The sequence below is a fragment of the Zhihengliuella alba genome, assembly GCF_039538765.1.
Classification (GTDB): domain Bacteria; phylum Actinomycetota; class Actinomycetes; order Actinomycetales; family Micrococcaceae; genus Zhihengliuella; species Zhihengliuella alba.
Genome location: NZ_BAABCJ010000002.1, coordinates 288358 through 516106, shown reverse-complemented (window position 1 = coordinate 516106; position 227749 = coordinate 288358). Strand labels below are relative to the sequence as shown.

The 227749-nt window shown below is 71.5% G+C and carries 209 protein-coding genes, 1 tRNA gene and 1 riboswitch (2 of these 211 running past the window's edge); of the genes, 135 read left to right on the top strand and 75 right to left on the bottom strand.

From position 1 onward, the window contains the following. Both ABD784_RS08065 and ABD784_RS08060 read left to right on the top strand, forming a co-directional pair. Positions 1-580 carry the 3' end of an RtcB family protein gene (locus tag ABD784_RS08065; protein ID WP_344882612.1) on the top strand. 587 nt of this gene lie to the left of the window's left edge, so 580 of the gene's 1167 nt are visible here — the last part of the coding sequence; the start codon falls outside the window, past its left edge; it ends in the stop codon at positions 578-580. A 3-nt stretch (positions 581-583) separates the two neighbouring features. Next, positions 584-1006: a hypothetical protein gene (locus tag ABD784_RS08060; RefSeq protein ID WP_344882609.1), complete on the top strand. Its 423-nt coding sequence runs from the start codon at positions 584-586 to the stop codon at positions 1004-1006. A 15-nt stretch (positions 1007-1021) separates the two neighbouring features. On the opposite strand, the gene ABD784_RS08055 is transcribed toward ABD784_RS08060, so the two are convergent. Beyond that, positions 1022-1513 (bottom strand): PLDc N-terminal domain-containing protein, encoded by a 492-nt coding sequence (locus ABD784_RS08055; protein ID WP_344882606.1) that lies wholly within the window; start codon positions 1511-1513, stop codon positions 1022-1024. A 59-nt stretch (positions 1514-1572) separates the two neighbouring features. Between ABD784_RS08055 and ABD784_RS08050 the strand changes: the two genes are divergently transcribed. Then, entirely contained in the window at positions 1573-1830 is a 258-nt protein-coding gene (locus ABD784_RS08050) for a DUF4229 domain-containing protein (protein WP_344882603.1), read from the top strand. Between the two features lie 3 nt (positions 1831-1833). Here ABD784_RS08050 and ABD784_RS08045 read toward each other — a convergent pair whose 3' ends face one another. The 3 genes from ABD784_RS08045 to ABD784_RS08035 form a co-directional block, all read right to left on the bottom strand. Further along, complete coding sequence (locus ABD784_RS08045) at positions 1834-2727, bottom strand: 1,4-dihydroxy-2-naphthoate polyprenyltransferase (RefSeq protein WP_344882600.1); 894 nt, start codon at positions 2725-2727, stop codon at positions 1834-1836. Positions 2728-2868: 141 nt separating this feature from the next. Beyond that, positions 2869-4056: an AMP-binding protein gene (locus ABD784_RS08040; RefSeq protein ID WP_344882597.1), complete on the bottom strand. Its 1188-nt coding sequence runs from the start codon at positions 4054-4056 to the stop codon at positions 2869-2871. Between the two features lie 7 nt (positions 4057-4063). Then, a complete protein-coding gene (locus ABD784_RS08035; RefSeq protein ID WP_344882594.1) occupies positions 4064-5023 on the bottom strand; it encodes a 1,4-dihydroxy-2-naphthoyl-CoA synthase in 960 nt (319 codons plus the stop codon). 204 nt (positions 5024-5227) lie between these two features. Here ABD784_RS08035 and ABD784_RS08030 point away from each other — a divergent pair, with 204 nt between their 5' ends. Then, entirely contained in the window at positions 5228-6682 is a 1455-nt protein-coding gene (locus tag ABD784_RS08030) for an amino acid permease (protein WP_344882591.1), read from the top strand. 4 nt (positions 6683-6686) lie between these two features. Here ABD784_RS08030 and ABD784_RS08025 read toward each other — a convergent pair whose 3' ends face one another. Then, positions 6687-7130: a VOC family protein gene (locus tag ABD784_RS08025; RefSeq protein WP_344882588.1), complete on the bottom strand. Its 444-nt coding sequence runs from the start codon at positions 7128-7130 to the stop codon at positions 6687-6689. A gap of 222 nt (positions 7131-7352) precedes the next feature. On the opposite strand from ABD784_RS08025, the gene ABD784_RS08020 reads away from it, so the two are divergent. From ABD784_RS08020 to ABD784_RS08000, 5 genes are read left to right on the top strand one after another with little or no spacing between them, the layout of a single operon-like run. Beyond that, the gene (locus tag ABD784_RS08020; protein ID WP_344882585.1) at positions 7353-8573 is read left to right on the top strand and encodes an acetyl-CoA C-acyltransferase; all 1221 of its coding nucleotides are present in this window, start codon (positions 7353-7355) and stop codon (positions 8571-8573) included. A gap of 2 nt (positions 8574-8575) precedes the next feature. Continuing rightward, positions 8576-9418, top strand: a complete 843-nt coding sequence (locus tag ABD784_RS08015; RefSeq protein ID WP_344882582.1) for an enoyl-CoA hydratase/isomerase family protein — start codon at positions 8576-8578, stop codon at positions 9416-9418. An 11-nt stretch (positions 9419-9429) separates the two neighbouring features. Then, positions 9430-10278: a 3-hydroxyacyl-CoA dehydrogenase family protein gene (locus tag ABD784_RS08010; protein ID WP_344882580.1), complete on the top strand. Its 849-nt coding sequence runs from the start codon at positions 9430-9432 to the stop codon at positions 10276-10278. A 29-nt stretch (positions 10279-10307) separates the two neighbouring features. Further along, positions 10308-10901 carry a GNAT family N-acetyltransferase gene (locus ABD784_RS08005; RefSeq protein WP_344882578.1) on the top strand — a complete coding sequence of 198 codons (594 nt, stop codon included), beginning with the start codon at positions 10308-10310 and terminating at the stop codon, positions 10899-10901. A gap of 5 nt (positions 10902-10906) precedes the next feature. Next, positions 10907-11623 carry a tyrosine-protein phosphatase gene (locus tag ABD784_RS08000; RefSeq protein WP_344882575.1) on the top strand — a complete coding sequence of 239 codons (717 nt, stop codon included), beginning with the start codon at positions 10907-10909 and terminating at the stop codon, positions 11621-11623. Between the two features lie 127 nt (positions 11624-11750). Here the strand turns inward: ABD784_RS08000 and ABD784_RS07995 are convergent, their stop codons facing one another. After that, on the bottom strand, positions 11751-12869 hold the full coding sequence (locus ABD784_RS07995) for a PLP-dependent cysteine synthase family protein (protein ID WP_344882572.1): 1119 nt from the start codon (positions 12867-12869) through the stop codon (positions 11751-11753). Positions 12870-13130: 261 nt separating this feature from the next. Between ABD784_RS07995 and ABD784_RS07990 the strand changes: the two genes are divergently transcribed. Beyond that, positions 13131-14534, top strand: a complete 1404-nt coding sequence (locus tag ABD784_RS07990; RefSeq protein WP_344882569.1) for an insulinase family protein — start codon at positions 13131-13133, stop codon at positions 14532-14534. 22 nt (positions 14535-14556) lie between these two features. Here ABD784_RS07990 and ABD784_RS07985 read toward each other — a convergent pair whose 3' ends face one another. The 3 genes from ABD784_RS07985 to ABD784_RS07975 are packed head-to-tail and all read right to left on the bottom strand — an operon-like array spanning position 14557 to position 20362. After that, the gene (locus ABD784_RS07985) at positions 14557-17121 is read right to left on the bottom strand and encodes a GNAT family N-acetyltransferase (protein ID WP_344882566.1); all 2565 of its coding nucleotides are present in this window, start codon (positions 17119-17121) and stop codon (positions 14557-14559) included. After that, complete coding sequence (locus ABD784_RS07980) at positions 17118-18644, bottom strand: lysine N(6)-hydroxylase/L-ornithine N(5)-oxygenase family protein (RefSeq protein ID WP_344882563.1); 1527 nt, start codon at positions 18642-18644, stop codon at positions 17118-17120. The genes ABD784_RS07985 and ABD784_RS07980 overlap by 4 nt, the downstream gene beginning before the upstream one ends. Next, positions 18641-20362 carry a pyridoxal phosphate-dependent decarboxylase family protein gene (locus ABD784_RS07975; protein WP_344882560.1) on the bottom strand — a complete coding sequence of 574 codons (1722 nt, stop codon included), beginning with the start codon at positions 20360-20362 and terminating at the stop codon, positions 18641-18643. Before ABD784_RS07975 ends, ABD784_RS07980 begins: the two co-directional genes overlap by 4 nt. A 396-nt stretch (positions 20363-20758) precedes the next feature. Between ABD784_RS07975 and ABD784_RS07970 the strand changes: the two genes are divergently transcribed. The 10 genes from ABD784_RS07970 (at position 20759) to ABD784_RS07925 (ending at position 34950) form a co-directional block, all read left to right on the top strand. After that, entirely contained in the window at positions 20759-22399 is a 1641-nt protein-coding gene (locus ABD784_RS07970) for a cytochrome ubiquinol oxidase subunit I (RefSeq protein ID WP_344882557.1), read from the top strand. Between the two features lie 52 nt (positions 22400-22451). Further along, entirely contained in the window at positions 22452-23474 is a 1023-nt protein-coding gene (gene cydB / locus ABD784_RS07965; RefSeq protein WP_344882554.1) for a cytochrome d ubiquinol oxidase subunit II, read from the top strand. Then, complete coding sequence (gene cydC / locus ABD784_RS07960) at positions 23474-27439, top strand: thiol reductant ABC exporter subunit CydC (RefSeq protein ID WP_344882551.1); 3966 nt, start codon at positions 23474-23476, stop codon at positions 27437-27439. Before cydB ends, cydC begins: the two co-directional genes overlap by 1 nt. A 153-nt stretch (positions 27440-27592) precedes the next feature. Further along, complete coding sequence (locus ABD784_RS07955; protein ID WP_344882548.1) at positions 27593-29449, top strand: ATP-binding cassette domain-containing protein; 1857 nt, start codon at positions 27593-27595, stop codon at positions 29447-29449. A 144-nt stretch (positions 29450-29593) separates the two neighbouring features. Beyond that, the gene (locus ABD784_RS07950; protein ID WP_344882545.1) at positions 29594-30991 is read left to right on the top strand and encodes an MFS transporter; all 1398 of its coding nucleotides are present in this window, start codon (positions 29594-29596) and stop codon (positions 30989-30991) included. 15 nt (positions 30992-31006) lie between these two features. Then, on the top strand, positions 31007-31672 hold the full coding sequence (locus ABD784_RS07945) for a GntR family transcriptional regulator (protein ID WP_344882542.1): 666 nt from the start codon (positions 31007-31009) through the stop codon (positions 31670-31672). A gap of 241 nt (positions 31673-31913) precedes the next feature. After that, complete coding sequence (locus ABD784_RS07940) at positions 31914-32588, top strand: DUF2848 family protein (protein WP_344882539.1); 675 nt, start codon at positions 31914-31916, stop codon at positions 32586-32588. 2 nt (positions 32589-32590) lie between these two features. Next, complete coding sequence (locus ABD784_RS07935) at positions 32591-34066, top strand: 4-hydroxyphenylacetate 3-hydroxylase family protein (protein ID WP_344882536.1); 1476 nt, start codon at positions 32591-32593, stop codon at positions 34064-34066. 2 nt (positions 34067-34068) lie between these two features. After that, complete coding sequence (locus ABD784_RS07930; RefSeq protein WP_344882533.1) at positions 34069-34422, top strand: cupin domain-containing protein; 354 nt, start codon at positions 34069-34071, stop codon at positions 34420-34422. A 3-nt stretch (positions 34423-34425) separates the two neighbouring features. Then, entirely contained in the window at positions 34426-34950 is a 525-nt protein-coding gene (locus ABD784_RS07925; RefSeq protein ID WP_344882530.1) for a flavin reductase family protein, read from the top strand. 170 nt (positions 34951-35120) lie between these two features. On the opposite strand, the gene ABD784_RS07920 is transcribed toward ABD784_RS07925, so the two are convergent. Both ABD784_RS07920 and ABD784_RS07915 read right to left on the bottom strand, forming a co-directional pair. After that, complete coding sequence (locus ABD784_RS07920; protein WP_344882527.1) at positions 35121-35915, bottom strand: carbon-nitrogen hydrolase family protein; 795 nt, start codon at positions 35913-35915, stop codon at positions 35121-35123. A gap of 116 nt (positions 35916-36031) precedes the next feature. Further along, entirely contained in the window at positions 36032-36664 is a 633-nt protein-coding gene (locus tag ABD784_RS07915; protein WP_344882524.1) for a TetR/AcrR family transcriptional regulator, read from the bottom strand. Positions 36665-36741: 77 nt separating this feature from the next. On the opposite strand from ABD784_RS07915, the gene ABD784_RS07910 reads away from it, so the two are divergent. The 3 genes from ABD784_RS07910 to ABD784_RS07900 are packed head-to-tail and all read left to right on the top strand — an operon-like array spanning position 36742 to position 41055. Further along, on the top strand, positions 36742-38220 hold the full coding sequence (locus tag ABD784_RS07910; protein WP_344882521.1) for a purine-cytosine permease family protein: 1479 nt from the start codon (positions 36742-36744) through the stop codon (positions 38218-38220). Then, the gene (locus tag ABD784_RS07905) at positions 38217-39251 is read left to right on the top strand and encodes an agmatine deiminase family protein (protein WP_344882518.1); all 1035 of its coding nucleotides are present in this window, start codon (positions 38217-38219) and stop codon (positions 39249-39251) included. Before ABD784_RS07910 ends, ABD784_RS07905 begins: the two co-directional genes overlap by 4 nt. A 25-nt stretch (positions 39252-39276) precedes the next feature. Then, positions 39277-41055 carry an amidase gene (locus ABD784_RS07900; protein ID WP_344882515.1) on the top strand — a complete coding sequence of 593 codons (1779 nt, stop codon included), beginning with the start codon at positions 39277-39279 and terminating at the stop codon, positions 41053-41055. 192 nt (positions 41056-41247) lie between these two features. Here ABD784_RS07900 and ABD784_RS07895 read toward each other — a convergent pair whose 3' ends face one another. Continuing rightward, on the bottom strand, positions 41248-42957 hold the full coding sequence (locus ABD784_RS07895; protein WP_344882513.1) for an amidohydrolase: 1710 nt from the start codon (positions 42955-42957) through the stop codon (positions 41248-41250). 252 nt (positions 42958-43209) lie between these two features. Next, complete coding sequence (locus ABD784_RS07890) at positions 43210-44478, bottom strand: MFS transporter (RefSeq protein WP_344882511.1); 1269 nt, start codon at positions 44476-44478, stop codon at positions 43210-43212. A 176-nt stretch (positions 44479-44654) separates the two neighbouring features. Between ABD784_RS07890 and ABD784_RS07885 the strand changes: the two genes are divergently transcribed. Further along, positions 44655-45269 carry a TetR/AcrR family transcriptional regulator gene (locus ABD784_RS07885; protein ID WP_344882509.1) on the top strand — a complete coding sequence of 205 codons (615 nt, stop codon included), beginning with the start codon at positions 44655-44657 and terminating at the stop codon, positions 45267-45269. Between the two features lie 143 nt (positions 45270-45412). Here the strand turns inward: ABD784_RS07885 and ABD784_RS07880 are convergent, their stop codons facing one another. After that, positions 45413-46915: a flavin monoamine oxidase family protein gene (locus ABD784_RS07880; RefSeq protein WP_344882506.1), complete on the bottom strand. Its 1503-nt coding sequence runs from the start codon at positions 46913-46915 to the stop codon at positions 45413-45415. 198 nt (positions 46916-47113) lie between these two features. Between ABD784_RS07880 and ABD784_RS07875 the strand changes: the two genes are divergently transcribed. The 8 genes from ABD784_RS07875 (at position 47114) to ABD784_RS07840 (ending at position 57825) form a co-directional block, all read left to right on the top strand. Next, complete coding sequence (locus ABD784_RS07875) at positions 47114-47785, top strand: TetR/AcrR family transcriptional regulator (RefSeq protein WP_344882503.1); 672 nt, start codon at positions 47114-47116, stop codon at positions 47783-47785. Further along, positions 47782-49344, top strand: coding sequence for a PucR family transcriptional regulator (locus ABD784_RS07870; protein ID WP_344882500.1), 1563 nt, complete (start codon positions 47782-47784; stop codon positions 49342-49344). Before ABD784_RS07875 ends, ABD784_RS07870 begins: the two co-directional genes overlap by 4 nt. A 176-nt stretch (positions 49345-49520) precedes the next feature. Then, the gene (gene gabT, locus ABD784_RS07865; protein WP_344882497.1) at positions 49521-50906 is read left to right on the top strand and encodes a 4-aminobutyrate--2-oxoglutarate transaminase; all 1386 of its coding nucleotides are present in this window, start codon (positions 49521-49523) and stop codon (positions 50904-50906) included. A gap of 156 nt (positions 50907-51062) precedes the next feature. Continuing rightward, positions 51063-53213 (top strand): phenylacetic acid degradation bifunctional protein PaaZ, encoded by a 2151-nt coding sequence (gene paaZ / locus ABD784_RS07860; RefSeq protein ID WP_344882494.1) that lies wholly within the window; start codon positions 51063-51065, stop codon positions 53211-53213. A gap of 133 nt (positions 53214-53346) precedes the next feature. Continuing rightward, positions 53347-55242, top strand: coding sequence for a BCCT family transporter (locus tag ABD784_RS07855; RefSeq protein WP_344882491.1), 1896 nt, complete (start codon positions 53347-53349; stop codon positions 55240-55242). 129 nt (positions 55243-55371) lie between these two features. Further along, positions 55372-56607 carry an iron-containing redox enzyme family protein gene (locus ABD784_RS07850; protein ID WP_344882489.1) on the top strand — a complete coding sequence of 412 codons (1236 nt, stop codon included), beginning with the start codon at positions 55372-55374 and terminating at the stop codon, positions 56605-56607. Continuing rightward, positions 56604-57596: a glycosyltransferase family 2 protein gene (locus ABD784_RS07845; RefSeq protein ID WP_344882486.1), complete on the top strand. Its 993-nt coding sequence runs from the start codon at positions 56604-56606 to the stop codon at positions 57594-57596. The genes ABD784_RS07850 and ABD784_RS07845 overlap by 4 nt, the downstream gene beginning before the upstream one ends. Beyond that, a complete protein-coding gene (locus tag ABD784_RS07840) occupies positions 57589-57825 on the top strand; it encodes a CDGSH iron-sulfur domain-containing protein (RefSeq protein WP_344882483.1) in 237 nt (78 codons plus the stop codon). Before ABD784_RS07845 ends, ABD784_RS07840 begins: the two co-directional genes overlap by 8 nt. Positions 57826-57988: 163 nt before the next feature. Here ABD784_RS07840 and ABD784_RS07835 read toward each other — a convergent pair whose 3' ends face one another. The 5 genes from ABD784_RS07835 to paaI form a co-directional block, all read right to left on the bottom strand. Next, the gene (locus tag ABD784_RS07835) at positions 57989-59668 is read right to left on the bottom strand and encodes a thiamine pyrophosphate-dependent enzyme (protein WP_344882480.1); all 1680 of its coding nucleotides are present in this window, start codon (positions 59666-59668) and stop codon (positions 57989-57991) included. Positions 59669-59858: 190 nt separating this feature from the next. Beyond that, a complete protein-coding gene (locus tag ABD784_RS07830) occupies positions 59859-60590 on the bottom strand; it encodes a nicotinamide mononucleotide transporter (protein ID WP_344882477.1) in 732 nt (243 codons plus the stop codon). A 260-nt stretch (positions 60591-60850) separates the two neighbouring features. Next, the gene (locus ABD784_RS07825; RefSeq protein WP_425582942.1) at positions 60851-61486 is read right to left on the bottom strand and encodes a TetR/AcrR family transcriptional regulator; all 636 of its coding nucleotides are present in this window, start codon (positions 61484-61486) and stop codon (positions 60851-60853) included. Positions 61487-61532: 46 nt separating this feature from the next. Next, the gene (locus ABD784_RS07820) at positions 61533-62858 is read right to left on the bottom strand and encodes a phenylacetate--CoA ligase family protein (protein WP_344882470.1); all 1326 of its coding nucleotides are present in this window, start codon (positions 62856-62858) and stop codon (positions 61533-61535) included. Positions 62859-62976: 118 nt separating this feature from the next. Next, positions 62977-63432: a hydroxyphenylacetyl-CoA thioesterase PaaI gene (gene paaI / locus ABD784_RS07815; protein WP_344882467.1), complete on the bottom strand. Its 456-nt coding sequence runs from the start codon at positions 63430-63432 to the stop codon at positions 62977-62979. A gap of 207 nt (positions 63433-63639) precedes the next feature. Here paaI and ABD784_RS07810 point away from each other — a divergent pair, with 207 nt between their 5' ends. From ABD784_RS07810 to ABD784_RS07800, 3 genes are all read left to right on the top strand, one after another. After that, on the top strand, positions 63640-64626 hold the full coding sequence (locus ABD784_RS07810) for an ornithine cyclodeaminase family protein (RefSeq protein WP_344882464.1): 987 nt from the start codon (positions 63640-63642) through the stop codon (positions 64624-64626). A gap of 74 nt (positions 64627-64700) precedes the next feature. Further along, a complete protein-coding gene (locus ABD784_RS07805) occupies positions 64701-65351 on the top strand; it encodes a GntR family transcriptional regulator (protein ID WP_344882461.1) in 651 nt (216 codons plus the stop codon). Positions 65352-65444: 93 nt separating this feature from the next. After that, positions 65445-66668, top strand: coding sequence for an amidohydrolase family protein (locus ABD784_RS07800; RefSeq protein WP_344882458.1), 1224 nt, complete (start codon positions 65445-65447; stop codon positions 66666-66668). A 98-nt stretch (positions 66669-66766) separates the two neighbouring features. Here ABD784_RS07800 and ABD784_RS07795 read toward each other — a convergent pair whose 3' ends face one another. After that, a complete protein-coding gene (locus ABD784_RS07795; RefSeq protein WP_344882455.1) occupies positions 66767-68305 on the bottom strand; it encodes a chlorohydrolase family protein in 1539 nt (512 codons plus the stop codon). A gap of 199 nt (positions 68306-68504) precedes the next feature. Between ABD784_RS07795 and ABD784_RS07790 the strand changes: the two genes are divergently transcribed. After that, positions 68505-69899: a DUF3100 domain-containing protein gene (locus ABD784_RS07790; RefSeq protein ID WP_344882452.1), complete on the top strand. Its 1395-nt coding sequence runs from the start codon at positions 68505-68507 to the stop codon at positions 69897-69899. 131 nt (positions 69900-70030) lie between these two features. Here the strand turns inward: ABD784_RS07790 and ABD784_RS07785 are convergent, their stop codons facing one another. Continuing rightward, positions 70031-72298, bottom strand: coding sequence for a S9 family peptidase (locus tag ABD784_RS07785; protein WP_344882449.1), 2268 nt, complete (start codon positions 72296-72298; stop codon positions 70031-70033). 898 nt (positions 72299-73196) lie between these two features. On the opposite strand from ABD784_RS07785, the gene ABD784_RS07780 reads away from it, so the two are divergent. The 7 genes from ABD784_RS07780 to ABD784_RS07750 all read left to right on the top strand — a co-directional run bounded on the left by ABD784_RS07780 (position 73197) and on the right by ABD784_RS07750 (position 79784). After that, positions 73197-73865, top strand: a complete 669-nt coding sequence (locus ABD784_RS07780) for a hypothetical protein (RefSeq protein ID WP_344882446.1) — start codon at positions 73197-73199, stop codon at positions 73863-73865. A gap of 1116 nt (positions 73866-74981) precedes the next feature. Then, positions 74982-75977 carry a 1,2-phenylacetyl-CoA epoxidase subunit PaaA gene (paaA, locus tag ABD784_RS07775; protein ID WP_344882443.1) on the top strand — a complete coding sequence of 332 codons (996 nt, stop codon included), beginning with the start codon at positions 74982-74984 and terminating at the stop codon, positions 75975-75977. Between the two features lie 4 nt (positions 75978-75981). Further along, positions 75982-76272, top strand: coding sequence for a 1,2-phenylacetyl-CoA epoxidase subunit PaaB (paaB, locus tag ABD784_RS07770; RefSeq protein WP_344882440.1), 291 nt, complete (start codon positions 75982-75984; stop codon positions 76270-76272). After that, entirely contained in the window at positions 76269-77159 is an 891-nt protein-coding gene (gene paaC / locus ABD784_RS07765; RefSeq protein WP_344882438.1) for a 1,2-phenylacetyl-CoA epoxidase subunit PaaC, read from the top strand. Before paaB ends, paaC begins: the two co-directional genes overlap by 4 nt. Positions 77160-77206: 47 nt before the next feature. Next, complete coding sequence (gene paaD / locus ABD784_RS07760; RefSeq protein ID WP_344882435.1) at positions 77207-77710, top strand: 1,2-phenylacetyl-CoA epoxidase subunit PaaD; 504 nt, start codon at positions 77207-77209, stop codon at positions 77708-77710. 29 nt (positions 77711-77739) lie between these two features. Continuing rightward, positions 77740-78933 carry a 1,2-phenylacetyl-CoA epoxidase subunit PaaE gene (gene paaE / locus ABD784_RS07755; protein ID WP_344883475.1) on the top strand — a complete coding sequence of 398 codons (1194 nt, stop codon included), beginning with the start codon at positions 77740-77742 and terminating at the stop codon, positions 78931-78933. A gap of 68 nt (positions 78934-79001) precedes the next feature. Then, a complete protein-coding gene (locus tag ABD784_RS07750) occupies positions 79002-79784 on the top strand; it encodes an enoyl-CoA hydratase/isomerase family protein (RefSeq protein ID WP_344882431.1) in 783 nt (260 codons plus the stop codon). A gap of 15 nt (positions 79785-79799) precedes the next feature. Here the strand turns inward: ABD784_RS07750 and ABD784_RS07745 are convergent, their stop codons facing one another. After that, positions 79800-80180 (bottom strand): DUF1622 domain-containing protein, encoded by a 381-nt coding sequence (locus ABD784_RS07745; protein ID WP_344882428.1) that lies wholly within the window; start codon positions 80178-80180, stop codon positions 79800-79802. A 183-nt stretch (positions 80181-80363) separates the two neighbouring features. On the opposite strand from ABD784_RS07745, the gene ABD784_RS07740 reads away from it, so the two are divergent. The 5 genes from ABD784_RS07740 (at position 80364) to ABD784_RS07720 (ending at position 84070) form a co-directional block, all read left to right on the top strand. Beyond that, entirely contained in the window at positions 80364-80798 is a 435-nt protein-coding gene (locus ABD784_RS07740) for a toxin-antitoxin system YwqK family antitoxin (protein WP_344882425.1), read from the top strand. A 22-nt stretch (positions 80799-80820) separates the two neighbouring features. Next, positions 80821-81267: a redox-sensitive transcriptional activator SoxR gene (gene soxR, locus ABD784_RS07735; RefSeq protein WP_344882422.1), complete on the top strand. Its 447-nt coding sequence runs from the start codon at positions 80821-80823 to the stop codon at positions 81265-81267. A 146-nt stretch (positions 81268-81413) separates the two neighbouring features. Continuing rightward, on the top strand, positions 81414-81947 hold the full coding sequence (locus ABD784_RS07730) for a flavin reductase family protein (protein ID WP_344882419.1): 534 nt from the start codon (positions 81414-81416) through the stop codon (positions 81945-81947). A gap of 210 nt (positions 81948-82157) precedes the next feature. Continuing rightward, positions 82158-82790 carry a superoxide dismutase gene (locus ABD784_RS07725; protein WP_344882416.1) on the top strand — a complete coding sequence of 211 codons (633 nt, stop codon included), beginning with the start codon at positions 82158-82160 and terminating at the stop codon, positions 82788-82790. A 245-nt stretch (positions 82791-83035) separates the two neighbouring features. After that, complete coding sequence (locus ABD784_RS07720; protein ID WP_344882413.1) at positions 83036-84070, top strand: dioxygenase family protein; 1035 nt, start codon at positions 83036-83038, stop codon at positions 84068-84070. A 69-nt stretch (positions 84071-84139) separates the two neighbouring features. On the opposite strand, the gene ABD784_RS07715 is transcribed toward ABD784_RS07720, so the two are convergent. Together ABD784_RS07715 and ABD784_RS07710 are read right to left on the bottom strand one after the other, a co-directional pair. Next, positions 84140-85042 carry a class I SAM-dependent methyltransferase gene (locus ABD784_RS07715; protein WP_344882411.1) on the bottom strand — a complete coding sequence of 301 codons (903 nt, stop codon included), beginning with the start codon at positions 85040-85042 and terminating at the stop codon, positions 84140-84142. Between the two features lie 55 nt (positions 85043-85097). After that, on the bottom strand, positions 85098-85547 hold the full coding sequence (locus ABD784_RS07710) for an Lrp/AsnC family transcriptional regulator (protein ID WP_344882408.1): 450 nt from the start codon (positions 85545-85547) through the stop codon (positions 85098-85100). 197 nt (positions 85548-85744) lie between these two features. On the opposite strand from ABD784_RS07710, the gene pdhA reads away from it, so the two are divergent. The 5 genes from pdhA (at position 85745) to ABD784_RS07685 (ending at position 93412) form a co-directional block, all read left to right on the top strand. Next, entirely contained in the window at positions 85745-86941 is a 1197-nt protein-coding gene (pdhA, locus tag ABD784_RS07705) for a pyruvate dehydrogenase (acetyl-transferring) E1 component subunit alpha (RefSeq protein ID WP_344882405.1), read from the top strand. Continuing rightward, complete coding sequence (locus ABD784_RS07700) at positions 86938-88086, top strand: alpha-ketoacid dehydrogenase subunit beta (protein WP_344882402.1); 1149 nt, start codon at positions 86938-86940, stop codon at positions 88084-88086. The genes pdhA and ABD784_RS07700 overlap by 4 nt, the downstream gene beginning before the upstream one ends. A gap of 2 nt (positions 88087-88088) precedes the next feature. Continuing rightward, entirely contained in the window at positions 88089-89708 is a 1620-nt protein-coding gene (locus ABD784_RS07695) for a dihydrolipoamide acetyltransferase family protein (RefSeq protein ID WP_344882399.1), read from the top strand. A gap of 277 nt (positions 89709-89985) precedes the next feature. Next, on the top strand, positions 89986-90609 hold the full coding sequence (locus ABD784_RS07690; RefSeq protein ID WP_344882396.1) for a TetR family transcriptional regulator: 624 nt from the start codon (positions 89986-89988) through the stop codon (positions 90607-90609). Between the two features lie 10 nt (positions 90610-90619). Continuing rightward, positions 90620-93412, top strand: coding sequence for an ATP-dependent RNA helicase (locus tag ABD784_RS07685; protein ID WP_344882387.1), 2793 nt, complete (start codon positions 90620-90622; stop codon positions 93410-93412). Positions 93413-93439: 27 nt separating this feature from the next. Here the strand turns inward: ABD784_RS07685 and ABD784_RS07680 are convergent, their stop codons facing one another. Beyond that, positions 93440-94561, bottom strand: a complete 1122-nt coding sequence (locus tag ABD784_RS07680) for a LacI family DNA-binding transcriptional regulator (RefSeq protein ID WP_344882384.1) — start codon at positions 94559-94561, stop codon at positions 93440-93442. Between the two features lie 182 nt (positions 94562-94743). On the opposite strand from ABD784_RS07680, the gene ABD784_RS07675 reads away from it, so the two are divergent. The 6 genes from ABD784_RS07675 to ABD784_RS07650 all read left to right on the top strand — a co-directional run bounded on the left by ABD784_RS07675 (position 94744) and on the right by ABD784_RS07650 (position 100232). Further along, positions 94744-95640: an ABC transporter substrate-binding protein gene (locus ABD784_RS07675; protein WP_425582941.1), complete on the top strand. Its 897-nt coding sequence runs from the start codon at positions 94744-94746 to the stop codon at positions 95638-95640. Between the two features lie 48 nt (positions 95641-95688). Beyond that, entirely contained in the window at positions 95689-96471 is a 783-nt protein-coding gene (locus ABD784_RS07670) for an amino acid ABC transporter permease (RefSeq protein WP_344882381.1), read from the top strand. Then, entirely contained in the window at positions 96468-97241 is a 774-nt protein-coding gene (locus ABD784_RS07665; RefSeq protein WP_344882378.1) for an amino acid ABC transporter ATP-binding protein, read from the top strand. Before ABD784_RS07670 ends, ABD784_RS07665 begins: the two co-directional genes overlap by 4 nt. Further along, a complete protein-coding gene (locus ABD784_RS07660) occupies positions 97238-98353 on the top strand; it encodes a Gfo/Idh/MocA family protein (protein WP_344882375.1) in 1116 nt (371 codons plus the stop codon). Before ABD784_RS07665 ends, ABD784_RS07660 begins: the two co-directional genes overlap by 4 nt. Before the next feature lie 23 nt (positions 98354-98376). Then, positions 98377-99546, top strand: coding sequence for an NAD(P)/FAD-dependent oxidoreductase (locus ABD784_RS07655; protein ID WP_344882372.1), 1170 nt, complete (start codon positions 98377-98379; stop codon positions 99544-99546). Positions 99547-99725: 179 nt separating this feature from the next. After that, the gene (locus ABD784_RS07650) at positions 99726-100232 is read left to right on the top strand and encodes an SRPBCC family protein (RefSeq protein WP_344882369.1); all 507 of its coding nucleotides are present in this window, start codon (positions 99726-99728) and stop codon (positions 100230-100232) included. Positions 100233-100247: 15 nt separating this feature from the next. On the opposite strand, the gene ABD784_RS07645 is transcribed toward ABD784_RS07650, so the two are convergent. Beyond that, positions 100248-100760, bottom strand: coding sequence for a VanZ family protein (locus ABD784_RS07645; protein ID WP_344882366.1), 513 nt, complete (start codon positions 100758-100760; stop codon positions 100248-100250). A 234-nt stretch (positions 100761-100994) separates the two neighbouring features. Here ABD784_RS07645 and ABD784_RS07640 point away from each other — a divergent pair, with 234 nt between their 5' ends. Then, positions 100995-102209, top strand: a complete 1215-nt coding sequence (locus ABD784_RS07640; RefSeq protein ID WP_344882363.1) for a VanZ family protein — start codon at positions 100995-100997, stop codon at positions 102207-102209. A 139-nt stretch (positions 102210-102348) separates the two neighbouring features. Beyond that, the gene (locus ABD784_RS07635; RefSeq protein WP_344882360.1) at positions 102349-103284 is read left to right on the top strand and encodes an HNH endonuclease; all 936 of its coding nucleotides are present in this window, start codon (positions 102349-102351) and stop codon (positions 103282-103284) included. 18 nt (positions 103285-103302) lie between these two features. Here ABD784_RS07635 and ABD784_RS07630 read toward each other — a convergent pair whose 3' ends face one another. Both ABD784_RS07630 and ABD784_RS07625 read right to left on the bottom strand, forming a co-directional pair. Beyond that, a complete protein-coding gene (locus ABD784_RS07630; protein WP_344882357.1) occupies positions 103303-104382 on the bottom strand; it encodes a type I restriction endonuclease in 1080 nt (359 codons plus the stop codon). Between the two features lie 141 nt (positions 104383-104523). Beyond that, positions 104524-104805: a DUF4190 domain-containing protein gene (locus ABD784_RS07625; protein WP_344882354.1), complete on the bottom strand. Its 282-nt coding sequence runs from the start codon at positions 104803-104805 to the stop codon at positions 104524-104526. Positions 104806-104869: 64 nt separating this feature from the next. Between ABD784_RS07625 and ABD784_RS07620 the strand changes: the two genes are divergently transcribed. Both ABD784_RS07620 and ABD784_RS07615 read left to right on the top strand, forming a co-directional pair. Next, a complete protein-coding gene (locus ABD784_RS07620) occupies positions 104870-105463 on the top strand; it encodes a cysteine hydrolase family protein (protein WP_344882351.1) in 594 nt (197 codons plus the stop codon). A gap of 94 nt (positions 105464-105557) precedes the next feature. Further along, on the top strand, positions 105558-106373 hold the full coding sequence (locus ABD784_RS07615) for an SDR family NAD(P)-dependent oxidoreductase (RefSeq protein ID WP_344882348.1): 816 nt from the start codon (positions 105558-105560) through the stop codon (positions 106371-106373). Between the two features lie 3 nt (positions 106374-106376). Here the strand turns inward: ABD784_RS07615 and ABD784_RS07610 are convergent, their stop codons facing one another. After that, positions 106377-106976: a helix-turn-helix domain-containing protein gene (locus ABD784_RS07610; RefSeq protein WP_344882345.1), complete on the bottom strand. Its 600-nt coding sequence runs from the start codon at positions 106974-106976 to the stop codon at positions 106377-106379. Positions 106977-107070: 94 nt separating this feature from the next. On the opposite strand from ABD784_RS07610, the gene ABD784_RS07605 reads away from it, so the two are divergent. Then, the gene (locus tag ABD784_RS07605; protein WP_344882342.1) at positions 107071-108285 is read left to right on the top strand and encodes an MFS transporter; all 1215 of its coding nucleotides are present in this window, start codon (positions 107071-107073) and stop codon (positions 108283-108285) included. A gap of 55 nt (positions 108286-108340) precedes the next feature. Beyond that, positions 108341-109141: an alpha/beta fold hydrolase gene (locus tag ABD784_RS07600; protein WP_344882339.1), complete on the top strand. Its 801-nt coding sequence runs from the start codon at positions 108341-108343 to the stop codon at positions 109139-109141. A gap of 12 nt (positions 109142-109153) precedes the next feature. Here ABD784_RS07600 and ABD784_RS07595 read toward each other — a convergent pair whose 3' ends face one another. Next, the gene (locus tag ABD784_RS07595) at positions 109154-109702 is read right to left on the bottom strand and encodes a helix-turn-helix domain-containing protein (RefSeq protein WP_344882336.1); all 549 of its coding nucleotides are present in this window, start codon (positions 109700-109702) and stop codon (positions 109154-109156) included. A gap of 32 nt (positions 109703-109734) precedes the next feature. Here ABD784_RS07595 and ABD784_RS07590 point away from each other — a divergent pair, with 32 nt between their 5' ends. Continuing rightward, complete coding sequence (locus tag ABD784_RS07590) at positions 109735-110670, top strand: DMT family transporter (protein ID WP_344882333.1); 936 nt, start codon at positions 109735-109737, stop codon at positions 110668-110670. Here the strand turns inward: ABD784_RS07590 and ABD784_RS07585 are convergent. Beyond that, entirely contained in the window at positions 110645-111391 is a 747-nt protein-coding gene (locus ABD784_RS07585; RefSeq protein WP_344882330.1) for an alpha/beta hydrolase family protein, read from the bottom strand. The genes ABD784_RS07590 and ABD784_RS07585 overlap by 26 nt on opposite strands. Positions 111392-111476: 85 nt before the next feature. Here ABD784_RS07585 and ABD784_RS07580 point away from each other — a divergent pair, with 85 nt between their 5' ends. Continuing rightward, on the top strand, positions 111477-112064 hold the full coding sequence (locus ABD784_RS07580) for a hypothetical protein (protein ID WP_344882327.1): 588 nt from the start codon (positions 111477-111479) through the stop codon (positions 112062-112064). A 73-nt stretch (positions 112065-112137) separates the two neighbouring features. Here the strand turns inward: ABD784_RS07580 and ABD784_RS07575 are convergent, their stop codons facing one another. Beyond that, a complete protein-coding gene (locus ABD784_RS07575) occupies positions 112138-113667 on the bottom strand; it encodes a SpoIID/LytB domain-containing protein (protein WP_344882324.1) in 1530 nt (509 codons plus the stop codon). Between the two features lie 221 nt (positions 113668-113888). Between ABD784_RS07575 and ABD784_RS07570 the strand changes: the two genes are divergently transcribed. From ABD784_RS07570 to ABD784_RS07535, 8 genes are all read left to right on the top strand, one after another. Next, complete coding sequence (locus ABD784_RS07570) at positions 113889-114044, top strand: hypothetical protein (protein ID WP_344882322.1); 156 nt, start codon at positions 113889-113891, stop codon at positions 114042-114044. 181 nt (positions 114045-114225) lie between these two features. Further along, on the top strand, positions 114226-114726 hold the full coding sequence (locus ABD784_RS07565; protein WP_425582953.1) for an ASCH domain-containing protein: 501 nt from the start codon (positions 114226-114228) through the stop codon (positions 114724-114726). Between the two features lie 238 nt (positions 114727-114964). Continuing rightward, positions 114965-115675, top strand: a complete 711-nt coding sequence (locus ABD784_RS07560; protein ID WP_344882317.1) for a hypothetical protein — start codon at positions 114965-114967, stop codon at positions 115673-115675. A 13-nt stretch (positions 115676-115688) separates the two neighbouring features. After that, complete coding sequence (locus ABD784_RS07555; protein ID WP_344882314.1) at positions 115689-116222, top strand: transporter substrate-binding domain-containing protein; 534 nt, start codon at positions 115689-115691, stop codon at positions 116220-116222. After that, positions 116219-117205, top strand: a complete 987-nt coding sequence (locus ABD784_RS07550; RefSeq protein WP_344882311.1) for a cation transporter — start codon at positions 116219-116221, stop codon at positions 117203-117205. The genes ABD784_RS07555 and ABD784_RS07550 overlap by 4 nt, the downstream gene beginning before the upstream one ends. Before the next feature lie 87 nt (positions 117206-117292). Continuing rightward, entirely contained in the window at positions 117293-117568 is a 276-nt protein-coding gene (locus ABD784_RS07545) for a DUF7218 family protein (RefSeq protein ID WP_344882308.1), read from the top strand. Positions 117569-117666: 98 nt separating this feature from the next. After that, on the top strand, positions 117667-118320 hold the full coding sequence (locus tag ABD784_RS07540) for a hypothetical protein (protein ID WP_344882305.1): 654 nt from the start codon (positions 117667-117669) through the stop codon (positions 118318-118320). Further along, positions 118310-119203 carry an SDR family oxidoreductase gene (locus tag ABD784_RS07535; protein WP_344882302.1) on the top strand — a complete coding sequence of 298 codons (894 nt, stop codon included), beginning with the start codon at positions 118310-118312 and terminating at the stop codon, positions 119201-119203. The genes ABD784_RS07540 and ABD784_RS07535 overlap by 11 nt, the downstream gene beginning before the upstream one ends. Positions 119204-119357: 154 nt before the next feature. On the opposite strand, the gene ABD784_RS07530 is transcribed toward ABD784_RS07535, so the two are convergent. The 4 genes from ABD784_RS07530 to ABD784_RS07515 form a co-directional block, all read right to left on the bottom strand. Then, the gene (locus ABD784_RS07530; RefSeq protein WP_344882300.1) at positions 119358-119915 is read right to left on the bottom strand and encodes a cysteine hydrolase family protein; all 558 of its coding nucleotides are present in this window, start codon (positions 119913-119915) and stop codon (positions 119358-119360) included. Positions 119916-120045: 130 nt separating this feature from the next. Beyond that, positions 120046-120273, bottom strand: a complete 228-nt coding sequence (locus ABD784_RS07525; RefSeq protein WP_344882297.1) for a hypothetical protein — start codon at positions 120271-120273, stop codon at positions 120046-120048. Between the two features lie 68 nt (positions 120274-120341). Then, on the bottom strand, positions 120342-120545 hold the full coding sequence (locus ABD784_RS07520) for a CsbD family protein (RefSeq protein WP_344882294.1): 204 nt from the start codon (positions 120543-120545) through the stop codon (positions 120342-120344). A gap of 109 nt (positions 120546-120654) precedes the next feature. Then, positions 120655-121170 (bottom strand): Dps family protein, encoded by a 516-nt coding sequence (locus ABD784_RS07515; protein ID WP_344882291.1) that lies wholly within the window; start codon positions 121168-121170, stop codon positions 120655-120657. A 156-nt stretch (positions 121171-121326) separates the two neighbouring features. On the opposite strand from ABD784_RS07515, the gene ABD784_RS07510 reads away from it, so the two are divergent. The 4 genes from ABD784_RS07510 to ABD784_RS07495 all read left to right on the top strand — a co-directional run bounded on the left by ABD784_RS07510 (position 121327) and on the right by ABD784_RS07495 (position 124585). Beyond that, a complete protein-coding gene (locus ABD784_RS07510; RefSeq protein ID WP_344882288.1) occupies positions 121327-121878 on the top strand; it encodes a DUF6328 family protein in 552 nt (183 codons plus the stop codon). A gap of 144 nt (positions 121879-122022) precedes the next feature. Continuing rightward, entirely contained in the window at positions 122023-122802 is a 780-nt protein-coding gene (locus tag ABD784_RS07505; RefSeq protein WP_344882285.1) for a CE1759 family FMN reductase, read from the top strand. Positions 122803-122996: 194 nt separating this feature from the next. After that, complete coding sequence (hpaH, locus tag ABD784_RS07500; protein WP_344882282.1) at positions 122997-123782, top strand: 2-oxo-hept-4-ene-1,7-dioate hydratase; 786 nt, start codon at positions 122997-122999, stop codon at positions 123780-123782. Further along, entirely contained in the window at positions 123767-124585 is an 819-nt protein-coding gene (locus ABD784_RS07495; RefSeq protein ID WP_344882279.1) for an HpcH/HpaI aldolase family protein, read from the top strand. Before hpaH ends, ABD784_RS07495 begins: the two co-directional genes overlap by 16 nt. A 39-nt stretch (positions 124586-124624) precedes the next feature. Here ABD784_RS07495 and ABD784_RS07490 read toward each other — a convergent pair whose 3' ends face one another. Next, a complete protein-coding gene (locus ABD784_RS07490; RefSeq protein ID WP_344882276.1) occupies positions 124625-125770 on the bottom strand; it encodes a glycosyltransferase family 4 protein in 1146 nt (381 codons plus the stop codon). Positions 125771-125910: 140 nt separating this feature from the next. Here ABD784_RS07490 and ABD784_RS07485 point away from each other — a divergent pair, with 140 nt between their 5' ends. The 3 genes from ABD784_RS07485 to ABD784_RS07475 all read left to right on the top strand — a co-directional run bounded on the left by ABD784_RS07485 (position 125911) and on the right by ABD784_RS07475 (position 129496). Then, positions 125911-126660, top strand: a complete 750-nt coding sequence (locus ABD784_RS07485) for a sulfite exporter TauE/SafE family protein (protein ID WP_344882273.1) — start codon at positions 125911-125913, stop codon at positions 126658-126660. Between the two features lie 58 nt (positions 126661-126718). Then, on the top strand, positions 126719-128059 hold the full coding sequence (locus ABD784_RS07480) for a cell division protein PerM (RefSeq protein WP_344882269.1): 1341 nt from the start codon (positions 126719-126721) through the stop codon (positions 128057-128059). Between the two features lie 318 nt (positions 128060-128377). Next, positions 128378-129496, top strand: a complete 1119-nt coding sequence (locus ABD784_RS07475; protein WP_344882265.1) for a hypothetical protein — start codon at positions 128378-128380, stop codon at positions 129494-129496. A 21-nt stretch (positions 129497-129517) separates the two neighbouring features. Here the strand turns inward: ABD784_RS07475 and ABD784_RS07470 are convergent, their stop codons facing one another. Then, entirely contained in the window at positions 129518-130165 is a 648-nt protein-coding gene (locus ABD784_RS07470) for a DinB family protein (RefSeq protein ID WP_344882262.1), read from the bottom strand. 33 nt (positions 130166-130198) lie between these two features. Between ABD784_RS07470 and purN the strand changes: the two genes are divergently transcribed. Continuing rightward, entirely contained in the window at positions 130199-130765 is a 567-nt protein-coding gene (purN, locus tag ABD784_RS07465) for a phosphoribosylglycinamide formyltransferase (protein WP_344882259.1), read from the top strand. A gap of 8 nt (positions 130766-130773) precedes the next feature. Here the strand turns inward: purN and ABD784_RS07460 are convergent, their stop codons facing one another. The 3 genes from ABD784_RS07460 to ABD784_RS07450 all read right to left on the bottom strand — a co-directional run bounded on the left by ABD784_RS07460 (position 130774) and on the right by ABD784_RS07450 (position 133774). After that, positions 130774-131031 (bottom strand): hypothetical protein, encoded by a 258-nt coding sequence (locus ABD784_RS07460; protein ID WP_344882256.1) that lies wholly within the window; start codon positions 131029-131031, stop codon positions 130774-130776. Between the two features lie 10 nt (positions 131032-131041). After that, positions 131042-132358, bottom strand: coding sequence for a S8 family serine peptidase (locus ABD784_RS07455; RefSeq protein WP_344882253.1), 1317 nt, complete (start codon positions 132356-132358; stop codon positions 131042-131044). Between the two features lie 63 nt (positions 132359-132421). After that, a complete protein-coding gene (locus ABD784_RS07450) occupies positions 132422-133774 on the bottom strand; it encodes an MFS transporter (RefSeq protein WP_344882250.1) in 1353 nt (450 codons plus the stop codon). Between the two features lie 284 nt (positions 133775-134058). Between ABD784_RS07450 and ABD784_RS07445 the strand changes: the two genes are divergently transcribed. From ABD784_RS07445 to purH, 4 genes are all read left to right on the top strand, one after another. After that, on the top strand, positions 134059-135348 hold the full coding sequence (locus ABD784_RS07445; RefSeq protein WP_344882247.1) for an Nramp family divalent metal transporter: 1290 nt from the start codon (positions 134059-134061) through the stop codon (positions 135346-135348). 139 nt (positions 135349-135487) lie between these two features. Then, positions 135488-136540, top strand: a complete 1053-nt coding sequence (locus tag ABD784_RS07440; protein WP_344882244.1) for a DUF4303 domain-containing protein — start codon at positions 135488-135490, stop codon at positions 136538-136540. A 174-nt stretch (positions 136541-136714) separates the two neighbouring features. Beyond that, entirely contained in the window at positions 136715-137332 is a 618-nt protein-coding gene (locus ABD784_RS07435; RefSeq protein ID WP_344882241.1) for a COG4315 family predicted lipoprotein, read from the top strand. A gap of 116 nt (positions 137333-137448) precedes the next feature. Next, on the top strand, positions 137449-139122 hold the full coding sequence (gene purH, locus ABD784_RS07430) for a bifunctional phosphoribosylaminoimidazolecarboxamide formyltransferase/IMP cyclohydrolase (protein ID WP_344882238.1): 1674 nt from the start codon (positions 137449-137451) through the stop codon (positions 139120-139122). Between the two features lie 60 nt (positions 139123-139182). On the opposite strand, the gene ABD784_RS07425 is transcribed toward purH, so the two are convergent. Further along, positions 139183-140211 carry an N-acetylglucosamine kinase gene (locus ABD784_RS07425; RefSeq protein ID WP_344882235.1) on the bottom strand — a complete coding sequence of 343 codons (1029 nt, stop codon included), beginning with the start codon at positions 140209-140211 and terminating at the stop codon, positions 139183-139185. A gap of 281 nt (positions 140212-140492) precedes the next feature. On the opposite strand from ABD784_RS07425, the gene ABD784_RS07420 reads away from it, so the two are divergent. After that, a complete protein-coding gene (locus ABD784_RS07420; RefSeq protein WP_344882232.1) occupies positions 140493-142718 on the top strand; it encodes an NADP-dependent isocitrate dehydrogenase in 2226 nt (741 codons plus the stop codon). Between the two features lie 84 nt (positions 142719-142802). On the opposite strand, the gene ABD784_RS07415 is transcribed toward ABD784_RS07420, so the two are convergent. The 4 genes from ABD784_RS07415 to ABD784_RS07400 are packed head-to-tail and all read right to left on the bottom strand — an operon-like array spanning position 142803 to position 148159. Next, positions 142803-144602 (bottom strand): ABC transporter ATP-binding protein, encoded by a 1800-nt coding sequence (locus ABD784_RS07415; protein WP_344882228.1) that lies wholly within the window; start codon positions 144600-144602, stop codon positions 142803-142805. Continuing rightward, the gene (locus tag ABD784_RS07410; RefSeq protein WP_344882225.1) at positions 144599-145504 is read right to left on the bottom strand and encodes an ABC transporter permease; all 906 of its coding nucleotides are present in this window, start codon (positions 145502-145504) and stop codon (positions 144599-144601) included. The genes ABD784_RS07415 and ABD784_RS07410 overlap by 4 nt, the downstream gene beginning before the upstream one ends. Continuing rightward, positions 145501-146439 carry an ABC transporter permease gene (locus ABD784_RS07405; protein ID WP_344882223.1) on the bottom strand — a complete coding sequence of 313 codons (939 nt, stop codon included), beginning with the start codon at positions 146437-146439 and terminating at the stop codon, positions 145501-145503. The genes ABD784_RS07410 and ABD784_RS07405 overlap by 4 nt, the downstream gene beginning before the upstream one ends. Positions 146440-146470: 31 nt before the next feature. Beyond that, positions 146471-148159 (bottom strand): ABC transporter substrate-binding protein, encoded by a 1689-nt coding sequence (locus ABD784_RS07400; RefSeq protein WP_344882220.1) that lies wholly within the window; start codon positions 148157-148159, stop codon positions 146471-146473. 201 nt (positions 148160-148360) lie between these two features. Here ABD784_RS07400 and ABD784_RS07395 point away from each other — a divergent pair, with 201 nt between their 5' ends. Continuing rightward, complete coding sequence (locus ABD784_RS07395; RefSeq protein ID WP_344882217.1) at positions 148361-149344, top strand: bile acid:sodium symporter family protein; 984 nt, start codon at positions 148361-148363, stop codon at positions 149342-149344. Positions 149345-149363: 19 nt separating this feature from the next. Here the strand turns inward: ABD784_RS07395 and ABD784_RS07390 are convergent, their stop codons facing one another. Genes ABD784_RS07390 through helR form a run of 4 tightly spaced genes read right to left on the bottom strand, consistent with a single transcriptional unit; the run spans position 149364 to position 154311 of the window. Beyond that, positions 149364-150743: an MFS transporter gene (locus tag ABD784_RS07390; protein WP_344882215.1), complete on the bottom strand. Its 1380-nt coding sequence runs from the start codon at positions 150741-150743 to the stop codon at positions 149364-149366. Beyond that, on the bottom strand, positions 150740-151486 hold the full coding sequence (locus tag ABD784_RS07385; protein ID WP_344882214.1) for a winged helix-turn-helix domain-containing protein: 747 nt from the start codon (positions 151484-151486) through the stop codon (positions 150740-150742). Before ABD784_RS07385 ends, ABD784_RS07390 begins: the two co-directional genes overlap by 4 nt. 57 nt (positions 151487-151543) lie before the next feature. Next, on the bottom strand, positions 151544-152065 hold the full coding sequence (locus ABD784_RS07380; protein WP_344882211.1) for a gamma carbonic anhydrase family protein: 522 nt from the start codon (positions 152063-152065) through the stop codon (positions 151544-151546). A 5-nt stretch (positions 152066-152070) separates the two neighbouring features. Continuing rightward, positions 152071-154311 carry an RNA polymerase recycling motor ATPase HelR gene (gene helR / locus ABD784_RS07375; protein ID WP_344882208.1) on the bottom strand — a complete coding sequence of 747 codons (2241 nt, stop codon included), beginning with the start codon at positions 154309-154311 and terminating at the stop codon, positions 152071-152073. 169 nt (positions 154312-154480) lie between these two features. Between helR and rlmC the strand changes: the two genes are divergently transcribed. Then, the gene (gene rlmC / locus ABD784_RS07370) at positions 154481-155641 is read left to right on the top strand and encodes a 23S rRNA (uracil(747)-C(5))-methyltransferase RlmC (protein ID WP_344882205.1); all 1161 of its coding nucleotides are present in this window, start codon (positions 154481-154483) and stop codon (positions 155639-155641) included. A 209-nt stretch (positions 155642-155850) separates the two neighbouring features. Beyond that, on the top strand, positions 155851-156369 hold the full coding sequence (locus tag ABD784_RS07365; RefSeq protein WP_344882202.1) for a hypothetical protein: 519 nt from the start codon (positions 155851-155853) through the stop codon (positions 156367-156369). Here the strand turns inward: ABD784_RS07365 and purU are convergent. After that, complete coding sequence (gene purU, locus ABD784_RS07360; RefSeq protein ID WP_344882199.1) at positions 156362-157222, bottom strand: formyltetrahydrofolate deformylase; 861 nt, start codon at positions 157220-157222, stop codon at positions 156362-156364. The genes ABD784_RS07365 and purU overlap by 8 nt on opposite strands. 124 nt (positions 157223-157346) lie before the next feature. Continuing rightward, positions 157347-157433, top strand: a riboswitch (ZMP/ZTP riboswitch). An 83-nt stretch (positions 157434-157516) separates the two neighbouring features. Here purU and glyA point away from each other — a divergent pair. Both glyA and ABD784_RS07350 read left to right on the top strand, forming a co-directional pair. Then, positions 157517-158806: a serine hydroxymethyltransferase gene (glyA, locus tag ABD784_RS07355; RefSeq protein WP_344882196.1), complete on the top strand. Its 1290-nt coding sequence runs from the start codon at positions 157517-157519 to the stop codon at positions 158804-158806. Positions 158807-158820: 14 nt separating this feature from the next. After that, the gene (locus ABD784_RS07350; RefSeq protein ID WP_344882193.1) at positions 158821-159720 is read left to right on the top strand and encodes a bifunctional methylenetetrahydrofolate dehydrogenase/methenyltetrahydrofolate cyclohydrolase; all 900 of its coding nucleotides are present in this window, start codon (positions 158821-158823) and stop codon (positions 159718-159720) included. A gap of 212 nt (positions 159721-159932) precedes the next feature. Here ABD784_RS07350 and ABD784_RS07345 read toward each other — a convergent pair whose 3' ends face one another. The 5 genes from ABD784_RS07345 to ABD784_RS07325 form a co-directional block, all read right to left on the bottom strand. Further along, positions 159933-161537: a Na+/H+ antiporter NhaC family protein gene (locus tag ABD784_RS07345; protein WP_344882190.1), complete on the bottom strand. Its 1605-nt coding sequence runs from the start codon at positions 161535-161537 to the stop codon at positions 159933-159935. 133 nt (positions 161538-161670) lie between these two features. Then, the gene (locus tag ABD784_RS07340; RefSeq protein ID WP_344882187.1) at positions 161671-162294 is read right to left on the bottom strand and encodes a hypothetical protein; all 624 of its coding nucleotides are present in this window, start codon (positions 162292-162294) and stop codon (positions 161671-161673) included. A 260-nt stretch (positions 162295-162554) separates the two neighbouring features. Then, positions 162555-163208, bottom strand: coding sequence for a hypothetical protein (locus ABD784_RS07335; RefSeq protein ID WP_344882184.1), 654 nt, complete (start codon positions 163206-163208; stop codon positions 162555-162557). A 36-nt stretch (positions 163209-163244) separates the two neighbouring features. Further along, on the bottom strand, positions 163245-164525 hold the full coding sequence (locus ABD784_RS07330; protein WP_344882181.1) for an ABC transporter permease: 1281 nt from the start codon (positions 164523-164525) through the stop codon (positions 163245-163247). Next, positions 164522-165448: an ABC transporter ATP-binding protein gene (locus tag ABD784_RS07325; RefSeq protein WP_344882178.1), complete on the bottom strand. Its 927-nt coding sequence runs from the start codon at positions 165446-165448 to the stop codon at positions 164522-164524. The genes ABD784_RS07330 and ABD784_RS07325 overlap by 4 nt, the downstream gene beginning before the upstream one ends. A 197-nt stretch (positions 165449-165645) precedes the next feature. Between ABD784_RS07325 and ABD784_RS07320 the strand changes: the two genes are divergently transcribed. The 10 genes from ABD784_RS07320 to ABD784_RS07275 all read left to right on the top strand — a co-directional run bounded on the left by ABD784_RS07320 (position 165646) and on the right by ABD784_RS07275 (position 174432). After that, positions 165646-166557 (top strand): macrolide 2'-phosphotransferase, encoded by a 912-nt coding sequence (locus tag ABD784_RS07320; RefSeq protein WP_344882175.1) that lies wholly within the window; start codon positions 165646-165648, stop codon positions 166555-166557. A 164-nt stretch (positions 166558-166721) separates the two neighbouring features. Then, a complete protein-coding gene (locus ABD784_RS07315; RefSeq protein ID WP_344883469.1) occupies positions 166722-167636 on the top strand; it encodes an ABC transporter ATP-binding protein in 915 nt (304 codons plus the stop codon). Then, on the top strand, positions 167633-168469 hold the full coding sequence (locus ABD784_RS07310) for an ABC transporter permease (RefSeq protein ID WP_344882172.1): 837 nt from the start codon (positions 167633-167635) through the stop codon (positions 168467-168469). The genes ABD784_RS07315 and ABD784_RS07310 overlap by 4 nt, the downstream gene beginning before the upstream one ends. Before the next feature lies 1 nt (position 168470). Next, positions 168471-169292 carry an ABC transporter permease gene (locus tag ABD784_RS07305; protein ID WP_344882169.1) on the top strand — a complete coding sequence of 274 codons (822 nt, stop codon included), beginning with the start codon at positions 168471-168473 and terminating at the stop codon, positions 169290-169292. Between the two features lie 185 nt (positions 169293-169477). Next, positions 169478-169864 (top strand): VOC family protein, encoded by a 387-nt coding sequence (locus ABD784_RS07300; protein ID WP_309080462.1) that lies wholly within the window; start codon positions 169478-169480, stop codon positions 169862-169864. Positions 169865-169982: 118 nt separating this feature from the next. Then, the gene (locus ABD784_RS07295) at positions 169983-170546 is read left to right on the top strand and encodes a hypothetical protein (protein ID WP_344882166.1); all 564 of its coding nucleotides are present in this window, start codon (positions 169983-169985) and stop codon (positions 170544-170546) included. A 129-nt stretch (positions 170547-170675) separates the two neighbouring features. Then, complete coding sequence (locus ABD784_RS07290; protein WP_344882163.1) at positions 170676-171530, top strand: exodeoxyribonuclease III; 855 nt, start codon at positions 170676-170678, stop codon at positions 171528-171530. 10 nt (positions 171531-171540) lie between these two features. Further along, a complete protein-coding gene (trpS, locus tag ABD784_RS07285; RefSeq protein WP_344882161.1) occupies positions 171541-172638 on the top strand; it encodes a tryptophan--tRNA ligase in 1098 nt (365 codons plus the stop codon). A gap of 32 nt (positions 172639-172670) precedes the next feature. Beyond that, positions 172671-173306, top strand: coding sequence for a 2'-5' RNA ligase family protein (locus ABD784_RS07280; protein WP_344882157.1), 636 nt, complete (start codon positions 172671-172673; stop codon positions 173304-173306). After that, positions 173236-174432: a YihY/virulence factor BrkB family protein gene (locus ABD784_RS07275; RefSeq protein WP_344882154.1), complete on the top strand. Its 1197-nt coding sequence runs from the start codon at positions 173236-173238 to the stop codon at positions 174430-174432. Before ABD784_RS07280 ends, ABD784_RS07275 begins: the two co-directional genes overlap by 71 nt. 38 nt (positions 174433-174470) lie before the next feature. Here the strand turns inward: ABD784_RS07275 and ABD784_RS07270 are convergent, their stop codons facing one another. From ABD784_RS07270 to sdhC, 5 genes are all read right to left on the bottom strand, one after another. Continuing rightward, positions 174471-175256, bottom strand: a complete 786-nt coding sequence (locus ABD784_RS07270; protein ID WP_344882151.1) for an alpha/beta hydrolase family protein — start codon at positions 175254-175256, stop codon at positions 174471-174473. A gap of 128 nt (positions 175257-175384) precedes the next feature. Then, the gene (locus ABD784_RS07265) at positions 175385-176167 is read right to left on the bottom strand and encodes a succinate dehydrogenase iron-sulfur subunit (RefSeq protein WP_344882148.1); all 783 of its coding nucleotides are present in this window, start codon (positions 176165-176167) and stop codon (positions 175385-175387) included. Further along, the gene (gene sdhA / locus ABD784_RS07260) at positions 176167-177954 is read right to left on the bottom strand and encodes a succinate dehydrogenase flavoprotein subunit (RefSeq protein ID WP_344882145.1); all 1788 of its coding nucleotides are present in this window, start codon (positions 177952-177954) and stop codon (positions 176167-176169) included. Before sdhA ends, ABD784_RS07265 begins: the two co-directional genes overlap by 1 nt. A gap of 50 nt (positions 177955-178004) precedes the next feature. Then, on the bottom strand, positions 178005-178457 hold the full coding sequence (locus tag ABD784_RS07255) for a succinate dehydrogenase hydrophobic membrane anchor subunit (RefSeq protein ID WP_344882143.1): 453 nt from the start codon (positions 178455-178457) through the stop codon (positions 178005-178007). Positions 178458-178460: 3 nt separating this feature from the next. Then, entirely contained in the window at positions 178461-178856 is a 396-nt protein-coding gene (gene sdhC, locus ABD784_RS07250) for a succinate dehydrogenase, cytochrome b556 subunit (RefSeq protein WP_344882140.1), read from the bottom strand. 251 nt (positions 178857-179107) lie between these two features. Here sdhC and ABD784_RS07245 point away from each other — a divergent pair, with 251 nt between their 5' ends. From ABD784_RS07245 to ABD784_RS07205, 9 genes are all read left to right on the top strand, one after another. Beyond that, complete coding sequence (locus ABD784_RS07245) at positions 179108-180220, top strand: mannose-1-phosphate guanylyltransferase (protein ID WP_344882137.1); 1113 nt, start codon at positions 179108-179110, stop codon at positions 180218-180220. Positions 180221-180333: 113 nt separating this feature from the next. Beyond that, positions 180334-181548 (top strand): amidohydrolase, encoded by a 1215-nt coding sequence (locus tag ABD784_RS07240; protein WP_425582952.1) that lies wholly within the window; start codon positions 180334-180336, stop codon positions 181546-181548. Between the two features lie 218 nt (positions 181549-181766). After that, positions 181767-182828 (top strand): BMP family lipoprotein, encoded by a 1062-nt coding sequence (locus tag ABD784_RS07235; protein ID WP_344882134.1) that lies wholly within the window; start codon positions 181767-181769, stop codon positions 182826-182828. 93 nt (positions 182829-182921) lie between these two features. Next, positions 182922-184502: an ABC transporter ATP-binding protein gene (locus tag ABD784_RS07230; protein ID WP_344882131.1), complete on the top strand. Its 1581-nt coding sequence runs from the start codon at positions 182922-182924 to the stop codon at positions 184500-184502. Continuing rightward, on the top strand, positions 184499-185713 hold the full coding sequence (locus tag ABD784_RS07225) for an ABC transporter permease (protein WP_344882128.1): 1215 nt from the start codon (positions 184499-184501) through the stop codon (positions 185711-185713). The genes ABD784_RS07230 and ABD784_RS07225 overlap by 4 nt, the downstream gene beginning before the upstream one ends. Then, a complete protein-coding gene (locus ABD784_RS07220; protein WP_344882125.1) occupies positions 185710-186999 on the top strand; it encodes an ABC transporter permease in 1290 nt (429 codons plus the stop codon). Before ABD784_RS07225 ends, ABD784_RS07220 begins: the two co-directional genes overlap by 4 nt. A gap of 1 nt (position 187000) precedes the next feature. After that, positions 187001-187423 carry a cytidine deaminase gene (locus tag ABD784_RS07215; protein WP_344882122.1) on the top strand — a complete coding sequence of 141 codons (423 nt, stop codon included), beginning with the start codon at positions 187001-187003 and terminating at the stop codon, positions 187421-187423. A gap of 73 nt (positions 187424-187496) precedes the next feature. Further along, positions 187497-188807: a thymidine phosphorylase gene (locus ABD784_RS07210; RefSeq protein ID WP_344882119.1), complete on the top strand. Its 1311-nt coding sequence runs from the start codon at positions 187497-187499 to the stop codon at positions 188805-188807. A 121-nt stretch (positions 188808-188928) separates the two neighbouring features. Then, on the top strand, positions 188929-189561 hold the full coding sequence (locus ABD784_RS07205) for a DedA family protein (RefSeq protein WP_344882115.1): 633 nt from the start codon (positions 188929-188931) through the stop codon (positions 189559-189561). A 50-nt stretch (positions 189562-189611) separates the two neighbouring features. Here the strand turns inward: ABD784_RS07205 and ABD784_RS07200 are convergent, their stop codons facing one another. Next, positions 189612-190382 carry a GntR family transcriptional regulator gene (locus tag ABD784_RS07200; RefSeq protein WP_344882112.1) on the bottom strand — a complete coding sequence of 257 codons (771 nt, stop codon included), beginning with the start codon at positions 190380-190382 and terminating at the stop codon, positions 189612-189614. A gap of 232 nt (positions 190383-190614) precedes the next feature. Between ABD784_RS07200 and ABD784_RS07195 the strand changes: the two genes are divergently transcribed. From ABD784_RS07195 to ilvA, 15 genes are all read left to right on the top strand, one after another. Beyond that, entirely contained in the window at positions 190615-192066 is a 1452-nt protein-coding gene (locus ABD784_RS07195; protein ID WP_344882109.1) for an MFS transporter, read from the top strand. 76 nt (positions 192067-192142) lie between these two features. Continuing rightward, positions 192143-193123 carry a nucleoside hydrolase gene (locus ABD784_RS07190; protein ID WP_344882106.1) on the top strand — a complete coding sequence of 327 codons (981 nt, stop codon included), beginning with the start codon at positions 192143-192145 and terminating at the stop codon, positions 193121-193123. Positions 193124-193211: 88 nt separating this feature from the next. Beyond that, on the top strand, positions 193212-194390 hold the full coding sequence (locus tag ABD784_RS07185) for an adenosine deaminase (RefSeq protein WP_344882104.1): 1179 nt from the start codon (positions 193212-193214) through the stop codon (positions 194388-194390). A gap of 110 nt (positions 194391-194500) precedes the next feature. Next, positions 194501-195199 (top strand): MazG nucleotide pyrophosphohydrolase domain-containing protein, encoded by a 699-nt coding sequence (locus tag ABD784_RS07180; RefSeq protein WP_344883464.1) that lies wholly within the window; start codon positions 194501-194503, stop codon positions 195197-195199. 66 nt (positions 195200-195265) lie between these two features. Then, on the top strand, positions 195266-196546 hold the full coding sequence (eno, locus tag ABD784_RS07175) for a phosphopyruvate hydratase (protein WP_344882100.1): 1281 nt from the start codon (positions 195266-195268) through the stop codon (positions 196544-196546). A 110-nt stretch (positions 196547-196656) separates the two neighbouring features. Next, positions 196657-197547, top strand: a complete 891-nt coding sequence (locus ABD784_RS07170; protein ID WP_344882097.1) for an FtsB family cell division protein — start codon at positions 196657-196659, stop codon at positions 197545-197547. A 33-nt stretch (positions 197548-197580) separates the two neighbouring features. After that, entirely contained in the window at positions 197581-198270 is a 690-nt protein-coding gene (locus ABD784_RS07165; RefSeq protein ID WP_425582940.1) for a DUF501 domain-containing protein, read from the top strand. Positions 198271-198278: 8 nt separating this feature from the next. Further along, positions 198279-199268 (top strand): Ppx/GppA phosphatase family protein, encoded by a 990-nt coding sequence (locus ABD784_RS07160; RefSeq protein WP_344882094.1) that lies wholly within the window; start codon positions 198279-198281, stop codon positions 199266-199268. Positions 199269-199315: 47 nt separating this feature from the next. Beyond that, the gene (locus tag ABD784_RS07155) at positions 199316-200860 is read left to right on the top strand and encodes a S8 family serine peptidase (protein ID WP_344882091.1); all 1545 of its coding nucleotides are present in this window, start codon (positions 199316-199318) and stop codon (positions 200858-200860) included. Between the two features lie 66 nt (positions 200861-200926). After that, entirely contained in the window at positions 200927-202312 is a 1386-nt protein-coding gene (locus ABD784_RS07150; RefSeq protein WP_344882088.1) for an NAD(P)/FAD-dependent oxidoreductase, read from the top strand. 53 nt (positions 202313-202365) lie between these two features. Continuing rightward, positions 202366-202439: transfer RNA gene (locus ABD784_RS07145), tRNA-Leu, on the top strand. Positions 202440-202633: 194 nt separating this feature from the next. After that, complete coding sequence (locus ABD784_RS07140) at positions 202634-203446, top strand: Bax inhibitor-1/YccA family protein (RefSeq protein ID WP_344882085.1); 813 nt, start codon at positions 202634-202636, stop codon at positions 203444-203446. A 142-nt stretch (positions 203447-203588) separates the two neighbouring features. After that, on the top strand, positions 203589-204536 hold the full coding sequence (locus ABD784_RS07135) for an aldose 1-epimerase family protein (protein ID WP_344882082.1): 948 nt from the start codon (positions 203589-203591) through the stop codon (positions 204534-204536). Next, positions 204527-205759 carry an AI-2E family transporter gene (locus ABD784_RS07130; protein WP_344882079.1) on the top strand — a complete coding sequence of 411 codons (1233 nt, stop codon included), beginning with the start codon at positions 204527-204529 and terminating at the stop codon, positions 205757-205759. Before ABD784_RS07135 ends, ABD784_RS07130 begins: the two co-directional genes overlap by 10 nt. An 8-nt stretch (positions 205760-205767) precedes the next feature. Then, positions 205768-207018 (top strand): threonine ammonia-lyase, encoded by a 1251-nt coding sequence (gene ilvA, locus ABD784_RS07125; protein ID WP_344882076.1) that lies wholly within the window; start codon positions 205768-205770, stop codon positions 207016-207018. 86 nt (positions 207019-207104) lie between these two features. Here the strand turns inward: ilvA and greA are convergent, their stop codons facing one another. Further along, positions 207105-207596 carry a transcription elongation factor GreA gene (gene greA / locus ABD784_RS07120; protein ID WP_344882073.1) on the bottom strand — a complete coding sequence of 164 codons (492 nt, stop codon included), beginning with the start codon at positions 207594-207596 and terminating at the stop codon, positions 207105-207107. Positions 207597-207828: 232 nt separating this feature from the next. After that, positions 207829-208296, bottom strand: coding sequence for a DUF4307 domain-containing protein (locus tag ABD784_RS07115; protein ID WP_344882070.1), 468 nt, complete (start codon positions 208294-208296; stop codon positions 207829-207831). Positions 208297-208439: 143 nt separating this feature from the next. On the opposite strand from ABD784_RS07115, the gene mca reads away from it, so the two are divergent. Beyond that, the gene (gene mca / locus ABD784_RS07110; protein WP_344883457.1) at positions 208440-209360 is read left to right on the top strand and encodes a mycothiol conjugate amidase Mca; all 921 of its coding nucleotides are present in this window, start codon (positions 208440-208442) and stop codon (positions 209358-209360) included. Positions 209361-209390: 30 nt separating this feature from the next. On the opposite strand, the gene ABD784_RS07105 is transcribed toward mca, so the two are convergent. Further along, positions 209391-209762, bottom strand: coding sequence for an iron chaperone (locus ABD784_RS07105; RefSeq protein WP_344882067.1), 372 nt, complete (start codon positions 209760-209762; stop codon positions 209391-209393). 167 nt (positions 209763-209929) lie between these two features. On the opposite strand from ABD784_RS07105, the gene ABD784_RS07100 reads away from it, so the two are divergent. Then, complete coding sequence (locus ABD784_RS07100) at positions 209930-210274, top strand: hypothetical protein (RefSeq protein WP_425582939.1); 345 nt, start codon at positions 209930-209932, stop codon at positions 210272-210274. 89 nt (positions 210275-210363) lie between these two features. Beyond that, positions 210364-212625 (top strand): thioredoxin domain-containing protein, encoded by a 2262-nt coding sequence (locus ABD784_RS07095; RefSeq protein ID WP_344882064.1) that lies wholly within the window; start codon positions 210364-210366, stop codon positions 212623-212625. A 108-nt stretch (positions 212626-212733) separates the two neighbouring features. Here ABD784_RS07095 and trhA read toward each other — a convergent pair whose 3' ends face one another. Further along, positions 212734-213441 carry a PAQR family membrane homeostasis protein TrhA gene (trhA, locus tag ABD784_RS07090; RefSeq protein ID WP_344882060.1) on the bottom strand — a complete coding sequence of 236 codons (708 nt, stop codon included), beginning with the start codon at positions 213439-213441 and terminating at the stop codon, positions 212734-212736. 148 nt (positions 213442-213589) lie between these two features. Here trhA and ABD784_RS07085 point away from each other — a divergent pair, with 148 nt between their 5' ends. Next, on the top strand, positions 213590-214363 hold the full coding sequence (locus ABD784_RS07085; RefSeq protein WP_344882057.1) for an isoprenyl transferase: 774 nt from the start codon (positions 213590-213592) through the stop codon (positions 214361-214363). Positions 214364-214722: 359 nt separating this feature from the next. Beyond that, positions 214723-216069 (top strand): PhoH family protein, encoded by a 1347-nt coding sequence (locus tag ABD784_RS07080; RefSeq protein WP_344883451.1) that lies wholly within the window; start codon positions 214723-214725, stop codon positions 216067-216069. Between the two features lie 118 nt (positions 216070-216187). Here ABD784_RS07080 and ABD784_RS07075 read toward each other — a convergent pair whose 3' ends face one another. Further along, positions 216188-217021 (bottom strand): hypothetical protein, encoded by an 834-nt coding sequence (locus tag ABD784_RS07075; RefSeq protein WP_344882054.1) that lies wholly within the window; start codon positions 217019-217021, stop codon positions 216188-216190. Positions 217022-217078: 57 nt separating this feature from the next. Between ABD784_RS07075 and ABD784_RS07070 the strand changes: the two genes are divergently transcribed. Next, a complete protein-coding gene (locus tag ABD784_RS07070) occupies positions 217079-217582 on the top strand; it encodes an A24 family peptidase (RefSeq protein WP_344882052.1) in 504 nt (167 codons plus the stop codon). Positions 217583-217699: 117 nt separating this feature from the next. On the opposite strand, the gene ABD784_RS07065 is transcribed toward ABD784_RS07070, so the two are convergent. The 3 genes from ABD784_RS07065 to ABD784_RS07055 all read right to left on the bottom strand — a co-directional run bounded on the left by ABD784_RS07065 (position 217700) and on the right by ABD784_RS07055 (position 220471). After that, complete coding sequence (locus tag ABD784_RS07065; protein WP_344882049.1) at positions 217700-219115, bottom strand: class II fumarate hydratase; 1416 nt, start codon at positions 219113-219115, stop codon at positions 217700-217702. Positions 219116-219201: 86 nt separating this feature from the next. Next, on the bottom strand, positions 219202-219849 hold the full coding sequence (locus tag ABD784_RS07060; protein ID WP_344882046.1) for a carbonic anhydrase: 648 nt from the start codon (positions 219847-219849) through the stop codon (positions 219202-219204). A 25-nt stretch (positions 219850-219874) separates the two neighbouring features. Further along, entirely contained in the window at positions 219875-220471 is a 597-nt protein-coding gene (locus ABD784_RS07055; RefSeq protein WP_344882043.1) for a DUF4245 domain-containing protein, read from the bottom strand. A gap of 87 nt (positions 220472-220558) precedes the next feature. On the opposite strand from ABD784_RS07055, the gene glpX reads away from it, so the two are divergent. After that, positions 220559-221605 (top strand): class II fructose-bisphosphatase, encoded by a 1047-nt coding sequence (glpX, locus tag ABD784_RS07050; RefSeq protein WP_344882040.1) that lies wholly within the window; start codon positions 220559-220561, stop codon positions 221603-221605. A 12-nt stretch (positions 221606-221617) separates the two neighbouring features. Here glpX and manA read toward each other — a convergent pair whose 3' ends face one another. From manA to ABD784_RS07030, 4 genes are read right to left on the bottom strand one after another with little or no spacing between them, the layout of a single operon-like run. Then, positions 221618-223048, bottom strand: a complete 1431-nt coding sequence (gene manA / locus ABD784_RS07045) for a mannose-6-phosphate isomerase, class I (protein WP_344882037.1) — start codon at positions 223046-223048, stop codon at positions 221618-221620. A gap of 10 nt (positions 223049-223058) precedes the next feature. Further along, entirely contained in the window at positions 223059-224711 is a 1653-nt protein-coding gene (locus ABD784_RS07040; RefSeq protein WP_344882033.1) for an LCP family protein, read from the bottom strand. Positions 224712-224724: 13 nt separating this feature from the next. Then, positions 224725-225258 (bottom strand): 5-(carboxyamino)imidazole ribonucleotide mutase, encoded by a 534-nt coding sequence (gene purE / locus ABD784_RS07035; RefSeq protein WP_344882030.1) that lies wholly within the window; start codon positions 225256-225258, stop codon positions 224725-224727. Positions 225259-225265: 7 nt separating this feature from the next. Continuing rightward, positions 225266-226432 (bottom strand): 5-(carboxyamino)imidazole ribonucleotide synthase, encoded by a 1167-nt coding sequence (locus tag ABD784_RS07030; RefSeq protein ID WP_344882027.1) that lies wholly within the window; start codon positions 226430-226432, stop codon positions 225266-225268. A gap of 165 nt (positions 226433-226597) precedes the next feature. Here ABD784_RS07030 and ABD784_RS07025 point away from each other — a divergent pair, with 165 nt between their 5' ends. Further along, positions 226598-227170 (top strand): GtrA family protein, encoded by a 573-nt coding sequence (locus ABD784_RS07025; protein ID WP_344882024.1) that lies wholly within the window; start codon positions 226598-226600, stop codon positions 227168-227170. Here ABD784_RS07025 and ABD784_RS07020 read toward each other — a convergent pair. Next, positions 227143-227749, bottom strand: the 3' portion of a protein-coding gene (locus ABD784_RS07020; RefSeq protein ID WP_344882021.1) for a TIGR03089 family protein. The gene runs 164 nt beyond the window's last position; the window shows 607 of its 771 coding nt (coding positions 165-771); its start codon lies off the right edge, out of view; it ends in the stop codon at positions 227143-227145. The genes ABD784_RS07025 and ABD784_RS07020 overlap by 28 nt on opposite strands.

The window sequence follows — 227749 nt, the reverse complement described above, 5'->3', positions numbered from 1 at the left end:
CCGGGTTGAGGACCCCGACCTGGCCCACCTCGACGAGGGCACGGAGGAGTTCGACGCCTACATCCGGGAGCTGCGCTGGGCGCAGCGGTTCGCGCTGCTGAACCGCGAGGAGATGATGGACCGCGTCTTCCGGCAGTTCGGCGACTGGCTCGGCGGCCCGGTGCACGAGGTGGAGCGCATCAACTGCCACCACAACTTCACCGAGCGGGAGACCCACTTCGGCGAGACGGTCTGGGTCTCGCGCAAGGGCGCCATCCGGGCCCGCGCCGGCGAGCCGGGCCTGATCCCCGGCTCCATGGGCACGGCCTCGTACGTCGTCGAGGGACGGGGCGACGCGATGTCGTTGGAGTCCTCGCCGCACGGTGCGGGCCGGGAGTACTCGCGCACAGCCGCGCGCAGGACGTTCACGCTGGACCAGCTCCGCGCGGCCATGGAGGGCATCGAGTTCCGCGACACCCCGGCGTTCATCGACGAGATCCCGGCGGCCTACAAGTCCATCGACCGGGTCATGGCCGATGCCGAGCCGCTGGTGGCGGTCCGGCACCGGCTGCGGCAGATCGTGAATGTGAAGGGGGACTGAGCCGTGCGTGCCAGAGGATCGTGGACGCCGTCGCGGCTCCTCGCCGTCGCTGCGGCAGCCGTGCTCGTCGCCGGTTGCGCGGGGCCCGGCGTCGCGGAGAGCCGTGCGGGCGGCACACCAGAGGGCGTCGAGCTGCCCGTCGGCGAGGCGGCCCTCCCGGTGGTGATCGACGTCGGCGACGGCAGCGTGAAGGTGGTCACGTGGGGCAGTTCCACCTGTCTGCCGCGGGCCACCTCCTTCGAGAACGACGGCGAACGCCTCACCGTGGTCTTCGAGGAGGGGTCGGACGGGCCCTGCACGGCCGACTTCACGGGGACGACGCACACGTTCTCCGCGGAGACGGTCGGTGGTCCGGTCCCGGACGAGGCGCGGATCGTGTTCGCCCCGGACGGCGGCGAGGAGACGGTGGACGTCGTCCACCGGTGAGGGCCCCGAGCGGGGTCAGGTGGGGCTGCCGCCCCGGCCCGGGCGGTCGTCGTCGTGACCGCCGCTGTCCGAGCCGCCGCCGGTTGCGCCACCGCCGGTTCCGTCAGCTCCGCCTCCATCAGCGCTGCCAGCGCCGGTCTCGCCGTCCGGCTTCGAGGCCCCGCCCCGCTTGAGCTCGTCCTCGCGGCGCTTGAGCTCGACCTCGCGGGCCTTCTGCGCGCGCTCCTGGGCGAGGCGGCGCAGGAACGCCTCGTCGTCGTCCGGGGCCGAGCTGCGGGACGATGAGCCCGGTGCCGAGTAGCCCTCGGGGGCGGGCGAGTTGCGCGGGCGGCCGAGGAAGAACCACAGGAGAGCGCCGATGAGCGGCAGCAGGAGGATGCTGAGCACCCAGGCCGGCTTGGAGATGCTGCGCACCTCCTGCGGCCGCGTGCGCAGGCAGTCGATCAGCGCGTAGATGATGACGAACAGCGCGATGATCGAGGCGATGATTGCGACGCGGAGAACCATGTCTCAATTCTAGGCTCGCGAGCGTGAGGCGACGATTCGGCGGCCAGTAGGATGGGCGGGTGCAGTTTCTCAAGTTCACCCTGTTGCGTCTGGCCCTCTTCGCCGCGGTCTTCGCCGGCCTCTACTGGGGGCTGGCGTGGAACCTGTGGCTCAGCGCCGTGGTGGGCCTGGTGGTGGCCTTCGCGGTCAGCTACCTCTTCTTCAACCGGCTGCGCATCGCCGCGTCGCAGGAGCTCGCGGCCCGGATGTCCGGGGACCGCAAGGCGCGCCGGAACAGGATCGCCGAGGAGGACGCGGCCGCCGAGGATCGGGACTGACGGTCAGACGTTCCGCAGGATCACCGTGATGACCAGTCCGGCGGCGAACAGCGCCGCGTAGGCCAGGCTGATGGCGCCCGTCTGCTTGAGGACGGGGATGAGCGCCTGCCGCTCGGTGGAGCGGAGCATCGTCCACGAGGGCATCAGGCACAGGGGCGCCGCCAGCACCACCAGCAGCAGCCACGGGTACTCGCCGACCAGCATGATCGGCAGCAGGATCGCCAGGGCCAGCATCAGCACATAGCTCGCCCGCGCCCACTCGTCGCCCAGCCGGACGGCCAGGGTCCGCTTGCCCACCTCGCGGTCGGTGGGGATGTCGCGCACGTTGTTGGCCATGAGGAGTGCGGAGGCGATCAGGCCGGTGGAGACCGCGCCGATCCAGGCCGGCCCGGTGAGCTGGAGGACTTGCGTGAACGTGGTGCCGAGCGTGGCGACGAGCCCGAAGAACAGGAACACGAAGAGGTCGCCCAGACCCAGGTAGCCGTACGGGTTCGCCCCGCCCGTGTAGCCCCAGGCGGCGAGAATGGCCGCCAGCCCCACCAGCAGGAGCGGCCACGCCTGCGAGATCAGGACCAGGCCCAGACCGACCACGGCGGCGGCGCCGAAGCAGGCGAACGCGGCGGCCTTCACCCGCTGCGGGGGCACCAGGCCCGAGGCCGTCAGCCGCAACGGTCCCACGCGCTGGTCGTCGGTGCCGCGGATGCCGTCCGAGTAGTCGTTGGCGTAGTTGACGCCGATCTGCAGCAGCAGCGCCACGAACGCGGCCAGCAGGGCCCGTTCCCAGTGGAGCTGCTCGTCCACCTCGTACGCGGCGGCCGTGCCGACGAGCACCGGTGCGACCGCCATCGGCAGTGTCCTCAGCCGCGCGCCTGCGATCCATTGCCCCACGGTTGCCACTGAACGTCTCCTCTGCCTGCTCCTGCGTCGACTGCCGGCCGGTGCCGCGCAGCTCCGGAGGATGGCTCCGGAGGAATTCCGACGCCCCATTGTCCGCCTCGGGGGCGTGATTGTCCGAATCGGTGCCGGGGACCCGCCCGGCTACGCGAGGAGCGCGAGGACGGCCTGCCGGTCCGGCTTGCCGTTCGGCAGCAGGGGGAGGGCCGGCAGCCGCTTCCAGCGCTTCGGGGCCGCCGCCGGGCCGAGCTCGGCGCGCACGGCGGCGACCAGGTCCTCGCCGTCTGCGTCGCCCGTGTAGGCGAACGCTACGACGGCGCCCCAGTGCTCGTCCGGGATGCCCACCACCAGCGCGTCACCCGCGCCGGGGGCGGCCTCGACGACCCGCTGCACCGCGCCGGCGGAGACCTTGACCCCGCCGGTGATGACGACGTCGTCGATCCGTCCCTCGACCGTGACCAGACCCGTGCCGGTGGTCGGGTCGGGGGCGCCGCCGTCGTACTCGCCGAGGGCCCCGGCCGGGGGAGCGGTGGGGGCCGGGTCGGGGATGTAGGTCCCGACGTCGTCGGTGAGGAACCAGCGCAGGCCGTCCGCGTCGGTGCCGAAGTGGGCGGCGGTGCGCTCCGGGTCGCCCAGGTACCCCGTGGCGACCATGGGCCCGCCGAGGGAGAGCCGGCCGTCGGTCTCGCACACGGCGACGCCGGGCAGCGGCACGCCGTCGTAGACGCAGCCGCCGCAGGTCTCGCTCATGCCGTACGTGAGGTGGATCCGCAGGCCGTGGCGGGCGGCCGCCGCCCGTACCGCCTCGGGCGTGCGGCCGCCGCCGACCAGGATCGCGTCGAACCGCTGCAGGACGGCGAGTGTCTCCGGCGCGGGGTCCTCCAGCAGGCGCTGCAGCTGCGTGGGCACCAGCGAGGTCATCCGGACCCGGTCCGTGAGGGCGGAGGCGGCCTGCACGAACCGCTCCGGCGTGAAGCGCTCGGCCAGGTCGACGGCGACCGGCTGGGTCCCGGCGAACAGGCTCCGGGTGAGGACGGAGACCCCCGCCACGTAGTGCGTCGGCAGGGCCAGCAGCCACTGGCCCTCGGCCCGGAGGTAGCGGGCGGTCGCCTCGGAGGACGCAGCGAGCGCCTCGACGCTCAGCGCCGTGCGCTTGGGCGCGCCGCTGGACCCGGACGTGCGGATGACGACGGCGGTCTCCGCGCCGGCGTCGTCCGGGCGGAGGATCTCCGGGGCCCCCGGCGTGCCGGAGTCCACGGGCTCCACGGCCGGCCCGCCGCCGAGGGCATCGGTGAGGGCGCCGAGCAGGCGCTGGACGGTGTCGGTGGGCATGGGGCGCCTAGAAGTAGTAGGGGAACGCGGACCAGTCCGGGTCGCGCTTCTGCAGGAAGGCGTCCCGGCCCTCCACGGCCTCGTCGGTCATGTAGGCCATGCGGGTTGCCTCGCCGGCGAAGACCTGCTGCCCGGCGAGCCCGTCGTCGGCCAGGTTGAACGCGAACTTGAGCATGCGGATGGCCTGCGGCGACTGGCGGGCGATGTCCGCCGCGTAGTCGAGCGCGACCTCCTCCAGCTTCTCGTGCGGGACCGCCTCGTTGACGGCGCCCATGGCCACCATCTCCTCGGCCGTGTACGTCTTGGCGCGGAAGAAGATCTCGCGGGCGAACTTCTGGCCCACCTGCCGCGCGAGCAGCGCCGAGCCGTAGCCGGCGTCGAACGAGCCGACCGTCGCGTCGGTCTGCTTGAACTTCCCGTGGTCCCGGGAGGCGATCGTCAGGTCCGCCACCACGTGCAGCGAGTGCCCGCCGCCGGCCGCCCACCCGTTGACCACCGCGATGACGACCTTGGGCATGGTGCGCATCAGCCGCTGGACCTCGAGGATGTGCAGGCGGCCGGCGCGGGCCGGGTCGATCGTCTCGGCCGAGTCGCCGTCGGCGTAGCGGTAGCCGTCGCGACCCCGGATGCGCTGGTCGCCGCCGGAGCAGAAGCTGTGGCCGCCGTCCTTCGGGGAGGGGCCGTTGCCCGTGAGCAGGACGGTCGCCACGTCCGGTGTCATCCGCGCGTGGTCCAGGGTTCGGTAGAGCTCGTCGACGGTGCCCGGGCGGAAGGCGTTGCGGACCTCGGGTCGGTCGAAGGCGATGCGCACGGTCGGCAGGTCGCGGACGATCCGGCCGCCGGCGTCGCGCTCGACCTGCCGGTGGTAGGTGACGTCCTGCAGGTCGAAGCCGTCGACGCGGCGCCACTGCGCCGGGTCGAACACGTCGGAGACCTTCGGGGGCACGGAAGCTGGGTCAGTGGTCACGGACCGAGTCTAATCCCGGGCCCCCTGATGCTGGCAGGACGGTGCTGGCAGGTGGGTGCCGGCAGGTGGGTGCCGGCAGGTGCCCGTCCCCGCCGGCCTTCGTTCCCAGTGACGAGGTCTACACTATTGCGCTGTCGCCCCTCCCGCCGCACCCGGCGGGGCCCGTGGCATCCCCTCATCTGCTAACCCACAAGGAAAGCGCGCGTGTCTCAATCCCTGCGTCCGGACGCGAGAACCCCCGTCCCGGAAACCACCACCGCCCTCACCGCCGAGGGCTACCAGAAGTCCCTCTCCCGTCGGCACATCCAGATGATCGCGATGGGCGGCGCCATAGGCGTCGGCCTGTTCCTGGGCGCCGGCGGGCTCCTGGCCACCACCGGCCCCGCCCTGCTGGTCTCCTACGCGCTCGCCGGCGTCATCGCCTACTTCCTGATGCGCGCGCTCGGCGAGCTCGTCATGTACCGGACCACATCGGGCTCGTTCGTCAGCTACGCCGGGGAGATGTTCGGCGCCAAAGGCGCCTACCTCTCCGGCTGGATGTACGCCCTGAACTGGGTCATGACGGGTATCGCCGAGCTCATCGCGATCGGCCTCTACTTCCAGTTCTTCTTCCCGAACGTGCCTCTGGAGGTCGCGGCGATCGCCGCCCTGCTCCTGTTGGTCTCGATCAACCTCTTCAGCGCCAAGGCCTTCGGCGAGACCGAGTTCTGGGCCTCGCTGCTGAAGGTCTCGGCGATCGTCATCTTCCTGGTGGTCGGCACCGTCCTGGTGGTGCTCAACGCCCGAATCGGCGAGCACACCGCCTCCGTGTCCAACCTCTTCGCCTCCGAGGGCGGCCTGTTCCCGAACGGCGTGATGGTCTCGATCCTCGTGCTGAACTCGGTGATCTTCGCCTACAACGGCATCGAGATGGTCGGCATCACGGCGGGCGAGGCGCAGGACCCCAAGCGCGAGGTCCCCAAGGCCATCCGCGCGGTGGTGCTGCGCATCGTGGTCTTCTATGTCGGCTCCGTGACGCTGCTGGCCATGCTGCTGCCGCACGACGCCTACAGTGCCGGCGAGTCGCCGTTCGTCACCGTCTTCTCCCAGATCGGCGCGTCGTGGATCGGCGACGCGATGAACATCGTGGTGATCACCGCGGCCCTCAGCTCGTGCAACTCCGGCCTGTACTCCATGGGCCGCGTCTTCCGCGCCATGGCCCACAACGGCCACGCGCCCGTGTGGCTGGCCCGCATGAACAGCCGGCACGTGCCCTACGCGGCCATCCTGACGGTCGGGGTGCTCTACTTCTTCGGCATCCTGCTGAACATCTGGCTGGGCGGGACGTACGCGTTCGAGCTGGCGCTGAACTCCGCCTCGATCGGCGTGCTCTGCACCTGGGGCGCCATCTTCGCCTCCCAGCTCGGACTGCGCCGGAAGAAGGGCCTCGTGTCCTCGCTGCCGATGCCCGGCTCGCCGTGGACCAGCTGGGCGGGCCTCGGCGCGCTGCTGCTCATCGGCGTGCTCGTCGCCTTCGACACCCGGGTAGACCCGGCCACCGGGGACGTGTTCCGCCTCGGTCTCTACACGATCGCCTGCATCCCGCTGTTCGGGCTCGCCCTGTGGCTCGGATGGCTCCGCGTCCGGCACAACAAGCCGGCCAGCGAGCTCTACTCCTAGAGAGTCAGGCGATGCAGAACTCGTTGCCCTCGGGGTCCGCGAGCGTGTGCCAGACGAACGGCCCCTGGCGCTCGGAGTAGAGGAATGTGGCGCCGCGGGCCACCAGTCCGTCGCGGGCGGCGTCCCGACCGGCCTCGTCGGTGCCCTGGCCGTCCGGGCCCAGGTGCAGGTCCAGATGCATCCGGTTCTTGACGGTCTTGGGCTCCGGCACCAGCTGGAAGAGCATCCGGCCGGGCCCGCCCGGCTCCCGGAGCGCTGCCATCTCCCGCCAGACCAGGGTCCCGCGGAACTCGCGAGTGTCGGCGTCGGTGGCGTGGCCGTCGGCGATCATCCTGCGGATGAAGTCCTCGTTGCTCGGCTCCACCTCCCACTCGAGCGTCTCGGCCCACCAGGCGGCGAGCTCGTGCGGATCGGCGCAGTCCAGGACGATCTGAAGAGTGGGCTTCATGGGGTCAACCTAGACGCGCACCCGGGCCGTGGCAAGGGATCCGGGCGGGGGTGGGCAGTTGACCGGCGCGGTGACCGGTGACACTATTAGTGAACGAACGGTCGGTAAATCGCCCGGCCACCCAGTCCGCAATCCGCAGGCCCGGCGGCAGCCGCCCGCGGCCCGAGTCCGTCTCCGGCAGGCCATCCGTCGGCTGGAGGCCGGGGATCCGAAGGAGCATCCATGGCAGAAGCATTCCTGGTGGGCGGGGCCCGCACGCCGGTGGGCCGCTACGGCGGCGTCCTCAGCTCGGTCCGCCCGGACGACCTCGCAGCCCTCACGGTGCGCGCCGCCGTCGAGCGCGCGGGCCTGGACCCCGCCGTCGTCGACGAGGTGATCCTCGGCAACGCCAACGGCGCCGGCGAGGAGAACCGCAACGTCGCCCGCATGGCGTGGCTGCTCGCCGGCTACCCGGACACCGTCCCGGGCATCACGGTCAACCGGCTCTGCGCCTCGGGGATGTCCGCCATCACGATGGCCCAGCACATGATCGCCGCCGGTGCCGCGGACATCGTGGTCGCCGGCGGCGTCGAGTCCATGTCCCGTGCCCCGTGGGTCATGGAGAAGCCCGCCACGGCGTTCGCCAAGCCCGGCCAGGTCTACGACACCTCGATCGGCTGGCGCTTCCCGAACCCGGCCTTCCTCTCCGGCGAGCTCTCCCGCGACGGCAAGGCCACCTACTCGATGCCGGAGACGGCCGAGGAAGTCGCCCGCGCCTTCGACGTCTCCCGCGAGGACTGCGACGCGTTCGCCGTCCGCTCCCACGAGCGCTCGATCGCCGCGATCGAGGCCGGCCGCTTCACCGACGAGATCGTTCCGGTGGAGGTCAAGGGCCGCAAGGGCAAGGTCACGGTCGTCGATACCGACGAGGGCCCGCGCGCCGGCACCACCGCCGAGGTCCTCGCCGGCCTGCGTCCGGTGGTCGAGGGCGGCTCGGTGGTCACCGCCGGCAACGCGTCCACCCTCAACGACGGCGCCTCCGCCATCGTCGTGGCCTCCGAGGCCGCCCTCGAGAAGTACGGGCTGACGCCGCGCGCCCGCATCCTCGGCGGTGCCTCAGCCGGCCTGCCCCAGGAGATCATGGGCATGGGGCCGGTCCCGGCGACCCGCAAGCTGATGGAGCGCACGGGCCGCACCCTGGCCGACGTGGCCGCCGTCGAGCTCAACGAGGCGTTCGCCTCCCAGTCGCTCGCCTGCATGCGGGAGCTCGGGCTCGACCCGGAGGTCGTCAACAACGACGGCGGCGCGATCGCCCTCGGCCACCCGCTCGGCTCGTCCGGGTCCCGGCTGGCCATCACCCTGCTCGGCCGCCTCGAGCGCGAGGCCGGCCCCGGCTCGATGGGGCTGGCGACCATGTGCGTCGGCGTCGGCCAGGGCGCGGCCCTGCTGGTGGAAAGGGTTTGATCATGACTGAAGGGCTGAATGCCGCCGACTTCACCACGCTGAAGCTCACCACCGGCGAGGACCGCCTCCTGGTGCAGCTGCACCGGCCCGAGGTGCGAAACGCGATCGACCAGACGATGGTAGACGAGCTCCATGCCGTCTGCGCCGAGCTGGAGCGCACGCCGCGGATCCTGATCCTCTCCGGGACGCCCTCGCAGGCGCCCACGGAGGAGAACCCGAGGGGCGCCAAGGGGATCTTCGCCTCCGGTGCGGACATCGCCCAGCTGCGCGAGCGCCGCCGTGCGGACGCCCTCGCCGGCATCAACTCCGGCGTCTTCGACCGGATCGCCCGGCTGCCACTGCCGGTCATCGCCGCCCTGGACGGCTACGCGCTCGGCGGCGGGGCGGAGCTCGCCTACGCCGCGGACTTCCGCCTCGGCACGCCCGAGCTGCGGATGGGCCAGCCGGAGGCCAACCTCGGGATCATGGCCGCCGCCGGCGCCACGTGGCGGCTGAAGGAACTGGTCGGCGAGCCGCTGGCCAAGGAGATCCTCCTGGCCGGAAGGATCCTCGACGGCGAGGCCTGCCTGGCCGCCGGGCTCGTCACCGAGCTGGTCCCGGGGCCGGATCTGCTGGACGCAGCCCACGCCCTGGCGGACCGCATCGCCGCCCAGGACCCCCTGGCCGTCCGCATCACCAAGTCCGTGTTCCACGCACCACGGGAGGCACACCCGGCGATCGACACCCTGGCCCAGGGGATGCTCTTCGAGTCGGAGGAGAAGTTCCGGCGCATGCAGGAGTTCCTGGACCGCAAGAAGACTGGATCCCAGAAGACCGAGTCTCCAACGAGCGAGTCCAAGAAGTGAGAGAAGTGACCATGACCGACGTTCTCCTGCCCGCACGAGTCGGCGTCCTCGGCGGCGGCCGCATGGGGGCCGGCATCGCCCACGCCTTCCTCATCAACGGCGCGGACGTCGTCGTCGTCGAGGCGAACGACGACGCCGCGGCGGCCGCGCGCGGCCGCGTCGAGTCCGCGGTGGCGAAGTCGATCGAGCGCGGCCTGCCCGAGGGCGACTACGCCGCGCGGCTGCGTGTGAGCACCGACTACGCCGCTTTCGCCGACCGGGACCTCGTGGTCGAGGCCGTGCCGGAGATCTGGGACCTGAAGATCGAGTCCCTGCGCAACGTCGAGGAGCGCCTCGGCGAGGACGCCGTGCTGGCCTCCAACACCTCGTCCTTCTCCGTCTCGGGAATCGCCGAGCAGCTGCGCCGGCCCGGACGGTTCCTGGGGCTGCACTTCTTCAACCCGGTTCCGGCCTCGAAGCTGATCGAGGTCGTCATCGGGAAGCAGACCCAGGACGCTCTCGTCGCCGATGCCCGCGCATGGACCGAGGCCCTCGGGAAGACGCCGGTGGTCGTCAACGACGCACCCGGCTTCGCGTCCTCCCGTCTCGGCGTTGCGATCGCGCTCGAGGCCATGCGGATGGTGGAGGAGGGCGTCGCCAGCCCGGAGGACATCGACAACGCCATGGTCCTCGGTTACAAGCATCCCACCGGCCCGCTGCGCACCACCGACATCGTGGGGCTCGACGTCCGGCTGGGCATCGCCGAGTACCTCGAGTCGACGCTGGGCCCGCGCTTCGCGCCGCCTCAGATCCTGCGGGACAAGGTCGCCCAGGGCGAGCTGGGCCGCAAGTCCGGCCGGGGCTTCTTCGACTGGAGCTGATCCGCCCGGCGCATCGTTAGGCTGAGCGCATGGACGCATGGACCACACCGACGCTCAGCGGGCGCCTCGTGACCCTCGAACCCTTGGAGCACAGGCATCACGAGGGGTTGGTGGACGCCGCGAGCGACGGTGAGTTGTGGAACCTCTGGTACACGCTCGTGCCCAGGCCCGAGGAGATGGCGGGCGAGATCGCCGCCCGCCTGGAGCGCCGGGACCGCGGGGAGATGATGCCCTTCACGGCGGTCGACGCCACCGGCAGGGTCCTCGGTATGACCTCGTTCGCGAACATCGACCGCGAGCTGCCGCGGGTGGAGATCGGCTACACCTGGAACCGGCGCTCGGCCCACGGGACGGGGACCAATGCGGAGTCCAAACTGCTGCTCCTGACCCACGCCTTCGAGACGCTCGATTGCCCGGCCGTCGAGTTCCGGACCCACTGGATGAACCATCAGTCGCGGCAGGCCATCGAACGTCTCGGGGCGAAACTGGACGGCGTGCTGCGCGCACACCGTCGGACCGCGGACGGTTCGCTCCGCGACACCTGCGTCTACTCGATCATCGCCTCCGAGTGGCCTCAGGTCCGGGCGCAGCTGCGGCACCGTCTGGCCTGGTCCGGCGCGTGATGACGGTGGCTGACCACAGCTCCCTGCCCTGGGACGGCGCCGTCAACGCCCACCACGTCGCTGGCGGCCTGTACCGGATGCGGCGCAGTGAGTGGCTGTCGCCCGCCGGGTGGCGTCAGATGCGGGACCACGGCGTGCGCACGGTCGTCGACCTCCGGAACCCGGGGGAGCGCTCGCGCCGCCCCACCGACCCCGTGCTGCCGGAGGGCTGGGAGCCCGGGATCACTGTGGTCAACTGCCCGACCGAGGACCAGAGCAACGAGGAATTCATGGCGCAGGTGGGCGCGTACCTGAGCGACCCCGCCTACTACGCCGCCAACCTCCGGTTGTTCCCCGACAGGATCGTCGACGTCTTCCGACACCTCGCGGCGGCGGGGGAGCACGGTGCCGTGGTGATCCACTGCTCCGCGGGCCGCGACCGGACCGGACTCATCGTCAGCCTGGCCCTGCAGCTGGCGGGACGGACGGACCTGATCGAGGAGCAGTACGCCGCCGCGCTGCACGGCATCAACGCGTGGCACGCGGTCAGCCCGGTCAAGCACCCCTACGAATCGCACCTGGAACCCGCCGAGCTGGCCCCGATCCTGGACGCCAAACTCGGACGGTTGCGCGAGTTCCTCGACGCCACGGACGTGGAGGCGCTCCTGCGCCGTCCCGGCGGGGACACCGCCGCGGGCCTGGACGACGCCGAGATCGACGCCGTCCGGCGGCTCCTCCGCTGACCCGTCGGCAGGTCTGCGAGGGCGGTCTGCGCGGGCTGTCCGCCCGTTTCCGCCCCGCGCGTTTCCGCCCTGCGCGTTGCCGATCCGAGCGGGCTCTCGCCCTGCCCGGGCGATCGGCCCGTGCGGCCTACTCCTCCTGGGCGGGCCCCGACCAGATGCCCGCGGACAGGAACTCCTCGATGACGCCGTCGAACGGCTCCGGATCGATGCCCCTGCCGGCCAGCCAGGCGGGGTCGCGGTAGCTGCGGAGGTAGCGGTTCCCGCTGTCGCAGAGCAGGGTGACGACGCTGCCGCGTTCGCCCCGCTGCAGCATGTCGGCGATGAGCTGCCACGTCAGCCACAGATTCGTGCCCGTCGACGGGCCGGCGCTCAGGCCGAACCGCCGCTCCAGGTGGCGCATCGCGGCCACCGACGCGCCGTCCGGCACCCGGGTCACCACGTCGATCACCGAGGGGACGAAGCTCGGCTCGGGCCGGGCCCGCCCGATGCCCTCGATCCGGCTCGGCGAGCCGACGACGGCGGCCGGATCGCCGCCGTCGTGCCACGCCTCCCACGCCGGCAGGAACGCCGATCCCTCCGGATCGGCCACCGCCAGCCGGCTGCCGTGGCGGTGGTACCGGGCGTAGCGGCCGATCGTGGCGCTGGTGCCCCCGGTGCCGGCGCCGACGACGATCCAGGCCGGCACGGGGTGCCGCTCGGCGGAGAGCTGCTCGAAGATGGACTCGGCGATGTTGTTGTTGCCGCGCCAGTCGGTGGCCCGCTCCGCGTAGGTGAACTGGTCCATGTAGTGTCCGCTGGTCTCCGCGGCGATGCGCTCGGCGACCGAGTAGACGGCGCCGGGATCGTCCACCAGCTGGCAGCGGCCGCCGAACTGCTCGATGAGCTCGATCTTCTCCGCACTGGTGCTGGCCGCCATCACGGCGACGAAGTCCAGTCCGAGCAGCTGGGCGAAGTACGCCTCGGAGACGGCAGTGCTGCCGCTGGAGGCCTCGACGATCGTGGTCTCCTCCGTGATCCACCCGTTGACCAGGCCGTAGAGGAACAGCGAACGGGCGAGCCGGTGCTTGAGGCTGCCGGTGCGGTGGGTCGATTCGTCCTTGAGGTAGAGGTCGATACCCCACGACGCCGGGAGACTGAGCCGGTGCAGGTGCGTGTCGGCGCTGCGGGTCGCGTCGGCCTCGATCTCCTGTACGGCGGCGTCGACCCAGGCGCTCCTGGACTGAGAACGTGGAAAGCCAGTCTTCATCCGTCCAGCTTATGGGTCGACCGCGGCCCTCGCGTGGCGGGCCCGGAGACCCCGCGCCCGGGACGCGGGCCTCTGTCCTGGGACAACGGGTCCGGCGTCCCTCCGCGCCACCTATGATGAGGCATCTGATGCACGAGGCCTGGGGGAGAGATGACCGCTGAAACAGGGATCGCCGGGGCTGTCCGGACCGTCCGAGTGGAACCGCTCGGACCGCTGCAGACGAGCTTGATCTTCGGCGTGGGTGCCCGAGACGAGAGCTGCGTGACCGCAGGGATCACCCACGTCATCGAGCACCTGGCCCTGGACGGGCTGCCCGAGCCGGTGTACCCGACTAACGGCTGCGTCGAGTCGCGCACCACGAGGTTCGAGTTCTCCGGACCGGGCGACGTCGTCGGGGAGAGCCTGACCGGACTGGCCGGGTCGCTGCGGAGGATCGCCGACGGCCGGGTCTCGGCCGCGGAGCTGGCCAGCGCGGTGGCCGTGATCCGGGCCGAGGGCGAGGCGTCCCCGGTCCACCCCGTCGCCGCGGAGGCCGCGATGAACTCGATGGGTCTCCGGGGCGCCGGCCTGAACAGCGCTGACTCGGACTGGCTCGAGCTGTTGACCGTCGAGGAGATCGCCCGGTACGCGAGCACCTACTTCGTGCGGGAGAACGCCGTCCTGCTCTGGGCCGGGGAACCGCCCCTGACGGCAGACCTCTCCGCGCTCCCGTCCGGCGACCGGAACCTGCCTCCGGTCGCGGCGCCGGTGGTCGTGGAGGGCCCGTGCGAGTATCTCTCGGGCGGGCGCCAGGCGAGTCTGTCCTTCAGGACGGTCAGCGCGTCCAGCGGACTCGACGCCCTGGTGAGCGGCGTCCTGATGTGTCTGGAGCGCCGGCTGATCCGGGAACTGAGGCGGCGGGCCGCGCTGATCTATGGCGCCGAGACCCACCGTCTCCAGCTCGCACGCGAGACCGATCTCGTGACGATCGCGTTCGACGCCCGCCCCGCGCACGCCGTCGAGATCGCGCAGACGGCACTCCGTCTCCTGCGCGAGACCCGGGACCGGGGACTGCCGCCGCAGGACGTCGACGCGGTTCTGGCCGCCCTCGCCCACGAGCGCCTCGAGCCGGGACTCCGGATCGAGTACGGCTACGCGCAGGCGAACTCGCTGCTGTTCGACGAGCCGCCAGCCGGGCCGGAGGCCGTGGAGGCGGCCCTGACCGGCGCGACGCCGGAGGACGTCCGCCGCTGCCTCGAGTCCCTGGAGTCGACGCTGCTGGTCGGTCTCCCCGAGGACGCGCTCGACGAGTCTGTGGATCCGGCCGTCGGCCATGTCGCCCCGGTCCGCCGCCCCCGGCCGGCACCGCCGATCGACGGCAGGGCCTTCGGCCGCTCGATGCTGGCGACGGTCACCCGGGAGCCCCGCTCGACGCGCCTCGTCATCGGCGACGACGGATTCCGGGCGACGCTGGACGACGAATCAATCCTCGTCCGGTGGACCGATATCGTCGCCCTGGAGACGTACGACGACGATGTGCTCGACGGCGTGTCCGTCCAGACCGCGGACGGTTTCGAGGTCCCGCTGCTCGCCGCGACGTTCCGAAAGGGCGAGGAGGCCATCCGCCTGATCCGCGAGCGGGTCCCGGCCCGCCTCCAAGTCCCCGCCCGTTACTCGGAGGGCTGACCGTCACCGAGGACGGGCGTGATCAGCCCGCGATCGGGTTCTCCAGGGTCCCCGCGTAGATGAGTCCGCCCGCTTGGTCGCCGAGGTCCAGCATCTGCCGGTTGTTGCGCAGCTGGAGCCGGTTGAGGCAGGACAGGGCGAACTCGTCGGCGAACAGGCCGAGCTCGTCGAACCGACCGGCGAGGTCGGGGTTCCGCTCGCGGTACGCGCGGAGGCGCTCGCCGACCACACCCCAGAACTCGCTCTCGCGGATCAGGCCCTCCTCGGCCAGCAGGGGCGCGAGGAACCGGAAGAAGCAGTCGAACACGTCCGTGAAGATCGAGAGCACGTGCTGGTCCGCCGGGACCTCGGCGCGGATCCGTGCCACCTGCTCCGGCAGCTCCACCCGTGCCTCGCCGCCGGCGTCGACGACGGCGACCTCCTCGGCCAGATCCTTCATCAGCATGCGGTCCGGCACGCCGTCGCGCAGCACCAGGATGATGTTCTCCCCGTGCGGCATGAATACCAGGTTGTACTTCGCCAGGCAGTGCACCAGCGGGACCAGATAGGCATCGAGGTAGCACTCGAGCCAGGAGGCGGCATCCAGGCCGGACCGGCGGATCAGCGCCGCGGCCAGCGACCGGCCGCGCCCGTCGACGTGGAGGAGGGACGCCATGGTGGCCGGCCGCTCGCCGTCGCCCAGCCGCTCTACCGGCGACTCGCGCCACAGCGCCGCGAGCATCTTGCGGTGCGCCGACGACTCGTCCGTCGCGGCCGCGTAGAGGGGGTTGGTGTAGCCGACGGCGGCCACCTCGCGCAGCAGTTCCACGCGCCGCTCGTGCAGCTCCGCGTCCGAGCCCACGAGCTCCTCCAGCCACTCGTTGATCGCCGGGGTCGACTCCATGTACTTGGCGCTCAGGCCGCGCAGGAAGCCCATGTTCACCACGGACAGGGCCGTCTTGACGTAGTGCCGCTCCGGGCGGGAGCGGTTGAAGAACGTCCGGATGGACTGCTGCGGCTGGTAGAGGTCCTCGCTGGCGCCCAGGTGCACCAGGTGCCGCGTCGCGACGTCCGGAGCGAAGGTCACGGCGAGGCGGTGCTCCCACTGCCAGGGGTGGACCGGCAGGTACAGGAATTCCTCCGGGTCCAGCCCGGTGCCGGCGACGGCGGCCGCGACCGCCGCGTCGAACCGCGCCAGGGTCGCCGCGCCCAGCTCGTCGCGGAGCAGCGTGCGGTGGTCCAACCCGGCCACGGCCGAGTACTTCGCCCGGCTCGCGTGCAGACCCACCCATTCGAGGGCCGCGGCGGCGCCGGTCTCCGGCGCGTACTCCAGGTAGTCCTGCGCGCCGAGGCCCAGCCGTCCGTTGTTCGCGACGAAGCACGGGTGTCCCTCCGTCATCGCGGCCTCGAGGCGCTGGAAGTCCGCGATCGGGTCGCCGGTCCCGGCGGCGAGCTCCACCGCCGTGGCGTCCGAGTGCAGCTGCTTGTAGCAGTGGCTCGCGAGCGTGGAGCCGAGCTCCTCGATGTAGACGGGCAGCTGCGCGGCGCTCAGGCCCAGCGGCCCCCGGAAGGAGACCACGAACTCCTGGGCGTCCACGCCGGCCGGCTCGCCGTCCTCGAGATGCTCCAGCGAGTCCGGGTCCACCCGCCAGTGGTTGAGCAGGTGCCGCGTCGCGGCGAAGCGGTACTCGTGCACGACGCCGTCGCTCGCCGCCCGCACGCGGTACACCGCGCGCTCGGTGCCGGTCTCCCTGGCCGCGGGTGCGACCCGCTCCGGCTCCAGCAGACGCTCGTGCGCGAACTCGCCGAGGGCCTTGGCGAGCACGTGCCGGTGCGCGGCCTGCCAGCGGGCCGGGTCCAGATGGGCGGCGATGGTGCTGGGACGTCCCGTGGCGCGGGCGAAGTCCTTCCGCTCCAGGAAGGAGAGCAACGCGCGCTTGGCGGGCTCGCCGTCGTGCTCGGGGAGGTCCACCCGCCCGGCGGGACGGAACCCGACCCGCGAGTTCAGTGCGTGGACGGCGGTGTTGCGGGCATCCGGCTCCACGACGATCCGCGCCGCCGCCGGGTCGGCGAAGACGTGCTCGACCGCCGCCTCCATGGCGGCCTGGCTGAACCCGGGCACGGCCGCGCCGTCGGGCTCGGGCAGGAGCAGATGCAGCCCGGTGTCGCCGGGGCGCCAGACGTACTGTCCGGCGAGCTGGGAGTGCCGGGGATCGTAGACCTCGGCCAGGAACGCCGGACCGGCCTCCGTCTCGGCCACGAGGGCGCGGTGGTGCGGGGAGGCGGCCAGACGCGCGTACTCCGCACCGATCTCCTCCACCGTGGCGTCGGGCATGCCCCAGAAACGCGCGTGCTCGGTGGCGATCCAGCGGTGCAGGGTCTCCGCATCGGCCTCGGCGTCCACCGGGCGGAATGCGAAGGCTCGGTCGGCAGCGGCGGCCGCCGCGCCGGCGTGCGCGGAGGAAGCAGCGGGAGCGACGTCGGTGAGGGTGGTACCGGCGGGGCTGGACTCGCCGGGGGCAGCCCCGGCGGACGGGGTACCGGTGGAAGGGGTGTCGGCGGCCTCGGTGGACGGGGTGGCGGTGGTGGCGAGGGCTTCGGTGGTCATCGGGCGGCCTCCTGGACGGCGTGGGCGTGGGGGTGGGCGGGAGCGGGGGAAGGGGTGGTGGTGGCGGGCTGGGGCGTGCCGAACTCCTGGAACGCGATGCGCCGCTCCACCGGGTAGACCTCGCGGCCGGCCAGACGGTTGACGATCACGGAGTTGCGGTAGGCGCCCATGCCGAGGTCGGGGGCCGTGAAGCCGTGGGTGTGCAGCTCGGCGTTCTGCACGAGGATGTCGCCGTGGACGCCGACGGAGTACTCGCGGTCGACGTCCAGGCGGCCGTCCGGGAGCCGGCGGATCCGCTCGGCGACCCCGTCGAGGAACTCGGGCTCGGCGTACCGGTACCCGGTCGCGAGCACCACGGCGTCGGCGTCGAGCCGGTGCGCGCCGCCATCCTCCTCGTGGGAGAGCAGCAGGCTCACGCCGCCGCCGGAGATCGCCTCCGCGGCCTCCAGCGCGGTGGAGGTCAGCAGCCGCACGCGGCCCGGCGACCAGTCTGGCTCCAGGCTGCGCTGGTACAACAGCTCGTGCAGGTGGTCGATCAGGTCGGCGTTGATGCCCTTGTAGAGGCCCTTCTGCTCGGCGGAGAGACGGTCGCGGACGGACTGCGGCAGGCCGTGGAAGTGGTCGATGTAGTCCGGAGACGTCATCTCGAGCGTGAGCTTGGTGTACTCCAGCGGGAAGAACCGGGAGGAGCGGGTGGCCCACACCAGTTCCTGCTCCGTCCCGTCGGGGAGGGTGCCGAGGTTCTCCAGCAGGTCCGCCACCACCTCGGCCGCGGACTGGCCGCTGCCGATCACCGCGATCCGCCGCGGCGGCGTCGCGCTCCTCGAACCGGCGTCCGCCTCGGCCGCGGGACCGGCCCCGGGACCGGCCCCGGGATCGGCCGACGACGCGGCCGACGACGCGGCCATCGAGCCGGTCCCGGCCGCGAGGAGCTCCGCCCGCCGGCGCGTGTACTCGCTGGTGTGGAGGACGGTCCCGGAGGCCAGCGCCACCGGGTCCACGGTGTCCGGGACGTACGGCTGGGTGCCGGTGCCGAGCACCAGGTGCTGGGCGCGCACCGTGAGCGGGCCCTCGGGCGCGCGGACCGTCAGGACGTACGCGTCGCCGTCGTGCCGGCACTCCGTGACCGCGTGGCCGAAGCGGACGGACGGCAGCTCCGCGGCGGCCCACGCCAGATAGGCGTTGTACTCGGCACGGAGGGCGTAGAAGTCCTCGCGGATGTAGAACGGGTAGATCCGGCCGTGGCGCTTGAGGTAGTTCAGGAAGGACAGCGGGTGCGTGGGGTCCGCCATGGTGACGAGGTCCGCCATGAACGGGACCTGCAGGTGCGTGCCCGGCAGCATCATGCCGGGGTGCCACGCGAACGACTCGTTCGCATCGAACACGGCGACGTCCAGCCCGCTGCCCTGCGCCAGGGCGGCGAAGCCGAGGTTGAACGGGCCGGCGCCGACGCCCACGGCGTCGTAGACGGCCTCCGAGCGGCGGGACGCGGGGGACGGGTGGTCGGGCTGCGCGGCGGTCATCGGGCGCCTCCTTCGGCTCGGGCGGCCTCATGGGAGGCGGTCTCTCGGACAGTGGTCTCATGGGTGGCGGTCTCGCGGGTGGCGGTCCCGTGGGCGGCGGGTCCGCCGGCGGAGAGCAGGCGCTCGCCGTGGCGCACGACCGCGGCGACCACCTCCTCCACATCGGCCAGGGTGGTGCGCGGGTTGAGCAGGGTGAGCTTGAGGTGGCGGGCGCCGGCATCCGGGGCGGCCGCTGCAGTGGCGCCGCCGCCGGTGCCGGCACCCGTGCCGCGGACGGTGGTCGCGGCGACCATGGCCCGGCCGGACGCGTAGAGCTCGGCCCGGACGGCGTCCTGCAGGGCGTCCAGGCCGGCCGCGTCGAGGCCCGCGTGCCGCGGCGCGTAGCGGAACACCACGGTGGTCAGCTGAACGTCGGCGGCGAGCTCGAGGTCCGGGTGGCGGCGCACGGAGTCGCCCGCCGCGGCCGCCAGGTCGATCAGCTCGTCGAACATCGCGCCGATCGCCCCGGCTCCCATCGAGCGCAGCGTCACCCACAGCTTCAGGGCGTCGAACCGGCGCGTGGTCTGCAGCGACTTGTCCACCTGGTTCGGGACGGTCCCCGCCTCCGCTGCCGGGTTCAGGTAGTCCGCATAGTGCGTGACGTGGCCGAACAGCCGGCCGTCGCGCAGGATCAGAGCGCTGGAGCCGATGGGCTGGAAGAAGGACTTGTGGAAGTCGACCGTCACCGAGTCGGCCCGTTCGACGCCGTCCAGCAGGTGCCGGTGGCCGGGCGAGACCAGCAGGCCGCAGCCGTAGGCGGCGTCCACGTGGAGCCAGGCCCCGTGCTGGTCGGCGAGGCGGCGGAGCTCCGGCAGCGGATCGATCGCGCCGAAGTCGGTGGTGCCCGCCGTCGCGACGATCGCCATCGGGCGGGTCCCGGCGGCCGCGCCCTCGGCGAGGCGGGCGGCGAGGGCCTCGGCGTCCATCCGGTGCGCGGAGTCCGTGGCCACGGGCACCACGGCGTCGGTGCCGAGTCCCAGCATCGCTGCGGCGTTGGCGATGCTGAAGTGCGATTCGGCGCTGGCATAGATCCGCAGGTCCGCGAGCCGGGCGTGCAGCGGTCCCGGGAGCCCGGCCACGGCGTGGTTGCGGGCGATCAGCATCGCCTGCAGGTTCGACTGCGTGCCGCCGGAGGTGAAGATGCCGTCCGGGGAGGTGCCGGTGCCGGAGGCGGTGCCCGACCCGGACGGGCCGGTGCCGGGGGCGCTGGCGGCCCCGAAGCCGATCAGCCCGGCCGTCCACTGCACCAGCCGACGCTCGATCAGGGTGGCGCCCGCGCTCTGGTCCCAGGTGTCCAGGGAGCTGTTCACGCTGGTCACGAGGGCCTCGGCGGCGACGGCGGGGATGGCGACCGGGCAGTTCAGGTGGGCCATGTAGCCGGGATGGTGGAAGTACACCGCGTCCCGCAGGTACAGCTCCGAGGCCTCCGAGAGTGCGGCCTCGGTGCTCCCGAGCGGGGCGGACAGGTCCACGGCGTCGACCCGGCCGGCGAGGTCCGCGACCCGCGGACCCGTGCTGGGGCCGGACGCCGTGGCGACCGCGTTCGCGGCCACGAGGGTGGCAGCGCCCGCCTCGGCGACGAAGCGTTGGACGGTCTCGGCGGCGAGCAGCTGGTCGGCGGCCGTGAGCGAGTGCGGCCCGACGGCGTCGGACAGCGTCGGTGTACCCAGAGGCGGCATCGATATCTCCTGATCTGTGAGTGCGTCTGCACTTGAGCCCTAAAGTAAGGCTTACCTAATGCGAGGACATTAACGACATACAGGTGGAGCGGAATTCAAGCCCTCGAGGGGAGACGGCGAGTCGGTGAGCGGTTGGGAAACGGCGGCAGCCCCGGGAGGCCGCGGATCTGCGGATCGATTGTGATGTGGGGCACATCGATGACGCGAGGGGTGGGTGCAGGCGCGGCGGGGTACCGAAGGGGCGCCGGCGAGGCGCACGGGTTGGCGCACGGGCTGGCGGCAACGTGGCGAGGCCAACGTTCTACAGACCGTAGAAGTGGAGTATTCTACTGAGCGTAGAAGTAGTTCTACGGAGCGTAGAACTAACCCTCGCAACCCTCTCAGGCTGGAGCGGCAATGGACTTCCTGACCTCGGTCCTCGATGCGGACCCGCTGATCATCGCGCGGTGGCAGTTCGGCATCACCACGGTCTACCACTTCCTCATGGTGCCGCTGACGATCGGGCTCGGCCTGCTGGTGGCGGTCTTCCAGACGGCCTGGGTTCGCACCGGCCGGGAGCACTGGCTGCGGATGACCAAGTTCTGGGGCAAGCTCTTCCTGATCAACTTCATCATGGGCGTCGCCACCGGGATCGTGCAGGAGTTCCAGTTCGGCATGGCCTGGAGCGAGTACAGCAGGTTCGTCGGCGACGTCTTCGGCGCCCCGCTGGCCATGGAGGCCCTGCTGGCGTTCTTCGTCGAGTCGACCTTCCTGGGCCTGTGGATCTTCGGCTGGGACCGGCTCCCGAAGAAGGTCCACCTCGCCACCATCTGGTGCGCCTCGCTGGCCACCATCCTCTCCGCCTACTTCATCCTCGTCGCCAACTCCTGGATGCAGCACCCGGTCGGGACGGAGATCGTCGAGGGCCGCGCCGTCATGACCGACGTCTGGGCGGTCTTCACCAACATCACCGCACTGGTCACCTTCCCGCACACCATCGCCGGCGCCTTCGCCGTCGCGGGCGCCTTCCTGCTGGGGATCTCCTGGTTCCACCTGCACCGGCGGCGCGCGGCCGGGATCGACACGGTCGACGACGCCGGCCGCGTCGTCGTCGGCGAGGACCCCTCCCACGGCCGCGGCCGGGACCGCACCGACTACCGGGTCTGGATCACGTCACTGCGCGTCGGAGCCGCCGTCGCCGTCGTCGCGTTCCTCGGCACGGCCTTCACCGGCCACCACCAGGCGCAGCTGATGTTCGAGCAGCAGCCCATGAAGATGGCCGCCGCCGAGGCCGCCTGCCACGACGGCACCGGGTTCTCCGTGCTCACCATCGGCGACCTCTCCAGCGACGGCGCCACCACCTGCGACGACGTCGTCGCCGTCTACGAGCTCCCCGGCCTGCTGTCCTACCTGGCCAACGGCGACTTCACCACCGAGATCAAGGGCGTCAACACGCTGCTGCCGGAGTACCAGGAGAAGTACGGCACCCACCTGCCGGACGACCCGATGTACGGCGACCGTGCCGGTCAGGAGATCAACTACCTGCCGCTGATGGAGGTCACCTACTGGGGCTTCCGCATGATGATCACCTTTGGCGGGATCGCCGCGTTCGCCGCCGCCGTGGCCCTCTGGCTGACCCGCCGGGGCACGGTGCCGGGCGGGAAGTGGGTCTCCCGGCTGGCGGTGCTCGGCATCGCCGCGCCGTTCGCCGCGAACTCGGCGGGGTGGATCTTCACGGAGATGGGCCGCCAGCCGTTCGTGGTGGCGCCCAACCCCGACTTCGACGGCGTCGACCAGGTCTTCATGTTCACCGCGGCGGCCGTGTCGCCGGGGGTGAGCGCCGGCGAGCTGCTGTTCTCCACCGTGGCGCTGACCAGTGTCTACGCCGCGCTCGCCGTGGTGGAGCTGGTGCTCCTGACCCGGTACGTGCGCGGCGGCGTCGGCTCGGCGATGCCGGAGCTCGGGCCGGCAGCCGGCCCGGATGGCGACTCCGGCGACGACTCCGACGGCGCGCCGGGCGCACACGGCGGCGACGACGTCCTGGCCTTCGCGTACTGACGGCCCCGCCGACCGACCTGTCCCCTGACGAAACTGACGAGAGACGGACACCATGGAATTCCTCCCCACGCTCTGGTTCATCCTGATCGCGGTCCTCTGGGCGGGCTACCTCTTCCTCGAGGGCTTCGATCTCGGGGTCGGCATGCTCCTGCGCGGCTTCGCCCGCGGGGAGAGCCAGCGCCGCGTCCTCATCAACACCATCGGCCCGGTGTGGGACGGCAACGAGGTCTGGCTGCTCACGGCCGGCGGCGCCACCTTCGCCGCCTTCCCGTACTGGTACGCGTCCCTCTTCTCCGCGCTGTACGTGCCGCTCGTGCTGGTCCTCCTGGCCCTGATCTTCCGCGCCGTGGCGTTCGAGTACCGCGGCAAGGCGCACACGGCGCTGGCCCGCAGCCTCTGGACCTGGGCGCTCTGCGCCGGCAGCTACGCGGCCGCCTTCGGCATCGGGGCCCTGCTGGCGCTGACGACCACGGGTCTACCCCTGGACGCCAACGGCGACCGCGTGGGCGGGGCCTTCGCGTGGTTCAACGGCTATGCGGTCCTCGGCGGGCTCGCCGCCGTCGGCTTCTGCCTGGTCCATGCCCTCGCGTTCCTGTCGCTGAAGACCGACGGCGACATCCGCCGCCGCACCGGCCGCATCCTGCGCCGTGCGCTGCCCGCCTTCGCCGTGCCCCTGGCGGCCTGGGCCGCCGTCGTGGTCGACGGCCACGGCAGGACCGCCGGCTGGGCGCTGCTGGCGACCGCCGTCGTCGTCCTCGCCGGGGCCTGGGCCGCCGCCCGGGGCGGCCGCGAGGGCTGGACGTTCGCCGGCCTGGGCGCCTTCCTGCTCGCCGGCGTCGCCGCGATCTTCGTGTCCGTCTACCCCGTGGTGCTGCCGTCGACGCTGGACCCGGCCTTCGACCTGACGGTCCAGAACGCGTCCTCCACCCCGTACACCCTCGGCGTGATGAGCGTGGTGGCGGCGTTCGGGATCCCGCTGGTGCTGGCCTACCAGGCCTGGACCTACTGGGTGTTCCGCCAGCGGCTGAGCGAGCGGCACATCCCCGCGCCGCACCCGGTGCGGGCGATCGTCTGATGCGGCCCGAACTGCCGGACACACCCGGGACCCGGCTGGTCCTCGCCGGGCTGGCGGGGCTGGCGGCGCTCAAGGCGGTGGGGCTGATCCTGATCGCCGAGGCGCTGGCGGGCGGGATCGCCGCGCTCGCCGCCGGGGGCGCGCTGGACGTGCCGCGCACGCTGTCGCTCGGCCTGACCGGTGCGGTCCTGCGGGCCGTGGCTGTCTGGGCGGGGCAGGCCCTGGCGGGCCGGGCCGGGCTCGGCGCCAAGGAGGGCCTGCGCGCGGAGCTGCTCGCGGCCGGTCTGCGCGGCGGGGCCCTCGGCGCCGGCCCCGGAACGGCCGAGTCCACCGACCTGCCGCCCACCCACACGTCGCCCACGCACGTGTCGCCCACGCACTCATCGTCCACCCGCACATCGCCCACCCAAGCGCCGTCCGCCCACACGTCGTCCACCCGGCTGCCGGCCGGCGAACTCGCCGGCCTGGCCACGCGGGGCCTGGACGGCCTGGACGGCTACTACACCAAATTCCTGCCGGCCCTCGCGGCGGCGCCCGTGGTCCCGCTCGTGGTCGGCACCCGGATCCTGCTCGCGGACTGGGTCTCGGCGCTCGTGATCCTGCTGACCGTCCCGCTGATCCCGATCTTCATGATCCTGATCGGCCTGCACACCCAGGACCGCATCGCCACGGCGGCCGACGGCCTGGCCCGCCTCAGCGCCCACCTGCTGGAGCTGGCCCAGGGCCTGCCGGCGCTCATCGGCCTCCGCCGAGCGGCCGGCCGCGGCGGCGCGCTCGGGAAGGTCTCGGACGACTACCGCCGCGCCACCCTGGGCACCCTGCGCACCGCATTCCTGTCCGGGCTCGCCCTGGAGCTGATCGCCACCCTCTCCGTGGCCCTCGTCGCCGTGTTCATCGGCGTCCGCCTGGTCCACGGGGACATGGCGCTCGAGGCCGGTCTGCTGGCGCTGATCCTCGCGCCCGAGTGCTACCTGCCGCTGCGCGAGGTCGGCAACGCCTTCCACGCATCCGAGGACGGCGCGGAGGCCATGCGCCGGGCCAGGGCGGCCGTCGCCGCCCCCGCGCCGGGTGCCGACTCCAAACCCGAGACCCAGGAGCACCGCGACGGGCGAGCGGCGGGTGCGGACGCCGTCGTACTCTCCGGACTGGAGATCCGGTACGACGGCGGCGCGACCGTCACCGCGCCCGACCTGCGCCTGCGCGCCGGCGACGTGCACGTGCTGGACACGGGGAGCGGGTCGGGGAAGTCCACCGTCCTGAAGGCCGTGCTGGGACTGCTGCCGGCCGGGGCCGCGGTGGCCGGGACGCTGGAGCGCCGCATGCCCGCGGCCTACATCCCGCAGCATCCACGGTTCACGGAGCCCACCGTCGCGGCCGAGCTCGAGCTCGCCGCCGGCGTCCCGCTGGACCCGGCAGCGTCGGACCGACTGTTGGGGCGCGTGCGGCTCGAAGGATACGGGCGGCGGTCGCCGCAGAGCATGAGCCCGGGGGAGCTGCGCCGGCTGGCGGTGGCCCGGGCCTTCGCCCGACTCGGGACGGAACTGGACGGCGGGACGGACGGCGGGGCCCAGGCTGCCGCACGAGCAGGCGCCGGGGAGGCCGGGTGGCTCCTGGTCGCCGACGAGCCGACGGCGCACCTCGATGAGGACTCGGCGCAGGCCGTCCGGGAGGCTCTCGTCGACCTGATGCAGCCCGCGCACCGCACGCGCCGGGCCGTGGCCCTGTTGGTCGCGACCCACGACCGTGCCCTCGCAGCGCAGCTGCGCGACCGGCGCGCCGGGGCGGACGGTCCCAGGGGCCAGGCGACGGGGGTGCTCGCCGCAGAACCGACGGTGGCGCCCGCAGCCGACCCGACGGTAGCGCCCGCGGCCGAGCGCGCGTCGGCTGCGGCGGACGGTCCCGAGGCGTCCTCCGTCGTCACGCTCTCCCGGGCCCGGGACATGCCGGGCCGGCACGTGCCCGTACGCGAGGTTTCGAATCAGCACCCTTCCGTGCGCGAGATCTCGATGCAGCACGAGGCCGTCCGCGAGGTTCCACTCCAGCACGCGCCCGACCCCACCTCAGGTGCTCGATTGGCATCTCGCGGTGATGACCGTGCTCGATTGGCATCTCGCGGTGGCGGCCGTGCTCAGCTGGCGTCGCCGGCCGACCGCGACGGTTCTCGACCGGCACCTCGCGAGGCCGCCGCCGCCCGCGAGGCCGCCGCTGCCCGCGAGGCCGCCGCTGCCCGCGAGGCCACCGCTACCGGCGCAGGACGCCGCAGGCCTCGCTCGTGGCGGACCGTGCTGCGCGGGCTGCCGTGGTTCGGCCGCTGGGGCCTGGCCACGGGACTGCTCTACGCCGCGGCGGCGGTTGCCTTCGGGGCGGCGCTCAGTGGCGTCTCGGGCTGGCTGATCGTCAACGCGAGCTACCAGCCGCCGATGCTGCACCTGATGGTCGCCGTGGTCGGCGTGCGCTTCTTCGGTATCGGCCGGGCGCTGCTGCACTACCTGGAGCAGCTCGCCGTCCATGACGCGCTCCTGGGGTGGGCCGGCCGCCTGCGCGAACGTCTCTGGGAGGTGCTCGCCGCCGACCCGCGGTGGTGGGGCCCCATCACCCGCGGCGGCGGGGCGCTCGGCCTCCTGGTGCAGCGCGTCGACGACGTGCGCGATGTCCTGCCGCGCGTCGTCGTCCCCCCGGTGGCGGCCGCGGCCACCTGGCTGCTGGCCTGCGGCGCCCTCGCCCTCTGGGTGCCGTCCGCCCTCGGCGTCGCCCTGGTGCTGGGCCTCGCCGCCTTCGTGGTGCTGCCGGCGGCCGTCCTGGCGTCCGAGCGCAGCACCGGGACCCGCATCGCCGCGCACCAGGCCTGGCTGGCCGGTCGCGTGCCGGGCCTGCTGCGCGCCGCCGACGATCTCGCCGGGAACGGCACACGGGACCGGGTGCTCGCCGAGTTCGCCGCGCAGGACCGCCGCCAGACGCAGCGGCTCCGTGCCTCCGCGCGCACCGGAGGCTTGGCGCTCGGCGGGGCGGCGCTGATCAGCGCGACGGCGGCGGTCCTGGCGCTCGCGCTGCCGGCCCTCGGCGGGGTGGAGCTCACGGGCGAGCAGGCCGCCATCGCCGCGCTCCTGCTCCTGGCCCTCGGCGAGCCGATCGCGCAGACCGCCTCCTCGGCGCAGCGTGCCCGTCAGCTCGGGGACGGCCTGGACCGGCTGGGCGCCGTCCTCGCGGCGGGCCCCCGGCGCCCCCGTGCAGGGGCACCGTCCGACGCGGCAGCCGCGGCGCGCGCCGGGTCCGGCCGCACCGATGCTCCCGAGCACGACGACGGCGCCCGGCTCGGCGGTCTCCGCCTCCGGGGCGCGACGGTCGGCTGGGAACCCGGCGCCGCCGTCGTCGAGGCACTCGACCTCGAGGCGACGCCCGGGCGGTGGGCCGTCCTGCAGGGGCCCTCGGGATCCGGGAAGTCGACGGTGCTCGCCGCGCTCCTCGGCGCCCTCCCGCTGTGGTCCGGCCAGCTCGAGGTGAACAAGCCCGATGGCGGCTGGCGGGCGGCCACGCCGGAGGACCTGGGCCGGGTCGCGTGGTGCCCCCAGGAGGCACACCTCTTCGACTCCACCGTGCGCCGGAACCTCGGCCTCGGTCGCGATCTCCGCGACCAGCCCACCGATGCGGAGCTGACGGAGGTGCTGGACAGGGTCGGGCTGGGGGACTGGCTGGCCGCCCAGCCCGAGGGGCTGGACGCGCCGATCGGCGCGGGAGGGCACCGGCTCTCCGGCGGGCAGCGACAGCGACTGGCCGTGGCCCGGGCGCTGCTGGCGAGAGCCGACGTGGTGCTCCTCGACGAGCCCACCGCGCACCTGGGGCAGGACGAGGCGATCGCATTGATCCGCGACCTGCAGGCGGCGCTCGCCGACCGGGCCGTCGTCCTGGTCACGCACGACGCCGGCGTCCTCGCCGTGGCGGCCCGCGTACCGCAGCCGGTCGGATGAGCGAGCCGGTGAGTCATTGACATGTCTCAATGACTGGAGCGATACTGGTCCAGCCCTGTCCCCGACGTGAGGAACTGAAAGTGGATTCTTCCCGCGCCCTCCGCTGAGCGCCACGGGACCCCGTCGGCGCACCTTCGTCCCCACGGGAGCGCCATGCAGAATCCACATCACACCTCCGTCCAGCCGCAGACGCCCGGGCCCGCCGTCGTCCTGAACCGCCTCACCTTCGACTGGCCCGACGGCCGCCGGATCTTCGATGAGCTCACGGCCACGCTGTCCGGCCGCGTCGGGATCGTCGGCTCCAACGGCACGGGCAAGACCGCGCTGCTCCGCCTGATCGTCGGCGACCTCCAGCCGACCAGCGGACAAGTCACCCACTCGGAGGCGCCGATCGGCCCCGGCGGCGCCCCCGCGGCGCGCCGCCCGCTGTACCTGCCGCAGCGCCTGACGCTGGTCTCCGACCGGACCGTGGCCTCACTGCTGGGCATCGCGGACCAGCTGGCCGCCCTGCGCGCCGTCCTCGCCGGGCGGGAGGAGGGGCTCGTCGAGAACATGGAGGCGGTCGGCGACGACTGGGACCTCGAGGAGCGCGCCGGCACACTCCTGGCCGGCTACGGGCTGCCGGCCGACTCGCCGGCGTTCCTCGACCGCACCGTCGGCACGCTCTCCGGCGGCGAGGCCATGATCGTCGGGCTCGCCGGCATCGAGCTCCGCGCCGGCCCGGACGCGCTCGCCGTCCTCGACGAGCCGACCAACAACCTGGATCGCCTCGCCCGCCGCCGCTTCCACGCGGCCGTCGAGCGGTGGCCGGGCACGCTGCTCGTGGTGAGCCACGACGTCGCACTCCTCCGCCGCGTCGACGCCATCGCCGAGCTGCGGCCCGTCCAGGTCCGCGGCGGCACCGCCGACCACGCCGACCTGCGCCTCCACGGCGGGGCGTGGGACAGCTACGTCGCTGCGGTCGAGGCCGAGCGCGGCCTTGCCGAGCGGCGGGTCCGCGAGGCCGCGGCCCAGGTGTCCGCCGAGAAGCGCCAGCGCATCGAGGACCAGACCAAGCTCGCCCGGCGTGCCCGTCAGGGCCGGGCGGCCGCCGACTCGATGCCGAAGATCCTCGCCAACCACCTGCGCAAGCGGGCCGAGGAGAGCGCGGGGCGGCAGCGGAGCCAGCGCGCCGCACGGGAGGAGGGCGCCCGGGCCCGGCTCGAGGACGCCCGCGGCCGCCTCCCCGCAGACCGGTCCATCGCCATCGATCTGCCCGGCACGGAGGTCCCGGCCGGCCGAGTGCTGGCCGAGCTCTCGCTCCGGCTGCCGGACGGGATCCTCGTGCACGACGGCGGGGTGCCGGTGGATGCGGCCGTCGGCCCGGACGGCGGGCCGGGGCCCTTGGACCCGCCGCCCGCACCGACGCTGCCAGAGCCGGCCCTGTCGATCCGGGGGCCGGAGCGGATCGCCGTCGCCGGGCGCAACGGGGCCGGGAAGACCACGTTGCTGCAGCAGGTGGCCGACGCTGCGGTCGTCCCCGTGGGATACCTGCGTCAGCGCCTGGACTCGCGGCCGAGGGGACAGTCGAGGGGACAGGAGGAGGGCTGGGCCGGCCTCGACGACGCGGCGAGCGTGCTCGAGAACGTCCGCTCGGCCGCGCCCGCGGCGGCGCCGGGAACCGTCCGGGCGCGACTGGCCCGCTTCCACTTCCGCGGCGGCCGGGTGGACCAGCCCGTGGGGCAGCTGTCCGGAGGGGAGCGTTTCCGGGTGGCCCTGGCCCGCATCCTCCTGGCGGACCCGGCGCCGCAGCTGCTGCTGCTCGACGAGCCCACCAACAACCTCGACCTGGAGTCGGTGGACCAGCTCGTCGAGGCGCTGGAGGCCTACGCGGGAGGCCTGCTGGTCGTCAGCCACGACGAGGACTTCCTCGCGAGGCTGCGGATCACGCGCTCCTGGGAGCTGTGTCGGCGCGATGCTGTCGCTCCGGGGCGCGAGACGGACCTGCCCTCGGGCGCCGGGGAGGAGTAGCGGCCCAACGCCGGGGTGGGCGGATCCCGTCACCGGGAACGGCTGTAGACAAGCTGTATACAACTCGTCTACAGTCATTCTCGGTGACGCCGATCACGGTCGGCCGCCGACACTCCGTCCTCCACATCAGGTAAAGGGGCCTGCATGTCTCAGATCATCGGAACACCCCGCAAGAAGCACACGTCGCTCCCCGTCGTCGCGGCCTCGTCGCTCGCCGGCACGGCGGTCGAGTGGTACGACTTCTTCCTCTACGGCACCGCTGCCGCGCTCGTCTTCAATAGGCTGTACTTCCCCAACGAGGACCCGTTCGTCAGCACCATGCTGGCCCTGGGCACCTTCGCTGCCGGCTTCGTGGCACGCCCCCTCGGAGCGATCGTGCTGGGGCACCTGGGCGACCGCAGGGGCCGCAAGACCACCCTGATCACCAGTCTCCTGCTGATGGGAATCGCCACTGCCCTGATCGCCGTCATCCCCACCTACGCGAGCATCGGCATCGCCGCACCCCTGGCCCTGCTCTTCCTGCGGCTCGTCCAGGGCTTCGCCCTCGGGGGCGAGTGGGGCGGCGCCGTCCTCCTGGTCTCCGAGTACAGCGACCAGAGCACCAAGCGCGCTTTCTGGGCGTCCTGGCCGAACGTCGGCCCGCCGCTCGGCAACCTGATGGCCGCCGGAGTCCTGGCCCTGCTGTCCGTGGTGCTTACCGAGGAAGCCTTCCTGTCCTGGGGCTGGCGCATCGCCTTCGGCCTTTCAGCTGTCCTGGTGATCATCGGCTTGGTTCTGCGCCTCTATGTCCAGGAGACCCCGCTCTTCCAGGCCGCGCAGGCCAGGGCCGCGAACGCTGGCCCCGCCCAGCGCAAAGTTCCACTGACGATCCTGTTCCGGCGCAACTGGCGTCAGGTCCTGATCGCCGCCGGAAGCCGCATGGGCGAGAACGCGGGCTTCTACATCTACTCGCTGTTCCTGATCACCTACGTCACCGACATCCAGGGTCTCGCCCGTCAGGTCGGCCTCAACGCGGTGATGATCGGCCAGGCCGTTGCCGTCGTCGCGATCCCGCTGCTGGCGGTCCTGGCCGACCGGGTCGGTCGGAAGCCCATGCTCTTCGCAGCGTCGGCGGCAACGATGGTGTGGGGCTTCGCGTTCTTCGCCCTCCTTGACACTGGCCACCCGGGTCTCATCGTCCTGGCTGCGGTCGGAGGCCTGTTGATCTTCGCCGCCTACAGCTCAGTGATCGGCGCGTTCTTCACCGAGCTGTTTCCCACCGACGTCCGCTACACCGGTACGTCCGTCGCCTACAACGTCGCCTCCCTCATCGCCGGCTCGCTCTCCCCGATGATCGCGCTGACGCTGTACCACTTCTTCGGGACGGGACAGGCGATCGCCCTGTACCTTGTGGTGATGGGGCTGATCTCGGTCGTCTCCGTCGCCTGTGCGAGGGAGACGCGGGACCTCCGTCTGAGTTCGCTCGACGACGGCCCCGCGACCGACGCCGCGGCCGCCGGGGCCGAGGAGCCCCTCGCCGCAGAGGCACGAAGCACCCCGTGAAAGTGAGCCAGCCCGATGAACGGCATCTCCCGCAAGACCGCGCCGACGGCACCCGAGATCGCGTATCTCTGGTTGCGGGAGCAGATCGCCGCACTGCCGTGGGACCAGGAGGCGTTCCTGAGCGAGAACGCCATCGCGGAGTCCGCGGGCGTCTCCAGGACTCCGGTCCGGGAGGCGCTCCTGCGCCTCGAGGCGGTCGGGCTGCTGCGCCGGGTGCCGCACAAGGGGGCGTACGTGCCGTCGCTGACCTCCCACGACATCCGCGAGATGCTCGAGGTCAGGCGCGTCATCGGAACCTGGGCGGTCTCCAAGGTCACCGCCCAGCGGCTCCTCCGGCGGGAGGTGCTGGACGCGATCGTCGACGAGCAGGCGATGCTGCTGGACGACCCGGTCGCGTTCATCGAGGCGGACATCCGCTTCCACAAGGCGATCGTCCACGCGGCCGGCAACCCGACGCTGGAGGGGGTCTACGACTCCCAACGGTTCAAGCAGGCCCGGCTCGGCGTCCAGGCCATCCTCGAGCGCCGCGATCGGATCGAGCAGGTCCTGGTCGAGCACCGGGCGATGGTCGACGCGATCGACAGCGGGGATCCGGACGAGGCCGTCGCCGCGAGCGCCCGCCACCTGGACTCGACCCGGGCCGCGCTGCGCGAGCGCTCCTCGCACGCTCTCGACATCTGAGCGCCGCACAGGACGTATCGCGTCAGCGCTGGGCCGACCGCGCGGGGATCGGCACGCGCCCGCTGACCGGCACGCACTGACCGGCACGCACTGACCGGCACGCACGCCAACGAGCGCCCGCTGACCGCGGCGAACTCGAACGCCGCACTCCCGACGTCGCACCACCCTCCACCGCACGCCGCGGCCCTCTGGGCCCCGGTGGCGGATCAGCACACCCTTTTTCAGCCTCCACAGGAGAATCATGAACACCACCACCAGAACCCTGGAGCTCCGGGTCCACGGCACGGACGAGACGATCGTCCTGGACCGCTTCACCGCCATCGTCGCCGGCTACACCGGCCGCGACGACAAGGCTGTGCAGCACCACATCGACGAGCTCGCGGCGATCGGCATCGCACCGCCGCCCGCCGTCCCGATGTTCTATCCCGTCGACGCCGACTCCGTCGCCACGGCCGTGGCACTGCCCGTCGCCGGGAGCCGCACCTCCGGCGAGATCGAGCCCCTCTACATCCGCCACCGCGGCCGCTACTACATCGGCGTCGCCTCCGACCACACGGACCGCGAGGTGGAAGCCGTGGACATCGGCGAGTCCAAGCAGGCCTGTCCCAAGCCCGTCGGAGCCAGCGTGGTCCCCGTGGACTCCCTCGCCGACCTCGATCTGGACGCCGTCCGCGCGCGCAGCTGGGTGGACGGCCGTCTCTACCAGGACGGGACGCTCGACGGGCTGCGCCGGCCGGCCGACGTCGTCCGGCTCCTCCAGGAGCGCACGGGCGTGGTGGGCGACTTCGTCTGCCTCGGCGGCACCATCCCCGTCATCGGCGGGGACTTCGTCTACGGCGCCGAGTGGCGCCTCGAACTCGCCTTCCCGGACGGCACCGTCCTCCAGCACACCTACACCACCGATCAGGAGAACTGACCATGCGCACCGGACAGCAGTACCTCGACTCCCTGAAGGACGGACGCACCGTTCTCCTCGACGGCGAGTCCGTCGACGTCTCCGACCATCCGGCCTTCCGCGGTGTCGCGGCGACCATCGCCGAGCTCTACGATCTCTCCGCCGATCCGGCGAATGGCATGCAGTACGACGCCGTGGAGATCGCCGGTCCGGCCAACCGCGTGTTCAGCATCCCGCGCACGCCCGAGGAGCTCGCCGCGCGCCGCACCGCCGTGGAGCGCTGGGCGAAGCACACCCACGGCTGGGTGGGCCGCAGTCCCGACCACGTCGGCACCTTCTTCGCGGCGTTCGCCGCCCACGCCGACGTCTTCGCCGACGAGAAGCGCGACTTCGCAGGCAACATCCGCCGTTACTACGAGCGGATCCTCGCCGAGGACCTCTACGTCTCCTACGCGATCATCCCGCCCCAGGTCTCCCGCGCGACGACGGCGTCCGGCTGGGAGGGCGACTATCTGCAGGTCGGCGTCGTCCGCGAGACGGAGGAGGGCCTGATCGTCCGCGGCTCGCAGATGCTCGCCACGGGTGCCGCGATCGCAGACGAGGTGTTCGTGACCTGCATCAAGCCGCTCGGCCCGGACGACGTCGACTTCGCCGTGAGCTTCGCCCTGCCAGTCGACACCGCCGGCCTGAAGCTGATGTGCCGCCGCCCGTACGCCACGCAGGCCACCAGCGACTTCGACTACCCGCTGACCAGCCGGTACGACGAGCCCGACGCCCTGGTGGTCTTCGACGACGTGCTGGTGCCATGGGAACGCGTGTTCATCGACCGGGACATCGACAAGCTGCGGCAGCAGTTCTTCGCCACCGGCGCCCACGCCCTCGGCAACTGGCAGGCCCAGACCCGGCTCACCGTGAAGCTGCAGTTCATCGCCGCGGTGGCGCGCAAGGTCACCCAGGTCAACGGGACGGACCGCATCCCCGGCGTGCAGGAGAAGCTCGGCGAGCTCGCTGCGCTGGTCTCCAGCGTTGAGTCCGCCCTGATCGCGGCCCAGCACACGGCCGAGCCGAGCACCGCCGGAATGCTGGTGCCGGGCAAGCGTGCCCTCTACGGCGTCATGGGTCTGCAATCGGAGACCTATCCGCGGGTCATCGCGATCCTCCGCGACCTGGTCGGCGGCGGCGTCCTGCAGATGCCGTCCGGCATCGCCGACATGCGCAGCGAGACCACGGCGGCTGACGTCGAGCGTTACGTCGCCTCGCCCGGGGTGCCCAGCGAGGAGCGGATCAAGCTTTTCCGCCTGGCCTGGGACATCATCGGCTCCGAGTTCGCCGGTCGCCACCAGCAGTACGAGCTCTTCTACGCCGGCGCCCCGTTCGTGGTGAAGGGCGCCTATACCTACCGCAACTACGGCTACGAGCAGCAGGTCGCCGAGTTGGACCAGTTCCTCGCCGGCTACGGCGTGGACGACCGGACCCCCGCCTACGCACAGGAGAAGTGACCATGCCCAAGCCCGAATTCGAGTTCACACCCGTCGATACCGTCCCGTTCGCCCCGTGCGAGCCGCCGATCGACGGCCTTTCCGAGGCGATCCTGGCCCGCGACGAAGAGCACGGGACCGTCACCCGCATCCTGAAGTTCGAACCGGGGACGGACACGTCCCCCAATGGTGCCCTGACGCACGACTTCTGGGAGGAGGTCTTCATCTTCGAAGGCTCCTTCGTGGACCAGCGCCTCGGCCGGACCTTCCGCGCCGGGGACTGGGCCACCCGTCCGCCCGGCATGGAGCACGGCCCCTGGGTCTCCGAGGGCGGCGCCAAGATGTTCGAGGTCCGCTACCAGCGCCGGGAGGACTGAGCCATGGCCCTCGCTCCCACCTTTGTCCAGCCCGACGGCTTGGCCATGCGCCAGGCCATGGGCCGCTTCCTCACCGGTGTGGCGGTGGTGACCACCGACTACGAGGGGGAGCAGTGCGGCATGACCATCAACTCGCTGACCTCGATCAGCCTGGATCCGCCGATCCTGATGGTCTCGCTGAACTTCGGCACGCGCACCGGCGAGGCCCTGGCGGCCAGCGGCCGATTCGCCATCTCGATCCTCGGCGCCAAGCAGGAGGCCGTCGCTCGGCAGTTCGCCGTGCGCGGCGGAGCCCGTTTCGACGCAGGGGAGTTCGACACGACGCCCGCGGGACTGCCCGTCGTCGCGTGCGCCCTCTCGCAGCTCGAGTGCGAGGTGGCCCACCAGTACACGATCGGCGACCACGAGGTGTTCTTCGGCCGGGTTACGGCCAGCCGCGATCGTGCCGGTGACGGTCTGGCCTTCAACGCCGGCAAGTTCGGCTCGTTCCAGGACTTCAATCACGACGCGATGCCCTGGAGCTTCTGAAAGGCGCTGGCCGAGCCTCTAGACAGCACGACGTCCCCCGCATCCTGGAGGTGCGGGGGACGTCGTGCGTCCGGCTCGCGGGACCGGGCCCCGTCAGCGGCTGCGCAAACGAGGCGTGACCTCGTCCGGGTGGGTCCCGATCAGTTCATTCCGGACCAGGTCGGCCCGGTTCAGTCCAGCCGGGCATTGGCCAGCACGGGGATGGTGGCGCGGGCGGCGTCGACCTCGGCTGGATCCACATCCACCAGCAGGAGCCCCTCGGCGCCGTCGAGGCGATCCAGGACCTCGCCCTTGGGGCCAACGGCGACGGAGCGGCCGACGCCGAGTGGCGTCGCGTCGTGAACCTCGATTCCGCGCGACGCCGGGTCCGCCTGCCCGCAGGCGAGGACGTAGGAGGTGCTGTCCAGGGCGCGCGCGGTCGCCAGGAGGTCCCACTGGCGGGCCTTGCCGGGGCCGTCGCCCCAGGAGGCGCACACGATCTGAACCTGCGCGCCAGCGCGCGCATTCGCCGCGAACAGGGCCGGGAAGCGGATGTCGTAACAGGTCGCCAATCCGAACGTGAGCCCGCGGAAGGCGAAGACAACGGGCGCCTCGCCGGGCGCGACGGTGTCCGACTCCTTGAAGCCGAAGGCGTCGAAGAGGTGGATCTTGTCGTAGGAGGCCTCCACGCCCGGCCCAGTTGCCAGGAGCGTGTTGCGGATCCGCTGCGCGTCGCCCGGGGTGAACATCCCGGCGACGACGGCGATGCCGACTTCCTCCGCGATCTGCCGGACGCGAGTGGCCCAGGGGCCCTCGATCGGCTCGGCGAGGGCGTGCAGGTCATTGCCGAATGCGGCCATCGAGGCCTCGGGGAAGACGACGAGCTCGGCGCCGGCCGCTCGCGCCTCCCGGGCGCGCGATTCGATGGTGTCGAGGTTCCGGGACGGGTCGGATGAGCTGAGGATCTGGGCGAGGGCGACTCTCACGGCGCGGCTCCTGGGCGTGCGTGGCGGACGGGTTCGGCTCCGAATCTACACCGCCTTCGATATTCTGTATACAACGTGCATTCAAGTCCGGGAGCGGCGGAGAAGCCGATTGGGCCTCACTCGACGGCGAGGGCGACGAGGGTGCCGGGCCGGGCGCCGAGGACCCGCTCCACGAGTTCGCCGAGGACGGCCGGACGCGAGGCGGGACGCCAGTGCACGAGCGTCTGGGCACTGAGGCCGTCGATGAGGCCGAGCAGGTGCCAGGCCGCCTCGTTCGGCGCGGTGACCCGGAAGTCGCCGGACTCCGCGCCGGCGGCGACGATGTCGCTCAGCGTGGCATGCCAGGCGTCCATCACGTCGCGGACGCTCGCGGCCAGGGTCTCGTTCCCGCGGCCCATGGTCCAGGCCTCGACCCAGACCAGGGAGACGTCCTCGCGCTCGTCGTCGAAGACGGTGGCGAGGAGCTCGGCGAGCTTCCCGGCCGGCGTCGAGGCGGCCAGGACGATCTCCCGGACCTCCTCCAGCTCCGCGCGCGTGATGCGCTCGAAAGCGGTCGCGACCAGCGCGTCCATGCTCGGGACGTAGTGGGCGACGAGGCCCGGGGCGACGGCCGCGGCCGCGGCCACCGAGCGGAGCTTGACCGCCGACAGGCCCTCCCGCCGGGCCAGCGCGACGGCGGCGTCGACGATCTCGGCGGAGCGCTCGGCGGGGGACTTGCGGACGGACGTGGCGCGTGAGGATCTTGACATGGTCCCTCCAGTGTAGTTAAGGTCACACACGTTGTTGATCAAGCGATCAATAAGTCGACGACGACTGAGGACACCCCATGACCGAGCAGGCAGCACCGCCCCGGACCGACGCCGCGAACGCCAACGCGCCGGGCCATGTCGAGCGCCACGGCATCGACTTCATCGCCCCCGAGGAGCGGGGCGGCTCGTCGTTCTCGCTCTTCTGGATCTGGATGAGCGCGAACGTCCTGTACCTGTACTTCGTGATCGGCGGGGGCCTGGTCCTCCTGGGTCTCTCGGTGGTCGAGGCCCTCGCCGTCACCGTGGTGGGCAACCTCTGGTGGGCCGTCGTCGGCTGGCTCGCCGTGAGCGGCCCGTCCGCCGGCGCCCCGAGCGTGACGATCATGCGCGCCATGTTCGGCATCCGGGGCAACCGCATCTTCGGCGGCGCCCTCGGCGTGCTGATCGGCCTCTTCTACGAGATCATCAACATCGCCGTCGGCACCTTCGCCGCCCTCGCGCTCCTGCCGCACCTCGGGATCGAGCCCGGCACGGCCGGGGAGTGGATCGTCCTGCTCGTCGTCGCGTTCCTGAGCTTCGTCTTCAGCGTGTACGGGCACGGGACCATCATGGCGCTCTCCCCGTACTTCTCGGGCGCCCTGGCGCTCGCCTTCGTGGTCCTCGGCTACTTCGTCCTCACCGCGGCGGACTTCGGCTACACCGCCCCGGAGCTCCCCACCGGTGAGCGCTGGGCGATGATCGCCCTCGGCTACGCGATCGTGGCCTCCGGGCCGCTGTCCTGGGGCACCGGCGCCGACTACTCCCGCTACCTCCCGGAGCGCACGCCCCGGCGCGGCATCATCTGGTGGACCGCGCTGGGCGGCTTCATCCCGGCCCTCCTCATCGGCGGCCTGGGCGTGCTGGCGGCCACCGCGATCGACATGACGGACCCGCAGCAGACGATCGGCGAGATCGTCCCGGCCTGGTTCACGCCGATCTTCCTCTTCGTCGTCTTCCTCGGGACCGTGACCAACAACGTCCTCGTCGCGTACTCCACGGGGCTCTACGCCCAGGGACTGGGCCTGCGGCTCTCGCGCGCCACCACGGTGGTGGTCACCGGCACCGTCGCGACCGTGCTCGGCGGCTGGCTGGTCTTCGGGGCCCCGAGCTTCCTGGACACGCTGAACGCGGCGCTCGAACTGAGCGTGTGCATCCTCGGCCCCCTCGTGGCCGTCTACGCCGTGGACATCGTCCTGCGCCGCAACCGCTACGACGGGCGCGCGCTCAACGACGAGCGGCCCGGCAGCGAGTTCTGGTACCGCCACGGCTACTTCGCCCCGGGCGTCGTGGCGATGGTGGTCGGCGCCGTCGTCTCGCTGCTCTTCGTGAACTCGACCCTCTTCGTGGGACCGGTGGCCGCGGCCCTGGGCGGCGCGGACCTCTCGGCGCTGCTGGCCCCCGTGGTCGGCGGCCTGGTCTACGCGATCCTGTGGCGCTGCACGGCCCCCTACAACGACCCCGCACGCCGCCCTGGCGCCACCGCGCCGCGGCCAGAACGAATGGAGACCGCCGCATGAGCTGGCGCATGCCCGCAGAGACCGTCGAGCACGAGCGCACTTGGATGGCGTTCCCCCGGCCGGGCGTCACGCTCGGCGACGACGCTGCCTCGGCCGACGAGGCGTACGCCGCCTGGACCGCCGTCGCGCACGCCGTCGCGGAGTTCGAGCCCGTGACCATGGTGGTCGACCCGTGCGAGACGGCACGGGCCCGGAACCTCCTCGGCAGCGGGATCGAGCTGCTCGAGGCCCCGCTGGACGAGTTCTGGATGCGCGACGTCGGCCCGACGTTCGTGGTCGACGACGAGCGGCCGGGCGTCCTCGGCGCCGTCGACTGGATCTTCAACGGCTGGGGCGCCCCCGCCTGGGCCGAGTGGGACAAGTCGGCGCGGATCGGCGCCTTCGTCGCCGAGGCGTCCGGCGCCGAGCGGATCCCATCGCTGCTGGTCAACGAGGGCGGGGCCATCCACGTCGACGGCGCCGGCACGGTGCTCGTCACGGAGACCGTCCAGTTGGACGCGGGCCGCAACCCCTACGCGACCCGCGAGCTGGTCGAGGCCGAGCTGGCCCGCACGCTCGGGACCAGCAACACGATCTGGTTCCCGCGCGGGCTGACCCGCGACTACGAGGACTTCGGGACGCGCGGGCACGTGGACATGATCGCCACGCTGCCTCAGCCCGGCCGGATCCTGCTGCACCAGCAGACGAACCCCGAGCACCCCGACTTCGAGGTCTCGCGCCAGCTGCGCGAGTTCCTCTCCGGGCAGACGGACGCCGCCGGGAGGCCGTTCGAGATCGTCGACGTCCCGGCGCCGGCGACCCTGCGCGACGACGACGGCTTCGTGGACTGGTCCTACGTCAACCACCTGGTGGTCAACGGCGGCGTGATCGCCTGCGGGTACGACGACGAGCGCGCCGACGCCGCGGCCGCCGAGATCCTGGCGGACGCCTACCCCGGCCGGCGCGTCGTCACCGTGCCCGTCCGGCCCGTCATCGACCGCGGCGGAGCGATCCACTGCATCACCCAGCAGCAGCCGCGCGTGGGCGCCTGACCAGCGACGCCGCAGGAGGAGAACCATGAGTCACTATCCCGTCGTCGAGGCGTCCATCGCCCGGCTGCGCGCCGATCTGGAGGCCGGCGCCGTCACGTCCGTCGGCCTGGTCGAGGCCTACCTGGCCCGCATCGACGCCTACGACGCCGCCGGGCCCCGGCTGAACGCCGTCGTCGTCCGCAATGACCGGGCGCTCGAGGAGGCGGCCGCCTCCGACGCGCGCCGCGCCCGCGGCGAGACGCTGGGACCGCTGGACGGCATCCCGTACACCGCCAAGGACTCCTACATGGCCCGGGGCCTCACCGTCGCCTCGGGCTCCCCGGCCTTCGAGCACCTCGTCGCGCAGCGGGACGCCTTCACGATCGGGCGCCTGCGCGCCGGCGGGGCGGTCCTCCTCGGGCTGACCAACATGCCGCCGATGGCCAATGGCGGCATGCAGCGCGGCGTGTACGGCCGGGCCGAGAGCCCCTACAGCGCCGACTGGCTGACCTCCGCGTTCGGCTCCGGATCCTCCAACGGGTCCGGCACGGCGACGGCGGCGAGCTTCGCGGCGTTCGGGCTCGGCGAGGAGACGTGGTCCTCGGGCCGGGCGCCGGCGTCCAACAACGCCCTCTGCGCCTACACCCCGTCCCGCGGGGTCATCTCGATGCGCGGGAACTGGCCGCTGGTGCCCACCATGGACGTCGTCGTGCCGCACACCCGCACCATGGCGGATCTGCTGGAGGTCCTCGACGTGATCGTCGCGGACGACGCCGAGACGCGCGGCGACTTCTGGCGGTGCCAGCCCTGGGTCCGGATCCCCGCCGCCTCCGCCGTCCGGCCCGCCTCCTACCCGGCCCTCGCCGCCGGCTCGGGGGCGGGACCGGGCCAGGGGCACGACGGCGGCACGCCCGCCCGTGCGGCCTCGCCCCTGGAGGGCCGGACCATCGGCGTACCCGCCATGTACATCAACCAGGACGACGCCGCCGGGACGGGTCCGCTGTTCCGCGGCCTCGACGGGGTGCGCGGCATCGGCGGCTCCACCGGCCAGCCGATCGAGACCCGGCAGAGCGTGATCGACCTCTGGGAGGCCGCACGTGCCGACCTGGAGGCGGCGGGCGCGACCGTCGTCGTCGTCGACTTCCCGGCGGTCACGAACTACGAGGCCGACCGTCCCGGGGCGACGAGCATCGCCACGCGCGGACTCGTCAGCGCGGAGTACCTCCAGCGCGAGATCGTCGACCTGTCCGTCTTCGCGTGGGACGACTTCCTGCGCGCCAACGGCGACCCGGCCCTGAACCGCCTGGCGGACGTGGACGGCGAGCGCATCTTCCCGCATCCCGCCGGTGCCCTGCCGGACCGCTACACCGGGTTCGACGACGACATCGCCGCCTACCCGCGGCACGCCGCCGAGCACCCGGTGGCGGACCTGACCGAGATCCCGGAGCTGGAGGCGGGGGTGCGGGGCCTCGAGGAGACCCGGCGCCGCGACCTGGAGGAGTGGATGGACGCCCGCGGGCTGGATGCCGTGGTGTTCCCGGCCGTCGCTGACGTGGGGCCGGCGGACATGGATGTGAACCCGGCATCCGCCGACGCGGGCTGGCGTAACGGGGTGTGGGTCGCGAACGGCAACCTGGTCCCGCGGCACCTGGGCGTCCCCACGGTGACCGTGCCGATGGGGACGATGGCCGACACCGGCATGCCGGTCGGCCTGACGTTCGCGGGCCGCGCCTACGACGACAACGAGCTGCTGACGCTGGCGGCGGCCTTCGAGGCGACGGGGGAGCGGCGCACCGTCCCGCCGCGCACGCCCGAACTCGGCTGAGTCCCGGCCGGGCTGGGTCCGGGCTGGGTCCGGGCCGCACAGACTCCCGGTCTGACTGATTGAGTCCCGGCCGGGCTGGGTCCGGGCCCGCCGGGGACGACATCAGGGGAGGCCGCCAGCTCGCGCTGGCGGCCTCCCCCTCTCGTCTCCGGTGTCGAGCGGACCGCCCCGCCGACCAGGTCTCCTGGCGAACTAGACCCCGGCGCGCTCCGCCGTGTGGACCTCGCGGCCGTCCACGAAGGTCGCGGCCACGCCCGTGTCCAGCAGGGCCTCGGGACCGTCGGCGAACGGGTCGCCGGCGAGGACGGCGAAGTCGGCCGCGTATCCGGGGGCGAGGCGGCCGCGGGTCGCGCTGTCGCCCACGGAGGCGGCGGCGTCGCGGGTGGCGTGTCCGATGGCACGGCCCAGGGAGAGGGCGAACTGGGGCTCCACCGCGGCCAGCGACCGGTCCAGCGCCGACCGCCGCGTGGTGGCCACGTACATGTTCGCCAGCGCCTCGTGCGGGGCCGTGGGTGCGTCGGTGGAGAAGGCCAGGAGCGCGCCGGCGGCCTCGTACTCCGGCCAGGCGAATCCACGGGCGGCGCGGTCGGCGCCGAGCATGGCGTCCCAGTTGGCCCGGAGGGCGGGATCGGTGTGGACGGGCTGCATCGAGGCCGTCAGCCCCAGCGCCGCGAGCCGTTCCGCGGTGCCCTCCGCGGCGTACTCCAGATGCTCGATCCGGTGCCGGCGGCCCCACGAGGGGTTCCCGGCGGCGGCCGCCTCCAGCGCGTCGAGGGCGTTGGAGCTGGCCGCGTCGCCGATGGCGTGGATCGCGATCTGGAGCCCCAGCCGGTCCGCCTCCAGCACCGCTGGCCGCAGATCGTCCGCCGGCCAGATCGGGTCGGCGTTGGACCCGTCCGTGTAGGGCGCGCCGAGCGCGGCGGTGCAGGCGTCGATGACGCCGTCGGAGATGAACTTGACCCCGACCACGCGGAACGAGCCGCCGAAGTCCCGTCCGGCGAGCTCGGCGGCCCGCCGGAGCTGGGCGCTGTTCCGCTCCGCGTCGCCGTGGTTGTCGATGAGCCAGTGCGCGGCGAGCCGGATCGGGAGCCGGCCGCCGTGCCGGTCGATCGCGCGCTCGACGGCGGCGAGGTCGGCCTCGCCGAATGCCATGTCCACCGCGCCGGTGACCCCGGCGGCGAGGTAGGCCTCGAAGGCCCGCTCGAGTGCGGCGTCGCGGTCCTCGTCGGTGGTGCGGGACTCCAGCAGGGGCCAGACGGTCTGCGTGGCGGCCGTCTCCAGGAGCAGGCCGGTGGCGTGCCCGTCCGCGTCACGGACGATCCGGCCGCCGATCGGGTCCGGCGTCCCGTCGGTGATGCCGAGTTCGGCGAGCGCGGCGCTGTTGACCCAGCAGGAGTGCAGGTCGTTGGCGTCCAGGTACACGGGGACGTCGGGGACGACGGCGTCCAGCATCGCGGCCGTCGGAGCGCCGCCGGGGACCGAGTCGAAGAGCCAGCCGCGGCCGAGGAGGCGTTCGGCCGCGGGATCCTCCGCGCGGGCCGCCGTCAGCCGCTCCTGGATCTCCTCCAGGTCCTTGGCGGACGTCAGCTCCACCTTGCCCAGGGCCTCGCCCATCATCATCACGTGCGTGTGCGCGTCGATGAACCCGGGGACGACCACGCGGCCGGCCAGGTCCACGGTCCGCAGCCCCACTGTGCGCTGCTCCGCTGTGCGCTGCTCCAGTGTGCGCTGCTCCAGCTTGTGCTGCTCCGCGCCGGCGAGCCCGGCCGCCTCGGCGACGTCGGCCTCGCTGCCGAGGGCGAGGAGGACGCCGTCCTGGACCAGCATGGCGTCCGCGGTGGGACGGTCGGACCCGGGCTCGGCGGTGAAGATCCTGGCGTTGCGGTAGAGGGTCGGTTCCATCGTTTCCTTTCGGATGGGTGCCCCCGGGGAGGCTCCCGTGGGCCGGGAGCGCCTGCGGCCGGGCGGCTCGGCACGGCGGCTACGGGGTGGCATGGGTGGGGCGGTACAGGTGGGGCGCGATAGGTGGGGAGTGCAGGTAGGGGACGGTCGGGAGAAGTAGGTGGGGAGGTCTCGGGTGGGCTGATCGATCGACGGCGTCGCGTGCAACGCGCGGCGGGTGAAGCGGCCGCCCGCGGCCGGAGGCCCGGCCCTTCAGGCGGTCGGGTTGGCGGGGACCCGCTCCGGTTCGACGGCCGGGGCTGGGGCCTCATCGGCTCGGCGGCGATCGCCCCGGGTCGAGCGCAGGGCCACGGCGACGGTGGGCACCGCCAGGACGAGGCTGGTCAGGCCGAGGACGGTCGTGAAGCCCTGCGGGCCGAGCTGCTCGAGGAGGAAGGCGCCGATCACCGGGGTGAGCGCGGATCCGACGAGGTAGGTCGCCAGCAGCGGTCCCGACCAGCGGCCGTCGGAGGACAGGGCGGCGGCGACCGCGACGAAGTACATGAACGCCAGCGCGTAGACCGTGTTCCAGGCGATGAAGACGACGATGAAGGCGGTCGGCGTCGCGACGAGGGCCGTGGCGACCTTCAGCGCGCCGCCGACGACGAGCAGCACTGCCAGCGGCACGGCGCGGCCCAGACGGTCGCCGACGATCATCAGGGCGATCGAGCCGAGGAGGCCGCCGGCCGTGGCGCCGCTCAGGGCGATGCCGAGCCCGGCCGGGCCGAGCCCGGTCTGCATCTCGCCGACGGCGCCGGCCATGGCCCAGAGCGAGTCCTCGCTGACGGCCCAGAGCGTGAAGACGACGAGCAGCAGCAGGCCCGAGGCGAGGAGCCGGCGGTCGGCGGCCGTGGCGGGGCCGCGCCGGCGCAGGGGCACGGCCTCGGCGACGCCCGAGCCGGCCGAGACCGCCGGAGCGGGTGCATCGGGCAGCCTCGGCACCAGCGCGAGCCCGATGAGGCAGAAGAGGGCGAGGGCGCCGAAGACATTGATCGGCGCGACGCCGAGGACCGGGATGATCGCGAGCACGATCGTGATGACGCCGCGGTTCGCCAGCCCGTTGAGCCCGGCGATTCGATCCGGATCGCGGAACGCGGCGAACGCCGCGCCGGAGGCGGCCACGGCGCAGCCGACCCCGGCGCCTCCGAGCAGGAGACCCGCGACGATGACGGCCCCGACCGGGACGACGGCGGCCGCCCCGAAGGCGACGAGGCCGACCGCCAGCCCGCTGACCGCCACGGCGCGGCGCCGGGGGCCGGCGCACAGCGGAGCGACGGCCAGGCCGACGAAGGCCGTCGCCAGCAGGACGCCCGTGACGACCCAGCCCGCGGACAGGAACGCCAGGCCGGTGGCCTCCTGCAGGGCCGAGATCATGTACGGCGAGAGGTTCACGCCGAGGTAGCCGGCGATGCCGATGAGGAAGGTCGCCGAGGTGGTGCCGAAGCGCAGCGGCAGCCGCGTGTCGGTGGATGCTGTGGTCATGGCTTCTCCGTAACTAATGCCGTTAGTTCATTCGAGTATGACGCACCTCACCAAAAATGGAAAGCGTTCATTTTGGCCGTGACGCGCTGCGGCCGCCTCCGGCCGTCCGTGGCCGTCCGGCCGGTAGTCTAGGAGGCGCGCAGGGAGGGCCTGCGACGGACCATCGAGGAGAGTGCATGGCCAGGGCCGAGCGGCCGCGGCTCTCGCCGCAGACGATCGCCGATGCCGCGATCGAGCTCATCGACTCGGGCGAGCCCTTCGGCCTCAACGCCGTGGCCCGGCGACTCGGCGTGAAGCCGCCCTCGCTCTACAACCACGTGAACGGCCTGGACGGGATCATCGAGCTGGTCCGCGGGCGGCTGTGGACGCAGTACCAGGAGGAGCTGGACGACGGCGCCCCGTGGGACGCGGAGATCGAGGCCATGCTGCGCGCGGAGCGCCGCATGTACACGGGGCATCCGAACGCCGTCCCGCTCATCGCCACCAGCACGGTGCGCGACGAGGGCGTCATCGGCTCCTACGACCGCAAGGCGACGGTCCTCGTCCGCGCCGGCTTCCCCGAGGAGGAGGTCCTCGTGCTGGTCCAGCTGCTCGACGCCTTCGCCCTCGGATCGGGTCTCGACTACGCCGCGCCGGACGCGATCTGGGCGCCCACCGGTCCCACGGAGACGCTCGGACGCCTCCTGGACGCCGCGCCCCCGGGCCGGGTTCGCAACGAGCGGGCGTTCGAACTGGGGCTCGCCCTCGTCCTGGACGGACTCCGCGGGCGCCTCGCCCGCACCGGCGTCTGAGCCGGCCACCGTCGGGGCGGACGGGTCGCTGACGCTCCGGGACGTCTGGCGCGACTGACGGCGTCGGATACCGCAGAGGATGCAGACGCGACAGCGGCCCCGCCGAAGGCTCGGCGGGGCCGCTGTCGCGTTCAGGCCGGGCGCTACGCGCCGGGCGCGGCGCTGCCGACCAGGGCTCCGGCGCCGGAGAGGACCTCCGTGGCCGCGAGCCGGCCCTGGCGGAGGGCGCCGTCCACGTGCTGGTAGCCCTCGGCCGCGAGATCGGAGCAGGCCCAGCGGATCGGGCCCACGGGCGTGCGCTGGTGCGCGCCGTAGCGGTGCAGCCCGCCGAGGTCGTAGCTGGCGGCGTAGGCGCCCCGGGTCCACTCCTCGGACCCGAAGTCGGACTCGTAGTAGACCACCGGGGAGAGTGCCTCGTCGCCGAGGTAGTGGGCCAGGGACTCGAGGATCAGGCGGCGGCGCTCCTCGGCCGGGAGCGCGAAGACCTCGTCGGCCTTCTCGTCGGAGACGAACGCCACCAGCGTGCCGCGGTCGTCGCCGTGGTTGGTGTTGTCGTAGACCTCCTGGCAGAGCTCCATCGCGCCGAAGCCCGTGCCGGAGAGGCCGGCCTCGCGCCAGAACGGCGTCTCGTAGACGGCATGGACCTTGATGACCAGGCCCAGCGACTGGTGCTGGTGCATCTGGTGCTGCAACCGCGGCAGCGGCGGCTCGAATGAGATCCGCGAGTACAGGTTCGGCGGCACGGCCACCACCACGTCCTGGGCCACGACGGTCACCCGGTCGGACCAGACCGTCACCGGCATGCCCGGCACGTACTCCGCGTACGTGTCCTCGGGGCCGCCCCAGCGAATCGTCCGCACCGGGGTGTCGAGGAAGACGACGTCGTCGCCCAGCTCCGCGGCCATGGCCTCGGACACGGACTGCATGCCGCCCACCACGCGGCGGTCCAGGATGAAGTCCTCGTCCACGAGGTTGGAGAACGAGCCCGCCGAGGCCGCCATCAGCACGGCCTGCAGGGTGGAGAAGGCATGCGCCGGCTTGGTCAGCATGCCGCCGGCGACGAAGATGCCGATGTTGTTGCAGGCCGCCTCGTCGGAGGACTGCTGCCGCAGCCAGTGGTGGAAGGAGACCGTGTCCAGCTCGCGCGCCTTCGGGTGCGCCCACGGCTCGGCCGCGCCGATCTCCGCGACCAGCCCATCCAGGATGCCGATGAGGCGCTCCATCTCCGCCACCGTGTCCGCGTCCGCGGGGAACATCGAGCCGGTATAGGTGTGGCGTGCACCGTCCGGTGAGATGTAGACGGACTCGCCGTCGCGGTAGCGCGGATAGGTCTCCTTGCCGAGCTCCGCCAGCAGGCCCAGCAGCTCCGTCTGGTCCGGGGAGACCCACTGGCCCCCGATCTCCAGGAAGGCGCCGTCGACGTCGCGCGACCAGGTGCGTCCGCCCACGCGGTCGCGGGCCTCGAGCACGGCCACGGACTTGCCCGCGGCCCGCAGCGTGCGCGCCGCCATCAGACCGGCGGGGCCGGCCCCCACCACGACGACGTCGCGCTCGAGTGCCGTCTCGCTGCCGAGCGTCCGCTGGGAGGCGGGACGCGGGCTCGAGTGGTCGGGGTCGCTGGGGTTCGGTGTGGCCGGTCCGGTCATGGGGGTTCTCCTCGAAAATAAAATGAACTACATTCATTAGGCGTCATGGCGCGCCGGTTAGTCAAGGCCGGCACGCGGCCGCGTTCCCTCTAGACTCGACAGGAACACGCCGCGAGGCGACCCGGCGCCCACCGTCCGAGCGCCGGTGATCGCCGCGCCGGCCGTCCGAAGCGAAGCCGCGAGACCCAGGAGCCCGACATGCCGTCCGCCCGCACAGCCCCTCGCCGTCGCGGACGCCCCTCGGAGCCGATCCTCTCGACGGAGCGCATCACGGACACGGCGATCCGAATCATCAGCTCGCGCGGCTTCGGCGACCTGACCATGACGGCCCTGGCCCGCGAGCTGGGCGTCTCCGCGTCCGCGCTCTACAACCACATGCCCTCCAAGCGCGAGGTCCTCATCCGGGTCCAGGACCGGATCAACCAGGAGATCGACTGCTCCGGATTCGAGCGCCTCCCGTGGGACCTCGCACTGGAGCACTGGGCGCGGTCCTACCGCGACTGCTACGCCGAGCTCACCGCGCTGATCCCGGTGGTCGCGGTGCTCTCGGTCGCGGACTCGCCGCACACGCTGCGGATGTACGAGACCGTCGCGCAGAGCCTCAGCGCCGCCGGCTGGCAGGGCGCGGAGGTCGTCGAGGTCATCGTCGCCGTCGAGTCCCTCGTCTTCGGCGCGGCCTACGACGCCACGGCCCCGGCCGACATCTTCGACGCGGGCGAGCACGCGGCCCTCGCCCCGACGTTCACCGCCGCGGTGGCAGCCCGCCCGGCCGAGGCCGGGGCGGCCGCCGACGCCGCCTTCGACGTCGCGCTCTCCGCGATGCTGGACGGGCTGCGGGCCCGGCTGTCAGCCGCGCGGGCCCGGCCGTGATCACCCTCGGCCGGATCCTCGCGCTCGAGCGGCTCGCGCTGGAGCCGGTGGTCCGCGCGGACGAGGGCCGCGCCGTCAGCTGGGTGGTCACCAGCGAGCTGCGGGACCCCACGCCGTACCTCAACGGCGGCGAGGTCGTCCTGTTCACGGGCGTCAACAGCCCCGGCGACGGACCCGCGGACGCGCCCGCATGGCGGGAGTACGTCCAGCGCCTCGCCGACCGGGGCGTCGTCGCCCTCGGGCTCGGCATCGGCGAGCGGCTGAGCTGGCAGCGCGTGCCCGCCGCGCTGGTCGACGCCGTGCAGGGCACCGGGTTGAGCCTCTTCACCGTGCCCGAGCAGACGCCGTTCCTCGGCGTGATCCAGGTCGTGGCCGAGCACCGGGCCGCGGAGGAGCGCACCGAGTTGGAGGCGACGCTCGCCCACCAGCGCGCGCTCACGCGTGCGGCGACCGCCGTCGACGGCACCGCGGAGATCCTCCGCACCCTCGGGGGGCTCCTCGGCGACGCGTGGGCCGGGATCTGCACGGACGACGGCGCCGTCCTGCAGAGCTCCACCCGTCGGCCGCCGCCGCTCCCGACCGGGCGCCGGCTCGGCGAGCTCGTGGACCGGCTCCGGCGGGCCGGGCTGCGCGGGTCCCTCGGCGAATCGGGGCCGTGGGGCACGGTGGTGGTCCATCCCCTCGGCGTGCACGGCTTGCCGCACGGCTACCTCGTGGTGTTCCTGCCCGGGCCCGCGGACCGGCAGTACACCGGCGCCATTGCGACGGCGGTCGCCCTCCTGTCCCTGCACGTGGAGCGCACGGCGGAGCAGGAGCTCTCCCGGCGCCGGCTGCGCGCGAGCGCGGCCGACTTGGTGCTGGACGGGCAGGGCCGGGCCGCCGAGGCGGTGCTCGACGTCGCCGGCGGCCCGGGATGGGTCCGCCCCGGGGAGCGGATCCGCGTGGTCCGGCTCCGTGGCGGGCCCGAGGCGCTGCGCGAGGCCCTCCGGCGCGCGGAGGCGCATGCGGAACGGTCTGGGAGGCCGTTGCTGCCCGCGACCCCGACGCCGGGGGAGGGGGAGGACGAGGCCGCCGTCCTGATCCGCGACGAGGAGCCGGCCCTCGGCGTCCTGCGCGAGATCGTCGATGCGACCGGCATCCGGGCCGGCGTCGGCGGCGCGGCCGCCGTCGAGGACGCGCCGGCCAGCCACCGGGAGGCCCGCGAGGCGCTGGAGCGTGCCAGTGCGCACCGGCCCGTCGAGTCCCGGGACGAGCTGGCCGCGGGCGGCGTCGCGGGCCTCCTCCCGCCGCAGTCGGGACGCGCCTGGGCGGGCGAGCTGCTCGAGCCGATCACGGGCAGGGGGCCCGAGGGCGCCCGCCTGCTGGGCACGCTGCGGACTTTCCTGGGCTACAACGGCAACCGCCGGCAGACGGCGGCGGAGCTGTCCGTCCACCGCAACACCCTCCTGCACCAGCTGCGCGCCATCGAGGAGGCGCTCGGCGGGTCGCTCGACGATCCGCAGCTGCGCGCCGATCTGTGGATCGCCCTGCGCCTGCTGGAGGACACGCACGAGCGCTGAGCCGCAGCACCCGAGCGGCACGGCCGCAGAGCGTTGTCAATAGTGCACACCTATAGCCTCAATCCTGTGCACCGTGCCACTCGCGCCGGGGTTACGGTCGTAGCAGCACGCCGCGGCATCGCGGCCCGGCGCGGCCACTCCCCGCACCGACTCGTACCGACGAAAGGAAGGCAGTCATGGCGCCCTCCCTCACCTCCTCCTCCGCGCTCCCGGACCTCGAGGCCCGGCTGCCCCAGCAGCGCAAGCTGGTCACCGAGGTGCCCGGCCCCCGCTCGCGCGAGCTCCAGCAGCGCCGCGCCGCCGTCGTCGCCGGCGGCGTCGGCTCCAGCATGCCCGTCTACGCCGCGGATGCCGACGGCGGCATCATCAACGACGTCGACGGCAACTCCTTCATCGACCTGGGCTCCGGCATCGCCGTGACCAACGTGGGCGCCTCCTCGCCCGCCGTCGCCGCCGCCGTCAGCGAGCAGGCCACGCACTTCACGCACACCTGCTTCATGGTCACCCCGTACGAGGGCTACATCCAGGTCGCCGAGGAGCTGGCGCGCCTGACCCCGGGCGACCACGAGAAGCGCACCGTGCTGTTCAACTCCGGTGCCGAGGCCGTCGAGAACGCCGTCAAGGTCGCGCGCCTGGCCACCGGCCGGCAGGGCGTCGTGGTCTTCGACCACGCCTACCACGGCCGCACCAACCTCACGATGGGCCTGACGGCGAAGACCATGCCGTACAAGTCCAACTTCGGCCCGTTCGCACCCGAGATCTACCGGGTGCCGATGAGCTATCCGTACCGCGAGGAGAACCCGCAGATCACCGGCGAGCAGGCCGCCCGCCGCGCGATCAGCCAGATCGAGAAGCAGCTCGGCGCCGAGTCCACGGCCGCCATCCTCATCGAGCCGATCCAGGGCGAGGGCGGCTTCATCGTCCCGGCCGAGGGCTTCCTGCCGACGCTCGCCGCCTGGGCGCGCGAGAACGGGGTCGTCTTCATCGCCGACGAGGTCCAGTCCGGCTTCTGCCGCACCGGCGCCTGGTTCGCCAGCGACCACGAGGGCGTGGTGCCGGACCTGATCACCATGGCCAAGGGCATCGCCGGCGGCATGCCGCTCTCGGCCGTCACCGGCCGGGCGGATCTGCTCGACGCCGTCCACCCGGGCGGCCTGGGCGGCACCTACGGCGGCAACCCGGTGGCCTGCGCCGCCGCGATCGCCACGCTCGACGTGATGCGCGAGCTCGACCTGGCCGGCCGCGCCCGCGCCATCGAGGGCGTCGTCGTGCCGCGTCTGCGCGCGCTGGCCGAGGAGCTCGGCGGCTCCGAGGGGCCGATCGGCGACATCCGCGGCCGCGGTGCCATGCTCGCCGTCGAATTGGTCAAGCCGGGCACCACCGAGCCGGACCCGGAGGCCACCAAGGCGATCGCCGCCGCGTGCCTCGCCGAGGGCGTCCTGATCCTGACCTGCGGCACGTACGGCAACATCATCCGCCTGCTGCCGCCGCTGGTCATCGGGGAGCAGCTGCTCGACGACGCCCTCACCGTCCTCGAGAACGCGATCCGCGCCGCCCGCTGACGCGGCCCGATCCCGCCGAGCCCCCGTGGCCGGCCCGGCACAGCCCGGTCCGGCCCCGGGGGCTTCTCGCTGCCCGCCCGCCTCTGGGCGCGCCCTGTGATCCCTGCTACTGTGGTCGTGATTACTGACCGATCGTTCAGGAAGGACCCGCCGACGATGACAACGCAGACGGCCACCGCGCCGGAGACCACGGGGGCAGCCCCCATCGTGCCCAGCTACGTCCGGGACGCATGGTGGACGCCCGCGGACGACGTCGCCGGCACCGAGGTGCGGGACGCCAACACCGGCGAGGTCCTCGCCCGCGTCAGCACGGACGGGCTCGATCTGCCCGGCGCCGTCGAGCACGCCCGCACGGTGGGCCAGCGCGAGCTCGCCCAGCTGACGCTGCACGAGCGGGCGTTGAAGCTGAAGGAGCTGGCTCAGTTCCTCAACGGCCGGCGCGACGAGCTGTACGCGATCTCCTACCGGACCGGTGCCACGAAGATCGACTCGATGGTGGACATCGACGGCGGCATCGGCGTCCTCTTCACGTTCAGCTCCAAGGGCCGGCGGGAGCTTCCGAACTCCAACGTCATCCTCGACGGCCCCGCGGAGACGCTCTCGCGGGACGGCTCGTTCCTGGGCACGCACGTCTACACGCCGATCCCGGGCGTCGCCGTCCAGATCAACGCGTTCAACTTCCCCGTCTGGGGCATGCTGGAGAAGCTCGCCCCGGCCTTCATCGCCGGCGTGCCCACCATCGTGAAGCCCGCGACGCCCACCGGTCACCTGACCGAGGCCTGCGTCCGCCTCATGGTCGAGTCCGGGATCCTCCCTGCCGGCTCACTGCAGCTGGTCTCCGGCTCGGCGCGCGAGCTCCTGGATTCGCTGGACTACCGCGACATGGTCTCCTTCACCGGTTCGGCCGAGACCGCGGACCGGCTCAAGTCCCACGCCAACGTGGTCAGCGGCGGCGTCCGCTTCACCTCCGAGACCGACTCGCTCAATGCCGCCATCCTCGGCCCCGACGCCGAGCCGGGCAGCCCGGAGTTCGAGGCCTTCGTCAAGGCGGTCGTCACCGAGATGACGGTGAAGGCGGGGCAGAAGTGCACGGCGATCCGCCGCACCATCGTGCCCAAGGGCCGCGAGCAGGCCGTGGTCGAGGCGATCTCGGCACGGCTGGCGCAGCGCGTCGTCGTCGGCGACCCGCGGGCCGAGGGCGTGACCATGGGAGCCCTCGCCTCGCTCGATCAGCTCCGCGACGTCCGCGGCGCCGTCGAGTCGATGCTGGACGCCGGAGGCGAGCTCGCCTACGGCACGCTGGACGCTCCCGTGGTCCGCACCGCCGACGGCACCGAGTCCACGGTCGACGGCGGCGCGTTCATGTCGCCGCTGCTCCTGACCTGGGATGACGTCGAGGCAGAGGCGGTGCACACCCGGGAGGCCTTCGGCCCCGTCAGTTCCGTGCTCGGCTACACCGACCTGGACGACGCCGTCCGGCTCGCCGCCCGCGGCTCCGGCTCGCTGGTCGCGACCGTCTGCACCAACGATCCCGAGGCCGCCCGCCGCCTGACGCTGGGCATCGCCGGCCACCACGGCCGCGTCCACATCCTCAACCGGGAGACGGCCAAGAGCTCCACCGGCCACGGCTCGCCCGTGCCGCACCTGGTGCACGGCGGACCCGGCCGGGCCGGGGGCGGCGAGGAGCTCGGCGGCATCCGTGCCGTCAAGCACCACATGCAGCGCACGGCGGTCCAGGGCTCGCCGAACCTGCTCACGGCCGTGACCGGGGTCTGGCATACCGGGGCGGACCGCCGCCTGGCCGGCGCGGAGGAGTTCGGCGGCAGCGCCGAGAACACGCACCCGTTCCGGAAGTCGCTGGCCGAGCTGCGCATTGGGGACGGGTTCGTCTCCGGCCTGCGCACGGTCGGGCCCGAGGACATTCTCGAGTTCGCGGAGAAGACGGGGGACACGTTCTACGCGCACACCGACGCCCAGGCGGCCGAGGCGAATCCCTTCTTCCCCGGCCAGGTGGCGCACGGCTACCTGCTGGTCTCCTGGGCGGCGGGCCTGTTCGTCGAGCCCGCGCCGGGGCCCGTGCTGGCCAACTACGGCCTCGAGAACCTGCGGTTCATCACGCCCGTGGCCGCCGGCGACGCGGTGCGCGTGACGCTCACGGCCAAGCGGATCACGCCGCGTGTCACCGATGAGTACGGCGAGGTCGCCTGGGACGCCGTCCTGCACAACCAGGACGATGAGATCGTCGCGACCTACGACGTCCTGACGCTCGTCGAGAAGGAAGACACCACCTACAAGAACTGGGCCTGAACCGCCCGATCCGCCGGCCCGGCGTGTGGAACCGAGTCCCACACGCCGGGTCGGAAGGGTGGAGATGAGTGCCGGATGCGGTTAGGTTGGCAACGGACCAGCGTTCTGACAACCGACTTCTGAGGTGAAGACCATGACTGCGCTGTCGAGATTGGCTGATCGATGGGGGCTGCGCACCAGTTCCTTCCTGTTCTTCGTGTCCGCCGCGATCGTGGTGGTCTTCGCGGTCCTGACCATCGTCTTCGTCGATCCCATGGGGGAGATGTTCGAGCAGGCGTCCGGCTGGCTGCTGACCAATCTCGGCTGGTTCTACATCTTCGGCGTCACGGTCTTCCTCTTCTTCCTCGTCTACATGGCCATGAGCCGGTGGGGCCGCGTGCGCCTCAGCGACGAGGACCAGGGCCCCGAGCACTCGGACAAGGCGTGGTTCGCCATGCTCTTCGCCGCCGGCATCGGCACCATCCTGATGTTCTGGGCGGTGGCCGAGCCGGTCTCGCACTTCGCCAACCCGCCGCGCGCGGGCGTGGAGCCCGGGAGTATCCAGGCGGCCCAGGAGGCCATGGGCTTCACGCTCTACCACTTCGGGCTCCACACCTGGACGATCTTCACCCTGCCCGCCCTGGCCTTCGCCTACTTCATCCACAAGCGCCGCCTGCCGCCGCGCGTCAGCTCCATGTTCCAGCCGTTCCTCGGGGAGCGGATCCACGGGCCGATCGGCCGTGCCATCGACACCGTCGCGATCGTCGGGACCGTGCTCGGCGTGGCCGTCTCCATCGGCCTCGGCACGCTGCAGATCAACGCCGGCCTGTCCCAGCTGACCGGCATCAGCGAGTCCGCCGTCGCACAGATGATCATCATCGCCGTCGTCACCGGGATCGCGATCGCGTCCGTGGCCGCCGGCCTGAACCGGGGCATCAAAGTCCTCTCCAACGTCAACATCCTCGTGGCGATCGGCCTGCTCGTCTTCGTCCTGATCACGGGCCCCACCCTGGTCATGATCAAGGGCACGGTGGAGAGCGCCGGCACGTACCTCTACATGCTGCCGGAGCTGATGTTCTGGAATGACACCTTCCACAACACCGGCTGGCAGAACAGCTGGACCATCTTCTACTGGGCCTGGACCATCACCTGGTCGCCGTTCGTGGGCATCTTCATCGCCAAGATCTCCAAGGGACGCACCATCCGCCAGTTCGTCATGGGCGTCCTGGGACTGCCGACCCTGTTCACGATCGTCTGGTTCGGCATCTTCGGCATGGGCGTCTTCAACATCGAGATGCACGGCGACGGAGGACTGGTCCAGCGCGTCGTCGACGACGGCGACATCCCCGGCGCGATGTTCGAGTTCCTGACCAACTTCCCGCTCGCGACCCTCACCTCGTGGATCGCGATCATCCTCGTGGGCGTCTTCTTCATCACCTCCATGGACTCGGCCGGGCTCGTGCTGGACACCATGACGAACGGCCACGAGGATCCCGCTCCCACCAAGCAGCGCGTCTTCTGGACGTTCTCGGTCGGCCTGGTCGCAGCGGCACTGCTGCTCGCCTCAGGCGACAAGGGGCTCGCCGTCCTGCAGAACTTCATCACGGTCGTCGGGCTGCCCTTCTTCGTCCTCGGCTTCCTCATGATGGCGAACATGCTGCGGGCCCTGAAGGAGGACGCCGGCGAGCTGCCGCCGCTGCAGACGCGTCGCTGGCTGCGGGTGCTGCCCCCGGAGGAATGGGTCCGACGGCGTCGGGCCGGCACCGCCGGCGACGCCGTGATGGTGCCGGAGGCGGTGCCCGGGACCGAACCGGCGTACACCGACGAGCCGTTCGACCTCTCGCAGGACCCGGACGCGGCACCCGAGGGGCAGCCCGCGGGTACCCCCGGCGACGCCGGAACCGAGCCGGTCGCCGCCGGTCGCCCGGCCGTCCAGGACCCCGCCCGCGACGCCGCCCACAACGCCCCCGGCGACGGACCCGCGCAGCACCGTGACGCCCGCGGCGGCGGTCGCCAGGGCCTCGGCCGGCCGGGTTCCCCCGAGGAATAGCCGGAGCAGCAGCAGAGCATGCAGGGACGTTCCTGCCGAGTCGCTGGGAGGGTGCTGGAGATGCGGCGGACCACCGGGCAGTATGCCTAGACTGACAGCATCTCCAGCTCCTTGAGAAAGGCTGCTCCCATGAAATTCCCACCGGTCCGCGGCGAGACCACCTCGGCCCTCCGCGACGTCCTCGCCGCGAAGCCCGTCGGCGCCGCGGTCGTGATGCCGTCCGTTCCTGCCGACGGTCCCGCCGACGAATCCGTCCTGCCCCCCTCGGGGCACGGCCCTGCGGCTGCGCCCCGGACGTCGAGCCCGGTCGGTCTGTCCGGCGGGGCGGGCCGCCAGGACCCGACGTCAGCTCTGGACCGGCTGGAGCGCGCCGTGCTCGACGCCCTGTCCACGCCCGACGGACTCGTGGAGGACGACGACCTGCAGCTGGCGCTCTACTGCCTCTACGAGCTGCACTACCGGGGCATCGACGGGACCGACCCGCGCTGGGAGTGGGATCCGTCCCTGCTGCGCCTCCGGGCGCTCATCGAGGACGCCTTCGAGGCAGAACTGCGCCGGCTCGCGGCCGGCGTCGAGCTCCCTGCGGAGGCCGCCGCGCTGCGGAACGCCGAGACGGCCCGCGACGGGGGCGCCGTCGCCCAGGACGTGGCCCAGGTCCTCTTCTCGCTGGTCGCCGCCGACGACGGCCCGAGCGTCTCGCGCTACATCGGCGGTAAGGCGACGGGCTGGCAGCTGAAGGAGTTCCTGGTCCACAAGTCCGTGTACCAGCTCAAGGAGGCGGACCCGCACACCTGGGCCATCCCGCGGCTGGCCGGCCGCGCCAAGGCGGCGATGGTGGAGATCCAGGCGGACGAGTACGGCGGGGGCCGGCAGGACCGGATGCACAGCGCCCTCTTCGCGGGCACCATGCGCGCCGCCGGGCTCGACGATGCCTTCGGGGCCTATGTGGCCCACGTCCCGGGGCGGACGCTGGCCGGGGTGAACATGATGTCCCTCTTCGGCCTGCATCGGAGGCTGCGCGGTGCCATCTGCGGGCACCTGGCGGTCTACGAGATGACGTCCTCGCTCCCGAACCGGCACTACGCCCGTGGCTTCCGCAAGCACGGGTACGGCGACGCCGCCGTCGACTACTTCGACGAGCACGTCGAGGCGGATGCCGTGCACGAGCAGATCGCCGCCCGCGATCTCGCCGGCGGGCTCGTCGCCGCCGAGCCGGCGCTGCTCGACGACGTGCTCTTCGGTGCCCGGGCCGCCCTCGCCGTGGACGGACTCCAGGGGCGGGCGAACCTCGAGGCGTGGCAGCGAGGGCGCACGTCCCTGCTGGAGCCGCTGCCGGAGGCGGAGCCGCTTCCGGTCCACGCGTGATCGCCGACGCCCGGTACGTCCTGCCGCTGCGCTGGCACGACGACGCCGGCCTGCCCGAACTCGCCTCCTACCTCCAGCGGCTGGTCGAGTGGATCCCGGTCACCGTGGTGGACGGGTCCGCGCCCGAGCTCTTCCGCGCCCACGCCGCGGCCTTCCCGGCCGCCGTCGTCCACCTCCCGCCGCGGCCGTGGCCCGGCGGCAACGGCAAGGTCGCCGGCGTCATGACCGGCGTCGCCCACGCCGCCGAGGAGCTGCTCGTCCTCGCGGACGACGACGTCCGCTACACGGCGCGGGAGCTGGAGCGCCTGGTCGCCCTGCTCGCGGAGGCGGATCTGGTCCGCCCGCAGAACTACTTCGCGCCCCTGCCCTGGCACGCCCGCTGGGACACCGGGCGGATCCTGCTCAACCGGGCCTTCGGGGCCGATTACCCCGGGACGGTCGGCGTGCGGAGATCGCGGCTCCTGGCCGCCGGGGGCTACGACGGCGACGTCCTCTTCGAGAACCTCGAGCTCATGCGGACCATCCGTGCCGCCGGCGGGCGCCAGATCGTCGCCGGGGACCTGTGCGTCAGGCGCGTGCCGCCGAGCACGCGCCACTTCGCCGGGCAGCGCATCCGGCAGGCCTACGACGACTTCGCGCAACCGGCGCGGCTGCTCGCCGAGCTGTCACTGGCGCCCGTGATCCTCTGGGGCGCACGGCGTCCCGCGCGACTGCTGCTGCTGGTGCTGACGGCCATCGGGGCCGCGTGGTGGGGCCGCCGCGGTGCGGAGGCGGCGTTCCAGCGGAGCGCCCCGCTGTGGGCCCCGGCCTGGGTCCTCGAGCGCGCGGTCTGCGTGTGGTTGGCCGTGGGCTACCGGCTCCGCGGCGGGGTCCCGTACGCGGGCGGCCGCCTGAAGACGGCGGCCCACTCGGCGGGGGAGCTGCGACGCCGCCACATGGCGCAGCGGCACGCGCACCAGCGCGGGGAGGACGGAACCGACCATGGATGACCCGACGCCCGCCCCGCAGGACTCGGACGCCGCCGCCGGACCGGACATCGTCCTGTGCCCGAACGGGCCGCTGCTGGTCCGCGGCGACTTCCAGATCGTCGACGTGACCGGGCAGCCCGTCCCGGCGAACCGCCGGACGGTCGCGCTCTGCCGGTGCGGCGGCTCCGCCATCAAGCCGTTCTGCGACGGGACCCACAAGATCAACGGCTTCGACACCGGCGACCACTAGGCTGCGCGCTTCCGGCGGCCCCGGCCGCGCCCAGGAGGCCCTGAGGCGCTGAGGCGCTGGGCTCCGTCCAGGAGGCCTTGACGCGCTGCGCTCAGTAGGCCTTGACGCGCCGCGCCCAGGAGGCCTTGACGCGCTGCGCTCAGTAGGCCTTGACGCGCTGCGCTCAGTAGGCCTTGACGCGCTGCTCCACGATCAGGTGGATGAGCGCGAAGGATCCCTCCGCCGTGGCCGCCAGGGCCGCATCCACGGCCGCCGGCACGTCGGCGTCGTCCTCCACCCGCACGCCGAATCCGCCGAAGGCCTGCGCCATGAGCGCGAAGTCCGGGTTCTTCAGTTGGGTGCCGGAGACGCGCTCCGGGTAGTCGCGCTCCTGGTGCGTGCGAATGGTGCCGTACTCCTGGTTGTCCATGACCACCACCAGGGGCGTCGCGCCGTACTGGGCCGCCGTCGCCAGTTCCTGGCCGTTCATGAGGAACTCGCCGTCGCCGGCGATGGTGACCACGGTGCGACCCGGGTAGCGGAGCGAGGCCGCGACCGCCGACGGCACCGAGTAGCCCATGGAGCCGTTGCGCGCCGAGAGCATCGATGCGTACCCGTTGGTGGGGAAGTAGCGGTGCGCCCAGTTGGTGTGCTCGCCGGCACCGAAGGTGACCATGGCGTCCTCGGGGAGACGCGGCACCAGGTGGGCCATGAGGGTGTCCATGCGCGCCGGTCCGCCGGTCGGCTCGGCGGACGGCAGCGCCGCGAACTTCTCCTGCTCGGCGCGCATGCGGGAGGTCCAGGCCACCCACTCGTCCTTCACAGGCAGGTCCATCCGGATCAGGTCCCGCACGAACACGTCCGGCTTCGCCACGATCTGGTGCGTCACGGGGCCGGAGCGGCCGCGCAGCGACGGGTCCATGGTGATGAGGAAGTTCTTCTGGCTCCAGTTCTGGCGGACGTTGAAGCCGTCGGTGATGACGTCCCCGGGGACCGTGCCCACGAAGACCAGCAGGTCGGTCTCCTCCAGCAGGTCGTAGGTCGGCTTCGGGCGGCCGTAGCCGATCGGTCCCACGTACGACGGCGACGCGAAGGGTACGGTGCCCTCGCACCGCCACTCGGCGGCGGCCGGGAGGTGGTGCTCCTCCAGCCAGCTGGTGAACGAGCGGGCGCCCTCGTCGGTCCAGTCGTTGCCGCCGAAGATGAAGAGCGGCTTCTCCGCCTCCTGCAGCGCGTCGTGGAGGGACTTCCAGTCGGTGACGGTCATGCCGCCGGTCGCGACGGGGATCCGCGGGTGGAGGGCGGCGGGGATCTGATGTTTGATGATGTCCTCGGGGAGGCCGACCACCACGGGGCCCGGGCGGCCGGAGACCGCGGCGAACATGGCCTCGGCGACGATCTCGGAGGCACGCTCCGCGTGGTCCAGCACCATCACCCGCTTGGCACCGGAGCTGAACCACGCCTTGGGGGAGAACTCCTGGAAGGCCTCGCGGTCGCGGTGCTCGTAGGGGATGAGGCCGACGAACAGCACCATCGGCGTCGAGTCCTGCCAGGCCGTGTGCAGGCCGACGTGGGCGTTCGCGGCGCCCGGGCCGCGGGTCACCATGGCGATGCCCGGGACCTCCTGCATCTTGCCGTCGGCCTCGGCCATGTAGGCGGCACCGCCCTCGTGGCGGCAGACCACGGTGTCGATGACGGACTCGTGCAGCCCGTCCAGAACGTCGAGGTAGCTCTCGCCGGGGACCACGTAGGCGCGCTTGACGCCGTGGGAGACCAGCGTGTCGACGATGACGTGGCCGGCGGACTTCGTCGTGGGCGAGGCTGTCGGGAGGCCGGATTCGTTCGTGGGTGCAGTCAGGGTCATAGTTCCTCTTTCGCCGTTGAAAGGGTGGTCGCGTCAACTACGGGATAACGCTTTCCCGGGCGGATTCTTGCCGGTTTCCGTCCAGAGAAAATCTAGCGGAGACAGCACGGATCTCGAATCCGGCACGTCACGACGGCGCAACAGAGGCCGCCGGGCCGGTGTCCCCGGCGCGCGGTTCCGGGGGCCGCTGTCAGCCCCGGGCGGGGCTGTCCCGGTAGGGGTGCGGCGGGTAGTCGGCGGCGTTCCCGGCGTCGGCCCGCGGGGCGTCGTCGCTCCGCTCGGCTACCGGCAGGGCGCCCCAGACGAACCAGCCGTACAGGGCTCCGAGCGCCAGGAGGACCAGCGCGAACAGCGTGCCGAGCGCCGGATCGCCCCCGGCCAGGAGGACGCCGACATTGACGACCCCTGCGGCTGCGGCGGCGAGCCAGGCCCACCGCACGCCGTTGGCGACGCCGACCAGGGCCGCGCTGATGACGGCCGCGCAGCCGTACGCGATCCAGATGTTGGCCGTGCCGGCCTGGAAGACGAATCCGCTGGTGAGCATCTGGCCCAGGCCGAGCGCGGTCAGCACGACGGCCACGCCGAGGCCCCAGCCGAACTGGCGCAGATGGAGTGGGGCGCGGACGACCTCGCGGGTGAAGCGGCCGTGGAGCGTGAAGCGGCTGAAGCGCCACAGGCCGTAGGCGGCGACCACGAGCGAGGGCACTGCAGAGAGCAGGCCCTCGTAGCCGAAGGTCAGCGCGATGACGAGCGGCCCGGCGAACGCCGCCAGGATCTGCACCCACCAGCCGAGATCGTTGCGGTGGGCCAGCAGCATCAGCGCTACGGCCGTCAGCAGCGTGCTCAGGGCGGACAGGGCGACCTGCAGGGCGGTGTCGGTGCCGAGGGGCTGATTGAAGAGCGTTGAGAAGATCTGATCCACGGCGGTTCATCCTACCGGCCGTGCCTGTGCGGCGCCTCCGCGCGACGAGACCCCTGACGGCGAGACCCCTGGCGACGAGACCCCTGGCGACGAGACCCCTGGCGGCGAGACCCCTGGCACGGCCGGCCCGGGGCCGAGTGGTGCCACTGGACGAGCGGCGCAACGGGGCGAGCGATGCCACGGACCGAGTGGCGCCGCGGGGCGAGCGGCCCAGCGGTGCCCCGGATCCCGCCGGAGGGGCTCGCCCTCGACGCGGAGGCTCAGAGGTTCCGGGTGTGGAGTCCGTCCAGCATCATGGTGATGGCGTTGTCCTCGACCTGCTGCGCCCCGGCGGGCCCGTCCGGGCGGAACCACTCGACCATGGAGTTGATGGTGCCGAACAGCAGCCGCGTGGTGGTGCGCGGGTCGATGTCCTCGCGCAGCGTCCCCTCGCGCTGGGCCTCGACCACGAGGTCGGCGACCTTGCGGTCGACGGCACGACGCCGTTCCAGCGCGGTCCGCTCGATCTCCGTGTTCCCGCGCAGACGGAGCAGCAGGGTCACGTACGGCTGCCGCTCGATGAGGACCCGGATGGTGCTGCGCAGGAAGAACTCCAGCCGCTCCTCGGCCGTCCCCGTCCGGGCGCGCTCGTGCTCCGAGATCGCCTCGAGGGGCACCAGCGCCTGGTCCAGCGCCAGACGCAGCAGGTCACCCTTGGAGGGGACGTGGTGGTAGATGGCCGACTTGCTGATGCCGAGGTTCTCGGCGAGCAGGCCCATCGACGTCGCGTCGTACCCGTGCTTGTTGAAGACCTGCACGGCGACGTTCAGCACCGAGTCCTGGTCGTAGCCGGGACGGCCGCGCTTGGCGCCCGCGGAGAGTGCGTCGGGTTCGGCTGTGCTGGGCATGGATGCCATCCTTTCACGCTCTCGCGGGCTCACGGCCGGTGTCGCCGGCCCCGGACTACTTGTCGCGCAGGTCGTAGATCCGCTTGAGCTTGCCGACGGACCGGGGGAGGGACTCGGGGTCGACGACGTCGATGCGGCAGGTCGAGCCGATGTGGATCTTGATGAGCTTCTGCAGCTCGGCTCCGGCCGCGCCGGCGCGGTCCGTGGTGCAGTCCTCCCGCCGCTCGACCTTGACGGTGAGCTCGTCCATGCGGTTCGGCCGCGTGATCTCGAGCTGGAAGTGCGGCGAGAGGCCGGCGACCTTGAGGATCAGCTCCTCCACCTGGGTGGGGAACAGGTTCACGCCGCGGAGGATGATCATGTCGTCGCTCCGACCGGTGATGCGGCCCATGCGGCGGTGACCCGGCCGCGCGGTCCCCGGCATGAGCCGGGTCAGGTCGTGGGTGCGGTAGCGGATGATGGGCAGCGCCTGCTTGGTGAGCGAGGTGAACACCAGCTCGCCGTGCTCGCCGTCCCCCAGCACGCGCGTCTCGTCGAAAGCGTCGAGGATCTCCGGCCGGAAGTGGTCCTCCCAGATGTGCGAGCCGTCCTTCTTCTCATTGGACTCGCCGGCGACGCCCGGACCCATGACCTCGGAGAGGCCGTAGATGTCGCACGCGTCGATGCCGAACATCTCCTCGAGCTCGTGCCGCATCTCCTCGGTCCACGGCTCGGCGCCGAGGACGGCGACCCTCAGCGAGGTGGAGCGGGGATCGATCCCGGCGTGCTGCATCGCGTCGCCGATGGTCAGCAGGTAGGTGGGGGTGCAGAGGATCGCCTCCGGCTGAAAATCCTGGATCAGCGTGATCTGCTTCTCCGTCTGCCCGCCGGACATGGGGATGACCGTGGTGCCGAGCTTCTCGGCCGCCGCGTGCGCGCCGAGGCCGCCGGTGAAGAGCCCGTAGCCGTACGCGTTGTGGACGCGCCAGCCCGGCTTCACACCGGACAGGCGCAGGCAGCGCGCCCCGAGCGTGGCCCAGTTGTCGAGGTCCGTGTCGGTGTATCCGACGACGGTCGGGCGGCCGGTGGTGCCCGAGGAGGCATGGATGCGGGCGACCTCCTCGCGGGGGACCGCGAACATGCCGAACGGATAGGTCCGGCGCAAGTCCTCCTTCTCGGTGAAGGGGAACTTGGCCAGGTCGGCCAGTTCCTTCAGGTCGCCCGGGTGGACGCCGGCGTCGTCGTACTTCTCCTTGTACAGGGGCACCCGGTTGTAGGCGTACGCGACCGTCTCCTTGAGGCGCTCCAGCTGGATCGCCTCGATCTGGTCGCGGCTCATGGTCTCCTCCGGGTCCAGCGGATTCGGGAGGGACGTGCCGGGGGCTGCGGGTGCTTGCGTCATGGCGGCCTGCCTGGGAGTTGGGAGCGGGTGCGGTTGGGGTGCGCGGTGCGGTTGGGGTGCTGGGTCGGTTGGGTGGGGCGGTGCGGTTCGAGGGCGGCGGCGCGTGGGCCGACCGCGGCTAGCGTTTCGGGACGGTCCGGGAGCGTCCGCGGAACTCGGCGATGACCTCGTCCTCGCCGCCGGGGACGGACTGCCGGATCTGCACGTCGTAGAGGCCGCTGCGCCCGGTCTGGGCGCGGCGGTCGGCGACCGCGGTCAGGGTGCGCCCCGGGATGCCCGAGCGCAGGAAGTTCACATCGACGCCGGAGGCCACGGTGATGGTGTCGGCGCTGCCCAGGTGTGGATTGCACGCGAGGGCGAAGGTCGTGTCCGCGAAGGCGAAAATCATGCCGCCGTGGGCGATGCCGAAGCCGTTCAGCATCTCCTCGCGGAGCGTCATGGTGGTGGTGGCGTGGCCATCCGCGAGCTTGACGACCTTCAGCCCGAGCCAGGCAGCCGTGCGGTCGTCGGCGAGGATCGGGTGGTCGAGCGTCTCGGGCGTGCCGCCGAGTTCCTCGGTGGTGGCCTCAGTCATCGGCGGACCTCCTGTTTTATTTACCGAACGATCATTAGGTAATACCGGAAGTGTGACCCGCGTCAAGTATGCGTCGATCCAGCGGCCGCTCCGTGCAGTGGCCGGGGCAGTTGTCGCAGGATGGTCGTTTCGGCGCGAGGACTATTTGGAATACCAAATTGGGGTACGATGAGGGTCAACGACATCCTCCCGGAAGGGCCGGTCCCCATGACTCTGATCCTGAATGCCTCCTCGCTGCAGGCGGCCATCGACATGCCGTCGACGGTCGAGGCCGTCGAGCGAGTCTTCGCCGACTCGGCCCGCGGCACCGCCGTCCAGCCGACGCCCGTCGCCATGGGCGTCGGCCCCGTGGACTCGAGCTTCATCGTCATGCCGGGGGTGGCCGCGGCGGAGTCCCTGGCCTCGGTGAAGCTGCTGGCCGACATCCCCTCAAATGCCGGGCGCGGGCTCCCCACCCAGCGCTCGAGCATCATGCTGACCAACCATGTCACCGGGGAGACGCTGGCCCTCCTGGACGGGCGCGTGCCCACGCGGATCCGCACGGCGGCGGCGAGTGCGGTGGCGAGCCGCCACCTGGCCCGCGCGGACTCGCGAGTGCTCGCGCTCGTCGGCGCGGGCGCGCTCGCGGTGGCCCACGTCGAGGCGATGCTGTGCGTCCTGCCGATCGAACGGATCGTCGTCTGGTCGCGCACGAGCGAGCGGGTCGAGGGATTCCGCGCGGCCGTGGCGCACCACGGCCTCGAGGTCGTCGCCGCGGCGTCAGTCGAGGACGTCTTCACCGAGAGCGACGTCGTCTGCACCCTGACGCCCTCCGTCGAGCCGATCGTCCGCGGCGAGTGGTTCCGCGCCGGGCAGCACATCAACGCCGTCGGCGCCCGTCCCCGGCCGGGAGAGCGGGAGATCGACTCCGCCGGCATGGCCCGGGCGCGCGTCTTCGTCGACCACCGCGGCACCGCGGCTGCGAAGTCCGGGGAGTACCTGCTGGCGCTCGCCGAGGGCGCCATCGCGGAGGCGGACATCATCGGCGAGCTGGGGCAGGTGATCGGCGGCGACGTCGTCGGCCGCACCGGCGCCGCGGACGTCACGTTGTTCAACTCCGTGGGCATCGGCCTGCAGGATCTGGCGGTGGGGCGGCTGGCGTACGATCGCGCCGTGGAGCTGGGTCTCGGGCACGACGTCGATATGTCCGGCTAGCGACCGGCTGCCGATACCCTAGGATCTCGGAAGACGGCCCCCTCGGGCCGACAGGCGACGGCGGAGGGTGGAGCATGGCCGATCGGACGGAGTTCAAACCGGAGTCGGTCCGTGTCACCGAGCAGCTGCGGAACGAGATCGTCGACGGAGCGCGCGCCCCGGGCAGCAAGCTCGTGGAGCGTGATCTCGCCGAGGAGCTGGGCGTCAGCCGGCTCCCCGTGCGCGAGGCCCTCCAGTCCCTCGTCGCGGAGGGACTGGTGACTCCGCGCCCACGGAGCTGGGCGATCGTCCGCGAGTTCACGGCCTCGGACATCGCCGACCTGATCGAGGTGCGGGCCGCCCTCGAGGTCCTCACGTTCAGACTCGCCGCCCAGCGCCGTACGCGCGCCGCGCTGGAGGACCTGAAGCAGGCCCTCGAGGAGGAGCTGGCCGCCGCGAAGGCCGGCGAGGCGGTCGCCGCGCGCCGCGCCGGGGTGCGCTTCCACGAGATCGTGACCCGGATGGCCGGGAACGATCTGCTGCTGGAGGTCCAGGGGTCCCTGTCCGCCCGGATGCGCTGGCTGCTCTCGCAGCACCACGATCTCGAGGGGATCGCCGCCGAGCACGCCGAGCTGTACGACGCACTGGCCCGCCGCGACGCCAGCGTCATGGAGGCTCTGGTGCTCCAGCACCTGGAGACCAGCCGCATCAACGCGGCGGAGGCCACGGGCCAGCGGCTGGCGTGACGTTCGGGGGAAACCGGCGGGTCCCGAAGCCCGGCGAACCGTCTGGTATACAGTTCTAGGAGTTGCCCAGACCACATCTCCGGAGGAAGTCCCATGTTCATCAGCAATGTCAGGCCCTGGGCCGGCGCGGCCAGCGATGTCCTCCTCGAGGGCGACCGGATCGCAGGGATCTCCGCCCACGATCCCTCGCGCGCGCCCCAGCCGTCCGACGTCGACGGCCGCGGGCGCGTCCTGATCCCCTCCTTCTCCGACGTGCACGTCCATCTGGACTCGACCCGCATCGGACTGCCGTTCCGTGAGCACACGGGCGGCCCGGGGGTCTGGACCATGATGATGAACGACCGGCAGAACTGGCGCGACGCGGAGATCGGCCTGCCCGAGCGCGTCGCCGGGACGCTGGAGCGCATGATCGCCCGTGGCACGACCCGGGTGCGCACCTTCGCGCAGGTCGACGTCGACTGCCGGCTCGAGAAGTACGAGGCCGTGGTCGCGGCCAAGGAGAAGTTCGCCGCCGAGGCGGAGGTGCAGATCATGGTCTTCCCGCAAGCCGGCATCTTCCGGGAACCGGGGACGGAGCAGTACCTCGAGGACGCGCTCCGGGCCGGCGCCGACGTCATGGGCGGCATCGACCCCTGTCAGCTCGACCGCGACCCGGCGCGCCATCTCGACACCGTCTTCGCGCTGGCGGAGAAGTACCAGGTGGAGGTGGACGTCCACCTCCACGAGATGGGGACCATGGGCGTCTTCTCCACGGAGCTGATCGCCGAGCGCACCCGTGCGCTCGGGATGCAGGGCAGGGTGAACATCTCCCACGCCTTCGGGCTCGGGGGTGTCGACGACGCGACGACGCGGCGGCTGATCGATCTCTTCGCCGAGCTCGACATCTCGTGGACGACCGTCGCGCCGAGCGTCACGGACCATCTGCCGATCGCGGACATGACGCGCGCCGGCGTCCGAATCGGATTGGGCGAGGACGGCCAGCGCGACTACTGGAGCCCCTACGGCAACTGCGACCTCCTCGACCGCACCTGGCAGCTGGCCTTCGTCAACGGTTTCCGCCAGGACGAGCTCATCGGTCACGCGCTCGCCATCGCGACGGTCGGCGGCGCGTCCATCATGAGCCACGGCGTACCCCGTCTGTCCTCGCTGGCGGACCGGCCCGGTGTGGCCGTCGGCGACCGTGCCGATCTGGTGCTGGTGGACGGCGAGACCATCGCGTCGACGGTCATGGACCGCGGCACCGACCGCACCGTCATCCACGACGGCCGGGTGGTGGCCGACGGGTTGAAGGTCCTCTCGGTCGGCGACAGCTACTGATTCTCGAGCCCGAGCAGGGCTGAGGAGGACATGGCAGGGAGGCGGCACCGGATCGACCGATCCGGCGCCGCCTCCTTCGCGAGTAGGCCTTGCTGCCTCTACAACTGGCTGGGGAGCCGGGGGCCCGCGTGCTCGTCGACGGGCTCCGCCTGCTGCGCCGCCTGATGGGCCGCCTGCTGCGCCGCCGGGTACGTCGCGGGGAACAGCTCCGCCGTCGCGCGCCCGCGGTAGTCGCGCTCCGAGTAGGCGGCGACCATCTGATCGAAGAGCGCCTGTCCTTCGGCCCGCAGCCCCTCCAGGTCGACGCCGGGGAGCCGGCCGCCGACGACCACAGGACGGCCGGCGACGAACGTATCGGTGACATTGCGGGCCGAGCCGTTGAGGATGAGCGTGCGCAGTGGATCCTCGACCGCGCCGTCCCGGAAGTCCCCCAGCGAGGCGATCATGACGTCCGCCTGCGCGCCGGGTGCGAGCCGCCCCAGGTCGGAGCGCCCGAGCGCCGCTGCGCCGCCGAGGGTCGCGGCGTCGAAGAAGTCGGAGATGCGGCCGGCGTCCAGGCGCTCCTCGACCAGCCGGGCCAGATGCGTCCCGACGTCGATCCCCTTGATGAGGTCCGGCGGGAACGAATCGGTGCCCAGGCACAGGTTGACCCCGGCCGCCTTGAAGGCGTCGAACGACTTCAGGGCCTTGGAGTAGTGGAAGCTCGTCAGCGGGCAGTGGACGATGCTCACATCGTTGTGGGCCAGCACGTCCAGCGGTCCGCCGTCCCTGGTCGCCGCCGGCTCCAGTGCGTCGATGACGATCCCGTGGGGAATCAGGAGCCGCGCATCCAGGAGGCCGGTGTCGGCCAGCTGCTCCAGCGTCGTGCGGCCGACCCGCTCGGACAGGAAGTCGTCCTCCGCCGGGGACTGCAGGCAGTGCAGGCGGACCAGGGCGTCCCGCTCGACGGCGGCGCGGGCGGTATCGCGCATGAGGTCGTCCGAGAGGGTCTCGATGCGGCACGGCAGCAGCACCCCGGTGACCAGCGGGTGGTCCAGCTCCGCGGCGTAGTCGAGATAGCGCAGTGCGTCGGCGAACCCCCGGCGCCCCTCCTCCTCGTCGAAGAGGACCACGCGCTCGCCGTCGTCGTCGGTGACGTTGACGCCGGAGCGGTAGGCCGGCCCCAGGAAGCCGCGCAACCCGATCTCCAGGCTGGTCTCCGTCATGCCGGCGAGCTCGTCGAAGGTCTCGGCCCAGGCGCTGTGGATCTCTGAGGCGATCGGCATGTACGTCGTCACCCCGTGGAGGGCCAGTTGCGCGAGGGCGAACCGACGGACGGTCTGCCGTTGCTCCGGGGTGAAGACGTCGTGGCGGCGGTTCTGGAAGTAGTCCCGGGACCACTGCAGCCCGGGAGCCGTCTCCGGGGTGGGCCAGGAGTCGATGATCATGTGGTCGATGTCCGTCAGGGCGTCGAGGTCGATCAGGCCCGGCGTGATCAGGCTCTGTCCGTAGTCACGGTGCTCGTCGACGGGCCCGCTGTAGTCGGTGCCCACGTAGAGGATCCTGTCGTCCTCGAAGACGAGGTGTCCGTCGGTGACCAGAACGTGCCGAGATCCGTCGAATCCGAGTATGTACCGTGCGCTGAGCTGCGTGATCAAGATTCCTCCAAGCCTGAAGTTCTGTATTCCAAATTTCGTCGCGCGTCGCGTGACTTGATGCCGCCTCGCCTAGCTCCTGCGTCAATGGCCGAAACATAGGCGGGCGGCCCTTGTTGGGTGACGTGATCCAGCTTACACTTGTGTATACCAAAATGAGAGCGCTGGTCGACGGCGATCAGTATCTGCGAGAGGTAAGACTATGGAGAACCAATCCACCAGCAAGGTGGAAGCGGCGGCCGCTGTCGAAGAACCGGCGTCCACCGGGTCGAATCTGTTCACGCCCCGGGCGCGGCAGTGGACGGCGATGATCTTCCTATCGACCGCGATCTGTGTCGTGGCCATCATGATGGGCACGCACAAGATCGAGCTCGGGAACGCGGCGATCGTCCTCATGCCGATCCTTTGGGCCGTCCTGCTCGGCGCCGTCATCGGTGTGCAGCGGATCAAGCCGCTCTCGGGTCAGAGCCGCGCGGTGTCCTCGGTGCTGCTCGACATCAGCATCGTCCTCTTCCTGGCGGCGCTCGGCGTCAACGTGGGGCCGGCCCTCAGCGAGCTGACGGACATCGGTCCGGCGATCCTGCTCCAGGAGGTCGGCCACATCTTCGGGACGGTGCTCCTGGCGCTGCCGGTGGCCGTCGGCCTCGGCCTGGGGCGCGTCGCGATCGGCGCGACGTGGGCGATCGACCGCGAGTCCTACCTCGCCTATGCCCTGCAGAAGTTCGGCGTGAAGTCGCCGATCTACCGCGGTGTGTTCTCCGTCTGGCTGCTGGGCAGCGTGTTCGGCGCGGTCTTCGTGTCGCTGCTGGCCGGCCTGCTGGGCGGCACGGGGTTCTTCGATCCGCGCTCCCTGGCGCTGGGCCTCGGCCTGGGCTCCGGTTCGATGATGATGGGCGGCGTCGCTGCCCTGTCGATCCTCTACCCGGAGAGCGCGACGGAGATCCTGGCGCTCGCCGCGCTGTCGAACCTCGTGACCAACCTGGTCGGCTTCTACGCGGGTGTGTTCCTCTCGCTGCCGCTGGCGCAGCGTCTGTACAAGTTCTGGGCGAAGGTCTTCGGGCGCGACGACGAGGGCCGCAGCGTGCGGAGCAAGAAGGGGGTTGCCGCCCGTGAGCGCGACCGCGACGTCGACGTGTCGGCGGTGGTCGCGGACCCGGAGGTGAGAATGACGCCCAGAACCTGGGTCTTCGCCTTCGCGGTCACACTGGCGGTGGGTCTCCTGCTCAACTTCGTCGGGACCAGGAGCGTCACCTGGGCCGATGCCGGTGGCATCCTGATCCTCGGGGCGCTGACGGCCGTGGCGTTCGTGCTGGCCCGGAAGTTCCGCTCGGTGCCGCCGAGCGTCTGGGTCCTGGCCCTGGCCACCCTCGTGTCCGCTCCGTTCATGCCCACGGCTCCCATCGTCATCGCCGCTACCCAGCACCTGGACGCGCTGTTCGTCGGCCTCGCCTCGATCGCCCTCCTCGGTCTGAACCTGGGACGTGACGTCAAGGCGCTCAAGACGCTGAACTGGAAGATCGTGATCGTCGCCATGGTGACGTTCTCGTCGACCTTCATCGCGGCCGTGCTCCTGGCGGAGAGCGTCATCAACCTCTAGTCGCGATCAGTGCTGGAGCCCCTCCGGCGCGCAAGAGGACTGTGGCCCGGCGGCACCGAGAGGTGCTGCCGGGCCACAGGCGTGTCCGGTGGCCCACCGCGCGGACCGAGGTGAGCCAACCGGTCCCGGGCCTAGGCGATGCGGACGCCCTCGAGCGGTTCGACGGCGCCGAGCGCGTCGAGGACGAAGGCGTAGTCCCACGCCCGGTCCTTCCACCCCTCGTAGCGGCCCGAGGCGCCGCCGTGCCCGCCGTCCATCTCGATCTTCATGACGATCGGCTCGTGGCCCGTCGTCGTCTCGCGGAGCTTCTGCACCCACTTGGCCGGCTCCACGTAGAGGACGCGGGTGTCGTTGAAGCTCGTCACGGCGGCGATCCGCGGATACGGCACCGCGGCGATATTCTCGTAGGGCGAGTAGGACTTCATGTACTCGTAGACCTCGCGGTCCTCGATGGGGTTTCCCCATTCCTCCCACTCGAGTGCGGACAGCGGCAGCTCCGGATCCAGGATCGACGTGAGCGCGTCGACGAAGGGCACCTGTGCGAGCACGGCCCGGTAGAGCTGCGGGGCGAGGTTCACGACGGCTCCCATGAGCAGGCCGCCGGCCGATCCGCCCATGGCGGCGACGCGGTCGGGTGCCGCCCAGCCGCGGTCGATCACATGCTCGGTGACGGTGATGAAGTCCGTGAAGGAGTGCTTCTTCGCAAGCTTCTTGCCGTCGTCGTACCAGCGGCGGCCCAGCTCACCTCCACCGCGCACGTGAGCGATGACGAAGACGACGCCTCGATCCAGCACGCTGAGCCGCGGGATGCCGAAGGCGGGGTCCATGCTGATCTCGTAGCTGCCGTAGCCGTACACGAGCGCGGGGTTCGTGCCGTCCGGCTGCACGGAACGGTGGCGGATGATCGTCACCGGGATCCGCGTGCCGTCGGCCGCGGTCGCCCAGTCGCGCTCCGCGATGTACTGGGCCCGGTCGAAGTGATGAACCGTGGTCTCCTTGCGGAGTTCCAGGGCACCGCTGGCCAGGACGTAGTCGTAGACGGAGGACGGCGTCAGGAAGGATGTGTAGACCAGCCGGATGACCGGGGACTCGTATTCGGCCCCGGCGAGGGCGCATGTGTACAGAGTCTCGTCGAACTCGGGCTCGGCGGCCTCGGCCTGCGCGGGAGTGCCGAGCCCGGAGAGCGGGATGATCTGGACGCGCTCCGTGGTGTCCTTCCGGACCGAGACGATCAGGTGCGTGCGGGTCACCGCCGTCCCCTCCACCTTGACGTCGTCGCGGTGCTCCACAACGGTGCGCCACTGCTGCTCGGCGAAGGGTTTGTCGAATTCCGTGGAGGCGACGAGGGAGACCATGTTGTTCACGGCATCATCGGTCGCCGGGCCGCGATTGTGCGTCACGACGTACTGGCGTTCACCGTCCAGAGTGACGGGGTCGATGCTGTGGAGCACTCGGGCATCGCGGGACAGGAGCAGTCGTGGCTCGGCTCGCTCGTCGGTCAGGTCGACGGAGAGCGTCTCCGAGTACTCGGAGTTTCCGACGCCGATGAGCAGCTCGGTGCGGTCGGGGGAGACGTCGAATCCGGTCCACATCCCCGGATCGGCCTCTTCGAACAGCACACGGTCGTCGGCCGCGTCCGTGCCCAAGGCGTGCACCTTGATCTGGTGCGGGCGCCAGAAGTCGTCGACGACCGTGTAGTAGACACGTCGACCGTCGGGGGAGAAGACCAGCCCGTAGAACACGTTCTCCACGGTGTCGGGGAGCAGCTCGCCCGTCCGGAGGTCCTTGATGCGTAGCGTGAAGCGTTCGTCGCCGGCATTGTCGACGGCATAGGCCAGCAGGTTCCCGTCCTCGGAGACGGCCATGCCCCCGAGAGAGAAGAACGGCTGGCCCTGCGCCTCGACATTTCCGTCGAGGAGGATCTGCTCGCCCTCGAACGGTTCCCCGGGCGTGATGGTCGGTGGAGTCCAATCGGCTGCCAGGTCTTCAGTGTCATGCGCGGCGACCCGGCAATGCACCGGGTACTGCTGGCCTTCTTCCGTGCGGACGAAGTACCACCAGCCCCGCTTGCGCGACGGGACCGACAGATCGGTCTCCTCGGTGCGCGCCTTGATCTCTTCGAAGATCGCCTCTCGGAGCGGCTGCTGGTCGGCCGTCACGGCTTCGGCGTAGGCATTCTCCGCCTCCAGGTGCGCGACCACCTCGGCATCCTCTTTCTCACGGAGCCACTCGTAGTCGTCGACGAACGTGTCGCCGTGATGCGTTCGTTCCACCGGTGCCTTCCGCGCCACCGGCGGCGTCGGACGGTCCTGGGCGGCGGTCGCGAGCGCGGAGTTGGTCGGCGCCGGATCGGTCGGGTCTGCTGCGGCCTGGGGGGCCGCGCCTGCGGTATCGGTCATGCTCCCCATTGAACTCCACGATTCGGATCGAGCGCACGAAACATGCGCCATGTTCGCGATGGGCTGTGCCAAAAGCCCGGGGATCCGTCCGGCGTTCCCCGCCTGATCGCGATCCCGCAGTCGATCCGGGTCCGCAGTCATCAGAAGGGGATGGGGTCGGGTTCGGTCGGTGGTGTGAGGTTCAGCGTCGTTTGGGCGGTGGTGTCGGGGTGGAAGTTGCGCAGGAGTAGCCGGGCGGCTGAATCGCCCGGAATTTAGATCCGATCGCCTATTAGGAGGATTTGGATGTGCCCGAGAAGTGCTTACAATCGTCTCGGGGTCGTGCTGTGCATATGGTGACCGAGGGTTTGGAAGCCGAGAACGCCCCGTCGCGCTACACCGTGGTCAGGGACGTCGAAGCTCGGTGTCTCGACTGAGGCGCTGCGTCAGTGGTGCGAAGCCGCCGACGTCGACGCAGGTCGGGAGTGAATGTCGCGGAGGAGATCGCTGGCTTAAGCGGAAGAACGCAGAACAGAAGCGAGCGAACGGCGTCCCTCAGCCTAGGTCGGTTCCCCTCGCAGCGGAACGTGTCCGTCCCACGACGAGATGATTCCGATACATTGATTCTACCGGAGTCAGTTCGCCGCTTGAGCCCATCTGCGCGGGTATCGAATCGGTCAGAGCGTGGGTTCGTCGCCTCTCGCGGCTACCGGGCTACGAAGACCCGTCCGAAGTCCGCCCAGACGGTGCATGACGAGCTGCTTATCACGAAGCTGAAGCGGCTGCATGCGGCCGACCCTGGGGTCTACGTTTGGCATGTGAGCGTGGGCGCTCTTCTCAAATCTACGCGGGTTGGTGAGATCTATTGGCGTCGGACGAACAAGAGAACCTAGAGCTGTTCGAGCATCTGGGAGAGCAAATGTCCTTCCTGGCAGCAAGTATGCGACTCTACAGGGCCGGCAGCATTGCCGAGGCAAAGCGGTTGGCCGCGACAATTCGCGTCCTGGTGCACGATACGACCTCCAGTCGAAGCCTACTCAAGCAGATGGACGTCAAAGATAAGTTGTTTTGGATATCGTCGGGGTCGGTCGACCCCGCAAACCTGATAGCAACATTCAATCTGGCTCTTTTTGACACGAATATGCGCAGTTTCACTCCACTACCGGCCGGTTTTATTGAGGAGATCGGCGTTGCGGTCGATTTCGAAACGTGGTGGTTGGAACCTGTCATGAAAGATGTTTGGGGGGACATGTTTAGTCGTAAAGACATTATTCTCGCGCTCGCCAATAAAGAAGGCGGAGCGCACGTAGACAAGTTACAGCGGCGAATGAGGGCCCTTGCAAGGGAGGGAAGCCTTGGCCTTTCAATGGAGCCGGGCCCGGACGCCCTATGCTTCGGGGGAGCGGTCGAACTAAGTTCTGGGAGACCGGTTGAACCCGCTATCCCGTCTGATGGCCTGGTCGTTGCGTCGCCTTTGCCAGCCTCGGCGGCAACCATTACAACAGAAATTTACAATACGCTTACCAATCAGTGGCCCAGACTCCATCCGGATGGCAAGGATTGGGATCTGCCGGCGCGGGAGGAATAGCGTCGGTGCCGCTCGGTGCCAGTTCATGGATGCGAGCCGCAAAGCACCGAGGAAAATGCCGCAATGGAGCGCCGAGAACGACTTTGTGACCGGCCGATCGCGGGCGGGTGTGGATAGTGTCGTTATTGTCCCAGCAGACGCCCGAGTTTCGACGATTGCCTGTCGCTCGCGGTTTCGTCGCCAACTTGACTTGCAGAATGTCCCGCCTGCGGATACTAGTACGCAGTGTGTACGACTATTGGCGTCTAATGCACCATCTTTCGATGGCGCTGGGTCTTCGAGGCGATCCGCTGTGGTGCGCTTCAAAACCTTCGGTTCAACGTGATTGGTCCCAAGGGGAAACGGCTAGGTTTATGGCTATGGCGACCAACACGTGGGCCGGGTCGGACACCTCTTTGGGTATGCCCGGGTCTAGATTCCAGTCCAGCAGGCAGAGGCGCGGGCCGAGGCTCTGGTCGACACCGCTTGCGTGCGGATGTTAATCGGAGTTTTCGCGCATTTCGAGCGAGATCTGATCCGCAGGCCACCTCGGCCGTCTCCACCACAACCCGTGCTACGGCGACAACGCGGCCTCCCAACGGTCCAGTTGATCCGCCGCATGCGGCGAGCCCGAGGCCTGGGGGCCAATGTCTACGGTAGCGGTGACGTCCCATATGGCATTGTCTGAGGTGGCAGCGGAGACGGCATGGGCTGGGGTAGGACCAGGCCTGGTCCCGCGGACCGATCCGCTACAAACCGGTCGGCACCAGATGCTGGCCGAGCATCGAAACAGGCAGCGCGCGCCGGCACGGCAGCAGGCGAGGCGCCCGCGGTCCCTGCTGGCACCTCGCCTGCCCCGCTCACTCCGCCGCTGAAATCCATACCCCTCCTCGCCCCGCACCGCCCTCCACGCCCGGGACGACATCCCGCCTGTGCACGACCAAGACCCTCAACAGCCCTGTGGAGGAGAAGTCGCTGGAGGCCGAATTGAATCCATGGGCCGAAGGTCCCTGCGTAGGAGTGTCCTCCGGCCCACACCGCCCTGTGGTGTTGACCACTCGGCTCGGTCCGCATATCCTGAACGAACGGTCAGTAAATAATCCGACCGCCATCGAACGTACGACGAGTGAGGTCACCATGGCTGAGCACACCAGCACGCAGGCCGGCGACGGCGGGCGCCTGCAGGCGGTCCTGTCGCCCGAGGACGAGGCAGGCCAGGCGCGCTTCGACGAGATCATCGCGCAGGACTCCCGGATCGAGCCGCGTGACTGGATGCCGGAGGGCTACCGCAAGACGCTGACCCGGCAGGTGTCCCAGCACGCGCACTCCGAGATCATCGGCATGCAGCCGGAGGCCAACTGGATCACACGCGCACCGAGCCTGAAGCGCAAGGCCATCCTCATGGCCAAGGTCCAGGACGAGGCGGGCCACGGCCTCTACCTCTACTCGGCCGCCGAGACCCTCGGCACGCCGCGCCACGTGCTCAACGAGCAGCTCCTGACGGGCCGCGCCAAGTACTCCTCGATCTTCAACTATCCGGCCCGCACCTGGGCCGATATGGGGGCGATCGGCTGGCTGGTCGACGGCGCCGCCATCGCCAACCAGGTGCCGCTGTGCCGCGCCTCCTACGGCCCCTACGGCCGCGCCATGGTGCGCATCTGCAAGGAGGAGTCCTTCCACCAGCGTCAGGGATTCGAGATCCTGCTGGAGCTCTCCCGCGGCACGGCGGAGCAGAAGAAGATGGCGCAGGACGCCGTGAACCGCTTCTACGAGCCCTCCCTGATGATGTTCGGCCCGCCGGACGCCGACTCCCCGAACTCCAAGCAGTCCATGGCCTGGAACATCAAGCGCTTCTCGAACGACGACCTGCGCCAGCGGTTCGTCGGCATGATCGTGGAGCAGGCGAAGGTCCTGGGCCTCACCCTGCCGGATCCGGACCTGCGCTTCGACGAGGAGTCCGGCAAGTGGATCCACCAGGACCTGAACTGGGACGAGTTCAAGGCGGTCCTCGCCGGCAACGGCCCCTGCAACGCCCAGCGCCTGCAGCGCCGCCGCGAGGCTCACGAGGACGGCGCCTGGGTGCGCGAAGCAGCAGCCGCCTACGCGGCGAAGACCAATGAGAAGGCGGCCTGATCCGATGACCGACACCACCATCTGGCCCCTCTGGGAGGTCTTCGTCCGCTCGTCGCGCGGGCTCTCCCACGTCCACGCCGGCTCCCTGCACGCTCCGGACCAGGAGATGGCCCTGCGCAACGCGCGGGACCTCTACACGCGCCGCAACGAGGGCGTCTCCATCTGGGTGGTCCGCTCAGAGGACATCATCGCCTCCGATCCCGGCGCGAAAGACCAGTTCTTCGAGTCGCCCAAGGGCAAGGACTACCGCCACGCCACGTACTACACGAAGAGCGAAGGGGTGAAGCACCTGTGAGCAGCCGCGAGACCGCCGATCTGGACGAGTTCCAGAGCTTCGGCGACATCACCGCCTCGGCCACGCGCGTCACCCCCGGCAACGCCCTCCGACCGGAGGACATCGCCGTCCAGGGCGAGCCGCCGTCGTCCGAGGCCGTCGCCGAGTACGCACTGTGGCTGGGCGACGACGCCCTGATCCTGGCCCAGCGGCTCTCCTGGTGGATCTCCCGCGCCCCGGAGATCGAGGAGGACATCGCGCTCGGCAACATCGCGCTGGACCAGCTCGGCCATGCGCGTTCCTTCCTCACCTACGCCGGCAAGTTCTGGGGCAAGACCGAGGACGATCTGGCCTACTGGCGCGAGGAGGATGAGTTCCGCTCCAGCCATCTCGTGGAGCAGCCCAACGGCGACTTCGGCGTGACCATCGCCCGCCAGCTGTTCGTCTCCGTCTACCAGGACCTGCTGTACCAGCGGCTGGCCGAGTCCACGGACTCCACCATCGCCGCCATCGCGGCCAAGGCCGTCAAGGAGGTCGACTACCACCGCGACCACGCCGTGCAGTGGACCCTGCGGCTCGGCCGCGGCACCGACGAGTCGGCCGCTCGGATCCGCCGTGCCATCGAGGACCTGTGGCCGTACGTCGGCGAGCTCTTCGACGACCAGCCGTACACGGACCGGGGACTGCAGGACGACGTCGTGGCCACCGGCGTGGGCGTCGCGCCGTCGACGCTGCGCGCCGCGTGGGACGAGCAGATCGCAGCGGTCCTGGCCGAGGCCGGGCTCGAGGTCCCGCAGGTGCCGTTCGCCATGGGCGGCGGCCGCCGCGGCGAGCACTCCGAGCACCTGGGCTACCTGCTGGCCGAGATGCAGGTCCTGGCCCGTAAGCATCCCGGCGCCGGCTGGTAGCCGGCAGCAGGCCGGGCGCCGCACAGAGAGCGAGAGACGAGGTGAACATGGTGGCCACCACAGCGCATCAGATGGACGTGGCGGAGCTGCGGCGGATCGCGGCCCAGGTGACGGATCCGGAGATCCCGGTGCTGAGCATCGAGGACCTGGGCATCCTCCGCGACGTCGCGGTGGACCCGGACGGGACCGTCGCCGTGACCATCACCCCCACCTACTCCGGCTGCCCCGCGATGGAGACCATCCGCGTGGACCTGGAGAAGGTGTTCGCGGCCCGCGGGATCGCGTCGCGGATCGAGCTGGTGCTCTCCCCGGCCTGGAGCACGGACTGGATGACGGAGGAGGGCAAGGCGAAGCTGGCCGAGTACGGCATCGCCCCGCCCACCGGCACCGGCCACCGCGGCCGCGTCACCGTCGGCCTGACCGTCAAGTGCCCGCGGTGCCACTCGCTGAAGACCAAGGAACTCTCCCGCTTCGGCTCCACGTCCTGCAAGGCGCTCTACCAGTGCCTGGACTGCCTGGAGCCATTCGACTACTTCAAGGTGCTCTCATGACTGAAACCACTGCGGCCGCAGGCGCCGCCATGCCCGCGCCGGACGGGGAGCCGGGTTCGACGCCGGCCGGTCAGGACGGTGCGGCGCCCCGCCGTCGCGCGTCCTTCCACCCCCTGGAGGTCGCCGGCGTGCGCCGGCTGACCGCCGAGGCGATCGAGGTGACGTTCGCGGTGCCGGCCGGCCTCGAGGGCGAGTTCGACTACCTGCCGGGCCAGTACGTGGCCCTGCGCAAGGAGCTGCCCGACGCCGAGGGCAACGTGCACGAGGTGCGGCGCAGCTACTCGATCTGCGCCGAGCCGACGCCCGGCGAGATCCGGGTGGCCATCAAGCGGGACCTCGGCGGCATCTTCTCCACGTGGGCCAACGAGGAGCTCGCCGCCGGCGACCGGATCGACGTGATGAGCCCGGCGGGCGCGTTCGTCTCGAAGAAGATCACGGGCCTGAACGATCCGGCGTCGATCGACACGGACACCGAGCACAACTTCGTCGCCGTCGCGGCCGGTTCCGGCATCACGCCCGTCATCGCGATCGCGCGCACCGTCCTGGCCGCCAACGAGAACACGCGCTTCGACCTGGTCTATGCGAACCGGGCGTCCGCGGACGTCATGTTCCTCGAGGAGCTGGCGGACCTCAAGGACCGGTACCCGTCCCGCTTCGCCCTGCACCACGTGCTCTCCCGGGAGCAGCGGATCTCCCCGCTGCTCTCCGGCCGGATCGACTCCGAGAAGCTGACGCGACTGCTCGAGAACGTCATCCGTGCCGAGGAGGTCGACGAGTGGTTCCTCTGCGGGCCGTTCGAGCTGGTGCAGCTGGCCCGCGACACCCTGGCGCGCCGGGGCGTGGACGCGGACCGGATCCGGTTCGAGCTGTTCACCACCGGCCAGCCGCAGAAGCCAGAGGGGCACATCGGGCGCGCGGTCCAGGCCGACGAGGACGGAGAGAACTACAAGATCGAGTTCCGCCTCGACGGGCTGTCCGGAGAGGTCCAGTCGCCCGTCGCCGCCGGCGAGACGATCCTCAATGCGGCCCTGCGGGCCCGTCCGGACGTCCCGTTCGCGTGCGCCGGCGGCGTGTGCGGCACGTGCCGCGCCAAGCTGACGGGCGGCACCGTGAAGATGGCGGAGAACTATGCGCTCGAGCCGGACGAGATCGATGCCGGCTACGTCCTGACCTGCCAGTCCCGCCCCACCAGCGACGCGGTCTCCGTCGACTTCGACGCCTGATCCGCGTCCCTTCCCCGACTGACCGAATCCAGCCGAACCCATCCGCCCCAGCGGCCCCGAGGAGCATCGTGATCGACCTGAACATCGCCGACGGCATCGCCGAGGTGGCCCTGAACGCCCCCGAGAAGATGAACTCCTTGGACGAGGCGGCGCTCGCCGAGCTCGCCGGCGCCTACGGCGAGGCCGCGGCGGCGGCAGAGGCCGGCACCGTGCGGGCCCTGGTGCTGCGCGGCGAGGGACGGGGCTTCTGCGCGGGCCGGGACATCTCCGGCGTGGTGCCGGCGGACGACGACGTGATCGGCTACCTGGGCGGCCGCGTCCAGCCGTTGCTGCAGCAGATGAGCGTCTTCCCCGCGCCGACCTTCGCGGCCGTGCAGGGCGCCTGCCTGGGCGTCGGGCTCGGCCTGGCGATCGCCACCGACGTCGTCTACGTCGCGGAGAACGCCAAGATCGGCTCGCCGTTCGCGAATCTCGGGGCCACGCTGGACTCCGGCGGGCACTATCTCTTCACCGAGCGGTTGGGCGCGCACCGCACGCTGGACCTGATCTACACGGCCGAGCTGATCTCCGGCGCGGAGGCCGTCCGCTCGGGACTGTTCAGCCGGTCCCTGCCGGCCGAGGAAGTCCTCGACTTCACGCGGACGACGGCGGCGCGGGTCGCCCTGGGTGCCACCGGCGCCTTCCGCGCCTCCAAGGAGCTCGTGGCCCAGGTCCGCGACCAGCGGCTGGGGCTGTGGGAGTCGATGGCCCGGGAGAACCAGGCCCAGGCGGACCTCTGCGCCTCGGAGGACTACGCCGAGGGGTTCAGCGCCTTCCAGGAGAAGCGGAAGCCGGAGTTCCGCGGTCGCTGAAAGGGCGCGGGCCTCTCAGCGGTGCTCGCGGGCCGGTTCGTCCGCCGTCGTGCGCGGTCTCTTCTGCCAGGGCCAGCGCCCGGTGATCTCGAGCTCCAGCGAGAAGCTCAGGAACGTTCGGACCAGGACGATGATCGCCAGGACGCCCACGGAATCGTAGGTCGGCTCGATCGCGACCGTGCGGATGATGTCCGCAGCCACGAGGAGCTCCAGGCCCAGCAGGATCGAGCGACCGAGTCGCCGCCGGTACGCGTGGTAGACACCGTCGCGATCGTCCCTGCGCAGCAGTGCGCCGAGCGCCGTCGCCGAGGCGACGACGACGCCGACGATGATCGCCGCCACGCCGGCGACGTCGACGGCCTTGCCGACGGTCTCCATGACCTCCTGGAAGTCCATACCCGCTCCATCCCCTCGAATCCCGGTGGTGCCTGTCCTCCTGGCCCGTACCTCCTGGCCTGGCTTGGTCCCCGGCCATGGGCGGCCGGGCGGTGAGCCCGGCGACGGCGTACATTTGACGCTGCAGGCCGGAGCGTCGGCCGCACGGTCCATGGCGGTCCCGAGGGCGACACTAGCCACTGCGTGGCCCTGACGGTACTGCCGGCAGGAATACGGCATCGGCCGGGCCCGCGCGCAGCGGTCCGGCAGGCCGCGAAGCTGGCGCGGACCGACGACGGGCGCAAAGGGACCGAGGACGGGCGCAACGGGACCGAGGACGAGGGACGGACGGTGGATCGAGTGAGCGACGAGAGAGCTACGAGCGACGAGAAGGCGGGCGGGCCCGCTCCCAAGCGCAGCGAGGTCGTGGACGGCTTCACCATCAAGTACCACGCCAACGGCACCACTCGCTGGTCCAAGGGCCGCGTCGAGGACGGCCAGCCCACGGGCTACTGGGAGTGGTACCGCGTGGATGGGACGCTCAAGCGCTCGGGGCATTTCGAGGCCGGCGAGCCCGTGGGGGAGTGGATCACCTACGACCAGGCGGGCCAGCCCTACAAGACCACCCACCGCGGCTGAGCGGCCGGTGGAGCAGCATCCGTTGGAGCAGCATCCGGAGGAGGAGCTCACCGTCGGCCAGCTCGCCGAGCGCAGCGGCCTGGCGGTCTCCGCCCTGCACTTCTACGAGCGCAAGGGGCTCATCCACAGCCGACGCACCGCCGGAAACCAGCGGCGCTACCCGCGGTCTGTGCTGCGCCGCGTCGCCGTGATCCGTGCGGCGCAGCGGGCGGGCATCCCCCTGGCGACCGTCGCGGCGGCCCTGGAGCATCTGCCCCGGGACGGGGTGCCCAGCCAGGAGGACTGGCAGCGGATGTCCAGCGCATGGCGGGACGTGATCGAGGACCGGATCGTCCGGCTGACCCACCTGCGGGACCGGCTGGACGGCTGCATCGGCTGCGGCTGCCTCTCGCTGACAGCGTGCCGCATGGTCAATCCGGACGACGTCCTCGGCACCGAGGGCCCCGGCGCCCCCGCCCTCGACATCTGAGCGGGGTGCGAGCCTCCAATGCGGTGTGCATTGGCTCACATCGTGACGATCTCCCTTGACCTCAACTAAAGTTGAGGTCCTAGCGTGAGTGGTGTCCGGGAGGGTTCCGGGCCGCAGCACGCGAGAACCTACGCGAAGGCGAGGGCATGACTATCACGCACCAGGAGACGGCCGCGCAGCACGCGGCGACCGGGGAGCTCTTCCGCCGGGCGTTCCGCTCCCACCCGGCCGGCATCGCCATCGTCACGGCCATGGCCCCGGAGGGGGACGACGGCGCCGCGGCGGGCCCCGTCGGCATCACCGCCTCGTCGGTGGCCTCGGTGGCCGTCGACCCCGCAGTGCTCTCGTTCTCCGTCTCGGGCGGGCGGTCGGCGCAGCGGCTCCTCGAGGCCGAGCACGTCGTGGTCCACCTCATGGCCGCCGAGCAGCTCGACGCCGTCCGGGCCTTCTCCACGCCGGGCGCCGAGCGTTTCGCCCAGGGCACCTGGTACCGCGCGGCCGACGGCGACCCCGTGCTCGTGGACGCTCCCTGGGCGCTGCGCTGCCGGCTCCTCGAGCGCCTGCCGATCGGTGGATCGGTCCTGGTGGCGGCCGAGGTCGTCGAGGTCCTGGAGGGCCCGGGGGAGGGCACTCCGCTCATCTACCGAGACCGTTCGTTCCATACCGCAACGTCACTGTGACTTGCAGTGACTATGTGGCAGTCTGGGACGTGGCTACGCGGTCGACGGCGCCTGAAGGGCTGCTGGGCGATTCCGCAGAGCACGGTCTGAAGTGAAGCTGAGCGCCGGAGTCCTGTTGACGTGTCCCTCGGGGCGCGGCCACCGTGGGGCCGAGGCGCGTGAGACGTCACGAGCGTGCATCCTGCACGCGAACCAACGAAAGGAAGTGGCATGACTGCCAAGTACACCCTGCCGGAGTTGAACTACGACTACGCCGCCCTCGAGCCGCACATCTCGGCGCGGATCATGGAGCTGCACCACTCCAAGCACCACAACGCCTACGTCACCGGCGCGAACACCGCGCTGGAGAAGATGGCCGAGGCCCGTGGCAACGGCGACGCCGCCGCTGCCGCGAAGCTCTCCAAGGACCTGCAGTTCAACCTGGGTGGCCACATCAACCACTCGATCTTCTGGAACAACCTCTCCCCGGAGGGGGGCGACAAGCCGACCGGCGAGCTGGCTGCGGCGATCGACGAGTTCTTCGGCTCGTTCGACGGCTTCGTGGGCCACTTCACCGGTGCGGCGACCACCATCCAGGGCTCCGGCTGGGCGATCCTCGCCTACGAGCCCATCGGTGGCAACCTGGTGATCGAGCAGATGTACGACCAGCAGAACGGCGTCCCGGTGGCCACCACCCCGCTGCTCATGCTGGACATGTGGGAGCACGCCTTCTACCTCGACTACCAGAACGTCAAGGCCGACTACGTCAAGGCCTTCTGGAACATCGTGAACTGGGCCGACGTCTCGGCCCGCTTCGAGGCGGCCCGCGCCGGCGCCCCGAAGCTCATCACCCTCGGCTCCTAGCCGGTCCGCCCGCCGGCAGTCTCAAGGCGGGATCAACAAGACAGTGCGACGCCGCCCGGTTCTCCGGGCGGCGTCGTTCTGTCCGGCCGCCGTCCCGCGGACGCACAGGTAGAATCCGACCACGGCCCAGCTTCCGTCGAGGTCCACAGCCTAGAGTCCGTCTCAGACGCCTCGAAAGACGGTCCGCCGCCGCGGACCGCCCGTACTGCAGGTCCGGAGCACAGCCTCGACGAAGAGGAGTACAGATGAACTCGAACCCGGCCAGTACCGAGCTCACGGCCGAGACCGCCCCCGACGGCGTACCGCTGCGCCGCAGCGAGGACCTGGACGAGGGGCTCGGCGAGCTCGAGGACGCCCCGGCCATCCCGTCGGACGGCTCGCGAGTCTTCGCCGGACGCCGGCTTCCCCGCCAGAGCGAGGTCCTCGAGGAGCAGGGCCTCGCGTTCGACGTCGACACCCTCCTCCAGCGCCGCGGTCTCCTGCGCGTGCTCGGCCTGGGCGCGCTCGCGGCCGGGCTCGCCGCCTGCTCGCCCGCCCCGGCCGAGGAGGGCGTCACGGCCGCGCGAGGCGCGGGCAGCGTGCCCGAGATCCCCGACGAGACCTCGGGACCCTACCCCGCGGACGGCTCCAACGGTCCGGACGCCCTGACCCAGAGCGGGGTGGTCCGCTCGGACATCAGGAGCAGCTACGGGGAGGCGTCCGGGACCGCCGAGGGCGTGCTGTTGGACCTGGAGCTGCAGATCGTGGACATCGCCGCCGGCGACGCGCCGTTCGCGGGCGCTGCGGTGTACGTCTGGCAGGCGGACCGGGCCGGGAACTACTCGATGTACTCGGCCGAGGCCGCCGAGCAGAACTATCTGCGCGGGGTGCAGATCGCCGACGACGCCGGCCGGGTCCGGTTCCGGACGATCTTCCCCGGCTGCTACGCGGGCCGCTGGCCCCACATCCACTTCGAGGTCTACCCGGACCAGAGCTCGATCGTCTCCGCGGACAACGCCATCGCCGTCAGCCAGGTCGCCTTCCCGGAGGACGCGTGCGACGAGGCCTACGCCGCAGCCGGTTACGAGCCCTCCCGGCGCAACCTGGAGAACGTGCGTCTGGGCTCCGACCTGGTCTTCGGCGATGACGGCGGCGAGCGCCAGCTGGCCGAGGTGACGCGGCAGGGCACGGGATTCGTCGCCCGCCTGACGGTCGGGGTGGACACCCGCACCGAGGCGCACTCGGGCTGGGTCATGGGCTCGGGCCCGGGGACCAGCGGGGCGATGCCCGGCCGCCCCTGACCCGGCCGCCCCTGACCCGGCGGCCGGGCATCGCCAGCGGTGCTGCTCACACCCGCCGCCGGGGAGTGCTCACTCCGGAACGCGCGTGGCGCGGACGATGACGTCGTGCAGGACCCGGGTCTGGCCGTCCGGCCGGGGGAACTCGCGCGTGTTCTCCTTGGCCGTCTCCACGGACCACAGGGCCGGATCCAGCACGGCCACCATGTCGGCCAGCGTCACCGTCGCCTCCTCGGGCGGCTCGAATCCGTCGTCGCCGCCGTGTCCGTCCGTTCCCTCCGAGCCGTGCGCCTGCGCACCGTGGTCGCCGGATCGGGGTGACGTGTGTGCGTGCCCGTGTTCGTCCGGCCCGTGTTCGTCCGGCCCGTGTTCGTCCGGTCCGTGTTCGTGCGTGTGCGCGTCGTCCCCGGAGCCGTGCGTGTGCAGGTGGCCGACGAGCAGGAGTGTTCCGCCCGGGGCGACCCAGCGGGCGAGGCGACGGTAGAACTCCAGCTGCGGCATGGCCGGATGCGCGTAGTGCGTGGTGACCAGGTCCCAGTGCTCGGCGGGGCGCCACTGGCTCAGGTCTGTCTCGAGCCAGGTGGTGCGGTCCTCGACCCCGGCCGCCCGGGCCCGCTCGGCGGCGGACGCCAGCGCCGCCGACGAGATGTCCGCACCGGTGACCCGCCACCCCAGGGACGCGAGGTGGACGGCCTCCGCTCCGGTCCCGCATCCGGCGTCGAGCGCGGTTCCCGGTGCCAGGCCCCGGACCTCCTCGGCGAGGTAGGGGTTGGGCGGGGTGTCGGGCCCGGTGTCACGGGGATCGGCCTGCTCCCAGTGCTCCTCCCAGTACGCCTTGTCGAAGGCGTGCTCCTCGCTGCCGTGAGAAGGTCGGCCGCCGCCGGTGCCGCGCGGCGGCCCGTCGCTGCGATGGGCCGCGCGCCCGTCCGTGTGCTGAGTCGGTCCGGTTCGGTGCTGGTGCTCTGGGTTCTCCACAGGACCAGTCTGCCCCTCGGGCGGGCGCCGCGGAAGCCGTCCGCGCCGGATGCGCTCAGCGCGTATCGACGTCCTCGAAGATCAGGAAGGTCTGGGTGTCCAGCACGCCGGGCATGGACTGCAGCTGGTCGAAGATCACGTGCCGCAGCTCCGCGTTGTTCTGCGCCCGGACCAGCAGGATGACGTCGAAATTTCCGCCGACCAGGCCGATGTGGTGGACCTGCTTGATGGCGGTGAGCCGCTCGCGCATCTCCCGCCAGGAGTGCTGCCGCAGCTTCAGCGTCACGTAGGCCGAGGCCTGCAGACCGGCCTTCACGGGGTCGATCAGCGCGGTGTAGCGCAGGATGACGCCCTCGTCCTGGAGCCGGTTGATGCGGGAGTACGCATGGGCGCGGGAGATGTGGCATTTCTGCGCGATCGCCGTCACGGACTGGCGGGCGTCCCGGCGGAGCTCGGCCATGATCCTCTCGTCCGTCGCGTCCAGCTGCACGGGTGGGCTCTGCACAGCGCTCCTCCTCTCCGGTCCAGGACCGTCCAAACCGCTCGCTGTAGCGCGCGTCACGATGACAATTCGTCTTCAAGGATAGGCGATCTGTTCTCACTTTTCTGCTGCATGGGAGAAATCGGGATACGGACCGTCGCTGTGCGGCCATACTTGTTCACAACACTGCAACAACTGTGAGCTGAGCCATAGGGGGCACGATGAGCACGTCGACTGACGGCGAGAGCGCGGTGGCGCTCGACGAGACCGCCCGCCGCTTCGGGATCACGCTGGAGGACTACCTCCTGCCGACGCACGGGTCCATCCGCATCCTCGCCGAGAACGGCGAGATCCGGCCCGTGGAGGAGCAGGGCACCGCGCCCGGCCACGAGTACCCGATGCCGGAGCTGGAGGACCTCAAGGACGCGTACGAGGCCCTGGTGGTGGGCCGCCGCGTCAACGACCAGAACTCGGCGCTGGTGCGCCAGGGCCGCATGGCCGTCTACCCGTCGAGCCACGGCCAGGAGGCCTGCCAGGTCGCCGCGGCCCTGTGCCTCGGCGAGGACGACTGGATGTTCCCCACCTACCGCGACTCCGTGGCGGTCATGACCAAGGGCGTGGACCCGGTGGAGACGATGACGCTCTTCCGTGGCGACTGGCACGGCGGGTACGACCCCACCGAGTACAAGGTCGGCATCCAGTGCACCCCGCTCACCACGCAGCTGCTGCACGCCGTCGGCGTCGCCCACGCCGCGAAGCTCCGCGGCGAGGACACGGTGGTCCTGGCCATGTGCGGCGACGGCGCGACGAGCGAGGGCGACTTCCACGAGGCCCTGAACTTCGCGGCCGTGTTCAAGCTGCCCGTGGTCTTCTTCGTCCAGAACAACCAGTACGCGATCTCCGTCCCGCTGGCCCACCAGACCGCCGCGCCGTCGCTCGCCCACAAGGCCGTGGGCTACGGCATGGCCGGCGAGCGCGTGGACGGCAACGACCTGGTGGCCCTGCTGGCCGTCCTCCGCCGGGCTGTCCGCCTGGCCCGGGACGGCTCCGGCCCGCTGCTGGTGGAGGCGCACACGTACCGCATGCAGGCCCATACCAACGCCGACGACGCCACCCGCTACCGGCAGGACACCGAGGTCCAGGAGTGGATGGCCAAGGACCCGGTCACCCGCATGCGGGCCTACCTCGCGGGCCAGGGCGCCCTGGACGACGGCGAGGAGGAGCGGATCGCCGCGTCCGCCGAGTCCGTGGCCTCCGCCCTGCGCGACGGCTTGAACGAGGAGGTCGCCCCGGACCCGCAGGACCTCTTCCGCTACGTCTTCACCGAACCCACCCCGCAACTGCGCGAGCAGTCCGCGCTCCTCGCCGACGAGCTGGCGCGGACCGCCGCCGATTCCTCCGAGGAGGCAGCCCGATGACCGTCACCACCTCTTCGGACGCCAACGGCAACGTCAGCACCGCGACGGCCCAGGCCGCCCGCGAATCGGCGCAGGAGACCGAGCGCCGGGTGCGCCCGGCCGCGCCCGTGACGTTCGCCAAGGCCCTCAACACGGCGCTGGCCGACGCGATGGAGGCGAGCGACGACGTCGTGCTCTTCGGCGAGGACATCGGCACCCTCGGCGGCGTCTTCCGCATCACCGACGGCCTGACGGCGCGCTTCGGCGAGCACCGCTGCTTCGACACGCCGCTGGCGGAGTCGGGCATCGTGGGGATGGCCGTGGGCATGGCGATGAACGGCATGCGCCCGGTGGTCGAGATGCAGTTCGACGCCTTCGCCTACCCGGCGCTGGAGCAGATCTTCAGCCACGTCGCCAAGATGCACAACCGCACCCGGGGGGCCGTGCGCCTCCCGATGGTCGTGCGCATCCCCTACGCCGGCGGCATCGGCGGCGTGGAGCACCACTGCGACTCCTCGGAGAGCTACTACGCCCACACGCCGGGGCTCAAGGTCTACGCGCCGGCGACGGTCGCGGACGCCTACCGGATGCTGCGCGAGGCGATCGACTCCGACGATCCCGTGGTCTTCCTGGAGCCCAAGAAGCTGTACTGGTCCAAGGACGCCGCGGACCTGGACGCGCTGCGCGCGGAGTACGACGCCGGCGGGTCGCCCGCCGCGGACGGCGACGGCCCGGGCGCCCGGCGGGAGGCGCAGCGGACGGAGGGGCGCGCCGTCGTGGCCCGCGAGGGCACCGACGCGACGCTCATCGCCTACGGCCCGTCCGTGCCCACGGCGCTGGCCGCCGCCGAGGCTGCCGCAGCCGAGGGCCGCAGCCTGGAGGTGGTCGACGTCCGCACCATCGTCCCGCTGGACGACGAGACCATCTGCGCCTCCGTGCGCCGCACCGGACGCGCCGTGGTCATCGCGGAGACGCCGGGCTTCGCCTCGGTGGCCAGCGAGATCACCGCCCGGGTGCAGGAGCGCTGCTTCCACTCGCTCGCCGCGCCCGTGCTGCGCGTGACCGGGTTCGACGTCCCCTACCCGGCACCGAAGCTGGAGGAGTACTTCCTGCCCAGCGTGGACCGCATCCTCGACGCCGTCGACGACCTGCAATGGGAGGCATAGCCATGGCCGTGAAGACCTTTCTGCTCCCCGATCTGGGGGAGGGCCTGACCGAGGCCGACCTGCTCGGCTGGCACGTCGCGGTCGGCGACACCGTGGTGGTGGACCAGTCGATCGCCGAGGTGGAGACCGCCAAGTCGTCAGTGGAGGTGCCCTGCCCGTTCGCCGGCGTGGTGCGCGAGCTCCACGGCGAGCCCGGCCAGACGCTCGACGTCGGGAAGCCGCTGATCAGCGTCGAGCTCGCCGGATCCCAGCCGGATGGCGGGACCCCCGACGGAGCCGGCGCCTCCAGCGGTGCCGGTTCGCCGGCCGGACCCGGGACCGAGGGCGCCCAGCCGTACCTCGAGGAGGAGCTCGCGGGGGTCGCCGCCCCGTCCGGGGAGGCCGACCCGAAGCGCGCGAACGCCGCCGCGGCCACGGAAGCCCCGGCCGAGGCGGAGGACTCCGGCTCCGGCAACGTCCTGATCGGCTACGGCACACCCGGCGGACAGGGCGCACGCCGCCGGACCCGCCTGCCCAAGGCCTACCGCGGCGGAGATCCCCGGCCCCTGCCGGCCGGGCCGGGACACCCGTCCACCACGGGCAGCATCCCCCCGGTCGGGGTGGAGGTCCGAGGCGATGCCCAGGCCGGAGGCGGCGGCGCATCGGCGGCCGAGCCCGGGCTGGCGCCGCGCGTCATCAACCCGATCGTGCGCCGGCTCGCCCGCGAGCACCGGCTCGACCTCGCCTCCCTGGCGGGGACGGGGCCGGAGGGCCTGATCCTCCGCACCGACGTGGAGGCGGCCATCGCAGGCGGCTCGCCCGCGGCCGACAGCACGGACACCAGCGCGGCCGGCACCGGCGCGGGCGCCTCGGCGGCGGGTGCCGGGGAGCCGGGCGACGGCGTCGTACGCGACGCCAGGACCGGCCTGCCGATCGCCGCGCGGACCCCGGTCAAGGGGGTGCGCAAGACGATCGCGCAGGCGATGACGCGCTCGCGCACCGAGATCCCCGAGGCCACCGTGTGGGTGGACGTCGACGCGACCGCGCTCGTGGAGCTGCGCGCGTCGCTGAAGTCGACGCCGGGCGGGGCGCCGGGTCTGCTGGCCCTGATCGCGCGGTTCGCGCTCGCCGGCCTGGCGCGCTTCCCGGAGCTGAACGCCCGTGTGGAGCGCACCCAGGACGAGCGCGGGCAGGAGGCCCAGGAGCTGGTGCAGTTCGACGGCGTGAACCTCGGCTTCGCCGCGCAGACGGACCGCGGCCTGGTGGTGCCGAGCGTCGAGGGCGCGCACCACCTGAGTGCCCGCCAGCTCGACGCCGAGCTGCGCCGCCTCACCGAGGTGGCGCGCGAGGGCAAGTGCACGCCGGCCGAGCTGACGCGTGGCACGTTCACGCTGAACAACTACGGGGTCTTCGGGGTGGACGGCTCCGCCGCCATCATCAACTACCCGGAGGCGGCGATCCTCGGCGTCGGACGGATCGTGGACAAGCCGTGGGTGGTGGACGGCCAGCTCGCCGTCCGCAAGGTCACCGAGCTGACCCTGGCGTTCGACCACCGGGTCTGCGACGGCGGCGTCGCCGGCGGATTCCTCCGCTACGTCGCGGATGCGATCGAGAACCCGGGCACGGTCCTCGCGGACCTGTAGGACCTGTAGGGCCTGTAGGACCTGGAGGGCCTGTCGGACGCGCAGGACCGAGTGGGCCGGGCCGATGGGGGCAGCGCCGCCGTCGGCAGCGCCGGCATGCCGGGCCGGTGGGCGGTGGCGCCCATCGGCCCCGGTGCCACCATGTTGCATAATGGGGGTGTGCGCCGGTTTCTCAAGGCCGCGGCTCTATGGACCCTGGGGATGCCCCCATCCTTGGAGATACGCTTCCGCGAAACGCCGGCCGCCTCCGCACCGGTTCGACGTTTGGAAGAGAAGCATGCCTGAACGCATCACCCCCTTCGCGGTCCTCTCGCCCGAGAAGCCCGGGGACAAAGCGAGGAAGCGCCGTACCGTGGGTCGGCCGGCGGTGATCGACGCGGAGGCGACCGCGGCCTGCGCGCTGCGGCTCTTCGACGAGCGGGGCTACGACCTCGTCACGATGGACCAGATCTCCAAGGAGGCGGGCATTGGGCGCAAGAGTCTGTACCGCTACTTCACCTCCAAGGCCGACCTCGTGTGGGGCGGCCGCCAGCCGATCGCCGTCGCCAACGAGTCGAAGCTCGACGCCCACGGCATCGAGACCGAGGCCCAGGCGCTGGAGCGCCTCCGGGACTACGCCCGGACCAAGATCGCGGCCGAGGACCGGGACGTCATGCGCATCCGCATGCGGCTGACGGCCAACCACCCCGAGCTCGCCGGACACGCCTACAAGTACCTCATGGAGCGCGGCTCGGACGTCGCCGAGTTCCTCTCCGAGGCGGGCCTGCCGAGCAACCGCTCCGTCTATCTGGCGTCGGCGTTCGTCGCCGTCCTCCAGGCCGCCTGGACCACGTGGGCGCTCTCCGGCGAGGAGTCCCCGGAGCCCTTCATCGAGGACGCGCTCAACGTCATCATGAAGTAGGGGCGCGGCCATGCCGCAGTCCCAGCACGGCTCCGCGCCGGCGCGCCCGTTCGACCTGGAGCGGATCGGCGCCGGACTCACCTTCGCCGAGGCCCTGCCCGCATTGCGGGCGACGCTGGCCGCGCCGGGTTCGGCCGCCGTCGTGCAGGCTCCGCCTGGGACGGGCAAGACCACGCTGGTGCCCCCGGCCGTGGCCAACGAGATCCTCGGGGCCGCGGGTCCCGGAGGGCCGTCGGCCGGACGCGTCGTCGTCACGCAGCCCCGCCGCGTGGCCGCCCGCGCCGCCGCCCGCCGGCTCGCCCACCTGACGGGGACCCGACTCGGCGACCGGGTCGGCTACGCCGTCCGCGGGGAGCGCCGCGCCGGGCCGGAGACCCTGGTGGAGTTCGTGACGCCGGGGCTGCTGCTGCGCCGGCTGCTGAGCGACCCGGGGCTCGAGGGCGTCGCCGCGGTGGTGGTGGACGAGGTCCACGAGCGCGCGCTCGACACCGACCTGCTCCTCGGCCTCTTGGGCGAGGTCCGGCTGCTGCGCGAGGACCTCACCCTGGTGGCGATGTCGGCGACGGTGGACGCGCCCCGTTTCGCAGCGCTCCTGGGCGGCGGAGACTCATCCCACCGAGACCCGGCCCACCGAGACCCGGCCCACGGAGGTGCGGCCCACGAAGGTGCGGCCCACGCGGACCCGGCCGAGGGAGGCCCCGCCCCGGTGGTGGACTGCCCGTCGGCGCTCCATCCGCGGCGGACCCACTGGGCGCCGCCGCCGGGCCCACGCCTCGACGACCGCGGCGTCACCCGGGGGTTCCTGGAGCATGTGGCCCGCACGGCCGTGGAGGCCCACGCCCGCGCGCTCGCCGCGGACCCCGGGGTCGATGCCCTGGTCTTCCTGCCCGGTGCCCGCGAGGTCGACGCCGTGGTGCGGCGGGCCCGTGAGCTCCTCGCCGGTGCCCGGGAGGCCGTGGAGGTGCTGCCCCTGCACGGCCAGATCCCGGCGGAGGACCAGGACCGGGCCGTCGGCGGCCGGGCCCCGGGCGGCCCCGCCCGGATCGTGGTCTCCACGTCGCTGGCGGAGTCCTCCCTGACGGTGCCGGGCGTGCGGCTCGTCGTGGACTCCGGCCTCGCCCGCGAGCCCCGCCGCGACGCCGCGCGCGGCATGGCCGGCCTGGTCACGGTGCAGGCCTCGCGCGCCTCCTGCGAGCAACGGGCCGGCCGCTCGGCCCGCCAGGGGCCCGGCACCGTGGTGCGCTGCTTCGACGAGAAGTCCTTCGCCGCCGCGTCGCCGGACGTCACCCCGGAGATCGCCTCCAGCGATCTCACCGGCGCGGCCCTGACGCTCGCGTGCTGGGGCTCCCCCGGCGGGGAGGGGCTACGCCTGCCGGACCCGCCGCCCGCGGTGGCGATGGCGGACGCGGTGCGCGTGCTGCACGGCCTCGGCGCGGTGGACGACGCCGGCCACGCCACCGCGCTGGGCCGCCGCCTGGCCGAGGTGCCCGCGGACCCGCGCCTCGCCCGCGCGCTGTACGACGGCGCCGCGGTCCTCGGTGCCCGCGGTGCCGCGGAGATCGTGGCGCTCCTCGCCGGGGACTCCCGCGCACCCGGCGCGGACCTTCCGCGGCTGCTCGACCGCCTGGAACGCGAGGGGCGGAACGGGGCAGGGCGGAGCGGGGACGGGCGGGCCGGGGAGGCCCAGCGCTGGCGCCAGGAGGTCCGGCGGCTCGAGGCACTGGCGGGCACGGAGGTCGGCTCGGGCACGGAGGCCGTCTCGGGCACGGAGCGCGGCCTGGACCTGCCGGAGGGCTGGCGGGTGGACCGCCACGACCGCACCGGCTTCGTCGTCGCACTGGCGCACCCCGAGTGGGTGGCCCGGCGCGTGGGGCAGGCGGGCACCTACCAGTTCGCCTCCGGCACCCGGGCGGCCCTGCCCGCGGACAGTCAACTCTCCGGGCACGAGTGGCTGGCCGTCGCCGAGGTCTCCCGCGCCGCCGGCCGGGCGGCCGCGGGAACCGGCGCCGTCATCCGGGCCGCCGCGCCGCTGGGGCTCGAGGCCGCCGAGGTCGCGGCCGGGCACCTGTTGACCGACCGCGTGGAGGCGGAGTTCCACGCCGACGGGCGGATCCGCGCCCGGAGGCAGCGGCGCCTCGGCGCGATCGTCCTGTCCTCCACGCCGGTCGCGCCGCGGCCGGCGGAGGGCCGGGCCGCCGTCGAACGCGCCCTCGAGGCCCAGGGACTGGGCGTGATCGGGTTCTCCGCCGCGGCGGAGGCCCTGCGCCGGAGGATGGCCCTGCTGCACCGCGAGCTCGGCGCCCCGTGGCCGGACGTCTCGGAGACGGCCCTGCTGGGGCGGCTGGAGGAATGGCTGGCCCCGGAGATCGACCGGCTGGCCGCTGGCACCCCGGCGGGGCGGATCGACCTGGCGGACCCGCTGCGCCGCCTGCTGCCGTGGCCGGCCGCCGCGCGGCTCGACGAGCTGGCGCCCGAGCGGCTGGAGGTGCCGAGCGGCTCGCGCGCGAGGATCGAGTACCCGGACCCGGCGGACGCCGCGGCCCGGCCGGTGGTGGCCGTGAAGCTCCAGGAGTGCTTCGGCTGGGCGGACACGCCGCGGCTGGCCGACGGGCGCGTGCCCGTGCTGTTCCATCTGCTCTCGCCGGCGGGCCGGCCCCTGGCGGTCACGGACGATCTGGCGTCCTTCTGGGCCGGTCCGTACGCGCAGGTCCGCGCCGAGATGCGGGGCCGCTACCCGAAGCACCCGTGGCCGGAGGACCCGTGGACCGCCCCGGCGACCGCGAGGACCAAGAACCGGATGTAGAGCGGGCGGTGCCCGGCCGCGGTGGCGTCAGGTCGCGGCCGTCTCCCGCGCCGCCCCCACCCGGGCCGCCGTCTCCTGCACAGCGCCATGGGCCGGCGCCACCGACTCGCGGCGGATCATCTCGCCCTCCAGGACCCGTCGGCACGGGGCTGTGGTGGATCCGCGCAGGCGCTCGAGCAGCGCCGTGGCCGCGGCGACGCCCATGTCGTAGGCCGGCTGGGAGAGCACCGTGATCGGCGGGTCCACCAGCGAGGACCAGGGCATGTCGTCGAACATCAGGAACGAGACGTCGTGCGGCACCCGCAGGGACCGCTCGCGGAGCACCCGGAGCACGTCGAGCCCGACCATGCTGTCGGACGCGACGATCGCCGTCGGCGCGTCGTCGAGCTCCAGCAGCTCGTGGGTGGCCGCACGGATGGCCTCGGCCGTCTTGGCGTTGAGCCGGAACCAGCGCGGATCGGGTGCGATCCCGGCCCGGGCGTACGCGTCGCGGATGCCGCCGAGGCGGTCGGCCACCGACGAGTTCTGCAGCACCAGGCCCGGCTCGTACACGTCCGTGGGAGCCTGGACGGCGGAGATGAAGCCGATGCCGCGGTGGCCGAGCTCCAGGAGCTCCGCCGTGGCCTGCCCGGCCAGGCGGCGCAGGTCCACCTCCACGGAGTCGATGTCCAGCCCGGGGACGTGGCGGTCCAGGAACACCATGGGGCAACCGGCCGCCACCGCCGCCGAGAGGTGGGACGTCACCCCGGCGTCGGCGGGGGAGGCGATGATCCCGTCGACGCGCTTGTCCAGCATGACCCGGATCGCGTCCTCCTCCGCGTCCGTGCGTTCGTCCGTGTTGGCCAGGACCACGTCGTAGCCGTGCTCGCGCAGCGCATCGGAGGCGCCGCGGATGGCCAGGCCGAAGAACGGGTTCTCGACCTCCGCGATCACCACGCCGATGGTCTGCGAGCGGCCCGTGTTCATGCTGCGCGCCAGCGCGTTCGGCCGGTAGTTCAGCCCCTCCGCCGCCCGGAGCACCCGCTCGCGGACCGGTTCGCTGACCGCGCCGTAGCCGCCGAGCGCGCGCGCAGCCTGGGCCTTGGACACCTTCGCCGTCCGGGCGACGTCGGCGACCGTCGCGGGGCGGGGCGCCTGAGATGCGTTCATGAAGAGATTCCGTTCCGGGGCCTTGACTGCGATCTTGCTGAGACTGTAGCTTACTTCACAACCCAATGAGACCGGACTCACTCCAGTTCTCGCAAGGGTGAGACCGGACTCAAGTCTATCGGTCGGCTGTCGGGCCACGCAGTACTCCCGCAGAACCGCCCACCTCAAGATCGGATCGCATCGTGAAGAAGAAGAACCTCATCACCCGCACGCTCGGCGCCGTCGGCGCCGCCGCACTCGCCGCGTCGTTCCTCGCCGGCTGCTCGTCCTCCGGCGAGGCCGAGGCGCAGCAGGAGAACCCCTACGGGCTCATCGAGCCCGGCACCATCCGCGTCGCCAGCGTCGGCGACATCAAGCCCTACGCCTACACCGACTCCAACGGCGAGTTCACCGGCTTCGACGTCGAGCTGTTCACCGACGTCGCGAAGCGGGCGGGCATCGACGACGTCGTCTTCACCGGCCAGGACTTCGCCGCCGTCCTCCCGGGCGTGGCCAACGGCCAGTTCGACGTCGGCGTCGCCGCCATCGGCATCACCGAGGAGCGCCAGCAGACCGTCGACTTCTCCGACGGCTACCTGGCCGGCTACCTCACGGTGCTGACCGCCGAGGACTCGGGCGTCGAGTCCGTCGAGGACCTCCCGGGCCAGCGGCTCGGCGTCGTCCAGGGCAGCCTCCAGGAGGCCTACGCGGTGGAGAACTTCACCGAGGCGGACCTCGTGCGCTTCCCGGACAACAACACGGCCGTGTCCGGCATGAACAGCGGCGCCATCGACGCGCACTTCCTCGACTACGAGGCCGCGCAGGACTACATGGAGCAGTACGGGCACGTCTCCGCCGGCGACATCCCCTCCTTCGACGCCCCGGCCGGCTTCGCCGTCGCGAAGGAGAACGACGAGCTGCGCGAGGCCCTCAACGAGGGCCTGCACGCGGCCATGGAGGACGGCACCTGGAAGGAGCTCTACCAGAAGTGGTTCCCGGGCTCGCCGATGCCGGAGCAGTACCTGCCGAGCGCTGAGCAGACCGGCGCCCCCGCCGAGGGCTCCGAGGCCCCGGCCGACGAGTCCGCCGACAGCCAGTAGCGTCGGCGCGCCCCACCGGCGCCGCGCACCCACCACAGGGAGCACCCCATGGAATTCCTAGACAATCTGAGCCGGACGTTCTTCGACCTCGAGGCGATGGCCGACGTCCTGCCGCACCTGCTGCAGACGGGCCTGGTCAACACGCTGGTCCTGTCCATCACGGCGACCATCATCGGCGTCGTCGTCGGCATGGTCCTGGCCGTGCAGGGCATCTCGCCGATCCGCTGGGTGCGGGTCCCCGCCCGCATCTACACGGACATCTTCCGCGGCCTGCCGGAGATCCTGACCATCCTGCTGATCGGCCAGGGCTTCTACTGGCTCAGCTCGGACCTCTTCGGCCCGTCGCCCTACCCGCTGGGCATCATTGCGCTGAGCCTGATCTCCAGCGCGTACATCGGCGAGATCTTCCGCTCCGGCATCCAGAGCGTGGAGAAGGGGCAGATGGAGGCCTGCCGGGCGCTCGGCATGAGCTACGGCCGGGCCATGGCGCTGGTGGTGGTGCCGCAGGGCATCCGCCGCGTGCTGCCGGCCCTGGTCAACCAGTTCATCTCGATCGTCAAGGCGTCGTCGCTGGTGTACTTCCTCGGCCTCATGGTCGGGGAGCGCGAGCTCTTCCGCGTCGGCCAGGACGCGGCCGTGCTGACCGGCAACCTCTCGCCGCTGGTCCTGGCCGGCGTCCTCTACCTGGTCATCACGGTGCCGCTGACGCACCTGGTCAACTTCATCGACCAGCGCTTCCGCACGGGGCGCCGCAAGCCGACCGGCCCCACCAGCGGGCTGAAGGAAGTCACGGAACTCGAGGACAAGAAAGCTGTGGGTACCGCCTCATGAGCACCATCGATCACAAGACGACGGCGGCCGACCAGGTCGTGTACGAGGGCTCGAGCCTGGAGCTGGAGAACGTGACGCTCGCCTACGGCGACGTCGAGGTGGTGCGGGAGGTCTCGCTGCGGGTCGCCCCGGGGACCACCACGTGCGTGATCGGCCCGTCCGGCTCCGGCAAGTCCACGCTGCTGCGGGGCATCAACCGGCTGCACGAGCCGAAGTCCGGGGACGTCCGGGTGGCCGGCCGCTCGGTGCTGAAGGACCGGCCGGACGAGCTGCGCCGGCGGATCGGCATGGTCTTCCAGCACTTCAACCTGTTCCCGGACCACACCGCCCTGGAGAACGTGGCGCTCGCCCCGTGGAAGGTCAAGGGGCAGAGCAGGGCGCAGGCCCGGCAGGTCGCCGAGGACCGCCTCCGCGAGGTCGGCCTGGGGGAGCGCATGGACCATCGGCCCCGGGACCTCTCCGGCGGCCAGCAGCAGCGCGTGGCGATCGCCCGGGCCCTGGCCATGCACCCGGAGGTCATGCTGTTCGACGAGGCCACCTCCGCCCTGGACCCGGAGCTGGTCAAGGGCGTCCTGCGGCTCATGGCAGACCTGTGCCGACGGGGCATGACCATGGTGGTCGTGACCCACGAGATGGGCTTCGCCCGCAAGGTCGCGGACCAGGTGGTCTTCATGGACGAGGGCGAGGTCGTCGAGGCCGGCACGCCGGACCAGATCTTCGACAACCCGCGCTCGGACCGCCTGCGCACGTTCCTCTCGGAGGTCCTGTGACCACCGCCGACGGAAGCACCAGCAGCACGGAGAGCACAGCCGCGAGCACGACGGCGGCTGGCCGCTCGGCGCGGACCCCGATCCGCACGGCGGTCCTCGGGTTCGGCGTCTCGGGCCGGATCTTCCACGCCCCGTTCCTCGCCGCGGACCCCCGCTTCGAGGTCTCGGTCGTCGCGACGTCGAACACCGACCGGGCCGCGCAGGCCCGGCAGGAGTATCCGGAGGCGCGGATCGTCGGCACGCCGGAGGAGGCGCTTGGGCTCGTCGGCGACGCCGTGGACCTCGTGGTGATCGGCACCCCGCCGGCCACCCACTTCGATCTCGCGGCCCAAGCGATCGAGGCGGGGGTCCACGTGGTGGTGGACAAGCCGTTCGTCACCCGCTCCGCGCAGGGCGAGGAGCTCGTCCGCCGGGCCGCGGCCGCAGGCGTGTCCCTGACGGTCTTCCAGAACCGCCGCTGGGACGCGGACCTCCTGACGCTCAAGCGCCTGCTCGACGCCGGCTCCCTCGGGGAGCCGCTGGTGTTCGAGTCCCGCTTCGAGTGGTGGAAGCCCGGCGGCATGCGGGACTGGAAGGCCCGCACGGACATCGCCGACGGCGGCGGGATCCTCTACGACCTCGGCCCGCACCTGATCGACCAGGCCCTGCACCTGTTCGGACCGGTCGAGTCGGTGCACGGGGAGGTGGCCCGGCGCCTGCCGACGGCGGACGCTGACGCCGACGACGACGCCGTCGTGCTCCTGCGCCATGCCTCCGGCGTGAGCACCCGGCTGAGCATGAACTCCATCTCGGCGGCCCCGGGTCCCCGGTTCCACGTGCTCGGCCGCCGCGGGACCTACACCAAGCACGGACTGGACCAGCAGGAGCCGCAGCTCCTCGCCGGGCTCCGCCCCGGCGACGACGGGCTCGGCCGGGAGCCGGAGGCCAACTGGGGCGTCCTGACGGTCCCGGACGACGCCGCCGCGACCGGCCCCGTGGAGCCCGAGCGCGGCGCCTACGCCGAGTTCTACCGGATCCTGGGCGACCACCTGACCACCGGCGGGCCCGTGCCCGTCGACCCGCGCGACGCGATCGAAGCGCTGCAGATTATCGAAAGCATCCACGGCCTGTGAGGGCCGGGGCGAAAGGAAGAAACATGTCCTCCAAGGTCAACACGGCCGTCGTTCTGGGCGGCGGGATCATCGGCGTCTCCGCCGCGACCCACCTGGCCCGCCGCGGCGTGAGCGTCCAGCTGGTCACCGACGCCGAGCCGGCGTCCGGCGCCTCCGGCCGCTCGCTGTCCTGGCTGAACTCCGCGGGCGAGCGGTCCAAGCCGTACCACGAGCTGCGCATGGCCGGCATCGACCGCTACCGCACGCTCTTCGCCACGGACCCCGCCCGCGAGTGGCTGCGGTTCGACGGCGCGCTGTACTGGCCGTCGGCCGACGAGGCGGACGCCGCCGTCGCACGGCACGAGTACGAGATTCGCCACGGGTACGACTCGCGCCTCGTGACGGGGCAGACCGTGAAGGCCCACACGGACGACGTCGACCCGGCGGCCATGGTCGCCGACGGGGTCTTCAACCCGGGCGAGGGCTGGGTGTCGCTGCCGCATCTGATCGATCACCTGCTCGAGGAGTTCACGGCCGTGGGCGGGACCCTGATCACCGGGGCCGGCCGGTCGGACGTGGTCGTCGAGGGCGGCCGCGCCGTGGGCGTTCGCACCTCCGACGGGCGCACCGTGACGGGCGACGCCGTCGTGGTGGCCTGCGGCCCGCAGACGCCGCAGGTGGTCGAGCCGCTGGGCGTGACCATCGGCGACGCCTCGCCGGTGTCCATGGTGGTGATCTCCGAGCCGCTGGAGCAGGACGTCACCACCGTCATGAACACGCCGCGCGCGGCGATCCGCCCGAACCCGGGCCGGACGCTGGCGGTGGACCACGACTGGTACGAGGAGTCGATCACGGGGGACGAGTCCGGGTACAGCATCCCGGAGGAGGTCATCGACGAGCTCATGGAGGAGGCCGCCAAGCTGCTCGACGGCGTCGACGAGCTGCCGAAGGCCTCCTGGAAGATCGGCCGCAAGCCGATCCCCGGCGACGGCGAGCCGGTCTTCGGCGAGCTGGAGCAGGTGCCGGGCTGCTACGTGGCCTTCACGCACTCGGGCGCAACGCTCGGCCTGCTCTCCGGGGAGCTCATCTCCTTCGAGCTGACGACCGGGGAGAAGCACCCGATGCTGGAGACCTTCCGCCCCGAGCGCTTCGCGGAGGCGGAGCGAGTGGAGGCGGAGCGAGTGGAGGCAGAGCGCGCGGACGACGCCGCCTGAGCCCGCGGCACTCGGCGACACCCCTCGCTCCCGCCTGCTGAGGCGGGGAGCGGGACCCACCCGGCGGCCGCTGCATCCTCAGACGAGGTGCAGCGGCCGCCGGGTTCGTCTATTTACACCCGTCCCGCCTCGGCCGTACGCTCGCAGTACAGCTCACGCGCGAGTGAGAGGAGAGATCGATGCCGGTCAAGAGCGTCATGACCGATGTGGAGGACCTGGAGCTGATCATCCGGGCCCAGTTCGATGCCCCTCCTGCGCGCGTCTGGAAGGTCTGGTCGGATCCGCGGCTCCTCGAGCGCTGGTGGGGTCCGCCCGAGTGGCCGGCGACCTTCACCCGCTTCGAGTTCCAGGCCGGCGGGAACGTCCGCTACCGCATGACCGGCCCGGACAGCGAGCAGGTCCAGGGCTGGTGGCAGTTCGAGGACATCGTGGAGCCCCGCCGGCTCGAGTTCAAGGACGGGTTCGCGGACGACGACGGCGAGCCCTCCGGCGAGCACGGCGTCACCCACAACGTGGTCACGCTGGTGGAGGCCCCGGGCGAGAGCACCAGCCACGGGACCCTGATGACCCTGCGGGTCGTCTTCGCGTCCCTCGCCCAGCTCAAGGAGCTCCTGGACATGGACATGGAGGACGGGCTCCGGGACTCGGTGAACCAGATCGACGCGTTGCTGGCCAGCCGGCACTGACGCGGACGGGCGGACCTACCGGGCGCCGACCCGTTCGGCGTCGCGCTCCCAGAGGGCACGGTCCACCACGCGCCGGTCCCGCGCGTTGACCACGGCCCGCAGCGCCGTGGCGAGGAACGCTCCGAGGTAGCCGCCGGTCGTGTTCGCCACGACGTCGCGCACGGTCGGGTCGCGCAACTCCAGGAAGGCCGCCTGACTGAGTTCGATGAACACGGAGTAGCCGGGCAGCAGCAGGATGGCGAGCCACCAGGCCCGCCGCGGCAGGAGCAAGCCCAGCAGGAAGCCGAGGGGCACGAACATCCCGATGTTCGCGGTGAGCTCCAGTGCGTCGACGTCGAAGGCGTGCGGGACGCCTACGCGGTGCAGCACGCCGAGGACGCGGTCAGCGGCGCTGCCGAACTGCAGCTGGTCCGGCTTCGGCCAGAGCGTCACGACGGCGACGAAGCCCGTGTACGCGGCCAAGAGGAGCGAGGCGATCCACAGCCGGGCGCGGCTCCGCGGCGGACGTGGTCCGAGTGTCTCCCTCATGCGAATCCTCCTTCCGATGGATGGCCATCGTCCTGCAGCGTCGCGGCGGACGAGCCCGTCCGGCGATCGACGAGGCGATTGAATCCGTCCCGACGATAGCGGGCGGGACTGGGATTTCCGCACCGATGCGTGCAGCCTCACAACTCCGGAGGATCCACGTAGAGTCTCCATAGAGTGGACCGCAGGGAGCGGCTGAGCGGAAACACCGTGGTCAGCGGCGAGAGGGGACGAGTCGTGGGTGCATTGGGCGCGTGGGTCTGGCCGGCCTACATGGGCGTGCTGTTCGGGGTGATCGCGTTCGCGGTCTTCCTGGTCCCGATCGTCGCGGTCCAGTACCGGTTGTACGGCCGTTTCACGCCGCTGCGCCTGCTCGGCGCGGCCGCGGTCAGCATCTACGGGGCGGCCCTCCTGGCCTATACGCTGCTCCCGCTGCCGAGCCCGTCGGATCTGCAGTGCACGCCCGGAGTCTCCCTGTGGGAGGGCGTCCAGACCACGCCGTTCCAGTTCGTCTCGGACATCGCCCGGGAGGCGGCGGGCCTCGGTGTCCTGGCGACCCTGAAGAGCACCGTGGTCCTGCAGGTGGTCTTCAACGTGGTGCTCTTCCTGCCGTGGGGATTGATCGCGCGCCGCTTCCTGGGGTGGAACGTCCTCCTGGCTACGGTCACGGGCTTCCTGACGTCGCTGTTCATCGAGACCACGCAGGCGACCGGCGTCTTCGGGCTCTATTCGTGTGCCTACCGCCTCGGCGATGTGGACGATCTCCTCGCCAATACCGCCGGCGCGCTCCTCGGCGCCCTCCTGGCCCCGGCCGTCCTCTGGTTCTTCCCCCAGCGCCGCGCCTTCGCGGCCGCCCGCTCGCAGCCGCGTCCCGTCACGGCGCCGCGCCGCTGGCTGGGCATGCTGATCGATCTCACCTTTTTCCACGCGATCGGGTTCGTCCTGCTGGTGCTCTACACGGTCGTCGCCGAGTACGTCCTGGGCACAGGCGTCTGGCTACCGCTGGCGCTCGTGCTCGGTTACGCGATTCCCGGGTTCCTGGTCTTCTATCTGCCGGCCCTCCAGTCGTCGGGGGCGTCGCTGGGCCAGCGTGCCGTGTGGCTGGGGGTCTCCAGCACCCCGCCCGCCGCGGTCGGTTCGGGGAAGGCGGGGTCGAGGAAGACCCAGTACGACGCCGCCGCTACCGACCGCTCCGCCGTCGCCGAGCCGTCCGCGGACCACAGTGCGGTGCCGGTGGGACGTCGCCTGCTGCGCGCCACCGGGGTGGGCGGGCTCTACGTCCTCCTGCAGGCGCTCGCCGAGGCGGGGCGCCTTCAGGAGTGGGGCAGCCTGCCGTCGGCACTAAGCACCCTGCTGCTCGTCGTCGCCTTCGTCTCGGTCCTGGCGACACCAACGCGACGCGGCCTCTCGGGAAAGGCGTCGGGGGCGTACCTCGTCGATGTGCGGCGCTAGCTCCGCCGAAGTTCTGGCGTTGGCTAGCCATGCCGTTCTGATCTGCGGATTGTCGAGAACATGAAAGAGTGAAGGCATCACTGGAGGGCGATGTTCGGGGTTCGGTCCCGTCCTCGTGTTGGGAGAAGGTAGGCAGTGAATGTGGTCTCTCGATGAAGAGCTCGCGCTGAGGCACTCCGCTATCGAATGGCTGAAGATTCGAAGCGACGACGGTGCTGAACCGTTGACCCGCGATGAGATTTTGGACTTCGAATACCGAGGCCAGAAGTTCCGCCTGCAAGCGACTCAGACCGGCATCTGGAAGCCGCGGATCCTCCGCGCGGCGTTGTCGTTCCAGACCGTATTCCGCACTCCGGGCCAGGCGCGTCCGTATGAGGATGAAGTGGGCAGGGACGGTCTCATCCGCTACATGTGGCGGGGCGACGATCCGCTCCATCCGGACAACGTGGGCCTGCGGTTCGCTCATGAGCATCAGCTGCCGCTGATCTGGTTCATCGGCGTGGGTGGGGCGCCCAAGAAGTACCAGCCTGTGTGCCCTGTGTTCATCGTCGACGAAGAACCAGAGCTCAAACGATTCGTCGTCGCACCCATGGACGAGGAAGCGTTCTTTCTTCGGGACCGGACGCAGGACACGGTCATGCAGGGAACCATCAAGCGCTATATTTCACGTGAGACCAAGGTCCGACTCCATCAGCCGGTGTTCAGATCAACGGTCCTCCGCGCTTATGAGGATCGGTGTGCGGTCTGCAATCTGGGGCATCGGCAATTGCTCGACGCTGCGCATATAGTCCCTGACTCGGATGACCGCGGCGTCGCGTCCGTCGTCAACGGCCTGGCGCTCTGCAAGATCCATCACGCCGCGTTCGATTCGTTCATCATGGGCATCAGCCCCGACCATGTCGTCCACATTCGCCCCGACCTCCTCGAGGAGATCGATGGTCCGATGCTTCAGCATGGGCTCAAGGAACTGCATGGCAGTAATCTGATGAAGCTGCCACGCGCGCGGGGAGAACGTCCGCGGCGTGACCTGCTGGAGGTCTCGTTCAACAAGTTCTTGAACGCGGAGGCCTCCTAACTACTCGCAGACCGAGAGTCATCCCTCGTAGCGCTTGACCGCTGAACGCAGATGGTCGGCGTGCCGGTAGATCTCGTGGAGGCTCTCGATCGGATGTCTCGTCTCCACCTTGTTCTCATCGAACAGGCCGATCTGCTTGTTTCTGCGATTGAAGTGCAGCCGCGCTAGTGGCTTGCGGTTGTTGTCGTCCAGGATCACCGCGAAGTAGGACTTGGCATCGCGGTGGACCACACGTTCGATGGACACCTCGTTGCAGAGGATCGCTCGGATGATATGGAAGCCCTCGAGTTCTTCGATAGTCGTCTCGATGATGTCTTCGGCGGGCTCGGGGGCCTCGTCCAGCGGGACGATTTCGGTGCTCGGCATGGCAGGCACGTGTGAGTTGGAGGTGATGGCACCCTTGAGGCGGTCGTTGACGCGCTCGTTGAGGAACTGGGCGCTGGCCTTCTGAACGAGGACGGCGAACTGGTCGCGCACCTTCTGGGTAATCGGCCGCTCGTACACCTTGGAGGTCAGGAACTTGACCCAGTCGTCGGTCGGCTCCCGGAAGAGCGAACCCAGCAGACGCTTCAGCATGCCGATGTACTTGAGCTCCTCGGCTGAGTTGATAATGGAATCGAGGTCGAACTCGCTCTTGGTGAGCTTCTGGAGCTCGGGGACTGCGGTGTCGTCCACATCATTGAGATCCAGCACGAGGAACGGCTTCGAGTCCATCTTGTTCGGAGCATCCAGATCTGTGTAGAACTGATAGATCTCTCCGTTGGTCAGGATCGCGATGCGGGCGTTCGTGACCGCGAAGTAGCGGTATAACTGGGATGCGTGTTCGATCCGTAGTTCGCCCAGCGATTTCTTGCATTCGATGAGGATCTGAATCTCGCCGCCGTGGTAGATCGCATAATCGACCTTCTCGCCCTTCTTCATCCCCACATCGGCCGTGAATTCGGGCACGACCTCGCGCGGATTGAAGACGTCGTAGCCCAGCACCTGCGAGATGAACGGCATGATCAAGGCGTTCTTGGTGGCCTCTTCGGTCACCAGGTGCTGTCGCTGCTCAATCGCTTTCGCGGACAAGGCAGCCAACTGTTCCGAAATTTCCATGTTTCCCTCCAACATTCGACATTGAAGCGAATGTAGCGGATCCGAAACCCGGAATGGAGGATGCCTGGTGATCGTTATGGAGTTGGGACCGGAACGGTGCTGGGGCACGGCCCAGCCCAAACGCCTCGACAGCACGGGAAGTTACATCGCGCCGAACAGCGCCATCGCCAGGAACGGCAGCAGGAAGAGGAGCAGCAGGATCCAGCCGACGATCATGATGCTGTTGAGGACCAGGCCGGCGATGGCCATGCCGCGGCCGGCCGGCTCCCTGCGCAGGCCCACGATGCCGAAGATGATGCCGGCGATTGGCACCACGAACGTGAAGCCGAAGGCGATCGAGCACAGGCCGAGCACGAGTGATGTGATGCTCGCGCCCTTGGGCTCGGCGGGCGGGGCGTAGTAGGCGTTCGGCATCTGCGACATGTTCAACATCGTAGTCGGGCCATACGATGGACGACGAGGGCATACCTACCCGAGGAGAAGCCGTATGGACAGCATCCAGGGCAAGCAGTCGGCGCTGGTCGCCGTGGGCCTGCAGAACGACGTCGTCGGGCCCGCCTCCATCTTCGGCGACGGCCTGACCGGGGAGGCCGAGCGTCGCGAGATCATTCGGGCGACCAATCAACTCGCGGACCGTGTCCGGTCCGCAGGTGGCAAGGTGGTCTGGCTCCGTCTCCTCCTCGACACGGAGGACCCCGAGCCCTACGCGCGGATCCCGTTGCTGACGCGGGCGCTCCAATCGGGCGCCCTCCTCGACGGGCAGGTGGGTGCTGAGCTCGTGCCTGCGGCGGACGTCCGCGAGGACGACGTGGTGCTCAACCACTTCCGCCCCGACCCGTTCGTCGAGTCCTCCTTGGCCCACGAGCTCGGGGGAGCGGAGAGCGTGATCGTGGCCGGTGCCGCCACCAACGCCACCGTGGAGACGGCCTTCCGGCACCTCTCCGCCTACGACTTCCATGTCATCCTCGCCGAGGACGCCTGCGCCGCCGCCACGCCGCAGGCCCATGACGCGGCCGTGGAGAGCATGAAACTCTTTGGACAGGTGGAGACCGTCGAGGACCTGACGACGGCGCTCCGCTGACCACGCTTCACTCGCAGCGCGGCCGCCCCGGCGGTCCAGCGCCAAGGACAGATACAGCCCACCACGTACAGAGCGGGATAGAACGGGAGAGACAGTGGAACTGATCGGGAACGTATTCGTAGTGTTCGGCGGCGGCAGCGGGATCGGCCGCGAAGTGGTGCTCCAGCTGCTCCACCGGCGGGCGCGCGTCGCCGCCGTGGACGAGAGCCCCGAGGCGCTCTCCGAGACGTCCCGCCTGGCCCACGCCAACGACCGGCTCTTCATCCACCCCGTGGCCCGCGGCGACCGCGCCGCACTGCAGGCCCTGCCGAAGAAGGTCCTCGAGGCGCACGGCCGGCTCGACGGCGTGGTCAACCTGGCCGGCGTCGGGCAGGAGGTCCGCCCGGCCACCGAGACGGACCCGTCCATCATGGAGGGCGCCCTGGACGGCAATCTCCGCGAGGCCGTGGACATCGCCACCGCGTTCCTGCCCCACCTCGAGTCGCTGCCGAAGGCGTCGCTGGTCAACGTGGTGAGCATCGCCGGCGTGGTGCCGTTCCCGGGCCGGGCCGCCTACAGCACGTCGCAGTCGGCCGTGAAGGCGTTCACGGAGGGCCTGATCGCCGAGCACCAGAACGGGCGGCTGAAGGTCTCGCTGGCCATCGCCGGGGCCGTGGTCCCCGACGTGGACGGCAACGCCAACGGTCAGCTGCGCCCGGAGCCGCTCCCGGTGCGCATCGGCAAGAAGGACGTGGTCCCGGAGTTCACCAGCACCTACGCGGCCGCCGACGAGATCGTCCGCACGCTCGAGACCGGCAAGCCGCGCGTGGTCATCGGCAAGGACGCCAAGAAGATCGACCTGGTCTCGCGGCTGCTCCCGGGCAAGGCCGCGAGCATGGTCGCCGAGCAGAGGGCGCCGCTGGTCCGGTAGGTCCTACAGCTCGCTCTGCGGGGTCGGGTACTGGACCAGGTTGGAGAAGACCACCGGACCCGGCCCCTCGTTGCGGTAGCCGTGCGGCACGTCGGCCGGATGCGTCGCGGCGTCGCCGGGACCGAGGACCAAGGTCCGGTCCACCACGTTCAGCGTCAGCTCGCCCGAGCTGACGTACACCAGCTCCTTGGTGCCGCCGGGGTGCGGGCTGCCCAGGTACTCCTCGCCCGGGGACAGCTGGAACTCCCACAGCTCCGTGGTCCCGGGGAGGGACCCGGCCAGGCGGGCGCTGCCGCCGTCGTTCCCCTCCCAGAGCCGTGCGCCCTCGCCGGCGCGGACCACCTGCACCTGCTCGCGGGCGCCCAGCTCCACCAGGGACACGAAGGCGACGCCGAGGGCGTCGGCGATGGAGGACAGCACGGCGATCGACGGGTTGGCCTGCCCCTGCTCGATCATCACCAGGGTGCGCCGGCTGACGCCCGAGCGGGCGGCCAGATCGTCCAGCGTCCACGCGCGGGCGGCGCGCAGGCCGCGCACTCGTTGGGCGATGAGCGCGGCGATTTCCTGGTTGTCCGGCACGGCTGTCCTCAGTGATCGGGGCATGGGCTGGATTCAGTGTAGTGGGTTCGCGCCGTCACAACCGTGAGTGTTGCACACCATAGTGCAACATACTGCGCGAGGTGGGAGAATAGTTGCTGTGACGACCTATCGCGAGCTCTTCCGTGCCTCAGGTGTGTTCCGCATCGTGGTCTCGCAGCTGATCGCGAGATTCCCGGCGGGCATGCTCTCTCTTGCCGTGCTCATCCACGTGGAGGCGCAGCATGACGCCTACACCGCCGCCGGCCTGGTCCTCGCCGCGCTGGCGATCGGGCAGGCCGTCGCCGGCCCGCTGACCAGCCGGATGTTCAACCGGTTCGGCATGTTCCGCGTCCTCGGCATCACGCTGAGCATCGCGGCTGTGGCGACCTTCTCGCTGGCCCTGCCCGACCTCTCCGTACCGATGTACGGCCTGATCGCGTTCATCGCCGGCGTGGCGACCCCGCCGATCCAGCCCGCCGCCCGCTCGCTGTACCCCTCGTTGGTGGCCCCCGCGATGCGCACGCGCCTCTTCGCCTTCGATGCCTCCGTCCAGGAGGTCATCTGGATCATCGGGCCGGTCATCGTCACCTTCGCGTCGCTGACCATCCACAGCGCGCTCGGCATCGTGATCGCCGGCCTGCTCCTCCTCGCCGGCGGCATCTGGTTCCTCACTATCCCGCAGGTCCGCCGGGCGGTCTCCGAGCCGCCGGCCGGACGGCTCGGAAAGGTCCTCGCCTCGCACGCACTGCTGATGGTCTGCGCCGTCGGATTCGTCATCGCCGCCGCCACCGCAATGCTCGAGGCCGCTCTCGTGGCGATCTTCGGCCACGGCGGCATCGAGGCCGGCCTCATCCTGGCCCTGCTGTGCATCTCCTCGCTCGTCGCCGGATTCGCCGTCGGCCACGCCGAGTTGACCCGCTGGTCGCTCACGCGCCGCCTCGCGGTGCTCGCCGTCGGCCTCGGCCTCGCGGCCATGAGCACCGACTTCTGGTGGATCCTCGCCATGGGCGTCGTCGCCGGCGCGGGCGTGGCCCCGGTCATCGCGGCCATCACGCACATGACGTCCACGGCCGTCGCCCCCGGCGACGTCGCCGAGGCGTTCGGCTGGAGCACCACGGCGCAGCTCGTCGGCGTCGCCATCGGCAGCTCCGGTGCCGGGCTGCTGATCGACGAGTTCGGCGGCCAGATGGCCCTCGCCGGCGCGGCCATGGTGGCCGTGGCCGGCGTCGCGCTCGCCGCCCTGGTCAGCCAGGGCCAACCGGAGCGCGACCGGCACGACGGCGACTCCGGGCGCCCCCGCCGCGTCTGGCGGGTGCAGCGCCTCAAGGCGTGAGGGACCGCCGGCGGGCGCTCTGTTCAGGTCCTGCCCTCCGGCGTAGCGTGGCCCCATGGATGTCATTCTGGTTCCCGGATTCTGGCTCGACGCCGACTCGTGGGGCGAATCGCTTCGCCCGCTGAAGGATGCGGGGCACCGCGTCATGCCGCTGACCCTGCCCGGCAAGGAGTCGCCGGCGGCCGGCCGTGCCGGCATCGGCCTGCGCGACCATGTGGACGCCGTCGTCGACGTCGTGGACTCCGCCGAGGAGCCCGTGGTGCTCGTGGGCCACTCCGGCGGGGGTGCCATCATCCACGCGGTGGCCGACGCCCGCCCGGACCGGGTGGCGCACTGCATCTACGTGGACGCGCTTCCCCTCGGCGAGGGCGGCGTCATCAACGACGAGTTCCCGTCCGACGGCGACTCGATCCCGCTGCCGGGCTGGGACGCCTTCGAGGAAGCCGACCTCCGCGACCTCTCCGACGAGCTGCGGCAGCGGTTCCGCAGCGTCGCGGTCCCCGAGCCCGTGGGGGTGGCGACCGAGCAGCAGCGGCTCGGCGACGAGCGTCGCTTCGACGTCCCGGCGACCGTGATCGCCTGCGAGTTCTCCGAGAACGAGGTCCTCGAGTTCATTCGCCGCGACAGCCCGTTCACGGCCGAGCTGGCGAAGATCAAGACCAGACGGATCCTCGAGCTGCCCACCGGTCACTGGCCGCAGTTCACGCGACCGGACGAGCTCGGGGAGCTCCTCGCCCGGATCGTTGCCGCGGTGGACGGCGCGGACGGGCCCGCCGAGGCGGACCGGGACATCACGGAGCTGCAGCGCGAGACCTGGTCCGACGAGTCGGACACCGCCTACCTGCGGGACGACTAGGGCCGGCCGCCATCAGCTGGTCACGGCGCGGACGAAGCGCACCGGGACGGGCCCGGGGTTCGCATACGAGTAGCGCTGCGCGCTCGAGTAGACGCAGTGTTGGCCCGCGCCGAGCTCGGACCGACCGTCCTCCCGCTCGACGAGGAGCTGCCCCTCCGTCACGAGGATCATCTCGTGCCATCCGTCGGGATCGGGCTGGGCGTCGTACCGCTCGCCGGGGCCGAGGGCCCAGGTCCACAGCTGCGCCTCGCGACCGGCCGGCGCCGAGCCCAGCAGCACGGCGACGCTCTCCTCCGTGGCTCCGCGCCAGGCGACCTCGTCGATGTCGGTGGCCGGCGCCGTGGGACTCTTCACCAGCTCGACGAAGGTCGCGTCCAGTGCCTCGGCGAGCTGATCGAGCCCGGAGAGACTGATGTTGGCCTCGCCGGCCTCGACGTTGATCAGGGTGCGCCGGCTGATCCCCGCGCGGGCCGCCAAGCCCTCCTGACTGAGGCCGAGCGCCAGCCGGTGCCGGCGCACATTGCTCGCGACGTGGGCGAGGACGTCGGAGGAATTTGGCATGTGCACCATTCTGCACGCTAGAGTTGTGCAACATGTTGCACATGTCCCGCTCTGGCCGGAGACTCCGGTTCCGCGCCGTGTCCTTCACCCGGCAGGAGCTCGTCCTGGTGGCCGTCACGGTGCTGTGGGGCGCCACGTTCCTAGTCATCCACACGGCGATGGACCACAGCGGGCCCTGGTTCTTCGTCGGGCTGCGATTCCTCACTGCCGGCCTGTTCAGCATCATCCTCTTCCACCGAGTCCTCCGCGGCATGTGCTGGCGTGACCTCGGCGCCGGGCTGGCCATCGGCGTGACCATCTCTGCGAGCTACGGGCTCCAGACGGTCGGACTCCAGACCGTCAGCAGCAGCACGTCCGCCTTCATCACCGCCATGTACGTCCCCCTGGTGCCGTTGATCCAGTGGGTCGTCCTGCGGCGGCGCCCCGGCATCATGACCATGGGCGGAGCCGGGCTGGCGTTCGTGGGGCTGATCCTCTTCGCCGACCTCGGTTCCGTGGGGTTCCGGCTGGGCGAGGGCGAGGTCGCCACGCTGCTCAGCACGCTCCCGCTCGCCGCGGAGATCATCTTGATCGGCTTCTTCGCCGGCCGCGTCCACCTGGGCCGCGTCACGATCGTCCAGCTGGTCACCGCGGGGCTCCTCGCCCTCGCGGCGATGCCGGTGGCCGGCGAGTCGGTGCCGGAGTTCTCCTGGGTGTGGCTGCTGGCCGGCGTGGGGCTGGGCGCCGCGAGCTGCATCATCCAACTCGCGATGAACTGGGCGCAGCGCACCGTCTCGCCCACGCGTGCCACGATCAGCTACGCCGGGGAGCCGGTCTGGGGCGGGGTCTTCGGACGGCTGGCGGGGGACAGGCTCCCGCCGATCGCCGTCCTCGGCGCGGCCTTCATCGTGGCCGGGGTCCTGGTCAGCGAGCTCAAGCCGCGTCCGGCGAAACGGGAGAGCGCTACCGAAGCGATGGATCCTGTGTGAGGAAAGCGGCGACGTGGGCACCGAGCTCCGCCGCGACGTCGGCGGGCTCCCGTTTGACGCCCTTGACCGCGAAGGAGTGGTCGCCGCCGTCGATCCACACCAGGCGGGTCCTGCCGGGCTGATCCTGCTCGAGGCGTTGGACGACACCCTCGAGCAGGTCGGACTGGGCGAAGGTGTCGCGAGTGCCCTGCAGGAAGAGCTGCGGCACCGCGAGGCCGTACAGGTGCTCGTCGCGCAGTTTCTCCGGCTTCCCGGGCGCGTGCAGCGGGTACCCGAGATAGACGAGCCCGGCGGCCTCCATGCCCTCGGCCACGGCCATCGAGGCCATCCGGCCGCCGAACGATTTCCCGGCCGCCCACAGCGGACCGTCCACATGCTCGGCGGCGAAGCGCATCACCGACCGCCACGTCCCCACGGCGAGCGGCGGACGGTCGGGGAACTTCTTCCCCGCGTCCATGTAGGGGAAGTTGAAGCGCAGGACGCGGAGGCCCAGTCGGGCCAGCCCCTCGGCGGCGCCGCGCATGAACGGGTGCTCCATCCCCGCACCGGCGCCGTGGGCCAGGACCACGGTGGGCTTGCCGGAGGGACCGCCGGACGTCGTCGTACTGCCTTCCACGTCCGGGGAGGCCGGCAGGGTCCAGCGGCCGTTCACCTCGGTCTCGACCACGCCCTGGGGCGTCTCGGCGCGGACAGGAATGGCGACGGGGGAGTGGGTGACCATGGATTCCATTCTGGTCGACAGCGGATGCGACTCGAGACCAGCGACTGGCCAACGAGGACCGTCGTGCTCCGATAGCCTTCGAACTGTGGGCGACAATGATTGGCACTCTCCGGCTCCGATCCGTGGCGACGCCACGTGGTCTCGCCTCGCCCGGTTGGTGGCCGACCGCGAGTTCTTGCTGCACGGATCGCAGAGCCCTGGACTCGACGTGCTGAAGCCGAACGCACCGCTGGACTTCAGTGCCGATACGTTCTCGAAGACGAAGGGGGTCTTCGCAACCGAGGATCCGACCTGGGCCATGGCCTACGCCGTGCGCTCCTCGGCCTGCCGGCAGTTCCTCAATGCCTGCTTCTACCCTGGCGATGCCGCCGGGGAGTGGCGCGAGCGCCGGATCTTCCTCTCATACGCCTCCGGTGATGGCGACCTGTCGCCCTTGGCGCCCGGCGTCGTCTACGTGCTTCGACGGGAGGGATTCATTCGGATGCCGAGCTACCGGGACCCTGCGCTCGGTCTCATGACGGAGTGCCAGTTTGTGAGCACCGGAGCGGTTCAGGTGGTCGGGGAGATCCCGGTGGACCCGACGAACCTGCCCATCGAGCCGCGCTTCCACGACTACGACGTTGTCAGCGAACGATCAGCATGCCGCCCCGACGGATTCCCCTGGCACGACTGAGAAGCCGGCCCGAGTCCGCCCACGGCGTCGACGGCATTGGGCGCTGACTCGGCCGCCGCTTCTGCGGCCCCCGCTACCGGGGCGTGACCGAGGTGATCCAGGCGCTCTTCAGGCCGAGCTTGTCACGCATCTGCGTCCCGGTCATGCTCGCCGTCGCACCCGTGCTGGAGGTCGCGGTGATGGTGACGACCGCCAGGTCCACGCTGCTCTTCGTGTAGGCCACCTTCGCCACATCCCTCAGGCCGAACGCCGAGGCGATCTTCGCCTGGGGGACCGACTGCGTCCACGCCTTGTTCGGGTTGGCGGCCGCCGCGCTCAGGGACCACGGGTCCTTGTGCGAGCGCAGATATGGGACGGCGGAGCTGAAGACGGACTCCGAGTTGCGCGTGGCCCCGCCCGAGGAGGAGAAGTACAGGGCCTCGATGAGGCTGCTGCCGTACTTCACCACCGTGCCGGACGTCGGCGTCCCGCTCGAGTTCCGGCTGAGCGTGCCGTTCACGGCCGCCTTCCAGCGGGTGCCGTACGTCGCCTCGCCCTCCTTCTTCCAGCCGGTGAACTTCTGCGAGCGCACCTCGTCGTAGACGTTGCACGCGCAGTCGGCCTTCAGCGCGGACATCGCCCGCATCGCGTAGGTGCGCCCGGCGATGGCCTGGGCCTTCAGCGCCTCCGCCTGCCAGGAGGACGGCATCTCCGCCAGGCCGTAGAGGTACTCGTCGTTCAGCCGCAGCTCGTTGACCACGTTCAGTTTCGAGCTCAGCGGCTTCACGGTGATCTGGCCGTGCCGGTACACGCCGGCGGAGGAACCGCCGTCGGCGCCCGCGACGGACACCACCGTGTTTGCAGTGCCGCCCGTCCAGAACCGGGTGTTCTCCCACCGCACCGTCACGGCGGGAGCAGTGGTTACCACGCCGCCGCTGAGCACCACGCTGGAACCCGACAGTTTCATCGTCACCGCGGACCGGGTGGTCGAGTAGCTGCCGTTGGCGTAGACCCGCATGCGCCCATTGGTGGGCGTGATGGTGGTGGTGCCCGCGTGCAGCAGTTGGACCCTGATATTGCTCGAGGCGTGGGCGGTGGTGCCGGTGGTCGCCGCCGGGGCGTAGTAGTAGTTCAGGATCTGGGCGGCGCTGCGGCCGTCGGCCGCCTGCCCGCGGGCGCCGTACTGGCTCATGCCCACGCCGTGGCCCCACCCGGAGCCCGCGAAGGAGTAGCTCGCCGGCGACGGCGCGGTGCTCGGCCGGTAGGAGCCGGCCTTGAGGACCGAGCCGTGAATCCAGCCGGTGCGCGTCCCGTACTTCACCTGCCACCAGGTGCGCGTGGTCTCCAGGACGGTCACCCACGAGTTGGCGGGCACGGCGACCACGATGTTCGCCGACGAGTCCCAGCTCGGCGACGAGCGCAGATAGGTGTCCTGGGTGGTCATGGCCTGCCGCGTCGGGTTCAGCGTGGTGTGCCCGGCGGGGAGCGCTGCCTGGGCGGGTCCGGCCTCGGCCGGCACCACGACGCCGGGAGCCAGTCCCAGCCCGACGGCGAGCAGGAGCGCGGCGACCGCCGCGACGAGGCGAGGGGCGCGGGGCCCGGACCGTGGAGTGCGGTCTGACATGGCGGTTCCTAGCAAGCGATGACAGCGCGGAAGGCGGTCCGCGCCGATGCTCAATTGTACGTCTCTCGGGGCCCGGTGACGTGAGATCCCGGAGATCGAGTGCAGGCCTTGAGCGCACGGCGGGGCGGGCCTACGCTGGCCCTACACGGGCCGTCTGGACCCGCGGATAGGTAACCAGCTGAGGCGCCCGCACCCGGGCGCCCCGAGGCGAGGAGATCACCATGGGCACCGAGTTCGCCGAGAAGGACTTCGGCTCGAAGGAACTGGAGGAGGAGCACCTGCGGGAGATGCGCGAGGTGCAGGAGCTCCAGGAGAAGCGACACGAGACCGCCGAGCAGACGGGCTTCGACCACCTCCCCGCCGGCGACGGTGATTGACCGCTCGGGACGAAGGGCCCAGCGGGGCCCACGGACCTGGGTCGACGGATTGTCCTAAGGGATCTGGGCTGGCGGGTCCGGGCTGTTTCCGGTTGTCTTGGCTGACTAGGCTGGGGTGGTGACTCAGACCACTGAAGAAACGCCGCGCCTCCCGCCCGTGGACCGCGGGGCGGCGCGCGAGATGTGGCGTGCCTACCGGGCCGCGACCGCCGTCGTTCAGCATCCGGACGCGGCCGACGACCGCTTCGCAGACGACGCCGAGTACACGGTCGAGTACTTCGGCGACTCGCCCGCCCTCGCCGACGCCCTGCTGCACGAGGTGACGCATGGCGCCAAGCGGGCCACCGCGACACTCGCGCTCGAGTTCGCCGAGGACGGAGAGCCCATGCCGCGGATCGGTTCGCACTGGATCGCCTGCCACGGGTCGGGCGCGCCGGCGGCCGTCCTGCGGACCACGGAACTGCGCCTCGCGGCCTTCGACGACGTCGACGCCGCCTTCGCGTACGACGAGGGCGAGGACGACCGCACCCTCGAGTCCTGGCGCTGCGAGCACGAGCGCTACTGGCGGCGCACACGCGCAGCGGCCGGCCACGACTGGAGCCCCGAGGAGACCCGGCTGCCCGGGCGGGAGATCGTGCTGGAGCGCTTCGCCGTCGTCTGGCCGCCCGAGCTGGCCGACTGAACTCGGCTCGCTGGGTCGGCGCGGTCCGATTCGGGACGGTTTGTTTCGGCGCGGGTGGCCTCCGCGGCGCGGAGCCGCGTGAGCGGCGGCTGGGCGCTGCCTGAGAGTTGACTCGAACGACCATCCATCCATTGCCGACGGCGCGGCCCGGGCATAGCTTGGAATCGGTGGCGGGACGGAAAACAGGCCGTCACCTCGCCGTTCGCAACGGCGGCAGCCCACGGTGAAGGGAGCCATCATGAGCCACAGTCACGAGCAGTTCGAACCGGACGAGAACCAGACCGCGGGCGAGCCGGATCAGTTCTCCAGTTCCGCCGACTTCCGGCAGGACGGCGATATGGAGGCAGGGGCCGCCCAGGCCGATGCGACCCGCGTCGAGGGGGAGGACCGGACGGAGACGGCGCAGTCCGAGTACGGCACGCCCAAGAGCTCGGCCTCGGAGCAATTCGAGGGAGAGTCCCAGCCCATCGGGCGCGACCAGCCCCTCTCCGGCGAGGATGCCGGCCAGGAGGCGTTCAACGCCGCCGACCCCCGAGGAGACGCCAACGGCGATGTGGATCGGGCCGGCGGCTCCTACGGCGCCGAGCAGCCGGAGCACCTGCGCACGGACAGCTCCGAGGGCGGAGGCTCGGGAGCCGTCGGGGACTCCGCGATCGAGGACCCGGTCTCGGGGGAGGGCGGCTCGTACGGGGCGGAGCAGCCCGAGGGGTCGCGCACGGCGAGCTTCGGCGCCCCGGCCGGCGACGAGGTCAGCGGGCAGGAGGCGGCCAAGGGCTCAGACACGTCAGACTTCTACAGCAACGGCTCCTACGACGACGGCGGCCAGCGACCCGTCCAGGGCTTCGCGAACGACGAGCCCGAGACCCACGAGGAGGGCCCGGAACCGCGGCGCGACCCCGGCGGGGCCGACGAGTACGGCATCGGGGACGGCAGCCAGCAGGGCGAATAGGAGGCGGTCCATCATGCGACGCCCCCTACGCACAGCCGCAGCGGCCGTGGCCGCCGCCCTGGTGATGGTCCTCTCCGCCTGCAGCCTGCACGTCCCCACTGACCCGGACGGCACCCTAGACGCCGTGCAGGGCGGGACCCTCCGGGTCGGCGCGACCCCGCACGCCGGCTTCGTCGACGTCGCCGGCCAGGTCGGCCCGGACGGGGCCGTCTCGGACGATCAGGTCTCGGGGAGCGAGGTCGATCTGGTGCGCGGCTTCGCCCGCGAGCTCGGGGCCGAGGTCGAGTTCGTCGTCTCCAGCGAGGGCGAACTGGTGCGCCGGATCGAGGAGGGCTCCCTCGACCTCGCGGTCGGCGGCATCACCAGCAAGTCGCCATGGTCCTCCAAGGTCGGGGTGACCCGCCCCTACACGGAGGTTGTCCTGAGCGACGGCAAGAAGCACAAACTGGTCATGCTGGCCCCCATGGGCGAGAACGCGTTCATCAGCGAGCTGGAGCGACACCTCGACCGCGTGACCGGCAAGACGCAGGCGGGAGAAGGACGATGAGCGCGCTCACCGGACAGCAGCACCAACTGCCCGAGGAGGTCCGCCACCAGCTCCACCGCGCCGTGAAGCTCGAGTGGATCACGCTGGCCTATCTGGTGTTCACGCTGACGCTGGTGGCGTCCGTGATGGGCAACTCCCAGGCGATGAAGACGGCCTGGGTGGAGGACCTGCTCTCCGCAGTCCCGCAGATCGCCTTCCTCGTGGCGCTGGTCTACACCCGGCACAAGCGCAAGCCGAAGCACCCGTACGGCTACCACCGCGCCATGGGGGCCGGACACCTCGTCAGCGGCGTCACGCTCGCGTGCGTCGGCTCGTTGCTGGCCTACGAGTCGGTGGCCGGCCTGATCAAGGGCGAACACCCCACCATCGGGACCATCGCCATCCTCGGGCACACCGTGTGGCTCGGCTGGCTGATGATCGGCGCGATGAGCCTGATCGTGGTCCCCGCCGTCATCCTCGGCCGGCTCAAGATCAAAGCTGCCGCGCCCCTGCACAACAAGCTGCTCTACGCCGACGCGGACATGGCGAAGGCCGACTGGACCACCAACGTCGCCTCGATCGTCGGCGTGCTCGGCGTCGGGGTGGGGCTCTGGTGGATGGACTACGCCGCGGCGCTCCTGATCTCCGTGGGCATCCTCCGGGACGGCGTCCGGAACACCAGGAACGCACTGCTGGGCCTGCTGGACGCCCGCGCCACCACCTACGACGACAAGAAGCCAGACCCGCTGATCGAGGAGGTGACCACGACCGTGAAGGACCTCGCCTGGGTGTCCGACGCGGCCGCCCGCATCCGCGACATGGGCATGGTCTTCCACGTCGAGGTCTTCGTGGTCCCGCGCGGCGACGAGATACATCTGGACGAGGTGGAGGAGATCCTCGGTCGGGTGGAGGAGCTGGACTGGAAGTCGTACGACGTCGTGGTCGCCCCCGTGCGCGAGCTCCCCGAGCACCTCCTGCCTGAGTCCCGCCAACCGGCGGGCTGAGAGTCGCCTGCAAGTCTCCAAGGCGACGTTGACCCAGCCGACCCCGGCCTGATTAGGCTGGCCGTACACCACGATCCGGAGGTTCGAATGGCTGAGAAGAAGAAGGACGACACCCCGCAGATCAAGGACGACGAGCTCTACGAGGAGCTGCGCGACGAGGGCAACTCCAAGGAGAAGGCCGCCCGCATCGCGAATGCCGCGGCCCGTGACGGACGCTCCGAGGTGGGCGAGCGCGGCGGCGAATCGGGCAGCTACGAGGACTGGACCGTCGACGAGCTCCAGGACCGCGCCAAGGAGCTGGACATCACCGGCTACTCGGACATGAAGAAGGACGAGCTGATCGAGGCTCTCCGCAATCACTGACTCCGTGGCGGCGCCGCCGCCGACGGGATCACCGATGCCCGCGGCACCGCACTCGCGGTGCCGCACACCAGTGGGCACCGTACTTCGAAGGAGGAGCCATGCCAGTCGAACAACCCATGAACGATGAGCCGGTCCACGGCGACCCGCTCGGCGACGAAGCGTTGAATCAGGACATCTCCCCGGACCGCACGGTCGGCGGGAAAGGCGACACGGGCGGCCCGGTCGACGCCGGCCTGGGGGAGATCGGTGCCGACGAGGACCTCGCTGCGGCCGACATCGGCACGGAGCCCACGGGCGACGACCCGGTGGCCGATGAGTCGCTCGAGTCCGGCAGCGAGGGCGTGACCCCGGTGTCCACCTACGACGCGGCCGGCGAGTTCACCGAGCTCGACTCCGAGCAGCCCGGTGAGCGGCCGATCGGTGACGATCCCGTCATCCCCGACCCGGTCGATGGGCGGGACGCCGGACCCGTGGAGGAGGGGGACCAGGACCTCCCGTCCACGCTCGACGCCGAGGACCCGTTGCGCGACGCCACGGACCCGGTCGACGACCAGATCCTGCCCCCGCCGCCCCTGCCCGACGGAGAGCGGTTCGTGGCCGAGACCGTGGACCGCCAGGACAACCCGTACGGCGAGCCGGACACCGCGACCGTCACCCGCGATCCGGACGACCTGCCGGACGGCACCAAGGAAGAGCCCGTGACCGAGGGCGAAGGACCCAACGACGAGGAGAACCGTTTCGATGCCGGATAACCAGAATCTCGACAACCCAGTCACCAAGTACCCGAAGATCTCCCCGCCGGAGCAGGACCAGCCGGAGCCGGGCCTCGACACGAAGCTCGAGCCGCAGGCGGACCACGGCGAGAAGACCTACATGGGCAACGGCCGGCTCGAGGGCCGCAAGGCGCTCATCACCGGCGGCGACTCGGGCATCGGCGCGGCCGTGGCGATCGCCTTCGCCCGTGAGGGCGCCGACGTCGCCATCGCCTACCTGCCCGACGAGGCGGAGGACGCCCGCCACGTCATCACGCAGATCGAGGCGACGGGCCGGATCGGGATCGGTCTGCCGGGCGATCTGATGGAGGTCGGCTATCGCAAGCAGCTGGTGCACGATGCGGCGGACGCTCTGGGCGGCCTCGACATCCTGGTGAACAACGCGGGCAAGCAGATCGCCATCGAGAAGCTGGAGGATCTGACGGACGAGCAGGTCCTGGAGACGTTCCAGGTCAACATCCTCGCGATGTTCACCATCACCCGGGAGGCGCTGAAGTACCTGCCCGACGGCGCCAGCATCATCAACACCACGTCCATCCAGGCGTACGAGCCCGCACCGGTGCTGCTGGACTACGCGGCCACCAAGGCGGCGATCAACAACTTCACCAAGGGCCTGGCCGAGCAGCTCGGCCCGCGCGGCATCCGCGTCAACGCCGTGGCCCCGGGGCCCATCTGGACGCCGCTCCAGGTCTCGGACGGGCAGCCGAAGGAGAAGCTGCCCAAGTTCGGGCACAACGTCCCGCTGGGGCGCGCCGGTCAGCCGGCTGAGCTGGCCTCGGCGTATGTGTTCCTCGCCTCCGAGGAGTCCAGCTACGTCCTCGGCGAGACCTTGAACGTCAACGGCGGCAAGCCGTCGCCGTAACGCTGTAACAGCGGAAGGGCAGGGGAGCGGGTGCAGACACCCGCTCCCCTGCCCTTCCGCCGCAGACGACGGCCGGCTCCGGTCGGGCTGCCCGCCCACCGGAGCCGGCCGAGTCATGTCCGGAGTCCTGCGCGCCCGAGCAGGACCGGCCGAATCACGCCTGGGCGAGCCAGTCCATCAGTTCGTCGGTCCCGAGGATCGGCTGGCGCAACTCCTTGCTGAGCATGTCCAGCGCCTCCCGGCACCGCTCCGGATTCTCGGAGCCGATGGCATCCCGCGCGTAGGCGACCCGGAAGTTCTCCGCGAACGCGTCGGACCCCGTGCGGTTGATGCAGTTCTGCCCGGAGACGCCGGCAATGGCGATCCGTTCCGCGCCGCCGATCCGCAGCCGCTGCGCCAGCGACGTGCCGAAGAAGGCGCTGTCACGGATCTTCGAGAGCTGGTTCGCATCGTCCAGATCGAGCTCCCCCAGCGGCGCGGCCTGCTCGGTGCCCACGAAGTTGAACCCCTGGTCGTCATCGAGCATGCTCAGCGTCCACGTCGACTTGTCGCGTGCGTGCTCGGTGATCACGTGGTAGATGGCGAACCCGCGCTCGCGCGCTGCGGCGGCGAGGCGGTTGGCCTCTTCCACCAGCGGCTCGCGGATCCTGGCGAGGTCTGGATCCTCGAAGTATCCGCTCTGGAGGTCAATGAATACGACGGCGGCGGTCACCGTGTCTCCTTCGTTCCTGGGTGGGTGGTGGGTGGACAGGCGACGGCGCCCCGACCCCGCGCTGCACGCGGCTGGTCGGGGCGCCGTCGTTTCGGAGAGCGTCTACCTCCGGAGGCCGGACGAGGGGCTGTCAGTGCCCGCGGAAGTCCTGCGGCTGCTTGGGACCGCCGTCGCTCTCGCTCGTTCCGTCGTCGGACTCACCCGGCGGTTGCCCGGCGGAGTCGGTCGCGCTTCGGTCCTCCGCGGCCTGCTCCTGAGCGAGCTTCTGCTTCGCCTCTGCGGCCGCTTGCTGGACCTGATCAGTCGCGTTCTCCCCGCGCCCGAACTTGTCCTGACCGGTCATTCCATCGATTCCCATTGCTACTACTCCTCCCGCTTCGCCGGCCTGCGGCCGGCTCGATGCTCGAGGTGCGCGAGCCGGTACGGCTACCGGTTGTCGTCCGTGAAGCCGTCCTTGACGTCGCGGGCCGCGTCGCCGACCTTCTCGCCGGCCTGCTTGGCGTTGGCTGCGGCCTGGTCCTTGACGCCCTCCGCCTGCAGATCACGGTTGTCGGTGGCGTCGCCGACGGCCTCCTTGGCCTTGCCGGACATCTCCTGTGCCTTGTTGCCGATCTTGTCGTCGAGTCCCATGATTCCTCCTGCTGCTCGTTGGCGATCCCTGCGGGGATCCGGTGGATCTTCATTTCCCGGGCCGTTCGGGCCCGTGTCCTGGGGGCCGGCCGGAGCCGACCGGGGCCGGCTACTTCGCGTTCAGCTCGCCGGCGTCGTTCTCGAGGTGGGAGCGCATGAACCACTGGAAGAGCTCCAGCTTGCCGGTCTGGCCGATGAGCATGTCCTCCGTGATGGGGTCGATCTCGCCGACCAGCTCGATCGCGTCGCGGTGGCTCGAGATGATCCCGTTGTAGACCTCGTTCAGCGCCGTCAGGTGCTCGGTGACGGAACCACGGTTGACCCCGTAGTCGTCCCACTCGCGGGCCTCCACCAGAGCGCCCGGCAGGCCGTTGGGCGAGACGCCCATGGTGGCCATGCGCTCGGCCAGCTCGTCGATGAAGCCGCGCACCAGTTCGATCTGAGGGTCCAGCATCTCGTGCACGGAGATGAACCCCTTGCCCACGACGTTCCAGTGCGCGTGCTTCAGCGTCAGCTGGAGATCGTTCAGGGCGTGCAGCCGGTCCTGCAGTGCGTTGGCGACCTTGTGGCCGTCTTCGATCGAGAGGCCGGGGACCGTGAACTTCGCGTCGTTCTGAGCTGCCATATCGGGGCCCTCCTTAGGAGCGTTGACTAGCACTAACGATTTTCACGCTAACCCCCGTGGAGGCCGTTGGCCAGCGATCCGGGGGCTCTCCCAGTAACCGCTCAGCTAGTGCGTCGGGTCTATCGAGACGGCCGCCGGAGGGCTACCTTTCTGTCCATGGATGCTTCGACGTCCCGCCCCGAGGGCGACGACCCCGCGCACGACCACCGCTGCACTGCCCGCGAGCTGGACAACGGCCGGCACGAGACGCCGGACGAGCGCGCGGACCGCAACTGGAACGAGCTGCTCCAGGAGCTCCGCGTGATGCAGACCGGCGCGCAGATCCTGACGGCCTTCCTCATGACCCTCCCGTTCCAGAGCCGTTTCACGGAGCTCTCCTCCACGCAGCACGCCGTCTACATCGTGCTGCTGGTCGCCTCGGTCCTGATCACCGGCGTCATCATGACTCCGGTGGCCATCCACCGGAGGATGTTCCGGCGTCACGTGAAGCAGCAGACGGTGGAGTACGGGCACCACCTGGTGCGCGTTGCGCTCATCGGCATCGGCCTGGTGGTCAGCCTCGCGGTGTTCTTCATCGTGGACATCGTGGTCTCGCTGACGGCCGCGTGGTGGATCGGCGGCGCGGTCCTGGTGATCACGTTGTTCATGCTCGGCGTCCTTCCGGGCCTCCTCCGAGCGCGCCAGAAGCGGGCGCAGCGGCGGGCGTGAACGCCGTCGTACCCGTCCCCTGCCGGCGGACGGACGCGGGCCGGACGCGGCGGGAATGCCGGCGGCCCCCGCATCGTTATATGCATAGGCATGAAATGATGGGCGGGCCGCAGGGGCCCGCGCCGAACCAGAGAGGACGGACCGATGACTGACAGCGGCAGGACCCAGCGGATCGTAGTGGTTTCCGGCGGACTCGGCGTGCCGTCGACCAGCCGGATGCTCGGCGACCGGATCGCCGAGGCGGCCCGGTCCGAGCTCGCGGGCCGCGGCGTCGACGCGCGGATCGACGTGATCGAGCTGCGCGACTACGCCACGGACGTCGCCACCGCCATGGTCTCCCGCTACAACAGCCCGCGGGTCCAGGGGATCATCGACCTCGTCACCGACGCGGACGCGATGATCGCGGTCAGTCCGGTGTTCACGGCCAGCGTCTCCGGCCTGTTCAAGTCCTTCATCGACCTGCTGGACCCCCAGGGCTTCGACGCCATGCCCGTGGTCCTCGCCGCGACCGGCGGGTCGGTCCGGCACTCGCTGGTGGTCGACTACGCCATGCGCCCGATTTTCAGCTACCTCCGCGCGGACATCATGCCCACGGGCGTCTTCGCCTCGCCGGAGGACTGGGGTGCCGCGGACGAGGCCGGGTACGACGGCGGAGCGCTCACGTCACGCGCACGCCGGGCCGGCCGCGAGCTGGCGCTGGCGCTCGCCGGTGGCTCGGCACACGCCACCCGCCGCGACGCCGCAGCCGGGTCGGACGAGGATCTCTCCGCCGATCTGACGACCCGCAGCATCGCGCCGTCCGGCTCCGAGCTCCAGCGGGGGACGCGCGACCGTCGGGAGCTCCGGGCGGAGCGCGAGCGCGAGGCCATGACAACGCTGCCGTTCGAGGACCTCCTCGCGAGCGTGAACGGGAACCAGATGTAGCACCCGACTTGCGGCTCGGCGCACGATCCTTGGAGCTGCACGCGCCGCAGTGCCGTGCGGCGGGTCCGCCGTGGCGGCAGCGCGTTAGCATGAGCAGGAATCGCGACCGGGGCCCGGCCCCGGCCGCACCCCTGTGACAGCGCACCGGGCCGCCCGCCGGCCGGTGCGATCGCAAAGACGCGGAAGGTGCACGCATGCTCAGTGATGAGGCCATTACCCGGATCGCCGACGAACTCGTCGAGGCCGGGCGGACCAGGACCCCGGTGGAGCGGCTCACCGCGCGCTTCCCCGAGATGACGGTCGAGGACTCCTACCGCGTGCAGAACCTCTGGCGGCAGCGCAGCGAGGAGAACGGGAGGCGCCTCGCCGGACGCAAGATCGGCCTCACCTCCCGCGCCATGCAGATGGCCACCGGCATCACCGAGCCGGACTACGGGGTCATCTTCGACGACCTGATCCTCGAGAACGGGTGCGAGGTCCCCTGGGACCGCTACACGCACCCCCGCGTCGAGGTCGAGCTCGCGTTCAAGCTGGGGAAGGACATCAGCGGGCCCGGCGCCACGATCTTCGACGTCCTGGACGCCACCGAGTACGTGGTCCCGGCCCTGGAGATCCTCGACTCCCGCATCCAGATGGAGGGCCGGACCATCGTGGACACCATCTCGGACAACGCCGCGATGGGGGCCATGGTGGTCGGCGGCAACCCCGTCCGCCCGCAGGACGTGGACCTGCGCTGGGTCGCCGCGATCCTCTACAAGAACCAGACCGTGGAGGAGACCGGCGTGGGCGCCGGCGTCCTGAACCACCCCGCCGCCGGCGTCTACTGGCTGGCCAACAAGATCGCTGCCCACGGTGACGGCCTGAAGGCCGGGGAGATCATCCTCGCCGGCTCCTTCACCCGACCCATGTGGGTCTACCAGGGCGACACCGTGCTCGCCGACTATGGACCGATGGGAACCGTGACATGCCGTTTCGTCTAGACCCGCCCCGTTCCTTCAAGGACCTCTTCGTCGGCGACGGGGCCGTGGGCCGGACGGTCGCCGGCATGTTCGTCTGCTCCGGCGACGCCGGCGCCGCCGAGATCTGCGCGGGCTCCGGCCTCGACTACGTCCTGATCGACGGCGAGCACGGCCCCAACGGGCTGGAGTCGATCCTCGCGCAGCTCCGTGCGATCGCCGGCTACCCGTGCGTGGCCGTGGTGCGCGTGCCGTTCAACGATCCCGTGCTCATCAAGCAGTACCTCGACCTCGGCGCCCAGTCGCTGATCGTCCCGATGGTCGACTCGGCCGAGAGCGCCCGCGAGGCCGTGCGCGCCGTCCGCTACCCGCCCCACGGTGTCCGGGGCGTCGGCTCGGCGCTGGCGCGCTCGGCCCGCTGGAACCGCGTGCCCGAGTACCTGCAGCGGGCCGACGACTTCACGTCCCTGATCGTCCAGGTCGAGTCCGCCGAGGCGGTCCGGAACGCGGCCGCCATCGCGGCCGTCGACGGGATCGACGCCGTCTTCATCGGCCCGTCCGATCTGGCGGCCAGCATGGGCCTGCTCGGGCAGCAAGGCCATCCGGAGGTCGTGGCGGCCGTGAAGCGCACCATCGCCGACGTGAAGGCGGCCGGGAAGACCGTGGGCGTCAACGCGTTCGTGGAGGCCGACGCCCGGGACTACATCGAGGCCGGCGCGGACTTCGTCAACGTCGGTGCCGACGTCGCACTCCTCGCCCGCGGCAGCGAGGCCCTGGCCGCGAAGTACATCACCGTGGATGAGAGCGACCGCCCGGCCAGCTATTGAGGCACGGCCGCCAGGCGGCGGCCTCCTGGGACGCGGCCGCTACGCGGCGGCGCCGGCGAGGACCGCCTCCCGGTAGTGGCCGAGCAGCTGATCGCAGAGCGCCGGCCAGGTCCGGCCCTGCACCGAGGCGTGGGCCGCGGCCGCGAAGGCGCGGCGCTTCACGTCGTCGTACACGAGGTCGGTGACGCGCGAGCGCAGGTCCGCCAGGTCTCCCGGACGGTAGATCCAGCCGGTCCGGGAGCTGTCCACCAGGTCCAGCGGGCCGCCCCGCCCGACCGCGACCACGGGGACGGCGCTCGCCATGGCCTCCTGGATGGTCTGGCAGAACGTCTCCGACTCGCCCGGGTGGACGAACACGTCGAGGCTCGCCACCATCTCGGCCAGCTCGACGCCGCCGAGGAATCCGGCGAAGTGCGCCCCGGGCAGCCGCTCCCGCAGGGAGTCCTTCAGCGGCCCGGAGCCCACGACGACGAGGCGCGTCCCCGGCAGATCCGCCAGCACGGCGAGGTCCTCCACCTGCTTCTCCGCCGCCAGTCGGCCGACGAAGCCGATGAGCCGCTCGCCGTTCGGTGCCAGCTGTGCGCGGAGCGCCTCGGACCGCCGCCGCGGGTCGAAGCGGTCGGTGTCCACCCCGCGGCGCCACATGCGCAGCCGCGGCACGCCCGCGTCGGCGAGCTGGCGCATCGAGTAGCTGCTCGGGGCCAGGTTCAGGGTGGATGCCGAATGCATGGTGCGCACGTGGTTCCAGAGCAACTGCTCCAGCCACGGGGCGCCGTAGCGCTGCGCGTACGCCGGGATCTCCGTCTGGTAGACGGAGACGGTCGGCAGGCCCAGCTGGTTCGCGGCCTGGATCGCCCGCCAGCCGAGGACGAAGGGGCTCGCCACGTGCACGACGTCGGGCCGGGCCGCCTCGAGGAGCCGCCGCACCCGGGTCACGGTCCCGGCGGCGACGCGCACGTTGGCGTAGCCCGTGAGCGGCAGGGCGGGCAGCGTGTGGACGGGGAAGCCCTCCACGAACCGGGGTGCCGGCTCGGCCGCCCAGGCAGGACCGGCCCAGCTGGTCGCCGGGGCGACGACGACGGCGGAGTGCCCCTCGGCGCGCAGGTGCCGGAGGAGCTGGAGGACGGAGTTGGTGACGCCGTTCATGTGCGGCAGGAAGGACTCGGCAACCACTGCGATCTTCACATCTCGATCATCCGCCTGCGCGGTGGCGGGCCGGTGAACCCGCGCGGGGGAGCGGGTGAACTCTGGGGGCGCCCGCGACGTCGGCGCGTCAGTGGTTGCCGAGGGCAATGGACGGTCCCCGGGCCGATAGGCTTGCCCGCATGGAACTGACGATGCTGGCGATGGTGCTCGGCCTGGTGCTGCTCGGCGCCGTCGCGCAGCGGGTCGCCGGGCTGGGCTTCGCGATGCTGGCCTCGCCGTTCCTGGTGCTGCTCCTCGGGCCGCACGTGGGCGTGTTCCTGATCAACGTCTGCGGCGTCGTCTCCAGCACGCTCATCATCCCGCGCGTCTGGAAGGACATCGACTGGTCGATGTTCCGCTGGCTCACCGTCGCCTCGATCGCCGGCTCCGTCCCGGGGGTGCTCGCCGCCGCCCACATGGATTCCGGCCCGCTGTCCATCTTCGTCGGCGGCGTGGTGCTGATCGCGCTGATCCTGTCCCTCTCGCTCAGCCGGGCCGACGTCGTCGTCACTGGCAAGGCGCCCCGCGCCGTCGCGGGCCTGGCGTCCGGGCTGACCAACGCCATGGCCGGCGTGGGCGGCCCCGCCGTGAGCGCCTACGCCGTCCTGTCCCGGTGGCCGCAGCGGTCGTTCGCGGCGACCCTGCAGCCGTTCTTCGCCTGCATGGGGCTGGTCGCCGTCGCCGCCAAGCTCGCCGTCGATCCGAGCCAGGCCCCGGCCCTCGACTGGTGGATGTGGGGGCTCATCGTCGTGGCGATCATCGCCGGGATCCTGGGCGGTGAGCGGCTGCAGCGCCACGTCTCCGACCGCAGCGCCCGCATCTTCGTCATCACCATCGCGTTCGCCGGCGCCATCATGGCCCTCGTCGAGGGGCTCGTTGAGGTTCTCTGAACGGAGCGCACCGAGTCGTTCGTCAGGGCCTCCGCCGCCGAGTGGCACGATTGAGGGGATGAACAAGCAGCCCACCCGTGCCCCGGGAACCGAGCCGAAGCCCCGCCTCGCGGACCGCCTGCGCGACGTGCTGCGGGACGGCATCCCCATGCCCCTGTTCCTGCAGGGCGCGCTCGAACTGCTCCAGACCGCCGTGATCAGCGCCTTCCTCGTGGTGGTCCCGCTGGTGGCGGTCTGGTTCGCCGGTGGTTTCCTGGACCTGGACCTCGCCTACCTGTTCCGCCTCTGCGGGCAGGCCTGGCTGCTCATCCACGGGGTGCCGCTGGGACTCTCCATCCCAGGCGACGGCGGGGCGATCCTCACGGGCACGCTGTCGCTGACGCCCCTGGGGCTGATGCTCGTACCCTTCCTCCTGGCGAGCTGGTCCGGCCGGCGCATCGCGCGGGCCTCCTACTCCGACAACCTCTGGCAGGGCCTCGTCGGGGCGCTCGGCGCCTATGCCCTCTTCGAGCTCCTGACGGGCTTCGCCGTGCAGACGGACGAGGTGGACGTGAACCTCGTCGCCGCGGCCCTCGTCCCGCTCGTGGTGGTCGGCATCGGCGTGGTGACCGGGTGCCGGCGCGAGGCCGGCTCGTGGGCCCGGCTGATCGGCGTGGACCTGGTGGCCTGGATCGCCAGGACCAGCCAGCACGCGCGCTGGGCCGGGTCGTACGTCTGGGCCGTGATCCGGTCCGGCGTCGTCGCCTACTTCACGGCCCTGGCCGCCGCAGCGCTGGTGCTGGCCGTCAACCTCGGCTTCCACTGGGCGGACATGTCCAACGTGTACCAGCAGCTGCGCACCGGCGTCGTGGGCGGGTTCCTGCTGACGTTCGGCCAGCTCGGGCTGATCCCGAACGCCTCGTTCTGGGCGCTCTCCTGGATCTCCGGCGGCGGCTTCAGCATTGGCGCCGGCTCCACGCTCAGCGCCCTGGAGACCACGGTCGGGCCGCTGCCGGCCGTGCCCCTGCTGGCCTCCCTCCCCTCGGGCGAGGCGCTCGCCTCCGCCTGGATGCTCATGGCCCTCCCCGGGGTCGCCGGCTTCGTCGCCGGATGGTGGTTCATCCGCGAGGGCGAGGACCACTTCGACGACTGGTGCGCCCTCAAGATGCCCTACCGCTGGCTCTCGCTGACCGTCTCCACCGTGGTGCTGGGCCTGCTCGTCGGCGCCGTGGCGGGGCTCGTCTCCGTGGCCGGAAGCTGGATCTCCATGGGGTCGGTGGGTCTCGGCCGCCTCACGGAGGTGGGGCCGGACGTGTGGACGACGGCGCTGCTGCTCGCCGGCGAGGTCGCCGTCGGCACGATGCTCGGCGCCCTGGCGACACCCATGTTCCTGCACGACCCCGTCCTCGACGACGGCTAGGCGGGCCTCAGCCCGCGGCCAGTCGACCGTGCGAATATTGGCTCGATGAGCACCGCACGCCGAGGAAGGGGCTGAACCATGCCGACCGCTTCCCCGGGTCCGGATCCACGCGGACCCGGACCCGAACCCCGTGGGCCGCACGCCGGAGAGCCCCGGGGCACTGACGTGCGCGGCACCGACCCGCGCGGCCCGGACTCGCGCGGCCCGGACTCAGACCGCGCCGATCCAGTCGGCACCGATCTGCGCGGCCCCGACCCGGAGCCCGCTGGGACTGGCGGGGTGGAGCCCGGTGGTCCCGGCTCCGGCCGAGGCCGTGCATTGTCGGCGTCCGCGCTGGTCGAGTCGAGGGCTATCCTCTCCGGCGGGCTCGCGGCGCTCGTCGCTCTCGTGGTCGGCCTGGTCGGCTTCGACGGCTACCGGCCGTCGCTGGCCGGGGAACGCTCAGTGGCGGATTTCGCTGCAGTGACGTCCGGCATCGCCGCCGGCGGCGGGTTCCTCGCGGGCTACTTCCAGACGATCCGCGGCACCCACTCGTGGCTGTCCGCGAGGCCGCTGCTCCGGCAGATCGTCGACGGCGCCGCGCTGGTGGTGGTCCACGCCTCGATCGCCGTCATGTCCTCGCTCGTGGTGTTCCGGATGTTCCAGGACGCCTTCTACGGCCTGACCGTCGACTCCTACGCCGGCGGCGGGATGCTCGCCATCGCGGCCGGCATCGCCGCGTACGCGGCGTACGACTCCGGCGCGCGGATCGACGCCGCCTCCCTGTCGCTCCTGCTGGCCGGCTTCATGGCCTCGGGGATGCTGGTCAGCATGCTCGCCGCCGAGAATCCGCTGTGGTGGCACATCATGTTCAGCGAGCTCGGGACCGGGCAGGCCGGCATCACCTCGTTCTGGACGTTCAACACCACCATGACGACGTCCGGCGTCATCCTCACCACCCTCTCGGCGTTCGTCACCCGGGACCTGACCCGGTGGGCGGCGGTGCGCGACGCAGACGACACGGCGGCCGGCAGGCCACACCGCCGCTTCCTCCGGCCCCGGGCCGGAGTGGTGCGCTGGGGCCTGATCGGGGTCGGTCTCTGCATGATCGGCATCGGCACCGTGACGCTCCACGTGTCCGAGCCCGTCCACACCTTCTTCGTGCGGCTGCTCGCCGTGATCCTGCTGATCCTGCTGCTGGGCATCCCGCTCTGGGCGCCGGGCTACCCGGGGGCCTTCTACGCCTTCACCTACATCGCCGGCGCCCTGCTCGCCGGGGCGGCCTCGCTGTGGTTCCCGCTGCACTACTACAACCTCACGGCGCTCGAGCTGGCGGCCGCGGGGATCGTCTTCAGCTGGCTGGTGGTGTTCATCCGGACCACCACGGCGGTCACCGGGACGGCCGCCGAACCGGGACGCGGCGGTACCCGTCCGGTCGGCGGGGGAGCTGCGGTCTAGCGGTCCGCCCCCCGGCCGCGCCTAGCGCAGGCCGACGTCGTGGAGGTGGTGCGCGACGTCGTGCCAGGCGTAGCGGGCGAAGGACTCCACGGTGAACTCGGAGCCGTTGCCGCGGATCCCGCGCCGCCCGATGTCGCGCTGGAGGACCGAGTCCAGGGCATCGGCGAAGCCGCGGCCCGCCGAGGCCAGCTGGACGGACACCACGCGGGGGTCGTCCTCGTTGTAGCGGTCCTCGATGGCGCTCTGGTCCTGATCCCAGTCCGGGAACGTGGGCGCGTCCTCCCGGAGCATCAGGTCCAGGCGGTAGTGCATGACGCGGAAGACGTCGCGGACGTGGGCGGCGTACTCGAGCGGCGACCAGGTGTTCGCAGCCGGACGGCGGCGCAGGGCCGACTCGTGGTCCCCGCCGCTGGACTCGACGCCCGCGCGGCCGGAGCCGAAGCCCTCGCCGACCAGCAGGCGCTGCCACAGGGGGAGCGTCTGTCGGATCCGCGCGGCGATGTCCTGCGGCGTCAGGTCCGTGGCGTCCTCGCCGCACTCGGCGCACGGACGGGTCATGACCCAGGTCCAGTCCTTGGTGTCCGGCTGCCAGTCCGCCGTGCCCTGCTGGGGGTCGCGGCTCCCGGTGGCGGCCTCCGGCGTCTGCTCGTTCGCGTTGCTGGAACTCATGGACTCCAGCGTATCGGCGATAGGCTGGAGCCCATGCGAATTGTGGCTCTTGTGTCCGGGACCGGCTCGAATCTCCAGGCCGTCATCGACGCCGTAGCGGCCGGCGAGCTGGACGTGGAGATCGCCGCCGTCGGTGCGGACCGAGAGGCTACCGGCGGCGTCGAGCGGGCGGCCGCCGCGGGGATCGAGACCTTCGTGGTGAACTTCAAGGACTACCCGGACCGGGCCGAGTGGAACCATGCTCTGACGCAGCAGTGCCTGTCCTACGCGCCGGACTACGTCCTCTCCAGCGGGTTCATGCGGATCGTCGGCCAGGAGTTCATCGACGCCTTCGACGGCACCTACATCAACACCCACCCGGCCCTGCTGCCGGCGTTCCCCGGGGCGCACGGTGTCCGGGACGCGCTCGCCTACGGCGTCAAGGTCACCGGCTGCACCGTCCACATCGCCGATGCCGGCGTGGACACGGGGCCCATCCTGGCGCAGCGGGCCGTGGCCGTCCGAGAGGACGACACGGAGGAGACGCTGCATGAGCGGATCAAGGTGGAGGAGCGGGAGCTCCTGCTGGAGGTCCTCGCGGGGCTGTCCGCGGAAGCGTAGCCGCCGGGCTACTGGATCGGGGCGTCCGGGGGATCGACGCGGATCGTCTGCGCCGGTGCCACGGAGGCCACTCCCATGACGTGCTGGAGCGCGTCGCGGCACGCCTCGTCGGCCCGGCCGCAGACGATGCCGAGCGTGACCAGCACCCGCTCGACCTTCAGGCCTGCGTCCTCCAGTGCGGCCACGACGTCCTCGACACGGGCGACGTGCGCGTCGTCGACCGAGACGACCCACTCGACGACGCGCTCCGGACCTGTTTCCTCCACGGGGTCGAGACTAGCCCTGCGCCGGCGGCGGCGATAGGACCAGCCCGGAACCGACGTCCACGGAGAGCAGCTGCAGCCGCTGCGCCTCCTGGACCAGCTCCGCCCACAGCTCCCGGCCGCGGAACCCGGTGGCCTCGGCGAGCAGCGCCGCGACCCCGGCCACGTGCGGGGTGGCCATGGACGTGCCGCTGATGGTGTTGTAGCGCTCGGGCATGGGCCAGGCGGAGTAGACGTCGACGCCCGGAGCGGCGATGTCCACCTGGCCGCCGCGGCCGTCGAGCGTCCGGGCCGAGAACTCCGCGATGCCCAGATCCGCGTCCACGGCGCCGACGGCCATGATGTACGGGCTGTTTGCCGGGGTGCCGACGAAGCCCTCGTTCCCGCTGGAGCGCCGCGCGTTGTTGCCCGCCGCGGCGACGATCAGCGATCCCTGCTCCAGCGCGCGCCGGCCGGCCGTGACGTACGGCGGGTGCACCTGCTGGACGTCCGCGCCGAGCGACATGGAGATGACGTGGCACTCGTTCTGCAGGGCCCACTCGATGCCGGCGAGGATGGTGGCGTCCGAGCCGGAGCCGGCGTTGCCGAGCACCTTGCCGGCGAAGATCTCGGCGGCCGGGGCGACCCCGTACCCGCGTCCCGTCTCGGGCCGTCGCGGCCCGCACGCGGTGCCGACGCAGTGGGTGCCGTGGCCGTGCCCGTCCTGGGCGTCCTCGCCCGCGACGAACGACTCGGCGGTGACCTCCCGTCCGGCGAAGTCCGGGTGCTCCAGATCGAACCCGGTGTCCAGCACCGCCACGCGGATCCCGGCGCCCTCGTAGCCGGACTCGACGGCACGGACCGCCTGCAGGCCCCAGGTCAGCCCGTCCGTATCGGTGAAGGACGCCGGCGCGGCCGCCGTCGCGGGCCGCAGCGGGTCGGCGCCCGGTGCGGCGAACTCCGGGACGCCGGGCCGGCCCGGATGAGCCGGACCGGAATCGCCGGTGCTCCCGGAGGCGTCGTCGGAGCCCACCGGGCAGGCGCCGATCGCGGCCCGGCGCGGTCGGGCCCGCCGTCGGCCGCCGTCGAGCACGTGGTAGCTCAGCTCGGGCACGATCGCGAGACTGCGGCGCTGATCGGTGCTCTCGGCCTGGAAGGCGTTCATCCGGCCCGGCTCGCCCTCGACGACGGCGATGCCGAGCCGGGGGAAGTACTGCTCCGTGGAGAAGCCGTGGCGGACCAGGTAGTCGGGCGCGCCGGAGGCGAGGACATCGGCGTCGTCGGAGTCGAAGACCACCACGAACCTCCCCGGGTTCACCGACGCGACGAAGGGCTCATTCGGCAGGTACACGGGACATTCCTTTCGTCGTCCTCCGGGCCGGGCGGTCGCCCGGCCCGCAACTGGCTCCGGCGCCTAGTGCAGGATCCGCCCCTTGGTCTCCGGGGCGAACCGCGCCATCCAGCCGATCGCCGCCAGCAGCAGCGCCCCGGCGATCAGGAACGCGTTGGCGAGGCCGATGACCGGCCACACCGCCACGAAGACCAGCGGTCCCACCCCGGCTCCGACCCGGCTGAACGTGGACGCCCAGCCGAAGCCGGACCCCCGCAGCTCGGTGGGGTAGAGCTCTGAGACGTAAGCGTAGAGAACGGGTATGGCAATTTGGATCACGAAGCCGAAGACCAGGAGCCAGCCGACCGCGACCGACGGCGTCCCGAGCGTCAGCGCGACCACCAGGAGCACCGCCACCGCCAGCGGGGCCGTCACGCCGAGGAGCCACTTGCGTCCGACGCGCTCCACCAGCAGGGCCGAGACCACGACGCCGAGCAGGCCCACGGCCGCCATGCCCGCGGTGCCGAAGAAGGACGCCACCTGGGACAGGCCGGCGTCGGCGAGGATGGTCGGCATCCACGTCAGCGCCAGGTAGTAGACCAGCAGCACCGTGAAGAACAGGCTCCACGCGGCCGCGGTGATCCTCCAGTCGTAGCGCCAGATCCGCGCCAGCTGCTCGCCGATGGAGCCGGCCGACATCCGCGGCGCGTCCTGGGGGTCCGGCAGCGTGTAGGGCTCGGGGGTGCCCCCGGTCCGGGCCACCAGGTCGTCGATGATCTCGGCGGCGCGGGCACTCTGCCCCTGGCGGATCAGGTACATAGGCGACTCGGGGACCCCGCGGCGGACCCAGAAGACCAGCAGGGCCGGCAGCACCATGGTCAGCAGCACCAGCCGCCAGTTGTCCGCCGTGGACTGGATCAGGGCCGTCACGAAGAACGCCAGCGCGGCACCGACCGGCCACCACCCGTCCATCGCCGTCAGCACCCGCCCGCGCTGCCGCGCCGGGGTGAACTCGCCGACCAGCGCGTAGTCCACCGGGATGCACCCGCCCAGGCCCACCCCGGCCAGGAACCGGAACAGCACGAATATCTCGAACGAGGGCGACAGGGCACCGGCCACCGTGAAGAGGGAGAAGATCAGCAGGGTCCACGTGAACGCCTTCTTGCGTCCGACGCGGTCCGCGATCGTGCCCCACAGGAACGCGCCCAGGGCCATCCCGATGAGGTTCGCGGTGCTGAGCAGGGCCGCCGTCGTCCGCTCGAGGCCCCATTCCTCCGCGACGAGCGGGATCAGGGCGCCGTTCAATGTGACGTCCCAGGCGTCGAACATGAAGCCGAGCCCGCCGATCAGGAAGATCTTCCCCTGGACGCGCCAGCGCCAGGGGAGGTTCTGGACCACGGTCTCCCCGCTGGGGAGCCTGCGAAATTCGTTCGTCAACGCCGAGCCGCCTCGATTCCGTCAGCGCGCACCTGATCGGGGTGCCTGTCCTCATCTGCCCGGATGCCGGCGGCATCCGCCCCCAGCGTAGCGGGGCCGTGCCCTAGGGTTGTGTCTGGCCGCACGGGGCCCTGTGGTCCACGCAACGCTGCCGGACCGCGCCCGTGCCGGCCGCCGGCGTGCAGGGAGGGGCACGACGGCGGCGCGCCCCGTCGCTCCATCCCTCCGTCCCGGGGTGGCGAACGGGGGACACGACTCGACCGAAGCAAGGAGGACCGCTCCCGATGAGCACTCAATCCCCGACCGGCCCGCAGGACACCGGCGGCCTGGAACCCCCGAAGAAGTGGAAGGTCGTCGGACCCGGCCTCGTGGTCGCCGCCACCGGCGTCGGCGCCGCGGACATGGTGTCCACGCTCGCCGCCGGCTCGCGCTACGGCTACACGCTGCTGTGGGCCGTGGTGCTGGGCATCATACTGAAGATCATCCTGGTGGAGGGAGCCGCCCGCTACTCCATCACCACCGGCAAGACCATCCTCGAGGGCTGGCGCAGCCTCGGCCGCTGGCCGCTCTGGTACTTCGGCCCGTACATCATCGTCTGGGGCATCGTCTACGGTGCGTCGGCGATGTCCTCCACGGCGCTCCCGCTGGCCGCGCTGTTCCCGGGGGTCCCGCTGTGGGCCTTCGCGATCGCCACCGGCATCGCCGGCTTCGTGCTGGTCTGGTTCAACCGCTACGCCGTGTTCGAGAAGATCACCGCCGTCCTGGTCGGGATCATGTTCGTCACCATCGTGGGCCTGGCCGTCATCGCCGCCCCGAACATCCCGGAGCTGATCACGGGCTTCGTCCCGCGGCTGCCGGAGGGCGGTCTGCTGTACACGCTGGCGCTCGCCGGCGGCGTCGGCGGCACCATCACGCTCGCCGCGTACGGCTACTGGCTCCGCGAGAAGGGCTGGTACGCGCCCAAGTTCATGCGCGTCATGCGGCTGGACAACAACATGGCCTACGTCATGACCGGCATCTTCGTGATCTCCATGCTGATCGTCGGCGCCGAGGTGGTCCGCGCCGCGGGCGTCGAGGTCTCGGCGGGCGACGAGGGCATGATCGACCTGATGGTCGTCCTCGAGGCGCGCTACGGCGCGGTCATCGCCAAGATCTTCCTGGTCGGCTTCTTCGCCGCGGCGTTCTCCTCGGTGATCGGCGTGTGGAACGGCGTCTCGCTGATGTTCGCCGACTTCTGGGCGAACTTCCGCGGGAAGGGCTCCGACCACCCGGACGCCCGCGCCCACGGCAAGTACTTCCGCTTCTACCTGATCTGGCTGACGTTCCCGCCGATGCTGCTGCTGATGCTCGGCAAGCCGATCGCCCTGGTCCTCGCGTACGGCGCCATGGGCGCCCTGTTCATGCCGTTCCTTGCCATCACACTGCTGCCGCTGCTGAATGGGACCAAGTGGGGGATCCCGGCCGAGTGGAAGAACCGCTGGTACTCCAACCTGGCCCTCGGCCTCACGGCCGCGCTCTTCGTGTGGCTGGGCATCGACAACCTGGTCTCCACGATCGTGGAGGCCGCAGGCTGACGCCGGTCCTGCCGTACGACCGCGCCGGTTCTCCGCGAGTGCACAGGTTCCGTGCAGCGGAGGCCGACCGGGCGATTCGATTCAGCAAATCCGGGCGAAATGAGTTCCAAGTCACATCCGTCGGCGGTAGTGTCTGGATATGGAACTTGATTGGAATCTCTTCGAATGCGAGATCCGTTCCGCCGTCGTCCGGATCGCGCGTCAGGTGGTCGCCGACCACCCCAAGCAGGCCTTCTACGGGCTCGCCCTGGAGGCCACGGCGGCGGACGGGACCGACGAGCCGGAGACCCTCGAAGTTCCTGTGCTCGCACTGAACTCGGAGGAGGCCCTGGCCCGCGACAAGCGCGAGGAGACGGGCGAGCTCCGCGCCTTCGACGCGGAGGTCCTGCGCGAGCACCGGCTGCGCGAGGTGACGCTCGGCGTCGACGACGGCACTCTCGGCGGCGCCGCCTACGGCACCGAGACGTCGGGCACTGAGCCGAACGGCGCTGAATGGAACGACCCCGAGCGGAACGGCGCAGGGCGCGACGACTATGATCCCGCGGTCCCGGGCCTCAACGGCTCGACCCCAGGGGACTCCGCGGGGCACGGCACTCCCATCGGCCACGCGGTTCACGGTTCCGGAGAGGCCGACGGTCTCGGCGGGGCCCACGGCTCCGGCGAGGCGGACAGCCCCGGTGGGCCGGCGGGCCGGGTGTCCTCCGCGGCCGGGGACGGCCCTTCCGAGGGCGCGCACGGGCTGGACCCCGATCTCGACGCGGAGGCGGATCTCGACGCGGAGCTGAACGCAGAGCTCGATGGGGTAGCAGCGGACATCGCGCTGCAGGAGGCCGTGGACGAGGACTTCGACGACGGCAGCGGCTACTACTCCCGCCGCTGGGACCCGACCGACTGGCACTGGTGCTCCATGGACCTGTTCGACGACGCCCACGCCGAGGCATGGAACGAGCGGCTGGCCGCCGCCGTCGTCGAGCTCGGCTGGGAGGCCGCGGCCCGGAAGTACTACCGGGTCCTGATCGACGCGGTCGTCGCGGCCCGTGACGAGCTCGCGCGCAAGCGGATCCCCCTGGTCGCCTTCGTCGCCGACAGCGACCACGCCGACGAGCTCCTCCGCCGCTGCCTGACGCCCGAGCAGCTGGAACGGCATTTCCCGGACCTCGAACCGCTCGAGCTGGACGCCGAGACCGTCTGATCCGTCGGTGGTCCGGGACCGCCCCAACTCCCGCGAGGCTGGGAGTTCGCTGGGTCTCACGGCCGCCGGGGTTTGGAGACCGGAGGCGCAGAACTACCGTTTGAGTCCAGGAGTCGGCGCGTCCGCCCAGCCAGGACGGTCACCACCGGCCCGCACCGACGGGAGGGGACGGTCATGGAGACACGGCAGGAGCAGGGAATCGAGCACGTCGGCAGGACTCGGTCAGGGGCCGGGGACGGGCACCGCGCCAGAGCCTGGAGGGCGCTCGCCGTGCTGACGGCGGCCGGGCTGGTCCTCACCGCCTGCGGCGGCGGGGACGCCGGAGGCGGCGGCGGTGGAGGCTACGGGGGCGGTGGCGTCGAGAGCGGCCGGGCGAGCGCGCCGGGAGAGGCCAGCGACTCGCCGGCAGCCGGGTCGGAGGCACCCATGGGCAGCGACGTCGCCCTGACCACCGGAGAGACCGAGCTCGGCACCGTGGTCACCGACGCGGCGGGCATGACCCTGTACGTCTTCACGAAGGACACCGAGGGCACGGACACCAGCGCCTGCACCGGGGACTGCCTCACGGCGTGGCCCATCGCGGTGGCGGACGGCAGCGAGCCTGCGGCGGCGGAGGACATCACCGGGACGGTGGGCACCATCGAGTCGCCCGACGGCCAGCTGCACCTGACGCTGGACGGGATGCCGCTCTACTACTTCGCGCAGGACGAGGAGCCCGGCGATGTCAGGGGCCAGGGCGTCAACGACGTCTGGTACGCCGTCTCGCCGGACGGGGAGATGATCACCGAGTAGCCCGCTCGACACATGGGCGGACGCCGGAACGGCGCTCGGTAGACTGGTGCGCGACACCGAGCGCCGGCCCCACTGCGCCGCGCCGTCCGCCCCCTCCGACCCCCAGGGAGACATCTGTGAGCGTTACCGCCCCCGACCGCGTGGAGATCCGCCGGGCCCTCATTTCCGTGTACGACAAGTCGGGGCTGGAGGAGCTGGCCCTGGGGCTCCACGAGGCGGGAGTCTCGATCGTCTCCACGGGTTCGACGGCGTCGCGCATCGCCGCTGCGGGCGTGCCGGTCACGGAGGTCTCCGAGATCACCGGGTTCCCCGAGTGCCTGGACGGCCGCGTCAAGACGCTCCACCCGCGCGTGCACGCCGGCATCCTGGCCGACCGCCGCCTGGAGGACCACGTCCGGCAGCTCGACGAGCTGGAGGTGGAGCCGTTCGACCTGGTGGTCGTCAACCTCTACCCGTTCGTCGACACCGTGAGGTCCGGCGCCGGGCAGGACGCCGTGGTCGAGCAGATCGACATCGGCGGTCCCTCGATGGTCCGCGCCGCCGCCAAGAACCACCCGTCGGTGGGCATCGTCGTGGAACCGGCCAAGTACGGCCGCGTCATCGAGGCGGCGAAGGCCGGCGGCTTCACGCTCGACGAGCGTCGGCGCCTCGCCGCCGCCGCGTTCGCCCACACCGCCGCGTACGACGCCGCCGTCGCCGCCTGGACCGCCGCCCAGTTCGGGGACGACGCCGGCGAGGAGGCGCAGGGCTGGCCGGCCTTCGCAGCGCTGACGCTCGAGCGCCAGCAGGTGCTGCGCTACGGCGAGAACCCGCACCAGCCGGCCGCGCTGTACGTGGACCCGGCCGCCCCGGCCGGCATCGCCCAGGCCGAGCAGCTGCACGGCAAGGCCATGAGCTACAACAACTACGTGGACGCCGACGCCGCCGTGCGCGCCGCCTACGACTTCGCCGATCCGGCCGTCGCCGTCATCAAGCACGCCAACCCGTGCGGCATCGCCGTCGCGACCCCGGGGGCGGCCGACCCGATCGCTGACGCCCACGCCAAGGCGCACGCCACCGACCCGGTCTCCGCCTTCGGCGGCGTCATCGCCGCCAACCGGCCCGTCACCCGGGCCATGGCCGAGACGGTCACGGGCATCTTCACGGAGGTCGTCGTCGCCCCGGGCTTCGAGCCGGAGGCCGTCGAGATCCTGGCCGCCAAGAAGAACATCCGCCTGCTGCAGCTGCCGGAGGGCTTCGACCGCTACCCGGCCGAGACGCGGCAGATCTCCGGCGGCGCGCTCGTCCAGCAGCGCGACGCGATCGACGCCGAGGGCGACGCCCCGGAGAACTGGACGCTGGCGGCCGGCGAGGCCGCCGACGAGGCGACCCTCGCCGACCTGGCGTTCGCATGGCGCGCGGTGCGCGCCGCGAAGTCGAACGCCATCCTCGTGGCGAAGGACGGCGCCGCGGTCGGCATCGGCATGGGCCAGGTGAACCGCCTGGACTCCTGCCGTCTGGCCATCACCCGCGCCAACACGCTCGGCGTGGCCGTCGACTCCGGCGCCGACGCGGCCGGCGGGGCGGCGAACGTCGAGGGCACGGCCTCGCCGGAGCGCGCCCGCGGCGCCGTCGCGGCCTCGGATGCGTTCTTCCCGTTCGCGGACGGCCTGCAGATCCTGATCGACGCCGGCGTGCGCGCCGTGGTCCAGCCCGGCGGATCCGTCCGCGACGAGGAGGTGGTCGCGGCCGCCAACGCCGCCGGCATCACCATGTACCTCACCGGCGGGACGCGCCACTTCTTCCACTAGTTCCTCCGCGAGGAGCAGCGCAAAGAGAGGCGGCGCAGGGAGCTGTGCGACGGCGGGCGGTCACCCTCGGGTGCCGCCCGCCGTCGCGTGCGCGATCTGTGCCTGCAGGGCGCTCCCCGGGGCCACGGCCGGGAGCGCGGCCGCACCGGACAGCGCCGTGCCGCGCGGCTCGCAGACCTCGAGCTCGGGCCACTCGGCCCGCAGGAGCTCGGTGACGCGACGGCGCACGCGCTCGCCGCGCAGCACGCCGCCCAGGTAGCAGACGCTCGGTGAGCCGTCCCCGTCGGATCCGGTGCGGCCGAATCCGACCCGGCGCAGTGCTGTCGAGACGGACAGGGCGAGCTCCGCGGCGGCCTCGTCGCAGATCTTCCCTGCCACCTCGTCGACCTCGGAGAGCGCGGCGACCTCGGCGGCGAAGCCGGCGGTCCGGCTGACGCGTGCCGGGTCGTTCTGCAGCACGATGTAGGCATGCTCGAGCTCGCCGAGAGCGTCCTCCACCACGGGCGTGAGCGCCGTCGCCGGCCCGCGGCCGTCGTGGGCCCGCATGACGGCGTCGAGGGCCCGGCTCCCGATCCAGAACCCGCTGCCCGCATCGCCCATGCTGTAGCCCCAGCCGTCGACCCGTGCGGTCGACTCGGTGCCGACGGCCAGCGTCACGACGCCGGTTCCCGCCGCCACCACGGCGCCCCTGGTATCGCCGAGGGCGCCGAGGTAGGACGTCACCGAGTCGTGCGCGACGGCGACGGAGCCCACGCCGAGCCGACGCACCCCTTCCAGCACGGCGGCGGCGGTCCCCGGGGTGTCCGTGATGCCGCTGAGGCCGGCGGAGACGACGCCGATGCCGGATCCGCAGCCGTGCCCGGAGCCGGCGGCGATCCGGTGCACCACCTCCACCACCTGCTCGGCGACCGGGCGATCGGTGATGAGCCCGGGAAACTCGAGGATCTGGGGGCGGTCGTCGGAGGCGTACTGCACCAGGGCCCGCACGCCGGTCTGGCCACCGTCGATGGAGAGGTGCTCGATCGCGACCTGCTCGACGGGGCCGCTCCGCCCGGTGGCCAGCCCGCTGGTGCTGTGGTGGGGGTGCATGATTCCGGACTCCTGGTCGGGGACGGCAGCTGGCAGGGGACGGGCTGTCGCCCGGCTCGCGATTCGACGCGGCGCCCCGAGCGCGGGGCGGGCCCGCGGTCCAGCCTAGCGCCGGCGTGGTGCAGCGGTCCGGAGGGCCAGGAGGGAGCGGGGGTGAGACGGGGCGGCGCAACCGGATCAGGGATCGCGGGCCCGCTCGGGTAAATTGGGGGTGTTTGATGCAGGGGCGCACGATGCCTGCTGACCGAGAACCCACAGACCCTGAGGGAGATGCCGCGCCAATGGCAAAGATTATCTACACCCACACCGATGAAGCGCCGATGCTGGCGACGTACTCGTTCCTGCCGATCGTCGAGTCGTTCGCCTCGACCGCGGGCGTGGAGGTGGAGACCCGGGACATCTCGCTGGCCGGCCGCATCGTCGCGACGTTCTCCGACTACCTGGAGGAGGGCCAGCGCCAGGCCGACGCGCTCGCCGAGCTGGGCGACCTCGCCAAGACCCCCGAGGCGAACATCATCAAGCTCCCGAACATCTCGGCCTCGGTGCCGCAGCTGAAGGCCGCGGTGGCCGAGCTGCAGGCGCAGGGCTACGCGATCCCGGACTACCCGGACTCGCCGGCCTCCGACGAGGAGACCGATATCCGCGCCCGCTACGACAAGATCAAGGGCTCCGCCGTGAACCCGGTCCTGCGCGAGGGCAACTCCGACCGCCGGGCGCCCGAGTCGGTCAAGAGCTACGTGCGCAAGAACCCGCACCGCATGGGCGCGTGGTCGGCCGACTCCAAGACCAATGTCGCGACCATGGGCCGGGACGACTTCGCCTCCAACGAGAAGTCCGTGGTCATCGAGGCCGCGGACACGCTCTCCATCCAGCACGTCGCCGCCGACGGCACGGTCAAGGTCCTGAAGAAGGCGCTCCCGGTCATCGCCGGGGAGGTCATCGACGGCACCGTCATGCGCGCCGCCGCCCTGGACGAGTTCCTGCAGGAGCAGGTGCGCCGGGCCAAGGAGGAGAACGTCCTGTTCTCCGCACACCTGAAGGCCACCATGATGAAGGTGTCCGATCCCATCATCTTCGGCCACATCGTCAAGGCCTACTTCCCGCAGCTGTTCGAGAAGTACGGCGACGACCTCGCCGCGGCCGGACTGTCCGAGAACAACGGTCTGGCCGCCATCCTCAACGGGCTCGACGACGTCGCCGAGGACGTCCGCGACGGCATCAAGGCCGAGATCGAGAAGGGCCTGGTTGAGGGACCGCGTCTGGCCATGGTGAACTCGGACAGGGGCATCACCAACCTGCACGTGCCGTCCGACGTGATCGTCGATGCCTCCATGCCCGCCATGATCCGCACCTCCGGCCACATGTGGGGCCCGGAGGGCGAGGAGGACGACACCCTGGCCGTGCTGCCGGACTCGTCCTACGCCGGCGTCTACCAGGCCGTGATCGACGACTGCCGCGCCAACGGCGCCTTCGACCCGACCACCATGGGCACCGTCCCGAACGTCGGGCTCATGGCGCAGAAGGCCGAGGAGTACGGTTCGCACGACAAGACGTTCGAGATCGCGGAGGCGGGCACGGTCCGGATCCTCGACTCGAAGGACAACGTCCTGCTCGAGCACGAGGTCGCCGCCGGCGACATCTGGCGCGCCTGCCAGACCAAGGACGCCCCCATCCAGGACTGGGTGAAGCTGGCCGTGAACCGCGCCCGCGACACCGGCTGGCCGGCCATCTTCTGGCTGAGCGAGGAGCGCGCGCACGACGCGAACCTGATCGCGAAGGTGGAGAAGTACCTGGGCGAGCTCGACACCGAGGGCCTGGATCTCCGCATCATGTCCCCGGTCGAGGCCACCAAGTTCACCATCGAGCGCCTGCGCCGCGGCGAGAACACCATCTCTGTCACGGGCAACGTGCTCCGCGACTACCTGACGGACCTCTTCCCGATCCTCGAGCTGGGCACCTCCGCGAAGATGCTCTCGATCGTCCCCCTGATGGCCGGTGGAGGCCTGTTCGAGACGGGCGCCGGCGGCTCCGCGCCGAAGCACGTCCAGCAGCTCGTCGAGGAGAACTACCTCCGCTGGGACTCGCTCGGCGAGTTCTTCGCGCTGGTGCCGTCGCTGGAGAAGTACGCCGAGCAGGCGGACGCGCCGTCGGCGAAGGTGCTGGCCGCCGCGCTGGACCGCGCGACCGCCACGTTCCTCATGGAGAACCGCTCGCCGGGCCGCAAGCTGGGCACCATCGACAACCGCGGCTCCCACTTCTACCTGGCCATGTACTGGGCGCAGGAGCTCGCGAACCAGACCGAGGACGCCGCGCTGGCCGAGACGTTCAAGCCGGTCGCCGAGGCCCTGGTGGGCCAGGAGGAGGCCATCGTCGCCGAGCTGAACGGCGTCCAGGGCACCCCCGTGGACCTGGGCGGCTACTACCGCCCGGACGACGCGAAGGCCGCCGCCGCCATGCGCCCGTCCGCCACGTTCAACAAGGTGCTGGAGGGCCTGGCCGCCAAGTAGCGGCCGGAGCGCTCCCCGGGAGAGCAGTACGACGACGGCGCCCCGCCGTCCGCGACCGAGTCGTGGACGGCGGGGCGCCGTGGTTCAGTCCGCGAGGGACGGCGAGGCGGCCAGGAGCTGCCGGGTGTACTCCTGCTGCGGGTCGGCGAAGACATCCTCGGCCGGCCCGGACTCCACGATGCGTCCGCCCTGCATGACCAGGAGGTGGTCGCTGACGTGGCGGACCACGGCGAGGTCGTGGGAGATGAACAGATAGCTCAGGCCCAGGCGCTCCTGCAGGGCGTCGAGCAGGTCCAGGATCTGCGCCTGCACGGAGACGTCCAGCGCGGAGACGGGCTCGTCGCAGACGATCACGCGTGGTCCCGGGGCCAGGGCACGGGCGATGGCCACCCGCTGCCGCTGCCCGCCTGAGAGCGACCGCGGGTGGCGGTCGGCCACGCCCTCCGGCAGGCCGACCAGCTCTAGCAGCTCGCGGACCCGGCCGCGCTGCCGGCGCGCGCTGCGGCTGCGGCCGCCGGTGGCCGCGTCCGCCAGCAGGGACCCGACGCCGATCCGCGGGTCGAACGAGGACAGCGGGTCCTGGTACACGGCGCCGAGGTGGGTACGGCGGGGGCGCCGGTCCCTCTCGCGCAGGCCCGGCCCGACCCACGGTTCGCCGAGGAGGCCGACCTCCCCGGCGTCCGGCTCGGCGAGGCCGAGCACCAGGCGGGCGGTGGTCGTCTTGCCGGAGCCGGACTCGCCGACCAGCCCGACGGTCCGTCCGGCGGGCAGCTCGAAGCCCACGCCGTCGACCGCGGCGAAGGGCGCGCCGTCACGGAGGAAGGTCTTCGTCAGGCCCCGCGCCGAGAGCGCCGGTGCAGGCGGCGTTCTCCCGCTGGACGGCCCGGAAGGTGCCGGTGCGGACCTCATCGGCGAGGGTCCAGACGGCGACCGGGGTGCCGGCTCGGTCACCGTGAGCCGGGTGCCGCGCGGCTTCCCGGCCGGTACGGCGGCGAGCAGCATGCGCGTGTACTCGTGCTGCGGGCTGCTCAGGACGTGCGCCGCGGGTCCCGACTCGACGACCTCCCCGTCCCGCATGACGAGGATCCGGTCCGCCACCGAGGACACCACCGCCAGGTCGTGGCTGATGAGCAGGAGCCCTGTGCCCTCGGGGCGGGTGGCGGACGGGCGCCGCAGCCGGGCGAGGAGGTCCATGACACGGGCGGCCACGGTCGCGTCGAGCGCCGTCGTCGGCTCGTCGGCGATGAGCAGGCCCGGGCCGGCCGCGATGGCCGTCGCGATGAGCGCGCGCTGGCGCATGCCCCCGGAGAGCTGGTCGGCCCGCTGCCCGGCCGTCGCCGGGGGGAGTCCGACGTCGGAGAGCAGGTCCCGGGCGCGCAGGCCTCGGTCCGCGGGGCCGAGGTCCGTGTGCAGGCGCAGCACGTCGTCCAGGTGCCGGCCGACGGTCCGCAGCGGATCGAGGGAGACGAGCGCGTCCTGCAGGACGAGTCCCACCTCCCCGCCGCGCACGCGCCGCCACTCGGCCGCCGTCGCGCTGCGCGCGCCCCCGCGCAGGGTGCTGCGTGTGCCCCCGCGCAGGGTGCCGTGCGAGGCGCCGGCGCCGAGCATGTCCCGCGCGCCGATGCGGAGGCGGTCCGCGGAGACTCGGGCGCGGCCCCCGGCCCCGGCGGCCCCGCCGTCGGCGAGGCCGAGCAGCGCACGGGCGGTGACGGACTTGCCGGAGCCCGACTCGCCGACGATCGCCACGCACTCGCCGGCGACGACCCGCAGGTCGAGCCCGCGGACGACGGGATCGGCGGCACCGAACCGCACGGTCAGGCCGGCCACGTCGAGCAGGGGCGTCCGCTCGCCGCCGCCCGCCGCCGAGGAGTGGGTCGCGCTCATCGCAGGCCCTCCGTCCGCCGCTGCAGCCAGCGCCCGAGCACGGTCGCCGACGCCGCCACCAGCACGATCGCGAGCCCCGGGAACACGGTCATCCACCAGGCCAGCTGCAGGTACGTCCGTCCGGCGGAGAGCATGGCGCCCCACTCCGGCGCGGGAGGCGGCGTGCCGAGGCCCAGGAAGCTCAGCGCCGACGCCCACACCACGGCCTGCCCCACGCCCAGCGTGGCGAGGACCAGCACCGGGCCCAGCGCGTTCGGCAGCAGGTGCCGGAGCAGGATCTGCCCGGGGGAGCGGCCGAGCACGCGGGCGGCCTCGACCATGGCCGAGTCCCGCAGCCGCATGACCTGGCCGCGGATGATGCGCGCGTAGCCGGGCGCGGTGGACAGGCCGACGGCCATCACGGTGGTGACCAGTCCGGGCCCGGCCAGCGCGATGAACACGAGCGCCAGGAGCAGGCCCGGCAGCGCGAAGAGCACCTCCAGCACCCGCCCGATCACGGTGTCCAGCCACCTCGTCCGCCGCGCCCGTCCCGCCGTCAGTCCGGCGGGGATGCCCAGCAGTAGCGCCAGGGCCAGCCCGATCCCGGTGGCGGCCGCGCCGATCGTCAGTGACTCGCGGGCGCCGAAGACCACGCGGGAGTAGATGTCCCGGCCCGACTCGTCCGCGCCCAGCCAGTGCCCGGGGCCCGGCCCCTGGAAGGCGGCGGCGGGGTCGATGGCCAGCGGATCCGCCGTGGCGAGCCACTGCGGCGCCGCCACGGCGGAGAGGAGGAACAGGACGACGACGCCGGCCAGCAGCGCGGGCAGCTCGCCCGCCGTGCGCGCGGCGTGTCCGCCGAGCCCGGGGCGCGTCCTGGACCGGCCGCGTTCGTCGGCGGGGGCGGAGGACAGCTCGGGAATCATCCGGCGACCCTCGGATCGGCGAGCCGCTCCGCCAAGTCGGCCAGCGCCATCACCACCACGTACGTCAGCGCGGAGACGAGGACCACGCCGGTCACCAGGGACACGTCGCGGGCCGTGACCGCGTTCAGGAGCGTCCGGCCCAGCCCGGGGCGGGCGAACAGGGACTCGACCACCACGGCACCGGAGATCAGGGAGCCCAGCGCCCACCCGGAGAGGCCGATGCCGGGCAGGGCGGCGTGGCGGAGCCCGTGGTGGAGCAGCACGCCGGCCTCCGACTCCCCGCGGGCCCTGGCCGCGAGGGCGAACGGGCTGGAGAGGGCTGTCGCGAGGGACTCGCGCATGATCTGGCCCAGGAAGCCGGCCAGCGGCAGCGCGAGCGTCAGGACGGGCAGCACCAGCCCGGCGGGGGAGTCGTCGGCGACCGGCGGCAGCCAGCCCAGGGACGTCGCGAAGACGAGCACCAGCACGCTGCCGAGCCAGAAGTGCGGGACCGCCGCGGCGACGATCTCCATCCCGGAGCCGATCCGGTCCGCGACGCGGCGCCACCGCGGCTCGCGCGCCAGCGAGGTCAGGACGGCCAGCCCGAGGGCCAGCGCCCACGCGAGGAGCCAGGAGAGCAGGGCCAGCAGGAGCGTCCCGGGCAGTTGCTCGCCGACGACGTCGGCGACCGGCACCTTGAGCGAGTAGCTGGTGCCCAGGTCGCCGCGGAGCAGGTTCCCCAGCAGGAGCGCGTACTGCACGGGCAGCGGCCGGTCCAGCCCGTACTCGGCGCGCGCCGCGTCGAGGGCCTCGGGCGAGGCCTGCGATCCCGGGCCGCCCATGATCGCCTCGGCCGGGTCGCCGGGGACCAGGCGGATGCCGAGGAAGATGAGCGTCGCCACCGCCCAGAGGACCAGCAGGCCCCCGGCGGACTTGGACAGCAGCCAGCGCATCATCGGTTCGTCGGATCCACGCGGTGGGCCGGGGCTACTCGGCCAGCCAGGCGTCGTGGAACGTCGGGGTCGCCACCGCCGTCGTCGCCCCCACGCCCTGGAGCGAGGAGGAGTGCAGGAAGTGGTTCTGCTGGTCGTAGAGCGGCAGCACGTAGAAGCCCTCGAGGAGCTTCCGCTGCGCCTGCTCGTACAGCGCGGCGCGCTCGGCATCGTCCTGGGTGGAGGCGGCCTGCTCCAGCCAGGCGTCGATCTCCTCGTCCTGGACCATCGCGTGGTTGGCGAAGTACCCGGACGGCGCGGGGACGGTCGAGTCGGAGTGGTAGAGGATCCGCAGCACGTCCGGTCCCACCTTGGTGTAGGGCGCGGAGACCAGGTCGTACTCGTGGGCGCCGAGCGCCTCGTACCAGCTGCTGAGGTCCTGCAGCTCGAGGGTGACCTCGAACCCGGCCTCCTTGGCGGTGGCCTGCAGCTGCTGGAACAGCGACTGCTCGGCGGGCACCGACTGGTTGGTGGAGACCGGCAGGTGCACGCTCAGGCGCTCGCCGTCCTTGACGCGGTACCCCTCGGCGTCGCGCTCGGTCCAGCCGGCCTCGTCGAGCAGCCGCGAGGCCTCCTCCGGGTCGTGGGCGAACAGCGACTCGTCGCTGTAACCCATCGGCTCCACGGAGGACAGGGCGGAGTAGGAGCGCTCGGCGGTGCCGAAGAAGAGGGAGTCGACGGCGGCGTCCACGTCGACCGAGCGGACGAACGCCTCGCGCACCCGCGCGTCGTCGAAGGGGGCCTTCGACGAGTTGAGCTCGATCCGGTTGGAGGCGCCGGGGCGTGGGGCGTCCAGGTGCTCGATCGCGTCGTCCTCGCCAGCGGCGACGATCGTGTCCGGCTGGGCGTTGTCGATCATGTCCACGGTCCCTGCCTGCAGGGCCGAGTAGCGGGCGGCGGACTCGGGGATGAACCGCCACTCGATGCCCTCGAGGTATGCGGGGCCGGTGTGCTCCGGGTCGGCGGCGGCGTCCGGATTCGGGACCACGTAGTCCTCGTTGCGGGCCAGCGTCACCGACTGCTGCTTGGTCCACGCGTCCACCACGAACGGGCCGGTGCCGATCGGTGCGGCGCAGTTCTCCTCCATGCCGCGCTCCAGGCCGGCCGGGGACATCATCGCGACCCAGTGCTGGGACAGCGATTCGAGCAGCGCCGCATCCGGGGCGGAGAGGTTCAGCTGGAGCATGTGCTCGTCGAGCGCCTCCATGGTGTCCACCTTTGCCATGGCGAGGTAGCCCGTGGAGGAGAGGGTCTCCGGGTCCTTCACATGCTCGATGTTCGCCTTCACCGCGGCGGCGTCGAACGGGGTCCCGTCGGAGAACGAGATCCCCTCGCGCAGGCCGAGCGTGACGGTGAGCCCGTCCTCGGAGACCTCGGCGCCGGTGGCCAGCCACGGGACGATCTCGCCGTCGTCGTCCTTGGTGAACAGCGTCTCCAGGAACTGGGAGGCCAGGAGCGCCTGGGGGTAGTTGCCGCCGACGTGCGGGTCCAGGCAGGTGGGCTCGGCGTCGCCGGACGCGTAGACGAGGGTGCCGCCGCTGACGGGCTCGCCGCCGGCCTCGGGCGCGGCGCCGGGGGAGCAGGCGCTCAGCGCCAAGGTGGAGGCGAGCACGACGGCGGCCGGTGCGGCCAGCTGCCGGAGGCGCGGTCCGCGGGAGGTGGCGTGCCGGCGTGGGGTAGTCATAGGCGTTGCTGTCTTTCGGGTCCGAGTGAGGGGCCGCCCGTGCCGGGCGCCGGTCCAAGGCTAGTCCAGACGGCCGCGGGATGCGGACGCGGCCTGGGCCCGCACCGCCGCGACCGGCCCGCCCGGGGCCCGATGTCACATTCGCCCGCCGGCGGGCGCCGGATTCTGCCGGTGCAGCCCGGCCGGTGCAAGGTATTGCCCATGTCCCCCAAGCACACCACCGAAGCCGGCGCGGCACCCCAGGGAGCGCCGCCCACCTCTGCCGCCGACCGCACCGCCAAGGTCGCCGTCACCCTGTTCCCGATCCTGATCATCGCCGGCGGCGTCGTCGGGCTGTTCGCCCCGGCGCCGTTCGTGGACCTGGCCTTCCTGATCAACCCCCTGCTCATGGTGATCATGTTCGGCATGGGCCTGACCCTGACGTTCCCCGACTTCGCGCTGGTGGCGCGGCACCCGCTGCCGGTGCTGCTCGGCGTCGTCGCCCAGTTCGTGGTCATGCCGCTGGTCGGCCTGCTCGTCTCCGTGGCGCTGGGCCTCTCGCCCGCGCTCGCGGCGGGTGTCATCCTGGTCGGCTGCGCCCCCGGCGGCACCGCGTCGAACGTCGTGACGTACCTGGCCCGCGGCAATGTGGCGCTCTCCGTGGCGATGACCAGCGTCTCCACACTCCTGGCACCGGTCTTCACCCCGCTCCTGACGCTCTGGCTGGCCGGGCAGTACCTGCCCGTGGACGCCGGCTCGATGGCGTGGTCGATCGTCCAGATCGTCCTCATCCCCGTCCTGCTCGGGCTGGTCCTGCGCGCGGTGGTGCCGCGCGCGGTCGACGCCGTCCTGCCGGTGCTGCCGTGGGTGTCCGTGCTCGCGATCTCGTTCGTCGTCGTGGTGGTGGTCGCCCGCAGCGCGGAGGCGATCTTCGCCGCCGGGCTGCTGATCCTGCTGGCCGTGGTCCTGCACAACGGTGCCGGCCTGGCGCTCGGCTACGGCATCGGACGGCTCTTCCGCCAGCCGGTCGCCTCGCGCCGGACCATGGCGGTGGAGATCGGCATGCAGAACTCCGGCCTGGCGTCCGGGCTCGCCGCACAGTACTTCTCCCCGGAGTCGGCGCTGCCCGGTGCCGTGTTCTCGGTCTGGCACAACGTCTCCGGCGCGCTCATCGCCGCCTACTGGCGCCGGAGGAGCACCGACTGAATCTCGTCGGGGCCACCCGTCAGGGCGCGCGGTTGAGTCGCGCCCTGACGGTGCCGAGGAGCAGCGGCAGGACCCCCGCCATGGCGGTGACGGCGCCGAAGGCGATCAGCCAGCGGAAGTCGACGACGTCGAGCAGGGCCGCGGCGAAACCGGCGGCGAGCGCCTGCGTCCCGTTGCCCAGCATGTTCGCCGCCGCAGCGCCCCGCCCCTGCAGGCGGTCCGGGAGCTCCTGCTGGCGGAGTGTCGCGGCCGCCACGATGACGATCGTGATCCCGAAGGCGAACGGGACGATCCCGAGCAGGCACACCACCAGGTTGCCGGAGACCTGCGCCCCGTAGCCGAGACCGAAGGCGAGCGCGCCGAACCCGAGGGAGCGCGCGAAGCCGAGCCGGTTCAGGATCCGCCCGGCGTTGAGCCCGGCGACGATCGAGAAGACGCCCTGCAGCGCGACGGCCACGCTGAGCGCCTCCGGGGGCAGGCCCAGCCCGCGGTCCAGGACCGCGAAGGACGTCGAGTTGGTCATGCCGCCGCCCACGCACGCCAGCCCCATGACGAGCGTCGCGACCCGGACGCCCCGATGGCGCCAGAGCGCGACGAAACCTGCCGTGGTCTGCGCCAGCAGGTGCGGCTCGCCCTCCTCCCGGGCCACGGCCTGGGCGGGCACGCGGAGCAGCAGGCCGGCGCCGAGGAGGAAGAACACGGCGGTGCCGATCACCACCGGGGCCATGCCCCAGAGCCCGAAGACCGCGGCTCCCGCCAGCGGTGCGACCAGCCGCAGCGACTGGTCCACGCTGGAGAAGATGCCGTTCGCCGGGGCCAACAGGTGCGGGGGCACGGTCGCCTTCAACAGGCCCGCCTGGGCGCTGCCGTTGACGAAGCCGCACGTCGCGTAGAGCGCCATCACCGCGTACACGATCCAGAGCTGCCCCGTGGGCTCCACCAGCAGCAGCGCCAGGACGACGGCGGCCGTGAGGACGTTGTTCGCGATCATCAGGCCGCGCCGCGGGACGCGGTCCGCCAGCAAGCCGATCCACGGGGCGGCCAGCGAGGGCAGGCCCATGACGAGGAAGACGCTCGCGGCCAGCGCGTCGGATCCCGTCAGGACCTTCATCCAGATCCCGGCGGTGATGTAGAGCGCCGAGTCGCCCAGGTTGCTCACCGTCCACGCGGCCAGCAGGCGCCGGTACGCCGGGACGGCGAGCAGCTCGCGGTTCCTGCCGTGCCGCGCCTGGGCCTGATTCGTTGCAGCGCTCCGATCTGTCTCCGCGGTCCGGTCGGTCTGCGGCGTCTGATCCGGCGCGGGCGTGGCCAGGACGGGGCTGGCGGCCGAGGGGTCGGCTGCCGAGGGGCTGGCTGCCGACGGGTGCGGTGCCTCCGGGGCCGTGGTCGGGTCAGTCATCTCGTCGGTCCGCCCTCGTCGCCGGCGGCACCGCCGCCGTCCGCACCGTCGGCTCCCTCGGTCTCCCTGCCGCCGTCGTCCCCGTCCGCGCCGTCCCGGTCCGCGCCGTCCCGGTCCGCGCTGTCCGCGTCCGCGTCGTCCCCGTCCGCCGGGCGCAGGCCCGCGGGGTCGAGGGTCAGGGCGCCGAACAGATGCGCCAGGCGCGCGCCCTCCGGCCGTGCCTCCGGGTTGCGGAGCCGCCCCGCGAAGCGTTCGGCCAGACCGATGAGCGTGGCCCGGAGGTCGGCGAGCTCCTCGTCCGTGGCGTAGAAGGACGACGTCGACAGTACGTTCAGGTCCACGTCGTCCGGGTGCATTCCCGGCAGGTGCGCTCCGAAGGCGCGCAGCCGGTCGGTCTCGCGCGTCACCGTCAGCGCGGCCATGGCCCCGACGGCGGCGGCGGAGCCCGGCACGGCCGGGTCGATCTGCTGGGTGTAGGAGTCGAAGACCTTGCGCCAGGGCTTCTCGCGTCCGCGGCGCTCGCCGGGTTCGATGTAGCCGTGGTGGGCCAGCGAGCGCAGGTGGAACGAGCAGCTGGCCACGGACTCCTCCAGGGCGGCCGCACACTCGGTGGCCGTGGCCTGCTCGACCGTTCCGAGGTAGTCGAGCAGGGCCAGGCGGATGGGGTGGGCGAGCGCCCGGATCTGGCGGGGGTCGGAAGTGACGCTCCCGTGGGCGCGGGTGGTCTGGTCGCTGGGGTCCATGCGCCCAGAGTAGTACCCTAAAGACTGCTTTAGCAAGAAGTCTTTAGAATGCCGGGTTCAGGACTCGCAGGCCTCCCGGTGCTTCTCGGCGAGGCCCAGGTATGTCTCCGCATTCCGGTGCAAGCCCGCCACCTCGTCGTCGGTCAGCTCGCGGCGGACCTTCGCGGGGACGCCGGCCACCAGCGACCGCGGCGGGACCTGGGTTCCCTCCAGCACCAGGGCGCCGGCCGCCACCAGCGACCCGGCGCCGATCTCGGAGCCGTTCATGACGGTCGCGCTCATGCCGATCAGGCAGTCGTCGCCGATCGTGCATCCGTGCAGGACCGCCGAGTGGCCCACGGACACGCCCTCGCCGACCGTGCACGGCACCCCGCGATCGGCGTGGACCACGACGTTGTCCTGCAGGTTGCTGCGAGCGCCGACGCGGATCGCGTCCGAGTCGCCGCGGACCGAGACGCCGTAGAACACGCTGGCGCGGTCGCCGATCTCCACGTCCCCGCTGAGGACCGCCGTCGGCGCCACGAAGGCGGTCGGGGAGACGCGCGGCGTCTTGCTGTCGATGGTGATGATGTGGGCCATGGCACTCACCCTACTGCTCGCCCCATCCGGGCACACCCGGGTGCGTCCGCGCCCGCGGCCGCCGACACGGCGCGGGACTGGTCGGGCGCCGAGAGGAGCACCAGCTGCGCCGTCGCGCGGGTCATCGCGACGTAGCGGTCGACGGCACCCGTGAGCGAGTCCCCGAAGGCCTCGGGCTCGACCAGCACCACGAGGTCGAACTCCAGGCCCTTCGCCAGCTCCGGGGTGAGAACGGTCGCCCCGGGCACGTCGGCGATGGTCCGGGTGCCGATGATGCAGGCGGTGCCCTCCGGGTGCTCGGCCCGCCAACCCGCCACGAGGGGACGCAACTCGTCGGTGCGGCCGTGCCGGACGGCGGTGCCGGTCCGGCGGATCGAGACGGGGACGTTGGCGTCCGGCAGCGCTGCGAGGATCTCCCGGGACGCCGGTTCCATGATCTCCGCGGGCGTCCGGTAGTTGACGGACAGCCCCGCCAGCGCGACGTCGTGGAACCCCACGGCGTGGAGTCGGTCCAGCCACGACTCGGGGAACCCGGACCTCGCCTGGGCGCGGTCGCCGACGATCGTGAAGCTCTGCGAGGGGCATCGGGCGAGGAGCATCCGCCACTGCGCGTCGGTGAGCTCCTGGGCCTCGTCGACGACGATGTGCGCGAACGGCCCGGCCCACCGGTCCACGGGGCCGATCCGGTCCGATGCGGCTCCCAGGCCGGCCCTCAGGTCGTCCCCGCGCAGCATGTGCATGACGAGCAGCTCGGAGTCGTCGTGCTCGATCAGATCGGCGACCACGTCGTCCATCCGTGCCCTCTCCGCCGCTGCCTCGGCGTCCAGGCGGCGGCGACGCCGGGCCGCGCCCGCATCGCCGAGCCGTCGGCGCGCCGCGTCGAGCAGCGGGAGGTCGGAGGTGGTCCAGGGCGAGCCCGGCGGGCGCTGGAGGAGCCGGATCTCCGCGTCCGAGAGCCCCGGGGCGCAACGCTGGAGGTACGCGGGCACGCTCAGGAGGTCCGAGACCAGCTCCGCCGAGTCCAGCAGCGGCCAGGCGCGGTGCAGGGCCTCCCGCAGGCCGCGGTGGTGCTCCAGCGCCGCCCGCGCGCCGGCGGGGGCTCCGTGCTGGTCGGCGGCGATGTCCACGAGCGCCTCCCAGACCTGCTCGCGGGCCTCGTTGTGGGGAGTGCCGGGCTCCGGCGCCGCGAAGGCCTCGGCCCACTCCGCGGCACCCAGCCTGACCTCGACCTCCTCGAGCTCCAGCAGCAGACCCTCCGCCGGCGGCTCCTCGTACAGGGCCACCGCGGGCTCGATCGCTTCCAGGAGCCCGGTGCCCGCTTTCAGTGCTGCGACCGCGGGATCCGCTTCGACGGCGGCGGCCGCGCCCTCCGGCACGAGGTCCGCCAGCGTGCAGGTCAGCACCCCGTCCTCGCCCAGATCGGGCAGGACGTCCGAGACGTAGGCCAGATAGGGGCGGTGCGGGCCCACGAAGAGCACAGCGCCGCGGCCCTCCTCGAGACGCGGGTCGGCATACTTCAGATAGGCGGCGCGGTGCAGCGCGACGACGGTCTTGCCGGTTCCGGGGCCGCCGTCGACGACGAGGGCGCCGCGGGAGCCGGCGCGGATGATCGCGTCCTGGTCGGACTGGAGCGTGCCGAGGACGTCGCGCATGCGCGGGGACCGGCTCTCCCCGAGGCTCGCGATGAACGCCGACTGGTCGTCGAGCGATGCGCGGGAGGCCAGGGCCCGCTCGTCGAAGGCCTCGTCCCAGTAGTCCCGGATGCGTCCCTGCACCCAGCGGTAGCGGCGTCGACTGGACAGGCCCATCGGGTTCGCCGGGGTCGCACCGAAGAACGGCTCCGCGGCGGGTGCCCGCCAGTCGACCAGCAGGCGACGGCCGTCGGGGGCCGTGAGCCCGACGCGGCCGACGTAGACGGGCTCGGCCTCCGCCCCGGCGCCGGACGGTCCTCCCGCTCCAACGCCGGCCGGTACCATGCGGCCGATGCAGACGTCGGGGCCGAAGCGGGAGAGCACGGAGAGGCGACGGCTGAGCTCGTGGATCTCCGCGTCGCGCTCGAGTCCCTCCTGGCCGCTGCCGCCCGGGCGCCGGCGCAGTTCGGCGCGTCGCTCGGCGAGGTCGGCGGCTGCGTGGGCGAGCGCGGCACCGACGGCGGCCAGATGCCGCTCGTCGTCGGCGATGAGCTCGGCAGCGGCTTTGTCGCGGCGAGCGGACGGCAGGTCGAAGACGGATGGCTCGAACGTCATGCGGGGGCTCCAGGTGCAGGCGGGGAAGGACGGCGGGAGAGACATTCTGACCCCGGCCGGGGGTCTTGCGGCAAGGCCCCCGGTGCCGTATAGATTTGAAGTGGCGGAGGACGGCTGCGGGGCTGCTGCGGGACCGCCGATGCGTGGCGCGCCGACTAGAATGGTCCGCGTGCAGTGCCATTACTACGACGCCGGCCGCTGCCGCTCGTGCACCCTCATGGGCCAGCCCCACGCAGAGCAGATCGCCGGCAAGGACGCGCACTGCCGTCAGCTCCTGGCCCGGTACCCGGGCATCGACTGGGCGACCCCCTACGCGGGCGCCGAGGCCGGCTTCCGCAACAAGGCCAAGATGGTGGTCTCCGGCACCACGCGACGGCCCGTCGTCGGGATCCTCGACGCCGACGGCCACGGCGTGGACCTGCGCCGCTGCGGGCTCATCGGCGCGGGCCTCCAGGAGGCCCTCCGCGTGCTCTCCAACCTCGTCCGCGCAGCCCGCCTGACGCCGTACGACGTCGTCCGGCGCACCGGCGAGCTGAAGTACCTCCTGGTCACGGAGGCGCCATCGGGCGAGTTGATGGTCCGCTTCGTCCTGCGCAGCGAGGCCTTGCTCCCGGTGTTGCGCGAGCACCTGCCGGGCCTGCTGGAACGACTCCCGGGTCTGCGGGTCGCCAGCGCCAACCTCCAGCCGGAGCCCAAGGCGGTGCTCGAGGGCGAGACGGAGATCCCGCTGACCGCGCAGACCTCCCTGACCATGGAGGTCAACGGCATCGGTCTCCACCTGCGACCGCGCAGCTTCTTCCAGACCAACACCGACGTCGGGGCGGCGCTGTACCGCCAGGGCCGCGACTGGGTCGACGCGCTCGAGCCCGCGCGCGTCTGGGACCTCTACTGCGGCGTCGGCGGCTTCGCACTGCACCTCGCCGGCAGCGAGGCCGGCAGCGGGGCCGGCCGCGGCGGCGGTCGCCGTGTGACGGGCATCGAGCTGAGCGCCGAGGCCGTCGCGAGCGCCGAGCTCACCCGGGACGAGCTGGGGCTGGCCGGCGTCGACTTCGCCGCGGCCGACGCCACGGAGTTCGCCCTCGGCGCGGACCCGTCCGACATCCCGGACCTCGTCGTCGTGAACCCGCCCCGGCGCGGCATCGGCACCGACCTCGCCGGCTGGCTCGAGGGCTCGGCCGTGCAGCACGTCCTCTACTCGAGCTGCAATGCGGTCACCCTCGCCAAGGACCTCGAGCGGATGCCCTCGCTGCGGCCGGTCCGGGCACGGGTCATGGACATGTTCCCGCAGTCCAGCCACTACGAGGTCATCACGCTGCTGACCCGCGCGTAGCCGCGAGTGGCTGCTCCGGCCCCCCACTGGCGCCGCGAGGTGCGGCTCCAGCACTGTTCACCGGTCCGGACCCGTGCTCAGCCCGCATCTGGCGGAGCCAGTGGTGCTCTTCTGGCACGTCGCGGGACTCTCCCGTCCGACGGGAGGGACGATCGCGTGAGATGCTGGCCGGACAGCAGGGAACGCGCGTCGAGACGGGGGAGAGCGGCATGGGGAGAGCACCGGAACGACGTCGGGGCGCCGCGCTCGCCGCCGGTCTCGGACTGCTCGTGGTGACCGCGTACGCCGTCGTCGGGGCCTTGCAGACCCTCGTGTGGAATCCCTCGGCCGCGGTACCCGGCGCCGGTCTAGGCGAGATCTACGCCGGGGTCGAGCGGGCGGACGAGTCGATGAACGCGCCCCTCGTCGTCGCCTGGGCGGTGCTCGTCTGGATCGCGGCAGCCGCAGTCCTCTGGGGTGCGCGCAGGCCCGACTCCGGCGTCCGCCGAGCCGTGATCCTCGACCTGCTGCTGATCGCGCTCGCCGGGCCGGCGCACTGGGTCGCGTCCTTCGGGGCCGGTATGGCGGTCGCGGACACCTTCGGCACCTCAGGTGGCGACCATGCGCCCTGGGCCGCCGTGCTCTACGGGATCAGCGCGGCGGCACTGGTGGCCTTCGCCGTGGTCCGGCTGGGCCAGCGGCCCGGGGCGGCCGGAGCGAGCCCGGCGCCGTCGGCCGCGGCTAGTTGAAGACGACGGTCCGCGAGCCGTCGAGCAGCACCCGGTGCTCCGCGTGCCACTGCACGGCCTGGGCCAGAGTGCGGCCCTCCACGTCGCGGCCGATCGACACGAACTGCTCCGGCGTCCGCGCGTGGTTCACGCGGATGACCTCCTGCTCGATGATCGGGCCCTCGTCCAGGTCCGCGGTCACGTAGTGGGCGGTCGCGCCGATCAGCTTCACGCCGCGCGCATGCGCCTGGTGGTACGGCCTGGCGCCCTTGAAGGACGGCAGGAACGAGTGGTGGATGTTGATGGCGCGCCCGGAGAGCTGGCGGCAGAGGTCGTCGGAGAGGATCTGCATGTAGCGCGCCAGTACCACCAGGTCGATCCGGTGCTCGGCCACCAGCGCCAGCAGCCGCTGCTCGGCCTCGTCCTTGGTCGCTGCCGTGACCGGCAGGTGCACGAACGGCACGCCGTAGAACTCCGCGAGCGGGCGCAGGTCCTGGTGGTTGGAGACGATCAGCGGGACCTCGATCGGCAGCGTCCCGGCCCGCTGCTGGAACAGCAGGTCGTTGAGCGCGTGGCCCGCCTTGGAGCATATGATCAGCGTCCGCGCCGGCCGGGCCGAGTCGAAGACGTCCAGCTCCATCTCGAACGCGTCGGCCACGGGCGCCAGGGCGGCCTCCACCGCGGCCTGCCCCGCCGTCGTCGTCACCTGCACGCGCATGAAGAACGTGCCGGTCTCCGGGGATCCGTACTGCTGCGACTCGGCGATATTGCAGCCGGTCTCCATCAGCGCGCCCGAGACCGCGTGGACGATGCCCGGGCGGTCGGCGCAGGAGAGGGTGACGATGTACTGGTGGGGGTTCGGGTTCGAGCTCACCGCACTAGGTTAGCCCGCACGGGGGCACCGCTCCGAAGGCTCCGCGGCCGTGCACGGCGCGCCCGCGGAGTATGACGCAGGCGCACGTCCGGGGCGAGACGGCGGCGGGTGCCGTTCGGTAGAGTTGGGACGTCGCGACTGGCGTGAGGTGGAGCACCACCGGGGAGCGGCATTCTTTCTTGACCGTGGACCGCGCGCCTGGGCCCAGGGTTGGTAGGGGGATCGGCGTCGATCCCTGTCTGACCTCCACAGCCGCACCTACTTGCCCGATTCCGAATCACCTAGGAGCACAGATTGAGCACTGACTCGACCGTGACCAACCGCCCGCTGGCCGAACTCGACCCGGAGATCGCCGAGGTCCTGGAGAAGGAGCTGGGCCGCCAGCGCGACACCCTCGAGATGATCGCCTCGGAGAACTTCGCCCCGCGCGCCGTCCTCGAGGCCCAGGGCTCGGTCCTGACGAACAAGTACGCCGAGGGCTACCCGGGCCGCCGGTACTACGGCGGCTGCGAGCACGTCGACGTCGCCGAGAATCTCGCCCGGGACCGGGCCAAGGAGCTGTTCGGCGCCAAGTACGCCAACGTCCAGCCGCACTCGGGTGCATCCGCCAACGCAGCCGTCCTCGCGGCCCTGATCAACCCGGGCGACAAGATCCTCGGCCTCTCGCTGGCCCACGGCGGCCACCTGACCCACGGCATGAAGCTCAACTTCTCCGGCAAGCTCTACGAGGTCGCCGCCTACGAGGTGGACCCGGAGACCTTCACGGTGGACATGGACAAGCTGCGCGAGCAGGCCATCGCCGAGAAGCCGGACGTCATCATCGCCGGCTGGTCCGCGTACCCCCGCCAGCTGGACTTCGCGAAGTTCCGTGCCATCGCCGACGAGGTCGGCGCCAAGCTCTGGGTCGACATGGCGCACTTCGCGGGCCTCGTCGCCGCCGGCCTGCACCCGAACCCGGTCGAGCACGCCGACGTCGTCTCCTCCACGGTGCACAAGACGCTCGCCGGGCCACGCTCCGGCCTGATCCTGACCAACGACCTCGAGCTCTACAAGAAGATCAACACCAACGTCTTCCCGGGCCAGCAGGGCGGGCCGCTGATGCACGCTGTCGCCGCGAAGGCCGTGGCCTTCAAGATCGCCGCCTCGGAGGAGTTCGCCGAGCGTCAGGCCCGCACCCTCGAGGGTGCCCGGATCCTGGCCGAGCGACTGACCCAGGACGACGTCGCCGCGGCCGGCGTCTCCGTCCTGACGGGCGGCACCGACGTGCACCTGGCGCTGGTGGACCTGCGCAACTCCGAGCTGGACGGCCAGCAGGCCGAGGACCTGCTCCACGAGATCGGCATCACCGTGAACCGCAACGCTGTGCCATTCGACCCGCGCCCGCCGATGGTGACCTCCGGTCTGCGCATCGGCACACCGGCCCTCGCCACCCGTGGCTTCGGTGCCGAGCAGTTCTCCGAGGTCGCCGACATCATCGCCACCGCGCTCATCGAGGGGCAGGCCACGGACAAGGGCGCCCTGAAGGCCCGCGTCGACGCGCTGGCGACCGCGTTCCCGCTCTACCCGGGGCACGAGGAATGGTAAGCGGGGCCGGCGCGATGACCGCACAGACCCTCGACGGCAAGGCGACTGCGGCCGCCATCAAGGCCGAGCTGACCGAGCGGGTCGCCGCGCTCAAGGCCAAGGGCGTGACGCCCGGGATCGCCACCGTGCTCGTCGGCGCCGATCCGGGCTCGCAGCTGTATGTGGGGATGAAGCACAAGCAGTCCCAGGCGATCGGGATGAACTCGATCCAGCACGAGCTGCCGGCCGACTCCACCCAGGAGCAGGTCGAGGCGCTGATCGACCAGCTCAACGCGGATCCCGAGTGCCACGGGTACATCGTGCAGCTGCCGCTGCCGAAGCACCTGGACACGGACCGGATCCTCGAGCGGATCGACCCCGCGAAGGACGCCGACGGCCTGCACCCGATCAACCTCGGTCGTTTGGTCCTGAACGTGAACGGGCCCATCGAGACGCCCCTGCCGTGCACCCCGCGCGGTGTGATCGAGCTGCTGCTGCGCCACGACTACGAGCTGAAGGGCAAGCACGTCGTCGTCGTCGGCCGCGGCGTCACCATCGGCCGCTCGATGGGCCTGCTGCTCACGCGCCGCCAGATCAACGCGACCGTCACGCTCACGCACACCGGCACCGAGGACATGGGCTACCACCTGCGCCAGGCAGACGTCATCGTCGCCGCGGCGGGCGTGAAGCACCTGGTCCGCGCGGAGGACGTGAAGCCCGGAGCGGCTGTGCTCGACGTGGGTGTGACCCGCGAGGAGGACCCGGAGACCGGCAAGCAGAAGGTCTACGGCGACGTCCACCCGGACGTGGCCGAGGTCGCCGGATTCCTCTCGCCCAACCCGGGCGGTGTCGGCCCCATGACGGTCGCGCTGCTCATGACGAACGTGGTCGAGGCGGCCGAGCGCCAGGCCGGACTGGCTACCCAGGACGGCTGACGGCAGGAGCCGGACTCCGCAGTACGACGACGTCCCCGCACCCACGCTGGTGGGTGCGGGGACGTCGTCGTTCCGGGTGCGCTACCGCCGGCGGCTCCCGCCCCACGGACGCTGGCCCGGAGAGCCGTGCCAGCGGACACGGGTCGGCGGGCACGGGTCGGCGGGCACAGGTCGGCGGGCGCCGATCAGCGGGCAGCGGTCAGGTGGGCCAGTCAGGGGGCGGGGGCAGCCTCGGCCTGCGTCTCGGGCAGCGGCTTCGACACGCTGCGCACGATCAGCACGAAGGCGACCAGCGCCACCGCGACGACGACCAGTCCCACCGCGGTGCTGCTCGTGATCGCGAGAGCGACATAGCCCAGTGTCGCGCAGGCCACGGAGCTGAGGACGTAGGGCAGCTGCGTGAGGACGTGCGTGATGACGTTGCAGCTGGACCCGGTCGCGGAGAGGATCGTGGTGTCCGAGATGGGGGATGCGTGGTCGCCGGCGACGGAGCCGGCGAGGACGGCCCCGAGGACCGGCAGCAGCAGCGTCGGCTCGTCCATGCCGTTGACGATGCCGCCCGCGATCGGCAGGAGCAGTCCGAACGATCCCCACGACGTGCCGGTGGCGAAGGCCATGCCGGCCGCGGTGAGGAAGACGACCGGCGCCAGCCAGCCCACGGAGATGTCCGCGGCCTCGACGAGCTGTCCCAGGTAGTCGCCGGTTCCGAGCTGACCGAAGAGATCGCCCAGCATCCACGCCGGCAGGAGGATGCCGATCGCCGGGAGCATCGATTTGGCGCCCTCGGTCCAGCCGCGGCCGAAGGTCGAGGCCGTGAAGTCCCGGTGGCCGCGCGTGTTCCTCACGTAGTAGTACACGGCGGAGGCGAGGCCGACGACGCCGCCGATGACGAGGGCCGCGCTGGCGTCGGTCGAGGCGAGGATGTCGATCGGGTCCCAGGACCCGGTGGCGGTGTGCCCGGTCCAGACGATCCCCGAGAGGACGCCGACCACGAGCAGGACGAACGGGACGATGAGCGCCCGGCGCGTTCCCGGGTCCTGCACCGGCAGATCGTCCGAGAGCTGGCCGGGGACGGTCTCCTCCGGGTTGAAGGGATGGCCGTCGACGAGCGCGCGGCGCTCCTCCCTCCGCATGGCACCGAGGTCGATCCGGAAGATGATCACGAGCCAGACCAGCAGCACGGCCGCGATGGCGTAGTAGTTCGCCACCGCAGCGCCGAGGAACGCCTGGACGCCGCTGACCGACACGGCCGAGGCGGCGACGATCGGCGCCAGGAGGCCCATGATGTAGGCGCCCCAGCTGGAGAACGGCGAGAGCACCGAGACGGGCGCCGAGGTCGAGTCGACGATGTAGGCCAGCTTCGCGCGCGAGACCCGGTGCTGGTCCGTGACGGGCCGCGAGATCTGGCCGACGGCCAGGGCGTTGAAGTAGTCGTCGATGAAGATGACGATGCCGAGCACGGCGGGCAGGATCATCGATCCGGGGCGGCGGCGGATCCGCCGCAGCGCCCAGGCGGCGAACGCCGTCGTTCCGCCGGACATGAGGATGAAGGCCGCGAGGACGCCCAGCAGCAGCAGGAACGCCAGGATGAAGACGGACCAGGTGTTGAGCTCGCCGTCGGCCCAGAAGATCGCCGCGAAGGACTGCCACACCGCCACCAGCGCGGCGACCGGGTCGAGGTCGTGGATCAGCAGCGCCGCCGACAGGACGCCCGCGCCCAGACTGATCAGGACGCGCTTGGTGAGGATGACCAGGGCCAGCGCCAGCACCGGCGGAACCAGGGTGAGGAGCGGGTACGACGTCGTCAGGTCGGTCATGGGGCCCTTCTACAGAATTCGTCGTCGGCGGGAGAGTACCTCACCTCGGCAGACGACGTTAGCAGAGCCGGGCCCCCGGACCCCGGACTTGCCGCGTCGGTCCGCGCGAGCAGCTCCGGCCGATGCACGGCGCTCAGGCCGGGGCCGACCGCGGGCGGTGCAGGTGCCCGGAGACCGGTCGGCCGAGGGCCAGGACCACCCAGTACGCATTCACGGGCACCGCCACGAGATCGAGGATGAGCGTGAGGCTCCCCAGCCCGTCCGTCGCGGGGGCGGCCGGCACGCTGAGCAATCCCTGGGCGGTCAGGATGATCGACGCGATGGCGCAGACGAGGCCGAGGGTACGGGCCCAGTTCCGCCGTCGGAAGAGACCGATGACGACCGCGACGTACACAGCGAGGACCACCAACAGGCCCGTGACGGCACCAGCGATGGCCATCGCCTGGACGTCCGGGGCGGGGGCGAGGGCCGTGAAGGGATCGGCCCCGGTCATGACCAGCCCCGTGTACACGGTCGCCGGGAGCCCGATGAGGTGCGAGGCGGCGTAGAGCGCTCCGGACAGGATCGCGATGCGCTTCAGGAGAACGAACTGGTGGGGCTCGGCCGTCGCGCCGTCCCCGGGCCCCTCCCGGACAGCAGAGCCTGCGGACTGCTCGGACTGCTCGGCCGGCTCGGACTGCTCGGCCACCTCAGCCTGCTCAGCCTGCTCGGCCTGCCCGGGTTGCGGGGGCATGGAGGTCTCGTGGGCTTCGGCCATGGTGCGGTTCCTTCCGATCGGGTGGTCGTGGTCTCGATCCTCCCGTCGGCCCCGGGCCGTCTCAACTGGTCCCGGGGATCTGTGGATAGAGCCTGGGCTCCCGCCGACGGTGTCGACGGGAGCCCAGGCTCCGTGCTTTATTCTCGGTCCGCTGCGCCCGCCCGAGAGACCCGGGGCGGTCCTCCCGGGCGGGGCGGCTCCCACCGGCCGGCTGAACCGGCCAGGATCAGAAGGCGGCCAGGATCAGAAGGCGGCCGGGATCAGAAGGCGGCCGGGCGCGGCTTGCGCAGGTATTCGGCGACGCGCGGGTTGAACGCCAGGACCAGCCAGTAGATGTTCACGATCAGGGTGATCACCCCGAGCACGATGGAGAGTACGCCGACGCCGCCCATGGCCATCACCGCTCCGGAGTTGAACAGGCTCCACACGCCGCCCAGGACGGACAGGATGGCGAAGACGATGCCGAGGATGCGCGCCCAGTTCTGGCGCTTGTAGAGCCCGATGATGACGAGCGCGTAGAGCGCCAGGCCGACGACGGCGGTGGCGACCGTGGTGCCGATGGCCATGTTCTGCGCCATCTGGAGCATCGACTCGTCGACCGGGGCGCCGGTGGCCTCCATCTGCTCGCGCAGCATGGCGGTGTCGGTGGCGGCCGGCAGGCCGGCGATGAACGAGATGACGAAGAGGACCGCCGAGGCGATCGTGACCTTCTTCAGCAGGCCGAACTGCTTCGGCTCCGCGGCCGTTCCGCCGTACTGGTTCGGGTCGTAGGCGTCGGTGCCGAACTTGGAGCCCGGCTGCTGGCCCGGCTGCCCGCCGGCGCTCTGACCGTAGGGGTTCTGCGCCGGCTGGTCGGGGCGGTTCGGCTGGCCGGGCTGCCCGGCGGGGTTCGGGGACTGGGGATCGTGGGTCATGTCTCTACTTCCTCACAGATGGGACTGACAGGGTCTCTACTCGTAGCGTAGGGCTTCGATGGGGTCCTTCCGGGCGGCGCGCAGGGCCGGCAGGGTTCCGGCGATGAAGGCGATCGCCAGAATCAGCAGGGCGATCAGCAGCAGGCCCACGGGGTCCACGGCGTAGAGCGTCAGGCCGGCGACGTCCTGCAGGGGGCCGGAGACCAGGAGCTGATTGCCCACCACGCCGGTCGCGACGCCGAGCCCGATCCCGATCACTGAACCCATGAGGCCGATCATGACGGCCTCGGAGGAGAAGAGGCCGAAGACCCGGCCGCCGCTCATCCCGAGGGCCTTCATCAGTCCGATCTCGCGGGTGCGCTCCTGCACGGACATCAGCAGCGTGTTGACGATGCCGAAGCTGGCCGCCAGCAGCGCGATCAGCGCGAACCCGTTCAGCACCCAGGTGACGGCGTTGATGACGCCCTGGATGGCCCCGAGCTGGTCCTCGAGCGTCAGGCCGATCATCTGGTGCTCGGTGAGCTCCTGCTTGATCCGCTGGCCGCTCTCCTCGAGGTTCTCGACCTGGGCGACGGCCTGGATGTAGCTCTCCGGGCGGTCCACGGCCAGGCCGGAGTTCTGGTACTCGTACAGGTCGTCGTTCAGCGCCTGCGACGGCATGGGTGAGCCGCCCGCGCCGCTGACGGCCTGCAGGGAGACGCCGCTGACGGTGGCGCCGAAGTCGTCCATCTCGCCGACGGCGTTGGCGATCCCGACGCCGACCTCCATCCCGACGGCGTCCTCCGCCGTCTCCGCGCCGAGCGCCTCGAGCCACGACTCGGGCACGGTGATCTCGGCGCTGTCCGGGTCGGGCAGCTCGCCCGCGGCGAGTTCGACGGCGGCCGCCTCCGACGGCATCCCCAGGGAGTCGACGGCGTACTGCTCGCCGCCGGGCGCCTCCAGGTAGCTGGCGTTGACGAAGACCACCGGCTCGACGGACGAGACCCCCTCGATCGAGGCGATCGTCTCGATGTCCTCGTCCGTGAGCGTGCTCGCGCCCATCATGGAGGATCCGGCGGCCGCGTCCGGGTCGTACTCGACCGGCCCGTCGCCCGTGGGCATGCCCGCGGCCGGGGAGGCCGACATGACGTAGAGCTGGTTCGAGTCGCCGAAGCCGGAGACCATCTTGGTCACGTACTGGTTGATGCCCGCGCCCAGGCCGGAGGTCAGGGTGAGCGTGAACGCGCCGATCACGATCGCGACGACCGTCAGGAACGTGCGCAGCTTGGAGCGCAGGGTATTGGAGAGGGCGGTGCCCGCGACGTCGACGATCCTCATGCGTGCCCGCCCTCCCCGCGGCGGTCGGCGCGGCCAGCGGCGGCTTCGCTCTCCAAACGCCGGCGTTCCCGCCGGGACAGGGGCGGAGGCGCGGGGGCCTCGGGCTCGGCGGGCGGCGGCACGGCGGCGTGCCGTCCGGTCGCGGGGGACGACGGCGTGTGGCGGCCCGGGTACAGGCCCGTCGCCGTCGCCGTCGCCGTCTCCGTCACTGACGCTGATGCCGCCGCGGTCTCCGGTGCCGCGTCGTCGCCGATGATGCGCCCGTCCTGCATGCTCAGGCGGCGCTGGCAGCGGGCGGCGAGGTCGTCGTCGTGCGTCACGATCACCAGCGTGATCCCGCGCTCCCGGTGGAGCCCGAAGAGGATGTCCTCCACGACCCGGCTGGTCGCGGAGTCGAGGTTGCCCGTGGGCTCGTCGGCGAAGATCACGCTGGGGTCGTTGATCAGGGCGCGGGCGATGCAGACGCGCTGCTTCTGGCCGCCGGAGAGGTCGTTGGCCTTGTTTCCCGCCTTGGAGTCCATCTCGAGTTGGCGCAGGACCTCGAGTCCGCGCCGGCGGCGCTCCGCGCGCGGCACGCCGGCGATCTTCAGTGGCAGGGTCACGTTCTCGAGGACGGTCTGCTGCGCGTTCAGGAAGAACTGCTGGAAGACGAACCCGAAGGCCTCGTTGCGCAGATCGGAGACGGCCGCCGGCTTCAGCTGGGTCACCGGGCGGCCGTCGAGCGCCACCACACCGGCGGTCGGCGCGTCGAGCAGGGCCAGCAGATGCATCAGAGTCGACTTCCCCGACCCCGACTTCCCGACGATCGCGACGGACTCGCCGCGGTGGATCTCGAAGGTGAGCCCCTTCAGGGCATCGAAGCGGGAGGGACCCCGGCCGTAGATCTTGACGAGGTTCTCCGTCTCCAGGACGGGCGTAGACATCGATCGTGCCCTTTCAGCGTGGGTGCCAGCGGGGCAGGTGAGGGGCACGGACCGTGGCGGCGCCGTCCCCGCCAACGGCCCTCTGCGCCGAGTCTTTCAAACGGTTCGGCATACGGCGTCCACCTTGAGGAGGATCTTCCGCGGCCGGAACGGCCGGACCCTCGCCGTCGGACCGGGCGCGTGGCACCATGCAGACCATGGGCAACCACACCGACCTGCTGGAACTGGCCGCCCGGCACGGGCTCGAGCTGCGTCCGGAGGGCCTCCGCCTCGACGAGGCGGGACTCGACTACCGCGTGGCGTTCGCCGCCGACGCCGACGGGCAGCGCTGGGTCCTCCGCGTGCCCCGGCGGCCGGACGTCTCGGCCAAGGTCGCCGACGAGAAGCGCATCCTCGACTTCCTCGCCCCGCCGGGTGGTCCGGCGCGGCTGAGCGTGCAGATCCCGCGCTGGGAGATCGCCACCCCGGAGCTCGTCGCCTACCGGCTGCTGCCGGGCGCGCCCGGCCTGACCCTCGATGCCGGGAACGGCGAGCCCGTCCTCCATTTCGACCCGTCCAGTCCGGCGTACCTCGAGTCGTTCGGTCGGCTCGTCGCCGAGCTCCACGCGGTCAGCCCGGAGGAGGCGGGCGCCGCCGGCCTGGTGGTGGAGACCGCCGAGGGGATCCGCGACGGCTGGCGCCGCCACCTGGAGGAGGTGCGGGCGGAGTTCCGCGTCGCACCTGCGCTCGTCGACGCCTGGACCGCCTGGCTGGAGGACGACGCCTTCTGGCCCGAGGCGCCGGCCTTCGGGCACGGGGAGCTCTACCCGGCCCACCTGCTGCTGGACGACGACGGACGGATCGTCTCCGTCCTCGACTGGACCACCGCGAAGGTCGGGGACCCGGCGCTGGACTTCGCCCTCCACGCCATGATGGCCACCGAGGACCAGTTCGACGCCGTCGTGGACGCCTACCGGGCCGCGGGCGGGGTCGAGCACCCGCACCTCGCCGACCGGTGCCATGCCCTGGCCGCGGCCGGGCCGCTGAACTACGGCGTCTTCGCGCTGGTCTCCGGTGCGGAGGAGCACCGCGCCACGGCCCAGGAGCTCCTCGACCCGCCGGCGCGGTAGCCGGGTGGGCCGAAGCGCGGGTCCGCCCCGGGCCAGTCGGCCAACGCTGCGCTGATTGGCTTGTATCAATCAGTCCGACGGCGTACGCTCACGATGTGCTTCAGAACACTCCCGGGGATGCGTCCGGGCCCCATCCGTCGACCGCGCAGGACGTCCGGCCGACCGTGATCCGCGCCCACGGGCTGACCAAGCGCTACGGCGAGTTCACCGCCGTCGACGGGATCTCCTTCGAGGTCCCGGCCGGGGAGTCGTTCGGGCTGCTCGGCCCCAACGGCGCCGGCAAGTCCACCACCATGCGGATGATCGGCGGCGTCTCCCAGCGCACGTCCGGCGAGCTGCGGATCATGGGTCTGGACCCCGAGGTCCAGGGGCCGCTGGTCCGGGCGCACCTCGGCGTGGTGCCGCAGCAGGACAACCTGGACGAGGAGCTGCGGGTCCGGGACAACCTGATCGTCTACGGCCGCTACTTCGGCCTCGACCGCAAGTACCTCCGGGCCAAGGCGGACCAGCTCCTCGAGTTCGCCCAGCTGAGCGACAAGGCCGACGCCCGCGTCGACGATCTCTCCGGCGGCATGAAGCGCCGCCTCACCATCGCCCGCTCGCTCGTGAACGAGCCCCGGATGCTCCTGCTGGACGAGCCCACCACGGGCCTGGACCCGCAGGCGCGCCATGTCCTCTGGGACCGGCTCTTCCGCCTCAAGGAGCAGGGTGTCACCCTCATCCTCACCACGCACTACATGGACGAGGCCGAGCAGCTCTGCGACCGGCTGATCGTGGTGGACCAGGGGCGGATCATGGCCGAGGGCTCGCCCGCGGAACTGATCCGGCGGTACTCCACCCGGGAGGTGCTCGAGGTGCGCTTCGGCACCGACCGCAACGCCGCCGTCGTACCCCGGCTCGCCGGCATCGGCGAGCGGCACGAGGTGCTGCCGGACCGGATCCTCGTCTATGCGCACGACGGCGAGGCCGCCCTCGAGGCGATCACCGAGCGCGGGCTGCACCCGATCACGTCGCTGGTGCGCCGGTCCTCGCTCGAGGACGTCTTCCTGAACCTCACGGGCCGGAGCCTCGTCGAATGACGGGCGACGCCGCCCTGCGCGCGCACCCGCCGGAGGTCTCCGCGGCCAGGGCGCAGCGCCTCGGCGTCTGGCTGTACGCCGAGCACGAGCTGCGGGCGATGCGCAGTTACCTCTCGGTCATCGTCGCCTACTCGATCGGGCACCCACTGCTCTACCTCGTGGCCATGGGCATCGGCCTGGCCTCCCTCGTCGATGCGAACGGCGGCGGGGACTTCGGCGGCGTCGACTACCTCACGTTCATCGTCCCCGCCCTGCTGGCCTCGGGCGCGTTCCTGGCGGCCTCGGGCGAATTCGCCTGGCCCGTCATGGACGGCTTCAAGTGGCACCGGCTCTACTACGGGCCGCTCGTGACCCCCTTGCAACCGTGGCAGATCGCGGCCGGCCACACGCTGGCGGTGAGCATCCGCCTCCTCTCGCAGTCCCTGGTGTACTACCTGATCGTGGCCGCCTTCGGGGCCGTGCCCAGCGGTTTCGGCATCCTGAGCGTGCTGACGGCCACGCTGGCCGGGCTGGCCCTGGGCACACCGCTCATGGCGTACGCGGCGACGATCAAGGAGGAGAAGGCCCAGTTCGTGATGATCCAGCGCTTCCTGGTGATGCCGCTCATGCTCTTCTCGGGCACGTTCTTCCCGCTGACCAATCTGCCGCTCTTCCTCCAGTGGATCGGCTGGCTGTCGCCGCTCTGGCATGCAACCGAGATCGGCCGCGTCGCCTCGTACGGCTACGCCGAGCCGCTGTGGCTCTCCGTCGTCCACGTCCTCTACCTCGCCGGGCTGGCCGCCGGAGGGCTCGCGCTGTCCTTCCGGACCTACCGTCGACGGCTGGTGACCTGAGATGACGCACCAGACCACCGTCCTCGAGCCCAGCCGGCGCCCGTTCGCGGGGCTGTACGCGGGCAACGTCCGCGCCGTCGTCGAGCGTGGGCTCATGGCGCTGAAGACCAACAACTGGGCGGTCTTCGTCTCCGGCTTCGTCGAGCCGGTGCTGTTCCTGGCGGCGATGGGCATCGGTCTCGGCCCGCTCATCGGCGGCGTCGAGGGGCCGGGCGGGACCGAGATGACCTACGGCGCCTACATCGCCCCGGCGCTGCTCGCGGTCTCGGCGATGAACGGCGCCGTGTACGACTCCACCAACAATGTCTTCTTCAAGCTGCGCTTCTCCAAGCTGTACCAGAACATGCTGTACACCTCGCTCGGCCCGCTCGACGTGGCGATGGGGGAGATCTACCTGGCGCTGCAGCGGGGCTTCCTCTACGCCACGGCGTTCATGGTGGTCATGGGCTCCCTGGGACTCGTGACCACGCCGGCCGCGCTCCTCATGATCCCCGCGGCCGTGCTCGTCGCGTTCGGGTTCGCGGCGCTGGGCATGGGCATCACCAGTTTCATGAAGCGCTTCCAGCACCTGGACTGGGTCAACTTCGCGCTGCTGCCGATGTTCCTCTTCTCCGCGACGCTCTACCCACTCTCGGTGTACCCCGAAGGGGTCCAGCTGTTCATCCAGGCCCTGCCCCTCTGGCACGGCGTGGAGCTCATGCGCTCGCTCTCGGTCGGCTACTTCGCCCCAGCGCTGCTCGGACACGTGGCGTACTTCGTCGTCATGGTGCTGGCCGGCGTGGTCCTGACCACGGCGCGACTGCGCGCGCTCTTCCTGCGCTGAGGGCCAGCGCCGGACGACGCAGGCCCGCGCTGCCGGGGCGCCGCGGGAGTCCGCGGGCCCTCTCCGCGGCCGCCCTTTCCAGCCGGGACCTGCGGGAGTACCTTGAGGGCACGCCCGCGATGCTCGTCCGCGAGCGCGCGGAGTCCAGGTGATGCGTCTGAACGGCACGTGAGAGGGAGGTACCCATGATCGGCACATGGCAGTCTCTGGTGTTCGACTGCGAGGACCCGGACCGGCTGGCGACGTTCTACGAGGAGGTCCTCGGCATGGTCCGCGTCCAGCACGACGACGACGGAAGCTGGATCACGATCGGCGATGCGCCCGATCGCCCCGCGATCGCGTTCCAGCAGGTGGATGTGTACGTGCCTCCGGAGTGGCCCGGGCACCTCCATCCGCAGCAGGCCCATCTGGACATCAAGGTCGAGGACCTCGATGTCGCCGAGGCCCAGGTGCTCCGGCTCGGCGCAACCTCGATGAACAGCGGGACCGATTCCTTCCGGGTCTACACGGATCCGGCGGGGCACCCGTTCTGCCTCGTGACGAGCCTGGCGGGGGACTCGACCATCTGGTGAGGCGCTGGTGAGACGACCCGCGCCGGTGGGGCTGGAGGGCGGACCGGGCTTGTTCGCCTCCAGCCCAACCGCCGGGCCGCCGCGCGCGGGCGCCGCGCGGATTTGCGACAATGGGCCCATGCACAATCTCCCCGGCGGATCGGCCGCACCCAACTCGGCCGGCAAGAAGTCCATGCAGGACCGCAGCATCACCCTCAAGGCGAGCACACTCACGTTCGCCGTCATGGTGACGGTGTTCCTGGTCGCGGTGGTATTCGCCGCCAACGAGAACGACGTCATCGGCTGGATCGTCGTGATCGTCTCCCTCGGCTGGCTGCTGCTCGCCGCGTTCCTGGCCTTCGGCATCGCCCGCGGCACCAAGAAGATGCAGGAGCAGTTCGCCGGCGTCCGCGCGGACATGGCGCGAGGCGGCGGCTCCACCACGCTCGTCCAGCAGGACACGTCTGCCCGGGACATGAAACTGGACCACTCGTTCAAGATCGTCGAGGTACAGGTCGGCGTTGTGAAGGAGTACCTGGACCAGGAGGGCGAGGAGGCCCGCGGGATGGTCGACCGTGCCCTGGAGACCATCGAGATCACCGCCCACAACGCGCGCGGCATGATGAAGGACGGCAAAGGCGGCAAAGGCGGCAAGGGCGGCGGGAACGGCGGGGACCCGCTCTCCGGCGACATCATCGGCTAGCCGCCGGAGCGCGCCCGCCGGGACCGAAGCCGTGACCCATCGCAGGCTGGAACGGGCACGGTTCACACGGCCGAGGGCACCGGGGCGACCCGGTAATGTGGTGGCGTGACCGACGCAGAGACAGCACCCGTGGAAACCGCAACGCCGACCGCCGACGCGACCGTCTACCCCGCCAAGACGCCGGGGACCGTCCGTGTGGCCACCGTCAACGTGAACGGCATCCGCGCCGCCTACAAGCGCGGCATGGCCGACTGGCTGGCCGCCCGCGACGTGGACGTCCTCGCGCTCCAGGAGGTCCGCGCGCCGGACGCCATCGTCCGCGAGCTGATCGGTGCGGGCTGGCACATCGTCCACGCGGAGGCCGAGGCCAAGGGACGCGCAGGCGTCGCCGTCGTCTCCCGGCTGGAGCCGACCGGCACGCGGGAGCACATCGGCGAGGACTACTTCGCCACTGCCGGGCGCTGGGTCGAGGCCGACTTCGAAGTCGGCGGCGAGACGCTCACGGTGGTGAGCGCCTACGTGCACTCCGGCGAGGTCGGGACACCCAAGCAGGACGACAAGTACCGCTTCCTGGACGTCATGGTCCAGCGGATGCCGCAGCTGCGCGCCGAGAAGGACCATGTGCTCATCACGGGCGACCTCAACGTCTGCCACACCGAGCGGGACCTCAAGAACTGGAAGCCCAACCACAACAAGCGCGCCGGCGTGCTCGACGACGAGATCGCCTACTTCGATCGCTTCTTCGGCGAGGAGATCGGCTACAAGGACGTGGCACGCGAGCTCTCCGGGGACGTCGACGGGCCGTACAGCTGGTGGTCGTGGCGGGGCAAGGCGTTCGACAACAACGCCGGCTGGCGGATCGACTACCACATGGCCACCCCCGGCCTCCTGGCCAGGGCCGCCAGCGTGGCCGTCGACCGCGCCCCCACCTACGACACCCGCTTCTCCGACCACGCACCGGTCGTGGTCGACTACCAGTTCTAGAAGGAACCGCATGAGCCCCGAAGCCACCCCCCTCGCCGCCGCGTCCGGAGCAGAGGTCCCCGGCACGGAGTCGCGCCCCCGCGTCCTCTCCGGCATGCAGCCCTCCGCAGCCTCGCTGCACCTCGGGAACTATCTCGGCGCGCTGGTCAACTGGGTCAGGACGCAGGACCAGTACGACGCCTTCTTCTTCGTGCCGGACATGCACGCCATCACCGTGCCGCAGGACCCGGCCGAGCTGCGCGAGCACACCCGGCGGACCGCCGCCCAGTTCATCGCCGGCGGCATCGACGTCGAGCGCAGCACGCTGTTCGTCCAGTCGCAGGTGCCCGAGCACGCGCAGCTCGCCTGGGTGCTGACCTGCATCACCGGCTTCGGCGAGGCCTCCCGGATGACCCAGTTCAAGGACAAGTCGTCCAAGGGCGGACTCGAGACCGCCGGCGTCGGCCTCTTCACCTATCCGATGCTCATGGCCGCGGACATCCTGATGTACCAGCCGCAGGGCGTCCCGGTCGGCGACGACCAGCGCCAGCACGTGGAGCTCGCCCGGGACCTGGCCAACCGGTTCAACCACCGGTTCGGCGAGACGTTCGTGGTGCCGGAGGCCTTCATCCCCGAGTCGGGGGCCCGGATCTACGACCTGCAGAACCCGACCCGGAAGATGTCCAAATCGTCCGAGAGCCCGGCCGGGCTGATCAACATCCTCGACGAGCCGAAGGTCATCGCCAAGCGCATCAAGTCCGCCGTCACGGACACGGACACCGTGATCGCCTACGACCGGGAGGGCAAGCCGGGAGTGTCCAACCTCCTCGACATCCTCTCGGCCGTGACGGGCCGCCCTGTCGACCAGCTCGTCGCGGACTACGAGGGAAAGATGTACGGACACCTCAAGGTGGACGTCGCCGACGCCGTCGTCTCCGCCCTGCAGCCGGTGCGCGAGCGGACCCTCGAGCTGCTCGACGACCCGGCCGAGCTGGACCGGCTCCTGGCCACGGGCGCCGCGAAGGCCCGCGACGTCGCCTCGGAGACCCTCGAGACCGTCTACCGCAACGTCGGGTTCCTGCAGCTCGGCGCGGAGGCCGCGGCCCTCGTGAAGCAGGCGGGCCGGTAGACACCTCGACGGGCACGGAGGAGAGGCGCCGAGTGGCGGACAGTCAACACGGGGACGGACCGCGGTTTCCTGCGGCGCCCGCCAAGCCGACGGCTCCCGAGGGTGCCACGCTCGGGATCGTCATCTCCCTTCCAGAGCCGGCCGCCGAACGGCTCCGGCGCGTGCGCGCCGCCTACGGCAGGCCGGAGAGTGCCGTCGAGGCCCCGCACATCACGCTGGTCACGGGCGGGCCCACCGCCGACTGGGATAGCGCACGCGATCACGTTGCGGCGGTCGCGGCCCGCACCCCTCGGTTCGCCGTCCGCCTGCGGGGGACCGGATCGTTCCGTCCCGTCACGGACGTCGTCTTCGTGCGGGTCGTCGAAGGCTGGGACGCGTGCCGGGAGCTCCATGACGCCCTGTGCGCCGGGCCGCTCGTCCACGGCACGGGCTACGACTACCACCCGCACGTCACGGTCGCCCACGATGCGCCGGAGGAGGGCCTGCAGCGCGCCTTTGCCGAACTCGCCGATTTCGAGGCAGAGTTTGCTGTGGACCGGATCGACTTGTTCGGCATCGACGACGACGGGCGCTGGGCGCTCAGCGAGGAGCTGCGCCTTGGGACGCACACCGGAACGGAGACCGGCCCGCGCCGCGATGCGGGCCTCGGCGAAGCCGGCCCATCGTGACCCTCGGCCGGCGGCCCGCGCCGGCGACGAGAGCGACGACGACTCGCTGACGGCGCTGGACCGAGTGCGTCTCCGCCACGACGTCCTCCACCGGAGCACGGAGCTGCGGCGGGCGTCCCGGGAGGGGCGACCGGTCCACCAGCGCGCGCTCGCACTGGTCGGCTGGCTCGTCGCGCATGTCCAGTCCTGGCTGCCCGTGCGGGCCTTCACGGTGTACGGGCAGCGCAGGGGCGGGCTGATGGCCGCCGGAACCGCCTACCTGATGTTCTTCTCCGTCGCTTCAATGCTTGTCGCCGGCTTCGCGATCCTCGGGCTCGTCGCCGCCGGGAACCAGGAGCTGCAGGATCTGGTGGTGCGCACCGTCGACCGCAGCACGCCGGGCCTCATCGGCGCGGAGGAGAATGCATTGGTCACCCGCGAGCAGCTCTTCAACGCGCAGCGCGGTTTCGGGTGGGCGCTCGTGATCTCCACCGCCGTTACGGTCTTCTCCTCCCTGCGCTGGATCGACGGGCTGCGGCAGGGGATGCGCGGCGTGTTCGGGCTGCCCCACGTGGAAGTGAACGTCGCCCTGCTCAAGCTGCGCGACCTCGGCGTGCTCCTGATCCTGGGTGCCAGCCTCATCGTCACCAGCGTCGTCGGCCTGGTCGCCGGCGCCGCGCTGGACTGGACGCTGGAGATGCTCGGCGTCGCCTCTGCGGTGGGCGCGTTCTTCGCCCAGGCGACCACCATCCTCGTCATGCTCCTGCTGGACATCGCGGTGTCCATGATCCTCTTCCGCCTGGCATCCATGATCTCGATGCCGCGCCGTGCCCTGCTGGAGGCGGCCCTGATCGCCGGTGCCGGCGCGACGGTCCTGCGATTGTTCTCCTCGGTCCTGCTGGGCGGCTTGGCGGGGAGGCCGATCATCGGCTCCTTCGCGGTGGTCCTGGGACTCTTCGTCTGGTTCTACCTGCTCAGCCAGGTCTATCTGGTCGCCACGGCGTGGGGCGCCGTTGTCACCGCCGACGCCCACGCCGAGCGCGCGGCCAGCACGGGCGTGCACGCGTTGAGTCTCCGCCAGCGGGCGCAGCTGAAGCGGTCCGCGGACGACGGCGGCCGGCCCCAGGGGTGGGAGGCCCGGGTCTAGGAAGTCCTGAACCGGGACCCGGAACCGGAGACCAGGGGCTAGTCCGCCGCCCGGGCGGCCTGCTCGGCCCCACTGAAGTACTGGTCCGCCCACGCCGCGATCATGGCGGCGGCGCGGGCTCCGTGGATCCGCCGGGTGAGTAGGTGGTCCGCCCCGTCGAGGGAGAAGAACGACTTCGGGTGGCGGGCCTCGGTGAAGATCTTCCCGGCGTTGTCCAGGCCCACGGTGTTGTCCGTGGGGGAGTGCATGACCAGCAGGGCCGCGTCCAGGTCGCGGATGTAGCCGCGGAGATCGTGCTGCTCCACGTCCTCGATGAACGCCCGTGTGATCTCCAGGCGGCGGGGCCCGAGCTTCAGCTCGGCGCTGCCCTGGGCCTCGATGTCCGCCATCAGGTGCTCGAAGTTGTGGGTGACGTGGCCCGGGTGGAAGGGTGCCCCGATCGTGGCCACGGCGTGCGGCCGGATCTCGGCGGCCGCGGCCAGGACGGCGGCGCCTCCCAGGGAGTGGCCCACCAGCAGCTCCGGCTCGTGGCCGAGCCGGCGGAGCTCCTCCGCGGCGAGCACCGTGTCCTGGACCTTCAGGCTGAACGACGTGTCGGCGAAGTCGCCCTCGGAGCCTCCGAGGCCCAGATTGTCGTAGCGGAGCATGCCGACGCCGCGGCGGGCCAGCTCCCGGCAGACCCGGGCCGTGGCATGCGAGTCCTTCCCGAGGGTGAAGCCGTGCGACATCACACCCCATCCGACGGCGGGCCCCTCGGGGACGTCGAGCACGGCCGCCAGCTCGTGGCCGGTGGCGCTGGTGAAGGTCAGGTTCTCGGTAGGCACGCATCCATCCTAGGCGGCGTCCCGGACCGGACGAGGCGTGACAGGGCCCGTTAAGCGCCCGTGGCGCGAACCGCAGGGTTCGCGCCACAGGAGGGGGCAGCCGGGGACGTCGCCCCGCCGGGCCGGGATCAGATGCTGCGCGTGAGCACGGCCTGCTTGACCTCGGCGATGGCCTTGGTGACCTGGATGCCGCGGGGGCACGCCTCGGAGCAGTTGAAGGTGGTGCGGCAGCGCCACACGCCCTCCTTGTCGTTGAGGATCTCCAGGCGCATGTCGCCGGCGTCGTCGCGGCTGTCGAAGATGAACCGGTGCGCGTTGACGATCGCCGCCGGGCCGAAGTACTGGCCGTCGGTCCAGAAGACCGGGCAGGACGAGGTGCACGCGGCGCAGAGGATGCACTTGGTGGTGTCGTCGTAGCGCTCGCGGTCCTCGGGGGACTGGTAGCGCTCCGCCGAGGGCTCGTGGCCCTTGGCCACCAGGAACGGCATGATCTCGCGGTAGGACTGGAAGAACGGCTCCATGTCCACGATCAGGTCCTTCTCGACCGGCAGGCCCTTGATGGCCTCGACGGTGATCGGCTTGTTCGTGTCGAGGTCCTTCAGCAGCGTCTTGCAGGCGAGGCGGTTGCGGCCGTTGATGCGCATGGCATCGGAGCCGCAGACGCCGTGGGCGCAGGAGCGGCGGAAGGACAGCGACCCGTCGACCTCCCACTTGACCTTGTGCAGGGCGTCCAGCACGCGGTCGGTGCCGTACATGGTGAGCTCGAAGTCCTCCCAGTGGGCCTCCTCGGAGACCTCCGGGTTGTAGCGCCGGACGCGCAGGGTGATGTCGAACTGGGGGATCTCGCCGCTGCCGCTCGCGCCGGGAGCCAGATCCACCTTGGATGCGGGTTCAGATACTTCGGTGCTCATCAGTACTTACGCTCCATCGGCTGGTAACGGGTGAACACGACCGGCTTGGTGTCGAAGCGGAGGCCCTTGAGCCCCTGCATCTCCGCCGAGTCGTCCTTGTACACCATCGAGTGCTTCATGAACCGCTCGTCGTCGCGGTCCGGGAAGTCCTCGCGGAAGTGACCGCCGCGGGACTCTTCGCGGCCCAGGGCCGCAATGGACATGACCTCGGCCAGGTCCAGGAGGAAGCCGAGCTCGACGGCCTCCAGGAGATCCAGGTTGAAGCGCTTGCCCTTGTCCTGGATGCTGACGTTCTTGTAGCGCTCGCGCAGCGCGGCGATGTCGTCGACCGCCTTCTTGATGGTCTCGCCGGTGCGGAACACCTGCATGTTGGCGTCCATCGTGTCCTGCAGGTCCTTGCGGATCGCCGCGATCCGCTCGGTGCCGGTCCCGCTGCGGACGATGTCCAGCATCTCCTCGGTCTGGGCGAGCGGGTGCTCCGGCAGGTCGACGAAGTCGGCCGTCTTGGAGTACTCGGACGCGAAGATGCCGGCGCGCTTGCCGAAGACGTTGATGTCCAGCAGCGAGTTGGTGCCGAGGCGGTTGGAGCCGTGAACGGAGACGCAGGCGACCTCGCCCGCGGCGTAGAGGCCCGGGATCACCGTGTCGTTGTCCTGGAGGACCTCGCCCTGGATGTTGGTCGGGATGCCGCCCATGACGTAGTGCGCCGTCGGGAAGACGGGGACCGGCTCGGTGTACGGCTCGACGCCGAGGTAGGTGCGTGCGAACTCCGTGATGTCCGGGAGCTTCGCGTCGATGTGCGCGGGCTCCAGGTGCGTCAGGTCGAGCAGGACGTAGTCCTTGTTGGGGCCGCAGCCGCGGCCCTCGCGGACCTCGTTCGCCATCGAGCGGGCCACGATGTCGCGCGGGGCCAGGTCCTTGATGGTCGGCGCGTAGCGCTCCATGAAGCGCTCGCCCTCCGAGTTGCGCAGGATGGCGCCCTCGCCGCGGGCCGCCTCGGAGAGGAGGATGCCCAGACCGGCCAGGCCGGTCGGGTGGAACTGCACGAACTCCATGTCCTCGAGGGGGATGCCCTTGCGGAACGCGATGCCCATGCCGTCGCCGGTGAGGGTGTGGGCGTTGGACGTGGTCTTGAAGACCTTGCCGGCGCCGCCGGAGGCGAACACCACGGACTTGGCCTGGAAGACGTGCAGCTCGCCGGTGGCGAGGTCGTAGGAGACGACGCCGGCCACGCGCTTCTGCTTGAAGGGCGTGCCGTCCTCGCGGGTGGCGTCCTCCTCGACCGTGAGCAGGTCGAGCACGTAGAACTCGTTGTAGAACTCGACGTTGTGCTTGACGCAGTTCTGGTACAGGGTCTGGAGGATCATGTGACCGGTGCGGTCGGCGGCGTAGCAGGCGCGGCGAACGGGCGCCTTGCCGTGGTCGCGGGTGTGCCCGCCGAAGCGGCGCTGGTCGATCTTGCCCTCGGGCGTGCGGTTGAACGGCAGGCCCATCTTCTCCAGGTCCAGGACCGCGTCGATGGCCTCCTTGGCCATCACCTCGGCCGCGTCCTGGTCCACCAGGTAGTCGCCGCCCTTGATCGTGTCGAAGGTGTGCCACTCCCAGTTGTCTTCCTCGACATTGGCGAGTGCCGCGCACATGCCGCCCTGGGCGGCGCCCGTGTGGGAACGGGTGGGGTAGAGCTTGGTCAGAACGGCGGTGCGCGCGCGCTGGCCGGACTCGATCGCGGCGCGCATACCGGCGCCGCCGGCGCCGACGATGACGACGTCGTACTTGTGTACCTGCATTCCGGGTGCTCTCTCTTTTCTAGAAAACTCGGTTCGGCGCGAGCGCCGGACTAATTGCAGATCTCGAGCGGGGAGCCCGGGATGCACGGATCGAACGTGAAGATCACCAGGGTGCCCAGGGTGATGATGACGATCGTCGCGAAGTAGAGGATGCCCTTCAGCCAGAAGCGGGTGCGATCCTTGTCTGCATAGTCGTTGATGATGGTGCGGACGCCGTTGGTGCCGTGGAGCATGGCCAGCCACAGCATCGCGAGGTCCCAGAACTGCCAGAACGGGTCGGCCCACTTGCCGGCCACGAAGCCGAAGTCGAGGCCGTTGATGCCGTCGCCGACCAGGAGGTTGGTGATCAGGTGCCCGAAGATCAGGACGACGAGGAAGACCCCGGAGATGCGCATGAAGAGCCAGGCGATCATCTCGAAGTTGCCCTTGGCGCCGGGGACCCGGGTGTACTTGGCGTCGATCCGCCCGGAGCGCGGGGGGACGAATTCGGTGGTAGCGGCCATGGCCTAGTGACCTCCCAGAGCCAGAGTGAGGTGGCGGGCCGCGAAACCGATGGTCGCGACGGCCCAGATGACGACGACGCCCCACAGCAGCTGGCGCTGGAACTTGGGCCCCTGCTTCCAGAAGTCCACGAGGATCAGGCGCAGGCCGTTGAAGGCGTGGAACAGGATCGCGGCGACCAGTGCGGTCTCGCCGAAAGCCATGAGCGGGTTCTGGTAGGTGCCGATGACGGCGTCGTAGGCACCCGGGGACACGCGGACGAGGGACGTGTCCAGGACGTGCACCAGAAGAAAGAAGAAGATGACAACACCGGTGATCCGATGCCCTACCCAGGACCACATGCCTTCGCGGCCGCGGTAGAGGGTGCCTGACGAAGTCTTCGACACTGAAATAACCTCCATGCATCGCAGGGCGCTTGTGCGGCTTTACGCACAATATTTCGACGCCGGTGCGTGAGCGTTCCTGCCCGATCTTAGTCCACGAAGTTAATCCGTCTCAGCCACGGTACCCGGCGGGTGACCAGCCTCACAGGCGCGGGGTGGGATCGGCGTGCCCGCGCGGAAAAACACCCCGAATTCCGCAACGCCGACGTGCGCTAAATCGCCCGCTCTCCTCCCCGATATCCCCAGTGTCGTCCCTTAGCCTGTTCCTCATGACCACAGACATTCTCGAGCGCTTCTACGGCGTCATCCCGGCCGGCGGCGTCGGAACCCGCCTGTGGCCGCTGTCCCGGGCGGCCGCCCCCAAGTTCCTGCACGATCTGACGGGCAGCGGCAGTACGCTCATCCGGGCCACCTACGACCGGCTGTCGCCGCTGGCGGGGGAGCGGATCATGGTGGTCACCGGCACCGCCCACCGCGCCGCCGTGTGCGAGCAGCTCCCGGAGATCTCCGACGCCAACCTGGTGCTCGAGAGCGAGCCGAAGGACTCGGCCGCCGCGATCGGCCTGGCCGCGGCCATCCTGCACCGCCGGGATCCCGAGACCATCATGGGCTCGTTCGCCGCCGACCAGGTGGTCGGGCCACTCGAGGTCTTCCTCGAGGCGGTGCGCGAGGCGGTGGTCACCGCGGCCACGGGCAAGATCGTCACGATCGGCATCCGGCCCACGCTGCCCTCGACCGGCTTCGGGTACATCCGGCAGGGCGGGCGGCTCGGCATCGAGGGCGCTCCCAGCGCCACCGACGTCGCCGAGTTCGTCGAGAAGCCGAGCGAGGAGGTCGCCCGCCGGTACGTCGCCTCGGGCGACTACCTCTGGAACGCCGGCATGTTCGTGGCCCCGACCTCGCTCATGCTCCAGCACCTCGAGGCGAACGAGCCGGCGCTCTACGCCGGACTCTGCGAGATCGCGGACGCCTGGGACGGCCCGGAGCGTGACCAGGTCGCGGCGCGCGTCTGGCCGACCCTGCCGAAGATCGCCATCGACTACGCCGTGGCCGAGCCGGCTGCCGCCGCCGGCGACGTCGCGATGGTCCCCGGCACGTTCACCTGGGACGACGTCGGCGACTTCGCCGCGCTCGGCCGGTTGAACCCGGCCGCCGAGAACAGCAAGCTGAAGGTCATCGGCGAGGGCGCGCGCGTCTACTCGGACAACGCCTCCGGCGTGGTGGTCTCCGACTCCAAGCGCGTCATCGCGCTCATCGGCATCGACGACGTCGTGGTGGTGGACACCCCGGACGCGCTCCTGGTCACGACCCAGGAGCACGCCCAGCAGGTCAAGCAGGCGGTCGAGGCACTCAAGGCGAGCGGCGCCGTCGACGTCCTCTGACCTGCCCGGCGACACAGGCGGCGCGACACATTGGGCCGGCGAGCGCCGTCGGACGTATTAAGGTGGCGGATGTGAACAGCTCAGGAGCGCGGACGACGGTGCGGGACAACGGCGTGGACGACGGCGGGCCCTCGGTGCCGCTCGTCGGCCCCTGGGTGGAGCCGCTGCTGGACCATCTGGTTGCCTTCCGGCGCGACGTCCACGCCCATCCGGAGCTGTCCTTCCACGAGAACCGGACCACCGACCGGATCATGGCCGAACTGGAGGCCGCCGGGCTCGAGCCGGTGCGGCTCGAGGGGACGGGTGCGCTGGTCGAGATCGGTCGCGGGCCCCTGGCCCTCGCGCTGCGTGCCGACATCGACGCCCTGCCCGTCCTCGAGGAGACCGGCCTCGGCTACGCCTCCAAGGTCGAGGGCGTCTGCCATGCCTGCGGCCACGACATCCACGCGACCGTCATGGTCGGCGTGTCGATCGTGTTGAAGCAGATGTACGACGACGGCCTGCTCAAGGCCCGCGTGCGCGTCATCTTCCAGCCCGCCGAGGAACGCATGCCGGGCGGTGCGCTGGAGGTCATCAAGCAGGGCGTGCTCGACGGCGTGCCCCGGATCCTGGCGCTGCACTGCGACCCGCGCGTCGACGCCGGCACGATCGGGACCCGCATCGGGGCGATCACCTCCGCCGCGGACACCATCAAGCTCGAGCTCAGCGGCCGGGGCGGCCACACCTCCCGGCCCCACCTGACCGAGGACATGGTGTACGCGCTGTCCAAGGTCGCCACCGACGTCCCCGCCGTGCTCAGCCGCCGGATCGACGTGCGCAGCGCCGTCTCCGTGGTGTGGGGCCAGATCCAGGCGGGCTCCGCGCCCAACGCCATCCCCGCGACCGGCTACCTCGCCGGCACCATGCGGTGCCTCGACGCGGAGGCGTGGGAGTCGGCCGGGGACCTCCTCGACGAGGTGGTCCAGCAGGTCGCCCAGCCCTACGGCGTCGACGTGAAGCTCGAGCACCTGCGGGGCGTGCCGCCCGTGGTCAACTCGGCCGCCGAGACCGAGCTCATCGAGTCCGCCGCGCGGGCCGAGATCGGGGCCAGCGGCATCACGCTGACCCCGCAGTCCATGGGTGGCGAGGACTTCGCCTGGATGACGCACAGGGTGCCCGGCTCGATGTTCCGGCTCGGCACCCGGACCCCCGGCGGCGAGACGTTCGACCTGCACCGGGGCGACTACACGCCGGACGAGCGGGCCATCGGCGTCGGCGTCCGCGTGATGGCGGCCGCCGCCGTCCGCGCCGCGGCCAAGATCCGCGAGGACCGCGCCGTCTCCGCGTAGACCGGCGCTCTCCCCGGGCCGGACCTACTGGCCGGTAACGAATCTCCAACGATCCTCCCCGAGGGGCTCCTGTGGGCTGACAGGGCGCGTCCGCGCCGGTTACTCTGTGTTACACCATTGGTTGATCTGGGTCACTTCTGAATCGCCCAGATGAGTCCGCCCCCACTCGCACCGTCGGCTCCGGCCGATCGTCGGGGCTCGTTTTCGACGGAGGAACATTGAAGAACATTCAGCGCAGGAAGCGCTCCCTGGGTGTCGCCGCAGCCATGCTGGGCGCGTCCGCCCTCGCACTGAGCGCCTGCGGCGCTGCCCCCGAGGAGGGCGACGGCCCGGCCGCCGAGGAGATCGACTACAAGGCCTGCATGGTCTCGGACGAGGGCGGCTTCGACGACGCCTCGTTCAACCAGGCCTCCCACGAGGGCCTGCTCAAGGCCGAGGAGGAGCTCGGGGTCCAGGTCCTCGACGCGGAGTCCACCTCCACCACCGACATGGGCCCGAACATCGACGAGATGGTCCAGCAGGGCTGCAACATCATCGTCACTGCCGGCTTCATGTTCGAGAACCTCCCGCTGGACGCGGCCGAGGCGAACACGGACACCAAGTTCGTGGTCGTCGACTACGGCTACGAGACCGTGCCCGAGAACATGCGGACGCTGAACTACAACACGGCAGAGGCCGCCTACCTGGCCGGCTACGCGGCCGCGGGCTACTCGAAGAGCGGCAAGGTCGGCACCTACGGCGGCGGCCAGATCACCACGGTCACCGACTTCATGAACGGCTTCGCCAACGGCGTCGCCAAGTACAACGAGGACAAGGGCGCCGACGTGCAGGCGGTCGGCACCGACACGTTCGTCGGCAACTTCTCCGACACGGTGAAGGCGCGCCAGATCGCGGACAACTTCATCGCGGACGGCGTGGACGTGATCATGCCCGTCGCCGGCCCGCTCGGCCAGACGGCCGTCGACGCGGTCAACGAGTCGTCCAGCCCGGACGACACGGTGGTGTGGGTCGACACCGACGGGCACGAGTACGCCAACGGCGGCGAGGAGGCCGTCCTGACCTCGGTGATGAAGAAGATGGGCGAGACCACCTTCGAGTCGATCGAGCAGGACGTCAACGGCGAGTGGAAGGGCGGCGCCTACCTCGGCACGCTGGAGAACGGCGGCGTCGGCCTGGCACCGTTCTACAACTTCGAGTCGAAGCTGCCGGAGGGCATGCAGTCCGAGCTCGACGCGCTCAAGGAGCAGATCATCGCGGGCGAGATCGACCCGCTCGCCTGATCCACCACGGACGGACGCGGATGGCCGGGGGCGATATGATCGCCCCCGGCCATCTCGTCGCCGCTCCCTCCCCCTGAACGGTCCGGAAGGCCCATGAAACTCGAATTGCAAGGCATCACGAAGGCGTTCGGCGGCTTCGTGGCCAACGACAGCATCGACCTGGTCGTCGAGCCCGGCACGGTGCACACGCTGCTCGGCGAGAACGGCGCCGGCAAGTCGACCCTGATGAACGTCCTGTTCGGCCTGTACGAGCCGACCGCGGGCCGCATCCTGATCGACGGCGAGCCCGTGGCCTTCCGCGGTCCCGGCGACGCCATGGCCCACGGCATCGGCATGGTGCACCAGCACTTCATGCTGGTCCCCGTCTTCACCGTGGCGGAGAACGTGGCGCTCGGCGACGAGCGCACCCGCGCCGCCGGCATCCTCGACCTGGAGCAGACGCGCCGCGCCGTCCGCGAGGTCTCCGACCGCTACGGCTTCAACGTCGATCCCGACGCGCGGGTCGAGGACCTGCCCGTGGGCGTCCAGCAGCGCGTGGAGATCATCAAGGCCCTGGTCCGCCGGGCCGACCTGCTCATCCTCGACGAGCCCACCGCGGTCCTCACGCCCAAGGAGACCGACGAGCTGATCGACATCATCGGCCAGCTCAAGGCCTCCGGCACCGCCATCATCTTCATCTCCCACAAGCTGCGCGAGGTCAAGGCCGTCTCCGACACCATCACGGTGATCCGCCGCGGCAAGGTCGTGGGCACCGCGGATCCGAGTGCCGACGCCACCGAGCTGGCGTCCCTCATGGTGGGCCGCGCCGTCGACCTCAGCCTCGGCCGCCGGCACTCCGACGGCGGAGACGTCTCGCTCGAGATCCGCGACCTCACCGTCATCGACGAGCTCGGCGTGCCGGTCCTCGACCACGTGGACCTCGACGTGCGCCGGGGCGAGATCCTCGCCGTCGCGGGTGTCCAGGGCAACGGGCAGACGGAGCTGGTCGAGGCCGTCATGGGCCTGACCTCGGGGACCTCCGGCTCCATCCGGCTCGAGGGCCGGGAACTCCTCGGCCGCAGCGTCAAGGAGATCATCAACTCCGGCGTCGGCTACGTCCCCGAGGACCGCAGCACCGACGGCGTCATCGGCTCGTTCAGCATCGCCGACAACCTGGTCCTCAACCGCTACGACCGCGCGCCCGTGGCGAGGGGGGCCTCGCTCCGGCCGTCCATCATCGCGCAGAACGCCGACGAGAAGGTCCGCGAGTTCGACATCCGGACGCCGTCGGCGCAGAACACGGCCTCCACCCTGTCGGGCGGCAACCAGCAGAAGGTCGTGCTGGCCCGCGAGTTCTCGCGGGAGCTGAAGCTGTTCATCGCCGCGCAGCCGACCCGCGGCGTCGACGTCGGCTCGATCGAGTTCCTGCACCGCCGGATTCTCGCGGAGCGCGACAAGGACATCCCCGTCATCGTGGTCTCGACGGAGCTGGACGAGGTCGCCGAGCTCGGCGACCGCATCGCCGTGCTCTTCCACGGCAGGCTCATGGGCATCGTCCCGGGCAATACCTCCCGCGAGGTCCTGGGCCTGATGATGGCCGGCTCGACGGCGGAGGAGGCCTTCGCCGAGGCCGACCGCAGCGGCCGCAGCACCACTGACCCCGACGAACCGCAGCTGCCGGGAGGCATCGCATGAGTTCCCCGACCCGATCACCCCTCCAGCGGCTGCGCCGCTCCGGCGCGCTCGTCTCGGTCCTGGCCATCCTCGCCTCGTTCGTGGTGGGCGGCCTGCTGATCGCCTTCACCGACCGGGACACCAAGGAGGCCGCCGGCTACTTCTTCGCCCGGCCCACCGACATGCTCTCCGCGGCCTGGGACGCCGTCGCCGGGGCCTACGCGGCCATGTTCCGCGGCGCCGTGTTCAACTACGACGCCGGCACGTTCCTCGGGATGATCCACCCGCTGACGGAGACGCTGACCGCCGCGACCCCGCTGCTCACCGCCGCGCTCGGCGTCGCCATCGCGTTCCGCGCCGGCCTCTTCAACATCGGCGCCCAGGGACAGCTGATCCTCGGCGCGATCCTCTCCACCTGGATCGGCTTCACGCTAGAGCTCGCCTGGCCGCTGCACCTGCTCCTGGTGGTGCTCGGCGCCCTGCTCGGCGGCGCGCTCTGGGGCGGCCTCGTCGGCTGGCTCAAGGCCCGGACCGGCGCGCACGAGGTCATCCTGACCATCATGCTGAACTACGTGGCGCTGAACCTGCTCGGCTACCTGCTGAACAACGCGCTCCAGCGGGAAGGCTCCACCAACCCCGTCAGCCCCGTGGTCAACCCCTCGGCGCAGTACCCGCTGCTGCTCGGCCCCGAGTTCCGGCTGCACCTGGGCTTCCTCGTCGCCGTCGCGGCCACCGCCTTCGCCTGGTGGCTGATGAACCGCTCGACGCTCGGCTTCGAGATCAAGGCCGTCGGGGCCAACCGGGCCGCGGCCCGGACCGCCGGCATCGACACCTTCAAGGTGACGGTGCTGGCCATGGTCATCGCCGGCGCCCTGGCCGGCCTGTCCGGTGCGGCCCAGGTGAACGGCACCGAGAAGTTCCTCAGTGAGTCGATCGCCGCGAGCATCGGCTTCGACGCCATCACCGTGGCCCTGCTCGGCCGGTCCCGGCCGATCGGCGTCTTCTTCGCGGCGCTGCTCTTCGGCGCGTTCCGCGCCGGAGGCGTCACCATGCAGATCGCCACCGGAACGCCGATCGACATCGTCCTCGTGGTGCAGTCGCTGATCGTCCTCTTCATCGCGGCCCCGCCGCTCGTCCGGGCCATGTTCGGTCTCAATGAGCGCCGCGGGAAGAAGAACAAGAACCCGAAGGGCGCCGCCGGCGCCCCTGCCACCGTCGGAGGCGACCAGTGAGCACCCGGACCCTGACCGCCCCCGCATCCACCGCCGGCACCGCCCCCGCCGCCGGTACCGGCCGGCGCTCCCTCGTCCTCTACTCGGCCGGCGCACTGATCGCGCTCGTGCTCTTCGCCTTCATGTCGCCCGGCGGCACGGCGACGTTCCGGCTGTCCGCCGCCTCGGACGCGTTCCAGATCCCCGCCCTCCCCGTCGCGGTGACGCCGGCCGGCTGGACCATCGCCCTGCTGCTCCTCGCCGGGACCGCGTACGTCCTCTGGCTCCGGCGGTCCGGGCGGGGCGTGCCCGGCTGGGTGCCGGCCGTCTTCGCCCTGCTGTTCGTCAGCGGCGTGCTGATCTGGATGGTCGCCTCCGCGACCAACCCGTCCATCTCGCTGCTGAGCCTGCTCACCGGCACCCTGGCCCTCGCCCTGCCGATGGTCTACGGGTCGATGGGCGGTCTGCTCGCCGAGCGCACCGGCGTGGTCAACATCGCGATCGAGGGACAGCTGCTCCTCGGCGCCTTCGCCGCGGCGCTGGGCGGGTCGATCTCCGGCTCCCTGATCGGGGCCCTCGTCTCCGCCGCGCTCGGCGGCGTCATCGTGTCCTCCCTGCTGACCCTCTTCGCGGTGAAGTACCAGGTCAACCAGATCATCGTGGGCGTGGTCCTCAACGTCCTCGTCTCCGGCCTGACCGGGTTCCTGTTCGGCACGCTGCTCTCCGGGGGCGCCGGTCTGAACTCCCCGCCGCGCATGCCCAACCTGCCGATCCCGGTCCTCAGCGAGATCCCCATCCTCGGGCCGCTGCTCTTCAACCAGACGATCCTCGGCTACCTCATGTTCGTCCTCGTCGCCGTCCTCTGGGTGGGTCTGTACAAGACGCGGTGGGGTCTGCGCGTCCGCGCCGTCGGCGAGCACCCGAAGGCCGCGGACACCGTCGGCATCAAGGTCAACCGCACGCGCGTGCTCAACGTCCTCCTCGGCGGCGCGGTCGCCGGACTCGGCGGCTCGTTCTACACCCTCGTCTCGGTCTCGCAGTTCTCCCGCGACATGACGGCCGGCACCGGTTTCATCGCCCTGGCCGCGCTGATCTTCGGCCGCTGGAACCCGATCGGCGCGTTCCTCGCCTCCCTGCTGTTCGGCTTCGCGACGAACCTGCAGTACGTCCTCTCGCAGGCCGGCACCGAGGTACCCAGCCACTTCCTGGCGATGCTGCCGTACGTCATCACGATCCTCGCGGTCGCCGGCCTGGTGGGGGCCTCGCGGGCCCCGGCCGCGTCGGGGCAGCCCTACACGAAGGACTGACATGAACCAGACCGAGAGCAGCGGCGCGGTGACTCCGGCGGAGTGGGATCAGCTCCGCGAGGCAGCCACCGCAGCGATGCGGCGGGCCTACGCCCCCTACTCCAAATTCCCCGTCGGCGCCGCCGCGCTGACCGAGGACGGCCGCCTCGTCAGCGGATGCAACGTCGAGAACGCTGCCTACGGGGTCGTCCTCTGCGCCGAGTGCACGCTGATCGGCGAGCTGCACATGACCGGCGGGGGCCGCCTGCGCGCGTTCTACTGCGTGGGCGGTGACGGGGGCGTCCTCATGCCCTGCGGCCGCTGCCGTCAGTTGCTCTTCGAGCACCGCGGCCGGGACATGGAGCTCATGACGGTCAGCGGCATCCGGACCATGGACCAGGTGCTGCCGGACGCCTTCGGGCCCGACGACCTGACGCAGTACTGACCCGGCGTCCCGAGAGCGGCGCTCCACCGCGCCGCACCGAACCCATCTGCACGGCACCAGCGAGAGGCACAGCATGAGCACCGAGGCATTCGACGCCGTCGACATCATCCGGACCAAACGCGACCGAGGGCGGCTGTCCGATGCGCAGATCGACTGGACGATCGACGCCTACACCCGGGGTGGCATCGCCGACGAGCAGATGGCCGCCCTGAACATGGCGATCCTGCTCAACGGGATGGACCGGGCGGAGATCTCCCGCTGGACCGCGGCCATGATCGCCTCCGGGGAACGGATGGACTTCTCGTCGTTGCGCACCGCCGACGGCGGCGTGAAGCCGACCGCGGACAAGCACTCGACCGGCGGCGTGGGCGACAAGATCACGCTGCCGCTCGCCCCGCTGGTGGCCGTGTTCGGCGTGGCGGTGCCGCAGCTCTCCGGGCGCGGGCTCGGCCACACGGGCGGCACGCTGGACAAGCTCGAGGCGATCCCCGGCTGGCGCGCCGACCTGACGAACGAGGAGATGCTCGGCCAACTGCAGGGGACCGGGGCCGTCATCTGCGCCGCGGGCTCCGGCCTGGCTCCGGCGGACAAGAAGCTGTACGCCCTGCGCGACGTCACCGGAACCGTGGAGTCCATCCCGCTGATCGCGTCCTCCATCATGAGCAAGAAGATCGCGGAGGGGACCGGTGCACTGGTCCTCGACGTCAAGGTGGGATCGGGCGCGTTCATGAAGGACGAGGCCTCCGCGCGCGAGCTCGCCGAGACGATGGTGGCGCTCGGCACCGATGCCGGAGTACGGACCGTGGCGCTGATGACCAACATGCGCACCCCCCTGGGCCTGACCGCAGGCAACGCGATCGAGGTCGAGGAGTCCGTCGAGGTCCTCGCCGGCGGAGGCCCGGCGGACGTCGTGGAGCTGACCGTGCGGCTGGCCGAGGAGATGCTCGCCGCGGCGGGTGTGCACGACGCCGACCCGGCCGCCGCGTTGAAGGACGGTCGGGCCATGGACGTCTGGAACCGGATGATCGCCGCCCAGGGCGGCGACCCGCACGCGCCGCTGCCCGTGGCGAGGGAATCCGAGGTGCTCTACGCGCAGGCTGACGGCGTCCTCGCAGAGCTCGATGCACTCAAGGTCGGCGTGGCGGCCTGGCGTCTGGGCGCCGGCCGCGCACGCAAGGAGGACCCGGTCCAGGCTGGAGCGGGCGTGCGGCTGCACGCCAAGCCGGGGGATCCCGTTCGGCGCGGGCAGCCCCTGCTGACCCTCCTGACCGATACGCCCGAGCGATTCGTTCGGGCGCAGGAGGCGCTCGAGGGCGCTGCGGTGATCGCCCCCGACGGGGCCCGCCCGGATCAGCGGCTCATCATCGACCGCATCGCCGAGTAGTCGGGCGCGCGAACGGCGCGTAGGCGGCCGCGGGAACCAACGCGCCCTGCGATCCGTCAGACTGGGTACGCCGTGCACGCACCCGCGGGCCGGTGGCGGAAACGGACAGCAAGGGGAGAGTGTGATCGAGGCGATCAACGGGGCCATCCTGGACGTCAGCGGCCAGTGGTGGGTGCTGCTGATCGTCTTCGCGTTCTGCGCGATCGACGCGTTCTTCCCGATCGTCCCGAGCGAGTCGCTCCTGGTGGGGCTCGCCTCCGTCGCGGTCACCACGGGCGACCCGGACCTCCTGCTTCTCGGCGTCCTCGGGGCGCTGGGCGCCGTCCTCGGCGATCAGATCGCCTACTGGCTGGGAGCGCGGGTCGGCACGGAGCGGTTCGCGTGGATGCGCCGTCCGCGGTCCCGGCGCGTCCTGCGCTTCGCCCGCCGGGAGCTGGACCGACGCGGCGGCCTGCTGATCTTCACGGCGCGGTACATCCCGATCGGTCGCACCGCCGTCAACTTCACTGCCGGAGCGACCGGCTACGCGCGCGGGATGTTCACCGCCTTCGACGCCGCCAGCTGTGTCTTCTGGGCCGCCTACTCCGTAGCGATCGGTGCGCTGGCCGGTCAGTGGTTCGAGGAGCACAAAGTCCTCGCCATCGTCGTCTCCGTCGCGATCGCCATCGCGCTCGGCTACTTCATGGACCGGCTCATCTACTTCTTCCTGCGCCGGCGGCAGCAGCACACGGACGCCCACGACTCCGCACACTGAACGTCGCCGGCCCGCAGGGATGGAGGCTCGGGAGCGACGCCGGCCCCTGACTACACCTGTTGCAGCGCCAGATGCCCCGCTCGGCCCGGGACCACGCACTTGGACAGGTAGAACGCTGCCCCGGAGCGGGCCACGGTCTGCGTGAGGACGAGCACCGGGTCCTCCGGCGCCAGGGCGAGGGGCTCCGCGCGGGAGGCCCCCGCCGGTGCCGGCGAGATCTGGCACTCGCCCCGGCCGAATCCCGGCCCCAGTGCTCCGATGATCCGGGCGAGGAGCGAGGAGGAACCGTCGTCGGCGGCGTCGGCGGGGACGATCGCGTCAGGCCCCTCGGCCACGGCCACGGGGATGTGCTCCTGCAGGTGGGCCACCGGCTCCCCGGCACGCGCCAGCACCGACTCCCACATGAGGCACTCGTCGCCGTGCGCAACGCCGATCCTGGCCGCCACGAAGTCCGACGCGGGCTGCCGGGTCACCGTCTGGGACACGATCTCCACGGCCTGCCCGTCGACGGCGAACACGCTCTCGTAGGGACGGATGCGCTCGATGCCGATCCGCGGGAGGGACGGCGACACGAAGCGTCCCACCCCGCGCCGCGCCCGGACCAGCCCGTCCTCCTCGAGCAGCATGAGGGCCTCGCGGACCACGGTGCGCGAGACGTTGAGCAGGCCGCCGAGCTCGCTCTCCGTAGGCAGGAGCGCGCCGGGCGCCAACCGTCCGTCCCGGATCGCAGCCGAGACGCGCGAGTACGCCGCCACGCGCAGCGGCACGCCGGGAGTGGGCTCGACGGGCAGGGCCCACGGGTAGTCGCCGGGAGAGAGCATGGCACCTCGTTCGATCGGTCGCGTGCAGTCGGTGCCAGTCTCCCACGGGCGCGGGACAGTACTCCGACCGGTGAAGCCGTCCGGCCGTCCGACCGGAGGAGGACCCGCAGCGGTCGGACCCAGCCATTCGACGAGGTGATTGCACGTACTTGTCATCCGTGGTTGTATAACAACTCACACCGTGGTGGTGTGCATCACGACGACGAGGGAGTGCAGAGCGATGCCAGAACCCATGACCACACCCGGCACGACGCCGGTCGCCGAGCAGGCCGGCGCGCCCGGTCCCGCCGCGGCGCAGCCGGGTCCGGAGTCGGCTGCGGGGACACCCGCCGGGCCCCGCGCCGTCGTCCTCGTGTCGGCGCTGCTGCTCGGCGTCCTCTCCTTCCAGCTGAACGCGTCGATGGTGACGCCCGCGCTGCCGGACATCGCCCGTCACTTCGGCGTCGGCGCCGACTCGGTCGCCCAGGTCCAGTCGCTGTTCTTCCTCGCCGGAGCCATCTCCGGGCCGCTCATGGGTCGCTGGAGCGATTTCATCGGGCGCCGCCGCGCCCTCCTGATCGTCATCGCGGTGATGGCCGCCGGCACCGTGCTGTGCCTGGTCGCCCCGACCCTCGAGCTCCTCCTGGCCGGGCGTTTCCTGCAGGGCTTCTCGAGCGCCATCTTCGCCCTGAGCTACATCGTGATGCAGGAGAACCTCTCCCGGCGCGCCTTCGGCACCGCCGTCGGCGTCCTCGCCTCCGTCAACGGCGGCGTCGCCGGTTTCGACGGCTATCTCGGCGGCCTCATGACCGAGTCCCTCGGGTTCCGCTCGATCTTCTGGGTGATCCTCGGCCTGGCTGCCGTGGCCGCCGTGGCCGTCCTCCGCGTGGTGCCAGCGAAGCACGCGCAGGCGGCCACGGGCCGCATGGACTGGTGGGGCGCGGCGCTGCTCTCGGCCTTCCTCATCGCCCTGACGTACTTCGTCAATGCAGGCTCCGACGCCGGTTGGGGCTCGCCCCGCGCGCTGGCGCTTCTCGCGGCGACCGCGGTCGCGTTCGCGGCCTTCATCCTCGTCGAGCGGCGCCGCACGTCGCCCTTGATCGCCGTGCACCACCTGCGGTCGCGGCCCGTGTGGACGGTCGTGGCGTGCACCGTGCTGACGCTCGCGGGCATCTTCGCGATCATGAACTTCACCATCGTGGTCCTCAGCCAGGACGGCGAGCACGGCTTCGGACTCGCTCCGTCGACCGCCGCCCTGCTGTACCTGACGCCCGCCGCGCTGATCGGTGTCTTCGCGGCCCCGCTCGCCGGCTGGCTGACGGCCCGCATCGGCTGGGTCACCACGCTGCGCCTCGGGTCGGGGTTCACGCTCCTGGTCGCCGCGACCGCCGCCGTGTTCGTCGAGGACCGCTGGATCGTCCTCGCCGCCGTCGCCGCGCTGGGCATCACCTACAACGGCTTCTTCCTCACGGCCATCAACGGGCTCTCCGCGCTGCTGTCCCCGAAGGAGGCGCCGGGGACACTGCCCGGCATCAACGGGGCGTCGTTCGGCATCGGTGCGAGCCTCGGCGTCGTGCTGGTCGCCCCGGCCGTCGCCGGTGCCGAGGAGGGCGGCTACGCGCCCGCCCTCTGGATCTCCGTCGCCATCGCGGCCGCCGCCTTCGCCGTCGCCCTGCTGGTCCCGAAGCCGACCAGCGATGATTGACCCCCGACGCCCCGCCGCCGCACCGCACCCGGCCGACCCGAGCGCCGTGCACCCGAAACCCCTGGAAGGACCCCGCATGACCATGCCCGTCTACTTCGACTGCGACACCGGCATCGACGACGCCCTCGCCCTCGCCTACCTCGTCGCCCAGCGGCACGCCGACCTGCGCGGCGTCGGCACCGTCAGCGGCAATGTCGACGCAGCACAGGCCGCCCGCAACACCCTGGACTTACTGGCCGTCCTCGGCCGGGACGACGTCCCGGTCGCCGTCGGCGAGCACGACTTCCTGACCCACCCCTACGACGGCGGCGCCCCGCACGTCCACGGGGCCAACGGCATCGGCGGCGCCCGGCTCGAGCCGGCCGGCCGCCCCGTCGACGGCCGGTCCGCGGCCCAGCTGCTGGTCGACCTGGCCCACGAGCACCCGGGCACGCTCCGGGTGGTCGCGGTGGGCCCCCTGACGAATCTGGCCCGCGCGCTCCAGCTGGAGCCCCGGCTGCCCGAGCTGATCTCCTCCGTGACCGTCATGGGCGGCGCCGCGCTCGTCCCGGGCAACGTCAGCCCCGTCGCCGAGGCCAACATCGCCAACGACCCGGAGGCCGCCCAGGCCGTCGTCTCCGCCGGCTGGCCCGTCACGCTGGTCCCGCTCGACGTGACCATGGCCCATGTCCTCGAGCACGAGCACCTCCAGCGGCTCGAGGACGCCGAGCAGGAGGCGCCGCGTCTCCTCGCCTCGATGCTCGGCCACTACTTCGAGTTCTACCGCGACATCTTCGGCCGGGCGTGCTCGGCGATGCACGACCCGCTCGCCGTCGCCGTCGCGCTCGGCACGGCCGTGGCCGACGCCGCCCCGCGGGTCCCCGTCGTCGTCGACACGGGCGACGGCCCCGGCCGCGGGCAGACCATCTGCGACCTCCGCGGGCGCTACCGCGGCCTCGCTGACCACCCGGAGGCGACGTGCCGGGTGGTGCTGGGCATCCGATCCGACTTCGCCGAGGACCTCACCCGGGCGCTCACGGCTCCTGCGCCTGCGGCCGCCGCCGGGGTGTCTGCGTGAGGCCCGCGGCGCCGCGACGACGGGGCCGCCGGGGCGCTCCCGGAACGGGGGACTGCAAATGAGCCGGGGCACGCCTAGACTCGGGGTTGTGACTGACGAGCTGATCCGCACCGCGTACTCTCCCGACTTCGACTTCCGCACCCTGCCCAAGGTGTCGCTCCACGACCACCTGGACGGCGGGCTCCGCCCCGCCACCATCGTCGAGCTCGCCGCCGAGGCGGGTCACGAGCTGCCCACGACCGATCCGGAGGAGCTGGGCCGCTGGTTCCTGGAGTCCGCGGACTCCGGCTCCCTCGAGCGCTACCTCGAGACCTTCGACCACACCATCGCCGTCATGCAGACGCGCGAGGGACTCCAGCGCGTGGCCCGTGAATTCGTGGAGGACCTCGTCGCCGACGGGGTCGTCTACGGCGAGATCCGCTGGGCACCGGAGCAGCACCTGCGCCAGGGCCTGAGCCTGGACGACGCCGTCGAGGCCGTGCAGGCCGGTCTCGACGAGGCCGTCGCCGCCGCCGAGGCCGACGGCCGCTTCATCAAGGTCGGCCAGCTGGTCAGCGCCATGCGCCAGTCCGACCGCGGCACCGAGATCGCCGAGCTCGCGCTGCGCCACCGCAGCCGCGGCGCCGTCGGCTTCGACATCGCCGGCCCGGAGAACGGGTTCCCGCCGTCGCGCCTCGAGGAGGCGTTCACCCTCCTGGCGAACAACATGTTCCCGGCCACCGTGCACGCCGGGGAGGCTGACGGCATCGAGTCGATCCGCGAGGCGCTCGTGATCGGCCGCGCGCAGCGGCTGGGCCACGGCGTCCGGGTCGCCGAGGACATTCAGATCGAGTTCGGCGGCGTCGACGACGACGGCGAACAGGTCGACGAGTCGACCGGTCTGGTCACGCTCGGGCCGGTCGCGAACTGGGTCCGCGACCGCGGCGTCCCGCTCGAGGTCTGCCCGTCGTCCAACCTGCAGACCGGCGCCGTCGAGGCGTGGGGCGAGAGCATCGAGACGCACCCGATCGACCTGCTCTACCAGACGGGCTTCAACGTCACCATCAACACGGACAACCGCCTGATGTCCGGTGTGAGCCTCTCGGACGAGTTCGAGCTGCTCGTCGAGGCCTTCGACTACGACCTCGACGACTTCCTCGAGCTCACGCTCAACGCCGCCGAGGCCGCCTTCCTGCCCCTCGAGGACCGCGAGACCCTGGTCGAGTACATCAACGACGCCTACGCCGAACTCGGCGCCGGCGAAGAGTCCGACGGCGCCGGGGAGTAGCCCTGACGGCCTCACCGAGCACCCCGGCCGGCCCGTCCGCGTCGAGCCCCGCATCCGCCCGCACGGGCGGGCCAGGGGCCGCGCGGACGGGCCGCCGCGTCTCCGCGGTGATGCGGCTCCTGGGCATCATCGACGCCCTGCGCACGCACTGCGCCTGGACCCGGCGGCTGACGCATGCCTCCCTCGTCGAGTACCTGGTGGAGGAGAGCTACGAGCTCGTCGAGGCGATCGAGGACGCCCGCCCGCCGGAGGAGGTCCGCGGCGAGCTGGCGGACGTGCTCCTGCAAGTGGTGCTCCACTCGGCGATCGCCGACGAGCACGGGGCCTTCGACTTCGCCGATGTGGCGGAGGAGCTCGCCGACAAGATGGTCCGGCGGAACCGGCACGTCTTCGCGGCCGACGGCACGCTGCTGGGAACCTACCCGGACTCGATCGAGGAGATCGTCGCCTCCTGGGACGAGGCCAAGCGGGCCGAGCGGGAGGCCGCCGGCCCGGCGGAGGGCTCCGCGTCCAACCCACTGCACAGCCTGCCCCGGCACCTGCCCGCGCTCTCCCTGGCGGACAAGGCGCTGGGGCGTGCCGAGCGCTGGGAGTCGGCCCTCGGCCGCAGCGGCTCGACGCCCCCGGTGCGGTCCGGCGGCGACGGCCGGGCGGCGTCGGAGGAGCCGCTGCTCGCCGACGAGGAGGAGCTGGGCGAGCACCTCCTCCAGCTCGTGGCCGCCGCCCGTGCGCGAGGCTGGGACGCCGAGCGCGCCCTGCGCGGCGCGGTGACACGCTTTACCGACGATGTGACGCGGGCGCTAGGCTAGGGCTCGTGGCCCACCGGAGTGCCGCGTGATGACGGCCGAATCCGATCCAACCTGAGGAGTTTCCATATGGCCCTGATTGATGCCATCCACGCCCGCGAGATTCTCGATTCCCGTGGCAACCCGACCGTCGAGGTCGAGGTGCTGCTGTCCGACGGCTCGCTGGGTCGCGCGGCCGTTCCCTCCGGTGCCTCCACCGGCGAGTACGAGGCCGTCGAGCTCCGCGACGGCGACAAGGGACGCTACCTGGGCAAGGGCGTGCAGAAGGCCGTCGACGCCGTGATCGACACGATCCAGCCGGCGCTTCAGGGCATGGACGCCACCGACCAGCGGGCCGTCGACCAGACGATGATCGACCTGGACGGCACCCCGAACAAGGCCAAGCTCGGCGCCAACGCCATCCTCGGCGTCTCGCTCGCCGTCGCCAACGCCGCGGCCGAGGCCTCGAACCTCCCGCTGTACAAGTACCTGGGCGGCCCGAACGCGCATGTCCTGCCGGTGCCACTGATGAACATCCTCAACGGCGGTTCCCACGCGGACTCCGACGTCGACATCCAGGAGTTCATGGTCGCGCCGATCGGCGCCGAGACCTTCTCCGAGGCGGTCCGCTGGGGCGTCGAGGTCTACCACAGCCTGAAGTCCGTGCTGAAGGAGCAGGGCCTCGCCACCGGCCTCGGCGACGAGGGCGGCTTCGCACCGAACCTGCCGAGCAACCGCGCCGCGCTGGAGCTGATCGTCGAGGCCATCAAGAAGGCGGGCTACCAGCCCGGCACCGATGTCGCGCTGGCCCTGGACGTCGCCTCCTCCGAGTTCTTCGAGAACAGCGCGTACCAGTTCGAGGGCAAGGCGCTGTCCGCTCAGGAGATGAGCGACTACTACGCCGGCCTCGTCGCCGACTTCCCGCTGGTCTCCATCGAGGACCCGCTGGACGAGAACGACTGGGACGGCTGGAAGACGCTCACCGACGCGATCGGCGACAAGGTCCAGCTGGTGGGCGACGACCTGTTCGTCACCAACCCGGAGCGCCTGGGCGACGGGATCGAGCGCGGGACGGCCAACTCCCTGCTCGTGAAGGTCAACCAGATCGGCTCGCTCACCGAGACGCTCGACGCTGTGTCGCTGGCTCAGCGCAGCGGCTACACCACCATCACCTCGCACCGCTCCGGCGAGACCGAGGACACCACGATCGCCGACATCGCCGTGGCCACCAACGCCGGCCAGATCAAGACCGGCGCCCCGGCCCGCTCCGAGCGCGTCGCGAAGTACAACCAGCTGCTCCGCATCGAGGAGGAGCTGGGCGACGCGGCCGTGTACGCGGGCCGCGACGCGTTCCCGCGTTTCAACGGCTGAGCGTAGAACTCAGCGCGTAGAGTGGGAGGGGAGTCGTCCGCGGACGGCTCCCCTCGAACTTTCCCGTCGCCGTGCGGCGACCACCCAGCGCCGAGGCCCAGGAGGACAGCGTGACGACCCGACGCCCCAGGATGCCCCGTGCGGGCAACGGTGCGCCGCGTCCTCCCCGTCCGACCGACCGGGAGGACGCCGTGGAGACCCGGAGCGCACGGTCGGACGATCCCCAGCGCCGACCGTCCGGTGATCGGCAGTCCGGTGGTCAGCAGTCCGCCGGGAGGAAGCCGGCCGGGGGCCGAGTGCCCGACGGCCGGCAGGCCGGGAACCGGTCCGCCGCCGATGGCCCGGGCGCCCGTCCCGGGAGCACCCGGCCCCAGCAGGCGCAGGCGAAGCGGTCCGGGACGAAGCCGTCGCAGCCGAGGACCGACCAGGCGAAGCCTGCACCGGCGAGGTCCTCCCGGAACGACGGAGCGCCGGCGGTCCTGCGGCTGCCGAAGTCGGAGGCCCGGCTGCGGCAGCGCGCCGAGCTCTCGGGCGCCATCCGCTCGGGCCGCCCCGGCTCGGCCGAGCCCGGTGCTGGCCCGGATGCGGCCGGGACGCAGGAAGCGGCCCCGGTGCCCGCGCGCAGCTTCTCCGGCCGGCTGATCGCGCTCGCCGTCGTCCTCGCGGCTGTCACCGCGCTGCTGCTGCCCAGCGTGGGCGTCTACATGGAGCAGCGCAAGGAACTGACGGCGCTGCAGGAGACGATCGCGACGCTCGAGGCCGAGCAGGAGCATCTGGAGACGCAGGTCAAGCGGTGGGAGGATCCCGCCTACATCCGGCAGCAGGCACGCGAGCGGATAAACTTGGTGATGCCCGGCGAGCGGAAGTACATGGTGGTCGGAGAGCCTCCGCAGGCCGCCGGGGAGCCGCTGTCGGCGAATGCGAGTCCCTCGGATGTCCCCGCGGACCTGCCGTGGGTCGACGCCCTGTGGGACTCCGTCAAGCGCGCAGCCACTGATTAAGACCGCCACCACACGCCCCGAGCAAGGAGACCCGTGCAGTCCACGCCCGGCCCCGAACGCCATGAATCCCTCAGTCCGGACCAGCGCGTCCCCAGCGAGCAGGACCTGGACACGCTCAGCCGTCAGCTGGGACGGCCGGTGCGCGACGTCGTCGAGATCGGCGCCCGCTGCGTCTGCGGCAATCCGCTCGTGGCCACCACCGCGCCGCGCCTGAGCTCCGGCATCCCGTTCCCGACCACGTTCTACCTGACGCACCCCGTCATCACCTCCGCGATCTCGCGGCTGGAGGCCGCCGGGCTGATGCAGGAAATGACCGACCGACTCGCGGCCGATCCCGTGCTGGCCGCCGCCTACCGCGCGGCGCACGAGGACTACCTCGCCGCCCGGGACGCGATCGGCGCCCGCACCGGCGTCGGGCCCGTCCCCGAGATCGCCGGGGTCAGCGCGGGCGGGATGCCCGAGCGCGTCAAGTGCCTGCACGTCCTGGCGGGCCACTCGCTCGCGGCGGGACCGGGCGTGAACCCGCTCGGGGACGAGGCCCTCGCGGGCATCGCCGAGTGGTGGACCGCTGACCGCTGCTATTGCTCCGGCGCCTGGGACACCGAGGGCGACGCCCCGGACCGGGACCGCAGCCGGCACGTGAAGACCCAGGAGATGCAGGACCCGGAGGCCAAGAAGCGCGCCCGCGCCGAGGCCCGCGCCCGCCGCGAGGCGGGGGAGTAGGAGACACCATGCGCGTTGCAGCCATCGACTGCGGGACCAACTCCATCCGTCTGCTCATCGCGGACGCGGTGGAGCAGGACGGCGTTCTCGGCCTCGAGGACGTGGAACGGGAGATGCGGGTCGTCCGCCTCGGCCAGGGCGTGGACGCGACGGGACGATTCGCCGAGGAGGCCCTCGAGCGGACCTTCGACGCCCTCGACGAGTACACCGCCCTCGTCCAGCGGCACGGCGTCGAGCCGGGCGCCGTCCGCTTCGTCGCCACGAGCGCCACCCGCGACGCCGCCAACCGGGACGTCTTCATCGAGGGTGTCCGCGACCGCCTCGGCATCGAGCCCGAGGTCGTCAGCGGGGACGAGGAGGCGACCCTCAGCTTCGCCGGCGCGGTATCCGTCCACCCGCCGCGGAACGACGAGCGCGTGCTCGTCGTGGACCTGGGCGGCGGCTCGACCGAGTTCGTCGCCGGCACCGCCGACGGCGTGGACGCCGGGCTGAGCACCGACATGGGATGCGTCCGCTTCACCGAGCGCTTCCTGCGCTCGGACCCGCCGACGGCCGAGGAGGTCGAGGCGGCGACCGCCGAGGCGCACCGATTCCTGCGCGAGGTCCAGGGGACGGTGGACCTGACGTCCGTCGACCGGGTGATCGGCGTCGCCGGGACGATCACGACCATCACCGCCCATGCCCTGGACCTGGACCAGTACCGTCCGGAACGGATCAATGGGGCCGCGCTCCCGCTCGGCGTCGTCGCGGCCGCCGCGACTGAGCTCCTCGAGCTGCCCCGGGCGCGCCGCGCCACCCTGCCCTACATGCACCCCGGGCGGGTCGACGTCATCGGTGCCGGCGCGCTCATCTGGCGCACGGTGGTGCAGCACCTCGGCGAGGTCACCCAGGGCCGCGTGGGCGTGGCCGGCACCAGCGAGCACGATATCCTCGACGGCATCGCGCTGAGCGTGGTGGACCGCCTGGTCGCCGAGAGCGCCGCCTCCCTGCCGGAGTGAAGATCCCCACCGAGTCCACCGTTCCGCCGCGATCCCCAGGAGGATGCATGGAGACCGCTGCCCGACCGCCCGCCACGCCGGCACGCACGGGGCGCACCGCCGTGGCCGGAGGCCCCGCCGCGGGCCTCGGCCGCGCGGCCGCCTCCTTCGTCGCCGCCGTGGTCGTGGCCGCCGGCGCCCTGCTGGGCGGACCGGCCGCCGTCGCCGACCAGCCGCGCGAGGACCAGTACTGGCTGAAGGACTACGGCATCACCGAGGCCTGGAAGGTCAGCCACGGCGAAGGGGTCAAGGTCGCGGTGATCGACACCGGCGTCGACTCCTCGCACCCGGACCTGACGGGCAACGTCGTCGGCGGCATGGACGCGTCCGGGGCGGGCGCCCCGGACGGGACCGAGCCCATCGGCGCCCTGCCCGAGCACGGGACGCTCGTGGCGACCATGCTCGCCGGGCACGGGAACAACAAGACCGCGGTGGCCAAGGCCGAGGCGGAGGCGGAGCAGCAGAAGACGGCCTACGAGACCGCGAAGAAGACGGCCGAGGAGGAGGGGACGACGCCCCCACCGGAGCCCGAGCCGATCGAGATCCCCGAGCCCGGCCCCGGCCCCGACGGCATCATCGGGGTCGCGCCCGAGGCGGAACTGCTCACCGCCTCGCTGTGGCTCGGCTCGGAGAACCCCTCCGGGGTCACGGTCGAGCAGCAGATCCCGCGCGCCGTGCGCTGGGCCGTGGACCAGGGCGCGCAGGTCATCAACCTCTCCCTCGGGTCCACGAGCACGTCCTGGCCGCAGAGCTGGGACGATGCCTTCAGCTACGCGGAGCAGAACGACGTCGTGGTCGTGGCCGCCGCGGGCAATCGCTCCGGCGGCATGATGCAGGTCGGCGCGCCCGCCACCATCCCCGGCGTCCTGACCGTCGCCGGCGTCAACCGGGCGGGCGAGGCCAGTTGGGACGCGTCCACCCGCGGCATCACCATCGGCGTCGCCGCGCCGGCCGATCCGCTCGTCGGCGGCCTTCCCGGGGGAGGCTACGCCAGCTGGTCCGGATCCTCCGGGGCAGCCCCGCTCGTCTCCGGCGTTGCGGCCCTGATCCGCGCGGAGTACCCCGAGCTCAGCGCCGCCGACGTGGTCAACCGGATCCTCAAGACCGCCGACGACGCCGGCACGTCCGGTTTCGACAACCTCTACGGCTACGGGCTCCTCGACGCCGACGAGGCGCTGACGGCGGACCTGCCCTCGGTGGGGGAGAACCCGCTGGGCAGCATCTCCGAGTGGATCCGGGTCCACCGGCGCGCGGACGCCGACCCGAGCCCCGCCGCCGACGGCGCCGTCGAGGGGCCCGCGCCGACGAGCGAGCCGATCGCCGCCGTCGAGCCGGTGTCCCCGGAGCCGCCGGGCACAGTGATCGCCCCGGTCGTCGTCGTCGGTTTCGGCGTGCTCGCCCTGGGCGTGCTCGTCGCCGGCGGGGTGCACTTCACCCGGGCACGGCGGGCCGCCCGCGGCGCCCAGAACGCCGATCGCGCCCTGATCGACGGCCGCTGGACCGTGGGCCGGGACGGCCACGACCCGTTCGACGAGCTTCCCGAGCGGGGCTAGCCGGCGCCTGACCTCGGGGCTAGTGAAGATTTTCACAAGAGCGCCGATCCGGGCTATGCTGGAGTCATGCCTAACACTCTCCAGCTCTCGGACCGCCCGCGCATCCTGGTCGTCGGCGGTGGCTACGTCGGCCTCTACGTCGCCATGAACCTGCAGAAGAAGGTCAAGGCCCACGGTGGCATCGTCACCGTCGTCGACCCGCTGCCGTACATGACCTACCAGCCGTTCCTCCCCGAGGTCGCCGGCGGGCAGATCGAGCCGCGCCACGCGATCGTCAGCCACCGCTCGCACCTCCGCCACGCCGAGCTGATCACCGGCCGCGTCACGGCGGTCGACCACGCCAACCGCAAGGCCGTCGTCGCACCCACCGAGGGCGAGCCCTTCGAGCTGGAGTACCAGGACGTCGTCATGGCGGCCGGCGCCGTGACCCGCACGTTCCCGATCCCGGGGCTGGCCGAGGCCGGCATCGGCCTCAAGACCATCGAGGAGGCCGTCGCGCTGCGCGACCAGGCGCTCGAGCGCGTCGAGACCGCGTCCATGCTCGCCGGCGAGGAGCGCGCCCGCGCTCTGACCTTCGTCGTCGTCGGCGGCGGGTTCGCCGGCATCGAGGCCATCACCGAGCTCGAGGACATGGTCCGCAAGGCCGTCGCGAAGAACGACCGCGTCGCGCAGGACGAGGTCCGCTTCGTGCTCGTCGAGGCCATGGGCCGCATCATGCCCGAGGTCACCGAGGAGCAGGCCGAGTGGGTCGTCGACCACATGCGCTCCCGCGGCATCGAGGTCCTCCTGAACACCTCGCTGGCCAAGGCCGAGGACGGCCTGCTCGAGCTGACCGACATGAAGGACAAGTCGTCGGCCGGCAGCTTCGGCGCCGACACCCTCATCTGGACCGCAGGCGTCATGGCGAACCCGATGGTCCGCTCCACCGACTTCGTGGTCGAGCAGCGCGGCCGCCTCGTGACCGGCCAGGACCTGCGCCTGACCAACGAGGATCGCACCGAGGTCATCGACGGCGCGTGGGCCGCCGGCGACATCTCGGCCGTCCCGGACGTCACCGGCGGCCTGCCGGACGGCACCTGCGTCCCGAACGCGCAGCACGCCGTGCGCCAGGCGAAGCTCCTCGCGAAGAACCTCTACGCGCACCGCTACGGCGTCGGCTCCATCAAGCCGTACAAGCACAAGAACCTCGGCGCCGTCGCGGGCTTCGGCTCCTGGAAGGGCGTCGCCAAGGTCATGGGCGTCAAGCTCAAGGGAGCCCCGGCGTGGGTCGCCCACCGCGGCTACCACGGCATGGCGATGCCGACCTTCGAGCGCAAGTTCCGCGTGGTCGGCGACTGGTTCTCGTCCCTGTTCTTCAACAGCGACACCACCCGCATCGAGGGTCTGCAGGACCCGCGGGCCGCCTTCGTGGAGGCCGCGACCCCGAAGAAGAAGGAGGAGGCCGCCAAGTAGGCGCCTCCCCGCCCGGCCGGACCGCCCCGCGGAGCCGGTAAACTGAACGGGCTGCCCCCTTGGCCCAATTGGCAGAGGCAGGAGACTTAAAATCTCTGTGTTGTGGGTTCGAGTCCCACAGGGGGTACCCCGCGAACGCCCCAGCCGGCTCCGGACCACCGGAGCCGGCTGGGGCGTTCGGCGTCTCCGGGACGGCGCATCCTGGCCGGCCGGGAGACCGTCTGACCGGGGAACTCCCAGACACCGCGGAGCGTTGTACCCGGTAGAGTAGACAGCAGTGACGCGCACCATGCGCGCCGGCCAATTTCGAGGAGACAACTCATGGCACTCGGGGGTAACCCAGTCTTCAACTCGCGCAACTACCGCGAGCAGACCGGCCGCGCCGGCAACGGCGCGGCGGTCGACGCACACCAGGCGCAGGGCATGAGCGTCGACCAGCTGCAGGACCTCTACAACCGGCCCGCCGCGGGCCCGGCCGAGACCGGCCGGATGACCTACGGCGACGTCATCAACAAGACGATCTTCTGCTTCATCGGCGTCCTCGCCGGCGCCGTCGTCGGCTGGCAGCTTCCCGGCCTGATGCTGATCGGCGTCATCGCCGGGCTGGTCCTGGGCCTGGTGAACGCCTTCAAGAAGGAACCGTCGCCCGTCCTGATCATGCTCTACGCGCTGGCGGAGGGCCTGTTCCTCGGCGGTCTCTCCGGCGTCATCGACGGCATGTACCCCGGCGCGGCCATCCAGGCCGTCGCGGCCACGTTCTCCGTCTTCGCCGTGACGCTGGTCCTCTACCGCTCGGGCAAGTACCGCGCCACCCCGAAGATGACCCGCATGTTCATGATCGCGATGGGCGCCTACCTGGTGTTCTCCCTCGTGAACTTCGGCCTCATGATGTTCGGTGCCGTCGACGGCATGTTCGGCCTGCGCTCGGGCTGGCTCGGACTGGCCATCGGCGCCCTCGCCGTGCTGCTGGCCACGTACGCGCTGGTCCTGGACTTCACCTCGATCGAGCAGGGCGTCCGCCAGGGCGCCCCGGCCAAGTACTCCTGGTCGGCCGCCTTCGGGCTGACCGTCACGATGGTCTGGCTCTACGTGGAGATCCTGCGCATCATCGCCATCCTCCGCGGCGACGAGTAGCCGCCGGACCCATTCGCTCCAGAGCATCCACGGCGCCCCGCCGGCGGTTTCGAAACCGCTGGTGGGGCGCCGTTTCGTGCGCCACGCATTCCGGGAGTGTCATGTATTCCGCAGGCTCGCCGTTGAACGCTAACGTGGAGCCATGAACGACCGCGAATACTCGTCCGGCCGCCTCAGCGGCGAGCAGTTCGTCCTGCGGGCGGGGGGAGCCGAGGCCACCATCGCCGCCCTCGCCGGGGCCCTGCGCTCCTACGAGCGCGACGGCGTCCAGCTCACCGAGACCTTCGAGGCGGACACGGTCCCGCCCCTGGGCTGCGGCATCCTGCTGGCCCCGTGGCCCAACCGCATCGCCGGGGCGCAGTGGCAGCTCGACGGCCGGACGCAGCAGCTGGACATCACCGAGCCGGCCACCGGCAACTCCATCCACGGGCTGCTGCGCAACGCCGGCTACACGGCGCAGGAGCAGACGGACGCGTCCGTCACCCTGAGCGCCGAGATCTACCCGCAGCACGGCTACGGATACCGGATGACCCACCGCGTCCGCTACGCCCTGGACGACGACGGTCAGCTGAGCGTCGCCCAGACGCTGGTCCACCACGGCGCGTCGGGTGCCGCCGCGGCGGGCGGTGCCGCGCCGGTCGCCCTCGGGGCCCACCCCTATCTCCGCGTCGGCGACGTCCCCACCGACGAGCTGACCCTGACGACCACGGCGGGCCAGTACCTGCCCGTCGACGACCGGAAGATCCCCACGGGGATCGAGCCCGTCGGCGAGGAGCTCGACTTCCGTCGCGGCCGCCGCCTCGCGGGGCTGCGCACGGACACGGCGTTCGCGGCCCTCGAGCCGGCGGACGACGGTCGGTACCACCACCGCCTGGACGCCCCGGACGGCCGGGCCGTGGAGCTGTGGGCCGACGATTCATGCCGGTACGTGCATATCTTCGTGACGGACCTCTTCCCGGACCGGGAGGCCGTGGTGGCGATCGAGCCCATGACGGCCCCGGCCGACGCCTTCAACACCGGCGAGGGCCTGCTCTGGCTGGCCCCCGGCGAGGAGCTCTCGATCGAGTGGGGCATCACCTCGTGGCTCTAGCGCCTCCCACGCGCGACGCCGTCGAGTCGGTTCCCTACGGCGTGCGCGTGGCCTCCGCCTGGGCCTGGCGCATCGCGATCATCGTCGCCACCGCGGGACTGCTCGTGTGGCTGCTCGGCCACGTCTCCCTCCTGATCATCCCGCTGATGATCGCCGCGCTCCTCTCCGGCCTCCTCGGCCCGATCGTCACCGTCCTGCAGCGCTGGCGCGTGCCGCGCGGCCTGGCGGTGGGGCTGGTCCTGATCGGCTCCATCACCGCCCTCTCGGCGGTCATCTCGCTGGTCGGCAAGACGATCGTCAACGGGTTCGAGCAGCTCTGGGCCCAGGCCGTCGCCGGTCTGGCCGAGGTGGAGCGGTGGATCTTCAGCGGGCCGCTGCCGATCAGCAACGAGGACCTCGCCTCACTGTCCAACGAGGCGATCGAGCAGCTCCAGAACAACAGCTCCCAGATCCTCTCCGAGGCCGTGTCCTGGGGCAGCACGCTGGGGCACATCCTCGCCGGCATGCTGCTCACCCTCTTCGCCGCGATCTTCTTCCTGCTCGACGGCCGGGGGATCTGGGCCTTCCTCGTCCGCCTGATGCCGCGCGCCGCGCGGCTCCCACTCGACGGTGCGGGGCGGCGCGGCTGGCGCAGCCTCGTGAACTACGTCCGCGTCCAGCTCTTCGTCGCCTTCATCGACGCCGTCGGCATCGGCCTCGGCGCGGTGATCCTCGGCGTGCCGTTGGCGCTGCCGCTGAGCGTGCTCGTCTTCCTCGGCTCGTTCATCCCGGTCCTTGGCGCCCTGGTGACGGGCACGGTTGCCGTGCTCCTGGCCCTCGTGGCCAACGGGTGGGTCAACGCGCTGATCATGCTGATCGTGGTGCTGGCCGTCCAGCAGGCCGAATCCCACATCCTCCAGCCGCTGGTCATGGGCAAGGCCGTGAGCCTGCACCCGCTGGCCGTCGTCCTCGCCGTGGCGGGCGGATCGATGCTGGCCGGGATCGCGGGCGCCCTCTTCGCCGTGCCGCTGCTGGCCATCACCAACACGGTCGTGAAGTACCTCGCGGAGCGGGCGTGGGAGACCGACCCCACCGTCGCCCCCGCACCCACCGGGCTCGTGGCCGCTCAAGCGCGGCCCGCGGCAACGACGTCGTACACCTCCGACGCGCCGGCCCCACCAGACACCGACGGGGAGGAGCCGGACGGCTTCGCCCCCGGCCCGCACGGGCCCCAGACCAAGTGAAAGACACGATGACCACGAAAACCCTTCCCGTGTCCCTCGCCGACGTCGAGTCGGCGGCCGAACTGCTCGACGCCGTGGTGGACCGGACGCCCATCCAGCACTCGCGGGCCCTCGGCCTGCTCACCGGCGGCGAGGTGTTCCTCAAGTGCGAGAACCTCCAGCGGGCCGGCTCCTTCAAGGTGCGCGGCGCCTACGTGCGGATGGCCCGGCTCTCCGAGGCAGAGAAGGCCCGCGGCGTCGTCGCCGCGTCGGCCGGCAACCACGCCCAGGGTGTCGCCCAGGCGGCCCGGGCGCTCGGGATCAAGGCGAGAATCTACATGCCACTCGGCGTCGCGCTCCCGAAGCTGACCGCCACCAAGGACCACGGGGCGGAGGTCGTGCTCCACGGGCACAACGTCGACGAGGCCCTCGCCGAGGCGAAGCGGTACGCGGACAGCACGGGGGCGGTGTTCGTGCATCCCTTCGACAACGCGGACATCATCGCCGGGCAGGGCACGATCGGCCTCGAGCTGCTCGAGCAGCTCCCGGACGTGGACACGGTCGTGATGGGGGTCGGCGGCGGCGGCCTGCTGGCGGGGGTCGCGACGGCGATCAAGGCGAAGGCCGCGGAGTTGGGCCGGGAGATCCGCATCGTGGGCGTCCAGGCCGAGAACGCGGCCGCCTACCCGCCGTCGCTGGCCGCCGACGCGCTGGTGCCGCTCGAGAAGGTCTCCACCATCGCCGACGGCATCGCCGTGGGCACGCCGGGCCAGCTCCCGTTCCGGATCATCAAGGAGCTGGTCGACGACGTCGTCACGGTCTCCGAGGACTCGCTCGCCCAGGCGCTGGTCTTCCTGCTGGAGCGCTCCAAGCTCGTCGTGGAGCCCGCCGGGGCCGTCGGCGTCGCGGCGCTGCTGGAGGGGAAGCTGGCCGAGGCGGGGATCCAGTCGGAGCGGACGGCCGTGATCCTCTCCGGCGGGAACATCGATCCGCTGCTCATGCTCAAGGTCATCCAGCGCGGGCTCTCGGTCGCAGGCCGGTACCTGACGGTGCGGATGATGCTCGAGGACCGGGCCGGCGAGCTCGCCACGATCTCGCGCGTGATCGCCGAGTCGGACGCGAACGTCACCCGCGTGGACCACACCCGCATCGGAGGCTCGCTGTCCATGGGCGACGTCGCCATCACCATCGACATGGAGACCAAGGGACACGTCCACTCGGAGACGGTCCTGAACAACCTGCGCGCGGAGGGCTTCCAGCCGGTCATCGTCAAGCTCTAGCGTCCTCGGGGCGGTACAGACGACGGCGGGGCGGCCACCTGGATAGGTGGCCGCCCCGCCGTCGTCGTGCTGGGAAGTGCTCCGTGTTAGCCGGAGAACGGTTCCGCGGCGACGATCTCCACCGTGATGTCGCGGCCGTTCGGGGCCGTGTAGGAGAGCTTGTCGCCGACCTTCTTGCCGTGCACGGCGGCGCCGATCGGGGAGCGCTCGGAGTAGACCTCGAGCCCGGAGTCCCCGGCGACCTCGCGGCTGCCGAACAGGAAGGTCGTCTTGTCCCCGGCGATGACGGCCTCGACCAGCATGCCCGGCTCGACGATGCCGTCGTTGGCGGGGGCCTCGCCGACGTGCGCCTTCTGCAGCAGGTCCTTCAGGTAGGCGATCCGGCCCTCGGCCTTGGACTGCTCTTCGCGGGCGGCGTGGTAGCCGCCGTTCTCCTTGAGGTCGCCCTCGGAACGAGCCTGCTCGATGCGGTCCACGATCTCCTGTCGGCCCGGGCCCTGCAGGTGCTCGAGCTCGGCGGTGAGGCGGTCGAACGCCTCTTTGGTCAGCCACACGGTGGCTTCGTTGTTCGTAGACACGTCCTTCTCCTTTAAGTCATCGAGTCACGGGAATAACCGTGAGTCATTCGAAGTATCTTAGCCATCGACGGCCGGACACCAAAGTGACGCGGAGCACCGCGTCACGGCCCAGGCCGGCGCGGCGCTCCGCCGAACACGAATACCGTACGTCAGGAATGGCGTCAGCACGGGATGCCGGGCTCCCGCGGGGCCCGGCGGTGTCGCGCCCCGGCGCGGCCGCCGGCGGAGCGGTTCAGCTCTCGGCGACGATCCAGCAGTCGTTGACGCTGGCGGAGACGCCCTCGTACTCGGTGCGGACCTCCGTGGTGTGCCGGGTGCTGCGCACGCCGTCCTCGGCGGGGCCGATGCGGACCGTCTCCCAGCCGATGACGGCGTACGTCTCGTCCATCACCTGGACGGCGCACTGCGCCGTGTCGGCCGGATCCTTCTGGACGTCGAAGGTCACCGTGGCGCTGGTGGCCGAGTCGATCGAGAAGGAGAGGTCCTTGAACGTGACGTCCGCGGAGTTCGCGACGGCCACCCAGCCGGCGAGTCCGACGGCGACGGCCAGCGCCCCGACGAGGCCCCACCGCTTGGTGCGCGGGGCCAGTCGACGCTTGGGGGCGCCGTAGCGATTGGCTAGGCTGGGTGCGGGCTCGCTCGCATCGGCACCGGTCGCCGGAACGGCCGGATTCGACGGCGGCTGGGGCTGGGAAGTCATCGGCACCAGTTTACGTTGTCCTTGGTGCGGGCGCGTCCGCCGGGATCGTGGCAGGATCCCGTCGACGGTCCGCAACGACCCGGCCCCGAGCACCGCGGGGCCCCGACACGATCCTCACAGGGAGACGCACACGCGTGGAAGCAATCCGTACCCCCGTACCCAGCTCTGAAGGCCTGCGCCTGCTCGCCGTCCATGCCCACCCGGACGACGAGTCCAGCAAGGGCGCGGCGACCATGGCCGCCTACGTGGCGGCGGGAGCCCGTGTCATGGTGGCCACCTGCACCGGCGGCGAGCGCGGGGACATCCTCAACGCCGCCGTCGGGGAGCTCGCCCACGCCCACCGCGATCTCGGCGGAGTCCGCCGCATCGAGATGGCCGAGGCGGCCGCGGCGATCGGGATCGAGCACCGCTGGCTCGGCTACGTCGACTCCGGGCTGCCCGAGGGCGACCCCCTGCCGCCGCTGCCGGCCGGGTGCTTCGCGCTGCAGCCCGTCGAGCGCGCCGCCGCGCCGCTGGTCAAGGTGATCCGCGAGTTCAAGCCGCAGGTGATGACCACCTACGACGAGAACGGCGGATACCCGCACCCGGACCACATCCACACCCACAGCGTCTCCATGTTCGCGTTCGACGCCGCAGCGGACCCGGAGTACCGGCCGGAGCTGGGCGAGCCGTGGACGGTCTCGAAGGTCTACTACGACCGCGGGTTCTCGCCCGAGAAGTTCATCGGCCTGCACGAGGCGATGGAGAGCGCCGGTCTCGAGTCCCCGTACGCGGAGCGCGTGGCGTTCCTGCGGGAGAACTCGGACCACCAGATGTTCACCTGGGTGAAGAACCATCCGACGACGACGCGCATCTACAGCTCGGACTTCTTCGCGGTGCGCGACAACGCCCTGCGCGCCCACCGGACCCAGATCGACCCGGAGGGCTTCTTCTTCGCCGTGCCCGGCGAGGTGGCCACCAGCGCCTACCCCTGGGAGGACTTCACGCTGGCGCGGACACGGGTGGAGGACTACACGCTGGATCCGGAGCAGCCGGAGACTGACCTCTTCGCCGGGCTCCGCTGAGCCTCGGCCGGCTACATCCAGAGGGGCCGGCTACATCCAGAGGACCCCGTCGTCCTCGTGCTCCGCGACGCGGTGGCGGATCATGCGCTCGAGCAGCTCGGCCGGCAGGGGCTCCGCGTAGGGGAGCTGGACGGATCCCTTGCCGGTCCTGCGGCCCGTCAGCTCGGGCCGGAAAGCCTCGAGCGTGCTCGGGGTGAACACCATGTTCGCGTGGGCCCTGTGGCCGGAGAACGTGAAGAGGATGGTGCCGCTCGGGTGGATGTACGCGGGCTGGTTCCAGCGGATCTCCTCCGCGGCGTCCGGAGCCGTCGCCCGGCTCAGGGCCCGCAGCCCCGCCATCCGCTCGGCCGCCGCCCCCTCGAACCCGGCGAGGTACTCGTCCACGCTCTGGATCTTCGCCATGCTCGATTCTCACGCAGCATCCGCCGCACGTCGAGGGGACCGGGACAGCCCGCGTGTTCGACGCCCGGTAGAAATTCCCGGGTAGAATATCCGGGAACCCTTCCGCAGCCCGTGGTTCCGCGCGTCCGCAGGACGGGCACCGACATACCGAGAAAGTGTGAGCACCCGTGAACTTCATGATGGCCCTCGCCGCAGCGGACCCGTCCCTGATGGACGCGCCGACCGGGGACGCCGCCCGCGAGGTCGGCCCCGGATTCGCGGGCTTCGTCGCCACGGCCCTGATGGTCATCGCCGCGATCTTCCTCATCCGGGACATGGTCCGCCGCATCCGGCGCGTCCGCTACACCGCCGAGACCGAGGACCGCCAGCGCGAGCTCGTCGAGCGGGGCAAGCAGTACGAGACCGGCGACGACGACGCCCCGGAGCCGGACCCCGCCGGCAGGGAGGCCGCGGACAGCGATGCCCCTGACGCGGGCGGCCCGGGCGACGGCGGGGACGATTCCCGCCGCTGACGGCCGCCTGACCCGCCCGGCGTGGGAGCATCCTGAGCATCCCGCCGGACCCCCTGACGCCACGCCGCACGCGTGAGAGCATGCCTTGCATGAATCGGTTGCAGGACGCCCACTCGGCCTACCTCCGCCAGCACGCGCACCAGGACGTCGACTGGTGGCCGTTCGGCCCGGAGGCCCTCGCCGAGGCCGAGCGCCGCGACGTGCCCCTGTTCGTCTCCATCGGCTACGCCGCCTGCCACTGGTGCCACGTCATGGCGGGGGAGAGCTTCGACGACCCCGGCATCGCCGAGTACCTGAATGAGCACTTCGTGCCGATCAAGGTGGACCGCGAGGAGCAGCCGGACGTTGACGAGCTCTATATGGCGGCCACGCAGACGCTGTCCGGCCAGGGCGGCTGGCCGATGAGCGTCTTCGCCCTCCCGGACGGCCGGACGTTCCACGCCGGGACCTACTTCCCGCCCCGGCCCGTGCAGGGCCGGCCCTCCTTCCGGATGGTCCTCGAGGGCGTGAACGAGGCCTGGCGCGAACGCCGGCCCCTCTGCGAGGAGCAGGCCGCGCGCCTGTCCGAGCACCTCGGCGAGCTCGCCGACGCCCAGCGGGACCTCCTCGGGCTCTCGGCGGCCGACGCCGGCCCTGGACGGGCGGGGTACGACGGCGCAGCCGGGCTGCACGCCGCCGTGCTCGAGCGGCTCGCCGCCGACGAGCACCCCGAGGGCGGGTTCTCCCCGGCCCCGAAGTTCCCGCCGTCGAGCGTGCTGGACTACCTCCTGGAGCTCGCAGGCTCCGAGGCCGACGCGGAGCAGCGGGAGCTGGCGCTGGGACTGGCCAGCCGCACCCTCGACGCGATGGGGCACGGCGCGCTGGTGGACCACGTCGGCGGCGGCTTCCACCGCTACTGCGTGGACGACGCCTGGCGCGTCCCGCACTTCGAGAAGATGCTCTACGACAACGCGCAGCTGCTCCGGCATGCGGCCCGCTGGTCGGTGCTCTGCGGGCTGCAGGCGGAACGCCTCGGGCGGGCCAGGAGCGCTCACGGGGCCGGGCCCACCCATCCCGGTGCCGTCCATCCCGGTGCCGCCCACCCGGACACTGCCTCTGCGGACGCCGCCCACGAGGACGTGTGGCAGCGCCGGTCGCGCTTCGGCCGCCGGCTCGCGGAGGGCGCCTTCGAGTGGCTCGCCACCGAGCTGCTCCTGCCGGGGCGGGCCGGTCTGGCCTCCTCGCTCGACGCCGACACGGTCGAGCCGGACGGACGCCACGTGGAGGGCGGCACCTACCTCTTCAGCGCCGAGGAGCTGCGCGCGGCCGCCGGCGACCACTGGGAGCGCCTCGCGGACCGGCTCGACGGACTCGACCCCGAGGAACTCGCGCCGACGGCCCGGGCCGGGCACCCGGACGGTCGGCGGACCGTCGCCTTCGACCGTCCCCTGGACTGCGAGGAATGGGCCGCCTGGGATCGGGCCGTGCCCCGGCTGCGGCGCCTCCGCGCGGACCGCGCCCAGCCGGCCCGCGACGACAAGGTGGTCGCCGGGTGGAACGGGCTCGCCGTCCGGGCCCTCGCCGAGGCCGGCCTGCTGCTCGAGCGCCCGGGCATGGTGGACCTCGCCGCGGGACTGGCGGACTACCTCTGGGGCGAGCACTGGGACCCCGCGGAGCGGACGCTCCGCCGGGTCGTCTACCGGCCCGGCAGCGCCCTGCTGGAGGACTACGCCGGCGTCGCCCTGGGCTTCCAGGCGGTGGCGGTCGCGACGGGCGACGAGCGGTGGATCTACCGCGCCCGCCAGTTGGTGGACACGGCCCGGGCCCGCCTCCGCCTGGACGACGCGGAGCACGCCTCCGACACGGCCGACGACGCGCTCTCGCACGCCCGCGGGGGACGCCCCGGCCTCTCCGGGCTCGACGACGCGACGCCGAGCGGGCTCGCCCTCCACGCGACGGCGCTGGTGGTCCAGAGCGGGCTCGACGCCGATCCGGACCGGGCCCGCCGGGCGGAGGCGCTCACGGCGCACGTGCGGCGCATCGCACCGAAGGCGCCGCCGCAGTTCGCCACGGCGCTCGCCGCCGCCGTGCGGCTGGACGGCGACCGGACGCTCGCCGTCGTCGGGGGCACGGGGGAGGAGCGCCGCGCGGCGGTGCGGGCCGCCGTCGTGCACGGGATCACGGCGTTCGCCGTGCAAACACCGAACGACGACGTGGGACTGACCGCGCACCGGCCGGCCGGCACCGGCGGGGAGCTGCGCCTGTACCTGTGCCGGGGGCAGGTGTGCGACGCCCCGTCGGGCTCGGTCGACGAGCTCGAACGGGCCCTCGCGGCGGACCAGTGGGACCGGGAGTCGCCTGCGGGGCCCTAGGCGGGGCCGCCGGCGGGACATGCGCCGGACCGTTGGATCGCCGAGTCGTCGGGGCGCCGGACCGCCGGACCGCCGGACCGCCGGACCGCCGGACCGCGGGTCAGCCGGTCAGCGGGAGCCGAGGACGGCGATCGCGATCGCCACGTAGTGACAGGCGAAGCCGACCACCGTGAAGGCGTGGAAGAGCTCGTGGAAGCCGAACCAGTCCGGGTGCAGGTTGGGGCGCTTGAGGGCGTAGAACACGGCTCCGACGATGTAGGCCGCGCCGCCGACGCAGACCAGGACGGCGGCCGCGGGACTGGCCGCGAAGAAGTCGCCGATGAAGATCAGCGCGGCGAGGCCCAGCAGGATGTAGACCGGCACGTAGAGCCAGCGCGGCGCATCCGTCCAGAAGACCCGGAAGGCCACCCCCAGGAGGGCGCCGACCCAGACGCCCGTGAGGAGCAGGGCGGCTTTGGGCTCCGGGAGCAGGAACGCCGACAACGGTGTGTAGCTGCCCGCGATGACCAGCATGATGTTGGTGTGGTCCAGCCGCTTGAGCACGCGCCGGACCGGCGGCGACCAACGGCCGAGGTGGTAGACGGCCGACACGGTGAACAGCAGCACGCCCGTGAGTGCGTAGACGGCGGTGGTGGCCTTGCCGACCTGGCCCGGCGCCAGGACGATCAGCACGATCCCCGCGGCCAGGACCAGCGGCACCATGGCGGCGTGGATCCAGCCCCGCAGCCGGGGCTTGAACTCGGTGGTGTCGAGGAGCCCGGCGTCCGGGACGGAGCCGGGCGGACGCGCGCCCGCGCCATCGGTCCTGTTGTGCATGGGGCAACCCTAACGGACCGGCGGGCCGCAGCCTCCCCGTCGCGGCTGTGCCGCGCCTCTCGGTGGCACCCGGCGGCGGCGCGCCCGCCGGGGCGTCCAACAAGCGGTAGCGTAAGACGAGACTTGCGCCCAGGGAAAGGAGACCGAGGTGAAGCTGCCCAGGGTCGTCTACCGCTTCTACGAGCGTCGGCTGGGCCGCTTCCTGGTCAACGAGCTCCCGCCGGACAAGCTGCCCCAGCACATCGGCATGATGGTGGACGGGAACCGGCGCTGGGCCAAACTGGCCGGCGCGCCCACGTCCCACGGCCACCAGGCCGGGGCGGACAACATCCTGCAGTTCCTGGACTGGTGCGAGGACTTCGGCATCCGTGCCGTGACGCTCTACATGCTCTCCACGGACAACATGAACCGCTCCGCCGAGGAGCTCTCGCAGCTGATGGGCATCATCGCGAACCTGCTGGACCGGCTCGCGGAGAACCCGACGCGGCGCATCCACCCGGTCGGCGCCCTCGAGCTGCTGCCGGAGTACCTCTCGACCAAGCTCACCGGCCTGGCCGAGCGGACACGCGGCTGCGGCGGGCTGGTGGTGAACATGGCGGTCGGCTACGGCGGTCGCCGCGAGATCGTCGACGCGATCCGGGAGCACCTGCGCACGGAGGCCGCCGCCGGCCGATCGATCGAGGAGGTCGCCGACGAGCTGGAGATCGACGACATCTCGCGCTTCCTGTACACGCGCGGCCAGCCGGACCCCGATCTGGTCATCCGCACCTCGGGGGAGCAGCGGCTCTCCGGCTTCATGACCTGGCAGAGCGCCTACAGCGAGTTCTACTTCTGCGAGGCGCTCTGGCCGGACTTCCGCAAGGTCGACTTCCTGCGCGCGCTGCGCGACTACGCCCGCCGGCAGCGGCGCTTCGGCTCCTGACCCGGCCGGTGGGCCCGCCGGCGGGGAGTTAACGACCTCGTCACCTGCCGACCACCTCCCAGGCCTAGCCGAACTACATCAGTGGGATTAGGTTGGTCACAAGCTGGCGAACCCGCCGGCCCACCGGACGGCCACCTGGAGAGCACGATCATCCGCATCCAGCTCACTTCTCACGGGGAGGCCGGCACAGGCCTCCTGGCCGTGCCGGAGCATCCGAAGCACACCGCTCGGCCGGTGCCCGCCACGGGCACCACGACCGGGCGGGCGATCGATGGGGAGTCATCATGGGCGCAGGGGTAGAGAGCGTGCACAACACCACCGCGAACTCGCCGGCGACGGCGGACGCACCGGAGCAGGCCATGGACGGACCGCTGGCGGCCGCCGCCGAGGCGGTCTCGGCAGCGGAGCGCCAGAGCGTCGGGACGAGGTCCTACGTCCTGGACACCTCCGTCCTGATCTCCGACCCGCGGGCGGTGCTGCGCTTCGCCGAGCACGAGGTGATCGTTCCGATCGTCGTGATCGCGGAGCTCGAGAAGAAGCGGCACGACGGCGAGATCGGGTACTTCGCGCGTCAGGCCCTCCGCCTGTTGGACGAGCTGCGGATCCAGCACGGAGGCCTGGACAAGCCGCTGCCCCTCGAGGGCGGCGGCTCGCTGCGCGTGGAGCTGAACCACGTCTCCACCGAGGTCCTCCCGATCGGATTCCGCGGCACCGACAACGACTCGCGCATCCTGGCGGTCGCCAAGAACTTCGCCGACGAGGGGCGCGACGTCACGGTCGTGTCGAAGGACCTCCCGCTGCGCGTGAAGGCCTCCGCCATGGGGCTGCAGGCGGACGAGTACCGCAACGAGTTCGTCGCGGACTCCGGCTGGACCGGCACCGCGGACGTCGACGTCGCAGACGAGGACATCGTGGCGCTCTACAACGGCGAGGCGACCCACGTGGCCGAGGCGGCCGGGCTGCCGACCAACACCGGGCTCGTGCTCCACTCCAACCGCGGCTCGGCGCTCGGCCGGGTTGGCGAGGACGGCCTGACCCGCCTCGTCCGCGGCGACCGGGACGTGTTCGGGCTCCACGGGCGCTCGGCGGAGCAGCGGCTCGCCCTCGAGCTCCTCATGGACCCCGCGGTCGGCATCGTCTCGCTCGGCGGCCGCGCCGGAACCGGCAAGTCGGCCCTCGCTCTCTGCGCCGGACTCGAAGCGGTCCTCGAGCGCCGGGAGCACCGGAAGATCATGGTGTTCCGTCCGCTCTACGCGGTGGGCGGCCAGGAGCTGGGCTACCTGCCCGGCTCCGAGGGGGAGAAGATGAACCCCTGGGCCCAGGCCGTGTTCGACACGCTCGGCGCGCTCGTCAGCGAGAACGTCATGGACGAGGTCATGTCCCGCGGCCTGCTGGAGGTCCTGCCCCTGACCCACATCCGCGGGCGCTCCCTGCACGACGCGTTCGTGATCGTGGACGAGGCGCAGTCCCTCGAGAAGAACGTCCTGCTCACGGTCATGAGCCGCATCGGGCAGAACTCGAAGATCGTCCTCACGCACGACGTCGCCCAGCGCGACAACCTGCGCGTCGGCCGACACGACGGAGTCGCCGCGGTGGTGGAGACGCTCAAGGGGCACCCGCTCTTCGGCCACGTCACGCTGACCCGCTCCGAGCGGTCGCCGATCGCGGCCCTCGTCACCGAGCTGCTCGAGGGACAAGTCTCCTAGGGGACAGATCGCTCGGCGGCGGGGCCGGGTCCGACCGGCTTCGCCGCCTGGGACGGCCGCTCGGTCAGGGGTGCCCGCGCCCGGCCCCGCCGGTCCGCGGCGCGCCGGCCGGGGAACGTCACCCGCGGACGATCCAGGGGATGTGGTCGCGGACGTCGGTGAGGACGGACTCGTGCTCCACGAACAGGTCGTCCAGCATGTACTCGTCGACGCCGAGGATCCGGATCGTCCGGCCGGCGCCGCGGTCCGGGCCCTCCAGCCGGTGGACGTGGACGCAGACGGAGGTCTCCGCGTCGATCACCACGAGGCTGCGCCCCGGTGCGAGCAGCGGCTGCTCGGCGACCGCCGCTCGGTAGGACGCATTGGGGCTGACCACGGCCTCCCAGGCCCTGCGGCCCTCGTGGACCGCCTCCCGCAACTCGTGGATCTCGGCCATGCTGGAGAACGGCAGCTCGATCGGCGCGGGCGCGTTCCCGGCCAGTTCCACGGGGTCGAGCATGGCGGCCCAGCGGCCGTCGCCGAAGACCGGGTCGCCGTACCGGGCCTCGGGCCGCCGGCGGACCAGGCCGGCATCGTCGTACACCGGCTGGACCAGCCGCGGCGGCAGGAGCCACGAGGCCCGGGCGCCGGTGACGTAGAAGGCATCGCGGGAGTCGTTGATGCCCGTGGTGCTGTACAGCAGCTGTCCCTCCGCGGACTCCACGCGCAGGGCGTCCGGTCGGCGGAGCCAGGCGTTCACGCGCTCCAGCGGGGCTGCGTCCCGCTGCCCCGTGCCGGGCTCCCCATCGGTGCCCGCCGGGGCCTGGCCGGCACCGGTCGCCGACGCGGCCGGCGGGTCGGCGGCGGGGCCGTGCCAGGCCACCGAGAAGCGCAGGGTCTCCCAGCGCCACGGGGAGGAGCGGCAGAGGCGCCGGAAGGAGGCGGCGGCTTCGGCGGGAACGGTCGCGGACATATCCACAGCCTACGTCCGGCCGCGCGGCGGCGGCAGGGGTGAAGTAGCGTGAAGCGCATGATCGCCCTGTTCGCAGACCTCGCCGGGCACCGCCCGTGGGCGGCGGCCGCCCTCGCCGCGGCGCTGGTCGTCTTCGTGGTCAACGGGAGCCGCCTCGCGGTGATCGACGCGCGGAGCCACCGGCTGCCGAACCGGATCGTCCTGCCCTGGTACCCGGTGGCGGCTCTGCTGCTCGCCGCCACGGCCCTGCTGGCCGGCGACCCCTGGCAGGCCCTGCGCATGCTCGCCGGCGGCGGGATCCTCTTCTCCTTCTACCTGCTGCTCCACCTGGTCCAGCCGCGCGGCATGGGCATGGGAGACGTCAAGCTCGCCGGGGTGCTCGGCATGCACCTGGCGCTGCCCGCCTGGGAGTACCTCGCGCTGGGCACCCTGCTGACCTTCACGCTCGGCGGCCTCACCGCCGTCGTCCTGGTCCTGACGAAGCGGATCGGCGCGAGGACGGCCGTCCCGTTCGGGCCCTTCATGGTCCTGGGAACCGCCGCGGCGCTGCTGATCGGCTGATCGGCTGCCCTGCGCACTGCGGTGCTTCGCCCCGAGCCGCTGCGGGGCCGCGCGCGACGGCACGCGCTGCGGCACTGCCCACCACGGCGGTGCCGCGGGGCGGGCGGGTGCTGGGGCTCAGCGGTTGGGGCCGGTCATGGTCGTGACGTCGAGTGCCTGGTCGAGCTGCTCCTCGGTCAGCTCGCCGCGCTCGACGAACCCGAGGGCCAGCGTCGCCTCGCGCACGGTGATGCCCTCGGAGACGGCCTTCTTGGCGATCTGTGCGGCATTCTCGTAGCCGATGAACTGGTTCAGCGGCGTCACGATCGACGGGCTGGCCTCCGCGAGGAAGCGGGCGCGCTCCGTGTTGGCGGAGAGGCCGTCGATCATCCGGTCGGCCATCAGGCGGCTCGTGTTGGTGAGCAGCCGGATCGATTCGAGCAGGTTCGCGGCCATGACCGGGATGCCCACGTTGAGCTCGAACGCGCCGTTGGTCGAGGAGAGGGCGATAGTGGTGTCATTGCCGATCACCTGCGCGGCGACCTGGATCGCCGCCTCGCAGATCACCGGGTTGACCTTGCCCGGCATGATCGAGGAGCCCGGCTGCAGGTCGGGGATCGCGATCTCGCCGAGGCCGGTGTTCGGGCCCGAGCCCATCCAGCGCAGGTCGTTGTTGATCTTCATCAGCGAGTACGCGATGGTCCGCAGCTGCCCGGACGCCTCCACGAGCCCGTCGCGGTTCGCCTGCGCCTCGAAGTGGTTGCGCGCCTCGGTCAGCGGCAGCCCGGAGTCCTCCGCGAGCAGGGCGATGACCTTCTCCGGAAAGCCCTCAGGCGTGTTGATCCCCGTGCCCACGGCCGTCCCGCCGAGCGGGACCTCCGCCACCCGGGGCAGGGAGGCCTCGACGCGCTCGATGCCGTACCGGATCTGCGCGGCGTAGCCGCCGAACTCCTGCCCGAGCGTCACCGGCGTCGCGTCCATCAGGTGCGTTCGCCCGGACTTCACCACGTCCTTGAACTCCTCGGCCTTGCGCTCGAGCGAGGACGCGAGGTGGTCCAGCGCCGGCATCAGGTCGTTCAGCAGGGCACTCGTCGCGGCGACGTGCACCGACGTCGGGAACACGTCGTTGGAGGACTGGGACGCGTTGACGTGGTCGTTGGGATGCACCTTCTTGACGCTGCCGTGGTCCGCGAGGCGGCGGGACGCGAGCTCGGCCAGGACCTCGTTCGTGTTCATGTTCGACGACGTGCCGGAGCCGGTCTGGAAGACGTCGATGGGGAAGTGCTCGTCGAACTCGCCACGGGCGACCCGGTCCGCGGACTCGACGATCGCGTCGGCGATGTCGCGGTCGATGACGCCGAGGGCGGCGTTGGCCCGCGCCGTGGCCTTCTTGACCCGTGCGAGGGCCTCGATGTGCTTCCGCTCGAGTCGCTTGCCGGAGATGGGGAAGTTCTCCACGGCGCGCTGCGTCTGGGCCCTGTAGAGCGCGTCCGCGGGGACGCGGACCTCGCCCATGGTGTCGTGCTCGATACGGTAGTTCTCGCTCGCAGTCATGGACCCACCGTAGTCCGGCGGCGCGGCGCCGCGCTAGGACGCCCGGTCCGCCCCGACGCGGCCGCGCGTCGACCCGCCGGGCCGGGTCAGGGCTGGAAGCTGCCGTGCCCGGAGACGAGCTCCGCGCGGCCCTCCGCCAGCCGGTACGCCAGGCCGACGACGGCGGTGCGGCCCTCCTCGATGGCCGCCGCCAGGCTGGGCGAGGCCTCCGCGAGGCGGGAGGACGTCTGCCGGACGTGCTCCACCACCGTCTCGTTGACGCTCTCGATGCCGTTGCGACGCGCGGCGATGACGCTGGGCGTGATCCGCTCGACCAGACCGCGGATGTACCCGGGGGGCATCGTCCCGCTGTCGTAGGACTGACCGGCGGCGGTCACGGCGCCGCAGGAGTCGTGGCCGAGCACCACGATCAACGGCACATTGAGGATGTCCACCGAGTACTCCAGGGACCCCAGCACGGTGTCGTCGATGACGTGCCCCGCGGTGCGGACCACGAAGACGTCGCCGAGACCCACGTCGAAGATGATCTCCGCGGCCAGGCGCGAGTCGGAGCAGCCGAAGATGACGGCGAAGGGATGCTGCGAGTCGATCAGCTCGCCGCGGCGCGCGGCGTTCTGGTTCGGGTGTGCGCTGGTGCCCGCGACGAACCGCTCGTTGCCGGCCCGCAATTCCTCCCATGCCTCCTGCGGGCTCAGGACGCGGGGGAGGGATCCGGTGGGTTTCGTGTCAGTCATGCCATCAGATTAACGCGGCGGCGACTCAGACGCTGGATTCCGTGACGGCCGTGGCGGCGGTCTCGAGCAGTTCGGCCCCCGAGTCGCTGTAGAGCATGACGGTGCTGTCCTCCAGGTCGGCGACGAGCGTGACGTGCTCGACGCCGTCGTCGTCCCGGTAGGAGTACTCCTGCCACACCACGCCGGCGATCTCGCGCTGGCCGGAGGGGGCGACGTCGCCGGCGTGCTGGGCGATCCAGGTCGGATTCGCGTCGGCGGTCTGGCGCAGGCCCACGAAGCCGTCCTCGCCGCGGACGTAGCCGACCTCCCAGAAATCGACGCCGTCGGCCTGGGATCCCTGCCAGCGCGCGAAGTTCGAGTACCACTCGTCGGGCAGCTCGAGGTCCAGCGGGACGAAGCCGGCGGAGCCGTCGACCTGCGCGGCGACCGCGGTGACGTCGACGTCGGGCCGGAAGTTGTTCTCCTGGTTGAACGGGTTCAGGGCGAGTACCGGCAGGACCACGGCGAGCGTCAGCAGCACGGAGATGACCATGCCCTTGAGGGACTGGTTGGCCCGCTTCGCCTGCGACTTGGTCAGGATCGGCTTGGGGAGCTGCTCTTGGTCCACGTGCTCGGTATTCACGTAACCATTGTCGCCGATGACGGCCGGGGCCGACGACGCGAACCCATGGCCGATATGATCGACGGGGAGCGGGGTCGACCCGCTGACATGCACTCAACGGTGAGGAACGACGTGACTGAAGACACAAATTTCGCCCAGCTTTCGCCCCGCTTGTCGCTGGGGGACGCCGAACCGGACCGTAACCTCGCGCTCGAGCTCGTGCGCGTGACCGAGGCTGCCGCCATCGCCTCCAGCCCCTGGGTCGGCCTGGGGGACAAGAACGCCGCCGACGGCGCGGCCGTCGACGCCATGCGCTCGCTCCTCTCGACGGTCCGCTTCAACGGTGTGGTGGTCATCGGCGAGGGCGAGAAGGACGAGGCCCCGATGCTCTTCAACGGGGAGCGCGTCGGCGACGGCAACGGCCCGGAGGTCGACGTCGCCGTGGACCCGATCGACGGCACGCGCCTGACCGCGCTGGGCATCAACAACGCCCTGTCCGTGCTGGCGGTGGCCGAGCGCGGGTCGATGCTCGATCCGTCCGCCGTCTTCTACATGGAGAAGCTCGTCACCGGCCCGGAGGCCGCCGATCTCGTGGACCTGCGTCTGCCGGTCAAGCAGAACCTGCACCTGATCGCGAAGGCGAAGAACAAGCCGATCAGCCAGGTCACCGTCTGCGTCCTGGACCGCCCGCGGCACCAGGGCCTCATCGAGGACATCCGCTCGGCGGGGGCGCGCACCAAGATCATCCTCGACGGCGATGTCGCCGGGGCCATCGCCGCGACCCGCGAGGACACCGGCGTCGACGCGCTCATGGGCATCGGCGGCACCCCCGAGGGCATCGTCTCCGCGTGCGCCATCCGTGCGCTCGGCGGCGTCATCCAGGGTCGGCTCTGGCCGCAGGACGACGACGAGAAGCAGCGCGCCATCGACGCCGGCCACGATCTCGACCAGGTGCTGACGACCACGGACCTCGTCACCAGCGACAACTGCTACTTCGCGGCGACGGGCATTACCGACGGCGACCTGCTCCGCGGCGTGCGCTACAAGGACAACACCATCCGGACGCAGTCGATCGTCATGCGCTCGAAGTCCGGGACCATCCGGTTCGTCGACGGCGAGCACCAGGCCCGCAAGTGGGAGCCCTACGTGCGCTGACCCTGGACGGCGTCAGGGACGCGGGGCGCGTGGCGGGAGCGTGACGGCGAAGGCCGTGGCACCGCCGTCGCGTCCCGCGTCCGCGTTTCCGGGGGCCTCGCCGCCGGGGAAGGCCTCCGGGCGCGCGCTGACCGGCGTCTCGCCGGCCGGCACGAAGGCGGCCTCCCCGGGCTGCAGGAGCACGGAGCCGGCGGGGGACTCGAACCGGACCGACCCCTCGGTGACGAGGATGGCGACGGGCCCGTTCGCCTCGACGGCGACGGCGTCGCCCGTCGGTGCGTCCGCGCGCGTCGGGGTCCCCGGTGCCGGCCAGTGCAGGCGCTGGAGCTGGAACTCCTCGAAGCCGGGGCGGTACACCGACGACCGCGGGTCCGCCGCCGAGCCGGGGACCGCGGGCTCGGGCCGGACGCGCGGCACGGGCAGGGGGCGGAAGTCGACGGTGGCCAGCAGCTCGACGACGTCCACGTGCTTCGGCGTGAGCCCGCCGCGCAGGACGTTGTCCGAGCTGGCCATGACCTCGACGCCGAGCCCGTCCAGGTACGCGTGGACGTTGCCGGCCGGCAGCGCGATCGCCTCGCCGGGCTCCAGCGTCACGTGGTTGAGCAGCAGGGAGACCAGGGTCCCCGGATCGCCCGGGTAGTGCTGTCCGATCGAGACGATCTCCCGCAGCCCGTCGTCCAGGTCCGCCTCGGGTCGGGAGGCCATGCGGTCGGCGACGGCGGCCGGGGCCTCGCGCACCAGCGCCGCGAGGGCCGGTGCGATCTCCCGCCGTTCCCCGCCCAGGAGGGCCGTGAACGCGGCGGCGATGTCGCCGTCGTGCAGGAGGCCGGCGATGTCCCGCGCGGCCCCCGCGGCGTCGCCGCCGAGGACCGGGGAGGCGGCGAGGGCCTCGAACAGCGCGGCGGATGCGGCGGGCTCGCGGAACCCGCACAGGGCCCGGAACGGCGTCAGAGCCAGGAGCAGCTCCGGCTTGTGGTGCTCGTCCTTGTAGTTGCGGTGCGGAGCCGAGCGGGGGATGCCCGCCCGTTCCTCCGCCGCGAAGCCAGCGCGCGCCCGGTCGCTGCTCGGATGGACCTGCAGCGACAGGGGAGCGGCGGCCGCCAGGAGCTTGGTCAGGAACGGCAGGCCGCCGAAACGCCGGACGGCGTCCTCGCCGAGGAGCTCCGGAGTCGCCGCCAGCAGCTCGTCCAGACCGGGCATCCGAGGCGAACCGGACACCTCGTCCGGGCCAGCGATCCCGTCCGGTCCGGACGGGGTGTCCCGGTCGGCGATCCCGGCCGGCGCCGCCGCGACGGGCAGCTCGACGCGCGACGGGGCGCCGGGGTGGGCGCCGATCCACAGCTCGGCCTCGGGGCGTCCGGTCGGGACGCGCCCCGTCAGCTCGGCCAGTGCAGTGGCCGAGCCCCACGCGTAGTCGCGGATGGTGTTGTGCAGTCGGAACACGGTGGCTGCCTCAGGCGGAGCACTCGGCGTTGCTGTCGGCGATCAGGGAGAGGATGTCCTCGCGCCCGTTCTCCTCGAGCTCGATCAGGTACTCCTCCGTGATCGGGGAGCCGTCGGGCTGCGTCGTCGGCGCCGAGTCGGCCCAGCCCTGGATGCTCTCGGACTCCTTGGAGGGTTCGGCCTCCGCCGTGGTCTCCTCGGCGGCGGGCTCCGACGCGTCGTCGCCCGTGCCCCCGGCGTCGCCGTCCTCCGCGGCGGGGGACTCCGGCGTCTCCGGGGCCGCGGTCGTCTCCTCCGGGGCCTCGTCGGAGGCCGTGAGCAGCAGCTCGTCGACGCGCGCCCGGATCTGGTCGAAGTCCGGGTACGTCGAGAAGCGGTCGGAACTGGTGCCGAAGTCCGGTGCGCCGAGGGTGAGTCGCTCGAAGGGGTGCTGACGGGCCTTGTCCGCCAGGCCCAGGAAGCTGCTGAGCTGGTCCTGGGGGATGTCCGTGTCGACGAGCTCCTCGCCGGCGGACATGATGGCGCTGAAGCGCGTGAGCACCGTCTGGGGGTTGAACTGCTTCATCATGGCCTGCTGCAGGCACTGCTGGCGGCGGATGCGGTGGTAGTCGGTGGTGAAGTACCGCGAGCGCGCGAACCACAGGGCCTCCGCGCCGTCGAGCTCCAACTGGCCCGGCGGGAACCAGCGGGTGCGGACGAACGTGTCGTCCCGCTCGGGGCCGCGGAAGGGGACCCAGCCGCCGGAGTCCACCGTCACGCCGCCCATGGCGTCGATCAGCTTCTCGAAGCCCGCCATGTCCACCAGCACGTAGCTCTGGACCTTGATGCCGGTGATGCCCTCGGCGGCGTCCATCATCGCCTCGGCGCCCGGGTCCTCCGACTCGGGGTAGAGGTCCGCGTGGTTGTCCGTGACGTCCTTGTAGAGGGAGTTCATAATGCACTCGTTGCCGCAGTTGTACCCCTTCGGGTAGATCTGCCGCATGGGGGAGTCCTCGGCGAACTGCGCGCTCTGGAAGTTGCGCGGGAAGGAGATGACCGCGGTCTTGCCCGAGTCGGCGTCGATGCTGAAGAGCATCATGGTGTCCGGCCGCAGGCCGTCGCGGCCCTCGCCGGCGTCGCCGCCCATGACCATGATGTTGTAGCGGCCGTCGACCGGGTCGAACGCCGGGCCGGTGGCGAACACGTCGCCGATGGTCTGGCGGCCCTCGTTCACCACGAACGAGCCGTAGCCGAGCGCGCCGGAGGTGCCGATCAGGGCCGCCACGGTGCAGGCCACCAGGATGCCGCGGGCGCCCGGGGCCAGGAGCTTGGGCCGGATGATGGCCAGCGTGTTGATGAAGAGCAGCAGCCATCCGACGGCCAGCACCAGCAGGGCGACGGCCAGGACGATCTGGACGCTGGGCCGGGCCACCAGACTGAGCAGGATGGAGCGGTCCACCAGGTAGACCACGAGCGCGGCCAGGAGCAGGCCCCAGCAGGTCAGCGTGACCGCGAGGGCCCGCCGGCCGAGGGTCCGGTTCCCCGCGACGACCTGCGCTCCGCCGGGGACGAAGATGGTGAGGAGCAGCAGGAAGAAGGCTCGCTTGGTCCTGACCTGCGCGGGGGCGTTGGCCGGATATCGGACCGGGTCGGTCAGGCCGCGGGTGGCTGTGCTGTGTCGCATCGGGATCCCAGATTCAGTCGGCGTCGGCTGCGACGGTGGCTCGCAGGGCGGCGCCCTTGTCCGCTGCGGTCTGGCGCAGGGAAGCGGAGAAGTCGATCAGGCGGGCCTGGAGGTCGGCGGCCAGTTCGCCCTCCCCGGCGGAGAGGATGCGGGCGGCGAGGAGCCCGGCGTTGCGGGCGCCGCCGATGGAGACGGTGGCCACCGGGACACCGGCGGGCATCTGCACGATCGACAGGAGCGAGTCCATGCCGTCGAGCGTCTTCAGCGGCACCGGAACCCCGATGACGGGCAGCGGGGTGACGGAGGCGAGCATGCCGGGCAGGTGCGCGGCGCCGCCCGCCCCGGCGATGATGACCTTGATCCCGCGCCCGTGCGCCTCGCGGCCGTAGGCGATCATGTCCTCGGGCATGCGGTGCGCGGAGACGACGTCGGCCTCGAAGGGGATCCCGAACTCGGTCAGGGCCTCGGCGGCCAGCTTCATGACGGGCCAGTCGGAGTCGGAGCCCATCACGACGCCGACGAGGGGTTTCGCGTTGCTCTCGGTCATCTCGCCTCTACTTTCCGTCGCGGATCAGCGCGGCCACTCGGTCGGCCCGGGCCCGCAGGGAGTCGACGCTCTCCCCCCGCTCGGCGACGACGTTGACGTGCCCGATCTTACGGCCCGGGCGCACCGACTTGCCGTAGGCGTGGAACTTGGCGCGCGGCTCGGCCGCGAGCGCGGCGGGGAACATGGAGTACAGGTCCGTGTTCGCGCCGCCGAGGTAGTTCTTCATGACGACCCGCTCGCCGAGCGGGGAAGTGTCGCCCAGAGGCAGATCGAGGACGGCCCGCAGGTGCTGCTCGAACTGGCTGGTGACGGCACCGTCCATGGTCCAGTGCCCCGTGTTGTGCGGGCGCATCGCGAGCTCGTTGATCACGAACCCGACGCCCTCGCCGGGGGTCTCGAAGAGCTCGGCCGCCATCACGCCGGTGACGCCGAAGGCCTCGGCGATGCGCAGGGCCGTGTCGCGGGCGGCCTGCGCGACGGCGGGATCCAGATCCGGTGCCGGAGCGATCACCTCGTCGCAGACTCCGTCGACCTGGATGGTGTGCACCACGGGCCAGGCGCGCGACTCGCCGCCGGGGGTGCGGGCGACGAGCGCGGAGAGCTCCCGCGAGAACTCGATCTTGTCCTCGGCCAGCAGCGAGCGGGCGGCGCCGTCGTCGGCGGTGAACCAGTCGGCGCAGTCCGCGGCCTCCGCGGGGGAGGAGACGATCCGCACGCCCTTGCCGTCGTAGCCGCCGCGCGGCGTCTTCAGGACCACCGGCCAGCCGATCTCCTCGCCGAACGCCGTCAGCTCCTCGACGCCGGCGACCTCGCGCCAGCGCGGGTTGGGCAGGCCGAGCCGCTCGACGGCGCGGCGCATGACCAGCTTGTCCTGGGCGTGCACCAGCGCATCGGGACGCGGCTGGACGTTGACGCCCTCGGCGATGAGGGCCTGCAGGTGCTCCGTGGGGACGTGCTCGTGGTCGAACGTCACCACGTCCTTGCCGCGGGCGAACTCGCGCAGCGCGTCCAGGTCCCTGTAGTCGCCCACGGGCGCCTCGGACACGGCCGTCACCGCGGAGACGTCCGGCCCCTCCGCCAGCACATGGAGCTCGAATCCGAGATGGACCGCCTGGGGCGCCATCATCCGGGCCAGCTGGCCCCCGCCTACTACACCGATCACAGGAAAAGTCACCCGCACAGCCTACCGAAGCCCGACCGCCGGCCCGGTCCGGTGACCCAACGCACGCGTCCCGGGGGCGTTCCTCCCAGAGAATCTGCAGGGCGTGGACGTAAAATGGTGGGTCTGTACGTCGTCCGCCGCTCGCGGCCGGCGCGCCCCAAACCATCCTGGAGGGATATGTTCAGCGCACTCAGCCAGCGCGCTCGCGGCCTCGTCTCGCTGCTCTGGCGCGAGGTCATGAAGTTCGGAACGGTCGGCGCCGCCGCCTTCGTGGTGGACACCGGCATCTTCGTCTGGCTGATGTCCGGGCACATGGCCGGCTCCGAGGTCAAGGCCAAGATCGTGGCCGGCGCCGTCGCGACCGTGTTCTCCTGGGTCGCCAACCGTTACTGGACCTTCCGTCACCGGCGTCAGGCCAATGTGGCGCGCGAGCTGGTCATGTTCGTCGTGATGAATGCCATCGGCCTGGGCATCGCCGCCGCGTGCGTCTGGGTCACCAAGTACATCCTGCAGCTGACGGACACCACGAGCCTGTTCATCGCCGGCTCGGTCGTCGGTCTCATCCTCGGCACGATCTTCCGCTTCTTCGCGTACCGGTTCTGGGTCTTCACGGCCGAGCTGGACGCCGAGCCCGAGTTCGCCCACGATCACGAGCTGGCCCACCTGGGGCACGACGAGCACGGCCGGCACGTCGCGGACGACGACGCCGACCACCCGACCGGTCAGGGCAGGACCGTCGCGCCCTCCTGATCCAGCAGTCGCTGCGACGCCTCGGCGCCCGCTCCCGTCCGGTCCCGGCCGAACAGGACCAGGGCGTCGCCCCTGGTGAACAGTGCGACGGCGGTGCGCACGGCCCGCTCGAGCGATTCGGTCGCGAGCCCGGCCGTGCCCGCGTCCGGCACCCGCCCCTCGAGGCCGTCCGAGGCCGGACGGAAGAGCTCGTCGTAGCTGACCCCGCCGTCGCCGGCGACCAGCGCAGTGCCGGCCGGCAGCGTGGACTCGGGCTCGCAGAGGTCGCCGTAGCCCCGGACCTCGGCGGCGAAGTCGACGGCACCCGGCGGCAGGTCGCCGTCGAACGCCAGGGCCAGCGATCCCAGGGCGACGGCCAGCACGTCCCCGCCCGCGGTCCCGGCGGACGCCCGTAGCGCGGCGGCCTCCGCCGGCCGGTCCGTCACCAGCAGGTCGGCCGGCGCGGCGGGATCCAGCCGCACCTCGGCGCCGCGCTGCCAGGCGGCGAACGCCAGGGCGAGCGACTTCCAGTGCGGGGGCAGGTCCAGCACGACGGCGGTCCCCGGCTCGACGTCGAACTCCTCGGCCAGGAGGTTCGCC

Bases quoted from the DNA above. Each gene is read 5' to 3' on its own strand.
- ABD784_RS07425 (WP_344882235.1), bottom strand. From the start codon at position 140,211: ATGCACCCCCACCACAGCACCAGCGGGCTGGCCACCGGGCGGAGCGGC.
- ABD784_RS07380 (WP_344882211.1), bottom strand. From the start codon at position 152,065: ATGGCCCACATCATCACCATCGACAGCAAGACGCCGCGCGTCTCCCCG.
- ABD784_RS07955 (WP_344882548.1), top strand. From the start codon at position 27,593: ATGCAGAATCCACATCACACCTCCGTCCAGCCGCAGACGCCCGGGCCC.
- ABD784_RS07040 (WP_344882033.1), bottom strand. From the start codon at position 224,711: ATGCGACACAGCACAGCCACCCGCGGCCTGACCGACCCGGTCCGATAT.
- ABD784_RS07890 (WP_344882511.1), bottom strand. From the start codon at position 44,478: ATGACCACAGCATCCACCGACACGCGGCTGCCGCTGCGCTTCGGCACC.
- ABD784_RS07350 (WP_344882193.1), top strand. From the start codon at position 158,821: ATGACCGCACAGACCCTCGACGGCAAGGCGACTGCGGCCGCCATCAAG.
- ABD784_RS07115 (WP_344882070.1), bottom strand. From the start codon at position 208,296: ATGACTTCCCAGCCCCAGCCGCCGTCGAATCCGGCCGTTCCGGCGACC.
- ABD784_RS07785 (WP_344882449.1), bottom strand. From the start codon at position 72,298: ATGACCGATACCGCAGGCGCGGCCCCCCAGGCCGCAGCAGACCCGACC.
- ABD784_RS07520 (WP_344882294.1), bottom strand. From the start codon at position 120,545: ATGGGACTCGACGACAAGATCGGCAACAAGGCACAGGAGATGTCCGGC.
- ABD784_RS07925 (WP_344882530.1), top strand. From the start codon at position 34,426: ATGGCCCTCGCTCCCACCTTTGTCCAGCCCGACGGCTTGGCCATGCGC.
- ABD784_RS07985 (WP_344882566.1), bottom strand. From the start codon at position 17,121: ATGACCACCGAAGCCCTCGCCACCACCGCCACCCCGTCCACCGAGGCC.
- trhA (WP_344882060.1), bottom strand. From the start codon at position 213,441: ATGCACAACAGGACCGATGGCGCGGGCGCGCGTCCGCCCGGCTCCGTC.
- ABD784_RS07415 (WP_344882228.1), bottom strand. From the start codon at position 144,602: ATGAGCGCGACCCACTCCTCGGCGGCGGGCGGCGGCGAGCGGACGCCC.
- ABD784_RS07485 (WP_344882273.1), top strand. From the start codon at position 125,911: ATGGAACTGACGATGCTGGCGATGGTGCTCGGCCTGGTGCTGCTCGGC.
- ABD784_RS07210 (WP_344882119.1), top strand. From the start codon at position 187,497: ATGAGCACCGAGGCATTCGACGCCGTCGACATCATCCGGACCAAACGC.
- helR (WP_344882208.1), bottom strand. From the start codon at position 154,311: ATGACGTTCGAGCCATCCGTCTTCGACCTGCCGTCCGCTCGCCGCGAC.
- ABD784_RS07420 (WP_344882232.1), top strand. From the start codon at position 140,493: ATGGCAAAGATTATCTACACCCACACCGATGAAGCGCCGATGCTGGCG.
- ABD784_RS07160 (WP_344882094.1), top strand. From the start codon at position 198,279: ATGCGCGTTGCAGCCATCGACTGCGGGACCAACTCCATCCGTCTGCTC.
- ABD784_RS07910 (WP_344882521.1), top strand. From the start codon at position 36,742: ATGACCGAGCAGGCAGCACCGCCCCGGACCGACGCCGCGAACGCCAAC.
- ABD784_RS07565 (WP_425582953.1), top strand. From the start codon at position 114,226: ATGTGGCGTGCCTACCGGGCCGCGACCGCCGTCGTTCAGCATCCGGAC.
- ABD784_RS07935 (WP_344882536.1), top strand. From the start codon at position 32,591: ATGCGCACCGGACAGCAGTACCTCGACTCCCTGAAGGACGGACGCACC.
- ABD784_RS07730 (WP_344882419.1), top strand. From the start codon at position 81,414: ATGACTATCACGCACCAGGAGACGGCCGCGCAGCACGCGGCGACCGGG.
- ABD784_RS07495 (WP_344882279.1), top strand. From the start codon at position 123,767: ATGCCGTTTCGTCTAGACCCGCCCCGTTCCTTCAAGGACCTCTTCGTC.
- ABD784_RS07060 (WP_344882046.1), bottom strand. From the start codon at position 219,849: ATGACTGACACGAAACCCACCGGATCCCTCCCCCGCGTCCTGAGCCCG.
- ABD784_RS07575 (WP_344882324.1), bottom strand. From the start codon at position 113,667: ATGTCAGACCGCACTCCACGGTCCGGGCCCCGCGCCCCTCGCCTCGTC.
- ABD784_RS07230 (WP_344882131.1), top strand. From the start codon at position 182,922: ATGAAACTCGAATTGCAAGGCATCACGAAGGCGTTCGGCGGCTTCGTG.
- ABD784_RS08020 (WP_344882585.1), top strand. From the start codon at position 7,353: ATGGCAGAAGCATTCCTGGTGGGCGGGGCCCGCACGCCGGTGGGCCGC.
- ABD784_RS07610 (WP_344882345.1), bottom strand. From the start codon at position 106,976: ATGCCCCGATCACTGAGGACAGCCGTGCCGGACAACCAGGAAATCGCC.
- ABD784_RS07295 (WP_344882166.1), top strand. From the start codon at position 169,983: ATGCACAATCTCCCCGGCGGATCGGCCGCACCCAACTCGGCCGGCAAG.
- ABD784_RS07445 (WP_344882247.1), top strand. From the start codon at position 134,059: ATGAGCACTCAATCCCCGACCGGCCCGCAGGACACCGGCGGCCTGGAA.
- ABD784_RS07435 (WP_344882241.1), top strand. From the start codon at position 136,715: ATGGAGACACGGCAGGAGCAGGGAATCGAGCACGTCGGCAGGACTCGG.
- ABD784_RS07505 (WP_344882285.1), top strand. From the start codon at position 122,023: ATGACTGACAGCGGCAGGACCCAGCGGATCGTAGTGGTTTCCGGCGGA.
- ABD784_RS07900 (WP_344882515.1), top strand. From the start codon at position 39,277: ATGAGTCACTATCCCGTCGTCGAGGCGTCCATCGCCCGGCTGCGCGCC.
- ABD784_RS07655 (WP_344882372.1), top strand. From the start codon at position 98,377: ATGTCCTCCAAGGTCAACACGGCCGTCGTTCTGGGCGGCGGGATCATC.
- ABD784_RS07665 (WP_344882378.1), top strand. From the start codon at position 96,468: ATGAGCACCATCGATCACAAGACGACGGCGGCCGACCAGGTCGTGTAC.
- ABD784_RS07555 (WP_344882314.1), top strand. From the start codon at position 115,689: ATGCGACGCCCCCTACGCACAGCCGCAGCGGCCGTGGCCGCCGCCCTG.
- paaI (WP_344882467.1), bottom strand. From the start codon at position 63,432: ATGACTGAGGCCACCACCGAGGAACTCGGCGGCACGCCCGAGACGCTC.
- ilvA (WP_344882076.1), top strand. From the start codon at position 205,768: ATGACCACGAAAACCCTTCCCGTGTCCCTCGCCGACGTCGAGTCGGCG.
- ABD784_RS07805 (WP_344882461.1), top strand. From the start codon at position 64,701: ATGGCCGATCGGACGGAGTTCAAACCGGAGTCGGTCCGTGTCACCGAG.
- ABD784_RS07690 (WP_344882396.1), top strand. From the start codon at position 89,986: ATGCCTGAACGCATCACCCCCTTCGCGGTCCTCTCGCCCGAGAAGCCC.
- ABD784_RS07395 (WP_344882217.1), top strand. From the start codon at position 148,361: ATGTCCCCCAAGCACACCACCGAAGCCGGCGCGGCACCCCAGGGAGCG.
- glpX (WP_344882040.1), top strand. From the start codon at position 220,559: ATGCACTCAACGGTGAGGAACGACGTGACTGAAGACACAAATTTCGCC.
- ABD784_RS07200 (WP_344882112.1), bottom strand. From the start codon at position 190,382: ATGCTCTCTCCCGGCGACTACCCGTGGGCCCTGCCCGTCGAGCCCACT.
- ABD784_RS08015 (WP_344882582.1), top strand. From the start codon at position 8,576: ATGACTGAAGGGCTGAATGCCGCCGACTTCACCACGCTGAAGCTCACC.
- ABD784_RS07225 (WP_344882128.1), top strand. From the start codon at position 184,499: ATGAGTTCCCCGACCCGATCACCCCTCCAGCGGCTGCGCCGCTCCGGC.
- ABD784_RS07625 (WP_344882354.1), bottom strand. From the start codon at position 104,805: ATGTCGCAGATGCCGAACGCCTACTACGCCCCGCCCGCCGAGCCCAAG.
- paaE (WP_344883475.1), top strand. From the start codon at position 77,740: ATGCCCGCGCCGGACGGGGAGCCGGGTTCGACGCCGGCCGGTCAGGAC.
- ABD784_RS07105 (WP_344882067.1), bottom strand. From the start codon at position 209,762: ATGGCGAAGATCCAGAGCGTGGACGAGTACCTCGCCGGGTTCGAGGGG.
- ABD784_RS07940 (WP_344882539.1), top strand. From the start codon at position 31,914: ATGAACACCACCACCAGAACCCTGGAGCTCCGGGTCCACGGCACGGAC.
- ABD784_RS07070 (WP_344882052.1), top strand. From the start codon at position 217,079: ATGATCGCCCTGTTCGCAGACCTCGCCGGGCACCGCCCGTGGGCGGCG.
- ABD784_RS07080 (WP_344883451.1), top strand. From the start codon at position 214,723: ATGGACGGACCGCTGGCGGCCGCCGCCGAGGCGGTCTCGGCAGCGGAG.
- ABD784_RS07255 (WP_344882143.1), bottom strand. From the start codon at position 178,457: ATGGCCGCTACCACCGAATTCGTCCCCCCGCGCTCCGGGCGGATCGAC.
- ABD784_RS07855 (WP_344882491.1), top strand. From the start codon at position 53,347: ATGACTGCGCTGTCGAGATTGGCTGATCGATGGGGGCTGCGCACCAGT.
- ABD784_RS07265 (WP_344882148.1), bottom strand. From the start codon at position 176,167: ATGAGCACCGAAGTATCTGAACCCGCATCCAAGGTGGATCTGGCTCCC.
- ABD784_RS07300 (WP_309080462.1), top strand. From the start codon at position 169,478: ATGATCGGCACATGGCAGTCTCTGGTGTTCGACTGCGAGGACCCGGAC.
- ABD784_RS07365 (WP_344882202.1), top strand. From the start codon at position 155,851: ATGGGGAGAGCACCGGAACGACGTCGGGGCGCCGCGCTCGCCGCCGGT.
- ABD784_RS07975 (WP_344882560.1), bottom strand. From the start codon at position 20,362: ATGCCGCCTCTGGGTACACCGACGCTGTCCGACGCCGTCGGGCCGCAC.
- ABD784_RS07340 (WP_344882187.1), bottom strand. From the start codon at position 162,294: ATGGCCGAAGCCCACGAGACCTCCATGCCCCCGCAACCCGGGCAGGCC.
- ABD784_RS07895 (WP_344882513.1), bottom strand. From the start codon at position 42,957: ATGGAACCGACCCTCTACCGCAACGCCAGGATCTTCACCGCCGAGCCC.
- ABD784_RS07535 (WP_344882302.1), top strand. From the start codon at position 118,310: ATGCCGGATAACCAGAATCTCGACAACCCAGTCACCAAGTACCCGAAG.
- ABD784_RS07650 (WP_344882369.1), top strand. From the start codon at position 99,726: ATGCCGGTCAAGAGCGTCATGACCGATGTGGAGGACCTGGAGCTGATC.
- ABD784_RS07410 (WP_344882225.1), bottom strand. From the start codon at position 145,504: ATGATTCCCGAGCTGTCCTCCGCCCCCGCCGACGAACGCGGCCGGTCC.
- ABD784_RS08040 (WP_344882597.1), bottom strand. From the start codon at position 4,056: ATGCCCACCGACACCGTCCAGCGCCTGCTCGGCGCCCTCACCGATGCC.
- ABD784_RS07515 (WP_344882291.1), bottom strand. From the start codon at position 121,170: ATGGCAGCTCAGAACGACGCGAAGTTCACGGTCCCCGGCCTCTCGATC.
- ABD784_RS07905 (WP_344882518.1), top strand. From the start codon at position 38,217: ATGAGCTGGCGCATGCCCGCAGAGACCGTCGAGCACGAGCGCACTTGG.
- paaB (WP_344882440.1), top strand. From the start codon at position 75,982: ATGACCGACACCACCATCTGGCCCCTCTGGGAGGTCTTCGTCCGCTCG.
- ABD784_RS07525 (WP_344882297.1), bottom strand. From the start codon at position 120,273: ATGGGAATCGATGGAATGACCGGTCAGGACAAGTTCGGGCGCGGGGAG.
- ABD784_RS07810 (WP_344882464.1), top strand. From the start codon at position 63,640: ATGACTCTGATCCTGAATGCCTCCTCGCTGCAGGCGGCCATCGACATG.
- ABD784_RS07800 (WP_344882458.1), top strand. From the start codon at position 65,445: ATGTTCATCAGCAATGTCAGGCCCTGGGCCGGCGCGGCCAGCGATGTC.
- ABD784_RS08055 (WP_344882606.1), bottom strand. From the start codon at position 1,513: ATGGTTCTCCGCGTCGCAATCATCGCCTCGATCATCGCGCTGTTCGTC.
- ABD784_RS07390 (WP_344882215.1), bottom strand. From the start codon at position 150,743: ATGACTGACCCGACCACGGCCCCGGAGGCACCGCACCCGTCGGCAGCC.
- ABD784_RS07510 (WP_344882288.1), top strand. From the start codon at position 121,327: ATGGATGCTTCGACGTCCCGCCCCGAGGGCGACGACCCCGCGCACGAC.
- purE (WP_344882030.1), bottom strand. From the start codon at position 225,258: ATGACCGAGAGCAACGCGAAACCCCTCGTCGGCGTCGTGATGGGCTCC.
- ABD784_RS07305 (WP_344882169.1), top strand. From the start codon at position 168,471: ATGACGCACCAGACCACCGTCCTCGAGCCCAGCCGGCGCCCGTTCGCG.
- ABD784_RS07885 (WP_344882509.1), top strand. From the start codon at position 44,655: ATGGCCAGGGCCGAGCGGCCGCGGCTCTCGCCGCAGACGATCGCCGAT.
- ABD784_RS07440 (WP_344882244.1), top strand. From the start codon at position 135,488: ATGGAACTTGATTGGAATCTCTTCGAATGCGAGATCCGTTCCGCCGTC.
- ABD784_RS07140 (WP_344882085.1), top strand. From the start codon at position 202,634: ATGGCACTCGGGGGTAACCCAGTCTTCAACTCGCGCAACTACCGCGAG.
- ABD784_RS08025 (WP_344882588.1), bottom strand. From the start codon at position 7,130: ATGAAGCCCACTCTTCAGATCGTCCTGGACTGCGCCGATCCGCACGAG.
- ABD784_RS07480 (WP_344882269.1), top strand. From the start codon at position 126,719: ATGAACAAGCAGCCCACCCGTGCCCCGGGAACCGAGCCGAAGCCCCGC.
- sdhA (WP_344882145.1), bottom strand. From the start codon at position 177,954: ATGCAGGTACACAAGTACGACGTCGTCATCGTCGGCGCCGGCGGCGCC.
- ABD784_RS07195 (WP_344882109.1), top strand. From the start codon at position 190,615: ATGACCACACCCGGCACGACGCCGGTCGCCGAGCAGGCCGGCGCGCCC.
- ABD784_RS07695 (WP_344882399.1), top strand. From the start codon at position 88,089: ATGGCCGTGAAGACCTTTCTGCTCCCCGATCTGGGGGAGGGCCTGACC.
- ABD784_RS07540 (WP_344882305.1), top strand. From the start codon at position 117,667: ATGCCAGTCGAACAACCCATGAACGATGAGCCGGTCCACGGCGACCCG.
- ABD784_RS07790 (WP_344882452.1), top strand. From the start codon at position 68,505: ATGGAGAACCAATCCACCAGCAAGGTGGAAGCGGCGGCCGCTGTCGAA.
- eno (WP_344882100.1), top strand. From the start codon at position 195,266: ATGGCCCTGATTGATGCCATCCACGCCCGCGAGATTCTCGATTCCCGT.
- paaZ (WP_344882494.1), top strand. From the start codon at position 51,063: ATGACAACGCAGACGGCCACCGCGCCGGAGACCACGGGGGCAGCCCCC.
- ABD784_RS07950 (WP_344882545.1), top strand. From the start codon at position 29,594: ATGTCTCAGATCATCGGAACACCCCGCAAGAAGCACACGTCGCTCCCC.
- ABD784_RS07155 (WP_344882091.1), top strand. From the start codon at position 199,316: ATGGAGACCGCTGCCCGACCGCCCGCCACGCCGGCACGCACGGGGCGC.
- ABD784_RS07025 (WP_344882024.1), top strand. From the start codon at position 226,598: ATGTTCAGCGCACTCAGCCAGCGCGCTCGCGGCCTCGTCTCGCTGCTC.
- ABD784_RS07875 (WP_344882503.1), top strand. From the start codon at position 47,114: ATGCCGTCCGCCCGCACAGCCCCTCGCCGTCGCGGACGCCCCTCGGAG.
- ABD784_RS07065 (WP_344882049.1), bottom strand. From the start codon at position 219,115: ATGACTGCGAGCGAGAACTACCGTATCGAGCACGACACCATGGGCGAG.
- ABD784_RS07585 (WP_344882330.1), bottom strand. From the start codon at position 111,391: ATGGTCACCCACTCCCCCGTCGCCATTCCTGTCCGCGCCGAGACGCCC.
- ABD784_RS07330 (WP_344882181.1), bottom strand. From the start codon at position 164,525: ATGAGGATCGTCGACGTCGCGGGCACCGCCCTCTCCAATACCCTGCGC.
- ABD784_RS07995 (WP_344882572.1), bottom strand. From the start codon at position 12,869: ATGAAGACTGGCTTTCCACGTTCTCAGTCCAGGAGCGCCTGGGTCGAC.
- sdhC (WP_344882140.1), bottom strand. From the start codon at position 178,856: ATGGAGGTTATTTCAGTGTCGAAGACTTCGTCAGGCACCCTCTACCGC.
- ABD784_RS07880 (WP_344882506.1), bottom strand. From the start codon at position 46,915: ATGACCGGACCGGCCACACCGAACCCCAGCGACCCCGACCACTCGAGC.
- ABD784_RS07560 (WP_344882317.1), top strand. From the start codon at position 114,965: ATGAGCCACAGTCACGAGCAGTTCGAACCGGACGAGAACCAGACCGCG.
- ABD784_RS07645 (WP_344882366.1), bottom strand. From the start codon at position 100,760: ATGAGGGAGACACTCGGACCACGTCCGCCGCGGAGCCGCGCCCGGCTG.
- ABD784_RS07400 (WP_344882220.1), bottom strand. From the start codon at position 148,159: ATGACTACCCCACGCCGGCACGCCACCTCCCGCGGACCGCGCCTCCGG.
- ABD784_RS07590 (WP_344882333.1), top strand. From the start codon at position 109,735: ATGTTGCACATGTCCCGCTCTGGCCGGAGACTCCGGTTCCGCGCCGTG.
- purN (WP_344882259.1), top strand. From the start codon at position 130,199: ATGCGAATTGTGGCTCTTGTGTCCGGGACCGGCTCGAATCTCCAGGCC.
- ABD784_RS07135 (WP_344882082.1), top strand. From the start codon at position 203,589: ATGAACGACCGCGAATACTCGTCCGGCCGCCTCAGCGGCGAGCAGTTC.
- ABD784_RS07325 (WP_344882178.1), bottom strand. From the start codon at position 165,448: ATGTCTACGCCCGTCCTGGAGACGGAGAACCTCGTCAAGATCTACGGC.
- ABD784_RS07215 (WP_344882122.1), top strand. From the start codon at position 187,001: ATGAACCAGACCGAGAGCAGCGGCGCGGTGACTCCGGCGGAGTGGGAT.
- ABD784_RS07820 (WP_344882470.1), bottom strand. From the start codon at position 62,858: ATGACGCAAGCACCCGCAGCCCCCGGCACGTCCCTCCCGAATCCGCTG.
- ABD784_RS07725 (WP_344882416.1), top strand. From the start codon at position 82,158: ATGACTGCCAAGTACACCCTGCCGGAGTTGAACTACGACTACGCCGCC.
- ABD784_RS07670 (WP_344882381.1), top strand. From the start codon at position 95,689: ATGGAATTCCTAGACAATCTGAGCCGGACGTTCTTCGACCTCGAGGCG.
- hpaH (WP_344882282.1), top strand. From the start codon at position 122,997: ATGCTCAGTGATGAGGCCATTACCCGGATCGCCGACGAACTCGTCGAG.
- ABD784_RS07470 (WP_344882262.1), bottom strand. From the start codon at position 130,165: ATGAGTTCCAGCAACGCGAACGAGCAGACGCCGGAGGCCGCCACCGGG.
- ABD784_RS07970 (WP_344882557.1), top strand. From the start codon at position 20,759: ATGGACTTCCTGACCTCGGTCCTCGATGCGGACCCGCTGATCATCGCG.
- cydC (WP_344882551.1), top strand. From the start codon at position 23,474: ATGCGGCCCGAACTGCCGGACACACCCGGGACCCGGCTGGTCCTCGCC.
- ABD784_RS07825 (WP_425582942.1), bottom strand. From the start codon at position 61,486: ATGGCATCCATGCCCAGCACAGCCGAACCCGACGCACTCTCCGCGGGC.
- pdhA (WP_344882405.1), top strand. From the start codon at position 85,745: ATGAGCACGTCGACTGACGGCGAGAGCGCGGTGGCGCTCGACGAGACC.
- ABD784_RS08005 (WP_344882578.1), top strand. From the start codon at position 10,308: ATGGACGCATGGACCACACCGACGCTCAGCGGGCGCCTCGTGACCCTC.
- ABD784_RS07570 (WP_344882322.1), top strand. From the start codon at position 113,889: ATGGGCACCGAGTTCGCCGAGAAGGACTTCGGCTCGAAGGAACTGGAG.
- ABD784_RS07680 (WP_344882384.1), bottom strand. From the start codon at position 94,561: ATGAACGCATCTCAGGCGCCCCGCCCCGCGACGGTCGCCGACGTCGCC.
- ABD784_RS07850 (WP_344882489.1), top strand. From the start codon at position 55,372: ATGAAATTCCCACCGGTCCGCGGCGAGACCACCTCGGCCCTCCGCGAC.
- paaA (WP_344882443.1), top strand. From the start codon at position 74,982: ATGGCTGAGCACACCAGCACGCAGGCCGGCGACGGCGGGCGCCTGCAG.
- ABD784_RS07190 (WP_344882106.1), top strand. From the start codon at position 192,143: ATGACCATGCCCGTCTACTTCGACTGCGACACCGGCATCGACGACGCC.
- ABD784_RS07150 (WP_344882088.1), top strand. From the start codon at position 200,927: ATGCCTAACACTCTCCAGCTCTCGGACCGCCCGCGCATCCTGGTCGTC.
- ABD784_RS07550 (WP_344882311.1), top strand. From the start codon at position 116,219: ATGAGCGCGCTCACCGGACAGCAGCACCAACTGCCCGAGGAGGTCCGC.
- ABD784_RS07745 (WP_344882428.1), bottom strand. From the start codon at position 80,180: ATGGACTTCCAGGAGGTCATGGAGACCGTCGGCAAGGCCGTCGACGTC.
- ABD784_RS07700 (WP_344882402.1), top strand. From the start codon at position 86,938: ATGACCGTCACCACCTCTTCGGACGCCAACGGCAACGTCAGCACCGCG.
- ABD784_RS07595 (WP_344882336.1), bottom strand. From the start codon at position 109,702: ATGCCAAATTCCTCCGACGTCCTCGCCCACGTCGCGAGCAATGTGCGC.
- ABD784_RS07345 (WP_344882190.1), bottom strand. From the start codon at position 161,537: ATGACCGACCTGACGACGTCGTACCCGCTCCTCACCCTGGTTCCGCCG.
- ABD784_RS07915 (WP_344882524.1), bottom strand. From the start codon at position 36,664: ATGTCAAGATCCTCACGCGCCACGTCCGTCCGCAAGTCCCCCGCCGAG.
- ABD784_RS07980 (WP_344882563.1), bottom strand. From the start codon at position 18,644: ATGACCGCCGCGCAGCCCGACCACCCGTCCCCCGCGTCCCGCCGCTCG.
- ABD784_RS07545 (WP_344882308.1), top strand. From the start codon at position 117,293: ATGGCTGAGAAGAAGAAGGACGACACCCCGCAGATCAAGGACGACGAG.
- ABD784_RS07840 (WP_344882483.1), top strand. From the start codon at position 57,589: ATGGATGACCCGACGCCCGCCCCGCAGGACTCGGACGCCGCCGCCGGA.
- ABD784_RS07095 (WP_344882064.1), top strand. From the start codon at position 210,364: ATGAATCGGTTGCAGGACGCCCACTCGGCCTACCTCCGCCAGCACGCG.
- ABD784_RS07180 (WP_344883464.1), top strand. From the start codon at position 194,501: ATGCGGCTCCTGGGCATCATCGACGCCCTGCGCACGCACTGCGCCTGG.
- ABD784_RS07635 (WP_344882360.1), top strand. From the start codon at position 102,349: ATGTGGTCTCTCGATGAAGAGCTCGCGCTGAGGCACTCCGCTATCGAA.
- ABD784_RS07620 (WP_344882351.1), top strand. From the start codon at position 104,870: ATGGACAGCATCCAGGGCAAGCAGTCGGCGCTGGTCGCCGTGGGCCTG.
- ABD784_RS07835 (WP_344882480.1), bottom strand. From the start codon at position 59,668: ATGACCCTGACTGCACCCACGAACGAATCCGGCCTCCCGACAGCCTCG.
- ABD784_RS07405 (WP_344882223.1), bottom strand. From the start codon at position 146,439: ATGATGCGCTGGCTGCTGTCCAAGTCCGCCGGGGGCCTGCTGGTCCTC.
- ABD784_RS07780 (WP_344882446.1), top strand. From the start codon at position 73,197: ATGTCCTTCCTGGCAGCAAGTATGCGACTCTACAGGGCCGGCAGCATT.
- ABD784_RS07245 (WP_344882137.1), top strand. From the start codon at position 179,108: ATGACCACAGACATTCTCGAGCGCTTCTACGGCGTCATCCCGGCCGGC.
- ABD784_RS07720 (WP_344882413.1), top strand. From the start codon at position 83,036: ATGAACTCGAACCCGGCCAGTACCGAGCTCACGGCCGAGACCGCCCCC.
- gabT (WP_344882497.1), top strand. From the start codon at position 49,521: ATGGCGCCCTCCCTCACCTCCTCCTCCGCGCTCCCGGACCTCGAGGCC.
- paaD (WP_344882435.1), top strand. From the start codon at position 77,207: ATGGTGGCCACCACAGCGCATCAGATGGACGTGGCGGAGCTGCGGCGG.
- ABD784_RS07685 (WP_344882387.1), top strand. From the start codon at position 90,620: ATGCCGCAGTCCCAGCACGGCTCCGCGCCGGCGCGCCCGTTCGACCTG.
- ABD784_RS07385 (WP_344882214.1), bottom strand. From the start codon at position 151,486: ATGGACCCCAGCGACCAGACCACCCGCGCCCACGGGAGCGTCACTTCC.
- cydB (WP_344882554.1), top strand. From the start codon at position 22,452: ATGGAATTCCTCCCCACGCTCTGGTTCATCCTGATCGCGGTCCTCTGG.
- ABD784_RS07320 (WP_344882175.1), top strand. From the start codon at position 165,646: ATGGGCAACCACACCGACCTGCTGGAACTGGCCGCCCGGCACGGGCTC.
- ABD784_RS07930 (WP_344882533.1), top strand. From the start codon at position 34,069: ATGCCCAAGCCCGAATTCGAGTTCACACCCGTCGATACCGTCCCGTTC.
- ABD784_RS07075 (WP_344882054.1), bottom strand. From the start codon at position 217,021: ATGTCCGCGACCGTTCCCGCCGAAGCCGCCGCCTCCTTCCGGCGCCTC.
- ABD784_RS07335 (WP_344882184.1), bottom strand. From the start codon at position 163,208: ATGACCCACGATCCCCAGTCCCCGAACCCCGCCGGGCAGCCCGGCCAG.
- ABD784_RS07630 (WP_344882357.1), bottom strand. From the start codon at position 104,382: ATGGAAATTTCGGAACAGTTGGCTGCCTTGTCCGCGAAAGCGATTGAG.
- ABD784_RS08010 (WP_344882580.1), top strand. From the start codon at position 9,430: ATGACCGACGTTCTCCTGCCCGCACGAGTCGGCGTCCTCGGCGGCGGC.
- trpS (WP_344882161.1), top strand. From the start codon at position 171,541: ATGAGCCCCGAAGCCACCCCCCTCGCCGCCGCGTCCGGAGCAGAGGTC.
- ABD784_RS07600 (WP_344882339.1), top strand. From the start codon at position 108,341: ATGGATGTCATTCTGGTTCCCGGATTCTGGCTCGACGCCGACTCGTGG.
- ABD784_RS07310 (WP_344882172.1), top strand. From the start codon at position 167,633: ATGACGGGCGACGCCGCCCTGCGCGCGCACCCGCCGGAGGTCTCCGCG.
- ABD784_RS07945 (WP_344882542.1), top strand. From the start codon at position 31,007: ATGAACGGCATCTCCCGCAAGACCGCGCCGACGGCACCCGAGATCGCG.